Genomic DNA, 227,083 nt, shown 5'->3' on the forward strand with positions numbered 1-227,083 from the left:
TCAGGCGACCGTTCTCCGTCTCCAGCTCCTTCAGCCGCTTCGCCTCCGGCACGCTCAGGCCGCCGAACTTGCTCCGCCACAGGTAGTACGACGCCTCGCTGAAGCCGTGCTTGCGGCACAGGTCCTTCACCGCCATGCCGGCCTCTGCCTCACGCAGGAAGCCGATGATCTGCTCTTCGCTGAATCGCTTCTTCACGTCCAATCTCCTCTTCGGGGGGGATTGGACTCCAGATCGGCGTGCTACTCAAAATCGGGGGGACGTCGACCTGCCCCCAAGGGTTCCGGTGTTCTACCAAGGACGACACGACCATTGCCGCTGCGAAACACGGTCCTGAAGCCATCGTGTCGATTTCGCTCTTCTTGCGAGTTCTGAGGTTTTTGCACGGCTCATCAGGGCAACTCGAACGGACCGTGACGCGTGTCCTCGGAAGGAATGCGGTCGATTGACCTACCTCGTCCGAACGTCACCGCGCGGACGATTCAAACGGATAATTCCTCCGTCCCCTTTGATTGATACTTTCACCGCGTGCATGGTGGGACCTCCTCTCAGTTTGGCGACTAAAAGGAGACCACCTCGTCATGCACGCGCGGTTTACCACATCAACCGAACATTTCTTTGGCGCGTTTAGTCTTGAGTTCCTTCAACTTTGCGTAGGTCGTAGACCAATTCGCATCATCGAAACATCTTTCTATGTCCGGTAGATTTTCCCGAATGAACACAGCATAGGCGTCATCAAGCACACCAGATGACTCAGGTCGGCCAAGAAACAGCCGACGAACGAGATCTACCGAGAACCATACTGATTGTTGTTGTGCAAATTTTGCCTGGAAATCAAGAAAGAGCTGACCTCTGTCGCAAACAAATCGCAATCGAAGAACGTCAGACTCTATAGCAAGAAGCGCATCCCCTCCATTCACAGTGGAGATCTCAGATCCGACAATCCTAAAACGCGCTCCGCTCCACAGGAAGCCCATATTGGCTACGATAAACGCGAGAATCATGGCCATCGCTATTCTCCTGGCTTCAGGGACCATTGATTGACCCATTTGTACCCATGGTCGCCTAGATACTGAACTTCGCGGGCCAGACGAACGCGGATGCGCGAGATTCGGCGCCGGCGATGAGCCAGTCGAGTGACACGCCTGTCGCCACTGCGATGCGCAGCACGCGATCGAGGTCCGGTTGTGTTCCCGCCGGGTTCTCCCACTGCGAGACGGCACTGGCCGAAACGCCGGTGAGCCGCGCGAGTTCCGATTGCGAGAGATTGGCGCGCCGGCGCGCCTCGCGCACCCGCGCGGCGAGCCCGACGACACAAGCGAGGCTCAAATGATTTTCCAAGCCGAGCTGGTCCTTGTGCTGGCGCTTCATTTTCCCGGGCATTGAAAAGCCCGCGCCCTTCGCAGGGTCGCGGGCCGATGGAGCCTGGCTCAGTCCTCGAGGCGTACGCGCGGCTGCACCGCGGGGCCGCCGATCGGGCTTTCGCCGCGCGGCTTGTCGCCGCTGCCCGGCTTCTTGTCGCCGCGCCAGTCCTTCGGCGGGCCCGGCGTACGGCCGGCCATGATGTCCTCGATCTGCTGCGCGTCGATCGTCTCGTACTGCAGCAGTGCCTCGGCCATCATGTGCAGCTTGGAGAGGTTCTCGGTGAGAAGCTCGGTGCTGCGCGCGTAGGCGCGATCGAGGATGTCGCGCACTTCCTCGTCGATGCGGCGCGCGGTCTCGTCGGAGACGTTCTTGTGCTGGGTGACCGAACGGCCGAGGAACACCTCGTCCTCCTCCTCGCCGTAGGCGATCGGGCCGAGCTTGTCCGACAGGCCCCACTTGGTGACCATGTTGCGCGCCATCTTGGTCGCGCGCTCGATGTCGTTCGACGCGCCCGTGGTGACCTTGTCGGCGCCGAAGATGAGTTCCTCGGCGACGCGGCCGCCGTACAGCGAGCACAGCCGGCTGATGATGTTTTCCTTGTTGTAGCTGTAGCGGTCGTTCTCGGGCAGGTACATCGTCACGCCGAGCGCGCGGCCGCGCGGGATGATCGTGACCTTGTAGACCGGGTCGTGGTCGGGCACGAGGCGACCGACGATCGCATGGCCCGCCTCGTGGTAGGCGGTCAGCTTCTTTTCGTCCTCGCTCATGATCATCGAACGCCGCTCGGCGCCCATCATGATCTTGTCCTTGGCGCGCTCGAAATGGTCCATGCGCACTTCACGCGAGTTCTCGCGCGCGGCGAACAGCGCGGCCTCGTTGACGAGATTGGCGAGGTCGGCGCCGGAGAAGCCCGGCGTGCCGCGCGCGATCGTCATCGGCTCGACGTCGTTGGCGACCGGCACCTTGCGCATGTGTACCTTGAGGATCTGCTCGCGGCCGCGCACGTCCGGCAGCGGCACGACCACCTGGCGGTCGAAGCGCCCCGGGCGCAGCAGCGCGGGATCGAGCACGTCGGGGCGGTTGGTCGCGGCGATCACGATCACGCCCTCGCTGCCCTCGAAGCCGTCCATCTCGACCAGCAGCTGGTTCAGCGTCTGCTCGCGCTCGTCGTGGCCGCCGCCGAGGCCGGCGCCGCGATGGCGGCCGACCGCGTCGATTTCGTCGATGAAGATGATGCACGGCGCGTGCTTCTTCGCCTGCTCGAACATGTCGCGCACGCGCGCGGCGCCGACGCCGACGAACATCTCGACGAAGTCGGAGCCGGAGATCGAGAAGAACGGCACCTTCGCCTCGCCCGCGATCGCCTTCGCGAGCAGGGTCTTGCCCGTACCGGGCGAGCCGACCATGAGTACGCCGCGCGGGATCTTGCCGCCGAGCTTGGTGAACTTGGACGGGTCGCGCAGGAACTCGACGAGCTCGGACACTTCTTCCTTCGCCTCGTCGCAGCCGGCGACGTCGGCGAACGTGACCTTGACCTGGTCCTCGCCCTGCAGCTTGGCACGCGACCGGCCGAACGACATCGCGCCGCGCCCCCCCGCGCCCGCCTGCATCTGCCGCATGAAGTAGATGAGCAGGCCGATGAAGAACAGGATCGGCACCCAGTCGAGCAGGATGCGCCACAGCGAGATCACGTTGTCGGGCGGCGTCTGGCGCACCTCGATGCCGTTCTTCGCGAGCAGCTCGAGCAGGTCCTTGTTGCCGTCGATCGGCACGATCGTCGAGACCGTATTGGTGCCGTCCTTGAGCTTGGCCGTCGCCTTCGACGGGATCTCGGCGCTGAACGTCACCGACGCAACGCTGCCGTTGCCCACCTTCTGGGTGAACTCCGAATAGGACACGTCCGACGGCGGCGACGTCCGCGGATTGAAACTCTGGAACACGGTCAGCAGCACGACGGCGATGACCACCCAGAGCAGCAGATTCTTGGCCATGTCGTTCATCGTGCGGATCCTGCGCGAGCGCCGCCGCGGTGTCGCGCGGACGTCTCACGAATAGCGTCGGTGGTCTTGGAACAGTCGAACATGAATGCCCTCACGCGCGCTTGCCCGTGGCCAGCGCATACACCTCCGGGCTGCGCGCCCGGGAGGCCTTCGGCTTGCGGATGCTGACTCGCTCATAGCCCGCACGCAAGCGCCTGACGAAATCGTCGAAACCTTCGCCCTGGAAAACCTTGGTGAGGAACGCCCCGCCCCTGCGCAGGTACTGGGCCGCGAATTCCTCGGCAAGTTCGACCAGATGCATCGAACGGGGCTGATCGACCGCGTTCACGCCACTCATGTTGGGGGCCATGTCGGAAAGCACAAGATCGACCTCCGCCCCGCCGAGCGCCTGTTTCAACTGTTCGAGCACCGAATCCTCGCGGAAATCGCCGAGGATGAACTCGACCCCGCCGATGCCCTGCATCGGCAGGATATCCAGCGCGATCACGCGCCCCTTGTCGCCGAGCCGTTCGCGGGCGACCTGCGACCAGCCGCCGGGCGCCGCGCCGAGGTCGACGATGACCATGCCCGGCTTCAGCAGGCGGTCCCGCTCGATCAGTTCCTCGAGCTTGAACACCGCGCGCGAACGCCAGCCTTCCGCCTGGGCGCGTTTGACGTAGGGGTCGTTGAAGTGCTCCCGCAGCCAGCGGGAACTCGATTTGCTGCGTGCCATGGGCCAGGAACCGCGATCTTGCCCGTGGCGCCGCGCACCGATGCCGGCGCGCGCTGCGAGGGACTCGTCCAGTGCGGCATGATACCCTGTCCGACCCGCGGGCGGCTCCTCCTCCCGCCCCGATTCGGTTGCCGTTCATGCCCCTGTCCTCGTCCCAGAAGCGCTACCTGCGCGGTTTCGCCCATGACCTCAGGCCGGTGATCCTGGTCGGGCAGAAAGGCGTCACGGAGGCGCTGCTGGCCGAATTCGACGGCGCGCTCGACCACCACGAGCTGGTCAAGGTCAAGCTGGCCGACGACGACCGCGAGTCGCGGGCCGCCTCGATCGAGGCGATCCGCGCGCATTCGGGTGCCGATCTCGTGCAGGTCATCGGCAAGATGGCGTGTTTCTACAAGCGCAATCCGGAGCGCAACCAGTACCCGCTGCCGAAATAGCCCTCGTGCAACTCACCCACGAACTGCCGGAAGGCCACTTCTTCTTCCGCGCCTGCGCGCCGGGCGCGGTCACGGTCGTCGACCGCGAACTCACGGCCAGCCTCCTGCTCGCGCCCGACCGCATCGTCGAGGACTGGCCCGTCGCCATGCCGGGTGATTTCGATGTCGCGGCAGCGGAAGCGATCGCCGCACTCGAACCCGAGGTGGTCCTGCTCGGCACCGGCGAGACGCAGGTATTCCCGTCCCGCGAAGCGCTGGTCGCCCTGCTCCGGCGCCGCATCGGCGTCGAAGTCATGACCAACGCGGCCGCCTGCCGCACGTACAACCTGCTCGCCGGCGAAGGCCGCCGCGTCGTCGCCGCGATCATGCTCCCGTCGCATCACGCCCCGGCCGCGGGCGCCTGAAGCGCGCGACAACCTTCCCGCGTCCTCGCGGTACCTATGCGAGGCGGCAGGCCGGGACCGTTTGCCGCATCATCGCTTCTGGGATTTTCGGCCACAATCACATGATGGGGATCGCGAGCCGCCGCCTGCACCGCGCCGTCGCATGGATGGGCCTCGTCGCCATCCTGTTGCTCGCGCTCGTGCCGACGGCCTCGCGCATCGCCAGTGCCTGCGCCCCGGTCGATCATGGCGGGCATGCCGCGCACGCGCACCATCATGCGGACGTCGATGCGCACGAATCGACGCTGCCCGGCGAGGATTGCTGGAGCAAGTGTGCCTACTGCGACTTCCTCGCGCATTCTCCTTCGATCGCGAATGCCGCGTACGTGGCGCCGCTCCTGCTTGCGCCCGCGCTGCCACCGCCGCCGGCCCGGGCCACCCTGCGACCGCGCGCCCCGTTCACCGCCGCACTGCCGCGCGGCCCGCCCTCGTTCCCCGCCTGAGCCTCCGACGCCGGCCGCCGCATGCGCAGCCGGTCCGTCTTCGCCTGCACGAGGAACACCCATGGTTCAACGAACCTGCGGTCGCGCGCGCGTGCGCGCCGGCCGCGCGCGACCACCACTCCGCACCGTCGCGGTCGCGGCCCTGCTCGCGCTCGCGCCGGCTGCGCGTGCGTCCGACGACACGCGTGCCGACGCCGCACCCGATGCGACCGCGACGACGCCATTGCCCGGCGTCGTCGTGCACGCGGATGGCAACGACGCGATCGAGTCCCCTGCCTTCCCCGCGTCGACCGCGACGGTGGACGCCGACGAGATCGATGCGACCGTCAATGCGATCGACGTCGAGGATGCGATCAAGTACCTGCCGAGCCTGTTCGTGCGCAAGCGCAACTACGGCGACACGCAACCCGTGCTCGCCACGCGCACCTGGGGCGTAGGCTCGAGCGCGCGCACGCTCGTCTACGTCGACGACGTGCTCATCTCCGCGCTGGTCGCCAACAACAACACGCTCGGCGCGCCGCGCTGGGGCATGGCCGCGCCCGCCGAGGTCGACCATATGACGATGCTCTACGGCCCGTTTTCCGCCGCGTACGCCGGCAATTCGATCGGCGGCGTGCTGCACATCGTGACGCGCACGCCCGAACGCACGGAATTCACGTTCGAGCAGAGCGGCGCGCTGCAATCGTTCGACCGTTACCGCACGAGCGGCGACCATCCGACGTCGCAGGCGAGCGCGACCGCGGGCGGCCGCGCCGGTGCCGCGTCCTGGTTCGTCGGCGCGAACGTGCAGGACAGCTTCAGCCAGCCGCTCGCCTTCATCACCGGCGCGATGCCGCCACCGGGGACGACCGGCGCGATCGACGCGACCAACAAGCTCGGCCAGACGGCCGACGTGTTCGGCGCCGGCGGCCTGCTGCACACGCGCATGCACGCTCTGAACGGCAGGGTCAGCTGGGACTTCACGCCATGGCTGCGCGCGACCTGGCTCGCCGGCTGGTGGAACAACGATGCCGACTCGCGCGTCGAGACCTATCTCCGTGATGCCGTCGGCCGGGCAACGTTCGGCCACGTCGCCGGTTTCGCGAACAACCACTACACCGTCGACCAGGCGCACCTGATGCAGGCGCTGTCACTGCGCACGGACACGCACGGCCGCTGGGATGGCGAGGCAGTCATCACGCACTACGACTACCTGCACGACCGCCAGCTCTCCCCGGCCGGCGTCGGCGACGGCACGACGTTTACGCCGAACGGGCGTCGAGCCGACCTCGGCGGCACGAACTGGTCCACGCTCGACCTGCAGGGCACCTGGCGTCCTGCGGCGCATGAAGTCGCATTCGGCGCACACGTCGACGAGTACACGCTCGACAATGCGACGCGCAACACCACCGCGTGGCGGGATGCGGGCAGCGCGACGACCCTGTTCACCGCGGGCGCCGGCACGACCCGCACGAGCGCGCTCTGGCTGCAGGACGCATGGTCGCTCGCGCCGGCATGGTTCGCGACGTTCGGCGTGCGTGCGGAGCGCTGGCGCGCGCGTGACGGCTTCAACGTCAGCGGCGGCACCACGATCGTCCAGCCGAACCGCTCCGACTCGGCATGGTCGCCGAAGGCAACGCTGAGCTGGACGCCGTCGGCCGACTGGCGCGTGTCCGGCTCGCTCGGCCGGGCGGTACGCTTCCCGACCGTGAGCGAGCTCTACCAGATCGTCTCGACCGGCTCGACGTTCGTGTCGCCGAACCCGGACCTGCGCCCGGAACGCGCGCTCAGCGGCGAACTCGCGCTCGAACGCACGGGCGAACGCGGCACGCTGCGCATCTCGGTGTTCGAAGAAGCGATGCGCGACGCGCTGATCTCACAGACCTCGACGATCGAAGGCGTCGCCGCGCCGGTCAGCTTCGTCGACAACGTCGGCAGGCTGCGCAACCGCGGCGTCGAATTGGTCGCGCAATGCAAGGACGCCGGCCTGCACGGCCTCGACCTCGCCGCGAGCCTCACCTTCGTCGACTCGACCATCCTCGAGAACGACGGCTTCGTCGGCCAAGGCGGCAGCACGTCGATCGGCAAGCACGCGCCGAACGTGCCGCGCTGGCGCGCGAGCGCGGTCGCGACCTGGCATCCCGGCGATGCGTGGACGTTCACGCTCGCCGGCCGCTACAGCGGCAAGCAATATTCGACGCTCGACAACACCGACACGACGCCGCACGTCTACGGTGCCTTCGACCGCTTCGTCGTGTTCGACGCGCGCGTGCGCTGGAAGGCCAGCGAACACGTGTCGGCCGCGCTCGGCGTCGACAACCTCGCCGATCGCGACTACGTGCTGTTCCATCCGTTCCCGCGACGCACGATCGTCGCCAGCGTGGACGTGCGCTACTGATGCGCGCCGCACGCAACCCATGCGACCGGGCCACCGCGCGCCGGCACCGCATGATCTGGCGCTGGCATTTCTACGCGGGCCTGTTCTGCATCCCGTTCGTGCTCTGCCTCGCGGTGACCGGATCGATCTACCTGTTCCGGCCGCAGATCGAGGCGTTGCTCGATCGTCCATATGCCGGCATCGCGACCTCGACCATGCGCGCTGCGCCATCCGCGCAGGTGCGCGCCGCGCTCGCGGCCGTGCCCGGTGCGGTCCTCGGCGCGTACCAGTTGCCCGCGGACGACGGCGATGCCGCGCAGGTGCTCGTCGACGCCGGCGGCCGCGAATGGCGCGCGTACGTGCACCCACAATCGGCGCGCGTGCTCGCGATCACCGCCGAGGACGCGCGACCGATGCGCGTGCTCGCGCGGTTACACGGCGAGCTGCTGCTCGGCGATCGCGGCTCGATGCTGGTCGAACTCGCCGCGTCCTGGGCGATCGTGATGATCCTGACCGGGCTCTACCTGTGGTGGCCGCGCTGCGCGACGGGGTTTGGCGGCGTGCTCCATCCGCGCCTGCGCAGCGGCAAGCGCATTTTCTGGCGCGACCTGCACGGCGTGACCGCATTCTGGGTTTCGGGCCTCGTGCTGTTCCTGCTCGTGTCGGGCCTGCCATGGGCGAAATCCTGGGGCTCGCTGCTGCAAGAGCTGCGCCGCTGGAGCGGCGAACGCGTCGTGCAGGCGGACTGGCCGATCGGCGCGTCGCCCGCATCGTCGGCCCGCGCGCACCACGACCATGCCGCGACGCCGCCGTCGGGGCAGGACCTCGCGGCGCTCGACCGCGTCGTCGCGGCGGCCCGGCCGCTGTCGCTCGCGCCGCCCGTGCTGGTGATGCCGCCGTCCGCCCGCGACACGCGCTGGACCGCGAAATCCGATGCGGCGAACCGGCCGCGACGCGGCCAGGCCTCGTTCGACGCCGATGGCCGGCTCGCCGCGCAAACGACCTTCGCGGCGCGGCCACTGGTCGACCGCATCGTCGGCTACGGTGTCGCCGCGCACGAAGGACAGTTGTTCGGCATCGCGAACCAGGTGCTCGGCGTGGTCGCCGCGCTCGGCCTCATCGTCGCCTGCGTCGCCGCCGTGCGCCTGTGGTGGCGGCGTCGACCGCCGGCGATGCTCGGCGCGCCGCCGCCGATGGCCGGCGCGCGCGCATCGATGCTCCTGGCGCTGCTGATCGCCGCGATCGGCATCCTGTTGCCGCTGCTCGGCTGCAGCCTCGTCGCCGTCGCGCTCGGCGAGCGCTGGGTGCTGCGAAGGATCCCGCGCGCGGCGCGCTTCCTCGGGCTTGCGGGGTACGATGCGGACGACCCAGCCGCGTCGCCGTGATCAGGACCAGGCACTGAGCGTGACGTGGTAGCCGTCCGGGTCGCGCACCGAGAACTCCATCGTCCTCGTGTTCGGGTTGAGGTTCGGTTCCTCTTCCAGGCGCTCGACGAGCGTGCGCGCACGCGCGAGCGCAGCCTCGAAGTCATCGACGCGGAAGAACAGCAGCAAGCCGTTGCCCGGCTCCGCGCGATCGGCGCTCGCGAGCGTGGGATGATCGTGCGCGCCCCACGCGTGCAGGCACAGCAGGACGGTGCCGTCGGCGTCGACCAACTGGCCGAAGTACGCGTGTGCAGGTTCGCTCGCGGGCTGGCCGAACAAGCGCTGGTACCAGGCGAAACTGCGCGCGACATCGCGCACGCCGATGACGGTCCAGATGCGTTTCATCGCCGTGCCCGACCTTGCTCCACTGCGCCGATGATGCCGCGCGTCGGTGCGCGACGCACCTTCGCTCAGTCGCAGGGTACTTCCAGATCGACCACGCGTGCTGCGGTCGTCGAGCGCAGGGTGCGCAGGAGGATGCCCGCGGACGCCGCGCCGGAAAGCTCGCCCTGCGCATAGTTGACCATCAGTTCCCAATGCGCCAATGACTCGCAGCGTGACGGCAGTTTGCGGCTGCGGTAGTGCGCGGGCTCGGCGTCGCACACGTCCCGCACGGCCGTGTTCAGGATCGGCGTGCTGACGACGGCAACGATGCGCCACTCGGGGTTCATGGCCGCTCCCGGGCTTCGGGACCGGCACTATGGCCCCGGGTTCCTGCCCATTCGGTGACCTGCGTCGCGGAATGGGCCGCGCTTCACCCATGTTTGCGATCCCTTCAGCTGCGCGGACCGCGTCGGCCATGGACGCATCGGCGATCCGGCCGCGGTCGATGCGGCGGCGCCGCGGTCGTCATGGCGGGTTCCGTTGCACAATCGCGTAACCCAGTTCGTCCTTCCGCGCGAGTCCGCCATGACCCGTCACAGCCGCATGTCCATTGCCACCCTCCTGCTCCTGCCACTCGGCGCATCGGCGCAGTCGCTCGTCGTCTATGACGACGCGCTCGGGAACGGCTTCGGCGACTGGTCCTACGGCGGCGGCAGCAATTTCGCCAACACGACACCCGTGCATGCAGGCACGCATTCGATCTCGCTCGCGGGCAACGCCTTCAACGCCGTCTCGTTCACGCACGAGACCGGCCTGCTCTCGACCGCGAACTATCCGGTGCTGCACTTGTGGGTGCACGGCGGCACGAGTGGCGGGCAACAACTGGGCCTCGTCCTGCAGTCGAACTGCAGTGCCGCGGGCAATCCGTGCACGGTCGTCGCCGAAGGCAACCTCGGCTCCTTCATCGCCGGTGGCGCGCCGGCCGCCGGCAGCTGGCGCGAAGTCACGGTGCCGATCACCCAGCCGCCGCTGTCGTACTCGGGCAACTTCGACCGCATCGACGTGACGAGCAACGTCGCCGGCACGCAACCGACGGTCTATCTCGACGACGTCACGCTGCAAGCGGCCGGCAACACCGTCGACCTCATCTTCGCGAACGGTTTCGAAGGCATGCCGGTCGCGGCGAACATGCTGGTGGAAGAACACGCGGTCACGGTCGGCTCGATGGTCAGCGAGCGCTTCACCTGGCGTGACTCGGCGAACAAGCCGCGCGTCGCCGTGCTCGCGCACAACGACGGCCAGACAGGCCCGACCGCACCCGGCGGGTACCCGAACCGCGGCGGCGCGCTGCGCGAATTCCGCTACCAGATGCCCGACGGTTCAACGCGCGTCGCCGGCGTCACCGACTACGGCAACGCGGGCCAGGGTGGCTTCGGTTACGTCGTTTCGCATTCGGCCTGGCCGAGCAACGGCGGCGGCTGCAACGGCGACGATTCGCCGCTCGGCTACGGCACGCCCGGCTCGTTCCAGCGCGTGTTCGAAGGCCGCCATCACGCGATCTTCCGCTTCACGCAGGACTACCCGCGCCACTGCAGCGCGGCACCGGGTGGCGCGAGCATGGTCGTGCCGGTGGCGATCGACTGGAGCTTCTCGACCGGGCGCGACAACCCGATGTGGTCGGTGACTTTCGACATGAGCGCACTCGGTGCGAACACGCTGTTCGACGATTCGCGCGCGCCATACGGCGAGCTCGAGATCGACGGCCTCGGCGCGGCTGACATCAGCGGCATCGCCTGGGGTGACCGCTGGCAGTTCACGAGCACGACCGCGCCCCTCACGCTCGACAGCGCGTGGGCGTGGAACACGCCGAACAGCGTGCCGTACGTGAAGCTCTGGATCACGTCGACGAACGCGACGATGGGGCTCGTGCAGAGCCAGACCATGACGCAGCAGGACGCAGGCGCACGCAACGCGTTCTATCACGACGTCACCGCGTACTGGAACCACACGAGCGCGCAAGGCGACGCGGGCGACGGCTACGCGATGCCGTGGCAGGACAGCTGGCCTTACCAGGCGAATGCATATTCGATCGACGTCGGCGCGTCGAGCAACAACGCGCGCCTGACCTGGGGCACCTCGTACGGCTTCCTCGGCCAGGCGAGCTACGACGTGCACGACGGCGTCGTCGCCACCGCGCCCGGCTATCCGAAGAAGAGCTACGCGGTCCACGTCGTGCTCGGCCCGCACAGCGCGGGGCCGGTCGAGGCGCAACGGGCCGAGGTCGAGGCGATCCAGACGCTCGCTCTCGGCGCGAGCATCGGCTCCGTCGCGACGAGTGGGCCGGCCGGCCCCGCGCGCAGCGACGCGATCACCTACGCACCCCCAGGCTACGACCCGGTCTACGGCGCGCTCACGTTCGCTGCCGCGGGCAATGCGCTCGATGCGAACATCGCGGTCGGCGCGGGTCGCACGTTGAAACACCCGCTGCTCGTCGTGCGCGGCATGAATGCGTACCCGTCGAGCGTGAAGTTCAACGGCGCAACGCTCACGGCCGACGTCGACTACTACCCGTCACTGCGCGCGGGCGCGAACGAACTCTGGCTCACCCTCAAGCGCGACCTCACGGGTACGTCGAACCGGTTGCAGTTGCAGCCGTGATGCGCGGACACCGCCCCGCCTGAAGGGGCGGCTCGCGGGCTTGGAAACCCCGCGGACTGGGTGCGCGTGCACGCGTGCGATCGCTCGCCTACTGCGCCGCCAGCTTGCGCAGCCGCTTCAGGCCTTCTTCCTGGATCTGCCGTGCGCGCTCGCGCGAGATGCCGAGGTCACGGCCGATATCGGCGAGCGACTGCACCGGCGTGCCGTCGAGGCCGAAGCGGCGCTGCAGCACGAGTCGCTGGCGCTCGTTGAGGCGGCCGACGAGCTCGGCGAGGCGCTCGCTGCCGATCGCGCCGGCCGGCTCGTTGGTACCGTCCTCGCCGTCCTGGATCGTGCCGATCAGCGCGCGCTCGCCCGCATCGAGTGCATCGAGCGAGTCGACGCGTTCGCTCACGCGGAACAATTCGGCGACGTCCTGAACGCTCTTGCCGACGACGTCGGCGATCTGCTCGAGGCTCGGCGCGGCGCCGATGCGCGCGGCGAGTTCGCGTTCCGCGCGCAGCACCTGGGCGAGTTCGCGCAGCACGTGCACGGGCAGGCGCACGGTGCGGCCCTGGTGCATCACGGCCGACTGCACCGCCTCGCGGATCCACCAGACCGCATAGGTGGAAAAGCGCAGCTTGCGCGCGGGATCGAACTTGCCGACCGCGCGGATGAGGCCGAGGTTGCCTTCGGCGATGAGGTCCATCAGCGGCACGCCGCGGCCGACGTAGGGCCGCGCGACGCTGACGACGAGCCGCAGGTTCGCTTCGATGAGGCGCCGGCGCGCGTCGGCGTCACCGGCCTGCACGCGCTCGGCCAGCGCCCATTCCTCGCGCGCGCCGAGCAGTTCGATGTAGCCGATCTCGCCGAGGTAGGCGCTGGCGGAACTGCGCGCCTCCTCGTCCTGCGGCTCGATCGCATCGACGAGGTCGAGGATCTCGTCCTGCGCACGGGGATCGGGAGCGTCGGGCATCACCGGCGCAGCTTAGCGCCGCCGGGGCTGCTTGCGTCACGCCGGCGCATGGCGTTCAACGCCGCGGCAGGAAGTCGGTCGGATTCGCCGGCTTGCCGTTGCGGCGGATCTCGAAATGGAGCGAATCGCGGCTGGCGCTGCTCGAACCCATCTCCGCGATGACCTGCCCCGCCTTCACGCGGTCGCCTTCCTTGACCAGGCGCTTGCGGTTGTGGCCATAGGCGGAGAGGAAGCTCGGGCTATGCTTGATGATGATGAGTTCGCCGTAACCGATGAGGCCGTTGCCGCTGTAGACGACCGCACCGTCCGCCGCTGCGCGTACCGGATCGCCGGCCTTGCCGGCGATGTCGATGCCCTGGCGCGTCGGGTCGCCGGCGGCATAGGTGCCGACGACGACGCCATCGGCGGGCCAGCGCCAGCTGACTTCGCCCGCGGGCAGCGCAGGTTCGGGTGCGGGTGGCGGGGCCGGCTTCGGCGCCGCCGCCGCATTGCCAGCCGCAGCCGCCGTCGATGCGACCGTCGGCGCGCCTGACGGGGTCGAGGGTGCCGGCGTGGTGCCGGGCGTACCCTTGGCCGGCGTCGCCGTGGGTGCCGGCGCGGGCGTCGGCGCAGCCGGCGCCGGCGCAGGCGTCGCCGCGAGCGGTTCGAATGCACCCGGCTTGGGGACGTCGCTGGCCGACGTCTTCGGCGACGCCGCGCGCGCCGCCGTCGATGCGCGCGGTGCCGCGGGCGTCGCGGCGATCGCGGGCGAAGCGGCGCGGCGTGGCGCGCTCGTGCGCAGGTCCTGGCCGGCATAGATCGTGTACGGCGCGCCGATGCCGTTCCATTCCGCGAGGTCGCGGTAGTCGACGCCATGGCGGAACGCGATGCTGTAGAGCGTGTCGCCGCGCTGCACGCGATAGCTGCCGCTGGCCACGGGTTTCGGCGGCGCGGGCTCGCGCCGCGGCGGCGGACCGCCGACGCTGCGGTCCTCGACCGGTGCCGGACCGGTCGATGCGCACCCGGCGAGGAGCGTGGCCAGGATCAGGCCCAGGGCTCCGTGCGGCGTGTACACTCCGCTTGAATATCTCGGCATGCCAATATGTTACCGAATAAACTTCAGGTAGACGACAAGGGCGACGAGCAGCACGACGATGGCCCAGCCGATCCATTCGATCCAGCGGTGCAGCAGTTCCTCGGCCCGCTTGCCGCCGAGGCGGATGGCTCCGGCGAGCAGGAACACGCGCTTGCCGCGCCCGACCACCATGCCGCCGATGAACGGCAGCAGCGGCATGCCGACGATGCCCGAGGCCCAGGTGAAGATCTTCAGCGGCACCGGGATGAAACCCGCCGCGACGAGCATCCAGAACGCCTGCCACGGATGCGCGCCGAGCTGGGTGCGCAATTCGGCGACGAGCGCATCGATCTTCGGCAGCCAGCCGAGCCACGCGAACAGGGGACGCATTGCGTCGAATGCGTAGTGGCCGAGCGCGTAGGCGACGAGCGCGCCGACCATCGAGCAGGCGAGGCTCACGCCCGCATAGCGGGCCCAGCGCTGCGGCTTCGCCAGCACCATCGGCGCGAGCATGATTTCCGGCGCGATCGGGAAGATGATCGCCTCGATGAAACTCAGCACGCCGAGATAGCGCTCGGCATGCGGATGCGACGCCCAGACCAGCGCGCGCTCGTAGAGCGGTCGGAACAGCTTCATGCGCGGGCCCTGGCGGCGTCCGGAAGGATCATCATCCCTGCGATTTCCCGGGTCGACGTCGTCGGGCACCTCATCCGACACCACCGAGCAGCGGCACGAAGCTGACTGCACCGAGGTTCTCCGAAACGAAGCCCCCGTCGCCGTGCCGCACGCGCAACAGGCCCTGTCGTCCGGATGGTCCGACCGGCGCGACGAGGCAGCCGTCGGTCGCGAGCTGGGCGAGCAGCGCCGGTTCCAGCGCGGCGCCCGCGGCGGTCACGATGATCGCGTCGAACGGCGCTTCGTCCGGCCAGCCGAGCCGGCCGTCGTCATGCCGGGAACGGATGTTGGAAAGGCCGAGCTTGCGGAAGCGGCGCCGCGCATTGCGCAGCAGTTCGTCGATGCGCTCGACCGTGTGGACCTGCTCGACCAGCGCGGCGAGCACCGCGCACTGGTAACCCGAGCCGGTGCCGATCTCGAGCACGCGGCGCGGCAGCTTCGCTTCGATGAGCGCTTCGGTCATGCGCGCGACGACCCACGGCTGCGAGATCGTCTGGCCCTGGCCGATCGGCAGCGCAGTGTCCTCGTACGCGCGCGACGCGAGCGCTTCGTCGATGAACAGGTGGCGCGGCAGCTGGCGCATGACGTCGAGCACGCGCCGGTCGCGGATGCCCTCGGCGACGAGGCGGTCGACGAGGCGATCGCGCGCGCGCTGCGAGGTCATGCCGAGGCCGCGCGACGAAGGGTCCTGGCGCGAGAACAGCGGACTCATCGCTCAGGCCGCTCCGGCCATGTCGGGTTGCAGCGCGGCGACCCAGCCGCTCACCTTTTCCAGCGCCTGGAAGCGCGTGAGGTCGACGTGGATCGGCGTGATCGAGACGTAGCCGTCGCGCACCGCATTGAAGTCGGTGCCCGGTCCGTCGTCAGCGGCTTCGCCCGGCGGGCCGATCCAGTAGATCGGCCGGCCACGCGGATCGTTCTGCGCGATGCAGGGCGCCGAGCGGTGGCGCCGCCCGAGGCGCGTGACCGCGAGTCCGCGGATCTCGTGCCAAGGCCGGTCCGGCACGTTGACGTTGAGGATCGTGTCGGCCGGCAGCGGATCGACGAGCAGGCGCCGCATGAGCAACAGGACCGCCTCGGCGGCGCTGTCGAAATGCGTGCCCTTGTGGTCCTTCGTGACGAGCGACACCGCGATCGCGGGGAGGCCGAGGAAGCGCCCTTCCATCGCCGCCGACACGGTGCCCGAATAGATCACGTCGTCGCCGAGATTGGCCGCGTTGTTGATGCCGGAGACGACGATGTCCGGCTCGCGCTCGAGCAGGCCGGACAGGGCGAGGTGCACGCAATCGGTCGGCGTCCCGGCGACGCGCCAGCGGCGCTCGTCGAGGCGCAGCGCACGGATCGGCGCATCGAGGGTCAGCGAGTTGCTCGCGCCCGAACGGTCGCGATCGGGTGCGACGACGGTGACTTCGCCGACCACGCCGAGGCGCTGCGCGAGCACGTTGATGCCCGGTGCGTCGACGCCATCATCGTTTGAAACCAGGACTCGCATGCGGCTTCCTGCGCTGCGCCAGCGCGCATGGCGCACACCAGCGGAAACGTTCTCGGGGAAGCGCAAATGATAGCGGATCGTGCCCATGGCCGCAGACGCGGCGGCCGAAGCGGCCGGTTGTCGCTGCGCACCCGCGTCGGTACCCTCCGAAGCGATGGCCGATGCAACGAACCCCGCATGAACGCGCACGCGAGCTCCACCGGCTGGACAGCGGCCGCCATCCCGCGGCGCTCGAGCGAACACGCCGCAGGCCGGCGCCGTTGAGCCGCGGCGACGCCAGGCCGTGGTCGGCACGCGTGCGCGACGCGATGCGCCGCCACGCGGACGAAGCCCGCTCGCCGGGCGAAGACGCCGTCGCCGACGACGACGCGCGCCTGTTCCGCGAAGCGATCGGTGACGTGCGGCGCCTGGAGGAACCGGCGGTGGCCGAGCCGACACGGCCGCGGCCGGCACCGGAGCCGCTGCAGGCCGAACGCGACGAGGCGAGCGTGCGCGGCGAGCTGCTCACGCATGCGATCGATCCAGGCGCGATCGAGCTCGGCGAGGCGATCAGCTACTTGAAGCCGGGGCAGCCGGCGAACCTGCTGCAGAAACTGCGGCGTGGCCAGTTCAGCGTGCGCGCGGAGATCGACCTGCACGAAATGAGCGTCGCGGTCGCGCGCGAGGCGATCCGCGAGTTCCTCGACGACTGCCGCCGCCACGACGAACTGTGCGTGCGCATCGTGCACGGCAAGGGCCTGCGCTCGAAGGCGCACGGCCCCGTGCTCAAGCAGCTCACCGACACCTTGCTGCGCCGGCGCGCCGACGTGCTCGCCTTCACCTCGGCGCGCCCCGCCCAGGGTGGCACCGGCGCCGTGATCGTCCTCCTGCAAGGCCTCTGAGGCGGTACGTGCGGAGCGCGTGCCGCCGACCGCATCTCGCCGAGGGGGCCGCTGCCGCCGCGTTGACGCGATGGGCCACACATGCGCCGCCCACACGTTCGCCATGCGCCCACGCATGCCCGTAGGGCGGTACGCGCAACGCGCGTGCCGCCGCGATGACGATGAGCCAGCGCGCGGCGCGGCATGGCGGGAGCGCGGGGGTGGATCGCGGCGACGCCGGGCGCTAGCCGTCGTTGCGCGCGAGGCGCTCCGGGCGTGTCGGGTAGTTCACCCACATCACGGTCGCGTGGCGGCGCAGCGCCCACTGGTTCACCGCGATGACCTTGCCGTAGTCGATGTCGCCGTCGTACGAACTGCGCGCGACGCCGTTGCGGCCGCCGCTGCCGGCGCACGCCGACAGGCCCGTGCAAAGCAGTACTGCCACTCCAATCGCCAGCGATCGCATGACAACCTCCGCTTCGGATGCCGCGACCGCGGCGCCGATCGCCGCGATCGCGGCTTCACGATACGCCCGATCCGCGCGCCAGGCACGTGTCCCGCCGTGCGGAATGCTCGGTTCGTCGCATCACGCCATCGCGGCACGCCAGTCGCACACTTCCCGCAACACGGTCGTGGCGAAGCTGCCCGCGCCGAGGCCGAATTCGACCACGAGGCGGTCGGGCGCCTCCCATGTGTGGGCCAGGCCGGTCGCGCGCAGGCGCAGCGCCCGTCGTTCCTGCTCGAGGCCGGCGCGTTCCAGTCCGTCGGCGAACGTTCCGAACGGGGCGATCGCCGCGCGCTCGAGCGCGGCGACGGCGCCGGTCGGACGCAGCTCACCCCGACCCCAAAGCGGGCCGGTCGGATGGATGTCGCCGGCAGCGAGGCGGCGCGCGAGGTCGTCGGTCCAGGGCTCGGGACCGAAGATCGCGTGCGTGCCGTCGAGCATCCACACCTCGCCGTCGATCGCCTGGTCCCAGTCGCCGCGTTCGACGCGAGCGGCGAGCACCGCGTTGAACAGCTCCGAGCGCGCCGCCGACAATGCGATGCCGCGACGCTCGCGCGGCATGCGTTCGCCCGCGAACAGGCGCGCTGCGAGGGCGAGGTTGCCGCCGTCGCGGCCGAAGCGCTGTTCGCCGAAATAGTTCGGCACGCCGCGCGCGGCGATCGTGGCGAGACGCTGCCCGATCGCATCGCGGTCGCCGCGCACGTCGCGCAGCACGATGCGGAAGCGGTTGCCACGATGCGCACCACGCTTGAGCTTGCGGTTGTGGCGCGTGGCCCACACCACGCGCACGCCGTCGATCGCGAGCGAGGACCAGTCCGGATCGACGCGTCCCGCGAGTTGCACAGTGAAAGCCTGCCGCGTGACCGCATGCCGGTCCTTTAGCCCGGCGAAACCGACCGCGAGCGGAGCGACGCCGGCCACCCGCGCGAGTTCGCGCGCGACCCACTCGGTGTTCGCACCGGTCTTCTCGATCACGATGAACGCGTGCTCGCCGCTGCCGCTCGGCTCGAAGCCGAGCTGTTCGTCGACCTGGAAATCGGCCGGCTCGCTGCGCAGCAGGCCGGTCGCCGGCGGGCCGCCGTGCGCGTACGGCAAGACCCCGCTCACTCGAGCTCGTCCGGCTCGAGGCGGCGCGCGAAGGTTTCGAGCGCGGGCGCATCGGGCGGCGCGACGGTCGCGGACGCACGATGGCGGTGCAGCAGCACGACCGCGAATGCGGCGATGCCTTCGCCGCGGCCGGTGAAGCCGAGCTTCTCGCTGGTGGTCGCCTTCACGCTCACGTCGCCGACCGCACAGCCGAGGTCGGCCGCGAGGTTGCGCCGCATCGCCTCGACGTGCGGAGCGACTTTCGGCCGCTCGCACACGACCGTGATGTCCGCATTCGACAGCGCATAGCCGCGCTCGATCGCGAGCGCCATGCAGCGCAGCAGGAAATGCCGGCTGTCGACGTCCTTCCAGCGCGGGTCGCTCGGCGGGAAATGATGACCGATGTCGCCGAGCGCGAGCGCGCCGAGCAGCGCATCGCAGAGCGCGTGGATGACCACGTCACCGTCCGAATGCGCGACGACGCCCTGCGTGTGCGGCACGCGCACGCCAGCGAGGGTGACGTGGTCACCCGGTCCGAATGCGTGGACGTCGATGCCTTGGCCGATGCGCATGATGGGAATGGGAATGAATGGGAATGGGAATGAATGGGAATGGGAATGAATGGGAATGGGGAATGGGGAATGGGGAATGGGGAATGGGGAATGGAGATTGGAATGGGAATGGGATGGGGAATGGGATGGAGGTTACAGCGCGGCCTCGACCGCGCAAGCCGACCCAGCCCGCTCTTCCTACTCCCTACTCCCTACTCCCTACTCCCTATTCCCTTGGGAATGGGATGGAGGTTACAGCTCGGCCTCAACCGTGCAAGCGGACCAAGCCCGCTTCTCCTATTCCCCATTCCCCATTCCCCATTCCCCATTCCCTATTCCCTATTCCCCATTCCCCATTCCCCATTCCCCATTCCCCATTCCCCATTCCCTACTCAACAGATACTCCGCCAACGCCAGGTCCGCCGGCGTCGTCACCTTGATGTTGCTCTCCGCGCCCTCGACCAGCAGCGGGCGGTGGCCGGCGCGTTCCATTGCCATCGACTCGTCCGTGATCGTGATGCCTTCGGCTTGCGCGCGTTCGAGCGCGGCGACGAGTTCGCCGCGGCGGAACAGCTGCGGCGTGAGCGCGCGCCAGCGTGCCTCGCGCGGCTCGGTCGCGGCGACACGCGTTTCGCCGTCGGCACGCTTGAGCGTGTCGCGCACGGGTGCGGCGAGCAGGCCGCCGCCGGCGGCGGCGCCGTGTTCGACCAGGCGCGCGATGTCGTCGCTGCGCACGCACGGGCGCGCCGCGTCATGCACGAGTACGAAGGCGTCGTCGCCGACCTCGCGTGGCAGCGCACGCAAGCCCGCGAGCACCGAACCGCTGCGTTCGCCGGCACCGGTTGCGGTCAGCAACGGCGTGTCGCCGATGCGCTCGCGCGCCCGCCATCCGGTATCGCCGGCAGCGAGCACGACGACGATGCCGGCGATGCACGGCGTCGCGGCAAGGCGATCGAGCGTCCACTCGATCAATGGACGCCCGGCGAGCGCGACGTACTGCTTCGGGCGATCGGCGCCGAAGCGCGCGCCGCGCCCGGCCGCCGGCACCACGCACCACGAGCGCTCAATGGCCATGCGCGTCCGCGTCGTCGCGATCCGCAGCGGCCGGCTCGACGACCTGGTAGAACGTCTCGCCGGGCTTCAGCAGGCCGAGCTCGGCGCGCGCGCGCTCCTCGATCGCTTCCTCGCCGTGCTTGAGGTCCTCGACTTCGGCCGACAGCGTCTCGTTGCGCTTCTTCAGGCGATCGTTCTCCGCCTTCTGTTCGGCCACGCGCTGCTGCAGGCGCCACACGTCGCGCAGGCCGCCCTGCCCCGTCCACAGGCGAACCTGCAGCGCGATCAGCACGACCACGAGGACGAGGGCGACCCAGCGCAGCACGCGTGCGGAACCTCAGCGGCCGAAGTCGGGCAGGTTCGGGAACGCGTCCTTGCCGGCGTAGCGGGCGGTGGAGCCGAGCGCCTCCTCGATGCGCAGCAGCTGGTTGTACTTGGCGACGCGATCGGAGCGGCACAGCGAACCGGTCTTGATCTGGGTCGCCGCGGTCGACACCGAGAGGTCGGCGATCGTCGTGTCCTCGGTCTCGCCCGAACGGTGCGAGATGATCGAGGCGTACTTCGCCGCATCGGCCATCGCGATCGCATCGAGCGTCTCGGTCAGCGTGCCGATCTGGTTGACCTTGATGAGGATCGCGTTGGCGATCTGCTTGTCGATGCCTTGCTTGAAGATCGACGTGTTGGTGACGAACAGGTCGTCGCCGACCAGTTGCACGCGCTTGCCGAGGCGCTCGGTAAGGCGCTTCCAGCCGTCCCAGTCGCCCTCGGCCATGCCGTCCTCGATCGTGACGATCGGGTACTTCGCGCACCAGCCCGCGTAGAACTCGATCAGCTGGTCCGCACTCAGCACCTTGCCTTCGCCTTCGAGATGGTAGGCGCCGTCCTTGTAAAACTCGGAGCTGGCGACATCGAGGCCGAGGAAGATGTCCGCGCCGACCGTGTAGCCGGCCTTGGCGATCGCTTCGAGGATCGTCTCGATCGCCTCCTCGTTCGACCGGAGGTTCGGCGCGAAGCCGCCCTCGTCGCCGACCGCGGTGTTGAGGCCACGTCCCTTCAGCACCGACTTCAACGCGTGGAAGATCTCGGTGCCCGCGCGCAGGCCTTCCGAGAAGCTCGGCAGGCCGACCGGGAGGATCATGAATTCCTGCATGTCGACGTTGTTGTCCGCGTGCGCGCCGCCGTTGATGATGTTCATCATCGGTACGGGCAAGCGCGCGGCCCGGTCGCCGGCGAGGTGCTTCCACAGCGGCAACTTCTTCGACGCCGCGACCGCGTGCGCATTCGCGAGCGACACGCCGAGCAGCGCGTTCGCGCCGAGCTTGCCCTTGTTCGGCGAGCCATCGAGCGCGATGAGCTTCTCGTCGAGACCACGCTGGTCGTCCGCATCGAAGCCCTTCAGCGCAGAGGCGATCGTCGTGTTGACGTTGCCGACCGCATTGCGCACGCCCTTGCCGAGGTAGCGCGCCTTGTCGCCGTCGCGCAGCTCGACGGCTTCGCGCGAACCGGTCGATGCGCCGGACGGCACCGCGGCACGGCCGAACGAACCATCGGCGAGCGTGACTTCGGCTTCGAGGGTCGGGTTGCCGCGCGAATCGAGGATCTCGCGGGCGTGGATGGAGACGATCGTAGTCATGGGGCGGGAAGATCCAAGGTCTAGGATTGGGTGAATTTCCAGAGGAAGAACGCGGCGAACAACACCGTCGCCGAAACCACGAAACGGTAGATCAGTGCCGTCCTGCGCTGCAGCGCGTAAGCGGCAGCTTGCGTCCGGATGGCCTCCTCCTGCGCCAGCCGCGCCTGCTCCGCCTCCGCGGCCAGGCGCCCGCCCAGTTCGCGATACGCGGCCAGTTGCTCGCGTTGGCCGTCGCGGATTTCGCGCAGGAGCTCGACGACCTGTTCGTCCTGCATCGCAGTCCCCCTGGCTTACGGATTCGCTTCGAGGAAACCGTTGCGCTTGCCGATGCGGTCGAGTTCGACCAGCGTCTCGAGCAGGGCTTCCATCCTGCCGAGCGGCCACGCATTCGGCCCGTCGCTGAGCGCCTTGTCCGGGTCCGGGTGCGTTTCCATGAAGATGCCGGCGACGCCGACCGCGACCGCGGCGCGCGACAGTACGGGCACGAACTCGCGCTGGCCGCCCGACTTGCCGTCGGCGCCGCCCGGCAGCTGCACCGAATGCGTCGCGTCGAACACGACCGGGCAGCCGGTGTCGCGCATCACGCTCAAGGAACGCATGTCGGAGACGAGGTTGTTGTATCCGAAGCTCGCGCCGCGCTCGCAGACCATGATCTGCCCGTTGCCGGTCGCCTTCGCCTTCGCCGCGACGTGCTTCATCTCCCACGGCGAGAGGAACTGGCCCTTCTTGATGTTGACCGGCTTGCCGGCGCTCGCGACGTTCTGGATGAAGTCGGTCTGGCGGCAGAGGAACGCCGGCGTCTGCAGCACGTCGACGACGCTCGCGACTTCGGCCATCGGCGTGTACTCGTGAACGTCGGTGAGCACGGGCACGCCGATCTGGCGCTTCACTTCGGCGAGCACCTCCAGCCCCTTCTCGAGCCCCGGGCCGCGAAAGCTCGTGCCGGAGGTGCGGTTCGCCTTGTCGAAGCTCGACTTGAAGATGAAGGGCACGCCGAGCCTGCCGGTGATCTCCTTGAGCTTGCCGGCCGTGTCGAGCTGCAACTGCATCGACTCGATCACGCAGGGTCCGGCGATCAGGAACAGGGGTTTGTCGAGGCCGACCTCGAAACCGCAAAGGTTCATGCCACCGCTTCCTTCGCGTCCGCGGCGGCGAGGCGCGGCGCCTCGCGCACGGCCTTCTGCTCGCGCGCCGCGCGCACGAAGCCGATGAACAGCGGATGGCCGTCGCGCGGCGTCGAGGTGAATTCCGGATGCGCCTGGCAGGCGACGAACCACGGGTGGTTCGGCAGCTCCACCATCTCGACGAGCAGGTCGTCCATCGACTTGCCGGAGATCACGAGGCCGAGGTCCTCGAATTTCTGGCGGTAGCGGTTGTTGAATTCGTAACGGTGGCGATGGCGCTCGCGCACGACATCCTGGCCGTAGAGTTCGCGCGACAGCGTGCCCGCTTTCAGGCGGCATTCCTGCGCGCCGAGGCGCATCGTGCCGCCCTTGTCGGAAGTCTCGTCGCGCTTCTCGACTTCGCCCGCGCTGGTCGTCCACTCGGTGATCAGCGCGATCACCGGGTCGGAACAGTTGCGGTCGTTCTCGCTCGAATTCGCGCCCGGCAGGCCCGCGATGTTGCGCGCGAAGTCGACTACCGCCGCATGCATGCCGTAGCAGATGCCGAAATACGGAATGCGGTGTTCGCGCGCGTAGCGCGCCGCGGCGACCTTGCCTTCGAAGCCGCGCTTGCCGAAGCCGCCCGGCACGAGGATGCCGTCGGCGTCCTTGAGCATGTCGGCGCCCTTGCGCTCGATCTCCTCGGACTCGACCCAGCGCAGGTTCACGCGCGTCTTCTGCTTGATGCCGCCGTGGCGCAGCGCCTCGCCGAGCGACTTGTAGGCGTCCTTGTGCTCGACGTACTTGCCGACGATCGCGATCGTGACCTCGCCCTGCGGATGCTCGACCGCCTCGACCGTGCGCTCCCACGCGGAAAGATCCGCGGGCTTGGCGGCGAGGCGCAGCTTGTCGATGACGATCTCGTCCAGGCCCTGGCTGTGCAGCCACATCGGCAACTGGTAGATGACGTCGACGTCGGTCGCGCTGATGACGGCCTTTTCGGGCACGTTGGTGAACAGCGCGATCTTGCGCCGCTCGCTCTGCGGCAGCGGCTGCTCGCAGCGGCACAGCAGCACGTCCGGCTGGATGCCGATCGAGCGCAGTTCCTTCACCGAATGCTGCGTCGGCTTGGTCTTGATCTCGCCCGCGGCCTTGATGAAGGGCACCAGGGTGAGGTGCATGAAGATCGCCTGCTCGGCGCCGTGCTCGATGCGGATCTGGCGGATCGCCTCGAGGAACGGCAGCGACTCGATGTCGCCGACGGTGCCGCCGATCTCGACCAGCGCGACGTCGTAGCCCTGCGTCGCCTCGTAGATGCGGTGCTTGATCTCGTCGGTGATGTGCGGGATCACCTGCACGGTCGCGCCGAGGTAGTCGCCGCGGCGCTCCTTGGCGATCACGCTCTCGTAGATCTTGCCCGTCGTGATCGAGTTCTTGCCGGTCAGCCGCGTGCGCACGAAGCGCTCGTAGTGGCCGAGGTCGAGGTCGGTCTCGGCACCGTCGTCGGTGACGTAGACCTCGCCGTGCTGGAACGGGCTCATCGTGCCCGGGTCGACGTTGATGTAGGGGTCGAGCTTCATCATCGTCACGCGCAAGCCGCGCGCTTCGAGGATGGCAGCCAGCGACGCGGCGGCGATGCCCTTGCCAAGCGAGGACACCACGCCGCCGGTCACGAAAATGAGGGGGGTCATGGGCGGAGCTTTCTGCCGGAAACCCGTATTCTAGTGGCTCAGACCTTCGCGCGCATCTTCGACCGCGCGTACGCATCGCCGCACCCGCCGGAGCGGCGCCGCGGCATGCCCCGCGGCCGCCAGAAGCTGAATGCCCCGCGAATGGCCGCGACGGGGGGCGACCGGCTTCCTGATAGGAACACGTACACGGCTTCGTTCTGGGGCATGACGACCGCCATGGACGGTCACGACGGAGTCCCCACGATGCGATTCTTCTTCCTGTTGTCCGGCCTCGCGTTCGCCGCGGCCGGTTCCCTGCACGCGGCCGAGATCAGCGTCGGCGCAGGCCCCTCCTGCACGACACATACGATCGCCGACGCCCTCGCCCTCGCGGCCGCGACGCCCGACGTCGACACGATCCGCCTCGCCGACGACCAGGCCTACACGGGCCAGACCATCTTCATCGGCACCTCGGTCAACCTCGTCGGCGGCCATGCCGCATGCGGCGCGACGGCCCCGGTCGGGACCACCGCGCTGGTCGGCACCGGCCAATGGGCGACGCTCGCGATCGGCGGCACCGCCGAGGGCATCCACGTGCGGCTCGAGCACCTCGACATCAGTGGCGGCGGCCTGAGCGGTGAGATCGGCGACTGGGGCGGGCTCAACATCGCCGGCCACGCCTTCGTCGCGCTCGCCGACGTCGCGATCCACGACAACCACAACCGCTTCGGCGGCGGCGTCGAGCTGCGTGGCAACGCGATCGTGGAATTCGAGCGCAACATCGACGTGCACCACAACTACGCCACCGCCGGCGGCGGCATCTTCGCCGACGGCGCGACCCTGCGCGTGCGCCCGCACAACGTCGCCGTGCACGACAACGACGCGCTCAACGGCGGCGGCATCGCGCTGTTCAACGGCGCCAACGTGAGCGTCGGCAGCACCCTGGACGACCCGGCGACGCCGGTCGACGGCTTCCTCATCGCGAACAACACGGCGGAGAACTACGGCGGCGGCGCGATGGTGAGCGGCAGCGGCACCTCGCTGCTCGCCGACGACACGGTCGTGCGCGACAACGCCGCGGCCGAAGGCGGCGGAGTGTTCGCCGGCAACGGCGGCTACGCGCAGTTCGCACGCTTCCGCGAGGGCCCGTTCCGCCACTGCCCGCGCGAACTCGAATGCCTGCGCCTGTCCGGCAACACGGCCGAGCGCGGCGGCGCGATGTCGGTGCGCGATGGCGGCGCGGCGCATGTCGACGAAACGATCGTGCGCGGCAATGCCTCGGCCAGCGGTTCGGCATTCTGGCTTTACGGCGACGCCTCGCAGCTGCGCATCTATTCGAGCCTCGTCGTCGGCAACGGCTGCATCCAGGGCGCATCGGGCTGCCCGACGATCTACACCTCGGGTGGCTCGCTGCGCTTCGAGCACACGACCTTCGCCGACAACGCGAGCGCGAACACCCTGATCTGGGGCGACGGCGCGCAGGGCGCGATCGTCACCGACATCAAGGGCTATTCGAGCCTGGTCTCGGGCCACGCGAAGATTTTCGACTTCCTCGCCGCGTTCCCGACCGTGGCGTACGACTGCGTGCTCAAGGACAGCGGCAACGAGGAAGTCGCCGCGACGCGCAGCGCGGTCATGCCGTTCGCGTTCCAGGACGCCGCACGCGGCGACTACCACCTGCCCGCCGACAGCGTCGCGATCGACTGGTGCGACGGCGCGCCGGTGTCGAGCCAGTCCCCCGACATGGACGACACGCCGCGCGGCCTCGATGCCGACCAGCAGGATCTGTTCGGCACGTACGACCTCGGCGCGTTCGAAGCGGACCGCATCTTCGCCACCGGCTACGAGATGCGTCGCTGATTACCGGCGCGTCGGCAGGCGCATCCAACGCCTGCCGATGCGTTCGCTTGTCGAATGTTGCGCATTGCGATCGCGCGCTGGGGGATCGAGCGCGTGCCCGCGTAGAGGGTTGGACACCGTCGTGCGACGGGTAACGGCCATCTGGAGTACGCAATGATTCGAACCCGACCTCTCCTCTTCGCGATCGCCTTCGCCGCTGCATCGACGGCGCATTCGGCGACCTTCACCGTCGACCATCTCGGCGACGGCGGCAGCGGCAGCCTGCGCGACGCGATCGCGCGCGCCAATGCGACCGCGGAGGCTGACGTCATCCTGTTCACGCCGGGACTTGCGGGCACCATCGACCTCACCGGCGGCGAACTCGTCGTCGGCGCCAGCGTCACGATCACCGGTCCCGGCGCGACCAGGCTCACGATCGACGCGAACGGCCGCAGCCGCGTGTTCCGTTTCGACAACCCGGCCGCCGAAGCACGCAGCTGGACGATCAGCGGCCTGACCATCACGCGTGGCAGCGCGACCACGGCGAACGCCGACAGCGGAGGCGGGCTGTTCTACGAAAACCCGGCCTCCTCGTCGTCGCGGCCGTCGCTGGCGATCAGCGGGGTCGTGTTCTCCGCCAACAAGGCTTCGCGCAAGGGCGGCGCCGTGAGCGTCTCCGGCGCCAACCTCACGCTCGCCGACGTCGCGCTGGACGCGAATGAGGCGCGCGGCGGCTTCCAGCCATCCGGCGGTGCGCTCTACCTCGATCGCGGCCTGCTGACGATGCAGCGCAGCCGCGTCCTCGACAACACGGCGGAACTCGTCGGCGGCGGCATCCGGCTCGCCTCGCCCGGCATCAGTGCCGTCATCACCGACAGCCTGATCCAGGGCAACAGCGCCACGCTCAGCGGCGGCGGCATGCACGCGGGCACGATGCAGAGCCTGCGCATCGCGCGTTCGAGCTTCGTCGGCAACGCGGTCACCAACCAGACCGAAGGCGGCGGCCTCTACTTCGACGGCTCGACCGATGCCGGCGCGGTCGACAACGTCGTCGAGAACTCGACGTTCTCGGCCAACCGCACGCAGCACGAAGCGGGTCGCGGCAGCGGCATCGCCGTCGCGCGCGGCAACCTGACCGTGCGCAACAGCACGTTCGCGTACAACGCGACCTCGCCCGCCACGGCGCCGGCACCGAATGCGGGCGGGGCGCTCTGGGTCGCGAACGGCACGAGCACGCGCGTCACCGTGCAGAGCACGCTGTTCAGCCACAACACGCACGGCGATTCCAACCTGCGCGTGGACCTCGCCCGCCAGACCGGCGTGCCCGAAAGCACGCTCGCCGCGGATCACAACCTGTTCGAAGCGTCACCGGCGATCGGCGTGCTGTCGAGCGGCAATGCGAACATCGAAGGCGACGCACGGCTCGGCGAGCTCACGTACCACGGCGGCTGGACGCCGGTGCATCCGATCGGCGCGGACAGCCCGGCGATCGACGCGGGCGCGAATCCAGGCGCGCTCGAAACCGACCAGCGCGGCGCGGGTTTCGCGCGCACGATCGATGCGAATCCGTGCCGGCGACCGCTCGTCCACGTCACCGACATCGGCGCCTACGAGTACCGCGCCGATTCGATCTTCTGCTACGGCTTCAACGGCTGAGCGGGCATCGATGCTCCCGCGACGCCTCGTCGCGGGAGCGGTGTCACAGCGGATCGACCGGCGCCGACACCGGGAACCGCCGCTTCGCCTCGAGCTGCCAGAAGATCCAGGCCGACACCGCGGTGACGAGGCCCATGCAGACGAAGGTCGCGTGGAACGCCGGCAGCGTCGCGGCGCCGCGCACCGCGCCGAACACCGAGGTGAACGCGGCGAGCAGTCCGCTCGCCATCGCGACGCCGAGGCTCATCGACAGCATCATCACCATCGACAGCAGGCTGTTGCCGCCGCTGGCGAGATCACCTTCGAGATCGCGCAGGGTCACCGTGTTCATCGCGGTGAACTGCAGCGAGTTGACCATGCCGAACGCGGCCAGCTGGGCGATGCGCAGCCAGGCCGGCTGCGCCGGGCCGATCAGCGCGAAGCTGGCCATCGCCGCGCCGACGAGCACGGTATTGACGAGCAGCACGCGGCGGTAGCCGAACGCCCTGACGATCGGCACGATCAGGCGCTTGGATACCATCCCGGCGAGCGCGACCGGGATCATCATCATGCCCGCCTCCATCGGCGAATGGCCGAGGCCGACCTGCAGCAGCAGCGGGATCAGGAACGGCATGCTGCCGCTGCCGAGGCGCGCGAACAGGTTGCCGAGCACGCCGACGCGGTAGCTGTGCACGGCGAAGAGGCCGAGCGGGAACAGCGGCCGCGGGCTGCGCGTCGCGTGCAGCCAGTAGGCGACGAAGCTGGCGAGACCGAAGATCAGCAGCACGAGCATGCCCGCATGCTGCGTGCCGAGTTCGGTCAGCCCGTCGAGCGCGAGCGAGATCGCGACCATGCTGAAGGACAACATGAAGTAGCCGCCGAGGTCGAAGCGCCCGACCGCGCTGCGCGCATCGGGCATGAATCGCAACGTCGCGAGTGCGGCGACTACGCCGACCGGCAGGTTGATGAGGAAGATCCAGTGCCAGGACATCGCCTCGACCAGCCAGCCGCCGAGGGTCGGGCCGATCAGCGGGCCGATGAGGCCAGGGATCGTCACGAAGCTCATCGCGGCGAGGAAGTCCTTGCGCGGCACCGAACGCAACACCGCGAGCCGGCCGACCGGCAGCAGCATCGCGCCGCCGAGGCCCTGCACCACGCGCGAGGCTGCAAGTTGCACCAGCGTGTGCGACTGCGCGCACAGCAGCGAGCCGAACGTGAACAGCACGATCGCGACGAAGAACACGCGACGCGTGCCGAAGCGGTCGGCGAGCCAGCCCGAGGCGGGGATCAGCATCGCCATCGTCAGGGAATAGGCGATGACCACCGACTGCATGCGCAGCGGGCTCTCGCCGAGCCCTGCCGCCATCGCCGGCAGCGCGGTGTTGACGATGGTCGAATCGAGCATCTGCATGAACACGCCGAGCGCGACGAGCCACAGCAGGGCGCGGGGCGGCGTCGCGGCAGTCGATTCGGTCGTCATCGGCGGCGCAGTGTAGACGATGATCGCTGAACCGCCCGCTTGACCCCCGGCGCGGCGCTCGCCATGCTGTTTTGCTGCATGCGCCCCGCGGGGCGCGACCACCCGCGCCGGCACCCTGCCGGCCGCGCCGACGCACGTACCCAGAGCCTTTTGCATGAGCAGTCGCTACAACGCCGCCGACATCGAAGTCCTTTCCGGCCTGGATCCCGTCAAGCGCCGGCCCGGCATGTACACCGACACGTCGCGGCCCAACCACCTCGCGCAGGAAGTCATCGACAACTCGGTCGACGAAGCACTCGCCGGCCACGCGAAGGCGATCGACGTGACCGTGCATGCGGACGGCTCGGTCGAGGTGTCCGACGACGGCCGCGGCATGCCCGTCGACATCCACCCCGAGGAAGGCATCCCGGGCGTCGAACTGATCCTCACGCGCCTGCACGCGGGCGGCAAGTTCTCCAATCGCAACTACCAGTTCTCCGGCGGCCTGCACGGTGTCGGCGTGTCGGTCGTCAACGCGCTGTCGCAGCGCGTCGAAGTCACGATCCGCCGCGACGGCCAGGTCTATCGCATGGATTTCAGGGACGGCGAGCGCGCGAGCAACCTCGGCGTGACCGGCACCGTGCCGAAGAAGCAGACCGGCACGACCGTGCGCTTCTGGCCCGACCCGAAGTATTTCGACTCGCCGAAGATCGCGCTCGCGCGGCTCAAGCACGTGCTGCGCGCGAAGGCCGTGCTGTGCGCCGGCCTCACGGTGCGCCTCCTCGACGAGGCGAGCGGCGAGAAGCTCGAGTGGTACTACGAGGACGGCCTGCGCGACTACCTGCGCTCGATGCTCGGCGCGGTCGAATACCTGCCGGCCGACCTCTACGTCGGCCACCACCAGCGCGACAACGGCGCGGTCGAATTCGCGGTCGCGTGGCTGCCCGAGGGCGAGCTCACGCAGGAAAGCTACGTCAACCTGATCCCGACCGCGCAGGGCGGCACGCACGTCAACGGCCTGCGCTCGGGCCTCACCAACGCACTGCGCGAATTCTGCGAGTTCCGGAACCTGCTGCCGCGCGGCATCAAGCTCGCGCCCGAGGACGTCTGGGACCGGCTCTGCTTCGTGCTCTCGCTGAAGATGACCGACCCTCAGTTCTCCGGCCAGACCAAGGAACGCCTGTCCTCGCGCGACGCCGCCGGTTTCGTCGAGAACGCGGTGCACGACGGCTTCTCGCTCTACCTCAACCAGCACGTCGAGACCGGCGAGAGGATCGCGCAGCTCGCGATCGAGCGCGCGACCCTGCGGCTCAAGGCCGAGAAGCAGATCGTGCGCAAGAAGATCACGCAGGGCCCGGCCCTGCCCGGCAAGCTCGCCGACTGCGCGTCGAGCGACCTGTCGCGCACGGAGCTGTTCCTCGTCGAAGGCGATTCCGCCGGCGGTTCGGCGCGGCAGGCGCGCGACAAGGACTTCCAGGCGATCCTGCCGCTGCGCGGCAAGATCCTCAACACCTGGGAAGTCGAGTCCGGTTCGGTGCTCGCCTCGCAGGAAGTGCACGATCTCGCGGTCGCGATCGGCTGCGATCCCGGCAAGGACGACATCTCGGGCCTGCGCTACGGCAAGGTCGTCATCCTGGCCGACGCCGACTCCGACGGCCTGCACATCGCGACCCTGCTGTCGGCGCTGTTCCTGCGCCATTTCCCCAGGCTCGTGCGAGACGGCCACGTGTTCGTCGCGATGCCACCGCTGTTCCGCGTCGACGTCGGCAAGCAGGTGTTCTACTGCCTCGACGAAGCCGAGCGCGACGCGATGCTCGAGAAGATCCAGCGCGAGAAGATCAAGGGCGCGGTCAGCGTCACGCGCTTCAAGGGCCTCGGCGAGATGAATCCGTCGCAGCTGCGCGAATCGACGATCCACCCCGACACGCGCCGCCTCGTGCAGCTGACGATCGAGGCCGACGACGGCACGTCGAAGGTCATGGACATGCTGCTCTCGAAGAAGCGCGCGGGCGATCGCAAGGAATGGCTCGAAACGAAGGGCGACCTCGCTTCGCTCGAGGTCTGAGCCGTGCACTCGATCGCCGTCGCGGTGATCCGCGACGGCCGCGTCGCCTACGTGAAGGCGTACGGCGAGCGTGACGTGCAGCGGCACCTGCCGCTGGAAACGGACACCGTCATGTACGCGGCGTCATTGACCAAGGCCGCGTTCGCCTACGGCGTGATGATGATGGCCGACGAAGGTCGCATCGACCTCGATCGTCCGATCGCCGCGATGCTCGCCAAACCCCTGCCCGAGTACGGGAAGTACGCCGACCTCGCCGGCGACGACCGCTGGCGCATGCTGACGCCACGCATCCTGCTGAGCCATCGCTCGGGCTTCGCCAACTTCCGCTTCTGGCAGCCGGGCAAGCCGTACGACCCGGAGGGCAAGCTGTTCTTCTACTTCGATCCGGGCGCGCGCTTCGCGTACTCGGGCGAAGGCATCAACCTGTTGCAGTTCGCGCTCGAGAACGGCGGCGGCGTCGACATCGGCGACTTCCTCGGCACGCATCTCTTCACGCGTTCCGGCATGACGCGCACTTCGCTGACCTGGCGCGGTGATTTCGCCGGCAATGTCGCGATCGGCTACGACGAGAACGGCCAGGCGCTCGGCCACGAGCAGCGCCGCAGCGTGCGCGCGGCGGGCTCGATGGACACGACCATCCACGACTACGCGCGACTGCTCGCCGCCATGGTGCGCGGCGACGGCCTCGCGCCGGCGACGCATGCGGCGTGGCAGGCGCCGCAGGTGCGCATCCGCTCGGCGCAGCAGTTCCCGACGATGGGCGTGGCGGACACCCGCGACAATGACGGCATCGCGCTGTCGTACGCGCTCGGCATCGCGCGTTTCGAATCGCCGCGCGGTCCCGCCTGGTTCAAGGGCGGCCATGACGACGGCACCAACAATCTCGCGCTCTGCCTCGCGCGCTCGCGCGACTGCGTGCTGATCATGAGCAACAGCTCGAACGGCGAATCGATCTTCCCTTCCCTGATCGAGGCAACGCTCGGCCCGGTCTGCTTCCCGTGGTACTGGGAAAACTACGTGCCGTTCGACCATCCCGAGTGGAGCAGGCCCGATGCCTCGCATGCGCCGTGCCGACGCGTCGACGAGGTGCCGCACTGAGCACGCAGGCGTCGGGCGGCTGGGCACGCCTCCCGCCCCGGGGGTACGCGCCAGCCCCTCCGGGGTGCCGTTCGACCCGTTCCCTGCGCCGTACGCGCTGCGCTAGGCTGCGCGCTTCCCGGGGAGGAATCGTGATGCGCACCTTGTTGAAATGGCTGCTGCGCCTGGTCGTGCTCGTGCTCGTGCTCGGCGGCGCCTTTTTCGTGCACGTATGGTACTTCAAGCCGTATTCGATCGACTGGTTCTACGGGCGCGTGTTCGCCCAGTTCGCCCTGAAGAGCCCTGAACTCCTCAGCAGCCTGCGCATCCTGCCGCCATGGGCGGACTTCTACAGCGACAAGCTCGACGACGCCTCGCCGCGGCACGAAGCGGCGATGGCGCGAATGATCCGCGACGACCTCGACCTGCTGCACCGCTACGACCGCTCCGCGCTCGACCCGGCAGGCCAGCTGTCCTACGACGTGCTCGAGTACTTCCTCGCGATCCAGGTCGAAGGCGACCGCTTCCGCGGCCACGACTTCCCGGTCAACCAGATGTTCGGCGTGCAGTCGAGCCTGCCGAACTTCATGGCGCAGACGCACCAGGTCGCCAACCGCCACGACGCCGACGCGTACATCGCGCGGCTCGACCTGTTCCCGCAGAAGTTCGCCCAGGTCATCGAAGGCCTGAACGAGCGCGAGGCGAAGGGCGTGGTGCCGCCGAAGTTCACCATCGACGAAGTGCTTGCGCAGATGCGCGGTTTCATCGCGTCGCAGCCCGAGGAACACATGCTCTACACGAGCTTCAAGGAGAAGCTCGACAAGCTGCCGGAAGACGCGATCCCGGCCGCGGACCGCGACGCGCTGCTCGCGCGCGTGGCGACCTCGATCGAGCACGGCGTGTATCCTGCCTATCGCAGCCTGATCGAACACTTCGCCGCGTTGCAGCCGAAGGTCACGCGCAACGACGGCGCCTGGAGCCTGCCCGACGGCGACGCCTACTACGCGTGGTGCGTGCGCATGCACACCACCACCGACATGACGCCCGAACAGGTGCACGCGCTCGGCCTCGCCGAAGTCGCGCGCGTGACCGCCGAGATGGACGCGATCCTCAAGGCGCAGGGCCTCGCCGATGGACCGATCGGCCCGCGCGTGCAGCAGCTCGCGCACGCCGCCGACGCGACCTACCCGAACACGCCGGACGGCAAGCAGGCGATGCTCGCCCGGTACCAGGCGATCCTCGACGAGGTGAACGCGGGGCTCGGCTCCGCATTCCACGTGCGGCCGGAACTGGGCGTCGTGGTCAAGCCGGTGCCGGCCTTCTCCGAGAAGACCGCGCCCGGTGCGTACTACGAACCAGGATCGTTCGATGGCACGCGCCCCGGTGCGTTCTACGCCAACATGCGCGACACCACCGAGAATCCCAAGTGGGGCATGCGCACGCTCGCCTACCACGAAGGCATCCCCGGCCACCATTTCCAGATCTCGATCGCGCAGGAGCTCAAGGGCGTCCCGTTCTTCCGCCGCGTGCTGCCGTTCACTGCGTACGCCGAGGGCTGGGCGCTGTACGCCGAACGCCTCGCCTGGGAACTCGGCTTCGAGAAGGACCCGCTCGACGACCTCGGCCGCCTGCGCGACGAGATGATGCGTGCGGTGCGTCTGGTCGTCGATTCGGGCATCCATTACAAGCACTGGACGCGCGAGCAGGCGATCCAGTACATGATGGACAACACCGGCATGGCCGAGAGTTCGGTCACCTCGGAGGTCGAACGCTACTTCGTCGACCCGGGCCAGGCACTCGCCTACAAGGCCGGCATGCTGAAGATCCTCGAGTTGCGCGAGCATGCGAAGCAGGCGCTCGGCGCGAAGTTCGATCTGGGCGAATTCCACGACCAGGTCCTCACCCACGGCTCGCTGCCGCTCGCGCTGCTGCAGCGCGTGATCAATGACTGGATCACGCAGAAGCAGGCCGGCTGAAGCCACGGCGCGCCCGCGGGCGCTCCCCCGAGCGAGAGCCTGAAAACACGGAGTACGCAGGGCACACCGGGGAAAGAAGATCGAGAAGATTCGATTGAAGCCTTCCCGTGCTCCGTGTTTCAAGCTGCACCGCTTCCTGCCTCCGGCCTGGACGAAAGCGGCAGCGTTTGCACGCGCGCTAACGCAATTCGAATGTGCACCCGGGCATGCTTGGCTTCCCGTGGCGACCGCGCGCGGGCCCGCTGTGAAGCGCGCCGGGGACGTGGCGGCGTCGCGGACCAATCCGCGTGCAGGCGGCTCGGCACGGAGCCGCCTGCAATCGGGGAGAATCGGGCCGGCCGGCCGATCGGCGCCGGCAATCGCGTCAGCGATGCAGGATCGCCTTGCCGGTCGCGTGATCGATCGGCGCGGACGTGTGCTCGTGCGCGATCTTCCACTCGCCATCGACGCGCCGCAGTCCGTACGTGACGCGGTTCATCAATGAGCGCAGTGGCGTGCCGTCGGGGGATAGCGCCGCGTAGGTGAGCATCGCATGGCCGAAGGCGAGGTCGTGCATCGCCGTGCACGCGCCTTCCTCGACGCCGACGACGACGCGTTCATCGCCGAGCGAGGCGAACCATCCGGCCGCCACCGAGCGCCACGCGTCGATGCCGCGCAGCGACCAGGTGCCCCACGCATCGAAGACCACCACGTCGTCGGTGTACGCCGCGGCGAACGCGTCGGCGTCCTTGGCGAGCACGGCCTGCGCGTAGCGCGCAAGGACCTCGCGCAGCGGATCCGCAGGCGCATTCACGGCGCCTCCCCGAGCCGCGGCAGTGCATCGTCGTAGGCCTGCATGAGCTTCGGCTCCTGGATGTTCACGTCGGTGAGGTAGATCTGCATCGCGCGCGCGAGGGCACTGGTGTCGTCGCTCTGGAACGTGGTCGGACCGAACATGCCCTGGGCGAAACTGTTCTCGTAGGCCTGGAACGTCTGCTGGCGCGTGTATACGAGCGAGATCGCATAGGCGAGGTCGTGCGGCAGGTAGGACAGCGACTGCGTCGCCAGCGCGAGGTCCCAGGCGGTGTGCTCGAAGACCACCGGTTGCACGCCGCGGAACCGCGTCGCGGCCTGGAACTGCTGCAACGTCTTCGGTCCCCCCTCGGCAAGGAACGCATCAACGTCGCGCGCGAGCTGCTCGTGGTAGGCACGCACGTCCGCGACCGCCTTGCGGTTGGCGCGCATCTCCTCGGCGAAGTTGCGCAGCGCATCGGCGGCGAGCTGGCGCTGCTCGCGGTGCTCGCGCCACTGGTCCGCGAGCAGCGCGAGGAACACGCCGGCCGTGACCAGCGCGAGTTCGGCGAGCCAGCGGGCCAGGGATCGGCCGAGCAGGATCCGTTCGAGACGCATGGGCACGACCTCCGTCCGGCCATCGAAGGCCATCCGGGCGATTGTAGTCGCTCCACCTCGCCCGCACGCCACGGTTCGCGCCACGGGTTTTACATCGCCGCCTGCATGGGACTACAGTGACACGGACGCGATGCGACCGGACGGGGGTCGGCATCGGCCATCCGCCAGGGGGGCATGCTCGCATGGGCCGCGAGTGGCGACGCAAGGGGATCCTCGCGCTGGTCTGCACGGCCCTGTACTGGGTCGACGTTCCCTATCGCGCCACGTTCTTCGACATCCCGGCGCAAGGGTCGCTCGCCCATTTGCATGCGGGCTGGCTGTTCGCGGTGGCGATGCTGTATCGCGACCGCGCGAGCCTCGCCGTGTGCATCGCGGCCGCATTCGCGTCCTGGGCGACGCGCGTCGCGCTGATCGAGGGCGGTGGCGTGGTCGTCTACTTCGGCGGCGCACTCAGCTATGCGCTCACCTATGCCGGCCTGCGGGCCGCCTCCCGATGGCTCGTCCCGCCGACGCGCCAGCCGTTCGTGTTCGCCGCGCGCGACCTGCCGGGCTTCGCGCTCGCCGGCATGCTCGCCTACCCGGCGGCCGTCGCGGCTTTCGCGGGCCTGTACGTCGGTCCTTATGCGGGGCCGGTCGTCGCGGCGAACGAGGCCGCGCAGGTGCTGTTCGCGAAACTGTTCGGCGTGCTCGTCGTGAGCCTGCCGGTGATCGTGCTCGGCACGCACGAGGCCCGCGGACGCGCGGCTGCCGACGGCGCGCCTTCGATGCCATGGACGCTGTTGCTCGTCGGCATCGGCGCGCCGGCGGTCGCGCTGCGCATCGCGCCGGCCGACTCGCCGATCGCGGACGCCCTGCTCGCCTCCTTCACCGACTATCGCCTGCTCGTCGCGGCGCTCCTCGTCCTTGCCGCGAAACGCTGCAGCCTGCGCTTCAGCATGACGGTACTCGTACTCGCCGAATTCCTGTTCGTCTGGGCGCTCGCCCGCAACGCGGGCCCGAAGACGCTGCTCGACACCGCCCTGCTGATGCGCTTCGCGATCGAATGCGTGATCGCGCTATGGCTCGTGCTCGCCCTGCTGCTCTTCGGATACGAACGCGATGCCGCCGCGCAGCGGCACCAGCGCGCGAGCCTGCACGATCCGCTGTCCGACCTGCCCAACCTGTCGGCGCTGCGCCGGCGCTGCGCCGGCGACGCACTGCCGCCACTCGGCTTCATCCTGCTCGACCGCAGCGAGTCCATCCTCGCCGGCCTCGGCCTGCGCGCGCAGGCGGAGTTGTCGCGCTGGATCGCCAACCTGTTGCGCGACATCGGCCGGACCTACGACGTGGGCACTGGCCACCTCGTCGTCGTCCTGCACGGCGACCTGCATGGCGACGCCGCGCGCGCCGCGTGGGACGCGGTGCTGAGCCGCCTGCACGAAGGCGAATTCCTCTGGCTCGAGCGACCGGTGCGGGTGCTTCCCTACCTCGGCATCGCCGCGGACGAGGCCGCCGAAGGCTTCGACGCGCGCATCGCGCGTGCCTCGGACGCCGCAATGGAAGCGCGTGATCGCGGCGAGCTACGGCCCCTGCACGCCGGTGCGCGCGACGGGCGCGAGGCGCTTTCGACGCACGGCCGCTCGCTGCAGGTGTCGACGAATGCACTCGCGCGCATCCGCGCGGGCGAGATCGAGCTCTACTGCCAGCCGCTCGTCGCCCTCTCCGGCCACGCCGCGGACAGTGGCGCGCACGGCGAAATCCTCTGTCGCCTGCAGGACGAATTCGGCCGCCTGCTGCTGCCGGAGGAATTCCTGCGCGAACTGCAGGACGATCGCCGCATGGCGGAACTCGACCTCGCGGTCGTGCGCGCGCTGGACCGCTGGTTGCGCCGCCACGACGACGCGCGCGTGCCGATCAGCCGGATCAGCGTCAACCTCGGCGGCCAGTCGCTGGCCTCGCTGAGTTTCGCGCGCGAGTTGCTTGCGCTGGTCGATGACTTCGCCGTCGCGCCGGGCGTGCTCTGCTTCGAGGTCACCGAAACGGCTGCGATCACCCATGCGAGCGACGCGATCGCGCTGCTCGACGCCTTGCGCGAACGCGGCTGCTGCATCGCGATCGACGACTTCGGCATCGGCTACCAGTCCTTCGAGCGACTCAAGCAGATTCCGGCGAACGTGATCAAGATCGACGGCAGCTTCGTGCGCGACCTCGCGCGCGACGCGCGCGATCTCGCCACCGTCCGCGCTATCGTCACGGTCGCGCGTGCCTACGGTGCCGAAACCGTGGCCGAGTGGGTCGAGAACGAACAGACCCTCGTGCTGCTGCGCGAACTGGGCGTGGACTGGGCGCAGGGTTTCCACCTCGCGCGACCTCGGCCGATCGACGAATTGCTGCTGGCGAAGAACGGCGCTGCCACGACCGGCTGAGCGGAGTGCGGAGCTCAGCGGTGCGTCGGTACGCCGCGATCGAACCGCGCGAACGACACCAGGCCGTCGCACGGATGGGCTCGCCGGTTCAGTCGCGCGGCGAGCACGTCCGCGCCGAGGCGCGCATAGGCGATGCCGTTGCCACCATAGGCCAGCGCGAACAGCACGCGCGGCCCGTGTTGCGGATGCGCGTCGAAGAACGGCAGACCGTCCATGGTTTCCGCGAACGTGCCGCCCCACGCCCATGCCGGCTGGACCGCGATGCCGAGGCGTTGCGCCACCTTGCGGGCGAGTAGTGCCGCCTTGCGCCGCACCCTGGCATCGCGCAGCGCTGGCACGTCGATGCGATCGTCGGCGCCACCGACGATGAGGCGGCCCTCGCCGGTCGTGCGCAGGTACAGGTACGGGCGTGCGGTTTCCCAGGCGAGCACGCCGCGCAGGCGACCGACATCGTCGAGCGGATCGGTGGCGAACGCATAGCTGCTGCGATTGCGTGCGATGCGTGCATCGAGCCACTGCTGGGACTCGTAGCCGGCGGCGACGACGAGCCAGCGCGCGCGCAGCGCGACGCCGCGATCGGTGTCCACGCGAACGTGGCGCGCACGCACGGCGAAACCGGACACCGTGGTGCGATCGAATACCCGCCCGCCATTGCGCACGATCGCGCGCAGCAACGCATGGCAGGCGCGGTACGGATCAACCAGCGCCGCGGGGCGGGTCAGGATCGCCGCCGGCGCATCGAGTCCGAAGCGCCGGGCCAGTTCGTCGGCTTCGAGCCAGTCCACCTGCAGGCCGGCGTCGCGGCGCCGGCGACATTCCGCGAGCAGGCGGTCGCGATGACGACTGTTCGAGGCGAAGTACAGGCTGTGCGCACGGGCGAATCCGATGCGGCGAAAGCGCGCCAGTTCCCCTGCCAGGATCTCGAGCGACGCGGCGCAGTACCGGTACGCGAGCGTCGCGGCGGCGGCGCCATACCTCCCGGCCAGATCACCCATTTCAGCGTCGAGTTCGTATTGCAGCAGCGCGGTGCTGGCCGCCGTGCTCCCCCAGCCGCACTCGCGGCGATCGAGCAACACGACGCGATGGCCATCGCGTTGCATCCTCCGCGCGACGATGGCACCGGTGATACCCGCGCCGACGACGGCGACGTCGCACTCGAGCGGGCGATCGAGCACGGGGTAGCAGGCAATCAGACCGTTGCGAACCGTCCAGTACGGATAGCCGCTCTTGAGGTTCACTCAGCGACGGGAGCTTGCGTTGAGGCGCGCCATGCTCCCGGGCTCGGGCACCCGCGTCATCCACGGCCACCACGCGTCGAACTCGGCATGCGAAACGCGACCGTCGCCGTCGAGGTCCGCATTGGACCAGTCTTCCTGCAGAGCGACCAGATGCTGCCCTTCCACCTCGCCGGGCGACAGCACGCCATCGCCGTCGGTGTCGAGCGCGACCCACGCCGCATCGGCCGGCGCATGTGAAGCGCCATCACCGACACGCATCGTGGGCGCGGCACACGCACAGAGCGCGACCGCTGCGGCGACCATGGCCACCCACCGGACGGACCGGCTCATGATGCGATCCTGCGCAGGCCCTGCGCGTTCCGCCCGGCCGAGGCGCGGCTGTCCGAGCGCGACGGCGCAACCGCGGCCGGCGCCTGCAGCGGTCGAATCGGCACGAACGGGAGCGCGCGGGAACGCGCGAGCTTGAAGATCGGCAGAAGCAGCGGCGTCGCAGGCATCGGCGCATCCTCGTGGAGTTCGGGCGATGGTTCACGCTAGCGCCACGGATCGGACCGACGACTGAACGCGGTATCTCCCGTTCATGCGATGTCCAGCTTCCCGAGCGGCGCGCGTAACTCACCTCCCACGGGCTGCGTCGACACCGAGCGCTCGCTATCGACAGACCCGCTCCCGCCGGTCCGTTCAGGCAGTGCATCCTCGCGCTTCCACGTCGCGGCCTTGACGGCAGCGCCCGGGGCGACGTCGGCGGTGGACTCTCGGCGAACGTGGCGCGCTTGTCATTCATCGACGACATGATCTTCGCGAGCGGCTTCGAGTGAGCCGCGCCCGCGTCGCGATTGCGCCGGACGCAGCCGCGGAAGATCATTGAAGCGCGGCCCGTGCCGCCGCCGTCACACCGGAGCGAGTGCGTCGCGGCAGGCGCGCGCGATGACGACTTCCTCGTCGGTCGGCAGCACGAGTACCGGCACGCGGCCGCCGCCGATGCGTTCGGCGTTGCGCGCGTTCGCCGCCGCATCGAGGGTGATGGCGAGGAAGCCGAGCGGCGCGCAGATGCGCTCGCGCACGGCGGCCGCGTTCTCGCCGATGCCGCCGCTGAACACGAGCGCGTCGATGCCGCCGAGCGCGGCGGCCATCGCCGCGATCTGGCGTGTGCAGTGGTAGGCGAACAGGTCGACCGCCTCGCGTGCTTCCGGCGCCTCGCTCCCGAGCAGCTCGCGCATGTCGGCGCTGATGCCGGATACGCCGAGCAGGCCGCTGTCGTGGTACAGCATCTTCTCGACCGAGGCGGGCGTCGCCGCGTCGCCACGCAGGAGGTGGAACGCGACGCCCGGATCGAGCGGCCCGCAGCGCGTGCCCATCGGCAAGCCGTCGAGCGCGGTGAAGCCGAGCGAGCAGTCGCGCGAGCGGCCGTCGTCGACCGCGCACACGCTCGCGCCGCTGCCGAGGTGCGCGATCACGAGGCGCCGCGCCTTCGGCTCGCGCCGGCGGGTTTCGCCGGCGAGGTAGTCGTACGACAGGCCATGGAAACCGTAGCGGCGCACGCCCGCGTCGTGCAGGGCGCGCGGCAGCGCGAAGCGCCGCGCGACATCGGGCCAGTGCGCGTGGAACGCGGTGTCGAAGCAGGCGAGCTGGGGCACGTGCGGTGCACGCTCGCGCAAGCGACGGATCGCCGCGAGGTTGTACGGCTGGTGCAAGGGCACGATCGGATCGAGTGCCTCGAGCTCCGTGAGCACCGTGTCGTCGACGCGCACCGGTGCGGTGTAGGCCATGCCACCATGCACGACACGGTGTCCGACCATCGCGAGCGGTCGACCGGCGAACTCGGCATCGAACCAGCGCAGCATCGCATCCAGCGCCCCGGCCTGGCCCGCGTCCGCCGGCAGCGGCAGCAGGCGCGTCGTCTCGCCGGGACGCACCGCGCGCAGGCGCGGTCCGCGGCCGATGCGTTCGACCTGCCCGCCGCCGAGGCGCGCGAGGCGCGCATCGGCTTCGTAGACGGCGAACTTGAGGCTCGACGATCCGGCATTGACGACGAGCAGCACCGAACTCATGGCGCTGACCCGCGTGGTTGCGCGAGCAGCACCGCGAGCGCGCACGAGGCGAGCCGGATGCGTACGCTGTCGGCACGGCTGGCGAGGATGATCGGCACGCGCGCGCCAAGCACGACGCCGGCCGCGTCGGCGCCGGCGAGGTAGACGAGCTGCTTGTACAGCATGTTGCCCGATTCGAGGTCGGGCACGACGAGCACGTCGGCGCGCCCGGCGACCGGCGAGTCGATGCCCTTGATGCGCGCGGCCTCCTCGCTCACCGCGTTGTCGAATGCCAGCGGGCCGTCGAGGATGCCGCCGGTGATCTGGCCGCGATCGGCCATCTTGCACAGCGCGGCAGCCTCCACGGTGGAGGGGATCGCGGGATTGACGGTTTCGACCGCCGACAGGATCGCGACGCGCGGCCGTTCATAGCCGACGCGATGCATGAGGTCGATCGCGTTCTGCACGATGTCGGCCTTCTCGGCGAGCGTCGGCGCGATGTTCACCGCCGCATCGGTGATAAGCAGCGGGCGCGGATACTTCGGCACGTCCATGAGGAACGCGTGCGAGACGCGCCGCGCGGTGCGCAGGCCGTGGTCGCGATCGAGCACCGCGTGCAGCAGCTCGTCGGTGTGCAGGCTGCCCTTCATGACCGCGTCGACTTTGCACTCGCGCGCGAGCGCGACGGCCGCCGCGGCGGCGGCATGGCTGTGTTCGGCGTCGACGCGCTCGATGCCGCGGAGCGCGAGGCCCGCCTCGGCCGCGAGCGCGTCGATGCGCGCGCGCGGGCCGACCAGCACCGGCGCGACGAGGCCGGCGTCGCGCGCATCGATCGCCGCCTCGAGTGCTTCGCGGCTGCAGGGATGGGCAACCGCGACGCGGATCGGCGGCAGCGCCTGCGCGGCGCGCAACAGGCGTTCGTAACCGCCGTGCGCATGCTCGTCGATCGGCGATGCCGCCTGCGGCGCTGAGGACATGGCTGACTCCGCGACTCGTCGGCATCCATCCTACCGTGGAACGTGCTGCGGCGGAGCGGGCGTCGAAGGCGCGGCCGGTCAACGCGGCAGGCGGAAGTGCAGCACGTATCGGACGAGCCAGGCCGCGGCGAACAGGCCGAACGCGACCATGCCCACGGTCATGAGGCGCTCGTCCAGGTGCGGTGGCGAGGTCGCGTGCGCGCGCACGACGAGCGTGTGGACATAGCAGAGGAAAACGCTGAGCAGGATGCCGAAGACCGCGGACTGGTCGACCAGCCATGCGCGCGTCTGCGCCTCGCGTTCGGGAGCGAGCCAGTAGTGCTTGTTGGGCAACGACAGCAGCCCGTCGGGCACGCGCGCTATCAGGCGCATCGGTGCGACGAGGAGCAGCGGCAACACGGACGTGATCCCGATCATCAACGCGAGATAGCCGCCGCGCGACATCGCGCCGTCTGCAGCACCGCCTGCGCGGAAGTGCGAGGCCACGACGTCGGGCAACATGCTTCCCGTCGCCAGCACGTACACCGCCGCCAGGATCCCGACCAGCACCATCACGCGCGTCGTCGTCATGTCCGTCCCCTGCTGACGCGCGCATTCTCCGCGCACCGGCGGCAGGGTTGCAATGCGCTCCCCGGCGGACGTGCCAAGCCGCGCTACGACCGTGGCTCGCACGCGCAATGCTCCGTCCATGCGCACGAAGCCGGCGCGCCGCGCCGGCTTCCCCGATGGCGTGCCATGCGCCCGCTAGCGGCCCGTGCACTTCTGGTATTCGCTCTGCGTGACTTCCTCGTTGTGGTTGATGTCGCAGTCGGCGAAGTGCTGGCGTAGCCATGGGTCGTTACGCGCCTGCTCCAGCTTGATCGCGCCCGCCTTGTCCGTGTCGAGCATGCCGAAATCGAGCGGTTGCGGCGCAGCGGGCGGCGCGCCCGGAGCCGACGTCGTCGCCGGCAGCGGATTGCCATCGGCATCGCGCGGCACGTCCTGCTGCCGGTTCGTGCTTGGGCGACCGTCATTCATCGGCGTACCGATCGGCGGCGCCGTGGTGTCCACGGGCGGCGTGCGGGTGTCGACGGGGGGAGTCGTTGCCGGTGGCGGCGTCGACGTGTTCACGGGGGGAGCCGCCGGCGGTGCGGGCGCTGGATTGGTCTGGGCTTGCGCGACGGCCAGCCCGGCGAGCAGGGCGGCCGGCAATGCGAGCGCACGGTAACAGGTGATGCGGATGTTCATGGTTCTCGTCTCCGGTCAGGGGTGGAATTCCCGGGTTCGCTCATTCGCGCACGACGACGAGCACCTCGCCGCGCGCACCGCCCGGCGGCATGTCGTGCCGCGCCTCGTGCACGGCGACGCGCGCCGCATCGATGCCGTGTGCATCGAGGTAACGGCGCACGACCTGCGCGTGCGCGCGCGGCGCGCCGGGATCGCCGTAGGCGACGATGCTCACCTCGGCCTGCGGCTCACCGTCGAGCGCGCGCGCGAGATTGGCGAGCGAACGCTCGCCGGTCGCCGTGAGTCCGCTGTCGCCCGGCCCGAAATTGAAATCGGCGAGCCGCACGACGAGACCGCGCTCGTCGACCGACGACTCGCTGCCGACGAGTTCGCGCTGGATCGCGAACAGGCGCGCGCGAGCGTCGGGCAGCGGCGCGCGTTCGCGCATGTCGAGCCCGCCATCCGGCGCGATCGCAACGGACATGCTGCTGCGCATCCCGCGCGCCGCCAGGTGCTCGCGTTCGATGCCGAGCTGCTCGCCGCGACGCTCCGCGTCGCGTGCGAGTGCGCTCGCCTCGGCGACCTGCTGCAGCTTGCCCGTGAGGTAGACGCCCTGCTCGTACGAGCGCGTGTCGAGCGAGCGTGCATGGGCCTCCAATGTCGCGAGCGCGGCGTCGGCGTCAGCAAGTTCGGCACCGCCATTCGCGGCGACGCGCGGGTCGGCGTGCAGCCGGTCCTGTTCCTGCTGCAGACGCACGATTTCCGCCCGGGGGACGTGCGGCGTCGCGGCGCACGCGCCGAGGCCGGTCACCAGCGCGAACAACAGGGCGTGGCGCGCAGCCTCGCTGGCAGCTGGACGTTTCATCGCACACCTCCGTTGCCGGATCGCAGCGCATCGACGCTGCGCTGCAGTTCATCGGTCGCGGCCTCGGCCCGCCGCTGGCGCGAGCGCGCCGAGGCCAGGTCGCCGCAGACCTTCGCCCGCTTGGCGAACCAGGCCGCCTCCTCCCATTCGCGCGCATCGGCCGCGCGCTCCGCGGCAGCGAGCGTCGCGTGCGCTTCGTCGAGGTCGGCCGGCGCATGGCGCATGGCGTCGTCGCGCTCGGCCGCCTGCACCGCTGTCGCGGCCTGTGCGAGTTCAAGCTGCGCGTCATCGCGATCGACCGCCATGGCGATGCTGCACGATGCGGCGAGCGCAGTGGCGAAGAGAAGGCGTGGCGTGCTCATTGGATAGTCCTCTCCGACGGATCCGGGCCCGAGCGTGAAGCGCAGGACTTGAATGCCGACGAAACCCGCCCGTCATCCTTCAGCCTTCGTTTCCCGTCGGGCGATGCGCTAGTCTGGCGCCGCATCTGCCGGGGAGCCCGCATGCACATCGCAGCCCGCTCGTGCGTCAGCGCCTTGCTCGCGTGCGCCTGCTTCGTGGCGGCACGCGCCGGGACGGCCGCGTCCGTCGCGATCGTCGACGTCACCGTGGTCGACGTCGCCGGCGGGCATGACCTGCCGCATCGCACCGTGCTCGTCGACGGCGGGCGCATCACGGCGATCCTGCGCGCGGATGGCGCGCACCTGCCCGACGGTGCCGAGCGCATCGACGGCCGTGGCCGCTGGCTGGTGCCGGGCCTCGTCGACATGCATGTGCACCTGTTCAACACGTACTCGCACCGCCCGCCGAACGCGTGGGCGCTGCCCCTGTTCGTCGCCAACGGCGTGACGGGCGTGCGCGAGATGGCCGCCAATGCCGCATCGATCGCCGTGCTGCGGCAGTGGCGGCGCGAAACCGACGCCGGCGAACGTGTCGCACCGCGCGTGCTCGCCGCGGGCATCGCCGGACGCGCGCGCGAGCCCGCGGATGCGCAAGCCGCCGTCGCTGCAGTCGCCGCTGCCGGGGCCGACTTCGTCAAGGTGTTTTCCGACGTCGGCGCGGCGCAGTGGCAGGCGATCCTCGACGCGGCGCGCGCGCGCGCGATCCCGGTCGCGGGACACGTGCCCGCATCGATCGCCCTGCTCGATGCCGCAGCGCAGGGCCAGCGCACCGGCGAACACCTCATGCAGGCCTATGAAGCCTGCTCGTCGATCGAAGGCGTGCTGCTGAGCGAGCGCGCGGGGCTCGCCGGCGAGGCCCTGGTGGCGACGCGCGATGCGCAGGAAGGACGCGTGCTCGATGCGTTCGATCGTGCCACCTGCAGGCGCATCGCGCATCGCCTCGCCGCGAGCGGCCAGTGGCAGGTTCCCACGCTCGTGCTGGCGTGGACCGAAGCACACCGCGGCAGCGCTCCGCATGCAGACCCACGCTGGGCGTTGCTGCGTGCGGACGAGCGCGAGCGCTGGACGCGCATACTCGGCGAGATCGCCGCGCACCCCGATCGCCTCGCGCAGCGGCGCTGGCAGGTCTCGCGCGCCATCGTCGCCACCTGGCGGCGCGCCGGGGTGCCGATGATGGCCGGCACGGACGCACCGATGCCGGAGGTCTATCCCGGCTTCTCGCTGCTGGACGAACTCGAGCGCCTCGTCGATGCAGGCCTCACGCCGCGCGAGGCCTTGCGTACGGCGACGCTCGCGCCCGCCCGATTCCTCGGCCTGGAGGCGACGAGCGGAACGGTCGCGCCGGGCAGGCGCGCCGACCTCGTGCTGCTCGCCGCCGACCCGACCCGCGACATCCGCAACACGCGGCGCATCGACGCCGTGCTGCTCGGCGGCCGCGTGCTGCGCCGCGCCGACCTCGACGCCCTGCTGCAGCCGCCCGCGATGGCGGCGCGCCGCACGCCACGGTAGGCTGGCGTTTCCTGGCACGGCGAGGAGAGCTGCATGCGCACCACGGGCGATGTCTGGCTGGCGGCGGGCACGCGCACGCCATTCGCGAAGATCGATGGTCCGCTCGCCAGTCTCGATGCGATCCAGCTTTCCGTGCGCGTCGCGCGGCACATGGTCGACCAGCTGCACGGCGCCCTGCCCGACTTCTTCGTCTGGGGCAACGTCGTGCCGAACCTCACCTGGAGCAACATCGCGCGCGAGGTGCTCATGGACGCGGGCGTCGGGGCGGACGTACCCGCGTTCTCGACCGTGATGGCCTGCGGCACGAGCATGGTCGCCGCGTTCGAAGCAGCCGGCATGCTCGACGACGCGCGCCGCCAGCTCGCGCTCGTCGGCGGCGTCGACAGCCTCAGCAAGATCCAGATCGGCCTGAGCCAGCCGCTGTCGGACTGGTTGCGCGGCTTCCAGCACGCTCGCTCGCTCGGCCAGAAGCTCGCGCACGCGACGGAAATCCGCGCCGCCGACCTCGGCCTCTACGTGCCGGCGGTGACGAACCGCACCACCGGCCTCAGCATGGGCGAGCACACCGAGATCACCGCCAAGCAGTGGAACATCGGCCGCGACGAACAGGATGCCTACGCACTCGAGAGTCACCGGCGCGCGGTCGCCGGCTGGGACGCTGGCTTCTTCGACGATCTCGTCGTGCCCGCCGGCGATGTCACGAGCGACACGATCCCGCGTCGCGACACGTCACTCGAAAAGCTCGCCAAGCTCCCGCCCGCGTTCGACCGCACCAGCGGCAAGGGCACGCTGACCGCGGGCAATTCCTCGCTCCTCACGGACGGCGCCGCGGGCCTGTGGGCCGCGACCACCGCGGGCCTCGCGCGCCTGCCGCCGCGCACGCCGCGCGCGCGCCTGCTCGACTTCGAGATCGCCGCGGTCGACTTCCGCGTCGAGGGCCTGCTCATGGCGCCTGCGTTCGCGATCCCGCGCCTGCTCGCACGCAACGGCCTCAAGTACGCCGACATCGCCTTGTGGGAAATCCACGAGGCGTTCGCCGCGCAGGTGCTGTTCCACCTGAAGGCGCTCGAGGACCGCGCCTTCGTGCGCGACAAGGCCGGCGTCACCGACGACCTCGGCGCGTTCCCGCGCGAGCGCATCAACCCGCACGGCGGCAGCGTCGCGCTCGGCCACCCGTTCGGCGCGACCGGCGCGCGGATCCTGAGCCAGGCGATCAAGGAGCTCCACGCGCTCGAGCCCGGCGCGCGCGCGATCGTGAGCATCTGCACCGACGGTGGCCAGGGGACGGTCGCCCTGCTCGAGCGCGGCGCCTGACACACCGGCCGTCCTTTCCCGCGAAAGCCGGGACAAGTGCAATGCGCGCTGGACGCGCGTCGGGCAGCTCGCAGGAGCGGATGCAGCGATCAATCCATTTTCCGATCATGACGTCGTCGGTCCCGGTGCGACGTGACGTGAATGGCTCCTGCCAACGGAGTCGATGCGGCCCTCCCGCGCGAAACTGCGACCTGCGCCGCGATGCCGGCATCCCGCGCACGCCAAGATGCGCCGTCCACTTCCTGGGGGAATCGACGATGCGCCGCCTGATCCTGCTGCCGCTCTGCGCCACCCTGCCGCTGCACGCCGCGACCTACCAGGTCGGGCCGACGCGCGCGTACCACTCGTTGAACGCGCTGTTCGCGGCGGTCACGCCCGGCGCCGACGACGTCGTCGAAGTCGACGGCGACGTGACCTACCCCGGCGGCGTGGTCGTGCCCGAGGAAGCGGGCGGCAGCGAGGGCCACCCGCTGGTGATCCGTGGCCTGCGCGTGAACGGCCATCGCCCGATCATCTCCGGCAGTACCAACACGGTGGAATTCCGCCAGTCCGATCACCTCGTGTTCGAAGGCTTCGAAGTCACCGGCGGCACGTCGCGCTGCATCCTGCAGGGCGCGCACGACGTCACCGTGCGCGACAGCGTGATCCATGGCTGCGCCGGCCACGGCATCCTCTCGACGGACGAGTATTCGGGTTCCTTCACGCTCGAATACAGCGAGATCTACGACGCCGGCAGCGGCTCGACCCGGCATCCGCTCTACATCCAGAGCGACGAGATCACGCATCCGGGCTCGCTGTTCCGCATGCGGTACTGCTACGTGCATGACGGCAACGGCGGCAACCTGCTCAAGGACCGTCACGAGCGCAGCCAGATCCACTACAACTGGTTCGAGGGCGCGGCTTACCACGAACTCGAGCTCATCGGTCCCGACGAGGAGACGCAGCAGCCGGGCTGGAGCGTCGACCTCGTACGCGAAGACCAGGACGTCGTCGGCAACGTGATCGTGCACAGCAACCCCGCTTTCGACTCCGTGATTCGCGTCGGCGGCGATGGCAGCGGGCAGAGCAAGGGCCGCGCCCGCTTCGTCAACAACACGATCCTCGTGACCTCGGGCCACGACACGACGGTATTCCGCATCTTCGACGGCATCCAGGCCGTCGAAGCACACAACAACGTGCTGTACGCGAGCGCCGGCGGCACGATCCGTGTCGAGCGCACGGTCGAAGCGGAGTGGACGAATGGCCGCCAGGTCGGCGGCAGCAACAACTGGGTGCCGACCAGCGCGACCTTCGTGCCGGCGGAATGGACGGGCACGCTCGGCGGAACCAACCCCGGCTTCGCGAACGTCGCCGCGCTCGACCTCACGCCGACCGTCGCCGGCGCACTGCACGACGCAGGCGACGCAGCGCCGCAGCCGATTGCGGGATACCCGGTCGCCGATGCGCTGTTCCCTCCGCACTTCCAGCCGAAGCGCGCGCTGCTCCCGGTCGACGGCGCCGCCGTACGCCCCCTGGACGGCGCGATCGACATCGGCGCGATCGAATACGCGGGTGACGCGATATTCGCGAACGGGTTCGATTGACCGGGGTGTCAGGCCGGCGGGTCGCGAGTGCTTTCCTCGGAGAGTCGCAGCCCTCAAACCGACTCCACGACTCGCGCAAAAAAAACCCCCGCTCACGCGGGGGTTCGAACACGCCAAGCGCAATACCATCCGTGGCCACCCTCCCTGGCTCGCTCCCTGGTCCCGCATCCGGCGGGACGATTCCGGGACCTGATTGGAAAGGTCCGGTGCGTGGCGCTCACGCGCGACGCGGTTCGGGGCTTGCTCCGTGCAGCAGCGCGGGGGCGCCGTGCAGGTGATGCACATCTTCACGAAAGCGGGCGCGGCTTTCCGTGTGCAGGCCAACGCTCGGCACCTCGATCGGTGCACACGGGCAGTGCGAACTGGCGCACACATCGAGGGGTGTGCGCGGCCGCGATGGCACGCCCCGACCCGGCTGCAGGCCTCCGAAACGAAGGAAACGCCGCTCAGGCGCCGCGGCGACCGAGCGTCACGCGTTCGTGCCCGGCGACGTCGCGCACGCTCTGCACGTCGTCGAAACCATGGCGTTGGAACAGCTGGCGCACGGCGGCGCCCTGCTCCCAGCCGTGCTCGATGAGCAGCCAGCCATCCGGCAACAGGTGCGCGGGCGTATCGGCGATGATCGTGCGGATCGCGTCGAGGCCGTCGTGGCCCGAGGCGAGCGCGGACAGTGGCTCGTGGCGCAGGTCGCCGCGCGCGAGGTGCGGATCGTCGGCAGCGATGTACGGCGGGTTCGACGCGACGAGCGCGAAGCGCGACGCGGTGAGCGGGGCGTACCAGTCGCCGCGCACGAAGCGGACGTTGCCGATGCCGAGGCGCTGCGCGTTCGCATGCGCGACCGCGAGCGCGGCCGCACTCGCGTCGGTCGCGACGACGCGCGCATGCGGCCGCTCGTGTGCGAGCGCGAGCGCGATCGCACCGGAGCCGGTGCCGAGGTCGGCGAGCGCGCAATCCTCCCCGCTCGGGATGCGCTCGAGCGCGAGCTCGACCAGCAGCTCCGTCTCCGGACGCGGGATGAGCACGGCCGGCGAAACCGCGAGGTCGAACGACCAGAACCCGCGCCGACCGAGCAGGTAGGCGACCGGCGCGCCGCCGCGGCGCGCTTCGACGAGACGCTCGAACGCGCCGGCCTGCTCCGCGCTGGCTTCGTGTTCGGGCCAGGCGAACAGCCACGCGCGCGTGCGGCCGAGCACGTGCGCGAGCAGCAGTTCCACTTCGCCACGCGCGTCGTCACCGCCGAGGCGCGCGGCGGCATCCGCCAGCAGGGCGCGCACGTTGCTCAGGGCGCCGGCTCCGGCGAAGCGATCGCGGGCGGCGTGTCCCGTGGCACGTCGACGACCGGCGTGGGCGCGTGGCGCCAGTAGCCACCGCGGCTCCAAGCTTCGTAGCCGCGCCGCAGCCAGCCGACCAGCGCGCTGGCGAGCCAAAGCGCCCATGCGAGCATCGCGATCTCGTGCACCCACAGCGGCAGGCTGATCGCATGCGCGAGCGGCAGCGCATCCTCGCTGCGATCGGCGAACCAGCGTAGCGCATACGCATGCGAGCCGTTGCCGGCGACCGCCATGTCCGGCGTGCCGAGCAGCCCGGTCTGCACCGCGGCGAGCAGGCACAGCAGCGCGAACAGCGTGAGGATGGGCAGGCCGAGCTGCACGAGGTTGAACACGAACCACTGGCGCGGCGCCGTGCGCGCGCGCAGGTCGAGCGCGAACAACCAGGCGACGACGACGAGCAGCGCGAACCACGAGAAGGTCGAGAAGCCGAGTGCGAGCAGCAACCACTGCCACGTCTTCAACGGCGAGCGGCGCGAACGGCCGAGGGCAACCGCGAGCAGCAGCGCGACCGCGAGTTCGCTCCAGTACAGCACGGCGGGACCCGTGGCCGGGCCCGCGGTCGCGAGCAGCCAGCGGTCCTGCGGCAGCACGATGCCGAGATCGATGTTCGCCGCCGGCAGGCCGAGCGCGAGCGCCGGCAAGCGCACGTGCAGGCCGGCGCCTTCGTCGTCGCGCCAGCGGATCTCGAACACGTGCGCGCCGGGGACGAGCGGCAGGCTGAGCTTGCCGTCCTGCACGCGCAGGTTCAGCGCCTGGCCGTCGCGACTGCTGCCGCTGAGTTCGGCGCCCGGCGGCAGGGTGATCGCGTGTTCGCCGCCACGGCTTGCGCGCATGCGCAAGGTCAGCACGACGTCCGAGCCGCGTTGGCCGACGCTGCGGACGAGATCGACCGCGTCGATCGCGCGCGATGCGCCTTGCGCCGCCTCCGGACGGGTCACCGCGAGTTCGAGCTTCTCGCCGGGCAGTGGATGGAACTCGTAGCGGTGCATGCCGCGCTCGTCCGTCGACGACGTCGCTGCCGCAGGCACGCCGGTGGCTTCGACGTGCCAGCTCGGCCCGACCTGCACGAACCAGGTTTCCGCACGCTCGCCGAGCGGCGGCGCGACGAGGGTGAGCTTTTCGGTCTTGTCGAGCTTGCTCTTCCAGTCCGTCGCGAGCATGCCGTCGCCGAGCGCGACGACGATGCGTGCGTTCTCGACCTTGAACGCCGCGCTCGTCACGTGCTCGCCCTCGAGCAACGGCACGGCGACGGTGAAACCGCCATCCAGCGGCGCGAGGCGCGTGACTTCGGTCTGCACCGACCAGTCGAGGCCGAGGTCGATCGTGCGTTCGACGCGCACGTACGGCGCGAACTGCTGCGTGCTGCCGACAGCCTGCTCGCCGCTCGCGCGCGCCCGCACGAGCGAGAGCGTGCGCGTGAGCAGGTGCGCGTCTTCGATGCCGCCCGCTTCCCAGCCCTCGCCGTCGAATGCGACGCGAGGCGGCATCAGCGGGAAGTCGAGCGAAAGCTTGTCCGCGGCCGCGGCGAACGCGAGTTCGATGCGATGCACGCCGCGCGGCACAGTAAGCCAGAGCGCGTCGTCGGCACGCGCGATGCCGTCCTGCGGCGCACCGTCGAGCGTCGCGCGGCGCAGCTCCAGCTCGCTGGAACCGCCCGGCAATGGCAGCGCGACGCGCTCGAGCGCATGGGCCTCGAGCGCGACGCGGATCTCGTCGCCGCGCGCGACGATCTCCGCGCCGGCGTAGGCGGCGCAGCTGGGGGCGCAGCGCGGCGCTTCGGTGAGGCGCGCGCGCAGGCCGTCGAGCAGGTCCTTCGGCGGGAATGCCTGCGCCTGTGCCTGCGCGTGCGGCGCCGCGAGCGACGCGAAGACGACGAGCACGGCGGCGGCCGGCGGCGGCGCCTTCCATGCGCGCACGGCCGGCTGCAGCAGGCGCACGACGAGCCAGGCGAGCAACGCGACGAGCAGCACGCGCAGGATACGCACGAGCCAGGACGGCGCGATCAGCAGACGCATCGTCTGCCCGGGCACGACGCGACCGCTCCAGCCGAGCTCGTAGCGCTGGCCGCGCGACCAGCCCGGTTCGCCGGCGCCGGTCTGCAGCACGGTCGACTCGCTGTAGCGCTCGATCTTCCGGCTCGCCACGCCATGGCGATAGGCGCCGCCGGTGGCTTTCGCCTTCTGCGGCTCCGCCGGTGGCGGTGGCGGCGCGGGAGGTGCCGGCGCAGTCGCCGGCATCGGCGCGGACATCGGCGCCTCGGCCTCCATCGCGTCCTGCGCGACCTCCTCGTAGGTCGCGCGCGACACCGGTGGCGCCGCGTTCTGCTCGAAGCCGAAATCGAAACCGGCCGCGCGTGCGAAATCGCCTTCGAGCTGCGGATGCAGCGCGGTGCGCAACTGGTCGGCGACGAACGGCAGCGCGACGAGTACGAGCAGGGCGAGCGCGCCGCGCCGCACCCATTCGAACGCGGTCCTCAGGCGTCCCGCGGGCATCGCCCGCAACGCGAGTGCGAAGCCGAGCACGGCGAGGAGGGCCCAGCGTGGTGCGCCGTCTTCCTGGTACCCCAGCACGAGGTAGGCGAGCGCGACGAACACGCCGGCGAGGCCGAGCAGCCGCCATGCGAGCAGCGCGAGCACGGCCGCGACGAACACGTCGTAGAGCGTCCATGCCGAGACCCAGCTGCCGCGCGCGAAGTCCGCGCCGGGTGCGGCGAGCAGCCGGTAGCCGTCCGGCAGGTGCACGGTCGCGGAAATGCCGTCGAAATTGCTGCGCCAACCGGCGACCGGCCAGGCGCCCGAGACCGGCTCGATGCGCAGCCCGGCGCCGAGATCGACTTCGCCGGAACGCCATTCGACGCCCGTGCTGCCCGGCTCCGCACCGCGCGTGACCAGCAGCGGATCGTTGCCGGCCTGCGCGCGTTCGAGCGCATACGGCGGCGCGACATCGAGGCGCCAGTCGCGCAGCATGCGCCCGTGCACGCGATCGCGCGCGAACCAGCCGTGGCCGTCGAAATCGAGCCACATCTCGCGTTCGAGGCGCAGCTGGTTCTGCGCCTCGGGATCCTGCCCGCGCGAGCGCTGCTCGATCGTGAGCATGGCGCCATCGGCGAGCGCGAACGCGGGCAGTTGCACCCAATCCGCAGGTACCTGCGCCTGCGCGGGATCGACCGGCGTTCCACTTTCGGCGACGCTCACGCGCAACGCCGGCGCGGCGGCGTAGCTCCAGATCTCCTGTTGCGGCCACGGTTCCCCGGGCACGCTCGCCCTGACCGCGTCGAGCGGTGCGAGCGCGCGCGCTTCGAGCGTCAGCGTGTCGCTGCCGGGCTGCACGCGCACGCGCAGGCGACCGTCCGCATCGAGCCGCGCCGGCCACGTGCTGGCGAGCGAGAGCGGCTCGAAACCGGCCGGCAACGCGGGCCCGATCAGTTCCTCGCGCGCCTGCCCCGACACCGCGAGTTCGATGCGCGTGGCGAGCCGCGCCGGCACGCCGTCGTCGAGCCGGCGATGGACACGCAACTGCATGCTGTCGGCTTCGGGTGCATCGGCCACGCCACGCCCGAGCGTGACTTCCTCGCCATCACGTTGCACCGGCGAGATCGGCTTGCCGTCGATCGCGAGCGTCAGCAGGCCGATCGACTCGGGCACGCGCAAGGCCTGCGGCCGCTCGGTCCAGGGGATGCGCGCGCGGATTTCATGGCTGCCCGCGGCGAGGCGCAGCGCCGGCCCGTCATGGTCGACCACCGCGGCGGGCTGGCCGTCGACGCTGACCTGCTGCGGCCAGTGCTCGTCGTCGCCGGGCAGCGGTACCCAGCTTTCGGCGTCGACGCGCCAGCGCTGGACGACGCTCGCACCGCGCGCATCGGCGGCCAGCGCGAGCACGCCGGGCCAGGCGCAGAGGTAATCACCGGCCTGCGCGCCCTGGTGGCCCGAGATCAGTGGGCAGGCGCGGAATTCCTGCTCGTGCATGACCCAGGCGCGCCATGGCTCCAGCGGCGCGGGCACGTCGGTGGCGGCGCGTGCGGCAAACGGCAGGAAGAATGCGATGAACAATCGGGCGAACAGACGCATGATCGATCCTTGTGCGAACTACTCGACGGCGTGCAACGGATCGCCGTGCGATCCGGGGTTCCACGCGGTGCGTCAATGCACGAGCATGCGCCAGCCCTGCAGCGCGGACGCGAGCAGGAAGCCGGCGAGGAAGAACAGGTAGCTGTAGCGCAGGTAGCGGTACTTGTAGCGGCGCAGGTACGTGCCGAGCGCGTAGATGTCGTTCGACCAGACGTAGTACGGCGAGCCGTCCGGCGCCAGCGCGCGCGCCATCTCGCCGAGGTAGCGCTCGCGCGAAAGCTCGGAGAAGTGGCCGAAGAACAGCAGGTTGAAGTTCTCCGGGATGCGGTCGTCGTGCAGCTTAAGCGGCCGGTACTTGGGCAGCACGGCGAGCACCGCGAGCAGCAGCGCGGCGAGCGTGAAGCAGCAGAGCACGATCACCGACAGGCGCAATTCCGGATCATTGACGTGGCCCATCGAGATCGTCAGCACGATCGATGACACCGTGATGATGATGTTCGCCTTGGTATCGGCCATGCTCGACAGGGCGACATGGTGCTGTTGCGCGGTGCGCAGCAGGTTGTCGCCGGTGTTGCGTTCGGGGATCCGCGCGAATGCCGCCATCGCGGCGGGGGAGTGCTCGTCCATCGTCGCCTCGCTGCGCCTGTGCGCCGCATCTTAGCAATGAAGCCGCCGCGCGCGTGCAGGCGCCGACCGGCTTGCCGGCCGGCGCACGCGGCGCGTATGTTGGGCTACTCCACCTGGCTTGCGCCGCACCATGGACTTCATCCAGGACGCGCCCGCGCTCGGCAACCAGTACCGCGACGACCCGGTTCTGGGCGGAATGCTCGCGCACCTGCTCCCGGCCGGCGTGCTCGCCGCGATCGAGGCCGACCTCGACGAACTCGGCGCGCATGCGGCACGCGCCTGGCTCGACGCACGTACGCGCAGCGCGACGGAACCCGCGCTGCAGCAATGGGATGCCTGGGGCGCGCGCATCGACCGCATCGACCTCACGCCCGCCTGGCGCGAGGGCGCCGCGATGACCGCGCGCTACGGCTTCGTCGCCGCCGGCCACGAAGCCACGCACGGCGTGCACGCGCGCATCGACCAGTTCGCGCGCGTCTACCTCTACCACGTCGCCAGCGAGTTCTACACCTGTCCGCTCGCGATGAGCGACGGTGCCGCGACCGCGCTGAAGGCATCCGGCGCGCGCGCGCTGATCGACCTCGCCGTGCCGCGCCTGCTCGCGCGCGACCCTGCGCGCCTGTGGCTGTCCGGACAGTGGATGACCGAGACCGCGGGCGGTTCCGACGTCGCCCGCACCGGCACCGTCGCGCGTCGCGACCGCGACGGGACCTGGCGCCTGTACGGGCGCAAGTGGTTCACCTCGGCCGTGGTCGGCGAGATGGCGCTCGCGCTCGCGCGCCCGGAAGGCGCCGGCGACGGCACCGATGCGCTCGCGCTGTTCCTGGTCGAGACGCGCGACGCGCACGGGCGCTGGAACGGCATCCGCATCGACCGCCTCAAGGACAAGCTCGGCACGCGGCAGTTGCCGACCGCCGAGATCCATCTCGAGGGCGTGCCGGCGATGCCGGTCGGTGAACCCGCCCACGGCGTGCGCATGATCGCGCCGATGCTCAACGTGACGCGCACCTGGAACGCGGTGTGCGCACTCGCGACGATGCGCCGCTGCCTCGCGCTCGCCGTCGACTATGCGCGCCGGCGGGACGCGTTCGGGCGGCCGCTCGCGCGTCAGCCGCTGCACCGCGCGACCCTCGCCTCGCTCGCGGCCGAATTCGAGGCTGCATTCCATTTCGTGTTCTTCGTGGCCGCCCTGCTCGGCCGCGTCGCGCAGGCGACGCCGGCGGAACGCGCGCTGCTGCGCGTGCTGACGCCGCTCGCCAAGCTGTGGACCGGGCGCCTGGCCGTACGCGTCGCCAGCGAAACCTGCGAAGCGTTCGGCGGCGCCGGCTACATCGAGAACACGGGCATTCCGCAACTGCTGCGCGATGCGCAGGTGTTCCCGATCTGGGAAGGCACGACCAACGTGCTCGCGCTCGACGTCTTGCGCGCGCTCGGCACGGACGGCGTCGACGCGCTCGCGCAGGCCGCGCGGGCACTGCTCGCCGAAGCCGGCGGCGATCGCCACGGCATCGGCGACTGCCTCGACGCGGCCCGCGACTGGCATGCGTCGCGACGCGGCGCGCGCGACGCGCTCGAGGCCGGTGCGCGCGGCTTCGCCACGACCCTCGCGCGCGCGTTCGCTGCCGCCGTGCTCGCGCGACACGCGGCATGGGCCGCGCGCGAACGCGGCGACCGGCGCGCACTCGCGGCACTCGATGCGTTCGCGGGCGCCGGGCTGTCGCGGCTCGCGCGCGCGGTGGACGACGACGCGCTGCTGCCCGACAATTGCGCTCCCTGACGCGCGACGCCGCGTCCCCAGCGCAGGATCATCGGGCCATGCAGCACCTCACCATCGTCACGACCGGCGGCACGATCGACAAGATCTACTTCGACGACAAGTCGACGTTCCAGATCGGCGAGCCGCAGATCGGCGAGATCCTCCAGGCACTCGGCGTCGCCTTCACGTTCGAGGTGCTGCCGGTGCTGCGCAAGGACAGCTTGCACATGGATGCAGCGGACCGCGCGGCGATCCGTGCCGCGATCGAAGGCCAGCCACATCGCCACGTGCTCGTCACGCACGGCACCGACACGATGGTCGAGACCGCGCAGGCGCTCGCCGGGCTCGCCGGCCGCGTCGTCGTGCTCACCGGCGCGCTCAACCCCGCGCTGTTCAAGGGCTCCGACGCCGTGTTCAACATCGGCTGCGCGGTCGGCGCGGTGCAGACCTTGCCCGACGGCGTGTACATCGCGATGAACGGGCGCATCTGGGATCCGGAACGCGTGCGCAAGAATCGCGACGCGAACCGGTTCGAGGCTGCGCAGGGCTGAATCCGCGTCCGCGCAACGCCCGACGTCATTGGGCCGACGGCGCGTGCCGCATGAAAAACGGCGGCCGGTTCGCACCGGCCGCCGTCGTTCGATCGCCTTCCCTGGCGCAGGACGCTTCGCTTACGGCGTGAAGCTCGGCGTCAGCGTGACGCCGGAGAACGTCGTGTACGCCCTGATGCGGACGTGGTAGGTGCCCGGCGTCGGTGCGCTCCACGTGCAGCTCTCGTTGTTGCCGCTGAGATACGGACGGCAGCTGTAGCTCGACGTCGTCGGCGCGGAGTTGAGCCGCACGTACAGGTCCGCGTCGCCGCTGCCGCCGGAGATCTGGAACTTCAGGTTCGTCGCGCCCGAAGGCACCACCAGCGTGTAGTCCGAGGTCCAGTTGCCCGAGCTCGCCGCGAGGCCGGTGACCGGCACGCCGTTCGTGAGCGTCGTGCCGCCACCGCCACCGCCACCGGTCGAGTAGCTGCCGGTGAGGCTCATGCCGCTGAAGGTCGAGTACGCGTTGATCATCACGTAGTACGTGCCGGCCTGCGCCGTCGTGATGTTGCAGGTCTCGCTGTTGCCGGATACCCACGAACGGCAGTCGTAGCTCGACGTGGTCGGCGCGCTGCCGAACTTCACATAGAGGTCGCCGTCGCCGCTGCCACCGGAGGTGACGAACTTGAGGTTCGTCGCGCCGGCCGGAACGACCATCGTGTAGTTGAGCTTGTTGCCCGTGGTCGCCGCGAGGCCGGTGACCGCGACGCCGTTCTGCAGCACGTTGCCGCCGCCACCGCCGCCGCCCGTCACCGTGACCGAACTCGTCTTGGTGTTGGTCGCGCCGCCGTCGTCGGTGACCGTCAGCGAGACGCTGTAGGTGCCGGCGCTCGCATAGGTGTGGCTCGGGTTGGTCGCCGTCGACGTGCCGCCATCGCCGAAGTTCCACGAACGCGAGGCGATCGTGCCGTCGCTGTCGCTGGAGCTGTCGGTGAAGTTCGCCACCAGTGCATTGGTCGTGAAGCTGAAGTTCGCGACCGGCGCGACGTTGCCGCCGCCACCGCCACCACCGATGTGGTTGATTGCGCTGCTGAGGATCATGCTTCCGCGGCCCGTCGCGAGGTCGTAACCGGCCGCCGCCGTCGAACCGTTGTTGTTGCCCGACGTGATGTCGTGGAAATCGCTGGCCGGCAACTGGTAGATGATCGGACCGGCGAAGCCCACCGACGTGCCCTTCACCGCGAGCACGCGCGCCCACATGCCGGCGAAGATCGGCGCCGACAGGCTCGTGCCACCGATCTGTTGCGTGCCGCCGTTGACGATGACCTTCGCGCCCGAGTTCGGGTCGCCGTCGAAGGCGACGTCGGCGACGCCGCGCTTGCTTCCCGACCAGAGCGTCTGCCAGCTCGGCTTCGGCTCGATCGTGCTCTGGCTGCCGCCCGAGTCGACCCACACGGTCTCGCTGCTCCATGCACTCGTCGACGCGTTCAGCGTCGTGCCGGACACGGCCACGACGTACGGCGAATTGGCCGGGTTGCTCGCCTCGTCGACGCCGCCGTCCTGGCACTCGTCGGCGCCGAAATCGCCGGTCGAGATCGAGAACGTCTGGCCCTGCGCGACCGCGGTCGCGAACAACTGGTCGTCGGCGGCGTCGGAACCGTCGCTGTGCGCATCCTTCTCGCACTCGCCGAGAGACATGTTGATGATCTTCGCCGCGTTCGCCGAGACCACGGTGTTGATGTTCGCGGTGAGCGCCGAGTTCGCCAGGGTCGGCTCGTTGTAGAAGATGATCTTGCCGACCTGTCCGCCCGCCATGCCGACGATGTCCTGGCTGTCGAGGTTCCATTCACCGATGCCGCTGGTGTCGTTGCTCGTGCCGCCGGTATTGACCGTCTGCGTCGTCACGGTCGGGAAGCCGTGCGCCGACGTGAACGAGTTGAGGTCGGCGATCGTCTGCGTCAGCTTGCCTTGCGTGATGATGCCGACCGTGACGCCCGCCGCGGTGGCGACGCCGGTACCGCCGTAGATCGAGGAGAACTCGTTCGGGTAGTGGCCGGTCACCGCCTGCGGCTGCGGGCCTTCGAGCACGCGCGACATCACGCGCGGGCGATGAACGTCCTGCAGGCCGAGCACGGCCAGCACGATGCCTTGCAGCGACGCCGGGATGTGCACCGGCTCGGTGTTGGCGATCGCGCTGCTGCCATCCTTGCGCGTGACGCGCGCGAGCGAGGTCTGGAACGCGGCCTGCGCGACGTCGGCGGTGCCGTCGGCGGAAACGAGCATGCGATTGTCGGCAACCACGATGTTGGTGAAGCCGGCCGACTTCAGGAAATCGACGACGGCCTTGACCTGGTCTTCCGTCGGCGCATGGCGCTGCAGGACGTCCGCGGTCGACAGCGTCGGCCGCACGCCGGTGAGGCGCTGCGCGGTCGCCGCCGACGCGATGTAGCTGTCGAGGCCGGCCCGGTCACGCATCTTCAGCGCGACCTCGATGTGGACCGGCTGCGTGAACGGCACCATGCCGTCGATGTTCTCGCCTGCGCGCAGTGACGTGGCCGGCGAAAGCTGCGCCGAAAGCTGCGCCTCGCCCAGCGAGGCGGCCCCCACCGCCGAAGTGCCGAACGCCATGACGACGGCGACGGCGAGCGCCGCGGGCCGCGTGGTGATTCTCGAATTACGCATTACTGACTCCCTCAATATGCAAAGTTCGAAATACCGATGGTTTGTGTAGCGATGCGGTCGCACGCGGCGAAACCGTCCCCGGCGCGCTTCCAGCGGGCCGTCGTGGAACGGTCAACGGGTCGGTACGTATTGCCTGCTGCAGCCGGCCGAGGTCCCCTGCGCCAGCGCGCGTGACGGGGCGTTGCAGGCCCTGCATCCCCTCTCTTGGATGCAGGCTGTCGATCGGCGGGACTGCAGTCCGCATCGAGGAGATAGCACCCGCGTGCTGTCATGAACCTGACAGCCGGGCCGCGACGATCGGCAACGGCGACGTGCTCGTCGAAAACATCCGCGCGTGCTGCGCTGCAAATAAAAACGGCGGCCGGTTCGCACCGGCCGCCGTTTCGTTCACCTCCCTGATCGCATCACTCCGCGCGAGCCGCTCGTTGCAACGGCCAAGCCGTGCGATGCGAGCGCGATGCCACGCGCGGATCCACGATCCCTGGGCGCCCGGCGCGGTGTCCCCACACCGTGCGGGCCTCCCTGTGTCCCACGTCCGCGTCCTTCGCGATGCCGACCCTCTCCCGACCCGGCATGCGTCCTGCTGCGGAAACCGGCACTGCTCCCCAGACCGGCCCTCGGGTACCGTTCCGCGCGGAGGAGCCACGCGGAAGTTGCCAACCTAGCAGCAACGCACTCGCAAGAAAAGCGACCACGGTCGCATAACCCGTTGATGCTACAGGCTTATTTCGGGCGCCTTGTCGCAACGCAGCATGTGCCGCTGCATTGCGCACCGCGGCAGCGGCGTCTTGAAACCGATTTCACCTGCGGCACCGCAATAAAACCGCGCGAGCACATCGATCACCCGCGCGCCGGCGGAAGATCCCTCATGCGCATCAACGGCGACTGCGCATCGTCGTGACCTGGCGCGGGCGGCGCCACCACAGGAGCAGGGTCGCCACGAGCATCAGCGGCGGGAACCAGTACACGGTCTTGAGCCAGCGATGCTGGACGTTCCAGGTCGTGTTGAAGATGAGGTCCATCGCCACGGTGGAATCGGCGCGGATGCGCGGGAAGCCTTCGCTCAGTGCGGCCGTCAGGCGCGATTCGCCGAAGGCCTGCAGCGCGGGCATCGAGCCGTCCAGTGCCCGTCCCAGCAGGATGTAGGTCGCGGCGAGCGGCGCCTCGCGGTTGGCCGAGCCGACGATGTCGTCGCCGACGTCGGGAACCAGCGGCGCGGCGCCCCAGACGACGATGTCGTAGAGCAGGAAGAACACGAACAGGACGAGGGCGATCACGTGCAGGTTGCGTTTCATCGCGGGCGCGCCGGTCAGGGGACGCCCCATCCTAAAACGAAACGCACGACGGCGCGCAAGCGCGCCGCCTGCCGCCCTAGAGCATGCCGGTTTCGAGGCGCGCCGCCTCGGACATCATCGATTGCGTCCAAGGCGGATCGAACACGAGGTCGACGTCGGCCTCCGCGATGGTGGGAATCATTTCGAGCTTGGTGCGCACGTCGTCGACGAGGATCTCGCCCATGCCGCAGCCGGGCGCGGTGAGCGTCATGCGCACGCTGACCTTGCGCCGCCCGTCGTCGAGGCGTTCGAGGTCGCAGTCGTAGACGAGGCCGAGCTCGACGATGTTGATCGGTATTTCCGGGTCGAAACAGGTGCGCAGCTGCTGCCAGACGAGCTTCTCGACCTCGGCGTCGTCGGCGCCTTCGGCGAGTTCCAGCGCGGCCGGCGCCTCCTTGCCGAGCGCGTCCGCATCCGCGCCGCGGATGCGGAACAGGTTGCCGTCGACGTACACGGTGAAACTGCCACCGAGCGCCTGCGTGATGTAACCGACCTGCCCGGCGGGCAACGTCACCTCGTCGCCCTGCGGCACCATCACGGCGGCGCAGTCGCGCTCGAAACGAACCGGTTCGGAAGTCTGGCTGTAACCCATTGCGGCGGATCGGTGGCCCTGGCGGAACTGCACATTATGCCGTCTCGGGGGCGGCCTCGTGCGTTGCGATATCGGGGCTGCGATCCGTGCGTTCAACCGCCGGCCTCAGCGCGACGGGGCGAGGCCGGTCTCCTGCAGGCATTTGCCGAACAGCTTCATCGCGGCCTCGATGTCGGCCGGCGGCAGGCCGGCGTAGCCGAGCACGAGGCCCGGGCGCGGCGGCTGCTTGAGGCAGTACGGCGTGATCGTGTAGAGGCCGAGGCCGCGCGTGCGCGCGTGCGCGACGAGGCGCTCGCAGTCGGCGTGGCTCGCGCGCGTGAGCCACGCGGTGAGGTGCATGCCAGCATTGGAATCGACCACTTCGACCGCGTCGCCGGCATGGCGACGCAGGCCGCTCAGCATCGCGCTGCGGCGCGCGCGCAGCGCGACCGCGGCGCGACGCAGGTGCCGCTCGAAGCCGCCGTCGGCCATGAAGCGGGCCAGCGTCGCCTGTTCGAGCGCGTTGCAGCCGCGATCCTCGAGCCACTTCGTCGCCGAGAACGCTTCGCGCAGCGACGCGGGCACCACCATGTAACCGAGGCGCAGCGCCGGGAACAGCGCCTTGGAGAAGCTGCCGATGTAGATCACGCGGCCGTCGCGGTCGAGCGATTTCAGCGCCGCGAGCGGGCGCCCGCCGTAGCGGAACTCGCCGTCGTAGTCGTCCTCGATGAGCCAGGCATGGCGCTCGGTCGCCCAGTCGAGCAGGTCGACGCGACGCGACAGCGGCAGCAGCGCGCCGGTCGGGAACTGGTGCGAAGGCGTCACCACCGCGAGTCGCGCGCTCGACGGCAATGCAGCCGGCACGAGACCCTCGTTGTCGACGCGGCAACCACGTGCATGCGCACCGAACGCGGCGAACACCTGGCGCGCACCGCGATAGTGCGGATCCTCGAGCACGACCGTGTCGCCGGCTTCGAGCAGCACGCGCGCGGCGAGCGCGAAGGCCTGCTGCGTGCCGGACACGATGACGACGTCCTCCGGCGCGGCGGGCACGCCGCGGCGTCGCGCGAGGTAATCGCAGATCTGTTCGCGCAAGGCGAGCAGTCCCTGCGCATCCGGATAGTCGAACTCGACGTGCTCCGCCGCGCGGCTCACTTCGCGGCGCCAGACGCTGCCGAGCAACGGATTGGCCAGCGGCAGGCCGTACTGCAGGTCGTAGCGCAGGTCGCTGTGCTGGTGGCCGGGGATGCGCCGGCCGTCGGTGTTGGCGAGCGCGCGCCGCGCGAAGCTCGACAGCGGCGCGACGAGCGTATTCGCGCTGCGCTTCTGCGGGGTCGCACTGCCGACATTGGCGACGAAGCTGCCGGAGCCGACGCGACCGAGCAGGAAGCCTTCCGCCTGCAGCTGTTCGTAGGCGGCGAGCACGGTGTTGCGCGAGACGTCCAGTTCGCGCGCGAGCGCGCGGCTCGCCGGCAGGCGCGCCCCGGCGGCGAAGCGGCCGTCGAGGATCGCGCTCTTGAGTGCGCGGATGAGCTGCGCGTAGCGCGCGCCCTGGCCGTCGAGGTCGAGGTACACGATTGGCTCCGTTGATATCCGCGATTCCGGTACTGGAGGGTACCAATATCCAAGCCTAATGTTGAGTACCACGATGCGGCGGATGCGGACGGACGGGCAGCCCGCGCGCATCCCGCGACACCGCGAGCGCGCCGCGCTCGCGCAACCCTGACGGAGGATCGATGGACGTCCAGAGCGAAACCGTGCCGCGCGATGCGCGCCACCGCGTCGAGCGCACCAGGGCGCGCGCGCGCTACGACCGCGACACGGTTCACGCGATCCTCGACGCGGGCATGCTCGCGCACGTCGCATTCAGCGTCGGTGGCCAGCCGTTCGTGATCCCGATGCTCTATGCGCGCGACGGCAAGACGATCGTGCTGCACGGCTCGATCGCGAGCCGGCTCATGGACGAACTCGCCGACGGCGTGCCCGCCTGCATCGGCGTGACCCATCTCGACGGGCTCGTGCTCGCGCGCTCGCACTTCGACCATTCGGTCAACTACCGTTCGGTGGTCGTGTTCGGGCGCGCGCGCGCGGTGCTCGACGCGGACGAGAAGGCATCCGCGTTGTCGCGATTCGTCGACGCGCTGATCCCCGGGCGCGCGGCGGAGTCGCGCGCGGCCGACCGCACCGAACTCGCGGCGACGCAGGTGTTGCGGCTGGCGATCGAGGATGCGAGCGCGAAGATCCGCAGCGGCGGCGTGAAGGACAACCCGGCCGACCTCGCCCTGCCCTACTGGGCCGGTGTCGTGCCGATGCGCACGCGGTACGCCATGCCGCAGCCGGAAGCCGACCTCGCCGATGCCGCCCTGCCCGCGTCGGTACGCCGGCTGCTCGCCGCCGACGAGGCCGCGGCATGATCATCTATCGCGACGATGTGCGACTCCCGCTCGAACAGGCGCGCGATCTGTACCGCGCATCGACCCTCGGCGAACGCCGGCCGATCGACGACGATGCGCGCTTCGCGGCGATGCTCGCCCACGCGAACCTCACGATCACCGCGTGGGACGGCGACCTGCCCGTCGGCATCTCGCGTTGCGTGACCGACTTCGCCTGGACCACGTATCTCGCCGACCTCGCGGTGCGCGTCTCGCACCAGCGCCAGGGCATCGGCAAGGAACTCATGCGCCGGACGCAGGCGGCCGCGCCGCAGGCGAAGCTGCTGCTGCTCGCCGCGCCGGCTGCCGAGCGCTACTACCCGCACGTCGGCTTCAGCCATTTCCCGCAGGCGTGGATGCTGCGCGAAAACGAGTCCATCCCGTAGGGCAGGTCGAGCGAGAAGCGCGAGTCCCGCCAGTTGCGACGACCTCACGTCGTGGGCGAACGGCGGCCCGCGCTTCGCGCGCACCGCCTCGCGGCGTACGTGCAGGTCGACGCGCAAGGGCGGGTCGAGCGCGCATCGCGTGTCCCGCCACGCAGCCTTCGACGCCACGTCGAGTCCCGAACCACCGCGCAGTCGTCCCGAGCGGCTATCATCGCCGATTCCGCCCTCGTGCCGAACCCGCATGCCCGCCGAGCCGTCCCCCGCTTCCCGCCCGCGCGCAATCGGCATCGCGACCGCGATCATGTGCGCGCTCGCGGGCGGCGCGCTGTGGTGCCTGCTCTCGCTGTACAGCCGCGGCGATCTTGCCGGCCTGGCCTTCCTCGTCGCGCTGCCGGTCACATGGACGCTGCGCCGGCACGGCTACGCCGGACGCTGGTCGGGTGCACTCGTCGCCGCCGCGTGCGTCGCGCTTGCTGCGTTCTACTCGTTCTACCTGCAGGCGGTCGCACGGATCGCGGGCATGCTCGGCCTGCCGATGCGCGAGACGCTGCTGCGCATGGAACCCGGCATGGCGATCGACATCGCGCGCGCGAACACCGGCACGACCAGCATCGCGATCGTCGTGGCCGCGATCGTGTTCGCCGGCGCGTTCGTCAAGCGTCGCGCTTGACGCGACGAGTCGCATCGTTCAGCGCACGTCACCCGCCGCGACGCGTCGCAGCGCCTGCTCGAACACCGCGACCGGCTGGCCGCCGGACACCAGGTGGCGCTCGTTGAGGATCACCGCGGGCACGCCATGGATGCCGCGGTCGGTGAAGTACCGCTCCTGCGCGCGCACCGCGTCGGCGAACTCGTCCGAGGCGAGCACGGCGCGCGCACGCGCGCCGTCGAGTCCCGCCGCTGCGGCGATCGCGACGAGCACGTCGTGATCGGACACGTCGCGCGCGTCGCCGTGGTAGGCCTGCAGCAACGCGTGCTTGAGCGCGCGCTGCCCGGCCGCGCCGAGCGTGCCTGCCCAGTGCAGCAGGCGATGCGCGTCGAAGGTGTTGTAGATGCGTCCGCGCTCGCCGAACGTGAAACCGACGTCGGCACCGCGCGCGCGGATCGTGGCGCGGTTGCGCTCGAGCTGCTCACGCGTGAGCCCGTACTTGGCGACGAGGTGCGACGTCGCATCCTCGCCTTCGGCGGGCATGGCCGGGTTGAGCTCGAACGGCTGGAAGTGCAGCTCGACCTCGACTTCGCCATCGAGGCGCTCGAGCGCGCGTTCCAGCGAATTGAGGCCGACCGCGCACCATGGACAGACGACGTCGGAAACGAAATCGATGCGGATCGGTTGCTTGGCCATCGGGGAGATCCTGCGCACGGCGATCACGTGCAAATGCGGGCGCCCCCGAGCCGATCAAGTCGCTGCCCCCGCGCGAGCCGCGATCCCGTCACGCCGCGATCGTGTGGTCGACCAGTTGCTGCGCTTCGGCGAGGATTTCGCCGAGATGGGCCGCATCGCGGAAGCTTTCGCCGTATATCTTGTAGATGTCCTCGGTGCCCGATGGGCGCGCGGCGAACCAGCCGTGCTCGGCGATCACCTTGATGCCGCCGATCGGCGCGTCGTTGCCGGGCGCGTGGTCGAGCACGGCGACGATGCGCGAGCCAGCGAGCGTGCCGGCCGTGACCTCGGCGGGCGCGAGTTTCGCCAGACGCGCCTTCTGCTCCTTCGTCGCCGGCGCATCGACGCGGTCGGTGTACACGGCACCGAGTTCCTGCTCGAGACGCGCGTAGCATTGCCCGGGATCGCGCCCCTCGCGCGCGGTGATCTCGGCCGACAGCAACGCCGGCGCGATGCCGTCCTTGTCGGTGCTCCAGGCGCCACCGTCGCGGCGCAGGAACGATGCGCCCGCGCTCTCCTCGCCGCCGAAGCCGAGCGAACCGTCGCACAGGCCGTCGACGAACCATTTGAAGCCGACCGGCACTTCGTGCAGGCGCCGGCCGAGGCGCGTGGCGATGCGGTCGATCATCGCGCTGCAGACGATCGTCTTGCCGACCGCCGCGTCCGCGCGCCAGCCCTCGCGCGAGCGGAACAGGTAGTCGATCATGACCGCGAGGTAGTGGTTGGCCGGCATGAGGCCGACGCTGCGCGCGACGATGCCGTGGCGGTCATGGTCGGTGTCGCAGGCGAACGCGACATCGTAACGCTCGCGCAAGGCGAGCAGGCGCTGCATGGCCGGCGGCGACGACGGATCCATGCGCACGCGACCGTCCCAGTCGAGGCTCATGAACGCGAACGTCGGATCGACCTGCTCGCTGACGACGTCGAGCGCGATGCGCCAACGCTCGGCGATGCGCGGCCAGTAGTGCACGCCGGCGCCGCCGAGCGGGTCGACCGCGAGGCGCAGGTTCGCCGCGCGGATCTCGTCGAAGTCGATGAGCGCGCCGAGGCCGTCGACGTAGGCGCCGAGGAAATCGTGTTCGCGCGTCGTCGATGCGGCGCGCGCGCGCTCGATCGGCACGCGCTTCACGCCGCGCAAGCCCTCGGCGATCAGCGCGTTCGCGCGCTGCTGGATCGCGGCGGTCACGCCGGTATCCGCCGGGCCGCCGTTCGGCGGGTTGTACTTGAAGCCACCGTCTTCGGGAGGATTGTGCGACGGCGTGATGACGATGCCATCGGCGAGTCCGCTCGTGCGCCCGCGGTTCCAGGCGAGGATCGCGTGCGACAGCGCGGGCGTCGGCGTGTATTCGCCGCCCGCGGCGATGCGCACCTCGACGCCGTTGGCGGCGAGCACCTCGAGCGCGCTGTCCATCGCCGGCTTCGACAGCGCGTGCGTATCGATGCCGAGGAACAATGGACCACTGATGCCGGCCGTGGCACGGTGTTCGCAGATGGCCTGGGTGATCGCGAGCACGTGCGCTTCGTTGAAACTCGCCGCGAACGACGAACCGCGATGCCCCGAGGTGCCGAACGCGACGCGCTGCGCGGCGATCGACGGATCCGGGCGCTCGTCGTAGTAGGCGGCGACGAGGCGCTCGACGTCGACCGGCGGCACCGACGTCGCAGGCTTGCCCGCGAGCGGGCTCCTCGCCGCGCTCACGGCGTGCTCCCGCGCAGCCTGCGGTAGCGCCTGATCAATGCATTGGTCGAGCCGTCGTGGGCGAGCCGCGGCGTCTTCGGCGCAGCGAGTTCGGCGGCGATGCGCCTGGCGAGCACCTTGCCGAGTTCGACGCCCCACTGGTCGAACGAGTCGATGTCCCAGATCACCCCCTGCACGAACACGCTGTGCTCGTACAGCGCGACGAGCGCACCCAGCGTGCGGGGATCGAGACGGCGCGCGAGGATCGTGCTGCTCGATCGGTTGCCGTCGAAGGTCTTGTGCGGAACCAGCGCGGCGGGCACGCCTTCCGCGCGCAGTTCGGCGGCAGTCTTGCCGAATGCGAGCGCTTCGCCCTGCGCGAACAGGTTCGCCATGAGCAGGTCGTGCTGGTCGCCGAGCGGATTGGCGGTCTCGCAGAAGCCGATGAAGTCGCAGGCGACCGCGCGCGTGCCCTGGTGGATCAGTTGGTAGAACGAATGCTGCCCGTTGGTACCCGGCTCGCCCCAGACGATCGGGCAGGTGTCGACGCCGACGCGCGCACCGGCACGCGTGACATGCTTGCCGTTGCTCTCCATGGCGAGCTGCTGCAGGTAGGCGGGAAAGCGCTTGAGGTACTGTTCGTACGGCAGCACCGCGACGCTTTCCACGCCGAGGAAGTTCGTGTTCCAGATGCCGAGCAGCGCATGCAGCACGGGCAGGTTGCGCTCGAACGGCGCCTTGCGGAAATGCTCGTCCATCGCGCGGAAGCCGGCGAGCAGCTCGCCGAAATGCGCCGGCCCGATCGCCAGCATCGTCGACAGGCCGATCGCCGAATCCATCGAGTAGCGGCCGCCGACCCAGTCCCAGAAGCCGAACATGTTGGCCGTGTCGATGCCGAACTTCGCGACCTCGGCCGCGTTGGTCGATACCGCGACGAAGTGCTTCGCGACCGCGGCTTCGTCGCCGAGCGCGTCGAGGCACCAGCGCCGCGCTGCGTGCGCGTTGGCGAGCGTCTCCTGGGTCGTGAACGTCTTCGAACAGACGACGAACAGCGTCTGCGCGGGATCGAGGTCGCGCGTCGCCTCGGCGAAGTCGGTGCCATCGACGTTGGAGACGAAGCGCAGGTCCAGCTCGCGATCGGCGTAGGCGCGCAGCGCCTCGTACGCCATCACCGGGCCGAGATCGGAACCACCGATGCCGATGTTGACGACGTGGCGGATGCGCCCGCCGCGATGGCCTTTCCACTCACCGCTGCGCACGCGCTCGCAGAACGCGGCCATGCGCGCGAGCACGCCGTGCACGTCGGCGACGACGTTGCGCCCGTCGACGACGATGCGCTCGCGCCTGGATGCACGCAGCGCGACATGCAACACGGCGCGATCCTCGGTCGTGTTGATGCGCTCGCCGCGGAACATCGCCTCGGCGCGCTCGCGCACGCCGCAGGCTTGCGCGAGGCGCAGCAGCAGCTTCAGTGCCTGCGCGTCGACGCGCTGCTTGGCGTAGTCGAAGTAGAGGCCTGCCGCCTCGAGCGCGAAGCGTTCGCCCCGCCCGGTGTCGGCGGCGAACAGTTCGCGCAGGTGGCGGCGGCGCATCGTCGCCGCGTGGCGCTGCAGGGCCTTCCATTCCGGCCGCGCGGTCAAACGCGGCGTCTTCATCGTGCGATACGCCATCGCGTGAGCCTAGCAGAATGCGTCCATGAACCGGAGCGCAGGCGGTTCAACGTTCACCCCATGCGCTTCGCGTAGCCGTGCGTCACCGTGTAGTGCGGCCAAGGAAGGCCGCTTCCATGCCTTCACGGGCTCGTGCCATTCCGGGTTCAGGCAGTCGGACCGGCGGCGAAACACGACGTTTTCGCACTAGTGGCTGCCGCCGCCCTCGACCGCCTTGAGCTCGGCGATGAGCTGGTTCGCTGCTTCCTTGCCGTCGGCGTAGAGCATGCGCGTGTTGTCGGCGTAGAACAACGCGTTCTCGATGCCCGCGAAGCCGGTGCCCTTGCCGCGTTTGATCACGATCGTCTGCTTCGAGTCGACCACGTCGAGGATCGGCATGCCGTAGATGGGCGAGGACTTGTCCGTCTTCGCGGCCGGGTTCACCACGTCGTTCGCGCCGATCACGATCGCGACATCGCAGGTCTTGAACTCGGGATTGATGTCGTCCATGTCGGCGATCAGGTCGTACGGCACGCCCGCTTCGGCGAGCAGCACGTTCATGTGGCCGGGCATGCGGCCGGCCACCGGATGGATCGCGAACCTGACGTCCTTGCCGGCCTTGATCAACGCCTGCGAGAGTTCCCAGATCTTGTGCTGCGCCTGAGCGACGGCCATGCCGTAGCCGGGCACGATGATGACCTTCTCCGCCATGTACAGCAGCGAGGCCGCGTCGGCCGCCTCGATCGGCTTCTGCGCACCGGCGATCGCCTCGCCGCTGCCGCCACCGCCGAAGTTCGAGAACAGCACGTTGCTGATCGGCCGGTTCATCGCCTTGGCCATCAGCTGGGTCAGGAACGTGCCCGCCGCACCGACCACCATGCCGGCGACGATGAGCGCCTCGATGCCCATCGCATAGCCTTCGAACGCGACCGCGAGGCCGGTGAACGCGTTGTAGAGCGAGATCACGACCGGCATGTCGGCGCCACCGATCGGCAGCGTCATGAGAACGCCGAACGCGAGCGCGAGCGCGAAGAACACGATCACGAGATTCGCGTCGAGCTTCCACGCGACCAGCGCGAGGCCGGCGAGCACGGCCGCGGCGAACACGATGAAGTTGAGCGCCTGCTGGCCGCCGAAGCGGAACACCTTGTCCATGCGCCCGTCGAGCTTGGCCCAGGCGATGATCGAACCGGTCATCGAGATCGAGCCGATCAGGGCGCCGACGACCGCGAGCGCGAGCGTCGCGAGCGGCGGCACCGGCGCGCCGGGCTGCGAGAACTTGAGCAGCTCGCCCGCGCCGATCGCGGCGGCCGAGCCACCACCCATGCCGTTGAACAGCGCGACCATCTGCGGCATGTCGGTCATCGCGACCTTCTTGCCCCACAGCCAGGTCGGGATCACGCCGAGCGCGATGCCGCCGACGATCCAGCCGACGTTGTGCACGCCGGTGATCGCGAACGTCGCGAGCGTCGCCAGACCCATGCCGATGCCGGCCCATTTGATGCCCGCGCGCGCCGTCACCGGCGAGGACATGCGCTTGATGCCGAGGATGAACAGCGCCGCGGCGAGCAGGTAGGACGCCTTGGCGAAGTAGACCAGCAGTGTCTGCGTATCCATCAATGCTTCCCGGACGTGCGGCGGCGGTGGGATCGGAATGTCGGCGACATCACTTCTTGTCCTTGCTCGACTTGAACATCTCGAGCATGCGTTCGGTGACGACGTAGCCACCGGCGGCGTTGCCCGCGCCGAGCACGACGCCGATGAAGCCGATCGCGATCGCCAGCGGCGACTCGGCGTGGGCGAGCGCGATCATCGCGCCGACCAGCACGATGCCGTGCACGAAGTTCGACCCCGACATCAGCGGCGTGTGCAGGATCACCGGCACGCGGCCGATGATTTCCTTGCCGGTGAACGCGGCGAGCATGAAGATGTACAGCGCGAGAAATCCGTCAATCATTGCGTCACCTGCGCTGGAAAGCGAAAGATTGAAACACGGAGCACACAGAGCACACGGGAAAAGCTAAACGATCATGCGACGGATACCGTGCCGCAATACCTTTTCATTGAAGTTGATGAGCAATCCCTTGTGCAAGCCGGAGAGCCTGAGATACGTCAGCAACTGCGCGCCGTGCACCGGCATCAATGACTCCACCGACTTCAATTCCACGACGAGCTGCCGTTCCACCGGCAAGTCCATGCGAAATCCGCAATCAGGCCCGGTCTCCTAGTAACGAACAGGCACAGGCTTTTCCAATTCGTGTTCGCACCCCGCGGCCTGCAATTCGTAAGCGAGGCAGGTTCGATACACCGACCGTGTTTCAATCTTTCGCTTTCAGTCATCACCCACCAGCGCCTTGGCCGCCTCGTGGCGGATTTCGCCCGCGTGCGTCAGGCAGGTCTTGGCGATCAGTTCGTCGTTCCAGTCCAGCGTGAGAGCGCCGTCCTTGAGCGACAGCTCGAGGAAGTTGTAGAGGTTGCGGGCATACATCTCGCTCGCGTGCACGGGCGCGCTCGCCGGCAGGTTGGTCGTGCCGATGATGCTCACGCCGTTCGCGCTCTGCACGGTGCGGCCTGCCTCGGTGCCCTCGACGTTGCCTCCGGTTTCGGCGGCGATGTCGACGATCACCGCGCCCGCCTTCATGCCGGCGACCATCGCCGCCGAGATGATGCGCGGCGCCTTGCGCCCCGGCACCGCCGCGGTGGTGACGACGACGTCGAAGGCCTTGAGTTGTTCGGCGAGTGCGCGCTGCTGCTGTTCGCGCTCCTCGGCGGTGAGTTCGCGCGCGTAGCCGCCGCTGCCGGCGGCGCTGACGCCGAGGTCGAGGAACTTCGCGCCGAGCGACTCGATCTGTTCCTTCGTCTCCGGGCGCACGTCGAAGCCCTCGACCTGCGCCCCGAGGCGACGCGCGGTCGCGATCGCCTGCAGGCCCGCGACGCCGGCGCCGACGACGAGCACCTTGCTCGGGCGGATCGTGCCGGCCGCGGTGGTCAGCATCGGGAAGAACTTCGGCGCCGCCTCGGCGGCGATCAGCACTGCCTTGTAGCCGGCGACCGCAGCCTGCGAGGACAGCACGTCCATCGCCTGCGCGCGCGTCGTGCGTGGCAGCAGTTCCATCGCGAACGCGGTGATGCGGCGGTCGCGCAGCGCCTTCGTGCGCTCGGGCGCGAGGTGCGGCTGCAGGTGGGCGATGACGACCGCGCCTTCCTTGAGCGCGGCGATCTCGTCGAGTGAGGGCGGCTGCACGCGCAGCAGCACGTCGGCGAGGGCGAGCGCGGCGCGCGCGTCCGCGGCCGCCTCGCAACCGGCATAGGCGGCGTCGGCGAAGTACGCGCCCTGCCCCATGCCCGGTTCGATGACGATGTCGGCGCCGCGCGCCTTGAGCTTCTTCGCGACCTCGGGCGTCAATGCGACACGGCGTTCGCCCGGTACGGTTTCGCGCAGCGCGACAACGGTCGTCGGCATGACCATCCTCACCTATCGGTCGGAGCGCCGATCCTAGCCCAGATCGCGCGATGCTGGCGAGCCTCGCGCGCGGCTTGCGCAGCACGGCGCGCGTCCGCACTTCACCCGCTCCGGTCAGGCTATCCTTGCGTACTTCCGACATGACGACGGCATCCGCCTTGAATCTTCTCGACCTGCTCGACCAGCGCCGCTCCGTGCCCGCGCGCCAGCTCGGCGAACCCGGCCCCGACGCCGCCCAGCTCGAACACCTCCTGCAGGCAGCGATACGCGTGCCCGACCACGGCAAGCTCGTGCCGTGGCGCCTGCTCGCGATCCGCGGCGGAGCGCGTGCGCGCCTCGGCGAGCGCCTCGCCGCGATCCACGCGCAGACCGAGCCCGCGGTCGCGCCCAGCGCGCTCGAGAAGGACCACGAGCGCTTCAACGCCGCGCCGCTCGTCGTCGCGGTGATCGCGCGCATCGAAGCCGATCATCCGAAGATCCCCGCGCAGGAGCAGCTGCTGTCCGCCGGCTGCGTCGCCTACAACCTGCTGCTCGGCGCGCAGGCGCTCGGCTTCGGCGCGCAATGGCTGACCGGCTGGGCCGCCTACGACGGCGAGGTCGCGCGCGAGCTGGGCCTCGGCGCGAACGAGCGCATCATCGCCTTCGTGCACATCGGCACCGCGAAGGAGCCCGCGCCCGAGCGCGCGCGGCCGGCGCTCGCCGACGTCTGGTCGGAGTGGACCTGAGGCGATGGGCGACACCGTCCACCTCGTCGACGGCAGCCTGTACGTCTGTCGCGCCTGGTTCGCACAGGTGCCCGATGCGCACGACGCGGACGGCCATCCCGTGCACGCCGTGCACGGCTTCGCGCGCTTCCTGCTCGACCTGTTCGAACGCGCGAAGCCGACGCACGTCGCGGTCGCATTCGACGAATCGCTGAATACGTCGTTCCGCAACGCGCTGTATCCGGCCTACAAGGCGAACCGACCGGCTGCGCCGGCCGACCTCATGCGCCAGTTCGAGGGCTGCAAGGCGATCGCGCGCGCGCTCGGCGCGGCCGTGCTCAGCGACGACCAGTACGAAGCCGATGACCTCATCGGCAGCGCGCTCGCGCGCCTGCGCGAAGCCGGCTTCCGCGGAGTGATCGTTTCCGCCGACAAGGATTTCGGCCAGCTCATCGGCCACGCCGACGAACAGTGGGACCCGGCGCGCAACCAACGCTGGGACAGCGCCGGCGTGAAGTCGCGCCTCGGCGTGCATCCGCACCAGGTCGCCGACTACCTCGCCCTCACCGGCGACGCGGTCGACAACATTCCCGGCGTGCCCGGCATCGGCGCGAAGACCGCGGCGATCCTGCTGCATCATTTCGGCACGCTCGATGCGCTGCTGTCGCGTGCCGAAGAGGTCGCCTTCCTGCGCGCCCGCGGCGCCGCGGCCGCGGCGATGCGCCTGCGCGAGCATGCGGAGTTGGCACGCCTGTCGCGCGCGCTGACCGGCATCGCGCTCGATGCACCGGTGCCGGCGAGTGCCGACGACTACCGGCGCAAGCCGCTCGACGCCGCGATCGACGACCTGCTGGAACGGATGCGCTTCGGGCCGCTCACGCGCGCCCGCGTGCGGGCATTGCGCGAAGGCTGAGCCCGGACGGTACGGCGGGGTTTTTCGTTGGAACGGCGGGAGCCGCGATGCACGGCTCCTGCAGGAGCCCATCCTGCGGGCGAACGCGACGTCGCCGTGCACCGGGGCGTGGCGGTCGCCCACGGCGTGCGTTCCTGCCACAGGCGTCGTTCATTCCATCCCGCCGCGCGGGCTCCGGGCGGAAAGCGCGTCGCGCGCACCGCCCCCGCGTCAATTCCCCGTGACCGACTGCGAACCGCCTTCGACGTTCGAGAACTTGCCGCTGCCCGGCTTCGATTCGCTGATCACCGGCGGTTTGCCGGGCACGGCGGGCGCCAGAGGAGCGCCCTGGTCCCACGACGCCGCGAGGCTGCTGCGATAGATCTTCACCGCCTCGAGCTTGGACGCGTCGTTCGGGTTGCCGTACGAGTCGTAGCCACCGCGCTGGCTGTTGGCGATGAAATAGAAGCCGTCGCCATCGACGACGCCGACGGTCGGCACCTTGAACTCGGGCTTGCCCGAATCGAGGATGATCGCGCGCGTCACCGTGCGGCCATCGTCGTCGAGGCGCAGGCGGATCACGCGCTTGGGCACCATGCCACTCTGCACCGCGACGAGCGTGCCCTGGTACCAGGCGAGGCCATCGACGCCGCCGAGCGGCAGCTTCGACGGATCGTAGACCAGATCGAAGCCGGTGCCCGCGGCGAGGTCGACGCCGAACACGCCGAGGGCATAGTCGGCGAAATAGAGCTTGCGCCCGTCATCGCTGAGCGCGAGGCCACGCACGCTCGTGAGCTTGGGGTTGGCGACGGTCGGCTTGAGCGTGTCGCCGTCGACGCGGTAGATGATGTTGCGCAGGCCGTCGGCGACGAAGACGAGCCCGCCCTTGCCGGCCGCGATGCTCGACAGCGTGCGCGGCTTCGCATCCGGCGTCAGCAGGTACTTGGCGAGCAGCTTGCCGCTCGAAAGCTGGAACTTGAACACGCCAGCCTTGCCGAAGTCGGCCTGGTTGAAATCCTTGAAGTACACCGACGAGGTGCTCGCGACGTAGAGCGCATCGTCTTCCGGCACGGCCGCGAGCGCATACACGCTCCACAGGCCGTTTCCGGCATCCGGGCTGATGAAGTCGGAGAGTTTGCCGTCCTTGCCGAGCAACTGCACCTTGCCGTCGCGCACGCTGCCGACGAGCAGCTTGTCGCGCTTGGGATCGTAGGCGATCGCTTCGTAGAGATGGTCGCCGGCCGGCAGCGTCGCCGCGAGCTTGCCGTCGCCGGTCGGCTTGGCGGTCTCGGCGTAACGATCGAGGATGTAGGACCACACCTTCGTCGTCGTCACCTTGGCGAAATCCGGATCGTTGGCGATGTCGTAGGCGTAGCCCTGCTTCTGCATGTTGAGCAGCAGGTCATACGTCTTCGCCTTCTCGTCGCGCAGCGCGTAGGTCTTGGCCAGCGCGAACTTCGCTTCGCCGCTGTTCGGCAGCAGGAAGGAGAGGCGCTGCAGCGTCCACTCGAGGTGCTCGAGGTCGCCCTTCTCCTTGTAGATCGCCGCGAGGCGCAGCAGCGGGGCGGGACTCGTCGTCTTGTCGATGTCGGCCTTCGTCAACGCCGACGGGTCGAGGCCGCGCGGGGCAGCCGCCGGCTCCTGCGCCAGGGCCCAGCCCGCCGCGAAGGCGAGGGTGAATGCGCATAGAATGCGGCGCTTGATCATCGTGTCTACCTCGAGGGGACGGGCGGACACAGACCGCCAACGCCCTGATAAGTTTCAGGAAAGCCGCCTACAATGACCGAAACGGAAACCCTTTGCAATGGAAAGTGGCTGCGCCTCAAGCGCCGCGGCCGCTGGGAATACGCCGAGCGCACGAATCCGGGCGGCGGGGTCATGATCATCGCGGTAACCCCGGAGGACCGCATCCTGTTCGTCGAACAGTATCGCCCGGCGATCGAATGCATGACGATCGAGATGCCCGCCGGCCTCGTCGGCGACGTCGCCGGCAACGCCGACGAGAGCGCGGTCGACGCGGCCCACCGCGAACTCGTCGAGGAAACCGGCTACCGCGCCGGCCGCATCGACTTCCTCATGGCCGGACCGACCTCGGCCGGCATGAGCAACGAGATCCTCGCCTTCGTCCACGCCCGCGACCTCGTCCGCGTCGAACAGGGCGGCGGCGACGAAACCGAAGACATCACCGTGCACGAAGTCCCGCGCCGCGACGCGGCCACGTGGCTCGTCGAAAAGATCAACGCCGGCTACTCGATCGACCCCAAGATGTTCGCCGGCCTGTACATGCTCGACCACGCAGCACTGTTCGCACGCTGACTGCGACGCGTCGAGCGCAAGAGAGCCGCCGCAGGGATTGGAACGCGAAGAGACGAAGGACACGAAGAAGAGCTGATGGCAAAGAGCCCGGAACACGGGACACCGGGAAGGCAAGCCGGGGAAAGGCTCTTGTAAAAGCTGTTCCTCCGTGTTTCAGCCTTCTCCAGCTTTTCCCCTGATCCTGCTTTCCTTCGCGTCCTTCGCGTTTCAGGCTCTTCCTTTCCTGCTTTCAAGCTTTCGCTTCTTCCTCGAATCAGCGGATCGAAGTGAAGGCGAGCCACTGCCAGAGGATCAGGATGGCCATCGCGGCCATGATGCCCCAGGTGAGCGTGGTGCCGGTGACGCGGCCGATGCGCGAGAAGGACGGGATCGACATGCCGAGGGCATGCAGCACGCGGCCGGCGAGCAGTATGCAGCCGCAGGCGTGCAGCCAGGGCGGCGCGGTCTGGTTCCATTCGAGCAGGCCGAGCAGGAGCAGCGCGAGCGGCAGGTTCTCGATCGCGTTGGCGTGCGCGCGGATGCGCAGGAACATGTCCGCGTCGCCGCCGTCGCCGGTGTAGATGTTCTTGCCGTGGCGGCCGATCGACGTTCGCAGCGCGAGCACCAGCACGAGCAGGGTCGCGAGCGCGGCGTAGATTCCGGTGATATGCATGGTCGTCCCCTGGTGTGATGCGCCTACGGTACACGCGCGCCACCGGCTCGTCACATCGGCGAAGCGGCCCGGGCTGGACGACGGCGCCGACGCATGCGGCTTCGATGATGCGCGCGGCGCTCGCGCCCGGGATCAGCGCTTGATCGCGTGCAGCCGGCCGTCGCGCTGCACGCCGCTCACGTTGCGCGTCCCGGCCGGCACGATGCGGTACGCGACGCGCAGGTCGCCCGCGGCGGGTTTGCCCGGATCGCCCGTGCACAGCGCGCCGTCGCAGTCGCGGAACGTCGCGGCGAGGTTCGGCGGCAGGCGTGCGGCCGTCACCGGGTACGGCTGCGCCGGCGCGCCGGTGGCGGCGAGATCCGCATCGATCGCGTACGCACCGAGGCGCACTTCGCCCGCGGCAAACGCTTCGCTCGAGAACGGGAACGGCACGTCGTTGCGGTGGCCCGCGTCCCGGAATGCGTGCGAATCGATGCGGCGCGGCGACCATTCGAGCGCATAGCGGCAGTCGGAACCGGCGCAGTGCTCCTGCCATTGCAGCATTTGCACCTCGCGCAGGAGCATGACCGCGTCCGCCTGGATCGACAGCTCGCCGTCACGCGCGGGGCGCGCGACCTGCAGGCGGCCGCTGAGCTCGACTTCGCGTCCCTCGTTGCGCGCATCGACGCGGTCGATGTTCGTGGGCACCACGGGCGCCGGCGCCGTCGAGGGCGCGTGCGGGCGATGACGCAACCACCACGCCGTCGCGATGCCGACCGCGATCACCACGACGGCGACCAGCACCGCCGGCCTACCGCGGGAACGGCGCCCGCGCCGCGCCATCAGGCCGCCTCGCCGACGAGTTCGGCGACTTCGCCGCGCGTGCCGAAGCGGCCCTTGTCGTCTCGCGTGACGTGCGCGCAGGCGCAGCCGACGTCGTGGGTGAAGAACAGGCGCACGTCGCGCGCGAGCTTGTCCTCGAGGAACGCGCGCTTCTCGTCGATGAGCAGTTCGGGGTAGCGGTCGTAGCCCATCGTGATCGGCAGGTGTACCCATGGCCGCCCGGGAATGAGGTCGGCGCAGAACACGATGCCACCGCCCGACGTCGCGATCTCGGACAGCATGAGGCCGGGCGTATGCCCGTTCGAGTACGTGAAGCGCACCTGCATGCCGAGGGTGAGCGAATGCGTGCCCTGCACGCGCTCGAGCCGGCCCGAGGCTTCGAGCAGCGGTTGCAGTTCGGGAATGAACGACGCGCGGTCGCGCGGATGCGGATGCGTCGCGCGCTGCCAGCACTCCTCGCCGACGATGTAGGTCGCGTTCGGGAACAGGAGGCCCGGCGCCTCGCCTTCCTCCCAAGGCGTGAGCAGGCCGCCCGCGTGGTCGAAATGCAGGTGCGAGACGACGACGGCGTCGATGTCCTCGTGCGAGAACCCGGCTGCGCGCAGCGAATCGAGCAGCACGTGGCGATCCTCGACCACGCCGAAGCGTTCACGCAGCTTAGGTTCGAAGAATGCGCCGATTCCGGTCTCGAACAGCACGGTCTTGCCATTGAGACCTTCGACCAGCAATGCGCGACACGCGAGCGGGATGCGGTTGTCCACGTCCGGCGTGATCCAGTGTTCCCACATCGCGCGCGGCACGTTGCCGAACATCGCGCCACCGTCGAGTTTCTGCGAGTTGCCGAGGATGGACCAGAGTTTCATTGCGGATGTCCGTTCGTTTCGTTGGCGGCGTTGCTTCCGTGGGGAGCGGCGGAAGCCGCGATGACCCTTGAGTCGAGGGCTCGGGGCTCGGGACTGAAAAGCATCGCGGCTGGAGCCGCTCGCGTTACCTGACGATGCCGCTGCCGGAATCACCGCGCGGATCGGAGCCTGCGTGCATCTCGCCGGTGTTGCGGTTCCAGCTCACGACGTTCATGAAACCGAACGGCCACGTGCTCGCGGCGACGTTGATGGTGTGGCCCATCGCCTCGAGCGCGGCCTTCTCGGCCGGCGTGAACGCACCCGCTTCCGCCTCGATCACGTCGGGCATGTACTGGTGGTGGAAGCGGCGCCGAGCGACGATCTTCTCGGGCGTCTCGCCCTCGACGAACGCGAGGATGCCCTCGAGCACCATCGTGATGATGTAGCTGCCGCCCGGCGTGCCGATCACGCCGATGCGGTCCTTGCCGACGATGAAGCTCGGCGTCATCGACGACAGCGGGCGGCTGCCCGGCTTGGGCGCGTTGTTGTCGTTGCCGAGCAGGCCGTAGGCATTCGGCTTGCCGGCGACGAGCGCGAAATCGTCCATTTCGTTGTTGAGCACGAAGCCGGTGCCGGCGACGACGAACTTCGAGCCGAGCGTGGTATTCACAGTCTGCGTGCCGGAGACGAGGTTGCCGTCGCGGTCGATGATCGAGAAGTGCGAGGTGTGCATGCTCTCCGTCGGTGCCATGTAGCCGGGCAGCATGTCGCTCGGCGTCGCGCGGTCCGGGTGGATCGATGCGCGCAAGCCGGCCGCATAAAGCGGATGGGTGAGTTCGGCCACCGGCATCTGCACGAAATCGGGATCGCCGAGGTACTCGGCGCGGTCGCGGAAGGCGCGACGCATCGCCTCGACCTCGAGATGCACGCGGTGCGCGCGATCCAGCTTGGCCAGGTCGTAGCCGCCGAGGATGTTGAGCATCTCGGCGAGCGCGATGCCGCCTGACGACGGCGGCGGCGCCGTCACGATGTGCCAGTCGCGGTATTCGAATGCGATCGGCTTGCGCTCCTTGGCCTCGTAGTTGGCGAGGTCGTCGAGCGTCCAGCGGCCACCCGCGGCGCGCACGCCGTCGACGAGGCGCTGGGCGATCTCGCCGCGATAGAAGCCGTCGTTGCCGTCGCGCGCGATCGCTTCGAGCACGCGCGCCAGATCCGGCAGGCGCAGGGTCCAGCCCTGTTTCGGCACCGCGCCACCATCCAGGTAGAGCGCGGCCGATGCGGGCCAGCGCAGGAGGTTGTCGCGCTGGCGCGCGATCGCCCGGAGCGCGCGCGGATCGGGCTGGAAGCCTTCGCGGGCGATGCGGATCGCCGGTGCGAGCGACTTCGACAACGGTAGCTTGCCGTATCGGCTGGCCAATGCGACGAGCGCGGCAGGCTCGCCCGGGATCGCGGCCGACAGCGGCCCGTTCAGCGCATGGTCGCGATCGGGCTGCCCCTTGGCATCGAGATAGTCCTTCGGATCGACCGCGGCCGGCGCGGTCTCGCGCCCGTCGAGCATGACTTCCTTGCCGTCCGACGCGCGCCGCAGCAGGAACAGGCCGCCGCCGCCGATGCCCGAACTCTGCGGCTCGACGACCGACAGGGTCGAGGCGACCGCGACCGCGGCATCGAACGCATTGCCGCCCATGTCGAGCGCCTCGAACCCCGCCTGGGTCGCGAGCACGTGCGCGCTCGCGATCGCCGCCTGGCTCGGCTTGTCCGTCGCCGATGCGCCGGCGGCCGCGAAGGCGACGAAGGCGGCGAGGACGATCTGCTTCCAACGATGATTCATGACGGGGCTCCTCGCGCGGGTTTTCGATTCTGCGTCATTCCGGCGGTCGCGGGCAAAGAGGCACGACGGCAACGCGCGCATGGCGTGCGCCGCCGCGCTGCACGATGGCGGGACGATGTGGCGCGCCGGGCGCGATTCAACCCGTGAGGCGCGCGTACTTCGCGAGCAACGCGTCAGGCGACTCCGGATGCTCCGGGTCAGGGATGATGCACTCGACCGGGCAGACGATCACGCACTGCGGCTCGTCGTGATGGCCGACGCATTCGGTGCACAGGTCCGGCGCGATTTCGTAATACTCGCGGCCGAGGCTGATCGCCTTGTTCGGACAGACCGGCTCGCAGACGTCGCAATTGACGCACTGGTCCGTGATCTTGAGTGACATGCGGGAAGCGGGGCGAGGCGCGGTGAACCGGCAACCGTGGCGGTTGCCGGTCCTTCCGGTCGGCTGCCGTCCGTTACTTGGCTTCGACGAAGCGCACGTCCGCGCCGGTCGGGTCGAGCGCGAGCTTGACCGCCGCGCCTTCCGCGGTCGCGCCGACGAACAGCACGACGACGTCCTTGAACGAACCCGGCGTCGCGTCCTTGAACGCGTCGATGATGAGGGCCGAGGTCAGCTTCGAGTCCGGACCGCCGAACGCCATCATGTTACCCGGCAGCACGCCGCGCGAAACGACCGTGCGCACGTTCTCGAGCTGGTTGTTGCGATCGGCGACCGAGGCCTCGTCGTCGCCGGCCGGCACGAAATACATGTACGGATGATTGCTCTTGACGCCCTGCATGTTGGCCGTCACGACCGCGACCAGGTACTGCTTCCACGCGTTCTTGTCGGTCGGATTGGCCGGCATCGGCGGGATCGCGGGCTTCTGCTCGGCGGCCGGAACGGCGACCTGCTCGCCGCCCGGACTGCACGCACCGAGCGACAGCGTCGCGGCGACGGCGAGGGCTACGATCGGGAGAATCTTGCGCATGGTGGTGTTACCTCGTGGTTGTCGAATTCAGATAGCGCGTGCGCAGCGCCTGTTGCACGACCGGATGGACGAATCCGGAGACATCGCCGCCGAGCCGCGCGATTTCGCGCACCAGCGAGGACGAGATGAAACTGTATTGCTCCGCGGGCGTGAGGAACAGCGTTTCCGCGGCGGGAATCAGATGCCGGTTCATGCTCGCGAGCTGGAACTCGTATTCGAAGTCCGAGACCGCGCGCAGGCCGCGCAGGATCACCCCGGCGCCGATCTCCTCGACGAAATCGGCGAGCAGCGACGAAAAACCGCGCACTTCGACGTTCGGCAGCCCGGCGAGCGCGGTGCGCGCGAGGTCGATGCGCGTCGCGAGGTCGAACGCCGGCCCCTTGGTGGAGCTGTCGGCCACCGCGACGACGAGGCGGTCGAACAGCGGCGCGGCACGGCTGGCGAGGTCGATGTGGCCGTTCGTGATCGGATCGAACGTGCCCGGATACACCGCGATGCGCGCGCGCTGCTGCGTGGTTGGCATGGGCCGTCCCTGCGAAAATGGCCGTTAGCTTAGCGGAACCGCCACGGAGCGGCGATAGAGCGCATGGCGCACCGCGCCCGCGAAGCCTTCGCGGTGTGGCGCCCATGCCGGCGGCAGCTCGAAGCGCGCGTCGCGGGGCGACTCGACGTAGGCGAAGCCGCCGTCGGCGAGCCAGCCACGGCTTTCCAGTGCCGCCGCCGCGCCCGTCCAGAGGTTCGCGTCGAAGGGCGGGTCGAGGAAGACGAGGTCGTACGGTCGCGCCGGCCCGGCGAGCCAGCCGGCCGCGTCGGCGTTGACGACTTCGCCGCCCTCGACGTGCAGCCGCGCGAGATTGTCGGCGAGCGCGCGCGCGAGCTCGCGGTCGCGCTCGACGAAGGTGCAGGCGCCCGCTCCGCGCGACAGCGCCTCGATGCCGAGCGCGCCGGTGCCTGCGTAGAGGTCGAGGCAGCGCATGCCCGGCAGGTACGGCATGAGCCAGTTGAACAGCGTCTCGCGCACGCGATCGGGCGTCGGGCGCAGGCCTTCGCGCACGGGCACGGCGAGGCGCGAGCCGCGCAGGCGGCCGGCGACGATGCGCACGGCGCCGGCGCTCGGCCTCGCGCCCGCGGGTCTGGCTGGGGGTTTGCGCAGCGGCACGATGTCGTCGGCGCCCGGGTGTTAGCATTGTCGATCCGCATTTTCGCCCAATTTCCCTGCGATGCTGAAGTTCTGGAAGAAGAAGCCGCCGGCCGAGGACAAGGCCGCGGCTGCGCCCGAGGCGCCGGCCGCCGAGCCGGCCGTGCCTCCACCCGCGCAAACGCCGCTCGCCGAAGCAGCCGCGGTCGAGGCGACCGGCAGGGGCATCGCCGATTCGGCTGGCGACCATGCCGCCGACGGCGCAGCCGCGAGCGGCGACCCGGCCGACGCCGCCGCGCAAGCCGATGACGACGCGCCGGCGCGCCGCGGCTGGCGCGACCGCCTCGCCGGCAGCGGTTTCGCGCGCGGGCTCGCCTCGATCTTCAAGCGTCATCCGGTACTGGACGAGGCTTTCCTCGACGAACTCGAGACCTGCCTCCTCACGGCCGACGTCGGCGTCGCCACCACGACCGCGATCGTCGACGAATTGCGCCGCCGCGTCGGCAAGCGCGAGTTCGCCGAGGCAGGCGCGCTGCTCGATGCGCTGCGCGCCGAGCTCGTCGCGCGCCTCAAGCCCGTCGAGCAGCCGCTCGACGTCGGCGCCGGCGGGCGCAAGCCATTCGTGATCCTCACCGTCGGCGTGAACGGCGTCGGCAAGACGACCACGATCGGCAAGCTCGCTCACCGTTACAAGGGTGAATTCCGCAGCGTGCTGCTCGCCGCCGGCGACACGTTCCGCGCCGCCGCCGTCGAACAGCTGCAGACCTGGGGCACGCGCAACGCGGTCAGCGTGATCGCGCAGGGCTCCGGCGCCGATTCGGCGAGCGTGATCTTCGACGCGCTGCAGACCGCGCGCTCGCGCGGCACCGACGTGCTGATCGCCGATACGGCCGGCCGCCTGCACACCCAGGGCGGCCTCATGGACGAGCTGGCGAAGATCCGCCGCGTGCTCGGCAAGCTCGATCCCGAGGCGCCGCATGAAGTGCTGCTCGTCATCGACGGCACGACCGGCCAGAACGCGATCAGCCAGGTGCGCACGTTCCGCGAGGCGATCGGCGTGACGGGCCTGGTGGTGACCAAGCTCGACGGTACCGCGAAGGGCGGCGTCGTGTTCGCGCTCGCGCGCGAGTTCGGCCTGCCGATCCGCTACGTCGGCCTCGGCGAACGCGCGACGGACCTGCGCGTGTTCGACGCGGCCGCGTTCGTGGACGGCCTGCTGCCTGCGTCGCTCGGCCGTGGCTGAGAAGCCCGCCGCGCAACCGCGCCGACGGCGCCGGTGGTTGCGCCTGCTGCTGGTGCTGCTCGCGCTCGCGATCATCGGCGCATCGCTCGTGCATCGCTACACGCGGCCGCAGCGCATCACGGCGATGCTGGTCGAGCGCGTGCGCAGCGAACTCGGCGCGGAGTTGCGCCTCGGCGGCGACGGCGGCTACACGTTGCTGCCCGGCCTGCGCGCGGTATTGCCGCAGCCCGAACTCGTCGCCGGCGGCGCGCGCGTGCTACGCGCGGATGCGTTGCGCGTGGCGATGCCCTGGCACTCGCTTTGGTCGTCACGGCTGGAGATCGGGCGGATCGATCTCGTGCGGCCCGTGCTCGACCTCGACGCGCTGCGCTCGTGGCTCGCGGCACGTCCGCCGTCGCCGGCGGCCGCGCCGGACGTGCGCTTCGCGTTGCACGTCGAGGACGGCCGTGTCCTGCAAGGCGGCCAGCCGGTCGCCGAGGGCGTGGCCGTCGATCTCGCCAATCGTGCCGACCTCGCCGCGTGGCTGCACGCCTGGGACGCGGGCCAGCCCGATCTCGTGCCGCCGCTCGCCGGCACGGTGCGCATCGATTCCGCGCAGGTCGGCGGTACGCGCATCGAGGGGCTGAAGGTCGAACTGCGCGACGACGCGCCGGTGCAGGCACGATGACCGGAGCATTCGCCGGCGCGCTGCTCGCGTGGTTCGACCGCCACGGCCGCAAGGACCTGCCGTGGCAGCATCCGCGCACGCCGTACCGGGCCTGGCTCAGCGAGATCATGCTGCAGCAGACCCAGGTGCGCACGGTGGTGCCGTATTTCGAACGCTTCGTCGCCGCCCTGCCCGACCTCGCCTCGCTCGCCGCGGCGAGCGAGGACCGCGTGCTCGCGCTCTGGTCCGGCCTCGGCTACTACAGCCGCGCGCGCAACCTGCATCGCACCGCGCAGCTGTGCGCGGACCAGCATGGCGGCGAACTGCCGCGCGACATCGAGGCGCTCGCGGCGCTGCCCGGCATCGGCCGCTCGACTGCGGCGGCGATCCTCGCTCAGGCGCACGACGAGCGGCACGCGATCCTCGACGGCAACGTCAAGCGCGTGCTCGCACGTTGGCACGGCGTTTCCGGCTGGCCCGGCTCGACCACGACGCAACGCATCCTGTGGACGCACGCGGAGCAGCACACGCCGTCGTCGCGCGTCGCCGACTACACGCAGGCGATCATGGACCTCGGCGCGACCGTGTGCACGCGCAGCCGCCCGCGCTGCACCGAATGCCCGGTCGCCGAGCATTGCGCGGCGCGGCGCGGGAACCTCACGACCGTACTGCCGCAACCCAAGCCGAAGCGCGCGCTGCCGACGCGCCGCACGACGATGCTCGTCGTGCGCGACGCGCGCGGCCGCGTGCTGCTCGAACGCCGGCCGCCGGCCGGCGTATGGGCACGGCTGTGGAGCCTGCCCGAAGTGGACGACGCCTCGGATGCGGCTGCGGTCCTGCTGCGGCGGCACGGCATCGATGCGCCGCCGCCACGCGCGCTCGCGCCGTTCGTGCACGTCTTCAGCCACTACCGACTCGACGTCACGCCGCTGCTGTTCGACGAAGCGCGCGCCACGCGCGTGGCCGATGCGGACGCGCGCTGGCACGACGCCAACGACCACGACGCGCTCGGCCTGCCCGCGCCGGTGCGCAAGCTGCTTTCGCAACTGGAGGAACCGCGATGACGCGCATCGTGCACTGCGTGAAGCTCGGCCGCGACGCCGAAGGCCTCGCCTTCGCGCCCTGGCCTGGCGAACTCGGCAAGCGCATCTACGAGCAGGTGTCGAAGGAAGCCTGGGCCGCGTGGCTCGCGCACCAGACCATGCTCATCAACGAAAACCGCCTCAACCCGCTCGATCCCGCGACACGTACGTTCATCGCGGCGGAGATGGAAAAGTATTTCTTCGGCGGCGGCTCGGAGAAGCCGGCAGGCTACGTCGCGCCGGAGGATTGAAAGGGCCACCCGCGCCCGCCGTACCGAATCGCGCCTGAAGCCCGAGGGCCGCCGTTCACGCTCCGATCCGCAATGGCGCGTGAGGATCGCGATCGCGGAACGACCGCAGCCCGAGGAGCGATCATGGCCAAGCGCAGGAAGTCGATGGCGATCCCGACGCCGGTCGACGAGGACTGGCAACGGGTCCAAGCGAAGATCGACGCGATCGTGCACGAGCGGGACCAGCCACCGGACAAACCGGCCCGACGGCGCATTCCGCAGCAACCGCCCGCACCGCCCGCGCGTCCGCGCGAATGAACACCAACAGCACTCGCACGCCGCAATGTCGCCGTGATCGCGTTCGCCCATCGCGCACATCGCGCCGATCGGGGCCGCGTGCATCGATGGCCATTCATTCATGCCGTCGCGCCCGACGCGCTGAATCGCTCCTGTCTCGACCCGCACGCGTTCAGCCAGCAACAGGCGGCCGTGCTGCACCGTGCGCGCACCGGGACCGACCGGTTCCCCACGTTGCGACGGAGAGACGATGGACGCGATCAAGCTGCTGAAGAACGATCATGACGAAGTGCGCGAGCTGCTCGCGGCGCTGGAAGAATCCACCGCGCGGGCGCTGAAGAAGCGGCGCGACCTCGTGGCGAAGATCGCCGCGCTGCTGGAGGCGCACACGACGATCGAGGAAGAAATCTTCTACCCCGCGTTCAAGGCAGCCGGCCAGAAGAGCGACGACGACAAGATGTACTTCGAGGCGCTCGAGGAACATCGCGCGGCCGGCGAGCTCGTACTGCCCGACCTGCTCGGCACCGACCCCGGCAGCGAGAAATTCAGCGGGCGGGCCAAGGTGCTCAAGGAACTCGTCGAGCACCACGCCGACGAGGAGGAAAAGGAAATGTTCCCGCGCGCGCGCAAGCTCCTCACGCGCGACGAGCTCGCCACGCTCGGCGAGCAGCTGGAAGCGCGCAAAGCCGAGCTGCTGCCGTGAAGGAGGCCCCGTCCGGCGCGCGCACGCGCCCGCGCATACGGCTGCGCGGCCGGCATTCGGTCTTCGATCGACTGTCCGGCCGCGTCACGGCATGGGTCGGTTCGCCCTGGGCGTTCCTGCTCGCGCTCCTCGCCGTGCTCGTGTGGGCCGCAACGGGGCCGCTCTACCATTTTTCCGAAACGTGGCAGATCGTCATCAACACCGGCACGACGATCGTCACCTTCCTCATGGTGTTCCTGATCCAGCAGTCGCAGAACAAGGACAGCCTCGCGATCCATATCAAGCTCAACGAATTGCTCGCCGCGCACGAACTGGCCAGCAACCGCGTCGTCGCGGTGGAGGACCTCGACGAGCAGGAGTTGCAGATCCTGCGCGCGTTCTACTGCGAACTCGCGCGCCGCGCGGCCGAAGGCGGCGGGGTCAAGGAGAGTCATTCGCTCGACGAAGCCCAGGAGCTCGCCAACCGCAAGCACGGCCTGCGCCATGGCGAGCGGGCGACGAAGCGCGCCAACCGCGAGGCGGCCGTTTCCGGCGAGTAGCGCGGCCGCGACCGGCATGGCGGCCGCCCCTCGCGGCCCCCTTTGAAGGATGGCCCTGCGGCATTGGCCCGCCGCGTCCTGCAATGCCCGGATCGCGGACATGGCACACCCGGGAATCCCCGAGGGACTCATGGCCCGTCTTTTCACGTTTGCGCGCGTCGTAAGCGGGGGGCCCGTCGTCGCGTCCGCGTCCGCGGCTGCCTCCCGTCCCATTCCGACAACGAGGCAAGCCATGAACGACATCCATACCTCAGGGACAATGCGGACCGCGCATGCATCGCGCAGCCACTTCACCACGGCACTGCTCGTCGCCTTCGCGGCCTGCACGGCGGCCCACGCGCAGCAGCCTCCCAACCCGACCGCGAGCGACGGTGCACACAACACGGCCGGCGGCACCGACGCCCTGCTCAACCTCGTGCTGCCTGCCGGCTACAACACCGCATTCGGGGATTCGGCGCTGTACTCGAATACGAACGGCGCGTTCAATGCCGCGTTCGGCGGCAATGCGCTGAAGCAGAACACGACAGGGTCCTACAACACCGGCCTGGGCCAGGCTGCGCTGCTCGGGAACTCCACGGGGCGGTACAACACGGCGGTGGGTGCTTACGCGATGTACGCGGGGAGTCCCGGCGGCGAGGACAACGTGGCGGTCGGCGTCGAGGCGCTCTGGTCCAACAGCTCGGGTAACCACAATGTCGGCGTGGGGTCGGGATCGTTGCACGACTTGACCAGCGGCTACGACAATACGGCCATCGGTCATGGCGCGCTGCAGGCGGCAACGGCCGGCAACGGTAGTGTCGCGATCGGCTCGGGCGCGCTGTCCGCAGCGACGGGGTCGGACAATATCGGGGTCGGCAGCAACGCGGGCTCGGCGATCACCACGGGCGCCTCCAACATCGATATCGGCCATCCGGGGGTGGCCGGCGACTCGCAGACGATACGCATCGGCAAGACCGGGGGCAGCCGGGATGCGCAGACCCGTGCGTTCGTCGCCGGCATCTATGGCGCGACGATCACGGGCGGCGCGACCGTGCTGATCGATTCGAGCGGCCAGCTCGGCACGGTCGTCTCGTCCGGACGCTTCAAGAAGGATGTCGCGGACATGGGCGACTCGAGCAGCCGACTGATGGAGCTGCGCCCGGTCACGTTCCATTACAAGGCCGATCCGAGCCAGGCTCGCCAGTACGGCCTGATCGCCGAGGAAGTCGCCAAGGTGTACCCCGACCTCGTCGTGCGCAATGAAAATGGCGAAATCGACTCGGTCGCCTACCACGAACTCGCGCCGATGCTGCTCAACGAGCTGCAGAAGCAGCACCGCGAGATCGAGGCGCTGCGCAAGGCGCGCGAGCGCGACGTCGCCCTGCTCGGCGAGATGCGCGCGATGCTGAAGGAACAGGCCGCCGTGCTCACGCGCCTGCAGGCCACGCCGGCCGAGTCGCTGCGCGTCGCGGCACGCTGAAGCAGTATCCCGGGTGCGCCCGCCGCGCACCCGGTTTTGCGCAGCGTCGCGGGGAACGTACGCGCGGTCGTGCCGGTGTTGCGACCAGCGGGTCAGCGACGACGCTGCCTGCCGCGCTCTTCGTGCAGCGCGACGCGGATGGTCGAGCCGTCATGCGTCGAGCCGTTCAGCGCCGCCATCGCGCCGCGCGCTTCATGTCCTTCCATCTCCAGCTGCGCGAAGCCGCGGCATTCGCCGCTGAAGAGGTCGCGCGCCATGCGCAAGCCGAATACGCGGCCATGTTGCGCGAAAAGTGCCTGCAGCGAGCTGTCGGTCATCGACTTGGGCAAGCCGCGCACGTCCAACGTGATCATCGGTGTCTCCTGGTGGAATGGTGAAAGGCGAATCGCACGCTCCGCGACGTCGCGTCATTTCGCACGTGGCACGCCGTCGAGGCGGAAGAGCGTGACGCCCCCCTTTGGGAATCGCGCTTCCAGCGTCGCCCGCAGGCGGTCTTCGACGATCGCGAGGTCGAAGCGGTGCGGTGGCGCCCACAGCGAATACCGATGCCCGGAGCGCTCCTCGTTCGCATTCGTCGGCTCGCGCGACACGGTGACGTCCTCGCAGCCACTGGCGACGGACCACAGATGCTTCAATGCGGCCGGCCCGATGGACAGTCCGCGCGCGAGCCGGAACTGGAACTGCGGCACCCGCGTACCCACGGCGGGACGCATCAGTCCCGTCCGTAATTGCAGTGCTGCCACAGGCGCAGCCAGGCGCGGACCGGTACGTGATCGATATCCAGGCTCTGCGGCAACGATTCGATGATCATCCGCGCGAGCTTGTCGATGCCCTGCGGACCGACCAGCATGTGCTGGTCCACGTCTTCCTCCGACACGATCGCGAGCACCGCGCCGTTGACGTGCACTTCGAGGCGATTGTCCTGGCGCAGGTAGAACGTCGCGGCGCCCGCGCGATGCTTGCTGAAGATGAGGCCACTCATCGCCCGTCCTCAGGCACGGCTGCCGACCGCGAGGAAGTGCGCGCCCGTGACGACGCGGAAGCCGTCGACACCGCTCTCGGACAGCTCGGTGAGCACCTTGCGCACCACGTCGGCGACATGTGCCATTCCGTTGGAGAGGTCGACGAGGACGTCGACCCACGCATAGCCGTTCGGCGCCGCCGCGCGCTGTGTCATCCGGTAGCCGGCGGCTTCCGTCGGCAGGCGCAGGACGAACGAGGCGCGTGCATCGACCTCGACGGTCGCGACGACCGTCCAGCGTCCGCTCGACGCGATCGGTGAAGACATGTTCGGCAGCCTTGCGGCCGCATGATCAGGGCGGCGGGAACTTGGGGCCACCGGGAGCGCGGACCGGATTGCGGAGCAGCCCGTGATCGGGACGCTGCTACGCCACGCGCCAAGGCAGGCTGGATGGGCCCGGTCACCGTACCCGCTCGGGGCGGCATTGTCGAGCGGAAAAAACTTCCCGCTCCCGCACGCGGCGACGACATGGGTGTTCCTCCGGCGGGGAAGCGCCTTGCTATAATTCGATTATTCTGGAATTATAGATGCATGGACACCCGCCAAGCCGTTGCCGCCCTCGGCGCACTCAGCCATGGATCCCGTCTGGCCGCCTATCGTTGCCTCGTCCAGGCCGGGCGCGATGGGCTTTCGGTCGGCGAGCTGCGCGACCAGTTGGAACTGCCGCCCGCGACGCTGACCGCGCACCTCAACGTGCTGCGCGCGGCCGGACTCGTCGGCGACGAACGCCAGGGCCGCGTGATCCGCGTGCGCGCCGACTACGCACGCATGAACGCCCTGCTCGCCTACCTCACCGAAAACTGTTGCGCCGGCGATGCCTGCACGCCCGGACGCAGCTGCCCACCGAAACCCACGCGGAGAAACAAGCGATGAAGCGCTTCCATGTACACGTGAACGTCACCGACCTCGACGCGAGCATCGCGTTCTACTCGCAGCTGTTCGCGGCCACGCCGGCCGTGGTCAGGCCCGACTACGCGAAGTGGATGCTCGACGACCCGCGCATCAACTTCGCGATCTCGCGTCGCGATCGCATCGCTGGCGTCGACCACCTCGGCCTGCAGGCGGAATCGGCCGACGAGCTCGCCGACATCGGCGCGCGCCTCGCCGCGGCCGATGCGATCAAGCTCGCCGAGACCGGCACGACCTGCTGCTATGCACGCTCGGACAAATACTGGTCCGAGGATCCGCAGGGCTTGCGCTGGGAAACATTCCAGACGCACGGCGAAGCGACCACCTACTTCGCGCCGACCGACGACGCGGCGTGCTGCGGGCCCGCGCCGGCAGCAAGGGAAACCAGGGCGACCTGCTGCGGCCCGGCCTCGACGTCGCGCTGCGGCTGAAGTCCGCGATGCGCAGCGTCCTGTTCCTCTGCACCGGAAATTCCGCGCGCAGCATTCTCGCCGAAGCCCTGCTCGGCACGCTCGGCAAGGGACGCTTCGAGGCCTACAGCGCGGGCAGCCAGCCCGCGGGACGCGTCCAGCCGATCGCCGCGGAGCTCGCGACGGAACTCGGCTATCCGGCCGATCGCCTGCGCAGCAAGAGCTGGGACGAGTTCGCCACGCCCGGCGCACCGCCGATCGATTTCGTGATCACCGTGTGCGACAACGCGGCCGCCGGGCCTGTCCGATCTGGCCGGGCCATCCCGCGTCCATACACCTCGATAAATCTGCCCCCTGTTCTGCTGTGTTCTTACCCCGCCGTTACTGAATCTACGTCCAGCAGCAACGCGCATGGGGAATGATCGGTTCCAGCGCCTCATCGAAACCGAACTCGGGCGGTGCGCTCGCGTCCGGCCCGCCCATCGGCCACGCCGCGATGCCGAGTCCATGCCTGAATAAGGTGCTCTGACCCCGTTAGTCGGAAGGAATGCGGTCGACCTACCTCGTCCGAACGTCACCGCGCGGACGATTCAATCGGAGAATTCCTCCGTCCCCTTTGATTCACCATTCAAAGAGGCGGCGTCCATCTCTGCCACTCGAACGGATCGGATGCGTGTCCTCGGCAGGAATGCGGTCGACCTACCTCGTCCGAACGTCACCGCGCGGGCGATTCAAACGGACAAATTCCTCCGTCCCCTTTGATTAAACGGAACGTGACGCGTGTCCTCGGAAGGAATGCGGTCGATTGACCTACCTCGTCCGAACGTCACCGCGCGGACGATTCCTCCGTCCCCTTTGATTGCCGCAATAGACTCTACCGTTCCGCGATGCCAAGAAAGCTCCGTGCGGCCGCATTGACCGCGCCTCGCCTCAATACGCCTTCGGCAATTTCCGCGCGCAAAGATCTATTGTCCTGTAGTCGCTCGAAAAGCGGCAGCATCAAGTCCCTTGTCATCCATGCTACCCGACGCTCCCTTTCGTCATCAGTTAACTTATTCTCAAGATCGAGACCTTGAGAAATGTCTCCCTCTTGATTCGGGTAGGCAGCCGACAAGCGGATTCGAATCGGGCAGTTTTGCTCCTTTGGAATAGGCATGCCATCTACGGTCATTCCAGTGGGAACCCAGCAAAGATTCACGTAGAACTGCTGGCCGAAGTTCGACTTCTGCAGGTCAGCTATTTGAAGCACTTCGCCAATTGAGCGATACCAGCGAGATCCTTGCTTCATGAAACCGTGCTCGCGCAATAATCTGCCAAAGAGCTTCTGAAAATATGTCTTTTCCATAACTGTTATCGATCATATGTCTCGACACTACTAGTCCACGTCCCTCCGAAATGCTCTTCCAGCTCTTTACGATATTCCTCCACTTGTTTTTCTCCCGCCCGTATCGCCTAACGGGGTCAGAGCACCTTTCCCGCGCATCTCGGCGGAAACGGCTGACGCCATCTCACCGGCTGCAGCGTTGGCTGTGGATGCCTCGTCCGGCGATCCTCGCCGTATGGCTCGACTCCCACGACCCGATCTTGCGGGCATTCCACAGCATGTCGTCCAGCGTGGCAACAATCGGATGCCTTGCTTCTTCGATGATGACGACCGCCGCCGATATGGAGGGATGCTGCGTGAGGCCGCTTCGCGCTACGGCTGCCGGATCCACGCCTATGTGCTGATGAGCAACCACGTGCACCTGCTGGTTTCGCCGGAAACGGCAGCGGGTGTCGCGCGCATGATGCAAGAACTGGGGCGAGCGTATGTCTCGACCTTCAATGCGAGACACCGCCGCAGTGGCACGTTGTGGGAAGGCCGCTACAAGTCCTGCCTCGTCGACTCGGAAACCTACCTGCTTCGCTGCTATCGCTATATCGAGCTCAATCCCGTGCGGGCAGCGATGGTGGCAGCGCCGTCGGAGCATCCCTGGTCGAGCTACCATGCCAATGCCGCAGGCAGGGACGACCCGCTCGTCCATCCCCATGCCGTCTACCTGGCCCTGGGGCCGAACGTCACCGAACGCTGCGTCGCCTACCGCGCGCTCTTCAACGAAGCGATCGGCGATGAGCAGCTGGCGGAAATCCGCGCCTACGTCCAGCAGCAACGCGCACTGGGGAATGATCGGTTCCAGCGCCTCATCGAAACCGAACTCGGGCGGTGCGCTCGCGTCCGGCCCGCCCATCGGCCACGCCGCGATGCCGAGTCCATGCCTGAATAAGGTGCTCTGACCCCGTTAGTTGGAGCAATTCCGCCAGCTGGGTCGATGCTGCGGCGCGTGCGTACTACCTGAGCGGTCGGTTCCGGGCGCAGCGACCGCCGCAATCCCGTCGCTAGGTTCCGCGAATCCTTTTGGCGAGTCGCACAATCTCAAGCGACAAGACTTGTTCCGCTTTGCGCGCCAAAGCGGAAATGCAATCGACGCCTTCCCGCGTCAGCTCTCTTGGAGGGTGGTCCGCAGTCGTCTGAATACCGGTTTCGGTGAAGTACACACGAAGCCGGTGCACTGATCCAGCCGCATGCGCAATCGACAAGTGACGGATTTCTCTAAACAGATTGTGTGCTGCGAGTTCGTCCGCATCGTATTGCAGCAGATCGACGCTCAAAGGCAGCCAGCCCGCATCGGATTTGCCGAAGGGTCGGCTGTAGGCAACGAGGATCGCGGACATGAAGGCGCGACGCATTGCGTGGCGCGTAAGGATGTCGGCTGGCGGCTCGTAGAAGTTTGGCTGCCAGAACTCGAGCCGCTCCATCGCGTTTGCATATAGCGCTACCTCGCCAAACGCGCCTCGCGCGAAATGGTACTGATCGAACGTCTTCTGGTCCCGTGCAATTGGCATGCGCCTACGCACGCGGTGTTCTGGCATCGACCAAGGCGAGCAGATGCGACGCCAAGATCAAGAGCTCGGCAGCAGCCTTCGCGTCGACCTGGACGTAACGGTGGCTACCTGGATTCTTGAATAGTCCAATCGCCCCTTGGAATAGATTCATCATCGCCGTCTGCTCGCCAGCCGCTATTCCTGTGTCGCGCAAGGGGCCGCCCGTGGGGTTGAATGCATCGGCCATCAATTGAATGCCAAGCCGCGTTTCGGGCAATCCGCTTGCCTTCCGAACGGCGACCTCGACGTCACGAAAAGCGCAGAACACGGAAACGTCGTAGGCCCCGCGCAAGAAATTGTCCAAGGCCTCGCCCTGCAGTGCTGGATGCAGATTCGTCCTATCAATTTGCCGCGCTGCTAGAAGCGGCGCCGGATCTGCGGCTGCCAAGAACTGTTCGCCAACGCGAGAGAGCTTGCGCCAACCTGGCGTGAGGAAGTCAGAAACAACGAGGATCAGCTCTCGGTCCATCCACGCCCAAGCTTCGGCCACGGCCAAATCAACCGCCCCCGCCTGCTCTTGAGGGTATCCGTCGATCTGCACGTCCTGCGGATGAAAGCGAAGCGGCGGGTCCCTTCCGCCGAAGTTGACGACGTTTGCCGCACGTTTCTCGACCAAAAGGGCACGCAGGATCGCATGCGCCAACTGCGCATGGGTCATTGCGAGCACCTGATCGACGTTAGGAACGACTGAGTGAAGTCGCATGACCGCTTCGCATTCCATCAACGCACATGGGGCGATTCTGCCGCATTGCCGGAACAGCGACGGGGGTCGATGGCATTTGGCAAACAAACGGCAAACGTAATGGGCCGTGCTTGACGTTAGTTACACAAGTGCTTGATTAGATGGTGGCCGGGGACGGAATCGAACCGCCGACACGGGGATTTTCAATCCCCTGCTCTACCAACTGAGCTACCCGGCCAGGATGTCTTGCATGCGTGCGGTCCGAACGGACTGCAGCGGGGCCGCGTATTAAAGCCGCACGCGGGGGCGGCGTCAAGGGCGGCGTGCGTGGTGGTGGGCATCGGAGTCGAAGCGCCGTTGCCCGATGGTGCCGTCGGGGGCGATCGCTGCGACGCCGCCCGCTGGGCGGCCTGCGCTCGGCGAGAGCGGAACTTTGCAGTGTGCCCGCCGAAGGCAATGGTTCCCGCAAGCGCCCGTGACGTGGGTTGCCCATATCGATCGCGATTGGCTGCGTCGACGGTCGGCTAAGGAATCCTGCGCCGCCGTGAGCGGCGCGGTCAGGGCTGCGCGCCCGACGGGGGTCGTTTTCCGCCGCGCGTCCATTCGACGAGGCTGTCGAAGGCCTTGCCGATCTGCTCCGGCGTGAACACGCAGTGACCCTCGCGCTTCACGTACTGCTGCACGAAGTTGTCCGCGTGGCCGGTGCGTTGGAGCATGAGCGCGTACTCGAACGCGCTCGACGCGATCACGAGCGGGTCGCGCGTGTCGTGCAGGGCGAGCAGCGGCCGGGTGAGCTTGCCGCTCGGTGTGTACCAGCGTGACACGTAGGCCGCCGCCTTCGGATCGGCGCGATAGCGCCTGACGCCGTCGTTGAGAGCGTCATCGTCGGTGGAACCGGTGTACACGAGATCGGCGTTGCCGAACGGATTGCCGCGTGTGCGCTGCTGCATCTCCTTGATGTCGTAGGTGATCGCGGCGATCACGCCGGGCAGGTTGTCCATGTCGCCGGCGCCGTAGAGCGCGCGCAGCGACGCGGAGGCTTTCGGATCGGCGCGCATCGCCCGCGCGACGCGCACGGCGGTCGGCTGGTCCGCGGCGAAGGTCGCCGGTACCGGCACGAGTTCACCGAGCACGCCGGGGAAGTAGTAGTCGAAGGCCGCGCGCACCGCGAAGTCGCGCTGCATCATGCGGTCGGACGGCTCGATCGCACCGCACAGCGAAAGGCCGCCGTCATACGCGTCCGGATGGGTCTCGAGCGCGTGCACGGTGAGCGAGCCGCCCATCGACATGCCCATCGCATACGTGTGTCCGGGGGCACCGTGCTTCGCGACGAACCAGCGGCGCAGGCGCTCGCTGTCCGCGCTGCCCTGCTCGATCGCCCAGCCGGGTCGCGAGTAGCCGGACTGGATCACCGCGTAGCCTTCGCGCAGCACCGGATCGAACATCGGCGAAAGCCGATCGTCCTTCGCGTACGCGACCGGCTCGTCGGAATAGCCATGGAAGAACACGACGAGGCCGCCGCCCTTCTTCCAGCCCGCCGGTACATCGACGCGGTACGAGGCGCCTTCGAGCGAGCCGGTCTCGGTGGCCGCGGTCGCGGCGAACGCATTGGAAGCGAGGAGCGAACACAGCACGATGATCGACAGGCAGCGCATGGACACCTCCGAGGGATGGATGGCGTGCGGCGGCTCAACCGTCGCCGATGCGCTGCCGGAAGGCGTCGAAGGCTTCGCGCAATGCCGCGAGTTCGGCTTCGAGGCGCTCGACGCGTTCGGCCAGGTCCGCGCGCGAAGCCGACGGTGACGGTGGCGACGCCGCGGCGATCGCATCGACGTCGATCGCGCCACCGAGCAGGTGCATGTAGCGGTCCTCGCGCTGCCCGTGCGCGCGCGGCAACCGCACGACGAGCGCGGGCTCGCGCTGGACCAGGCGGTCGATGGTGTCCCGGACATCGTCCAGGCTCGGGAACTCGGCGAGCCGGTCGGTGCGCGCATGCAGTTCCGCGAGCGTCTGCGGACCGCGCAGCAGCATCACGCACAGCACGGCACGCTGGCGCGCGGTCGTTCCCCAGGTCGCGTCGAAGCGGTGCTCGTAGCGGAGCGCGCGCTGCGATGAAGGAGCGACCTTGACCAGGCCCTTGCCTTCGAGCACGCGCAATGCGTGCGCGACCGCGCCGGGCTCGAGCTGCATGACCGGCTCGCGACTGGTCTTCTGGTTGCATGCGACGAGGATCGCGTTCTCGGTGAGCGGATACGCTTCAGGCGTCGTCGCCGCCTTCTCGACGAGGCAACCGATGATGCGTGCCTCGATCGGATCGAGTTCGACGATGGTGGCGCGCCCGCTCGGCGCTTCGTTGTCTTCCACTGGCGGCTCGGCGTTCGGATGCTCCGGCGAGTCTAGCAGGACCACCGCGCCGTCCTCGTGCCGTCAGTCCTCGTCGAGGCTGATGGGTGCGACGTCGGACGACGCATCGTCCGCCCAGTCGGCGGGTGCGGCGATCGCGGCGTGCCACTCGTCGCTGTCATCGATCCCGGCGTCGCCTTCCAGCATGCACACGGGTTCGAGGTCTTCCGGCATGTAGCGCATCGCACGATGCTCGTCGTTGTCGTACCACGAGCAGATCCACTCGTCCGGCGTGCCGCCGAGCGTCATCACGTGCATGCTGCCGACCGGCCGCACCGCCATGCCGGCCACGAACTCGCCCTTGTGCATGGTCGCCGCGCTCATGCCCGGCGCGTGCCGCGCGTCGCGGTGAAGCGTTCGAGCGCGAGCTGCAGTTCTTCGGCCTTGTCGCGGATCATGCGCAGCTTGGTGCGGGTTTCGAGGATCTTGGCGATGAGCTCTGCGCGCAACTGGAGTTGCGCCTCGGTCATCGGCTCGCCGAGTGAACAGAGCTGGGCCGAGTCGTCGCAGCCACGCTCGAGGGCATCGAGCGGCAGGTGCGGATCGTGGGCAGCAGGCGTCTTGTGGAACATGGACATGCTCCTGCGAAAGGGTTTCCTGGAGGTTCGAGGGCGAGTTGCCCCTGGCCGGATCCCGTCCCTGGATCCGGCCATGATCGAGCGTCGACGGGCCGATGCGCGGGGCCCGCCCGCGCTCAGGGGCAAGCCATGGAGACTTCGGAATGGGCGATGACCACGTCGCCCGTCACGAGGCCGGCGATGTTCAGGCCGAGGTGGATCGCATTCGTGCCCAGGCTGAGCGAATGCACGCCGTCGCCGTCGCGCGTCTGTTCATTGAGGACCAGGGTCACGCCCGCGATGCCGAGCGCGTTGAGGTCGATCGAGGTGTTCGGCGGTGGATTGGTCGGCAGGGCGGGAACCGGGATGCCGAGGATCGTGATGACCGGATCGATCAGATCGGTTCCACCCGGCGGCAATCCGCCCGGGCCGCCGCCACCGTCGCCGCCGCCGTTTCCGCCGCCCCCGTTGAGGTTGCCGAAGTCGAAGCCGGTGCCGAACACGAATTCGCCGAGCAACGACTTCGAGGCCCCCGGCGTGGCCGGGCAGTAGCCGGACATTGCGGTGGTCGAGCGGATGACGCCGGAGCTGAGACCCAGCACGTCGACAAGCACGGTCGCCACGGACAGGTCGAGGTCGTTCACGGTCGAGCGCGCGGCGATCGCCGACATCGGGCCGGCTGCGTATTCTGCTTCGGCGATGAGTTCACCGCTCGAAAGCGAGATGAGGTTCAGGGGATCGCTGAGGGACAGCGACGGCAGTTGGTCCAGGTCGCTCGCATCGGTGACGACGTCGAGCAGGCTCGCACTGGTCTGCGAGGTGACGTCCAGCGATGTCAGGCCGATGAGGTTGATATGGATCGAAAAATCATGGGCAGCCGCATTGCCCACCGGATTTGCCGCCGAGGCCGCCGCCGGGCCGAGGAGCAGCGCTGCGGCGAGGGCCGCCTTCCGTACGTTACCCAGATGCAGAGTCATCGCATTTCTCCTGTTGCTACGACATTCGAAGCGATGCCGGCGGCATCGCCTTCCTTGCGATCCCGACCGGATCGCGTTCCGGGCCGCCGGGCGGCCCTTGCGAGTCGTGGGGTCATTCCCGGCCATTCAGGGACGGCTGGAATACCCATTGCAATGCTTGCGGTCGTGGTGCGCTGCGAGCGACCTTGGTGATGCCGTATTGCTGTATAGGTATAAACTTCAACTCATTGGGCAATCTTTCTTCGGATCGGCGAAATGCGGAAGCTGGAAATTCCCTCGCTCCGACGCAGCCTTGCTGTACATTGTCGCGAACACCCCCGAAGACTCGTCACACGTGTCACCCGGAAAAGGTCGTCTGAGTAAATTCAATCAACATCACTGAAGATGCAGCATCGCTGAGGGACGCCGCTGTGAAGGATCGCGACATACGCGAACACGCGTTTACCGGGCCACGTCCGAACCGGATCAGGCACGCCAGACGACTGGCGCGCCTCACGCAAGCGAAGCTGGCCGAGGCCATCGGCGTCGGCGCCAGCGCGGTGGCGCAATGGGAACTGCCGAACGGCACCTCGCCGACGGCGGAACATCTCGAGCGCATCGCGACTGTCTGCGGCGTGTCGTTCGAATGGCTCGCGACCGGCCGCGGGACGGCCGTGCAAGGGGTAGCGGAGACGCCGGCGATCGAAGTGGGCGAACTGGCCGCGGACGAGTTCGAGGATCGCCTGCTGGTCGCTTTCCGGCGCATCTCGCGGCGCAAGCGCGAGGCGTTCGTGCGCTGGATGGAGGAGTTTTTCTAGGGTGCAGCCGGCCCCGCTGTTCGCGGGCCGGCGCGTTCATTCGAGGATCGCCCGGCGCCGGGTCGCCGGTTCGGCGTGCAGACGCCGCGTGGGACCCGGCGCATCGCACCGGGTCCGGTTTGCCGCTTGCCGCTCAGCCGTCGAAGCCGTCGGCGAAGATCGCGTCACCCCGCTCCGGGGCGAAGACGTGGACGCCGCCGACCGAGCTGAAGGCGAACACCCGGCCATCGGGTGCCAGCTCGACCTTGCGCACGACATAGCCGGTGTCGTGACGCGCCATCCAGGTCGGCGCGGCGGGATTGGACACGTCCACTTCGTCGAGGCCGTACTCGTTGCCGACGTAGGCCGTGTCGCCGACCACGACGACCGAATGCGCGTCGTTGTAGTCGGTGAGGTTCGGCGGCAGGCCCGGCAGGGCCAGGCTGCCGAGCAGGAGCGGCTGCGTCTTGTCGGTCGTGTCGATCACCTGCAGCGCGCTCGCGAACGTGGTGTCGGAACTGCACGCGACATAGGTGGTGTTGCCGTCGTCGCTGACGAAGACGCCGCTCGCGAAGGGGCAGCTCTGCTCCTGGCCGACGACGGTCGGCGCAGACGGATTGGAGATGTCGACGATGCGCAGGCCGCCGTCGCCGAAGTTGGCGCCGTCGACGAGGAACGCATGGTTGCCGCGCACGGTGAGATCGTAGGTCTGGCTGGTCAGGATCGAGCCGAGCTCCTGCGGCGATGCGGGGTTGCTCACGTCGAGCACCTTGAAGATGCCGCCATTGGTCGTGCTCGCGACATAGACGCGGTCGCCATGCGCTTCGATCGCGCTGGCGAACGGGAACTCGAAGCGACCAAGCTCGACCGGCGCGGCCGGGTTGGTGAGGTCGGCGATGAGCACGCCGTATCCCCATGCGGCGAGATAGGCGCGGCCGCCGTCGACGGAAATGTCCTCCATGTCGCGCGCGGCGAGGTACGGCGGCAGGTCGGCGTCGTAGCGACCGACCGGCGCGAGCGTCGTGGCGTCGGCGACGCCGAGGCCGTAGCCTTCCTCGGCGAAGTAGGCGTGCGTGCCATCGAAGCCGGCCGCATGCGCGGACACGCCGACCGGCACGTCGAACTGAGCGGCGAGCGTCGGTTGCAGCGGATCGGTGGTGCCGAGCAGCACGGCGCGGTCGGTATGGGTGAGCACGAGCGGACCGAACGGCGTCACCGCGGTCTGGTCCGGCGCGAACGTCGGCGCAGCCACCGTGCGGATCAGCGACGGCGCGGTCGGCGTCGCGAAATCCCACACCTGGATGCCGCTGTCCCCGACGAGATAGAGCACGTCGCCGAGGCGGATCGCGCCGGTCGCCTGCTCGATCGCCGTCGCATACACCTGGGTGATGTTGGCGCCGTCATGGGTGTCGTAGACGAGCAGGTCGTTGCCGACGCCGATCGCGTAGCCGTCGGTGAGCACGGCGCGCAGCACCGAACCGCCGTCGAGCTCCGCGCTGCCTTCGACGCTCGGCATCGTCGGGTCCGAAACGTCGATCGCGTATACGAGGCGGCCACCGAGGAAGCTGCTGCCGCTGGTGAGCAGCTGCGTGCCGTTGATCGCCATCGCGTCGAAGGCATAGATGTCCGAAGCCTGGCCGATCACGCTCGGCGCGGTGGGATTGCTCGTGTCGAGCACGAACAGCCCGTTCTGCGCATCGCCGAGGTAGAGCAAGGCGCCCGAGGCGACCAGCCCGACCGGGCCGAAGAAGGCCGAGTCGACATAGTCGTCATACTCGGCCGCCCCGACCGGATGCGCCGGATCGGCGAGCGAATAGATCGTGATGCCCGCGGCCATGCCCATCGAGCTCCAGGCCGCATACAGGTAGTCGCCGACCACCGCGAGGCTGCTGATCGGCCCGGGCGCGGGACTCGCGCCGGTGCGGCCCACGTACGCCGGCTCGGCCGGATCGCTCATGTCCCAGACGTTGATGGTCGCGCCGGTGCCGACGTAGAGGTAGGCGCCGTGCACGGCGGGCGACGACAACGCGCCACCCCCCGCGTCGACCGGGTGGAGCGTCTGCGCGGCAGCCGTCCCGGCCAGGATCGACATGCCGAACCACAATGAAACCACGGTGCGCAACCACTTCATTCGGGGATTCCTCGACAGGGTGAAGGACGGACGCGGCCACGCCGCTCGGCGTCGCGCGCAGCCCCGCCGCCGCGGCGGCGGGAGACGCCGACGATCCTCGCGATACGCGCGCCCACGTGCATGTCGCATCGATGCGGCAATGATGCGCGATCGATGTACCGTGCACCGCGCAACATCGAATACCCGTAAAAACAAACGCTTGCGCATGCCCCACCCCTGTGGGAGCGCACCTTGTGCGCGACCGCGCCGTCCCCAAAACCCCTCACGCCGCGTCGCCCACAGGGTGGGCTCCTACAGGCGATGGCGTTGCTGCGGTCGACGATCGCCCCTGGTCCCGACGCTTCCGATGCAGGAGGGGCACCCGGTGCCCGACCATGGCCTCAACGCGGGGCGCGACCGCCGAGGCCTGCGTAGCCCGCCAAGAGGCGTGCTTCGTTCTCTTCGGCGACGCGCGCGGCGTCGTCCTGGCCGAGCGCGCGGAACAGGCGCGCCTGCGCACCCGCCGCGCGCGCGTCACGGTCGGCCCAGATGGCTATCCGCCCGCTGACCGCTCGCGCGCTGTCGAGCTGGCTCGCCTCGACGAGTGCATCGAGGTAGGCGGCACCGACCTCGACGAGGTCCTCCGGCACGCCGAGCTGCTCGGCCGCCTTCATCGCCTGCGCGAACTGCTCGAGGGCGGGCTCGCGCCGGTGTTCGGCCCAGGCCTGTTCCGCTGCGGCGAGCGATGCCTGCATCGTCCGCCAGGCGTCGGTGCCCTTGTCCGCCTGCAGCGCGGCAGTAGTCGCCGCGGCCGCGGCGGGATCGCCACGCTCGCGCTGCACGCGCGCATGCAGCACCAAGGTGCGCGTCCAGTCCGCCGGGTCGGCATCGTGCAATGCGGGTATCCGCGCGCGTTGCAGGGCCACCGCCGCGCCCGCCTCGTCGCCGCTGCGCCGCGTGATGACCGCCTCCAGCAACGCCGCCTGCGCGCGCGTCGCGGCATCGCGCTGCGGATCGGCATCCCGGGCGATGCCCGCGAGCAGCGCCTGCGCCTCGGCGATGCGGCCGACGCCGACCAGCGCGAGCGCGCGCGTGCGCACGAGCTGCCAGCGCAGGCGGCGGTTGTTCGTGTGCGCCTCGGGCGGCCAGAACCGTTCGCTGGTCGCCAGTGCGGCGTCGACCTCGAGCAACTCGCTTTCGGCGAGCGCCTGCTGCACGAGCGCGTAGGCACGTCCCTCGCGCGCGCCGAGGCGCTCGAACTGGCGGGCGGCCGCCTTCAGCACGGCGAGCGCGTCGGCCGGACGATGGCGCATGCGCTGGAATTCGCCGAGGTTGACGTCGACGCTGGCGACGCCGAGGCTGTCGCCGATTGTCGCCAGTTCGGTACGTGCCTGCGACAGCTCGGCGGTCGCTTCCTCCCAGTGGCCTTGCTGGCCGAGCACGGCGCCTCGGCCGAGGCGGGCGACGCCGAGCACCTCGTGGTCACTGGCGGCCGTGCGCAAGGCGATCGCCTCCTCGTAGAGGTCGACCGCGAGTTCGGCATGGTTGCGCCGCACCTGCGCCGCGGCGAGCGTCAGCAGCGCGCGTGCGCGCAACGCGTCGTCGCGCCCCGCCGGCAGGCGATCGACGAGCGCGTGCATGCGCGTCTCGGCCGCATCGTAGTCACCGCTGCGCAGCTCGATCTGCGCCATGCGATGCACGACCCGCGGCGATTCCCTGAGCGCGGCCGGTGCGGCTGCTATCAGCGCGCGCGCCTCGTCGAGCTGGTCGGCGAGCATCGCCGCGCCGCTGCGCTGCAGGAGTTCCTCGAGTGCCGGCGTCGCATCGTCCGCCGACGCCGCGCGTGGTTGTTTGCCGAGCTTGCGCAGCAGCGCGTCGGCCGCGTCGCGCGCGGCCGCGATCGCATCGCCGGCCTGCGCTTCGGCGTCGAGCGAACGCTGCGTGCCGAGCGCCTCGAGCCGCACGCGCCAGCGGCCATCCGCCCGGTCCACGTGCGGCAGCACGCGCAGTGCCGCGACCTGCGCGAGCGTCGCGTCGTGCAGCAGGTCGGAGGGACTCGCATTCCCGCGCTGGCGCAGCAGGCTCACGACGCTCTCGCTGGGTGCCGTCGGCAGCGCGCCACCGCGCAGGCGGTTGGCGACGAGGTCCATCAGGCCGAGGCGCAACCAGTGCCATTCCTCGGGCGCGTCGACGTCGGCGGGCAACACGAGTGCGGCGACAGCGACCGGGGCATCGCCGTCCGCATCCGCATCCGCCGCTGCCGGCACGACCGGTCCGGACGACGACACGGGCGCGACGTGCGTCGCGCGCTGCCAGGCGGCGTAGCCGAGCAAGACGAATACGGTGAGCGCGGCGAACGCGACGCCTGCGACGACACGTGGCCGAGGTGACGTCGCCGGCGGCGCCTCGCCGATGGCCGCGACGGATTCGCTCGCCACGCCCTTGGCTGCGTCCGCGCCCGTCGCCTCGCTTGCAGGCGCGCTGGCCGGATCGGCCGGTCCGGTCGGCGCCGCCGGACGATCCGGCACGATTTCGAGGGGCAGCGCCCAGCGATAGCCGAAACGCGGCACCGTGCGGATCGTCCGCTGCTCGTTGCCGGTGTCGCCGAGACTGCGCCGGATGCGCACGATCGTATGGCCGAGCAGCGCATCGCTGACTTCCACCCTGCCCCATACCGCGGCGATGAGCTCGTCGCGGCCAACCGCGCGCTCGCGGTGCTCGATGAGGTAGGCAAGGCAATCGAACGCGCGCGCGGGCAACGCCAACGGGCGTCCGGCCTTGCGCAGCTCGCGCTTGGCCGGGCTCAGGTCGAAATCATCGAAGCGGTACGTCGTCGTCATCGACTGCCATCGCCCTTTAGCCACGGCGCGCGCGCGTGCATCGACGTCATGGATCGGCGTCGTCGCCGGCATCGACGGCACGGGTCGCCGCGCGCGGCTGCGGCGTGCAGCCGGGCACGATCGCATCCGCTTCGAGCAGGAACCAGTCGCGCCGGTTCGCGTGGCCGACCGCGTGCGCCTTGCTGCGATCGACGCACGCGCCGGCGGCGTCCATCGCCTGGTCGAGGATGAAGACGCGACGCTGCGCGGGCGCCTCGAGCAGCCAATGCGCGGCCGCGACGTACTGGCGGTCCCAGTGTTCGCGGAAACCGAAATCGCGCACGGGGCCCTCGGCCATCAACAGGTTCTGCTCCTTCCAGGCGACGAGCCCGATCTCCGCGTCGGCTCCGGCCATTTCGCGTGCGCGATGCATGATGCCCGCGGCCGAACTCGAATCATTGAGGAGCGGGTAGGCGCACACGCTCCAGACCAGCCAGAGGGCGGTGACGCCGGCGAGCAGCGCGTGTACGCCGCGGCGCGCGCGGAACCAAGCCGATGCGAGCAGGAATACCGCGCCGATCGCGACGAACATGCCCCAGAGGACGTGGCCGAGACCATCGAGTTCGCGCCTGCGCAGGAACTCTTCCGCGGCCGGCGAATGCCCGAGCAATGCCCAGGTGCCGGCACCGACCAGCACCACGCCGGCGACGAGCGCCAACACGAGTGCCGTCGCGCGCAGCCAGCGCGCCGCGACGATCGCTTCGAGGTGCGGCGCGAGCGCGAGCGCGACCATCGGCAGCACCGGCATCAGGTACACCTCGCGCTTGCCGGTCGGGATGCTGAAGAACAGCACGACCAGCAGCGACCAGGCGAGCGGCAGCAGCACGCGCGCATCGCGCGCGCGCACGTCGCCTGCCCAGCGCGGCGCGGCACCGATGTAGGCGAGCGACAAAGGCAACCATTGCAGCGTCACGACGGGCAGGTAGTACCAGAACGGTTGTGGATGCGACCACGAACCGGCATAGCGGCCCGCGGTCTGGTGGAAGAACAGGTCATTGACGTACGCGGCATACTCGGGCGTCGCACCCGATTTCGCGACCAGCAGCACGCTGCCGCCCCAGGCGAGGATCGGCGCGAGGAAAGCGAGCGCGCCAGCGGCCCACCGCAGGCCGGCCCCGGACGGGCGCACGACGCCGTCCCAGCCGCGCCAGCGCGCGAACAGGTACGGTGCGAACATGAGCAGGGCGAGGATGCCGACACCCTTGGTGATCACGCCAAGGCCGGCCGCGAAGCAGCCGAGCCAGTACGCGCGCCAGTTGGGCCCACGCAGGAAGTGCAGCAGCAGGCCCCAGTTCGCGAGCGTGATCCAGCCCATCACGAGTGGGTCGATCTGTGCGCGCTTGACCTGGAACGTGAACTGGAACGCGAACAGAACGCCGATCGCCGCATACAGGCCCGCGCGCGGATTCCACAGGCGCCGGCCCAGGTCCCGGACCAGGGCGAGCGTGAGCAGGCCGGCGAGCAGCGAAGGCAACAGGAACGCGATGCGCCAGCTGCGCAGGAGCTCGTATGCCGATGCCTGCAGCCAGAACAGCATCGGCGGCTTGTCCGAATACAGCTCGCGGCCGCGATGCGGAAACAGCCAGTCACCCGACTCGACCATCTGCCTGGCGACCAGCGCGAAACGCGGCTCGTCGGCCGGCCACGGATCGCGCAGGCCGATGCCGATGCCGAGCACGACCAGCGCGAACAGCATGAACAGCCAGAATTCGCGGCGCTCGCGCGCCGCCAGCGGAATCGACGGGGTCATATCGCGGCTATCGTATCAGCTCGGCTGTCGCGGACCGGCCGTTGCACGCCCGGCCTGCGTGCCCGGATACTCCGCGCGAGGCAACGGAAGCGCACGATGGCCATCGGTTCCACGCATCCCGAGTTCGCCGCGCAGGTGCTCGCGCATGCGTCCGCGCTCGCGGCGCACCACTACGTCGGCGCGGCTGCCGAGGCGCTCGACCGCCGGGCGGTGTTCGCCCGCAGCTGGCAGCTCGCCGCCCACGCCGAACAGGTGTCCGGCATCGGCGACCACGTCGTCACCGACGTGGCGGGCGTGCCGCTGCTGGTCGTGCGCGGCGACGACGGCGAGCTGCGCGCGCTGCACAACGTCTGCCGCCATCGCGCCGGTCCGCTCGCGCTGTGCGACGGCCGCGGCGCCAAGCGCCTGCGCTGCCGCTACCACGGCTGGACCTATGCGCTGGACGGCCAATTGCAGAGCGCTCCCGAGATGGAGTCCGCGCGCAACTTCGAGGTCGGCGCGATACACCTTCCACGGGCGCGCGTGGCGCAATGGCGCAACCTCGTCTTCGTCGCGCTCGGCGAGGTTCCGCCGCTCGACACCCTGCTCGACGGCATCGACGCGCGCATCGGCGCGCAGGCGTTCGACGGCTACGCGTTCCAGCGCCGCGTGGCCTACGACATCGCCTGCGACTGGAAGGTGTACGTCGACAATTACCTCGAGGGCTACCACGTCCCGCACATCCATCCGGAACTCAACCGCATGCTCGACTACCGCAGCTACGTGACCGAGGTCGCGCTGTGGCATTCGCTGCAATGGAGCCCGCTGGAGAGCGCGGGCGAGCTGTACGGCAAGGGCGAGGCGCTCTACTACTGGATCTGGCCGAACACGATGCTCAACATCCTGCCCGACCGTCTGCAGACCAATCGCGTGCTGCCCCTGCCGGGCAACCGCTGCCGTGTCGAGTTCGACTACTACTACCCGGCCGACCTCGACGCGGTCGGCCGCTGGGAACGCGACCTCGTATTCAGCGATGCGGTGCAGAAGGAAGACGTCGGGATCTGCGAGCACGTGCAGCGCGGGCTCGCCTCCGGTTCCTATGTTGCGGGGCGGCTCAACCCGAAGCGCGAGAGCGGCGTGCATCACTTCCACGAGCTGCTGCGCGCGGCATACCGAAGCGCTGCAGGTTGAGCCATGGCGGCGCCGAACGATCCGCCGCGCGCCGCCCTCGGACTCGCCACCGCGATCGCGATCGTCGCCGGCAACATGATCGGCTCGGGCCTGTTCCTGTTGCCCGCATCACTCGCGCCCTACGGTCCGGCCGCCCTGCTCGGCTGGGGTGCGAGCGCGCTCGGCGGCCTCGCGCTCGCCACCGTGTTCGCCGATCTCGCGCGCCGGTTGCCGCGCAGCGGCGGCCCCTACGCATTCGCGCGCGCCGCCTTCGGCGATGGTGCCGGCTTCGCGATCGCCTGGAGCTACTGGGTATCCATCTGGTGCGCGAACGCGGCGATCGCGGTCGCATTCGCGGGCTATTTCGGTTCGCTGTTCGCGCCCGCCGCGACGCCGGGCGGCGCGCCCGTCGCCGCGCTCGGCGCGTTGTGGGCCTGCACGCTCGCCAACGCGCTCGGCGTGCGCAGCGCGGGGTTCGTGCAACTGGTGACGACCGTGCTGAAACTGCTGCCGCTACTCGCGCTCGTGGTGCTTGCCGCACCGGAGTTGCCGCATGCCGCGTGGCAGCCGTTCAACCGCAGCGGCGAAGGCCTCTGGTCGGTCGCGCTCGGCACGACCGCACTCACGCTCTGGGCATTCCTCGGCGTCGAAAGCGCGACCGTGGTCGCGCAGGACGTCGGGCATCCGCGCCGCAACCTGCCACGCGCGACACTCGTCGGTTCGTCGATCGCGATCGTCGTGACCGTGCTCGCCTGCAGCGTGGCCGGCGCGATCGTGCCGCCCGACGCGCTCGCCGCGTCGGGCGCACCGTTCGCCGATGCGGCGTCGCGCCTGTGGGGCGCCAAGGCGGGCACGCTGTTCGCGGCGACCGCCGCGATCGCCTGTTTCGGCGCGCTCAACGGCTGGGTGCTGATGCAAGGACAATTGCCGCTCGCCGCCGCGCGCGACGGCGTGCTGCCGGCATGGTTCGCCCGCGTCGACGAACGCGGCACGCCGTTGCAGGGCCTCGTCGCCGGCAGCGTGCTCGCGAGCATGCTCGTGCTCGCCAATTACCAGGACGACCTCGTCGGCCTGTTCACGTTCTCGATCCTGCTGTCGACGGCCGCCTGCCTGCTGCCGTACGTCGTGTGCAGTGCCGCCGCGCTGCACGGCCTGCGCGATGCGGGCGCGCACCCCACGCGCGGTTCCCGCGCGATCGCCGCGTTCGCGCTCGTCTTCAGCCTCGCGGCACTGCTCGGCACCGGCGCGCATGCGCTGTCGTGGGGCGCCGTGCTCGTCGCCGCAGGATGGCCGATCCACTTGCACCTGCGACGCGCGTCGCGGGGTTAACCCGACGGCAACACCGCGTTAACCGGGCTCACACCGTGCCTGCGTATCCTGTGCCGGCGACGACAACAACAACGGAGAATCGCCCATGCGTGACCAGCGCCGTACCGAAGTGAACGTCCTCGGCTATCGCATCGAACGCGTGCGCCGCTTCGACGAGCGCGGCGACGTCGCCGTGCAGTGGTACGAAGTGCTCGCTCCGGAATCGCAGGCGCTGCTCGGCACCTTCGCGCATCGCGCCGAAGCCGAGCGCGACATCGTCACGCGCGAACTCGCAACGATCGCGGCGTGAGCCGCGCACGCGGCGTCACGTCACGATCGTGAAGTCGTCCGCATCCATCCACGCCGGGAAACGCTCGCGATGCGCCGCGAGCGCGGCGGGATCGAGCGTGACGGTGACCACCTGCTCCTGCGCGCCGAGCTCGACCAGCGGCTGGCCGAGGAAATCGGCGACGACGCTGTCGCCCGCGTAGTGCAGTTCGTTGCCGTCGACGCCGACGCGGTTGACGCCGACGCAGTAGCACCAGTTCTCGATCGCGCGCGCGAGCAGCAGCGTGCGCCAGGGATGGCGGCGCACGCCGGGCCAGTTCGCCACGTACAGCAACACGTCGTACTCGAAGCGCCGCGCCGCGCGGTCGTAGCGGTTGCGCGACCATACCGGGAAGCGCAGGTCGTAGCAGACCAGCGGGCAGATGCGCCAACCGTGCAGCTCGACCACGATGCGTTCGCTGCCGCCGGCGTAGCGTTCGTGCTCGCCCGCCATGCGGAACAGATGCCGCTTGTCGTACAGCGCATGGCTGCCGTCCGGTCGCATCCACACCAGCCGGTTGACGCAGCGCTCGCCCTCGCGCACGACGAGACTGCCGGTGACGACCGCGCCGACGTCGGCTGAAAGTGCGCGCAGCCAGCGCAGGCCGTCGCCGTCCATCGATTCGGCGTTGCCGAGCGTCTCGTTGGTGAAGCCTGAAAGAAAAGTCTCGGGCAGCACGACGAGGTCGCTCTGCCCGCGCAACGGGCGCACGAGCGCGCCGTAGTAATCCCGATTCGCCGGCGCATCGTGCCAGCGCGTCGCGCCTTGCACGAGCGATACCCGCAACGGACGCTGGTGCGCGGCCATGTCAGAGCGCCTTCAGGCGTTCGGCCGCCTGCTCGAGCACCGCATCGCTCTTGGCGAAACAGAAACGCACGAGGCGTTGTTGCGCGGGCGGGTCTTCGTAGAACGCCGACACCGGTATGGCGGCGACGCCGCCTTCCTTGACCAGCCACTCGCAGAAGGCGAGATCGTCGGCGCCGCTCAGCGCCGAATAGTCGGCGACCTGGAAGTACGCGCCGCCGACCGGAAGCAGGCGGAACTTCGAGCCCGCGAGCAGCGCGCGGAAGCGGTCGCGCTTGGCCTGGTAGAACGCGGGCAGGTCGAGGTAATGCTGCGGGTCGTTCTCGATGACTTCGGCGAGCGCCCACTGCGCCGGCGTGAACGTGCAGAACGTGAGGTACTGGTGCACCTTGCGGAACTCGGCCGACAGCGCGCGCGGCGCGATGCAGTAGCCGACCTTCCAGCCGGTGCAGTGATAGGTCTTGCCGAACGAACTGACCACGAAGCTGCGCGCGGCGAGCTCCTCGTGGCGCAACACGCTCTGGTGCGGCGCGCCGTCGAACACGATGTGCTCGTACACCTCGTCCGACAGCACGAACAGGTCGTGCTTGCGCGCGAGCGCGGCGAGCGCTTCGAGGTCTTCCGCGTCGAACACCGCGCCGCAGGGATTGTGCGGCGAGTTGACGAGGATCATGCGCGTCTTCGGCGTGACCGCGTCGGCGATGCGTTGCCAGTCCGGCGAGAAATCCGCGGGATCGAGCGCGACGTGCACCGCGCGCCCGCCGTTGAGCTCGATCGCCGGTTCGTAACTGTCGTAGCACGGATCGAGCACGATGACTTCGTCGCCCGCGCGCACGACCGCGGCGATCGCGGCGAACAGCGCCTCGGTCGCGCCGGATGTCACCGTCACTTCGGTGTCCGCATTGACCTTGCAGCCGTACAGGCGCTCGGTCTTGCGCGCGATCGCCTCGCGCAGCGCCGGCACGCCGGTCATCGGCGCGTACTGGTTGCGTCCTTGCGCCATCGCGCGCGCGAGCGCGTCGCGCAGCGCGGGCGGGCCGTCGAAGTCGGGGAAGCCCTGGCCGAGGTTCACCGCCTTGTGCTCGGCCGCGAGCTGGCTCATCACGGTGAAGATCGTCGTACCGACTTTCGGCAGCTTGGTTTCGATCTGCATGTCGCCTTTCGCGTTTGGACGGCCAAATGGCCCGAACGATCGATGGTAGCACGCGCATGCGGCGCGGCCGGGCGGGACGGCGCGCCGAGGCCGGGGCTGCCCATCCCAGCGCGCCGGCGCACGCGCCCGGCAACCGGCAAGGTGCGAAGCCGCTCACGGTTCGCGCCAAGACGGGTCCGGGCCGATTGTATTCCGCCCGCGCCCCGTGCAATGCTTGGGTCGATAGACCTAAGCAAGATCAGTCCCGGGGCGTAGTGCCGGAGAGGGCCGGCACGCGCGAGCCACCCCTGGACATTCCAGCAAGTCTTCCAAGCCTGGGGAGAGGCGGATGAGGACGGTCGTATTCGCCGCAGCGCTCGCCGCGCTGCATGGGTGTGCGCATGTCGACGCCGGCCGGCCGGTCGCTCCGTCGTCGGCGGCGGCGACGTCCGGAACCGGCGCGCAGCCCTCCGAAGCGGAACCGCGACGGCTCGACTTCCAGGCCCTCCTCGCCCCCGACCAGGCCGTCACGATCGACAATCCGTACGGCGACGTGCGCCTGCGTTTCGGCGGATTCGCGCACGCGCTGGAGATCCACGCAGTGCTGCAGCAGCCCGCGGACGCGGCCGCGATCGCCGTGCAGCCCGGCGTCGAAGGCGGCCGCTACCGCTTCGCGCCACGCCTGCCCGCCGGCGCGATCGTCGCGCCGGGACAACGCCTGGACGTGGTCGCCTTCATCCCGCTCGGCCACGCGGTTGCCGTGCGCACCGAGCGCGGCCTGGTGGAAAGCCGCGGCGTGCGCGGCGACATCGAACTCGAGAGCGTATCCGGCGACATCGCGATCCGCGGCACGCAAGGCAGCGTGCGGGCGCAGACCGGTGGCGGTTCGATCGAGGCCTCGTTCGAAACCGCGCCGAAGGGCTCGCGGCAGCGGCTTGCGACGAGCACCGGCAACATCGTGCTCGCGGTCGACGACCACCTCGGCGCGACGCTCGAGCTCGCGACCTCCGGCGTGTTCGCGACCGAGTTCTCGCTCGACGTCGAGCATCTGGCGAACCGGGAACCGAACAAGCGCGCGCACGCGACCATCGGCGGCGATGGCGCGCGCGTCGCGGTGGAAAGCCGGCGCGGCGAGATCCGCCTGCTGCGCCGGAACGCATTCACGCCGTTGGGCGGCACGCCAGCGGACCAGGAGTACGAAGACAACGACAGTGACTGAGTCGCCGTCCGCACGCACGGCGCCGGTCGCCGGACGTCGGCAGGGAACCCGAGCCTAGGCAGATCTTCCGCAGGAGGAATTTCGAATGAAACGCTTGAGGACCGTACTCGCCGGAGCAGCCGCATCGATGCTGCTGTTCGGCGCCGCGCATGCAGCCGACCTTTCCCGCGCCGGTGGCGCCGTCGAACTCGGCGAGCCGGTCACGCCGATCAGCATCGACGTCGACCTGCGCCAGCTGCCGGTGGTGCCGGCATGGCGCGCCGGCATGCCGATCAAGGAAGCGCACAAGCGCCAGTTCTTCCCGCTCGGGAAGCTCAATCCCGCCGCGCCGGACTGGATGGAAGCCGCACCCGACCGCCTGCCCGAACTGCAGAAGCTGTGGGATGACAACGCGCCGCTGTCCGCGCTGCAGGCCGGCACGCAGGGCCACGTGAGCATCAACAACGGCTCGACCGGCGTATCGCCAGGCGACCCCGTCGTCGATGTCAGCGCCAACTACATCGTCTACGGCATCAACGGCAGCAGCGGCACGAACTTCACCGTCTACAACAAGAGCGGCACCAAGCTCGCCGGGCCGACGACGTTCTCCTCGCTCGCACCCTCCGGCGACGGCTGCCGCACCTCGGTGAGCGATCCGATCGTGCTGTTCGACCGCCTCGCCAACCGCTGGTTTCTGCTCGAGATGGGCGGCACCTCGTCGGCGCCGAAGATGTGCATCTACATCTCCAAGACCGAAAACCCGGTCTCGGGCGGCTGGTGGTTCTACGGCTTCTCGACGCCGACGCAGAACGACTACCCGCATTGCGGCGTGTGGACCAACGCCTACGTCTGCACCGACAACGAAGGCGCGGCCAACGTGACCGCGTACGCCTATGACCGCGCCAACATGCTCAACGGCGCGACTGCGCGCGCGCAACAGCGTTTCGCCAGCGTGCCCAAGCTCGCCGGCTACGGCTTCCAGGCGCTGACGCCGGCGACGTTCATGGGTGACAGCGCGCACGCGCCACCGTCCGGCACGAAGCAGATCCTCGCGCGCCACAACGACGACGAGGCGCATGCCGGCTCGTCGGCCGACACCTCGCACGACTTCATCGACCTGTATTCGATCAACGTCGACTGGACGACGCCGGCGAACAGCGGGATCACGACCCTGCCGCGCATCACGATCAGCGAATTCAACAGCTGGTTCCGCGACTACTCGACGTTCGCGACGGTGCCGCAGCCGGGCTCGAGCTCGCGCCTCGACCCGATCCGCGAAGTCATCCTCAATTCGCTCGTCTATCGCAACCTCGGCACGTACGAGTCGATCGTCGGCCAGTTCGCGACGAACATGAACCCGGCGCGCAGCGGCACGACCGTCAATGCGGGCATCCGCTGGTTCGAACTGCGTCGCACCGGCGGCGGCAACTGGACGCTGCAGCAGGAAGGCACGTTCGGCCCCGGTGACAGCAGCACCCATCATCTGGAAGGGTCGATCGCGACCGACAACAAGGGCAACATCGGCCTCGGCTACAACGTCACGAAGACGAGCTCGCCCACGATCTACGCGACGCTCGGCTACACCGGCCGCAAGGCGTCCGATGCCGCCGGCGTGATGACGCTCGGCGAGAACACGGTCGCGGCCGGCACCGCCGCCGAAACCTCCGGCCGCTGGGGCGACTATTACCAGATGGCGGTCGACCCGAGCGACGACTGCACGTTCTGGATGGTCGGCATGTACCGTCCGTCGGGCAGCTGGAACACGCGCATCCAGGACTTCAAGTTCGACGACTGCGGCGCCGCGCCGAGCACGTGGTCGGTTTCGGGCACGGTCACGACGAGCACCGGCGTCGGCATCGCTGGCGTCACGATCAGCACCGGTGCCGCCAGCACGACGACCAACTCGAGCGGCGGGTACACGCTCGGCAGCCTCGCCAACGGCACCTACACGCTGACCCCGAGCCTCGCCGGCTACACGTTCTCGCCCTCGAGCAGCAGCGTCACGATCAATGGCGCGAACGTCAGCGGCAAGAACTTCACCGGCACGACGACGACCAATAACCCGCCGGTCGCGAACTTCGGCGTATCGACCAATGGCCTCACCGCGAACTTCACCGACAGCTCCACCGACAGCGACGGCACGATCGCCTCGCGCGCGTGGAACTTCGGCGACGGCGGCACGTCGACCGCGACCAATCCGAGCCACACCTATGCGAGCGCGGGCACCTACAGCGTGTCGCTCACGGTGACCGACAACGGCGGCGCGACCAACACGAAGACGACGTCCGTCCCGGTCAGCTCGCCGACCAACACGCCGCCGGTCGCCAACTTCAGCTTCACGACCAGCGGCCTCACCGCGAACTTCACCGACAGCTCCAGCGACAGCGACGGCACGATCGCCTCGCGTTCGTGGAGCTTCGGCGATGGCGGCACGTCGACGGCGACCAACCCGAGCCACACCTATGCGAGCGCCGGCACCTACAGCGTCTCGCTGACGGTCACCGACAACGGCGGCGCGGGCAACACGAAGACGAGCTCGGTCACCGTGTCCAGCAGCGGCAACGTGCTGCAGAACGGCGTGGCGGTCACCGGGCTCGGCGCGACCACGGGCAACAAGCTCAACTACACGATGGTCGTTCCGGCCGGCGCAACGAACCTCAAGTTCGTCACCTCCGGTGGCAGCGGCGACGGCGACCTCTACGTGAAGTTCGGCAGCGCGCCGACCACGTCGAGCTACGACTGCCGTTCGTGGGCCTCCGGCAACAGCGAGACCTGCAACATCACGACGGCGCAGGCCGGCACGTACTACGTGATGATCAACGCGTACTCGACCTTCAGCGGCATGAGCCTCACCGGCAGCTACTCGACCGGTGGCGGTGGCGGTGGCGGCACGACGCTCACGAACGGCGTGCCGGTCACCGGCCTCGCGGCGAGCTCGGGCAACTGGACCTCGGACTACACGCTGGTGGTGCCTTCGGGCGCGACCAACCTGAAGTTCCAGATCTCCGGCGGCAGCGGCGACGCGGACCTGTACGTGCAGCTCAACTCCGCGCCGACGAGCTCGAGCTACCTCTGCCGCCCGTACCTCAGCGGCAACAGCGAGACCTGCACGTTCGCCTCGCCGTCCGCGGGCACGTACCACGTGCGCATCAATGCATACACGACGTTCTCCGGCGTCACCTTGACGCCGAGCTACACGCCGTAGCACGCGGCAGGCGGGAGACGAGAACGGCGGCCGGGGAGACCCGGCCGCCGTTTTCGTTCCGGGCTCGCCCGTGGGTCAGGCCACGAGCAGCCGGTTCATGCGCGCGATGAACGCGGCGGGATCGGCGAGCTGGTCGCCGGCCGCGAGCTGCGCTTCCTCGAGCAGGAGTTCGCCCAGGTCCGCGCTGCGCACGGCGTCGGCTTCGTCGGCGAAGCGTTGCACGAGCGGATGGGCCGGATTCACCTCGAGCACCGGCTTGCTGGCCGGGACCTCGTGGCCGGCCTCGCGCAGCAGGCGCTGCATGTGCAGCGCCATGTCGTACTCGCCGAGCACGATGCATGACGGCGAACCGGTCAGGCGATGGCTCACGCGCACCTGCTCGACCCGGCCTTGGAGCACGCCGGCGAGCTTGTCGAGCATCGGCTTCGCCGCCTCCTCGGCCTGCTTGCGCTGCTCGGCCTCGGCGCCGTCGGCGGCGTCGATCTCGCCCTTCGCGGCGTTGCGCAGTTTCTTGCCCGCGTATTCGCCGAGATAACCGATCATCCATTCGTCGATGCGGTCGCTGAGCAGCAGCACTTCGACGCCGCGCGCGCGCAGCGATTCGATCTGCGGACTGCCCTTCGCCGCCGCGTGCGTATCGGCGGTGACGTACCAGATGACGTCCTGGCCGGCCTGCATGCGGCCGATGTAGTCGTCGAGCGAGACGTTCTTCTGCGCATCGTCGCCATGGGTCGAAGCGAAGCGCAGCAGCCTGGCGACGCGCTCGCGGTTCGCGCCGTCCTCGGCCACGCCTTCCTTGAGGACGTTGCCGAACGCATTGGTGAACTGCTGGTACTTCGCCGGCTCGTCCTTCGCGATCTTCTCGAGCAGGTCGAGCGTGCGCTTGACGCATGCGCTGCGGATCTGCGCGACGAGGCGGTTCTCCTGCAGGATCTCGCGGCTCACGTTGAGCGGCAGGTCGTCCGAATCGACCACGCCGCGCACGAAGCGCAGGTATGCCGGCAGCAGTTGTTCGCTCGCGTCCATGATGAACACGCGACGGATGTACAGCTTGAGGCCGTGGCGCTCGTCGCGACCGCTGAACACGGCGTCGAACGGCTGCTTCTCCGGCACGTACAGCAGCGAGGTGTAGCTCTGCGAACCCTCGACGCGGTTGTGCGCCCACGCGAGCGCGTCGTTGAAGTCGTGCGAGAGCGACTTGTAGAAGGCCTGATACTCCTCGTCCTTGATCTCGCCCTTCGGCCGCGTCCACAGCGCGGCGGCATGGTTGACCGTCTCGAACTCGCCGGACGGCTTGCCGTCCTTCTCGACCGGCAGCCGGATCGGGAACGCGACATGGTCGGAATAGCGCTTGATCAGCTCGCGCAGGCGCCAGCCGTCGAGGAATTCGCTTTCGTCGTCCTTGAGGTGCAAGGTCACGGTCGTGCCGCGGCGCGGCTCGTCGACGGTTTCGAGCGTGTAGTCGCCGCTGCCGCCCGATTCCCAGCGCACGCCTTCGCCCGCGGGCGCGCCCGCCTTGCGCGTGACGAGGGTGACGCGGTCGGCGACGATGAACGCGGAATAGAAGCCGACGCCGAACTGGCCGATCAGCTGCGTGTCCTTGCGGGCGTCACCCGACAACGATTCGAGGAAACGACGCGTGCCCGAGCGCGCGATCGTGCCGATGTTCTCGACCACCTCGTCGCGGCTCATGCCGACGCCGTTGTCGCGGATGGTCAGCGTGCGCGCGTCCTTGTCCCAGGACACCTCGATGCGAAGCTCGGCATCGTCGGCGGTCAGCGAGGCATCCGACAGCGCGGCGAAGCGCAGCTTGTCGCACGCATCCGACGCATTCGAGACGAGTTCGCGCAGGAAGATCTCCTTGTGCGAGTAGAGCGAGTGCGTGACGAGATGCAGGACTTGCGAGACCTCGGCCTCGAAGGCCCGGGTTTCGACGGCGTTGGACATGGAAACTCCCTCCGTAGATCTGGCTAGGCCCGACAATGGTGTCCGGGCCGTAGACGTTCAAGGCGACCCGGATCCGGCCGCGCGGGGGATCGCCGCTGCCGGCGGGTGGGCGCGGCGGCACGCGCTGCGCGCGTACCGCCCTACACGAGCCCCGTCACCAACGACCGGTCACGCGGGGCTCTTGATGAAAAGTGGGGCCATGGACGGCCGCTCTGGACGCCAGGCCCGGAGGGCACCCACTACACTGCAGCGATTCGTCGAGTGGCGATCAAGGATGAGCGCACAAAAAAAGCGGCCGTCGTTTCCGACGGCCGCTCTGACGAGGAGCACAGACGCGACTCGTATGCTCCAAGACGGATGTGGGTAGGCCTCAGCCTTCGTCCTTGGCGTGCGCAGCAAGGTCTTCCTTGATGCGTGCCTTCTTGCCTTCGAGGCCGCGCAGGTAATAGAGCTTCGCGCCGCGCACCTTGCCGCGACGCTTGACGACGACCGAGTCGATCGTCGGGCTGTGCGACTGGAACACGCGCTCGACGCCGGTGCCGTGCGAGATCTTGCGCACGGTGAAGGCCGAATTGAGGCCCGCGTTCTTGCGCGCGATGACGACGCCTTCGTAGGCCTGCACGCGTTCGCGGTTGCCTTCCTTGACCTTCACGTTGACGATCACGGTATCGCCCGGGCTGAACTCCGGCAGCGTACGGGTCATCTGGGCGGCTTCGAATTGCTGGATCAGGTTCATGACACTCACCACTCTGGTCTGATTTTTTCGTCGACGCCCGTCGGCAGCGCCGTCTTCATTCGCCGGATTCGCGGTCCGGCGCGTCCTGTTCGTGCTCGCGCTGGAACTCGACCAGCAGCGCGCGGGATTTCTTGTCCAGCTCGACCCGCTCGAGCAGGTCGGGCCTTCGCAGCCAGGTCCGCCCCAGCGACTGCTTCAGGCGCCAGCGCGCGATCGCCGCGTGGTCGCCCGACGTCAGCACCGCCGGCACGTCGCCCCATTCGTGATGCTCGGGACGCGTGTAGTGCGGGCAGTCGAGCAGGCCGTTCGAGAACGAATCCTGTTCGGCCGACGTCGCATCGTTCAGCACACCTTGCTGCAGGCGCCCGACCGCATCGATCACGATCGCCGCAGCCAGTTCGCCGCCGGAGAGCACGTAGTCGCCGATGGAAATCTCCTCGTCGACCGCACGCTCCAGAAACCGTTCATCCACGCCTTCGTAGCGTCCGCTCAGCAGGATCAGGTGATCGAGCTTCGCGAGTTCCACCACCTTGGCCTGGTCGAGCCGCTTTCCCTGCGGACTCAGGTAAATCACTTTCGCTTCGGTCGGTCCGGCCGCGGCGCGCGCTTCGTCGAGCGCCTTCCGCAACGGATCGATCATCATCACCATGCCGGGGCCGCCGCCGTAGCAGCGATCGTCGGCCGATCGGTAGTTGTCGGTCGCGAAATCGCGCGGGTTCCAGGTTGCGATCTGCAGCAACCCGCGTTCGCGCGCGCGCCCGACGACTCCTATCCGCGCACAGTTTTCGATGAAGTCCGGAAACAGCGTGATGACGTCGATCCGCACCGCGCCATTCCCTCCAGCAACCGCCGCGATGCGTGGTCGCATCGCCTAGAAATCGGCATCCCAGTCGACCGTGATGCGACCACCATCGAGATCGACTTCGGTCACGTACTGCCCGACCAGGAACGGAACCAGCCGTTCGCGTTCGGCATCCCTGACCACCAGCACGTCGTTCGCGCCGGTCGCGAGCAGGTGCGATACCCGGCCGAGCGTCGTGCCTTCGACGGTGACGACCTCGAGTCCTTCGAGATCGGTCCAGTAGTACTCGCCGGGTTTCGCCTTCGGCAGCGCCGAACGTGCAACCCAGATTTCGGTGCCGACCAGCGCCGCCGCAGCGTCGCGATCCGTCACCCCGGGCAGTTCGGCGACGATGCCCTTGCCCTGGGCCCGTCCGCGACCACCGGCTTCGATCACCGTCTCGCCGGTCGCCGACCGCATCCGCCACGGCTTGTAGCGGAAGATCTGCGTCCGCGGTTCGGTGTACGACTCGAGCTTGAGCTCGCCGCGTACGCCGTGAACACCGACCACCTTGCCGAGCAGGACGAATTTCTCCGACCCGCCCACGCGATCAGGCTGCCTTCTTGTTCGCTTCCTTGTAGAGCGACTTGACCTTCTCGGTCATCTGCGCGCCCTTCTCGACCCACGCCTTGACCTTCGCGGTGTCCAGCTCGAGGCGCACGTCCTTGCCGGCCGCGATCGGGTTGAAATAGCCGACGCGCTCGATGTTGCGGCCGTCGCGCGCGTTGCGCCCGTCGGTCACGATGATGTGGTAGAACGGACGACCCTTGGCACCGCCACGGGAAAGGCGAATCTTGACCATTGTTTTTGCTCGATATTTTGCGAAGTCGGCGACGTCGCACCCGGGCCTGTGTGCGGCCGTCGCGCGTCGGGAGCCGGGCATTCTAGCGGGAATCAGGAAAAAATAAAGCCCTGCAACGACTTGTCGGGCAAGAGAGGCCGCTTCCCGCGCGCCCCGGTGCTCTCGCTGCGGCGATTGCGGCGTCCGTTCAGGGAACGAAGCCGCGGATGTCGAAACCGTCGCGGAACACCGTGGCGCTCGTCCCCGGCAGTGCGCCGTTCGCTATCCAGTCGTAGATGAGCGCCTGCTGCTCGGGCTGCAGGCCGCCACCGTAATTGTCGAGCGGCATGCGCGCGCCGATGCCGGGCGTGTCGCAATTGACCTTGCGGAACAGCAGGCTCTCCTCGGGCCGTCCGGGCACGACGTAGAAGACGTTCTCGTCCGCGCTGCTCGGCACGCCCACGAGATGCCCCCATGACGCGCCCGCGCTGAGATCGAGTCCCGCGCTCGGCATCGGCGGCGGCGCGAAGTGGCAGTCGACGCACCCGGCGCTGCCACCGTTCGTGGCGTAGTCGTCGAACAGGCCCTGGATCGCCGCGCCGTAAGTGATCGCGTAGTTCGGGGCGATGTCCGCGATGCGCGTGCAGCCTTCCGGCGCGCCCGCAATGCCTTGCGACGCGCCGCCGAACACGAGTCCGGCGGCGATGAGGATGCGCGCTGCCGGCTGCATGGGCTCAGACGAAGCCCAGGTTGGCGCTGCCGAAATTCGCGAGGTTCGGGAAGATCGCGGCGAGGTCGCTCGGCGAGGTCACGCCGAGCCACTGCGCGAGCGTCGCCGCGTACTGGTCGACGCCGATGCCGGGGATCATCTGCCCGCGCGAGAAATTGTTCGGCGCGTCGAGGCGCTGGTCGGGGAACCCGCTGATCGGCCCGCCGCCATTCGTGTACAGCCGGCCGCCGCTGACCGCGCCGCCGAGCACGAATTGCACCCCGCCCCACGCATGGTCCGAACCGGAGCCGTTCGACTGCAGCGTGCGCGCGAACTCCGACGCAGTGAACAGCGTCACCTCGTTCTGTGCATCGACGTCGCCGGGCGCGAGTGCCTGCCAGAACGCCGAAACTGCGTCCGAGACGAGCTTGAGCAGCGCCGCGTGGTCGTTGTTGCCCCCGGACATGAGTCCCGAATGCAGATCGAAACCGCCGAGGCGCACGTAGTAGATCTGGCGCGAGGCGTAATTCTGCGCCTTCGACAGCTTGATCATCTTGGCGACCATCAGCAGCTGCGAGGCCAGTGAATTGTTGGCCGGGAACGCCTGCACGATCGTCGTGCCGTCGAGCCCGGTCTTGAGCAGGTTGTAGAGGTCGCGGCTGCGCGCGAAGACCCTGGAGTACTCGCCCGCGAAATCGCTCGCATAGGTATCGGCGAGCAAGGCGTTGAGGGCATTGTCGCGCACGCTCGTCGCACTGACGCCGTTGCACGGCGTCGGATTGCACGCACCGCTGAGCGAGGACAGGCCGTTCGACGACATGCGATAGGGCACGGTCGACAGGCCGATCTCGAAGCGGTTCGCACCCGATATCGAAATGCAGGCCGACAGGTCCTGGTTGGCATTGGACGAACGCACGACGTCGCCGCAACGACCGCCCCAGCCGATGACGCTGTTGCGCAGGCTGTTGCCCTGGTGCCAGAGGTTCTCCTGGTCCGAATGCGAATACAGCTGTGGCGGACGGTTCGCCGCGATCGCGTAGTCTGCCTTCACGATCGGCTTGACCAGGGTGCCGACGTTGGCCACGAAGGCGAGCTTGTTGGCGCGGTACAGCGCACCGAGGTCGGCCATCCTCGGATGCACGAAGTACTGGTTGGTCGCGCTGCTCGCGTCGGCGGCGTCGATGATCTTCTGCAATGCGACGTTGGCGCCGGTCGGGATGCCGAGGGCGAGGCCGTCGGCGTTGGACTGCGCGTTGTACACGCCGCCGCGCGCTTCCGCATAGACGGCATGGCGCGCATCGTCGAACGGCACGAGCATGTTCCAGGAGTCGTTGCCGCCGGCGAGGTAGACGCAGACGAGGGCCTTGTAGCCGGGCAGCGAGGACGTGTTGGCGAGCGCGCTGCCCATCATGCGCAGTTGCGGGAACAGCGCGGCAGTGCCGCCGCTGCAGGCGGCGATCGCGAGCGCGCGCAGGAATTCGCGACGGGAAGTACGGGAATGGCTCATCGACGTCTCCTCAGCGCTGCGCCGCGAACTCGGGCGACAGGATCGTCAGGTAGACCGCCGACCACGCCTTCTCGGCCGCGGATGCGCCGTTGAGGTTGGTCAGCATGCTGGTCAGGGTCGCCTTCATGCCCGCCGACATCGTGCCGTACAGCAGGCTGCGGTCGATCGTCGCGACCATCGCGGCCGGATTCGTCGCGTTCGCGGTCAGCGGCGACAGGTCGAGCAGCGGCCGGTCGGTCGGCGGGTTCGACATGCCCTGGTACGCCTTCGCGGTGAAGTTGTAGTACGCGTTCGCGGTCGAGTACGCGCTCGCTTCGCTGAGGATCTGCAGCTCCGGCGAATAGCGGTCGTTGTCGGCGAACGGCCCCGGCTGCTGGTAGTCAGGCTCGTAGAAATTGAACACCGTCGGCGACTGCAGCGGCCCCTGGCCGAACGCGCTCGTCTGCGTGCTGCCGGCGGTCATCTTCACTTCGCCGTAGGCGTCGGCTGGCTGCGCCTGCGCGTTGAACGCGCGCCACACCGCGGTCAGGCGCAGGATCGGCTCGCGCAGCTTGCCGTAGCGGTCGCCGCTCGCGAGCGCGGGCGGATGACGCGCCTCGTCGTCCATGAGGATCGCCTTGACGACATCGCCGAGGTTCGCGCCCGGCGCATCGAACACCGTCGCGACGCGCTCGATGTACTGCGGCGACGGGTTGCTGGTCACGAAGCGCTGGATCAGCTGGCGCGAGATGAACGGCGGCACGTTCGGGTGCGCGGCGAGGATGTCGAGCTCGTCGCCGACGTCCTGCGCGCAGGTCTGGTTCGGCGGGATCGTCATGCCGCCGACGACCGTCTTTGGCGTCGCGGTGGTGCCGTCGTCGCCGGTGATGTCGTGGCGCATGTTGTTGCTGCCGCTGCCGCTCGCCGGGAAATGCTCGGTGCCGAAGCACTGCATCGGCGCGTACTGCGCGGCGAAGGTGAGGCCGCCGCCGTTGAAGTTCGGCGGGTTCAGCGGCGCGTCGCTCCAGGTGAAACCGGTGAATACCTTCGCGGTGTGGGTGATCGTGGTCTGGTCGTAGGTCGGGATCTCGACGCCGTTGGACAGGATCGGCGTGAAGTCCATGTCGCGCAGGATCAGGCCGATCGAGAACAGTTGCATGACCTCGCGCGCATAGTTCTCGTCCGGGCTCGTCGTCGCGCTCGGCTTCTGGTTGCGGAACGACGACAGGTAGCGGCCCATCATCGGGTGCCAGGTCACGTCGCCGAGCAGCGTGCGGTAGGAGGCGAACGCATCCTTCGCGAGCATGTCGTAGTAGCCCGCCATCGGCACGATGTAGTTGCCGATCGAGCTGTTCTGGTCCGAGACGACGAAGATCTGGCTGAGCGCCCATGCCATGCGCTGGCGCAGCTGGTCCGGGGCGTAGGCCGCCTGCCAGTACCAGCGCTGGATGCGCTGCGACTGGCTCACGCTCTGGGCCGCCGCGGTGCGCGCGTTGACGACCTGTTCGACCGCGGGCGCACTCAGCGTCGCCGGTTTGCCGAGCTGTTCCTCGAGCCAGGCGTCGTAGCCGAGTGCGGTGAGTCGCGCGATGTCGGCGCTGGTCGGGCCGAAGGTGGCCTGGGTCAGGAAGCGCGCCGCCTCGTTGGCCGTGGCAGGCGCGTCCGGGGCCGGATCGAAGCCGTAGACGAACAGGCGGTCGTGCGTGGCGGCATGCGCGCCCACGCCGGCCAGCGAAGCCCATGCGGCCAGCGCGCCGCAGGCAGTGCCCAAACGTGTCATTGCTCATCCCCGATGGCCGGGTGATACCGGCAACCGGGCGGCACATTAGCCGTTGCGACCGCGCCCGATTGTGACGATCGCCCCACTCGGCGACGGCGATCGACGTCCGGTGCGAACGCGCGGACGTGCGGTTGGTTGACGGCAGCGACGAGGACGCTGCGGCCGTCGCGCGATCAGCGTCCGGGCAGGCCGCCCGGCGGGAAGCCGCCGCCACCCATGCCCTTCATCGCCGCCCCCATCTGGCGCATCAGGCCCTTGATGCCGCCGCTGCCGAGCTTGGCCATCATCTTTTCCATCTGCTGGTACTGCTTGAGCAGCTTGTTGACGTCGGCCGGCTGCGTGCCCGAGCCGCGCGCGATGCGTGCACGTCGCGAACCATTGAGCAGGTCGGGGTGGCGCCGCTCCTTCTTCGTCATCGAACCGATGATCGCGATCATGCGGTGGACTTCGCGGTCGTTGACCTTGGACTTGACATGGTCGGGCAGCGTGCCGACGCCGGGCAGCTTGTCGATCAGCGATGCCATGCCGCCCATGTTGACCATCTGCTCGAGCTGGTCGCGCATGTCGTTGAGGTCGAAGCGCTTGCCCTTGATGACCTTCTCGGCGAGCTTGCGCTGCTTTTCCTGGTCGACGCCCTGCTCGACCTGCTCGACCAGCGACAGCACGTCGCCCATGCCGAGGATGCGCGTGGCGACGCGATCGGGATGGAACGGTTCGAGCCCGTCCGGCTTCTCGCTGACGCCGATGAACTTGATCGGGCGACCGGTCACGTAACGCACCGACAGCGCGGCGCCCCCGCGTGCGTCGCCGTCGGTCTTGGTCAGCACCACGCCGGTCAGCGGCAGCGCGTCGGCGAACGCCTTGGCCGTGTTCGCCGCGTCCTGGCCGGTCATCGAATCGACCACGAACAGCGTCTCGACCGGATCGAGCTCGGCGTGCAGTGCCTTGATCTCCGCCATCATGTCCTGGTCGACGTGCAGGCGGCCCGCGGTGTCGACGATGAGCACGTCGGCGAATGCGCGTGCGGCCGCGTCGCGTGCGGACTTCGCGATCGCGACCGGGTCCTGCCCGCCGCTGGAGGGATGGAACAGCACCTCGACCTGGTCCGCGAGCGTGCGCAGTTGCTCGATCGCCGCGGGCCGATACACGTCGCAGCTGACCACCATGACCTTCTTCTTGCGCCGCTCCTTGAGGAAGCGCGCGAGCTTGGCGACCGTGGTCGTCTTGCCGGCGCCCTGCAGGCCCGCCATGAGCACGACCGCCGGCGGCGCCGCGGCGAGGTTGAGGTCGCTGTTGGCGGTGCCCATCACCGCGGTGAGCTCGTCGCGCACCACCTTGACCAGGGTCTGGCCCGGCGTGAGGCTGCGCATCACGTCCTGGCCGAGCGCCTTGACCTGCACGCGCTGGATCAGGGCCTGCACCACCGGCAGCGCGACGTCGGCCTCGAGCAGGGCAATGCGCACTTCGCGCAGCGCCTCGCGGATGTTCGATTCTGTCAGCCGGCCCTTGCCGCGCAGGCGCTGGACGGTGGCGGAAAGGCGTTGGCTGAGCGACTCGAACATGGGCGGACCGGCGGGCGGAAAAGGCCGATTATAGCGGGCCCGGGCGCATCGAGCCGCGGCCCCGCGCGGACGGCCGCGGCGAGCGATGCCGATCCGGTGCAGGGCTGTGCGACACTTGCATGCATGCTCATCCCGATCCTCGCCGCGTTCGCGATCCTCGCTTACCTCGTCGCCAGCGCACTGCTCGCAAGGCCGCTGCTCGGCCGTGGCGAGGCGCCCCCGAAGCTGCCGTCGGCGATCGCGACGATCGCCGTGCTCGCGCATGCAGGCGTGCTGCTCGGCGCGCATCGCGGCGCGCTCGACCTGCACTTCTTCGCCGCGCTGTCGCTCGTCGCGGTCGTCGTCTGCGCCCTTACCCTCGCCGTCAACCTGGCGCGGCCGGTCGCCACGCTCGGCGTGATCGTGTTCCCGCTCTCCGCGCTGCTGCTCGCCGTCGACGTCTATGCCGCCCCGAACACCGCGCCGCAACCGATCGACTGGCAGATCAAGCTGCATGTGAGCGTCGCCCTGCTCGCGTTCAGCGTGCTGTCGATCGCGGCCGCGCTCGCGATCCTGCTCGCATTGCAGGAGCGCGCGCTGCGCCATCGCCAGTTCGGGGCGCTGCTGCGCTCGCTGCCGCCGCTCACCTTGACCGAGGCGCTGCTGTTCCGCCTCATCGCGGCCGGCTTCGTGCTGCTCAGCCTGACCCTGCTCACCGGCATCCTGTTCGTCGACAACCTGTTCGCGCAGCACCTCGCGCACAAGACCGTGCTGTCGATCGTCGCCTGGGTCGTGTTCGGCGCGCTGCTGTACGGGCGTCGCGCCTGGGGTTGGCGCGGCCGGCGCGCGGTCAATCTCACGCTCACCGGGATGGCCATCCTGCTGCTCGCGTTCTTCGGCTCCAAGTTCGTCCTGGAGCTGGTCCTGCACCGCGCGCCGTGAGCGGGCGCTCGACCACTGTCCGCATCAAGCGCGCCTACGAGCCCGCGTCCGACGACGACGGCCTGCGCATCCTCGTCGACCGCCTGTGGCCGCGGGGTCTGACGAAGGAAGCCGCGCGCATCGATGTCTGGCTCAAGGACATCGCCCCGAGCCCCGCCCTGCGCACCTGGTTCGGCCACGATCCCGCGAAGTGGGACGAGTTCCGCCATCGCTACGAAGCTGAACTGCGCGAACGTCCCGACGCGGTCGCCGAGTTGCGCCGCCTCGTCGCCGACGGGCCGGCAACGCTCGTTCACGCGGGGCGCGACCGTGCGCATACGCATGCATTGGTGTTGCTGCGGGTGTGCGGGGGTGAAGGGCTGAGGGCTGAAAGCTGACGACTCAGGACTGAAGCGCATCGCGGCTTCCGTTGTTCCCACGGAAGCAGCGCATCTCACCTGGAGCGCACCCTGTGCGCGACCGTCGCGCCTCGGTGTACTGCGACGCTGCGCTCGCCCACAGGATGGGCTCCCGGAGGAAACGCCAAGCGCGGAGCCGCTCCTGCATCGCGGTGGCATCGGCGCAGTTGCTCCTGCAGAAGCGGCGCCCATCTCATCCGTACGCCCCGAACGGAGGTCGCAGGTCCGGGCACGACGGGCGGTCGTCCTCGAGGGGCGGTTCGGCTCCGCTGCTGCGCCCACAAGAGCCGGGACGCATGCATGTGGGAGCGACTTCCGTCGCGATGGCTCTGTCTATACGTCCCACGCGGCCGAAAGCGCCTCGCCGAGGCGATCGACCGCGAGAATCTCCATCTCGCCGATGCGCGTCTTCTTCGGCGCGTTCGCCTTCGGCACGATCGCGCGGCGGAAGCCGTGCGTGGCGGCTTCCTTGAGTCGCTCCTCGCCGTTCGGCACCGGGCGGATCTCGCCCGACAGGCCCACTTCGCCGAAGGCGACGGTCTTGTCGGGCAGCGGCCGGTCGCGGAAGCTCGACAGCACCGCGAGCAGCACCGGCAGGTCGGCCGCCGTTTCCTGCACGCGGATGCCGCCGACGACGTTGACGAACACGTCCTGGTCGTACACCGCCGCGCCGCCGTGGCGGTGCAGCACCGCGAGCAGCATCGCGAGGCGATTCTGCTCGAGGCCGAGCGCGACGCGGCGCGGGTTGCCGAGCGAACTCTGGTCGACCAGCGCCTGTACTTCGACCAGCAGCGGCCGCGTGCCTTCGCGCGTGACCATCACCGCGCTGCCTGCGGTCGGCTGCGCGTGCGCGGAGAGGAAGATCGCGGACGGATTGGGCACTTCGCGCAGGCCCCTGTCGCCCATCGCGAACACGCCGAGCTCGTTGACCGCGCCGAAGCGGTTCTTGAACGCGCGCAGCACGCGGAAGCGCGAGCCGGACTCGCCCTCGAAATAAAGCACGGCGTCGACCATGTGCTCGAGCACGCGCGGGCCGGCGATTCCGCCCTCCTTGGTCACGTGGCCGACGAGGAACACGCTGGTCCCCGTTTCCTTGGCGAAGCGCACCAGCCGCGCGGCCGACTCGCGCACCTGCGACACCGAACCGGGTGCGGCGGTGAGCTGCTCGGTCCAGATCGTCTGGATCGAATCGACGATGAGCACGTCGGGCTTCGCCGTCGCCGCTTCGCCGAGGATGCGTTCGATCGAGGTCTCGGCGAGCGCGTCGAGCCCGTCGAGCGCGATGCCGAGGCGCTGGCCGCGCCCGGCGACCTGGGCGAGCGATTCCTCGCCGGTCACGTAGAGGCCGCGCACGCGCTGGCCGAGCGTGCCGAGCATCTGCAGCAGCAGGGTCGACTTGCCGATGCCGGGATCGCCGCCGATCAGCACGACCGAGCCGGCGACGAGGCCGCCGCCGAGCACGCGATCGAGTTCGCCGATGCCGGTGTCGCTGCGCCGCTCCGCTTCCGCGGCGACGCTCGCGAGGCGCCTGATCTTCGCCGGCCCGCCCGCGCCGGCATATCCCGTACGCGACGCCGCGACCGGCTTCCCCGCCGGCTGCACGACGATTTCGGCGAGCGTGTTCCACGCTCCGCATTCGATGCACTGCCCTTGCCACTTGGAGTGCTCCGCGCCGCATTCGGAGCAGACGTAGGCGGTCCTTGCCTTGGCCATCAGGCGTCGTCCTCGACGAAGCGGACGCGGCGCGTCACGCCGCAGGTGAGTTCGTAGCCGATCGTGCCGGCATGCGCGGCGACTTCCTCGACCGGCAAGCCCCTGCCCCACAGCACGACGGGGTCGCCGATCTTCGCGTCCGGATGGCTGCGCAGGTCGATCGTGACGAGGTCCATCGAAACGCGCCCGACCACGAGTGCGCGCGTGCCATTGACGAGTACCGGCGTCGCGCCGTCGGAATGGCGCGGATAGCCGTCGCCGTAGCCGATCGCGGCGACGCCGATCGGCATGTCCTCCGGCGCCTGCCAGGCCGCCGCGTAGCCGACGTGCTCGCCCTTGCGTATGCGGTTGACGGCGACGAGTCGCGTCGCCAGGGTCATCGCCGGGCGAAAGCCGAAGTCGGCACCGATGCGCCCGGCGACGACCGAGATACCGTACAGCGCACCGCCCACGCGAACCCATTGCCCGTGCGCCTCGGGCCAGCCGATGACGCCGGCCGAGTTCGACAGCGAACGCTCGCCGTCGAGGCCGGACACGCCGCGCTCGAAGCGTTCGACCTGCCGCGTCGTCATCGCGTCGTCGAATACGTCGGAGTTGGCGAAGTGCGTCATCAGGGTGATGTCCGGCTCGACGCAGGCGAGCGCGCGCAGGCGCGCATGCACGTCGCGCGCGCGCTCGGGCGCGATGCCGAGGCGGTGCATGCCGGTGTCGAGCTTGAGCCAGACGCGCAGCGGGCGCGGATCGGCATCGGCGGCGAGCAGGTCGACCTGCGCGTCGCTGTGCACGACGGTGTCGAGGCGCAGGCGGCGCATTTCGGCGAGGTCGGCGGCTTCGTCATGGCCGGACAGCACGACGATGCGCTGCGACACGCCCGCGGCGCGCAGGCGCTGGCCGTCGGCGATGCCGGCGACGCCGAACGCGTCGGCTCCCTCGAGCGCGCGCGCGACGCGTTCGAGGCCGTGGCCGTAGCCGTCGGCCTTGACGACCGCCATCACGCGCGCGCCGGGCGCGAGTTCGCGCACGCGTCGCAGGTTCTCGCGCAGTGCGCCGAGATGGATCGTGGCGCTGGTCGCGCGCATTCCGTCGGTTCCTCGTAGGCTCGTGTTCGCTACGCCGCGCAGGAGCGGCCCGCACACGGCACCGCAGCCTCGTCGTGGCGCTGGCAGCACCCTGCGGCACCGGGCCGGTGCCGCTCCTGCTGGCTGACCCTCCCGCAGTCGCCGTGCCCGCGCGACGGCTGCGCCGACCGTCCTGCGACTGGTCGTTACTCGAACGTCCCCGCGTAGCTGTTGCTCGCGAGGTTCTCGAACTTGGTGTAGTGGCCGAGGAAGGCGAGCTTCACGACGCCGGTGGGGCCGTTACGCTGCTTGCCGATGATGATTTCGGCGACGCCCTTCTCGCCCGACTCCGGGTTGTAATACTCGTCGCGGTAGATGAACATGATCACGTCCGCGTCCTGCTCGATCGCGCCCGATTCGCGCAGGTCCGCCATCACCGGGCGCTTGTCGGTGCGCTGTTCGAGCGAGCGGTTGAGCTGCGACAGCGCGATCACCGGCACGTTCAGTTCCTTCGCGAGCGCCTTCAGGCTGCGCGAGATTTCTGAAATTTCCGTGGCGCGATTCTCCTTCGTGCCGGGCACCTGCATGAGCTGAAGGTAGTCGATCACGATGAGGCCGAGGTCGTGTTCGCGCTTGAGGCGGCGCGAGCGCGCGCGCAATTCGCTCGGGCTCAGCGCCGGCGTGTCGTCGATGAAGATCTTCGCTTCGCTGAGCAGCGTGATCGCGTTGGTCACGCGCGGCCACTCCTCCTCGGCGAGGTCGCCCGTGCGCAGGTGCTGCTGGTTGATGCGGCCCAGCGAGGAGATCAGGCGGAACGCGAGCTGCGAGGCCGACATTTCCATCGAGAAGACGGCAACCGCCTTCTTCGTCTTGAGCGCCGCGTATTCGGCCATGTTGACCGAGAATGCGGTCTTGCCCATCGACGGTCGCGCCGCGACGATGATGAGGTCGGACGGCTGCAGGCCCGCGGTCATCTCGTCGAGGTCGATGAATCCGGTCGGCAGGCCGGTGACCGAGCCGCGATTCTCGTAGCGCTGGTGCAGGATCTGGAACGCTTCCTTGACCGCACTGCGCATCGGCACGAAGCCCTTGCGCCCGCGCGCGCCGGCCTCCGCGATGTGGAACACTTTCTGCTCGGCGACTTCGAGCAGTTCCTGGCTGCTGCGCCCTTCCGGCTGGAACGCATCGCCGGCGATCTCGGTGCCCGCGTCGATGAGCTGGCGCAGCACCGATTTCTCGCGCACGATGTCCGCGTAGGCGGTGATGTTCGCGGCGCTCGGCGTGGAGTTCGCGAGCTCGATCACGTAACTCGCGCCGCCGACGAGGTCGGAGAGGTTCTGCGCCTGGAACCAGTCGCCGAGCGTGACCGCGTCGTACGGCATGCCCTTCGCCGACAGCTCGCCGATCGCGCGATAGATGAGGCGATGATCCTTGCGGTAGAAGTCGTCCTCGACGAGCCGGTCGGCGACGCGATCCCACGAGTCGGGCGAGAGCATGAGGCCGCCGAGCACGGCCTGCTCGGCCTCGACCGAATGCGGCGGCACGCGCAGCGCTTCGATGTTGGAGACGTTCTTGCGTTCGGTCAGGGCCATGGCAACGCTGCGTTCGTTCGGCGATGAATCATCCGCGGCGCCGTCTCACCTGTCGAGACAACAACTCTGTGGATAACCTGTGTGTGATGTTCTCTTCGCGGGGCGAGAAGCGGAAAGACTGAAACACGAAGGACACGGAGTAGGCATCGCATCAGCCTGGTGCGGACGGGCATACGACAGCCCAAGCTCGATCACGTCTTTCCTTCGCGTCCTTCGTGTTTCAATCTTTCTCTCCGCTCCAGCCAAAAGAAAACGGGCGCCCGGAGGCGCCCGTTTCGTCGAAGCGGTGGAGCGGTCGATCAGTCTTCGGCGGTGACCACGACCTTGACCGTGGTGTCGACGTCGGCGTGCAGGTGCACGTGGACCTCGAACTCGCCGATGTGGCGCAGCGGGCCTTCGCCCATCACGACTTCGCTCTTGTCGAGCGCGATGCCGGCTTCGGTGAACGCCTCGGCGATGTCGCGCGGGCCGACCGAGCCGAACAGCTTGCCTTCCGGGCTCGCGTTGGCCTTGATCGTGACGGAGGCGCCTTCGAACTGCGCCTTGCGCGCTTCGGCGCCGGACAGGAGCTGGTTCGCCTTCGCCTCGTACTCGGCGCGGCGCTTCTCGAACTCGGCGATGTTCTCGGGCGTCGCCGCCGTCGCCTTGCCCTGCGGCACGAGGTAGTTGCGGCCGTAGCCGGGCTTGACCTTGACCTTGTCGCCGAGGGCGCCGAGGTTCTTCACTTTCTGGAGGAGGATGAGTTCCATGGGTTTGCCTATTCGTTAGCGTCGGAGGTTCCGGCGCAGCTTTCGCTGTCCGAATGTTCGTGCGGGAAGGATGCGGTCACGACCGCTTCCCCCACCCGGCCCCTCCCCGGCGGGGAGAGGAGGTGGTCGTCGCGCTCGCGCGCGACGCTCGTATCAATGCGCGTCGCTGTACGGCAGCAGCGCGAGGAAGCGCGCGTGCTCGATCGCCGTGCCGAGCATGCGCTGGTAGCGCGCCTTCGTGCCCGTGATGCGGCTCGGCACGATCTTGCCGGTCTCGCTGATGTACTGGCGCAGCATGTTGAGATCCTTGTAGTCGATCTCGGTCACGCCCTCGGCGGTGAAACGGCAGAACTTCTTGCGGCGGAAGAACTTGGACATGGGTGTATTCCTTCGGACCTGGGCGGTGGCTTATTCGGCGGCTTCGGCGGGAGCGGAAGCTTCCTCGCGCGGGGCGCGCTCGCGGCGCTGGCGCGGTTCGTCGTCGTCGCTGCCGAAACCGAAGCCTTCGTCGTCGCGGCGGCGGCCGCCCTTGTCGTCCTTGTTCTTCATGATCGGCGACATCTCGGTCACCGCGTTCTCGCGCGTGACGATGAGGTGGCGCAGCACCGCGTCGTTGAAGCGGAAGCCCGACTGCAGCTCGGCCAGCACGGCGCCGCTGCACTCGACGTTCATGAGGACGTAGTGCGCCTTGGCCAGGTGCTGGATCGGATACGCGAGCTGGCGGCGGCCCCAGTCTTCGAGGCGATGGACCTTGCCGTTGTCGCCTTCGATGAGCGCCTTGTAGCGCTCGATCATCGCGGGGACCTGCTCGCTCTGGTCCGGATGGACCAGGAACACGATTTCATAATGACGCATGGTGGCTCCTTGTGGGTACCGCCGGACGGATTTCCGGGCGGCAGCCTCCCGCGACGCGGTGAGGCAAGGGTCCCTTCGGTACGGCTGGCGGCAATGCGAGCCGCCCCGGATGGACCAAAGGGGGCGCGGATACTAATGGAATCAGGAGATTGGCGCAACCTGCGCCGCTTCGCCGCGGCTAGCGGGCCGGCGCGGCGAACACGGCTGGCCCGGATGGCAGTGCGTGCGGCTCCATGCGCGCGATCGCGTTCACCGGCAGCACGACCGCGCGTTGCCCCGCGCGGTCGTAGACGAACACGTAGTTCGCGACAGCACCGAGGTAGGACCAGCCCGCCGGGCTGCTGGCCGGCAGGGCGTCATGCTCGCCGCTGAGCCAGACTTCGACCCGCGCACCCTCGCCGCGCTGCAGGGCATCGGCGCGCGCCTTCGCATACAACCCGACGAAGGTCCAGCCGTACGCCGCGACCACGGCGGCGTAACCGAGCCGGGTGTACCAGAGCGCGCCGACGCGCCATTCGAGCGCACGCAGGCGCCAGGCCTGCCAATGCCCCGCAGTCGGCAGCGCGCGCAGCTCGCGGATCAGGGCGAGATGCTTGCGCCGGCTGCGCGCATTGACCTTGTCCATCAGCCAGCACAACGGGAACGTCGACAGCACCAGCACCAGCGCCATCGGCTGCTGCAGGCCGGCGACGAGGAAGTCGCTGATCTGCGACAGGGTCAGCACCGGGATGCCGAACGCGCGGTAGAACCAGTAGTTGTAGAAGATGCCCGCCATCGCGACGAGCAGGTAGGCGAGCGTGATCGCGACCGCCGGTTCGCGCCGCAGCGTGTCGAACACGTGCGGCAGCATCGATTGCAGTGCGGACTCGCCGCCGTCGGACTTCGCTACGGCCCGCCCCGGCGGACCCGCGCTCAAGCCTGCGCCTCGACCGTGAAGCTCTCGCCGCAGCCGCACTCGCCGGTCGCGTTCGGGTTGCGGAACACGAACGCCGCGTTGAGACCCTGGCGCTGGAAGTCGATCTCGGTGCCGTCGACGAACGGCAACGCCTTGCGGTCGACGATCAGCCGCACGCCGTCCTGCTCGAACACCGTGTCGTCGCCCGCGACCGACGTCGCCAGGTCGACCGTGTAACCGAAGCCGGAACAGCCGGTACGCTTGATGCCGAAGCGCACGCCGCAGGCGGCCGGCTCCTTGGCGAGGAAGTCCTGCATGCGCTGGCGCGCGGCGGTGGTGAGCTGGATCGTCATGGGTCCTTCGTGGATTGGGCGGCGGTTGCCTTCCGGCGTGCGCGGCGGGCGGGACCGCCCCGCCCGGAATCATAGCGCGACGCACTGGCGCGCGAACGATTTCCGTTATGATCGCCGATCGTTCTCGGCCCTGCCGAGGTGGGTATTCCGATCGGGAGTTTCAAGGTATGTCCGACGTCGACGGCGACGTGAGGGTGGTGGACGTCAAGCACGCACTTTCGGGCGCGATCGCGCCGGGCAGCAAGGTGCGCATCAACGGCTGGGTGCGCACGCGCCGCGACTCGAAGGCGGGGCTGTCGTTCGTCAGCCTCAGCGACGGTTCGTGCTTCGACCCGATCCAGGTCGTCGCGCCGGCCGCGCTCGCCAACTACGAAAGCGAGGTGCTGCACCTCACCGCCGGCTGCGCGATCAGCGCCGAGGGCGAACTCGTCGCGTCGCAGGGCAAGGGCCAGGCGTTCGAGGTGCAGGCGAGCTCGCTTTCCGTGCTCGGCTGGGTCGACGATCCGGAAACCTACCCGATCCAGCCCAAGCCGCATTCGCCCGAATTCCTGCGCGAAGTCGCCCACCTGCGCCCGCGCACGAACCTGTTCGGCGCGGTCAGCCGCGTGCGCCACACGATCGCACAGGCGATCCATCGCTACTTCGACGAGCACGGCTACTTCTGGGTCAACACGCCGATCATCACCACGTCGGACACCGAGGGCGCGGGCGAGATGTTCCGCGTCTCGACGCTCGACCTCATGAACCTGCCGCGCACCGACAAGGGCGCGGTGGATTTCCGCAAGGACTTCTTCGGCAAGGAAGCATTCCTGACCGTATCGGGCCAGCTCAACGTCGAGGCGTACTGCCTCGCGCTCAGCAAGGTCTACACGTTCGGCCCGACCTTCCGTGCCGAGAACTCGCACACGACGCGCCATCTCGCCGAGTTCTGGATGGTGGAGCCGGAGATCGCGTTCGCCGACCTCGCCGAGGACGCGCGCGTGGCCGAGGAATTCCTCAAGTTCATCTTCCGCATGGTGCTCGCCGAGCGCCCGGACGACATGGCGTTCTTCGCCGAGCGCGTCGAGAAGACGGCGATCTCGCGCCTCGAGTCGATCATCGCCTCGCCGTTCGCGCAGATCGACTACACCGACGCGGTCGAGATCCTGAAGAAGTCCGGCCGCAAGTTCGACTACGCGGTCGAATGGGGCGCCGACCTGCAGACCGAACACGAACGCTTCCTCACCGAGGAATACGTCGGCGGCCCGGTGGTGGTGAAGAACTACCCCGAGAAGATCAAGGCGTTCTACATGCGCCTCAACGACGACGGCCGCACCGTCGCCGCGATGGACGTGCTCGCGCCGGGCATCGGCGAGATCATCGGCGGCTCGCAGCGCGAGGAGCGCCTCGACATCCTCGACCGGCGCATCGCCCAGTTCGGCCTCGATCCGAAGATGTATTCGTGGTACCGCGATTTCCGTCGCTACGGCACGGTGCCGCACGCGGGCTTCGGACTCGGCTTCGAACGCCTCGTCGTCTACGTCTGCGGCCTCGCCAACATCCGCGACGCGATCCCCTACCCGCGCGTGCCGGGTTCGGCGGAGTTCTAGGTTGGGGACGGCCGCCTCGCGCATCCTGGCGGCGGGCCGGCCCGGCCCCATGCCGATCCGCCGCGCGCGCCCCCACATCCGCGCGCGGTTCCGCCGGACGCACGCGTCCGGCACGCGCGCGTGCGAAGGCGCGCGTGCACACCGGGAGATTCCAGCAATGCCTGCATCCGCGTGGCACCAGTTCATCTTCATCATGGGCCTCGGCCTCGCCGTCGCCGGGCTCACCACCTACGTCATCACCTGGATGCTCGTCGCCGTGCACCTGCGCGAGCGTCATCCGGCCGAACACGCGCGGCTCGGCGGCTTCCTGTTCGCGCCGCGCGCATTCGGCTGGTACCTCGCCGCGCGTTATCGCGCGCTGCGCGACCGCAGCCTGGATGCACTCGGCACGCCCGGCAGCCTCGGCGCCTGGGCGATCGTGCTCGGCACCGCGGCGGCGATCGTCGCCAAGCTGCTGTCGCTGACCGGAGCTTCCGCATGAGCGCCGATGCTTCGCAGTGGTGGCTCGCCGCGCTCGGCGACACCCTCATCTGGGCCCGCCTCGACGTGCTCGACTCCGGCATCGCCGAAGTGTTCGACAACGACGGGCGCGTGCTGCGCTACGACGACGAAACCGCCGCGCGCATGGCCCTGCTCGACGCGGAATTCCGGGCCTTCGACGGGCTCGACGCCGACGACGCCGCGGCGATGGGTTTCGACCTCGACGAGCTCGAGCCGCCGCGCGGAGACAGCGACGAGGAACTGCTCGCCAAGATGGTGCAGAAACTCCCACCGCGGCATTGATCCTTTTGCGCGGCGAGGGGCGAAGCGAAAGGCGAAAGATTGGAACACGAAGGACACGAAGGACACGAAGAGAGAAATATCCGTCGTTCGCGCGCGACCACTTTTCCAGCCGCGTTGTGGTTCGATCGGTCTTCCTTCGTGTCCTTCGTGTTTCAGGCTTCTGCTTTCCACGTAGAACCGGAGCACGACATGAATCTCGACCTCACCGGCAAGCACGCGCTCGTCTGCGGCGGCTCGCAGGGCATCGGCAAGGCGGCGGCGATCGAGCTCGCGCTGCTCGGCGCCGACGTGACCCTGCTCGCGCGCTCGCAGGAGCCGCTCGATGCCGCGCTTGCGACGCTGCCGAAGACGCATGCGGCGCAGGCGCATGCGACGATCGCGGTGGACATGCGCGACCACGCGGTGCTGCGCGCGAAGGTCGAAACCGCCGCGGCCGAGCGCGCGGTGCACGTGTTCGTCAACAACACCGGCGGGCCGCCGGGCGGCGCCGCGCACACGGCGGGCATCGAGGAATACCTCGCCGCGTTCAACCAGCATGTGGTCGCCGCGCAGACCGTGTTGCAGGTGCTGTTGCCGGGCATGAAGGCGGCCGGCTACGGGCGTGTCGTCAACGTGATCTCGACCTCGGTGAAGGAGCCGATCAGGAACCTCGGCGTGTCGAACACGATCCGCGGCGCGACCGCGAGCTGGGCGAAGACGCTCGCCGGCGAACTCGGCGCGCACGGCATTACCGTCAACAACGTCCTGCCCGGCTACACGCAGACGCAACGGCTCGAGCAGATCCTCGCCGAGCGCACACGCGCGACGGGCAAGAGCAGCGCCGAGGTCGAGCATGCGATGCTTTCGACCGTTCCGGCCGGCCGCTTCGCGAGGCCCGCCGAGATCGCCGCGGTGATCGCGTTCCTCGCCTCCCCCGCGGCGGCTTACGTCAATGGCATCAACGTCCCCGTCGACGGCGGGAGAACGATGTCACTGTGACGGCGCGCATCGCGGGCCGGAACCGAACGCGAACGACTGATACACGGAGCATACGGAGAGGGAAAAAGGCGATTACCTTCTTCTCTCTCCGTGTGCTCCGTCTGCTCGATGTTTCAGGCCTTTTCCCGCATGCAGCGCACGATCCACCCCCGCGACTATTCGATGATCCTCAATATCGCCGCCTATCTTTTCACGCCGATCGACGACGCCGACGCGCTCGCCGCGTGCCTGCGCGAACGTGCCGAAGCCGGCGCGTTGCGCGGCATCGTGCTGGTCGCACCGGAGGGTCTCAACCTGTTCCTCGCCGGCGAGCCCGCGGCGGTGGACGGGTTCCTCGATGCGCTGCGCGCCGACCCGCGCTTCGCGGCGATCGAGGCCAAACGCAGTTCCAGCGCGTCGCAACCGTTCGCGCGGCTCAAGGTCAAGCGCAAGCGCGAGATCATCGCGTTCCGTCGCGCCGCCGCGCCCGCCCAGGGACGCGCTCCGGCGCTCGCACCGGAGCGACTCGCGCGCTGGATCGGTGCGGGCCACGATGATGACGGCCGGCGCGTCGTGCTGCTCGACACGCGCAATCGCGAAGAAGTCGCGCACGGCACCTTCGCCGGCGCACTCACCCTGCCGATCGACAACTTCGTCGACCTGCCCGCGGCATTGGAGTCGCAGCGCGATGCGCTCGCCGACGCGACCGTCGTGACCTTCTGCACCGGCGGCATCCGCTGCGAGAAGGCCGCGTTGTGGATGCAGGGGAACGGCTTCGACCACGTCTGGCAGCTCGACGGCGGCATCCTCGGCTACTTCGAGCACGTCGGTGGCCATGGGTACGACGGCGCCTGCTTCGTGTTCGACCAACGCGTGGCCCTCGCCCCCACCCTGCGCCCCCTCCACGATCCGAGCGCGTAGGGCGAGCCCGTGGCGGGTCGAGCGCGCAGCGCGAGTTGCGCCGTGGGGTGCGGCAGGATGGAAAGCTGCGAGAGCTGAAACGCGGCGCACGCGGAGGAAAAGCGTTCGTCGTGTGCTGGGTGTGCCTCGTGCTCCAAAGCTCTACACCGGCGCTGCGGCGGCACGCGCTGCGCGCGTACCGCCTACAGCGGAAGCGCGGCGCACCTGACCGCATACGCCGCCGCATGCGATCATTTCCGTCCGCTACCCGCTAAGCTCTCGCCGATGAAGGATCTCGCCAATCTCATCGATGGCCACCTCCAGCCCGCCGCGGGTGGCCGCCGCCTCGACGTGTTCGAGCCGGCCACCGGCGTGGTGTTCGCGCGCTGCCCCGATTCCGATGCGAGCGACGTCGATGCCGCGGTCGCGGCGGCGACGCGTGCCGCGCCGGCATGGGCGGCGACGCCGGCCGAGCAGCGCGCGCGCCTGCTCGAGCGACTCGCCACGCTGGTCGAACGCGAGCTCGACCTGCTCGCCCGACTCGAATCGCAGGACAGCGGCAAGCCGGTCAAGCTCGCGCGCAGCCTCGACATCCCGCGCGCGGTCGCCAACCTGCGCTTCTTCGCCGCGGCGATCACGCAATGGGCGAGCGAGGCGCACGCGACCGACGGGGTCGCGCTGAACTACACGTTGCGCCAGCCGCTCGGCGCGGTCGGCTGCATCTCGCCGTGGAACCTGCCGTTGTACCTGTTCACCTGGAAGATCGCGCCCGCGCTCGCCGCCGGCAACACGGTCGTGGCCAAGCCGTCCGAGGTGACGCCGTGCACGGCTGCGCGCCTCGGCGAACTCGCGATCGAAGCGGGCTTCCCGCCCGGCGTGCTCAACATCGTGCTCGGCGACGGCCCGCGCGCCGGCCAGCCGCTGGTCGAACACGCAGGCATCAAGGCCGTTTCGTTCACCGGCAGCACGCGCACCGGCGCGGCGATCGCCGCGGCGACCGCGACGCGCTTCCGCAAGGTGTCGCTGGAGATGGGCGGCAAGAATCCCGCCATCGTGTTCGCCGACGCGGACCTGTCCGACGCGAACCTCGATACGATCGTGCGCTCGGGTTTCGCCAACCAGGGCGAGATCTGCCTGTGCGGCTCGCGCCTGCTCGTGCAGCGCTCGATCTGGGACGCATTCGTGCCGCGCTACCTCGAGCGCGTCCGGGCATTGCGCGTCGGCGATCCGCAGGACGATGCGAGCGACCTCGGCGCACTCGTATCCGCGGCCCATTTCGCCAAGGTAACCGCATGCATCGAGCGAGCGCGCGCCGAAGGCGGCCGCGTGCTGCTCGGCGGCGAGGCACTGCGCATCGACGGCCGCTGCGCGGGCGGCTGGTTCGTCGCACCGACGGTGATCGAGGGCCTCGACAACGACAGCGCGACCAACCAGGAGGAGATCTTCGGGCCGGTCGTGACCTTGCTGCCGTTCGACGACGAGGACGAGGCGCTCGCGCTCGCCAACGGCACCGGCTACGGCCTCGCCGCGTCGCTGTGGACGCGCGACCTCGGCCGCGCGCACCGCTTCGGCGCGAAGCTCGAGTTCGGCATCGTCTGGATCAACTGCTGGCTGCTGCGCGACCTGCGCACGCCGTTCGGCGGGGTGAAGAACTCGGGCGTCGGCCGCGAAGGCGGCTTCGACGCGCTGCGGTTCTTCACCGAGCCGAAGAACATCTGCATCCGCCTGGACTGACCATGCACGATCTCAAGGATTTGCTCGACCGCAACCGCGCCTGGTCGGATTCGCTCGTCGCGAACGACCCGCAGTTCTTCCGCCGCCTGTCCGAGCAGCAGGCGCCGAAGTACCTGTGGATCGGCTGCTCCGATTCGCGCGTGCCGGCCAACCAGATCATCGACATGGCGCCGGGCGAGGTGTTCGTGCACCGCAACGTCGCCAACGTCGTCGTGCACACCGACCTCAACTGCCTCAGCACGATCCAGTTCGCGGTCGACGTGCTCAAGGTCGAGCACATCATCGTCGTCGGCCACTACGGCTGCGGCGGCGTGCTCGCCGTGCTGGAGGAGCGCCGGCTAGGCCTCGTCGACAACTGGTTGCGCCACGTCGACGACGTGAAGCACAAGCACGCCGAAGCGTTGGCGCGCGTGACCGATCCGCAGCAGCGGCATGCGAGACTGTGCGAGCTGAACGTGCTCGAACAGGTCATCAACGTGTGCCAGACGACCGTCGTGCGCGACGCCTGGGACCGCGGCCAGGCGCTGGCCGTGCACGGCTGGATCTACAGCCTGCGCAACGGCCGCGTCCGCGACCTCGCGATGCACGTCGCGAACAACAACGAGCTCGCCCGCGCCGCCGCCGCCGCCCTCGCCCTCGTCAACGAGCAGGTTTAGGGCTGGCGCATCGACGATCCGGGTGGTATCACGATTCACGAACCGAACGGACGATCCCGACGATGCGTACTCCCGCGACCCTGGCCCTCGCCATCCTGCTGCCCTGCCTCGCGCACGGCGCTGAACAGGAAACGCTCTCGCCGTACCAGTGGGCGCAGGCGCAGAAGGCCGCCTTCGAGAAATCGGAGAAGGTGTACACCGATGCGCTCAAGCGCACGGGCCTTCTGTCCCAGTACCGCGCGATGCGCGATGCGTACCGCAGCGACAACAACCGCGCGTTCCGCATCGTCTTCGGCCAGTACCTCAGCTGGTACCAGAGCTTCGTCGGCGACTACGTCGGCGCGCACGATTCGTATTCCATCCGCCAGTTGCCCGCATCGGACGATGCGCCCTCGCCGCTCAAGGGCGGCTATACGGCCAGGCCGGCGATCGAGGCAGTCGCGGCGCTCGCGAGGGGTCGCAAGGCGGTCTTCTTCAACGAGGCGCACAACGTGCCGCTCACGCGCACGCTCACGGTCGAGCTGCTGCAGAAGCTGCGCGAGGACGGCTACGACACGTTCGCCGCTGAGACGATCTACGCGAGCGATCCCGACCTGCAGCAGCGCGGCTACCCGACCGAGAAGAGCGGCTTCTACACGATGGAGCCGATCTGCGCGGAGATGGTGCGCACCGCGATCAAGCTCGGCTACCGGATCGTCGCCTACGAGAGCGAGAAGGAAGGCAACGGCGACGTACGCGAGTACGACCAGGCGAAGAACCTGTACGAACGCGTGTTCAAGGCCCATCCGGACGCGCGACTCGTCGTCAATGCCGGCTACGCGCACATCCAGGAGAACGGCAAGTACCTCGGCGGCAGGAGCATGGCGCAGCACTTCCGCAAGCTCAGCGGCATCGACCCGCTCACGGTCGAGCAGACGATGCTGATCGAGCATCCGCCGGGAACCGAGAACCATCCTTACTACCACGCGGTCGTCGACACCCTGCATCCGAAGACGCCGATCGTGTTCGAGAACGCGAAGGGCGAACCGTGGACGCTCAAGCCGAAGGCGTACGACGTCAGCGTGTTCTTCCCGGTCGACGAGATCCGCGACGATCGCCCGACCTGGGCCGACCTCGACGGCCTGCGCTTCCCCTACTTCGTCAACGGCAGCGTCTGCCAGAACCAGTTTCCCTGCCTCGTCGAGGCGCGCTACGCGGACGAAGGCGAAGGCGCGATCCCGGCCGACCGCCTCGTGCTCGATCCGGTCAAGGGCGCCGAGCGCCTGCAGGACCGCCTGTCGCTGGGCCAGGCCGTCGTGCACGGCATCCTCTATCTGCGCCCGGGAAGCTACCGCCTGACGGCGAGCGACGATTCCAACCGGCAGATTTCCAAGGGCAGCGTCACGATCGGTGCCGACGGCAAGGTCGTGCGGCGTGGCAGTGAAACGCGCCCGAGCTGCTACACGGGCATGACGCAACCGCGTGGCGAAGCTGCCGCCGAGCCGTGCGAGCAGGGCGCATGATGGGTGACGCGATCCGCACCGATGCCGCGCCTGCACCGGTCGGCGCGTATCCGCATGCGCGCCGCGTCGGCGACCTGCTGTTCCTCTCGGGCGTCGGCCCGCGCATGCCGGGCAGCAACGCGATTCCCGGCAACGTGCACGACGCCGACGGCCGGCTCGTCGCGTACGACATCGAAGCGCAATGCCGGCAGGTGTTCGCCAACGTGCGCGCCGTGCTCGAAGCGAGCGGCGCACGCTGGGAGGACCTCGTCGACGTGACCGTGTTCCTCACCGACATGGCGCGCGATTTCGCCGCGTACAACCGCGTCTACGCCGAGCACTTCCCCGACCCCGCCACTGCACCGTGCCGCACGACGCTCGGCATCACCGCGCTGCCGACGCCGATCGCGATCGAGCTCAAGTGCATTGCACAGATACAGCAATGAGCGGCTGGAAACGGCTGTCGGTCCTCCTGATCGGATGCGTTGCTGTTCCCAGTGCGTTTCTGCTTCTTTCCATCATCCCCTTATCGCAACATCTGGCTTTCACGCGTGCGGGTGATTTCCTCGCCGGGGGCCTTTTGCTTGCGCTCACGACAAGCCTGCTCTGGGTTCCTATTGCCGGGGGCCTGAGCTTTATCTGCCTATGGCGTGCGAGACTGCACGGCGAAGAAACACGCTCATTCACTCGCGCTACCTGCATCGCTTTGGTTACATGGGCGGCGCTGCTGTTCACGTTCATCTACTCGTGCTCGCGAACCTCCCAGTGCCTGCGCATGTAGCCGTAGGGCGGATCAAGGCGCGCAAGCGCCGGATCCGCCGCATCGCGGCTTGATCCGGCCTACCAGTGTTGATCCAACATCACCGCGAAGCAGGCCGCTGCGTGAATCGTGCAAGCGCCACGCTCTTCACCCCTCAGCCCCGGCCCACAGCCTCGCCACGCATGCGATAAACTGCGAGCTCGTGCCCAGGACCGCCGCCGATGCTGCCAGCACCCTTCAACCTGCAAGCCTGGATCGACGAACATCGCCACCTGCTCAAGCCGCCGGTCGGCAACAAGTGCATGTACGCGGGCGATTTCATCGTGATGATCGTCGGCGGTCCGAACCTGCGCACCGACTACCACTGGGAGGAAGGCCCCGAGTTCTTCCACCAGCTCGAAGGCGAAATGGTGCTGAAGATCCAGGAGGACGGCCGTGTGCGCGACATCCCGATCCGCGCCGGCGAGGTGTTCCACCTGCCGCCACGCGTGCCGCACTCGCCGCAGCGCATGCCGGGTTCGATCGGGCTCGTCATCGAACGCAAGCGGCTCGCGCACGAGCAGGACGGCCTCATGTGGTTCTGCGAGCGCTGCAACCACAAGCTGTACGAGGAATTCTTCCACCTCGTCGACATCGAGAACGATTTCCCGCGCGTGTTCGAGCACTTCTACCGTTCGGTCGAAGCGCGCACCTGCGATGCCTGCGGCCACCTGAACCCCGCGCCGGAGAAGTACGCGTTCGAGGGATGAACGCGTTGCAAGAGGTAACCCCCGCGGCCGCGGCGCCCTGTGCAGCCTGGCGCGACTGCCGCATCATGCGCCCATGCTACGTAGCCTGATCGAGATCAAGGCGCGCGACGTGCCGCTGCGCGTCGCCGTGCGCAATGCGGCCGCGGTCGTGCTGCCCCTCGCGGCCGGCATCGCGGGTGGCCACGTCGAGGCTGGCCTCGGCGTCGCCGCGGGAGCGCTCAATACGATGTTCACCGACCAGCCGGGGCCTTACCGGCTGCGCATGAAGCGCATGCTGCTGACCGCGTTCGCCGCCGGCCTGTCCGCGTTCCTCGGCAGCCTGCTCGGGCCGCACACGATGCTGCTCGTGATCGCGAGCCTCGTCTGGGGCGTCGGCGGCGGCCTGCTCGTCGCGCTCGGGCCGGATGCGGCGCGCGCGGGACTCACGAGCATGATCCTGCTCGTCATCACCGCGGCGCAGCCGCGCCCGCTCGACGGCGCGCTCGCCGCGGGCGGGCTCATTTTCGCCGGCGGCGTACTGCAGACCCTGTTCGCGATCGCCGCGTGGCCGTTGCAACGCTATCGGCCCGAGCGGCAGGCACTCGCCGAGATCTGCCGCCAGCTCGCCGCGAGCGCGCGCCGCGCGCCCGATCGCGCACAGGCGCCGCCGGTCACGCAAGCGCTGATCGACGTCGAGCACATGCTGCACGGCGCACATCGCGCGCGCGGCGAAATCATGGAGACCTTCCGCGTGCTGGCCGAGCTCGTCGAGCGCATCCGCCTCGAACTGCTCGCGCTGGCCGACCTGCGCGCCGACCTTGCCGACCATGACGCGAACGCGACGCTCGGCCGCACGCTCGAATACGCCGCGCGCGCGCTCGACGCGCTCGCCGGCGCACTCGAACGCGGCACCAGCCCGCTCGCCGGCGCCGCCGCGATGGAAGGCCTCGAAGCGACGCTCGATGCCCTCGCCGACCTGCGCGACCGCGCGCCGCCGCCGCGCGAACTCGCGATCGCACTCGCGCGCGCGCAGGGCCTCGCCGGCCAGTTGCGCGCGATGTTGCGCAACGCGAACTTCGCCGGCAGCCGCGGCGAGCTGCGCGCACAGCTCGCCGAGGCAGCGCTGCCGCGCCCGCTGCGTCCGCGCAGCTGGCTCGCCACGTTGCGCGCGAACGTCGCGCTGTCGTCGGTCGCGTTCCGCCACGCCTTGCGCTGCGGCGTCTGCCTCGCGCTCGCCGTCGCGGGCGAGCGCCTCGCCGGCCTCGAGCACGGCTACTGGATACCGATGACGATCGCGATCGTGCTCAAGCCCGACTTCGCCGGCACGCTGCAGTTCGGCCTGCTGCGCGTGGCCGGCACCTTGCTCGGCCTCGTGCTCACGACCGCGCTCGTCCACTATGCGTTCGCCGGGCCATGGGAAGAACTGGCCCTGCTCGCCGCGCTTTGCATCGGCTTCCGCATGCTCGTCACCGTGCACTACGGCCTCGGCGTGATGATGCTTACCGGCGTGGTGGTGATCCTGCTCGCGTTCGGTGGCATCGCACCCGGCGAAACGATGGTCGCGCGCGGCATCGCGACCGCGGTCGGCAGCGCGGTCGCCCTGCTCGCCTACGCGCTGTGGCCGACCTGGGAGCGCCGGCGCGTGCGCCCTGCACTCGCCTCGATGCTGGAAGCGTACCGCGCCTATTTCGCGACCCTCCTGCGCGACGACGTCGCCGCGCACGTGGCCACGCGCACGCTCGCGCGCAGCGCACGCACCAACGCACAGGCGTCGATCGCGCGCCTGCGCGGAGAACCGCGCCCCGACCGCCGGTTGCTCGCGTTCGCCGACGGCCTGTTCGCCAATGCGAACCGCTTCGTGCGCGCGTGCATGTCGTTCGAGGCCGTGCTGCGCGACGCCCGCGAATTGCCCGAGCGCGAGGCACTCGCCGCGTTCGCGACGCGCATCGCGACGAGCCTCGATGCCCTCGCCGTCGCGCTGCGCGAAGGCAGCACGTTGCCACGCATGGACGACCTGCGCAGCGAAGAGCGCGCGTTCGCGGCCCGCCTCGACGCCGCCGTCGGCGAACGCGAGGCGGGCATCGCGGCCGAAGTGGTCGAAGCGTTCGATCGCATGACCGACAGCATCGATACGCTGGCGCATCTCATCCTGCAGGCGGACACCGATCTGCGTCGCCGGACATAGCGGCGTTTCGAATCGCGCGCGTCGCGCAAAATCGCCGCTCGCGCGCGGCATGGCGCGTGCTACCGTAGCGGACGGCGCTACGCGCGCATGGGGAGATTTTTCTTTCGTAGACCGAGTCGGACGGCATTCATTGCCAGCGACGTCGTAGCGACGGCTGCGCAGTGAGTCGATCGCGTCCGCTCATCAGCCGGGGAGATGATTCGATGACACCGACATACCGTGGCACGACGCAGGCGCGCACGCGTGGTTTCGCGCGCGCCTTGCTCGCGTCGTGCCTGGCCACGTTCGCCACACTCGCGTTCGCGATCCAGCCGGTCACGCCCGACCAGCGCGCGGCGCATCCGAAGCTGCAGCGCGCCTTCGTCGCACCCGAGCTCGACGTGCAGCCAGAACTCGAGGCGAGCGAGACCATCACTGCCGGCGCCGCCTCGCGCGCCGCGGTCGCGGGCTTCGCGCAGCGCTACGGTGGCAGCTGGGACATGCGCTGGGACCGTCGCAGCGATCGACCGAACCTGATCCAGGGCAGCGGCATCGCGCTGGTTCCGGGCCGCGGCAATTCGCTCCGCGATGCCGACGTCGGCCTCGCGGCCGGTGATCGCGTCGACCTCGCCGTGGTCGAGACGCGCCTGCAGGACTTCATCACCGCCAACGCGGACCTGCTCAAGACCGACGGGCTCGACTTCGCGCTCGATCCGGAAAGCAGCATCGCCTACGGCAAGAACGACTCGCACTGGTTCGTCGAGTTCATGCAGGTCAAGGATGGCGTGCGCGTCCAGGGCGCGAACCTGTTCTTCCGCATCGCCGCGGGCAACATCGTGCAGTTCGGCAGCAATGCGGTCGCGCCGGTCGCGATCGACGTGCAGCCGGTTTCGACGCGCGAGAACGCGTTCGACCTCGCCCTGCGCGAGCTCGACTTCCCGGCCGGCACGCGCGTCGACGAGATCGTCGAGCCGGGTGAACTGCTGGTCCTGCCGGTCGCGCCGGCCGGCGAAGCCGCGAAGGCGAACTACTTCGGTGAAGCGGGCAAGGGCTACCGCCATCGCCTCGCCTGGCGCTTCGTGTTCCGCCTCGACGGCGACGTGACGACCTACCAGGTGCTGTTCGACGCGCATACCAACCGCGTCATCGAAGTGCGCGACCTCAACGACTGGGTCAACGCGACCGTCACCGGCGGCATCTATCCGACCACCAATTCGGACACGGAAGTCGTGCGGCCGATGCCGTTCGCGACCGTCACCAACGGCGGCACCAAGGTGACCGACGTGCTCGGCATCTACGACTACAGCGGTGGCACCGCGACGGTCACGCTGAACGGCAAGTTCTTCCGCATGTCGGACAACTGCGGTTCCATCTCGCTGTCGAACTCGACCGACGGCAACCTCAACTTCGGCACCAGCACGGGCACCGATTGCGTCACGCCGGGCGTCGGCGGCGCCGGCAACACGCACGCATCGCGCACGGGCTTCTACCACCTGACCAACATCAACCGGAAGGCGATCACGTTCTTCCCGTCCAATTCGTGGCTGCAGGGCACGGTGACGGCGAACATGAACATCGACGACCTGTGCAACGCCGGCTGGAACGGCAGCACGCTGAACTTCTTCAAGTCCGGCGGCGGCTGCTCCAACACGGGCGAGATCGCCGCGGTGTTCCTGCACGAGTGGGGCCACGGCATGGACACCAACAGCGGCGGCGCGGCCAGCGAGAACGGCAGCGGCGAGGCAGTCGGCGACACGTTCGCGTTCCTCGAGACCAAGGACGCGTGCATCGGCAAGAACTTCACCCCGGGCCAGGCCTGCGCGAACTGCGACGCCACCTGCACGGGCGTGCGTGACGTGAACGCGTTCAGCACGCACGGCGCGGCGACCATCGCCCGCCCGAACCTCCTCGCCGACAACGCGGGCATCAACTGCGACCGCTACGCCTGCCCGTACTTCTCGCAGGGAATCTTCCCGTACCAAGGTCCGATGGGCTACGAAGGCCACTGCGAGAGCTACATCGCCAGTTCGGCGAACTGGGATCTCGCGCAGTCGCTGCTGGCCCACTTCGGCACGAACCAGGGCTGGAGCGAGATGGATCGCATCTGGTACGGCAGCCTCACGCCGAGCAAGAGCGCCTATCGCGTCGTCAGCGGCGGCACCTGCAACACTGCGGCGACGATCGATGGCTGCGGCGCGAACAACTGGTACACCGTGTTCCTCGCGTCCGACGACGACGACGGCAACCTCTCGAACGGCACGCCCAACGGCTGCCGCATCTGGGATGCGTTCACCGCGCATGGCATCGCCTGCGGCACGCGCCCGGTCTGCAGCGCAGACGCGCCCGACTTCTCGCTGGCGATCACCGAGGCGAGCCAGAGCATCTGCGCGCCCGGCAACACGACCTACACGATCAACGTCGGCAGCCAGATGGGCTTCAGCAATGCGGTCACCCTGAACGCGAGCGGCCTGCCTGCCGGCGTCAGTGCCTCGTTCTCGGTCAATCCCGTCGTGCCCGGCAACACCTCGATCATGACCCTCACGGCGAACGGCTCGGCCGTCGCCGGCACCTCCGTCGTCACGGTCAACGGCACCGCCACGTCGAGCGCCGGCCACTCCGCGACGAGCCAGCTGGTCATTACCACGGGCTCGCCGGGAGCGGCGACGCCGACGGCGCCGGCGAACGGCGCCACCGGCGTCACCACGTCGCCGACGCTGAGCTGGGGCGCGGGCGCGAACAGCGCCTCGTACACGGTCGAGATCGCGACGGACGCCGCGTTCGCAAGCATCGTGCAAACGCTGCCGGGCATTACCGGCACGAGCACCGCGGTGACCGGCCTGCTGCCGAATACGACCTACTTCTGGCGCGTCAAGGGCATCAACACCTGCGGCACGACAACGTCTGCGGTATCGAGCTTCACGACCGCGAACATGATCTGCCGTGCGCCGCACGCCGCGATTCCGGACAACAACGCCACCGGCCTCACCGACACGCTGAACGTGACCGATGCGTCGACGCTGACCGGCCTGAAGCTCTCGATCAAGGCGACGCACACCTGGGTCGGCGACCTCAAGTTCACGCTGAAGAAAGTCGAAAGCAACACCAGTTCGATCGTCATCGATCGTCCGGGCGTGCCGGCGTCGACCAACGGTTGCTCGAGCGACAACGTCGACGTCGTCATCGACGACGCCGCGACCACCGTGGTCGAGAACCAGTGCAACGCCGCGCCGCCGGCACTGTCGGGCAACGTCAAGCCGAACAACCCGCTCGCGACGCCGTTCAACGGCCAGACGCTCGGCGGCACGTGGACGCTCAACGTGTCCGACGCGGCGGGCCAGGACACCGGCACGCTCGACGAGTGGTGCCTCCTGCCCGCGACGAGTGGCGGCACGACATACACCGTCGGCGGTACCGTCAGTGGCCTCACCGGCAGCGGCCTCGTGCTCTCGCTCAATGCGGGCGCGCAGACGCTGCCGATCGCCGCCAACGGCTCGTTCACGTTCCCGACCGGCTTGGCCGACGCTTCGCCCTACGCTGTCACCGTCGGCACGCAGCCGGCCGGCCAGAGCTGCTCGGTCGCCAACGGCAACGGCACGGTGGCGGGTGCGAACGTGACCAACGTGGCGGTGACCTGCACCGACATCACGTATACGGTCGGCGGCACGGTGACGGGCCTGCTCGGTGACAGCGTCACGCTGTCGCTGAACGGCACCGAGAGCCTGCCGGTCGCGAGCGACGGCTCGTTCACCTTCGCGACGCCGCTCGCCGACGGTGCCTCGTACGCGGTCACGGTGCAGACCCAGCCGGCTTCGCCGCCGGAAGTGTGCACGGTCGCCAATGGCAGCGGCTCGATCGCCGGCGCGAACGTGACGTCGGTGCAGGTGTCGTGCATCGACCGCATCTTCGCGGACGGATTCGAAGCACCGTAAAGCGTCGTTGTCCCAGCTCCCCGCCCACCGGCGGGGAGCTTCTTTTTCGCACTCCGTTGCCGTTTCATTTTCTTGGGGAAATCCGATGCGCAACCTGCTTTCTCTGGCCATTGCCATGGCCTTGCCGTTGGCGGCATCAGCCGCCGAAAAGGAATGCCTGGTGTCGTTCTCCGGCGCCCAGCAGGACGTCTGTACCGGCAAGAATGCCGCCGCCGATCCTGCCATGAGCTCCCTGCTCTCCTTCGACGCGGTGAAGAACTCGACCCTGCGACTGGTGAAGTTCGGTGCGCCGATCACCGCGCAGCAGCGCGCCGCGGTCGAGGCGGCCGGCGCGCAGATCATCAGCTACGCACCGCATTACGCGTATCTCGTGCGCATGCCGGCCGATCTCGACGCCGCGATGCGCGCGATCGACGGCGTCGTCTGGAGCGGACCGTTCCTGCCTGCGCTCAAGGTCGACGCGAACATCTACGCGCAACTGCAAGGCAACGACATCGCGACGGCCGCGGGCATCGATGCGCTGGAGATCAGCATCGACGCGAGCGCCGATCGTTATGCGGTGCAGGACGCGATCGCCTCGACGCCGGGCCTCGCCTTCGCCAACGCGGTCGTCGCCGGCGGTGAAACCCGCCTGCTCGCTCGCTTCGAGCGCAGCCAGCTCCGCACCGCCGTCGAGCGGCTCGCGACCGATCCGGGCGTGCTCGCGATCGGTTTCCACAAACCGATGCGGCTGTACAACTCGCAGGCGGACTGGCTGCACCAGAGCAACATCAACACGCCGAGCCCGTTCATGCCGGTCTTCGATCGCGGCATCTACGGATGCGGGCAGATCATCGGTGAACTCGATACCGGCCTGTGGCAGGACAATGTCGCGTTCAAGGACGCGAGCCAGGCGACGCCGATCAACATTTGCGACACGGGCTCCAGCTGTCCCGGCATCCCCGTGCCCAATCTCGCCGCACGCAAGGTCATTTCGTACTACAAGTGGTCGGGTGATGCCGGCGGCAGCTGGGCCGACGAACACGGCCATGGCACGCACGTCGCCGGCTCGCTGATCGGCAACGACAACGTCGCCAATCCGGGCACGGACTGCACCGGATTCACGACGCCGGGCGGTAACACCAACCTCGACGGCACCGCGCCGGGCGCCAAGCTCGTCATGCAGGAGAGCGGCAGCGACCTGCGTTACCTCAACACGCAGGGCGGCACGCCGTATCACGCGGCGCAGATCGCCTACGACAATGGCGCGCGCCTGCACAGCGATTCCTGGGGTGGCGGTTGCACGGACCAGTTCGGCCTGTGCATTTCCGGCTGCACGGTCACGTACGACGAAACCGCGCGCGATGCCGACCGCGTCATGAAGGACCATCCCGACCTGCTGATGGTGTTCGCCGCCGGCAACGACGCCACCACCTGTTCCAACGGCAACAACGTCGGCAGTCCCGGCAATGCGAAGAACGTCCTGACCATCGGCGCCAACAACCGCGGCACCGCCGGCAATGCGATGGCGAGCTTCTCCTCGCGCGGCCCGACGCTGGACAGCCGCACCAAGCCCGACCTCACTGCGCAGGGCGCCAGCATCGTGTCCGCCGCACGCAATGCCAGCGGCACCACGACGATGAGCGGCACGTCGATGGCGACACCGACCGCCGCGGGACTCGCCGCGCTCGTGCGCGACTACCTCGCACGCGGCTTCTACCCGACCGGCCAGAAGGTGGCAGGGAACGCGATCCCGAATCCTTCGGGCGCACTCGTGAAGGCGATCATGCTCGCCGGTGCCAGCACGCTCACTGGATCGGGTGCGGGTACGAACCCGGGCCAGTCGCAAGGATGGGGCCGGATCCATCTCGACAACTCCCTGTACTTCAACGGCGACCAGAGCCATCTCTACATCCACGACGCCCCTGCCGGACTCGCCACCGGCGGCGTCGACAACCACAGCCTGACCGTGGCTGCAGGCCAGCCGCTCGTCATCGCGCTCACGTGGACCGACGTCGCGGCCGCCGTGGGTGCGAGCCCGGCCACGGTCAATTCGCTGCGCCTGGAAGTGCAGGCGCCCAACGGCGACGTCTGGACGCAGAAGCTGCCCGCCGGCTACAACGTCAACAACGCGACGCCGACGCAAAGCACCGCGACGAGCAACTACGACGACCTCAACACGGTGCAGCGGATCAGCTTCACCGCTCCCGCAGCAGGCACGTACCAGATCCGCGTACGCGGCATCAACGTGCCGAGTGGTCCGCAGAAGTACGCGCTCGCGGCCATCGGCAGCTTCACCGTCAGCTCGAATCCGGACTATGCGCTGCTCACGAACCCGGCATCGATCGCCGTGTGCGCAGGTACGCCGGGTGGCATCGACGTCGGCGTGCAGAGCCTGAGCGGGTTCAGCGATCCGGTGGCATTGAGCGTCACCGGTCTGCCGGGAGCGACGACCGGCGTGTTCAGCGTCACCCCGGTGACGCCGGCGGATCCCCCGGCGACGAGCCATCTCACGATCGGCAACACGGCCGGTGTGGCGAGCGGCAACTACAACCTCTCGATCAACGGACTTTCGAACGGAACGACGCCGATCGCGCACACGGCCGCGGCCACGATGAGCGTGACCGCCGCCGCGCCCGTGGCGGGCACGCTGACGAGCCCGGCGAACGGCGCGAGCGGTGTCGGCACCACGCCGACGTTCACCTGGTCCGCGATCGCCGACGCCGCGCAGTACCGCTTCCAGCTGTCGACCGATGCGGCATTCGGCACGTTCGTCGAAAACCAGGTGCTGTCGAGCACGAGCTTCACGCCGGCGACGGCGCTGAATCCCAACACGACGTACTACTGGCGCATCTACGGCGTGAACGGTTGCGGTGAAGGCGCGGCGTCGGCGGTGTCCAGCTTCACGACCGCGAACATGATCTGCCGTGCGCCGCACGCCGCGATTCCGGACAACAATGCCACCGGCCTCACCGACACGCTGAACGTGACCGATGCGTCGACGCTGACCGGCCTGAAGCTCTCGATCAAGGCGACGCACACCTGGGTCGGCGACCTCAAGTTCACGCTGAAGAAAGTCGAAAGCAACACCAGTTCGATCGTCATCGATCGTCCGGGCGTGCCGGCGTCGACCAACGGTTGCTCGAGCGACAACGTCGACGTCGTCATCGACGACGCCGCGACCACCGTGGTCGAGAACCAGTGCAATGCCGCGCCGCCGGCGCTGTCGGGCAACGTCAAGCCGAACAACCCGCTCGCGACGCCGTTCAACGGCCAGACGCTCGGCGGCACGTGGACGCTCAACGTGTCCGACGCGGCGGGCCAGGACACCGGCACGCTCGACGAGTGGTGCCTGCTGCCGGCCACCAGCACGGGTCCCACGACCTTCACGGTCGGCGGCAACGTCGGCGGCCTCACCGGCAGCGGCCTCGAGCTCTCGCTCAATGCGGGCGCGCAGACGGTTCCGGTCGCCACCAATGGCGCGTTCACGTTCCCGACCGGCCTCGCCAACGGTGCGGCGTACGCGGTCACGGTCGGCACGCAGCCGAGCGGCCAGACCTGCTCGGTCGCCAACGGCAGCGGCACGATCAGCGGGGCGAACGTCACCAATGTCACCGTCACCTGCGCGGCGACGCCGACCTACACGATCGGCGGCAACGTCGGCGGTCTCACCGGCAGCGGCCTCGTGCTCTCGCTCAATGCGGGTGCGCAGACGCTTCCGGTCGCCGCAAACGGCGCGTTCACGTTCCCGACCGGCCTCGCCGACGGTGCGGCGTACGCGGTCACGGTCGGCACGCAGCCGGCGGGCCAGACCTGCTCGGTCGCCAACGGCAGCGGCACGGTAGCGGCCGCGAACGTGACGGATGTCGACGTGGCCTGCGTGGATGACGTCGACGACCTGATCTTCGCCGACGGGTTCGACGAGCTGTAAATCCGCGCACCAGCGCGTATCAATCGGGGCCGGTCGTGCGCGACCGGCCCTTTTTTTGGCGATTTCAGGGCACCACTCGCGATCGCCGGCTTCCGGCGATTGGAAGGGAAAGCCGCAGGGTCCCGGCTTTCGCCGGGACGACGAGGCGAGGCCTCATCGCGCGCGCGTCGCCGCCGGAGTCGAAGAACCTTTTTTTCCCCAGGCGCGGACCGCCGCGCCGCGCATGCGGTTAAACTCCGGACCCGATGCTCAAGATCGACACCCACGCCCATATCCTTCCGCCCGACTGGCCCAACCTCGCCGAGAAGTACGGTGACGATCGCTTTCCGGTCATGGTCCGCGCCGAAGGCCGCCACCGCATCTACAAGGACGGCAAGTTCTTCCGCGAAGTCTGGGCCAATGCCTTCGATCCCGAAGTACGCATCGCCGATTACGCGAAGTTCGGCGTCGACGTGCAGGTCGTGTCGACCGTGCCGGTGCTGTTCTCGTACTGGGCGAAGCCGAACCAGGCGCTCGAACTGCATCGCCACCTCAACGACCACACGGCGGAACTCTGCCGGCGCTACCCGCGCCACTATGCGGGCATCGGCACGGTCCCGCTGCAGTCGCCGACGCTGGCGATCCAGGAGATGGAACGCTGCATCGAGCAGCTCGGCCTGTCCGGCGTGCAGATCGGCTCGCACTGCGAGAACTGGAACCTCGACGCGCCGGAACTGTTCCCGTTCTTCGAAGCGGCCGCCGAAATCGGCGCGGCGATCCTCGTGCACCCGTGGGACATGATGGGTGCGGCGTCGATGCCGAAATACTGGCTGCCATGGCTCGTCGGCATGCCGGCCGAGCAGTCGCGCGCGGTCTGCTGCCTGATTTTCGGCGGCGTGCTCGAGCGCCTGCCGCGCCTGAAGGTCTGCTTCGCGCACGGCGGAGGTTCGTTCCCGTACACGATCGGACGCATCGAGCACGGCTTCCGCATGCGACCGGACCTCGTCGCGACCGACAACGCGCGCGGGCCGCGCGAATACCTCGATCGCCTCTATTTCGATTCGTGCGTGCACGACCGCGCCGCGCTGCGCTACCTGCTCGACGTCGCGGGAGCCGACCACATCATGCTCGGCACCGACTATCCTTTCCCGCTCGGCGAGCAGGAGCCGGGCAGCGGCATCATCGCGCTCGGCCTGCCGCCCACCGAACAGGCCCGGCTGTTCCATGGCACCGCCCTGGAGTGGCTCGGCCTGCCCCTTTCCCGTTTCGCCGACGATACGGAGTGACGCCGTGAAGCCGACCGCCCTGCCCATCCTGCTCGCCTCGCTCGCCGCCTCGGCCGCACACGCGCAGGCCAAGACCGACTATTCGCTCAACGGCGACCAGATCCGCTTCCACGTGCCGGCGAGCTGGACCGCGATCATGGAGAAGTCCGACGGCAATCCGCAGGCCGTCGCGTTCCAGGTGCCCGACCCCACGGCGCAGGGCAGCGAGGATTCGGCCAACGTGACCGTGAAGACGCGCCAGCTCAAGGATGCGTCCGAATTCACCGCGACCGTGCAGGACGAGTTCGAGCGCTCCAAGGCGCAAGGCGGCTACGAGACCGACCCGGCGAACACGGACAGCTCCGTGCACCAGTACTTCGTCGTGCGCGGCAAGACCAAGTACCTCGTGCGCGACAGCTTCCAGCTGGACGGCACGATCGCGGTCGAAGTGCGCTGCCAGCGGCCGCTGCTCGCGGCGACGCCGGCGTCGTGGAACAGCGAATTCGATGCCGCGTGCGCGTCGGTCGTCGCTTCCCTGAAGCGCTGACGATGGCGGACCACGCGACGAGCCTGCTCGAAGCGCAGGCACTGGAGCTCGACGCGCGCGATCCACTCGCGGCGTTCCGCGACGAATTCCTCGTGCCGCGCAACGACGACGGGTCGGAGCAGACGTACCTGTGCGGCAATTCGCTCGGGCTGCAGCCGCGCGCGACGCGCGCCGCCCTGCTCGACGAACTCGACGACTGGCACCGTCTCGCGGTCGAGGCGCATTTCCGCGGGCGCCACCCGTGGATGCCGTACCACGGCTTCGTGCGCGACGACCTCGCCGCGCTGGTCGGCGCGCTGCCGCACGAAGTCGTCGCGATGAACTCGCTGACCGTCAACCTGCACCTGATGATGGTCAGCTTCTACCGTCCGGACGCGACGCGCAATGCGATCCTGATCGAGCGCAACGCGTTCCCCTCCGACCACCACGCGGTCGAGTCGCAGATCCGCTTCCACGGCCACGACCCGGCGTCCGCGCTGATCGAAATCGATCCCGACGAGCCGGGTGGCACGCTCTCCGACGCGGCGATCCTGGGTGCGATCGAGCAGCACGGCTCGCGCATCGCGCTCGTCATGCTGTCCGGCGTGCAGTACCTCACCGGCCAGGCCTTCGACCTCGCCGCAATCGTGCGCGCGGCGCACGCGAAGGGCTGCCTCGTCGGCTTCGATCTCGCCCATGCGGCGGGCAATCTCGCCCTGCAGTTGCACGACACCGGCTGCGACTTCGCCGTCTGGTGCAGCTACAAGTACCTCAACTCCGGTCCCGGCGCGGTCGCCGGCTGCTTCGTGCACGAGCGCCATGCACGCGCCGCGCTGCCGCGCTTCGCCGGCTGGTGGGGCCACGACCAGGCCACGCGCTTCCGCATGGCGCCCGAGTTCGACGCGACGCCGGGTGCCGACGGCTGGCAGCTGTCGAATCCACCGATCCTCGCGCTCGCGCCGTTGCGCGTGTCGCTGTCGATCTTCCGCCGCGCCGGCATGGGCGCGTTGCGCGCCAAGTCGGAAGCACTGACGGCGTACTTCGACGCGCTGATCCGCGAACACGCCGGCGACGTGCTCGAGATCACCACGCCACGCGAGCCCTCACGCCGCGGCTGCCAGCTGTCGCTGCGCGTGAAGGGACCCCGCGAAGCGGGCCGCTCGCTGTTCGACCACCTGCACGCCCGTGGCATCGTCGTCGACTGGCGCGAGCCCGACGTGATCCGCGCCGCACCGACGCCGCTGTACAACCGCCGCATCGACTGCCTGCGCTTCGTGCTCGCCGTGCGTGAATGGGCGGCAACGCGGAAGCGCTGACGCGCTGCGGCTTGGCGCGGATTCAGCTCGGCGTCGCTAGCGTGGAAGCCGGTTCGACGCGCCCCGTCCGGGCGCCACCTGGAGGTCCGACCATGCATGTCCACAAGCAACTGATGCTGGCTGCCGCCCTCGCGATCGGCGGCACCTGCGCGATGATGGCGACGCCGGCTCAGGCGCGCGTCCACGTCGACATCTACGCCAACGTCGCCCCGCCGCCCCTGCGCGCGGAAGTCGTACCGGCGCCGCGCCGTGGCTACGTCTGGGTCCCGGGCTATTGGGGGTGGAGCAACCATCGCCATCGCTGGCACCGCGGCCACTGGGTGCGTGCGCGTCACGGCTACCACTACGTGCCCTCGCGCTGGGATCGCGACGGCGATCGCTGGCGCTACCACGGCGGCCGTTGGGAGCGCTGACGCCAGTCCGCAGTCCAGCCGTCTCCGACGGGCGGTCCGCGCGAGCGGCCGCCCGTTTTTCATGGCGGTGCCACCGGCTCGGCCTCCGCGTGATGGCCGCAGCAGCGTCGCATCGCGACAACCCCGTCGTTTTCGGAACCGGCGCGGATTCGATGCCGCGTTCGCGCACAGAGTGCGCTGCTGCAGGTCGTTCGCGCGCGCAATCGTCACGCTGGCGCGGGCGAGCGCCTGCTCAGACCCTGCGCGCCAGCTCCGCCGCGACCTGCGTCGCCGCCTCGAGCGTGGCCGCGACGTCATCGCGCGTGTGTGCGGTGGAGACGAACAGGTTCTCGTACGCGCCCGGGTGGAACAGCACGCCCCTGGCCAGCATGCCTTGCCACCAGCGGCGGAAGATCTCCTGGTCCGCATGGCGCTCGGCATCGCGATAGTTGTGGATCTCCTTGGTGGCGAACCACACCTGCATGAGCGGACCGACGCCGACGACGTAAGCCGGCAGGCCCGCGTCGCTCATGACCTTGCCGAGGCCGAAGCGCAGTTCGTCGGACACCGCGTCGAGCTGCGCATACAGGCCGGGCGTGTTGAGTTCGTCGAGCGCCGCGTTCGCGGCCGCGATCGCGATGCCGTTGGCGCTGTACGTGCCGGCCATCGACACGGTGCCATTGGCGACGAGCGCCATGATGTCGGCGCGCCCGCCCATCGCGGCCACCGGGAAGCCGCCGCCGATGCCTTTGGCGAACACGGACAGGTCGGGCCGGATGCCGAGCCGTCCCTGCGCGCCGGCGAGGCCGAGCCGGAAACCGGTGATCACTTCGTCGAAGATGAGCACGACGCCGTGCTTCGACGTGAGCTCACGCATCGCCTCGAGATAACCGGGGCGCGGCAGGATGCAGCCCGTGTTGCACATCACCGGTTCGGTCAGCACCGCGGCGATCGAATCACCTTCGCGCGCGATCGCATCGGCAAGCGCCTGCGCGTCGTTCCATGGCAGGATGATCAGGTTCTCCTCGACGCCCTTGGGCATGCCCGGGCCCTGCGGCACCGGCACGGGGCGCGCGTCGGGGCCCGCCTTGTCGATCGACGGATGCTTGCTCCAGTACACGCCGTCGGAGAAGCCGTGGTACATGCCTTCGAAGCGGATGATCTTGTTGCGCTTGGTGAACGCGCGCGCAAGGCGCGTCGCGTACAACACCGCTTCGGTGCCGGTATTGCACAGGCGCACGCGCTCGACGCTCGGCACCGCATCGACGATCTTCTGCGCGAGCAGGGCCTCGTCGGCGGTCGGCAGCGCGAACACGGTGCCGCGCTGCTGGATGAAGTCGACCACCGCCTGGGTCACGCGCGGCGGCCGGTGGCCGAAGATCATCGGCCCGAGGCCGAGCAGGTAGTCGATGTATTCGTTGCCGTCGACGTCGCGCAGGCGCGAGCCCTGCCCGCCCTCGACGAACAGCGGATACGGGTTCCAGCCCGACCACGTCGCACGCGCGGTGCTGTTGACGCCACCGGGGATGAGTTTGCAGGCGGCGTCGAAGAGGTCGGCGCTGCGCGCGGTGTCGAAGCCGTCGACGAGGCGTGCGACGGAAGAAGGTTTCGAGGTATCCATGTTCAAAGGAGGCGACTCCGAAGGCGGATCGCCGCGCGCGGGCGCGGCGGGCGTGTCTGGAAAGCATCGCGGCTGAAGCCGCTCCCGCGATGGTGGTGCACGAGCCGCTACGGCGCGACGGTATCGATGCGTCAGGCGACCAGCGGCGCCGGTGCCGGCGCAGTGTCGTGGCCGTGCGCCGCGAGCTCGCCGGCGAGCAGGGTCGGCAGCAACTCGAGCGCGTCGGCGAAGCCGGTGATCGGCACGTACGGAATGCCGGCCGAGCGGCAATGCTCGATCAAGCGGTGCTTGGCGAACACGAGGTCGGCTTCGCCGGCGACGCAGAAGTCCGACGTGCCATCGCCGATCAGCAGCACGCGCTTGCGTTCGGCGTGCGCATCGCCGGCGCTCGCGCACTTGCAGTTGCCACTGCGGCAGTTCGGCCGGCCATGCGGGAAATCGAGGCGCCAGCCGCTTTCACCGACCGCTTCGAGTCGATTGGCGACGATCGGCAGGTCGTCGAGGCCGTGCTGGCCGAGCACGCGGCGGATCGCGTAATCGAGGCCGTCGCTGAGCACGGTCAGCGGCACGCCGGCGTCACGCGTCGCCGCGACGAACGCCGGGAACGCGCGATCGATCATCATGCCGTCGAGATGCGCGTCGAGTTCGGCGTCGCTCGCTTCGAGCAGGCCGACCTGCTGCGCCATGCAATCGCGCGAACCGATCTCGCCGCGCTTCCAGGCCTGCTCCAGCGCCTGCCAGCCCGGTCGCCCGAAGCGCTCGAGCAGGGAGTCGGTGATGTCCTCGACGGAGATCGTGCCGTCGAAGTCACAGAGGATCGTCCAGTGGGACACGGATGGCTTCCCGCGGCCCGTCGGAGGACCGCCACGGTGGCAGCCTAGCGGGGGTGCCTTTCGGGGTGGTTTCGGGGCTGAAGCGAGGGCGGCGGGCTGGACCGCCGATTCGCGCCGGGAACGTGCCGCGATGGAGGTCCGATCACGGGCGGCGCGAGGTGCAGAAAAAATGGAGAATCGAACATCACGGGCTGCGACAGCGCGACGCGCCAGGCCTCAGCGAGATTTCACGAACCGTACCAGCACGCGCTGCCCGACCCGGAACGCGCCGCCGTCGAGGCGCAGTACGCATTCGACGTCGTGCGCGCCGGCGCGTTCGACCGGGTCGTCGGTGAGGCGGCTGGGGCCGAAGACTTCGCCGACGCGCAGCACTTCGGCCGCGACCGGCGTACCTTGGTCGGTATCACGCACGACTTCGGCACGCATGCCGGGCTTGACCAGGTCGACGTAGGCCTCGTTGAGTTCGGCGCGCACGATGCGCGGACGATCGGGCAACAGCTGGAACAGTTCGGTCGCCGCCTGCGCCGAGACCGCATCGCCGACGTGCACCGAACGACGCACGATGCGTCCGGCCGCCGGCGCGGTGATCGTGTGCGCATCCAATTCGGCGCGTGCCTCGTCGAGGTGCGCGTGCGCCGCCTTCACCGCCGCTTCAGCGACGGCAATTTCCGCCTTCAGCACGGCCAGCGCGGTTCCCGCGTCGTCGGCGGCCTGACCACTCGCGGCGCCTGCCGTCGCCGCGGCGGCGGCGCGCTGCGCCGCTTGCGCCGTCGGCGCGAGCTTCGCCTTCAGCACGCCGAGCTGGGCATTCGCCTGCGCGACGCCGGCTTCGGTGACGCCGACCGCGGTGCGCGCCTGGCGTTGCTCGAGCCGCGCCAGCACGTCACCCTGCCTGACGACGTCGCCATCTTCGACGCGCACCTCTTCGACGCGCCCGTCCCGCGGCGCGACGACGCGGATGAGCCCGCCCTCGACGTCCACCTGGCCACGCGCCATCGCGATCCAGCTGCCGTTCGCCGGCGCCGCCGACGCGGTGCGATCGAACGCGTCGTCGGAACACGCGACCAGCAGCATCGGCACGAATAGCAGCGGCAGCCAGCCCGCACGCATCCTCATGATGATTCCACCTCGTTCCAGGCCGGCGCGGGCGCACCTGTCGAGCATACCCGCGCATCCAAGCGATGCATCCTACCTTGCCGCACCGGCGCGCCGCCCCCCCCTCATGGCGACCTGCTCGCGGCGACGCGCCGATCGGCGAGGATGCGCCCGTCTTCCATCGCCAGCACGCGATCCGCGTGGCCCACCAGACGCGGATCGTGGCTCACGCAGAGCACGGTCGCGCCGTGCGTGCGCGCGATGCGATGCAGGGTGTCGATGACGATCTGGCCGTTCGCCGCATCGAGCGCGCTGGTGGGTTCGTCGGCGAACAGCAACTGCGGCTCCTTGGCGAGCGCACGCGCGATCGCGACGCGCTGCTTCTCGCCACCGGACAGTTCCGCCGGCCTGAGCTGCATGCGGCTGCCGAGGCCGACCTCGGCGAGCGCATCGCCCGCGCGCCGTCGCGCGAGCGCATCGCCGAGGCCGAGGTAACCCAGCGGCAGCATCACCTGTTCCAGCGCGCTCAGCGCGGGGAACAGGTTGAAGCCCTGGAACACGAAGCCGGTGTGCTGCAGGCGGAACCGCTCGAGTTCGGCCGGCTCGAGCCGCGCGAGGTCCTGGCCGAGCGCGAACGCGCGGCCACCGTCCGGGCGCAGCAGGCCGCTGAGGATCGCCAGCAAGGTGCTCTTGCCGCAGCCGGAGGGGCCGGACACGAGCGTGAGTTCGCCGGCCGCGATCTCGATCGACAGGTCGCGCAGCACGTCGGTGCGCACCGCCCCCGTGGTGAACGACTTCGACAACGCGTCGGCGACGAGGGTGGCGTCCATCTCAGCGCAGCAGCAGGGCGGGGTCGGCATGGCGCAGCGCGCGCACCGCGGCAAGGCCGGACAGCAGCGCGATGCCCATCACCAGCGTCGCGCAGATGGCGACGGTGACGAGGTCGAGCTGTACCGGCACGTCGCGGCGATGCGCGAGCAGGACGACGAGCGCGGTCGCGACGCCGCCGACGACGAGGCCGAACGCGCCGACCCACGCCGCCTGCTCGAGCACGACGCGGCGCAATCGCGCGAAGCCGACGCCGAGCGCGTGCAGGGTCGCGTATTCGCGGATCGAGCCGGCGACCGCACCCATCAGGGTCTGGCTCGTGATCAGCGCGCCGACCACGAACACGACGATCGCGAGCAGCACGACGCCGAGCCCGGCACCGGTCTCGAACATCCAGTAGGCGACCGCGCGCCGTGCGAACGCGTCGCGCGTCCATACCTCGAACCTGCGCGCCTGCCCCCGCGGTTGTAGGCGCTGGCGCACCGCCGCCGCATCGCTGCCGTCACGCAGCTTGACGACGTAGTAGGCGACCCGTCCGTCGCTGTCACCGTTGTCGAGGCGACGCGACGTCGCGAGCGAGGTCACGATGTTGACGCCACCGAGCGCGCGCAGGCCACTGCCGACGCCGACGATGCGCACGCGATGGCCGTTGACGACCGCTTGGCCGCCGACGTCGAGGCCGAGCTTGGGCAGGTCGGCGCGATCGACGATCACGCCGTCGGGCTCGTCGAGCAACGCGCGCAGCGCCGGCGTGAGCGCGTCGGCGAACATGAGTGCATCGGAGCGCGTGTCGATGCCCGAGACGAACACCGAGACGCCGCCCTTGTCGGCCGGCCCGCGCCAGTCGCCGTCGATCCAGTTGAACGGCTCGACGCGCTCGACCGCCGGATCCATCAGCGCGGCGATCTCCGCCTGCTGCGGGATCGGCCGGCCCAGCTCGATGCTCTGCGTGCCCGGATAGCCGAGCCAGAGCTCGCCGCCGGACTTGCGGATATAGACCGCGGAGCTGTTGAAGATGCCGAACACGAGCGCTGCCTGGACGAGCAGCAGCAGCCCCGAGAACGCGACCGCGAGTGCGGACGGCAGGAATCGTCGCCACTCGTGCACGAGCGTCTTGCGCGCAAGCGGCACCATCAGCCGGCGCCTCCGGGCGGCAACGGCGCGCCGCCGAGCGCCTTGTACAGCGCGATGAATGCGAGGCTGCGCTCCTGCTCGGCCTGCAGCAGTTCGAGCTGGGCCTGCAGCGCGGCCGACTCGGATACGGTCGCCTCGACGCCGTCGGCGAGGCCGAGGCGCTGCAAGGTCGCGGTCGAGCGCGCCTCGTCGGCGAGCGCGGCGGCGCCGTCCCGCAGGCTGCGTGAGGCGCGTGTGCGTTCGTGCAGCGCGGACATCGCAGCTTCGGCTTCGGCGACGCCGTCGAGGACGGCCTGTCGATAGGCGAGCACGCTCGCCTGCAGCGCCTTCGCGCGCGCGTCGCGCGCCGCGCGGCGCGCGCCCCAGTCGAACAGCGGGATCTCGATCGCGGGACCGAACGTGACGATGCCGTCCGCGTCGGACAGGCGCGTGTGGCCAATCACGCGCGCGGCATAGGTCAACGCGCCACCGAGTCCGACGTGCGGATAGAGGTCGGCCTCGGCGATGCCGAGTTCACCGGCGGCCTTCTCCACTTCGTATTCGGCGCGGCGGATCTCCGGTCGCGTGCGCAGGAGGTCGGCCGGCAGCACGTCGACCACCGCCGCCGAATCGCCGAGCACGAGCGGCGCGCCGGCGGCGACCACGTCCTCGTCGTCGCGCGCCAGCAAGGCGGCGAGCTGGCGCCGCGCCCGCACGATTGCGGAGCGCGGCTCGGCCAGCGCGGCTCGCGCGCTCGCCTCTTCGGCGCGCGCATGGGCGACCTCGCGCGCGGCCGCCAGGCGCAGCCCTTCGCGGGTCGCGAGCAGTTCGCGCTTGCGCTGCGCCTGCGCGGCGATCTGCTCGAGCAGCTCGGCGCGGCGTTCGGCACCACGCAGCTCGACGTACGCGCGCACGACTTCGGCGACGACGCTCACGCGCGCGGCCTGCGCCTCGCTTTCGGCGATGCCGAGGTCGCCTGCACTGGTGCGCGCGCGGCTCTGCGCGCGGCCGAACAGGCCGAACTCCCACTTGGCGTCGAAACCGGCCTGGAAATAGCTCGCGCTGCTGTCGGGCGTCGGTTCGGCGTACGTGCGGAAGCCGAACTGCGGCAAGGAAGCATCATTCGCGTGCGCATCCAGCAGGCGCGCAGCCTCGATGCGCAGGCCGGCCTGGGCGATGCCGAGGTTGTCGGCGAGCGCGGCATCGACGAGGCGATCGAGTTCGGCATCGCCGAAGGTCTTCCACCAGCCGTGCAGGTCCGGCGCCGGCGCGACCGGGCGCCCTGCGTGCTGCCAGGCAGGCGGCGCATCGCGCTGCAGGGGCGGCAGCGGCGCCACGGCGCATCCGCCGAGGAGGAGCACGGCGACGAGCGGCGCACGGCGACGAAGCGGGGTGCGCGGCGTTTTCGGCGTGCGGGGATCGGGCATGCGGTGCGATCGACGTGCGGGCAGCGGCCGCCAGCGGCGACCACACGCAGTCTAACCGAACCGCGCTGTCCCACGACGCGCCCGCAGGCACGGCGCAGCGTCGCGCCGCGCCTGCAGGCGACCCCGCGGGCGCAAGGTCCGTGTCGACCTCAGTTGAAGCCGTTCGCGAAGATGAGCTCGGAATTGATCTGCAGCGCGCCGATCTCCGGCCAGTCGGGTGGTGACTGGCGCGGATAGCCGACGCCGCGCTGGTCCCACGCCCAACCGAGCACGTTGTTGCCGCCGAAGGTGTCCCACGTGCCCGGCGTCGGCCGGCGCGTACGCGTCGAGCCTCCCTGGTCCTCGAGCGGGCCAAGGCCCGGATCGTCGTGCGTGGTGTCGTTCGGACACGGCGCGCCGCAGAGCATCACGTTGTTGTGGCCGCCGTTGAAACCCGCCCCCGGCTTGCCGGTGAGGTCCACGGTCGGATACTGCGCAGGCGCGGCCGTGTTGACGTTGTTGGCGATGATCGTGCTGTCCATTTCGCCGGGGACGCTGATGTGCACGCCGGCACCGAGGTAGTAGCCGAGGCCGATGTCCCACTCGTGCGAGGTGTTGAACGCGATCGTGCTGTTGTAGAGGTTGAGCTTGCCGACCGAGAAGATGCCGCCGAACCGGTTGGCGACATTGTCGGACACGGTGCTGTTGGCCATCGTCAGCGTGTAGCCCGGATCACCCTTGGTGGCGATGCCGCCCATGCGCGCGGCCTGGTTGCCGGAAATGGTCGAGCCGAGCACGAGGCCGCCGTTCCAGATGAACAGGCCGCCGCCGAACGACGGCGTCGCGCTTTCGCTGATCGCGACGTTATTGGAAATCGTGCTGTACTTGCTGACCAGCCCGTCGTGCGCATAGACGGCGCCGCCACTGGCGTAGCCCCAGCCCGTCGCCTTGGCCATGCTGCCGGTGATGACGCTGTTCTGAAGCACCACCCCTCCTCCCGCCCATACCGCGCCACCGAGCGCGGGGCGGTTCCCCGTACTGAGCGCGTTGCAATTGCGCAGCAGCACGCGGTCGAGCACGACGTTGCCCGCCGCGTGCACGCACCCGCCGAGCGCATCGTCGGTCGTGCGGTACTTGAAGCTGTTCTCCATCATGACGCCGGAGACCTCGAGCGTGCCCGAGGCGATGTCGACGAGGATGCCGTCATTGAGATTGCCGTCGATCACGAGCCGGTTTGCGCCCGGGCCCTGGATCGCGAGATTGTTCTGCGCGAAGTAGATCGCGCCGCTCGTCAGCGTGATGCGGCTGCACGCCAGCTGCGTGAGGTCAATCGTATCGTCGCTGAGTGCGGCGGCGATCGTGTCGCGCAGGCTGCCTGCGCCACTGTCATTGCAATTGGTGACAACCCACGTCGTCGACGGCCGAGCCGGCGCCGCGGGCCCGGCTGCGCCGGCCAGGTGTTGCAGCAGCGCCGGCGGCACGACGATGCGGCCATCGATCACGCGTGCGCGCAAGGCATCCAGGCGCGAATCGGCGTGCAGCGCCGGCGCGGCTACGGACAGGCATGCGGCCATGCAGGCGGCGAGCGGCCGCAGCGGGGAGCGCGACGGGACGGGACGGGCGTTCGGAGTCTTCATGACCGGGATTCCTGGGTACGGACGGTCACGGTTAACGCCGAACCACCCGCGGTTCGGACATGCCGCGCCGCCGCCACTCAGGCCGCGCGTGCGTTCAATGCGTCGAGGAAGGCTTCGCCGTAGCGCTCGAGCTTGCGCTCGCCGACGCCGCTGATCGCGCCGAGCGCGCCCAAGGTCTGCGGACGCTCGCGCAGCATCGCGAGCAGGGTCGCGTCGTGGAAGATCACGTACGCCGGCACGCCCTGCTCCTTCGCCAGCCGCGCGCGCAGGCCGCGCAGCGCGTCCCACAGCGGCGCTTCGTGTGCGGCGATGTCGAGGCTCGCACGCGTGCGTTCGCCCCGCGCCTGCTGGCGGCGCGCACGGCGCTCGCCGCGATCGGCCTGCCGGCGCAGGTGCACCGGCTGCTCGCCACGCAGCACGGCGCGGCTCGCCGGGGTGAGTCGCAACGTACCGTAGCCCTCGTCGTCCGGCGTGAGCAGGCCGATCGCTACGAGCTGGCGGAACACGCCGCGCCATTGCTGCTTGTCGAGTTCGGCGCCGACGCCGAACGTGCTGAGCCGGTCATGCCCTAGGCTCCGCACGCGTTCGTCGGCCTCGCCGCGCAGCACCGTGGTCAGATGGCCGACACCGAAGCGTTGGCCGGTGCGATACACGCACGAGAGCGCCTTCTGCGCGACGATGCTCGCATCCCAGGTCTCGGGCGGATCCAGGCAGTTGTCGCAATTGCCGCAGGGCTCGGCCAGCGTCTCGCCGAAGTACGCAAGCAGGCGCTGGCGCCGGCATGCGGTCGTCTCCGCGTAGCCGAGCAGTTCGTCGAGCTTGCGCCGTTCGACGCGCTTGCGCTCCTCGCCCGACTCGGACTGCGCGATGAACTGCGCGAGCGTCACGACGTCGGCGAGGCCGTAGCACAGCCACGCCTCGGCCGGCAGGCCGTCGCGTCCGGCGCGGCCGGTCTCCTGGTAGTAACCTTCCATGCTCTTGGGCAGGTCGACATGCGCGACGAAACGCACGTCGGGCTTGTCGATGCCCATGCCGAACGCGATCGTCGCGACCATCACGACGCCGTCCTCGCGCAGGAAGCGCTGCTGGTTGCGCGCGCGCAGGCCTGCGTCCATGCCGGCGTGGTACGGCAGCGCGGTGACGCCCTCGCCGGAGAGCCATTCGGAGATTTCGTCGACCTTGCGCCGCGACAGGCAGTAGACGATGCCCGACTCGCCCGCGTGCGCGCCGAGGAAGTCCTTGAGCTGGCGGCGCGCATCGTCCTTCTCCACCACGCGGTAGCGGATGTTGGGCCGGTCGAAGCTCGCAACGAATTCACGCGCGGACTCCAGCGCGAGACGCTCGACGATCTCGCGCCGCGTCGGCGCATCGGCGGTCGCGGTGAGCGCGATGCGCGGAATCAACGGGAAGCGTTCGTGCAGCAAGGTCAGCTGGCGGTATTCGGGGCGGAAGTCGTGCCCCCACTGCGATACGCAATGCGCCTCGTCGATTGCGAACAACGCGACCCCGGCGCGCGCGACGAGGTCGAGGCAGCGCTCGGTGAGCAGGCGCTCGGGTGCGACGTAGAGCAGTTTCAGCGCGCCCGCGGCGAAGCGCCGCTCGACCTCGCGCTGCGCGGCGGCGTCGAGGCTCGAATTGAGGAACGCCGCTTCGACGCCGAGCTGGCGCAGCGCGTCGACCTGGTCCTGCATCAGCGCGATCAGCGGCGACACGACGATCGCGCAGCCGTCGCGCAGTAGCGCGGGAATCTGGTAGCACAGCGACTTGCCGCCGCCGGTCGGCATCAATACCAGCGCGTCGCCGCCGCCGGCCACGTGTTCGATGATCGCCTGCTGCTCGCCGCGGAACGCGGGATAACCGAAGACGGACTGGAGAACCTGTTCTGCACGCGATGCCATCGCGCAATGCTAGTGTGCCGCCCCGCAAGTTGCATCAGGCAATCGCGCACGCGCACGCAGGAATGTCGCGCCGTCGCGCGCGAGCCCGCCGGGCCGCGACGACGGCATCCGCTGCCGTCGCCGCAGTGGTGCAGATCAGTCGACCCGCACGAGGTCGAGGCGGCGCCCGAGCGGCCGCGCCTCGAGTTCGGCCTCCAGCCGCGCGAGGGTGCGCAGGCGCGCGCACACGCTGCCCGCGCGCTTTTCGAGGTCCTTGCTGTGCTTGGCGACGATGCGCTCGACCTTGTCGTCGATGCCGTCCGCGCGCGCCTGGAGTTCGGCGGCGGCCTTTTCGTCGCCGCTGAGGGCGACGGTGACGGCCTGGCCGGCGACGTTGCCGACGACTTCGGCGACCAGCGTGCCGACGCCCTCGGCGATGAGCCGATCGAGGTCCTCGTATTTCCACGCCGCGAGGTTTTCGTTCGCGTCGATCCGGCGGTGGACGTCCGCCGATACGCGCGCGAGCCGCTGTGCGCTCGCACGCGCGGTCTCGGCGTCCTTCGCGAATGCGCCCGACACTTCGGTGACGGCGTCGAATGCGATCTGGATCGCGTCATGCGCGATCTCGCGCACCTGCGGCAGCACGTCGCGCACGCCGTGCTCGATGCCGAGCACGCGCTCGCGGTCGGCGGCGCCGAGTTCGATCTCGCGACCGTCGACGCGCAAGGTGCCGTGCGCAATGACGATCTCGGCCGCGGGCCCGCCGCTGCGCGTGAACACGAGCGCGTCCTGCTTGATCGCCATCGAATAGTCGCTGTGCAAGCCGCAGTCGGCGCCGTGCAGGTCGATCCCGGCATGCGCGACGGAACTACCGGCGAGCGCGAACGCCGCCATACAGGCAAAACGGAACATGCGCAATCCTCCTCTCGGGTGTCGGCCCTTCGATGCACAGGATCGGCGCAAGGTTTAAGGCGCACGCGTGCCTTCGGTCGGGGGTGACGGACACCCTGCCTGAAGTCATGCCCCCGGATGGAATCGTGCATTTGCGACGCTGAACTCCCGGGGTGCGCAGGCGTGCCTCGCACCTCGTGCAGATTGCCGCGCGTGTTCAGAACTGGATCTGCGCGCGCAGTTCGAAGATGCGTGGATCGAGCGAGAGATTGCCCTTGTCGCTGGTCGCCTGGATGTAGTTGGCCTGGAACTTGAAGTGCTGGGTCAGGTACCAGTTGGCGCCGAGCGTCCAGTCGTGCTCCTTGCCGCCCCGTACCGGCCCGTCGTTGAGGTCGAGCTCGCTGTAGCGCAGCAGCAGTTCCCAGGCACCCCACTTGCCCTTCGGCTTGATGTTGCCGACGTTGCCGCCGCTGTACGGGCGCGACTCGCCCGTGAGCACCCAGCTGCCGAACACGTAGCCGCCACTGGCCTGGAAGTCCGGGTTGCCACCGAAGCGCGACACGTCCGCGCGCAGCAGCTCGCCCTGCACCGACCACGGGCCGGTGATCCACAATGCCTCGAGGCCGCTGCGATCGACGCGATCGGCCTTGGACAACGAACCCGTGTCGACGAGGCGCACCGGCGTGAGCCCCGTTTCCGGTGGGGTCGACAGGCGCACGCTCGGATCGTGGTGCACGCCGCGGCCGTCGGTGGTGCCGTCGCGATCCTCGCGCGATGCCGAGAAGCCGAGGTGGATCACGTCGCCCTCGGCCTTGCGCGGCGTCCACGCGATGCGGCCGCCAAGGGTCGTGCCGTCGTTGTCGCCGAGCAGGTCCTGGCCCCAGTAGTAGCCGAGGTTGACGATGTACGCGGGGTGCTCGAACTGCCAGTCGATGCCGGTGCGGCGGCCCTCGAAGATCGCCTGCGCCGGCAGCGCGAGTTCGAGGAACGAGGTCGCCTTGGTGCCCGTGACACCTTCGAATGACACCGGCGTCTTCGAATAGCCGAAGCGGAACGCGCCGATGTCGGTGCCGAGGAACGGCTTGGATTGCACGCGCACGTTGGTGTCGAGCCAGGACTTGCCCTGGTATTCGTAGTCGATGATCGCCTCGTACACGCCCTTCTTCTTCAGGGTGAGGCCGAGCTCCTTGCGCCGGTTCGTGTGCGAATCCTCGAACGCATGGCTGCCGTCGGCGCGGCGGTCGTCGCTGAACGCGTTGACGTCGTAGCGGTAGACGCCGGTCAGGCCGACGTCGGTGCCGTCGCCGAAGGTGTAATGCACCGGCCAGTTCTCGAGGTCGTACGCGGCCGCCGGTCCGGCGGTGGTACCCAACAGGAGCGCGACCGTCGCGCGCAGGCTTGCCTGGTTCATGGCTCGTGGTCCCCGTGATGATGCGGAAGATGCTGCAGGCCGGCACGCCGTGGCGGAACTGACCGCGGGTTCTAACGACATGCCGGTCGACCCGTCGATATGTTCCCACGGATATATCGCCGGGCACGCGGACGCATGCTCAGCGCGCCCGCGGTCGAATGTCGCGCGGTCAGTCGTCGCGTGCGACGAGTCGCCGCAGGGCGGCCAGATCGGTGGCGACGGCCGCGTTCGCGGCTGCACGCATGCGCTCGTAGCGGTCGAGCACGGTGTCGCCGAGGCGCGTCAGGCGCGCGCCGCCGCCACCGCTGCCGCCCTTGCTCGCCTCGACGAGCGGGCCGCGGAAACCGCGGTTGAGTTCCTCGACGAGTTGCCATGCGCGCCGGTAGCTCATGCGCATGCGCCGGCCCGCGGCGGCGATCGAACCGGTCTCGCGGATGCCTGCGAGCAAGTCGCGCTTGCCCGGCCCGAGCGCGACGCCGGGCGCCGGCATCACGCGCAGGTGGATCGACGTGGACGGTTTCGTGCGGGCCATCGCGGCGCTCGTGCGGAACGGGAAGGCGATCATGCGCGCGCGTCCCGCGCGCGTCCATGCCGGCGCACCGCCGCCGGCCAGCCAGCGGCTCGCGCATCCGCGCGCAGGGACTCGCGCGCGCACCCCGACTGGCGTTATGTTCTGCCGGGAATATCGCATGGGAGTACGCCGCATGGTCCGCGCAGCAGGCCCGAGTCGCCCGTGGTGCCTCGCGATCCGTGGCGTGCTCGCATTCGCGCTGTGCGCACCCGTCATGGCGCGCGCAGACGGTTTGCTGGTGTTCGCCGCAGCGAGCCTCAAGCCGTCGCTCGACGCGATCCTCGCGATGCCGGAGGCCGCCGCCCTCGGCGCCAGGGCGAGCTACGCGGCGAGTTCGCAGCTCGCCCGCCAGATCGAGGCGGGCGCGCCGGCCGCGCTGTTCATCTCCGCCGACCAGGACTGGATGGACCACGTCGAGCGACACGCGCTCGTCGTCGAAGGCACGCGCGCGAACCTCGTCGGCAATGCGCTCGTGCTGGTCGCGCCGAAGGACAGCGCGACGAAGCTCGACATCGCGCCCGGCTTCGCACTCGCCGCGGCGCTCGGCAAGGACGGCCGCCTCGCGCTGGCAGAGCCGAACAGCGTGCCCGCGGGCAAGTACGCGAAGGCCGCGCTGACGAAACTGGGCATATGGGATGGCGTGGCCACGCGCGTCGTCGCGGCCGACGACGTGCGCGCCGCGCTCAACTTCGTCGCGCGCGGCGAGGCGGTGCTCGGCGTCGTCTATCGTTCCGACGCGGTCTCGGAGCCCGCGGTGCGTGTCGTCGCCACGTTCCCCGAGGCGACCCACGCGCCGATCGTCTACCCGGTGGCGATCCTCGCCGGCCACGACGCGCCGGCTGCGCGCAAACTCCTCGACCTGTTGCGTGCCCCGGCAGGACGGGCGATCTTCCGCGAGCATGGATTCGATGCACCGCCAGAATGACCCGGGTACGGGCAGCAGGTCGCTCGCCCGGCGCAGCGCCCGCGCAGCGCGCCGCGCGACGACGCCGCCGTGAGCGCGCTCGCGCCCGACGACTGGCAGGCGCTCGCGCTGAGCCTGCGCGTCGGCTTCCTCAGCGTGCTCGTTTCGCTGCCGTTCGCGCTCGCACTCGCCTGGCTGATGTCGCGCCGGCGTTTCCCGGGACGCATCCTGCTCGAATCACTGCTGTTCCTGCCGCTGATCCTGCCCCCCGTGGTCACCGGCTATGCCCTGCTCGCCCTGCTCGGCCGGCATGGTCCGCTCGGCGCCCTGCTCGGTGAATTCGGCATCGTCGTCGCATTCCGCTGGACGGGCGCGGTGATCGCCGCCGCGGTGATGGGTTTCCCGCTGCTCGTGCTGAGCGTGCGCGTCGCGTTCGACAACGTCGACCGTCGCCTCGAAGCGGCCGCCGAAACGCTCGGCGCCGGCGCGTGGCGACGCTTCGCGACCATCACGTTGCCGCTGTCGTTGCGCGGCATCGTGGCCGGCTGCGTGCTCGCGTTCGCGCGTGCGTTCGGCGAGTTCGGCGCGACGATCAGCTTCGTGTCGAACATCCCGGGCGAGACGCGCACCTTGCCGATCGCGATCTACGAGCTGCTGAACGCGCCGGGCGGCATGCCCGGCGTGCATCGCCTCGCGCTGGTCTCGCTCGTCGTCGCGCTCGGCGCGAGCACGGCCGCCGCCCTCGTCGCGGGCCGCGCGCCGTGGCGGAGGAGGCCGGCTTGATCGAACTCGCGTTGCGCCACGCCTACGCCGACCTCGAACTCGACCTCGCGTTCCGTTCCGACGCGCGCACGCTCGCGCTCTACGGCGACTCCGGCGCCGGCAAGACGAGCGTGCTCAATGCGATCGCCGGACTGCTCGCGCCGCAATCCGGGCGCATCGCGATCGACGGCGAGGTGCTGCTCGATACCGCGCGCGGCGTCGCCGTGCCGGTGTCGCGGCGGCGCATCGGCTACGTGTTCCAGGATGGCCGCCTGTTCCCGCACCTCGACGTGCGGCGCAACCTGCTCTACGGTGTCGAAGGCCCGCATGCGCAGTTCGCGATGATGGTCGAGCTGCTCGGGCTCGGCGCGCTGCTGCAGCGGCGGCCGGACGGCCTTTCCGGCGGCGAGCGCCAGCGCGTCGCGATCGGCCGCGCGCTGCTCTCCGATCCGCGCGCACTCCTGCTCGACGAGCCGCTCACCGGCTTGCACGCGCAGGCGCGGCAGCAGGTCCTCGACCACCTGCGCCGGCTCAAGCGCGAGCTGCGCGTGTTCACCGTGCTCGTGAGCCATCATGCCGACGAAGTCGCCGCGCTCGCCGACGAGGTCGTGCGCATCGATGCCGGCCGCGTCGTGCGCCAGCAGCCGGTCGCCGAGTTCGCCGCACGCCACGCACGCGTGATCGAAGCCGGCTGAGCGTCGCGCTCGCGGCTGGCCGCCGCCGGGCGCATTCGCTAGGCTAGGCGTCCGATGCAACGGATGACCGAGGTCGCCATGCTGCTGCGCCGTGCTTTCGTCGTGACGCTCCTGACCGGCCTGCTCGCCGCCTGTGGCAGCGGTGGCCCGCCGCGCAAGGTGCATCCGTCGACGGCATCGATCCAGCAGCTCGCCGTGCAGGCGGACGGCAGCTGGAAACTCAGCCTGCGCATCCAGAACTACTCCACGTTCCCGATGCATTTCAGCCGCATCGAAGCCGGCGTCACGATCGACGGCAGGAATGTCGGCCGGCTCGAGGCCGTGCCCGACATCGACATCCTCGGCAACAACGGCGACGTGGTCGAGGCGACGTTCCGGCCTGACGCCGCGATCACGTTCGGCACCGACATCGCTTACGCGTTGAAGGGCACGATCGAGACGAGCGAGCCGAAGGAAAGCTTCAAGTTCGAAACCGCGAGCCGGCTGACGCCGGTGCCGGGCGTGCCGAACACCTATCGCTGAGGCGTTGGTGTCCTTCCGCATCGCGCGCACGCCAGGCACGCGAACCTCCCGTGCAGCACGCTTCGCGCTTCATGCAGCGCGTGTTCCGCCGTCGGCTCGATGGCGAACCGCGGGCGCTGCAGCCGGGATTGCTCCTGCAGCGGACCTAGGCGCGGCAGGCGCAATTGGTTAGGCTAGCGGCCCATTCAAACGATCGTTCGAATCCCGTCCGCCCGCTTCGCCGCTGCTCGAAGCGCTTCCGAGGAACCTGCCATGAGCCGCTACACCGCCCCGCTCGCCGACCTGCGCTTCGTGCTGCACGACGTGCTGGAGGTCACGACCACCTACGCGCGCCTGCCCGGCTGCGCCGAAGCGACGCGCGACGTCGTCGACGCCGTGCTCGAGGAGGCGGCGAAGTTCGCCGAACAGGTGCTCGCGCCGTTGAACCAGGGCGGCGACGCCGAGGGCTGCAGCTACGACAAGGCGACGCAGAGCGTGCGCACGCCGAAGGGCTTCAAGGAAGCGTTCGCCAAGTACGTCGACGGTGGCTGGATCGGCCTTACAGCGGCGCCTGAATTCGGTGGCCAGGGCCTGCCCGAGACGCTCGGCGCGGCGCTCAAGGAAATGGTCGACTCGGCGAACCTCTCGTGGGGCAACTATCCGATGCTGTCGCACGGCGCATCGTCGGCGCTCGAGCACCACGGCGAGGACTGGCAGCGCGAGGTGTTCCTCAAGCCGCTCGTCGCGGGCGCCTGGACCGGCACGATGTGCCTGACCGAGCCGCATTGCGGCACCGACCTCGGCCTGCTCAAGACGCGCGCGGAACCCGCGGCCGACGGCAGCTGGCGCATCAGCGGCACGAAGATCTTCATCACCGCGGGCGAGCACGACTTCGTCGACAACATCCTGCATCTCGTCCTCGCGCGCCTGCCGGACGCACCCGCGGGGGTGAAGGGCATCTCGCTGTTCCTCGTGCCGAAGTTCAAGGTCGCGCGCGACGGCACGGTCGGCGAACGCAATTCGCTCGCCTGTGGTTCGATCGAGCACAAGATGGGCATCCACGGCTCGGTCACCTGCGTCATGAACTTCGACGGCGCCGAAGGCTGGATGGTCGGCCAGCCGAACAAGGGACTCGCAGCGATGTTCACGATGATGAACACCGCGCGCCTCGCGGTCGGCCTGCAAGGGCTCGGGCTCACCGAGCGCGCCTACCAGAATGCACTCGCCTACGCGCGCGAACGCCTGCAGATGCGTTCGTTGTCCGGGCCGAAGTTCCCGGAAAAGCCCGCCGATCCGCTGATCGTGCATCCGGACGTGCGGCGCATGCTGCTCACGCAGAAGGCATTCGCCGAGGGCGGGCGAGCGCTCGCGCTGTACGCCTACCTGCAGGAGGACATCGCCCGGCACTCGGCCGACCCGGCCGAGCGCGAGCGCGCCGAAGCGCTGGTCTCGTTCCTCACCCCGATCGTCAAGGGCCTGCTCACCGAGACCGGCATCGAATGCACCTACCACGCGTTGCAGGTGTTCGGCGGACACGGTTACATCGTCGAGAACGGCATGGAGCAGTTCGCCCGCGACGCGCGCATCACGACCCTGTACGAGGGCACGACGCAGATCCAGGCGATCGACCTGCTCGGGCGCAAGGTCATGCAGCTGCAAGGCGTCGGGCTGAAGCATTTCCTCGCCGAGATCGGCGCGTTCTGCGCGAGGCATGCGGGTGACGCCACGCTCGCCGAATTCATCGCGCCGCTCGGTGCCGCGGCGAAGGAATGGGGCGAGCTCACGCTCGATCTCGGCAAGCGTGCCGCGGCGAACCCCGAGGAAATGGGTGCAGCCGCGTACGACTATCTCTTCTATTCGGGCTACATCGCGCTCGCCTACCTGTGGGCGCGCAGCGTCGCCGCGGCCGACGCGTCCACGCAGTCCGCCGGGTTCAAGGCGGCCAAGCGCGCGACCGCGCGCTTCTACTACGCGCGCATCCTGCCGCGCACGCAGGCGCATGTGGCGGCGATGCGGAGTGGGGCGGCGAATCTGCTGGAGCTGGAGGAGGGGCAGTTTGGTTGAGGGCCTGGGGTGAGGGCTGAGGGCTGGAGCTCGCTCGATGCGGAGTTCCGGTCCACATTCCCTTCGCCCTGAGCGCCGGCCCGCAGGGCGTCGAAGGGCATGCGGGTATCGCGCGCGTTTCGACGCCGCTCGCTGCGCTCGACGCGAACGGTAGCCAGGCGGCCGGCAGCCCGCATCAAGCCGGCTTGCGCCCAGTCCCGGGCTTGGCTTGCCGTTCGCGACGCTCCTGCGGCGCAGTCGGTGCCAGCGCGAATCGGTCCACGGCTGCGCTCAACGCGGACGATTCCTGGTGCTAGGATCCACTCCAGCCGATCGTCCGCCGCACTGCTGCATGGCCTCGCCGACCGACGTCCGAACCGACCTGTCGATCCGCCTCGCGAATGCGGACGACGACGACTTCATCCTCGGCCTCGTCGGCCGCTTCGTCGAATTCGAGCTGCCGCCGTGGCGCCGGCGTGGCGAATGCGCGCAAGGCATCCGCAACGACATCGAGCGCCATCTCGCCGAACAGCCGCCGGGGTCGCACATATTCGTCGCCGAGAACGCGGACGGCGAGCGCGTCGGGTTCCTGCACCTGCAGTTCGTGATCGACTACTTCACCTCGGCGCAGAACTGCCATATCTCCGACCTCGCGGTCGCGCCCGCCTTCGACGGCCAGGGCATCGGCGCCGCCCTGCTCGCCCATGCCGAAGCCTGGGCGCGCGCGCATCACTGCCGCCACCTGACGCTCGCCGTCTTCCCGGGCAACACCCGCGCGCGCGCGCTGTACGAGCGCCACGGCTTCGGCATCGACGTGCTGCGCATGGCCAAGCCGGTGCGCTGAGCGCGTCACGCGGCCTTTTTCGCGCGGCGGTCAATTTCCTGCCATCTCGCTTTTGTTCTATGCTCGCGGCGCCCCGTCCCCGTGGCGGGGCTTGCCACCGCTTTTCGCGCAGAGAACGGAGGTCACGATGCTTGCGGAAGTCAGAACTTCCGGCGACATCCACAGCACGCGCGTCCTGTCCCTGGATGCGACCGGGCGCATCCTCGACTGGATGAGCTGGCAGGACGCGGCGTGCCTCTACGTACGCGGCGCCGTCGCCTGGACCCTCGGCGAACCGTGCCTGACGATCCACGGCGGTTACAACCAGCGCACCGGCGAACAGAGCGTGCTCGACCTGCACCCGATCGTCGCCAGCACCGGCCACGTGCGCCCGCACGCGATCGACCCGGCGCCCGCGCTCACCAATGCCGCGCTGTTCGCGCGCGACCGCATGCTGTGCCTCTATTGCGGCGGGCACTTCAGCCGCGGCGAACTCACGCGTGACCACGTGCAGCCGGTCTCCAAGGGCGGCCGCGACACCTGGGTCAATGTCGTCACCGCATGCTGGGCGTGCAACGTGAAGAAGGGCAACCGCACGCCGCAGCAGGCGGGCATGCCCCTGCTCGCCGTGCCGTACCGGCCGAGCTGGGTGGAACACCTGATCCTGTCCAACCGCAACATCCTCGCCGACCAGATGGAATTCCTGGTCAACCACCTGCCACGCAACCGCCGTCCACAGTAGCCGTGGCGAACGAAACCGCCGCGCGCTGGGCGCGCCTGCGCCTGCTCGCGCGCATCGGCCGGCATCCTTCGGCAATCCTCCTGCTCGCGCAGCTCCTTGCGCTGCTCGCCTATCCGTTTTCCGAGGGGACGCCGGGCGGCGCCGCCTGGTTCGGAGCGTTCGGCGCCGTCGTGCTGCTGCTGGCGATGCGCATGGTCCACCGCACCGCGGGCCATGCGCGCTTCGTCATCGCGCTCGTGCTCGCCGTGCCCGCGGTCGCTTCGAACCTCCTCGCGACGGCGGGCGGTGTGGCCTGGCTCGCGCCGTGGTCGGCCGTGCTCGAAGCGCTGTTCTACTTCCATGCGGCCGCCTGCCTCGTCGCCTACATGCTCGCCGACCGGCGCGCGACGAGTGACGAACTGTTCGCCGCGGGCGCCACATTCACCCTGCTCGCCTGGGCATTCGCGCACGTGTTCAGCGCCTGCCAGGCGCTGCAGCCGGGCTGCTTCGGCAGCACGCCCGCCGGGCTGGCGACGCGCAGCTGGACCGAGCTGCTGTTCTTCAGCTTCGTGCTGCTGTCGAGCACCGGCATCGGCGACGTCGTGCCGCTGACGCCGCACGCGCGCGCACTGGCGAGCCTGGAGATCTTCGTCGGCGTGATGTACCTCGCCCTGGTCGTATCGCGCCTGATCGGACTGACGGTGCTGTCGCGCACGGAACGCTGAGCGGAACGCGGCGCTATCATTGCGGGCTTCCCTTGCCTGCCGCTGTCCGACATGACCGAGCCGAACCCGCATCCGCCGCGCATCGAGGCGCTGGCGAGCACCGACGCCCTGCCCGTCGCGCCGTCGCTCGGCGCCAGCCTCGATGCCGCGCGCATGCCGCGCCGCTCCACCCTCGTCGACCGGCGCGTCGTCGTCGTGAGCCTGATCGCGGGCGTGATCGCGGCCGCCGCGGCGGTGATCGCCCAGGTATTGACCGCCCTGATCGGCCTCGTCACGAACCTCGCGTTCCACGGACGCTGGTCGACCGCGTTCAGCTCACCGGCCGGGCACCACCTCGGCGCATGGGTCATCGTGGTGCCGGCCATTGGCGGCCTCGTCGTCGGCGTGATGGCGCGCTGGGGTTCGCGCGCGATCCGCGGCCACGGCATCCCCGAGGCGATGGAGCAGGTGCTGCTCAACGAATCGAAGATCCCGCCGCGCATCACGTTCCTGAAGCCGCTGTCATCGGCGGTCGCGATCGGCACCGGCGGGCCGTTCGGCGCCGAGGGCCCGATCATCGCGACCGGCGGCGCGCTCGGATCGTTGTTCGGCCAGCTGCTGCGCGTGACCGCGATCGAGCGCAAGACCCTGCTCGCGGCCGGTGCCGCGGCGGGCATGGCCGCGGTGTTCGGTTCGCCGCTGTCGGCGATCATCCTCGCGGTCGAGCTGCTGCTGTTCGAACTGAAACCGCGTTCGCTCATCCCCGTCGCCCTCGCGACCGTGGTCGCGACCGGCGTGCGGCACGTGCTGGTCGGCTCCGCGCCGGTGTTCCCGATGCCGCCGCTGGCCGAACCCGGCGGCGTCGCGCTCGCGTTCTACGTCGCGCTCGGCGCACTGGTCGGCCTCGTCAGCGTCGGCACGACGCGCATCGTCTACGGCATCGAGGACCTGTTCGAAAAGCTGCCCGTGCACTGGATGTGGTGGCCGGCGATCGGCGGCCTCGCCGTCGGCCTGATCGGCTGGTACGCGCCGCTCACGCTCGGCGTGGGCTATACCAACATCGAGGACATCGTCGCCGGCCGGCTCGGCGTCGCGGTGCTCGCCTCGCTGTGCGTGATGAAGTTCCTGTCGTGGTCGATCGCGCTCGGCAGCGGCACCTCGGGCGGCACGCTCGCGCCGCTGTTCACGATCGGCGGCGCGCTCGGCGCGGTCGCCGGCATCGCGATCGCCTCGCTCGCGCCGCAGTTCGGCATCGACCCGCGCATCGCCGGACTCGTCGGCATGGCGGCGATCTTCGCCGGCGCCTCGCGCGCCCTGCTCGCCTCGATCGTGTTCGCCTTCGAAACGACGCGCCAGCCGGTCGGCCTGTTGCCGTTGATCGGCGGCTGCACCGCCGCCTACCTGATTTCGGCGCTGCTCATGCGCAACACGATCATGACCGAGAAGATCGCCCGCCGCGGCGTGCGCGTGCCGAGCGAGTACGCGGCGGATTTCCTCGAGCAGGTGACCGCCGGCAAGGCCTGCACGCGCGACGTCGTCCCGCTGCGCGCCGACGACCGCCTCGGCGACGTTCGCCACTGGCTCAATTCGGGCAAGCCGGAAGCCCAGCACCAGGGCTATCCGGTTCTCGATGGCGAGGGCCGCGTGCTCGGCGTGCTGACCCGGCGCGACCTGCTCGACATGCGCCTGCCGGACATGCACCGCGTCGGCGACATGGTCCGCCGCGTGCCCATCGTCGTGCGCGAGGACCACTCGCTGCGCGAGGCCGCCGACCACATGGTCGCCGAGAACGTCGGGCGCGTGATCGTGGTGGCGACGCAGGCGCCGCACGGGATGGTCGGCATCCTCACGCGCGGCGACCTGCTCGCCGCCCATGCGCGACGCCTGCGCGAAGCGTCCGAAACCGCCCGACACATCCGCATCGGGCGGCGCCGCGCGCGCTGATTGCGATCAGTGCTCGGCGATGGTCGAAGTCGGACTGCCGTCGGTGGCGTTGCCGATGATGCGGTTGTTGCCGAAGGAGCTGACGACGCCTCCCGTGCCGAACGACACGCCGACCGTGTTGTTGGTGATCGTGGATTGCCCCATGAAGTTCCTCAATCCGCGCCCGCCGCGGCGCGGCGGTGCCATCCATCGCCCTGGGCAGGACGTGCAATCGCGCTGCGCCGATCCCGCGGCGCAATGGCCCGATTCGGCACGTTCTTGCCGTGAAATCGCCGGTAGCCGACAATATCATGCTTGCACATTGGCGTTCCCATGATCGACCCGCAGCGCTATCCCCGCCTCGCCCGCATCGACACCCCGGCGGACCTGCGCACCTTCCCGGAATCCGAACTCGGCGAGGTTGCGCGCGAGCTGCGCGCCTACCTGATCGAATCGGTGGCGACCTCGGGCGGCCATTTCGGCGCCAACCTCGGCGTGATCGAGCTCACCGTCGCCCTGCACTGGCTGTACGACACGCCGGTCGACCGCCTCGTCTGGGACGTCGGCCACCAGGGCTATCCGCACAAGATCCTCACCGGCCGCCGCGACCGCATCACCACGGTCAAGAAGAAGGACGGCGTCGCGCCGTTTCCCAGGCGTGACGAGAGCGAGTACGACACGTTCGGCGTCGGCCATTCGTCGACGTCGATCTCGGCCGCGCTCGGCATGGCGATCGCGGCGCAGCGCAAGGGCGATGCGCGCAAGGTCGTCGCGGTGATCGGCGACGGCGCGATGACCGCGGGCATGGCGTTCGAGGCACTCAACCACGGCGGCGACGTCGAACCCGACCTGCTGGTGATCCTCAACGACAACCAGATGTCGATCAGCGAGAACGTCGGCGCGCTGACCAAGATGCTCGCGCGCCTGATGGCCAGCCACACGCTCAACAACATCCGCGAGCGCGGCAAGCAGATGATGAAGCGCGGCGGCTTCCTCTGGCGCTTCGCCAAGCGCTGGGAAGAACACGCCAAGGGCATGTTCGTGCCGTCGACGCTGTTCGAGGAATTCGGTTTCCACTACACCGGCCCGATCGACGGCCACGACCTGCCGCAGCTCGTCTCGACCCTGCGCACGCTCAGGGGCCTCAAGGGGCCGCAACTGCTGCACGTGATCACGACCAAGGGCAAGGGCTACGCGCCGGCCGAACGCGAGCAGATCGAGTACCACGCAGTCGGCCCGTTCGACCCGCAGGCGGGCGTCGTCAAGAAGGGCGGCACGTCCAAGCCGACCTACACCGAGATCTTCGGCGACTGGCTGTGCGACATGGCCGCCGCGGACGAGCGCCTGTACGGGATCACGCCGGCGATGCGCGAAGGCTCGGGCCTCGTGCGCTTCTCGAAGGAATTCCCGCAGCGCTACTTCGACGTCGGCATCGCCGAGCAACACGCGGTCACCCTCGCCGCCGGCATGGCCTGCGAGGGCGCCAAGCCGGTCGTCGCGATCTATTCGACGTTCCTGCAGCGCGCGTACGACCAGCTCATCCACGACGTCGCGCTGCAGGACCTCGACGTGCTGTTCGCGATCGACCGCGCCGGCCTCGTCGGCCCCGACGGCGCGACGCACGCGGGCAGCTTCGACCTCTCCTACCTGCGTTGCATCCCGAACATGGTGGTGATGGCGCCGGCGGACGAGGACGAGTGCCGGCGCATGCTCACGACCGGTTTCCTGCACCGGGGCCCAGCCGCCGTGCGCTACCCGCGCGGCACCGGCACGGGTGTGGCGATCTCGAAGGAGCTGCTGCCGCTGCCGGTCGGCAAGGCGGACGTGCGCCGGCACGGCCGCGGCATCGCGATGCTCGCCTTCGGCGCGATGGTCGCGCCGTGCGCGAAGGTCGCTGACGCGCTCGACGCGACGCTCGTCAACATGCGTTTCGTCAAGCCGCTCGACGAGGCGCTGCTGGTGGAGCTTGCACGCTCGCACGCCGCGTTCGTCACGATCGAGGACAACGCGATCATGGGCGGCGCCGGCAGCGCGGTCGCCGAAGCGCTCGCCGCGCACGGCATCGCGCTGCCCGTCCTGCACCTTGGCCTGTCCGACCGCTTCCTCGAGCACGCCAGCCGCGAGGAACTGCTCGCCAGCGACGGCCTCGACGCCGCCGGCATCGAAGCCTCGATCCGCCGCCGCTTCCCCGACCTCGCCCTCGCCCTGCCGCTGCGCAGCGCGGGCTGAGGCCGTTCGCGCGCCCGCGCGGACGTGAAGCCGTGCGAATCAGGGCCAAGCAAAGCCAAAGCCAGAACCTGAAACACGAAGGATTCGTGTCCTTCGTGCTTCAGGCTTTTGCCGCGCTGCCTACGAAGCGGCGTAGCCGCCGGGGACGCCCTTGGTCGCGATTGCGACGGCGTCGTGCGGGTGCAGGCTTTCGTAGTGTTCGGCGCGCAGCCAGAAGTCGGCGATGCGTTCGTCGGCGGCGAGCACGCCGCGGATGCGGCGCGCGGCGTCCTCGCAGAACATGAGGTTCTGGCCGTTGGCGAGCGCGAAGGCCTGTTCGTCCTCGCGCTTGACCGCGGTCTGCACCGGCGTCTGCAGCGCGCGTTCGACCCGGTCGATGAGGTCCTCGACCGGCAACTCGAAGCCCGGGGCGAGGCGCAGGCGCAGGGTCGCGGCGCTGCGCTGGCTGTGCGGCGTCGCGACGATGCCGTCGGCGCGACCGAGCCAGGCGAGCACCGCGTCGCGCTGAAGCGGCCCGTGTCCGTCGAAGTCGGCGGCGAAACGGTCCTGGATGAGCTGGCGTGCGAGCGCCGCCGAGGCCGGGCACGTGCTCGAATACTGCACCTCGAGGCCGAGCTCGAGCATGAACTCGCCACCGTGGAGTGACGCCCGCAGCTCGACCGGGTACGCGCGCCAGCCGCTGTGCGCGCTCGCGAGCGCGGCACGACGCGCGAGATGGTCGTAGCGCACGCGCACCCAGGCGCGATCCGCAAGAGCCGCGTGCGAGTCGAGGAAGTCGCGCAGCAGGCGACGCAAGCTCGCCGGCGTCAGCGGCTCCGCCGAAAGATGGCGATCGAGGTGCAGGTACAGCCGCGACATGTGGATGCCGCGCGCGTCCTCGCGCGCGAGGTTCACGAATGCGTCGACGCGCGCGCTGACGCGCTGCGCGTGGCCGTCGGCACCGAGCAGCAGCACGGGCATTTCGATGCGCTGCATGCCGACGCCATCGAGCGCGCCGGCGTGGCCGGCCTGCGCTTCACTGGCGATGTCGGGCAGCAGGCGCTGCGGGCTCGTCGGTGCGGACATGCGGGATTCCTGCGGGCGATGCGCGTCACACATGGTGGCCACGCAGCGCGGGTTCAACAGTTTAGCGCAGGCCGGCGGCACGACGGCCGCCCGGGCTGCCTAGGCGCGCACGAAGCGGCGCCCGCCGCGCCAGGCGGCCCACGACGCACGCAGCGGCAACCGCGTCATCGCCGCCTGCAGCGTGGCGAGCGGATCGCCGGCCCGCGCGGCCGACTGCAGGCGCCAGCGGTCGGCACTCGCCCCGGCCGCCGCGAGTGGTCCACCCCCTGCCGCGTCGAGCATCGCGAACCGCGCGCGCAGGATTTCCAGCCAGTCGCGCAACGCGGCGGACTGGGCGGGCGAGGCCTGGGCGAGATCGCCGCGCGCGAGCCGGTGGCGCGCGAGCAGTTCGAGCGGCAGCGGCAGGCGCCCGTCGCGCAGCGCATCGGCGAGCACCGCGGCCTCGCGCACCGCGCGACCGCAGGCGCGCACGCGCGCGATCGTGGCCGCATCGAGGGGCGTGAACAGGGTCGCCTCGAGGATGGCGAGCGGCTGGTACAGCGCGGCGTAGCCGTCGAGCAGCGCGGACGCATCCGCCGCAGGTTCGGGGTCGCGTTGTGCGAATGCACCGACGACGACCGCCTGCCATTGCGCGAGCGGTACCGCGGCGCCGCCCGGCAATGCGGCGAGCGCGCGGGTGAGCGGATGGCGCGCGCCGCCCTCGCGCATGCGCGCGAATTCCTCCGCCCACCATTGCAGCTTGAGCGCGGCCGGTTGTGCCTCGCGGATGCCGAATGCGGCGTGCTCGATCTCGTAGCCGATGCACGAGAACGCCGCATATGCGGGCCGCAGCGGCGCCGGTACGAACGGCAGCGCGAGCTGGAACTCCGGATGCGCGTCGGCCCACTTCGCCTCGAAGCTCGCGAGCGGCACGTCGTGCATGGTGTCGTCCATCAGCCGATGCCGAGTGCGTCCAGCAGGCCGAGCGGCCGATCGACGACGAGGTCGGCGCCCCATGCATGCGGGTCACCACCGTCGAGGTAACCCCACGCGGCGGCGACGGTGCGCGTGCCCGCCGCGCGTCCGGCGAGCACGTCGCGCAGGTCGTCGCCGATCATCACCGCGGACGCCGGGTCGATGCCGGCCTGCCCGCAGGCGAACAGCACGGGCGCCGGGTCGGGTTTGCGCACGGGCAGGCAATCGCCGGTGACGAGCGCGGCCGCGCCGCGATGGAACTGCATCTGCTCGAGCATCGGCCGCGCGAGCCAGCCCGGCTTGTTGGTGACGATGCCCCACGTGATGCCGCGCGACTCGAGCCGGTCGAGGACCTCGGCCATGCCGTCGTAGAGGCGCGTATGCACGGTCATCGCGACCGAGTAAATGTCGAGGAACCGCGGCAGCCACTGGTCGATCATCGCGTCGTCGGCGCCGGGCAGACCCTGGCGCAGCATTGCGCGACCGCCGGCGGAGACGACGCGGCGCACCGCCTGCGCGTCGGGTGGCGGCGCGCCGAGTTCGGCGCACAGCGCCTCGACCGCGGCGACGAGGTCGGGGGCGGAGTCGACGAGCGTGCCGTCGAGGTCGAAGAACAGCGCGCCGGGTACCACGACGCTCACGCGGGCTTGATCGCGCAGGCGAGGTAGTTCACCGCGACGTTCGCTGTCAGCCATGCACGGCGCGTGAGCGGGTTGTAGGCGAGCCCCGAAAGATCCTCGAGCACGAGGCCGCTGGCGCGCAACTCGCCGGCAATCTCGCTCGGTTTCAGGAATTGCCCGTACCGGTGCGTGCCGCGCGGCAGCAGGTGCAACAGGTATTCCGCGCCGAGGATCGCCGCGCCGAACGCGAACGGCGTGCGGTTGAGCGTGGAAAGGAACAACCTGCCGCCCGGCTCGAGCAGCGTCGCGCAGGCGCGGATCACGCTGGCCGGGTCGGGCACGTGCTCGAGCATCTCCATGCAGGTGACGACGTCGAACGCGCCGGGTTTCTCCGCCGCGAGTTCCTCCACGGCGATCTCGCGGTAATCCACCCGCACGCCGCTCTCGTGCAGGTGCAGGCGCGCGACGTCGAGCACGGCCGGCGCGAGGTCGATCGCGGTGACGTTCGCGCCCTCGCGCGCGAGCGCCTCGCTGAGCAGGCCGCCGCCACAGCCGACGTCGAGCGCGCGCGCGCCGCGCAGCGCGACGCGCTCGGCGACGTAGGCGAGGCGCACGGGATTGAGGTCGTGCAACGGTCGCGATTCGCCGTCGGGATCCCACCAGCGCGCGGCGAGGCGGTCGAACTTCGCGGTTTCGCCGCGATCGACGTTGGTCTCAGGGTTCATCGCAGACCCACTCGGTTCGGAAATCGTCGAGGCGCGGCGCGCAGATCCAGTGTCGCCGATCGGGCGTCGCATAGCCGCCCTGCAGCGTCCGGGACGAGCGACGCAGCGGCGAACTTCGCCCGGCGGAACTCGCCACTCATGGCCCGACTGCCCGTCGGCGCGCAGGTCGCCCGCTCCAGCCGCGCACCGCGCAGGTACGCGGCCTGGTTGCCGGTGCGCGCGTCGGGATACTGCATGCCCATTCAGCCGGCCAGCCGCTCGCGCCAGCGGCGCGCCTTCTCGCGGATCTCGCCGAGGTCCATGTCGGCCAGCACGCGATCGCGCAGCTTGCGCACGCCGGCGATCCAGGCGTCGCTGACCTGCTGGCGCCCGGTCGCGTAGACGAGTTGCGAGACGACGTTGTAGAGCGGCTGCGTCTCGATGTCGTCGAGGCGCACCGCGGCGAGGTCGGCCTGCTTGCCGGCCTCGATGCTGCCGATGCGCTCGCCCCAGCCGAGCGCGAGCGCACCGCCGAGCGTCGCCGCGCGCAACGCGCTGGCAGCGTCGAGCGCACTCGCGTTCTCGGCGACCGCCTTGGCGAGCAGCGCGGCGGTGCGCATCTCGCCGAACATGTCGAGGTCGTTGTTGCTCGCGCAGCCGTCGGTACCGATCGCGACCTTGACGCCGGCGCGACGCAGCTTCTCGGCCGGGCAGAAGCCCGATGCGAGCTTGAGGTTCGATTCCGGGCAGTGCACGACCGCGACGCCTGCGTCGGCGCACGCGGCGATCTCCGCGTCGGTGAGCTGGGTCATGTGCACGGCGATGAGGTGGTCGTTGACGATGCCGAGCGCCTGCATGCGCGCGAACGGGCGCGCGCCGCGCTCGCGCTTGGCCTCGTCGACCTCGTAGGCGGTCTCGTGCAGGTGCAGGTGCACCGGCACGTCGAGCTGGTCGGACAGCACGCGGATGCGTTCGAAGCTCTCGTCCGACACCGTGTACGGCGCATGCGGGGCGAAGCTCGTGCCGAGCAAGGGTTCGCCGCGGAACTCGTCGTGCACGGCGAGGCCGCGGTCGAAGTACTCGTCGCGCGTCGCCGCCCACGCGCTCGGGAATTCGATGATCGGCAGGCCCACCATCGCGCGGAAGCCGAGCCGGCGGTAGGTTGCGGCCTGCACGTCCGGGAAGAAATAGTTCTCGTTGCAGCAGGTGGTGCCGCCGCGCAGCATCTCGGCGACCGCGAGCTCGATGCCGTCGCGCACGAACTCCGGCCCGATCGCCTTCGCCTCGGCCGGCCAGATGTGCTCCTGCAGCCAGCGCATCAGCGGCAGGTCGTCGGCGAGCCCGCGCATCAGCGTCATCGGGTTGTGCGCGTGCGCGTTGACGAGGCCGGGGATCAGCGCGTGCTCGTCGAGTACGACGCGTTCGCGCGGCGCGTAATGCGCGTGCGCGTCGGCGATCGGCAGCAGCGCGAGGATGCGGTCCCCATCGACCGCGACCGCGTGGTGCTCGAGCACGACGCCGTGTGGCTGGACCGGGACGACCCAGCGGGCTTCGATGAGGAGGTCGATGGCTTGCATAAGGCTGAGGGCCGAGGGCCTAGGGCTGAAAAGCGACACCAAGCATAAGCGAACCTTGCTGCTCGGCTCTCAGCCCCCTGCCCCCGGTCCCCGCTTCATTTGACGCGCGACATGTACTCGCCGGTGCGCGTGTCGACCTTGATCTTCTCGCCCTGGCCGACGAACAGCGGCACGCGCACGACCGCGCCGGTTTCGAGCGTGGCCGGCTTGCCGCCGCCGCCCGAGGTGTCGCCGCGCACGCCCGGGTCGGTCTCGGTGATCTCGAGCTCGACGAACACCGGCGGCGTCACCGTCAGCGGCGCACCGTTCCACAGCGTGACGATGCAGACCTCGTTGCCCTTGAGCCACTTCGCCGCATCGGCGACCGCGTTCTTGTCGGCTGCGATCTGCTCGTGCGTGTCCGGATGCATGAAGTGCCAGAACTCGCCGTCGGCGTAGAGGAACTCCATGTCGGTATCCATCACGTCGGCGGCTTCGACCGAGTCGGTCGACTTCATGGTCATTTCGACGGTACGGCCGGTCTTGAGGTTGCGGTACTTCACGCGCGTGAACGCCTGACCCTTGCCCGGCTTCACGTACTCGGTGTCGACGATCGTGCACGGATAGCCATCGACGATGATCTTCTGGCCGTTCTTGACGTCGTTCATGCCATAGCTGGCCATGGTCACTCCTGCTGGATGGTGTCGGGGCGCCGGACCGGCGAACGCGGGGCCGTGCGGCCCTGGCGCGGTCGTCGGGGGAGGCGTTCGGCGAAACCGGCTACAATGGCCGGTTCCTGCGACCGAACGCTTCGGACGTATCCGCCCATGATACCTGCTAACCGGCTCCCGGCGCAGCCCGTGCGCTGGCAGCAGCTCTGGCGCGAGGCCATCACCGACCCGCGCGAGCTGCTCGCCGTGCTCGGCCTGTCCGGGCACGCGGGCGAACTGCTGCCTGCGATCGACACCGACTTCGCCCTGCGCGTGCCGCGCGGCTTCGTCGCGCGCATGCGTCATGGCGATCCCGCCGACCCGCTGCTGCGCCAGGTGCTGCCGCAGGCCGCGGAACTCGGCGACGTGCCGGGCTTCACGCGCGACGCGGTCGGCGACCTCGCCGCGCGCAGTGCGAACGGCGTGCTGCACAAGTACGAGGGTCGCGCCCTGCTCGTCGCCACCGGCTCGTGCGCGGTGCACTGCCGCTACTGCTTCCGCCGCCACTTCCCCTACGCCGATGAAACGGCGGCGGCGAACCGCTGGGGCGAGGCCGTCGAGCACCTGCGCGGGGATGCGTCGATCCACGAGGTGATCCTGTCGGGGGGCGATCCGCTGTCGCTTTCCACCGCCAAGCTCGCCGAACTCGGCGATGCCCTCGCGGCGATCCCGCACGTGCGGCGCCTGCGCATCCATACACGCCTGCCGATCGTGCTACCCGAGCGCGTCGACGCCGAATTCCACGATTGGTTCGCGGCCCTGCCCCTGCAGCGCGTGGTCGTGCTGCACGCCAACCATCCGGCCGAATTCGATGCGGCGGTCGATGCCGCGTGCCTGCACCTGCGCGACGCGGGCGCGACCGTGCTCAACCAGGCCGTGCTGTTGCGCGGCGTCAACGACGATGCCGACGCGCTCGCCGGCCTGTCCGAGCGCGCGTTCGCAGCCGGCGTGCTGCCCTACTACCTCCACCAGCTCGACCGGGTGACCGGTGCCGCGCATTTCGAGGTCCCCGACGGGCGTGCGCTGGCCCTCGTCGAGGCACTGCGCCGGCGCCTGCCGGGCTACCTCGTCCCGCGCCTCGTGCGCGAAATCGCCGGAGAGCCGTCCAAGACCCCGTTGTAAGCCTCGTGCAAGCAAGGCGAACGGGCCATGGAAATGAACTGCCGAATCCGGTAAATAACACCCAGCCGTCCGTGGGCTCGCACCTCCGGAACTCCGTCGCAACGCGTGCCCCTGGCGCGGAGCCGGCAGGCCCCACCACCGCCGCACCCGATCCGCCGCCCCGATGACCCGATCCGACAACATCATCAAGCTTCTGCTCGTCGACGACTCGGTCGACGACGCCGAACAGACCATCAGCATCCTGCGCAACGGCGGCATTGCCGTGCGGCCCGCGCGCGCCAGCAACGAGGCCGAACTCGAAGCCGCGCTCGAACAGCAGACTCCCGACCTCATCATCGCCGACCTCGCCTGCAAGGACCTGCCGCTGCAGCGCGTGCACGAGCTGGCCGAGCGCGGCGGACGCGACATCACGCTGATCGCCTGCGGGCGCGGCGTGACCGAAGCGGCGATCGTCAAGGCGTTCCGCGAAGGCGCGCGCGCGATGATGCTGCGCGACTCGCACGAGCACGTGCAGATGATCGTCCGCCGCGAGTTCGAGGCGCTGACGATGCGCCGCGGCGTGCGCCGCCTGGAGGCATCGCTGCGCGAATCGGAACGACGCTGCGAGGCGCTGCTCGATTCCTCGCGCGACCCGATCGCGTTCGTGCACGAAGGCATGCACGTGCGCGCCAACAAGGCCTACCTCGAGATGTTCGGCTTCGACGATTTCGAGGACGTCGAGGGCATGTCGATCCTCGACATGATCGCGCCGCAGGACGCCGACGATTTCAAGTCGCTGCTGAAGCGCCTCTCCAAGGGCGAGAAGCCGCCGCAGCGCCTCAACCTCAAGGCGCAGCGCTCGGACGGGTCGACCTTCGACGCGACGATGGAATTCACCGAGGCGAGCTACGAGGGCGAGCCCTGCCAGCAGATCACGTTCCGCCTGCAGACGGTGGATCCGAACCTGACGCAGGAACTCGAGGCGATGCGCCAGAAGGACCTCGTCACCGACCTGTACAACCGCCAGTACCTCATGACGCAGCTCGAGGAGGCGGTCGCGAGGGCCGCCAACGGCAAGACCGACCAGGCGCTGCTGCTGCTCGAGCCGGACAACTTCAAGCACGTGCTCGACACGGTCGGGCTCGGCAATGCCGACGTGCTGCTCGGCGACATGGCGACGATGCTGCGCCGGCACGCGGGCGAGGACCTCGTCGCCGGGCGCGTTTCGGAGCACACGTTCGGGCTGCTGCTGCCCTCGCACGACGCCGAGGCGACGCGCAAGCTCGGCGAGAAACTGCGCAATGCATTCGGCGAGAAGATCTTCGAAGTCGGCAAGCAGTCGATCAGCCTCACGGTCAGCATCGGCGGTGCCCTGCTTGGCGAGAAGAACGCGAACGCGGCGACCGTGCTGAACAGCGCGACGACCGCGCTACGCTCGTCGCAGAACGAGGGCGGCAACCGCATCAACGTGATCGACCCGTCCGAGCAGGACAAGGCCGCGGTCGAGAGCACGCGCCGCTGGCTCGAGGCGATCGACCACGCGCTCGCGCACAACGGCTTCGTCCTCTACTACCAGCCGATCATCAGCCTGCACGGCGCCGAGGGCGACTACTACGAGATCCTGCTGCGCATGGCCGGGCCGAAGGGCGAGATCCCGCCGGCGCAGTTCCTGCCGATCGCCGAGCGCAACGGCCGCATGCCGGCGATCGACCGCTGGGTCATCGCCAATGCGATCCGCGCGATCGCCGAACGCGAACGCGCCGGCCACAAGACGACGTTCTTCGTGAAGCTCACGCCGCAGTCGCTCGAGGACCAGACCCTGCTGCCATGGGTCGCGCAGCAGCTCAAGACCGCGCGCCAGCGCGGCGACTCGCTCGTGTTCGAGATGCCCGAAAGCAAGGTCGTGACGAGCCTCAAGCCGGCGCGCGCGTTCGCCAAGGGGCTCGAGCAGATCCACTGCGGCTTCGCGCTCGAGCAGTTCGGCTCGGGGCTCAATTCCTTCCAGCTGCTCAAGCACATCCCGGTCAACTACCTGAAGATCGATCGCAACTTCATGGCCGAGCTGCCCAAGCACAAGGAGAACCAGGAAAAGATCAAGGAGATCTGCGACCAGGCGCACCATGCAGGCAAGCTCACGGTGGCCGAGTTCGTCGAGGACGCGGCGAGCATGTCGATCCTGTTCAGCTGCGGCGTCAATTTCGTGCAGGGCAACTTCCTGCAGGAGCCGGAGAAGATCCTCAGCCACGCTGCGGCGTGAGGGCTGGGCCGAGCGCTGAGGCCCGAGGGCTGGCGGCATCACGGCTGTTGCCGCTGCCTGGAAGCGACGAAAAAGGCCCGGATTCCGGGCCTTTTTCATTTCCGCAATCGATCCCGGGCCTACTGCCTGGCCAGATGCCGTGGCCTATATGAGCCCACCCTGCGGGCGACCGAGGCGTCGCGATGAAAACGGGGTGCATCGCCTGCAGGCGCCCATCCCGTGGGCGACCGCACCGTCGCAATACACCGGGGCGCGACGGACGCGCCCGGGGTGCGCTCCTGCAACCCCGGCGTCGCGTCCAAGCCGTTCGCGCGCCGATCAGGCCGCGGCGCGCAGCGCCGCGACGCGCTCGGCGATCGGCGGATGGCTCATGAACAGGCGCGCGATGCCGCCTTCGCCCGAAATGCCGAACGCCTGGATCGCCTTCGGCAAGGTACTCTCGCCATGGTTCGCGTCGAGGCGCTCGAGTGCGGAGATCATCGCGGCACGACCGGCGAGCCGGGCGCCGCCCGCATCCGCGCGGAACTCGCGCCAGCGCGAAAACGCCATCACGATCAGGGACGCGAGCAGGCCGAGCACGAGCTGCAGCACCATGACGATCGCGAAATAGGCGAGGCCGCCACCGCCGCCGTCGCGGTTGCCGCTGATCGCGCGGTCGACGAGCGTGCCGATCACGCGCGCGAGGAAGATCACGAAGGTATTGAGCACGCCCTGCAGCAGCGCCATCGTCACCATATCGCCGTTGGCGACGTGGGTGATCTCGTGGCCGAGCACGGCATCGACCTGCTGGCGATCCATGTTCCTGAGCAATCCGGTGCTGACCGCGACGAGCGAGCTGTTCTTCGACATGCCGGTCGCGAACGCATTCATCTCGGGGCCGTCGTAGATCGCGACTTCCGGCATGCCGATGCCCGCCTTGTCCGCATGCGCCCGCACGGCGGCGAGCAGCCACTGCTCCTCGGCGTTGCGCGGCTGCGTGATCACCTGCGCGCCGACCGACATCTTGGCCATCCACTTCGACATCGCGAGCGAGATGAAGGAGCCGCCCATGCCCATGACCGCCGCCATGACCAGCAGGCCCGACAGGTTGAGGCCACCACGGCGATAGGCATAGACGTCCAGCCCGGTCAGCTTCACGACGATGGTCAACAGTGCCATCACCGCCAGGTTGGTCAGGACAAACAGTACGATGCGCAGCATGGCCTTCCTCGATGTCGTCTACGAACGGATGTCGCGCCGGCGCCGCCAGGCGCGCGTCGCGTGGGTGCCCTCGCGGGCGGCACGCCGTGGTGCCGCGAAAACCTCGAAGCCCTCCGGGCTACCCAGATGGGGGCGACCGCCGCGTTTGGAAGCCTATCGGGTTCGCGTCGCGGAGGGGAGTGTGCGTTGGACCGCGGAATGCGCGGCGGGTTCGCCGTGACGTCCCCGCGCGGGCGCTTCGCGCCGTCGCCGACCGGCCGCCTGCACTTCGGCTCGCTCGTCGCCGCGCTCGGCAGCTGGCTGTTCGCGCGCTCGGCGGGCGCGACATGGATCGTGCGCATGGAAGACATCGATCGCGGGCGCGAGGTGCCCGGCGCCGCCGAAGCGATCCTCGCCACGCTCGCTGCGTTCGGCCTGGCCAGCGATGAACCGGTGGTGCGGCAGAGCGCGCGCACGCCGCTCTACGCCGCCGCGCTCGCGCGACTCGAACGCGACGGCCACGCGTACCGCTGCTGGTGCAGCCGCAGCGAGCTCGAACCGTTCGACGGCATTCACCCGCCGGCCTGCGTGGCACCCGTGCGCGATCGCCCACCGGCCTGGCGGCTGCGCGTCGGTTCCGCGACGGTCGGATTCACCGATCGCGTGCTGGGCGCTCAGGAGCAGGATCTCCGGCGCGACGTCGGCGACTTCGTGGTCTGGCGCGCGGACGGCGCGTGTGCGTACCAGCTCGCGGTCGTCGTCGACGATGCGGCGCAAGGCATCGGCGAGGTCGTGCGCGGCGCCGACCTGCTCGACTCGACGCCACGGCAGATCCTGCTGCAGCGCCTGCTCGGCTTGCCGCAGCCCGCCTACGCGCACCTGCCGCTCGCGCTTGGGCCCGACGGTCGCAAGCTGAGCAAGCACGAGGCCGCGCTCGCGGTCGATGCGCGCGACCCGCTGCCTGCGCTCGGCGCGGCGCTGCGCTTCCTCGGCCAGCCCGCGCCGACAGAACGCAATGTGCACATGTTATTGTCGCGGGCTGCGCGCGAGTTCGACCCGGCGCGGATCCCGCGCACGGCGGGCATGCCGCCTGCGTTTGCGGCAGCGCGCAATGCAACCTCGCGAGGCTGAGGCACAATCGCGGCAGGCGCCGAGCGCGCCTCCCGCTCGACCCTTCGAAAATGGAGTACATGTCATGACGGCACGCGTCGCCCTCGTCACCGGTGGTACCGGCGGTATCGGTACGGCCATCTGCAGACACCTCGCCCAGCTCGGCCACAAGGTCGCCACCAACTACCGCGACGAGGCGAAGGCGAAGGCATGGCAGGACGCCCAGCGCAAGGAAGGTTTCGAGTTCGCGCTCGCCAGGGGCGACGTCGCCGACCCCGCCGCCGCCGAGGCGATGGTGCGCGAGGTCGAGAAGCAGCTCGGCCCGATCGAAATCCTCGTCAACAACGCCGGCATCACGCGCGACACGACGTTCCACAAGATGAATGCGCTGCAGTGGCAGGAGGTCATCGCGACGAACCTCGGTTCGTGCTTCAACGTGACGCGCCCGGTCATCGACGGCATGCGCGAACGCAAGTGGGGCCGCATCGTCCAGATCAGCTCGATCAACGGCCAGAAGGGCCAGTACGGCCAGGCCAACTACGCCGCCGCGAAGGCCGGCATGCACGGCTTCACGATCTCCCTGGCGCAGGAAAACGCCAAGTTCGGCATCACCGTGAACACCGTGTCGCCGGGCTACGTCGGCACCGACATGGTGATGGCCGTCCCCGAGGACGTGCGCGCGAAGATCGTCGCGCAGATCCCGATCGGGCGCCTCGGCGAACCCGACGAGATCGCCTATGCGGTCGGCTTCTTCGCCAACGAACAGGCACGCTGGATCACCGGCGCCAACCTCGCGATCAACGGCGGCCAATACATGGGTTGGTAGCGCGCCCTACCGGGCGTCCCGCGCAAGCGGATGCCCGCCGCCGGCAAGGTGACGCAGCTGCACGAGAACCGCGCATGCCTGCGAGGCACGCGACCGCGAGTCCCACCGGACGCCGCATGGCCGCGCCCGCGGGGCCGCCGCGCTCGTCGCCGTCGCCGCGAATGGGCGCTGACCGCAAACCCCGCCACGATGGCCACGCGCGACCGGCTGTCGCGCCCGGCGGGACTCCTCGCGGGCGCCCTACGCCCTACGGGTTTTCCTGCCGCTGCGGCCTCCCTGGGCCCCATGCGGGCGTCGGTTCGCCGCGACTTCGCCGGCGGGCCGGCGCGAACCCTTTGCTGCGCAACATTCTCAAACTGGTGCGCCGCATCACATTCTGCTAGCGTTGGCCGATGACCACGCCCCGCATCATCAAGAAGTACCCGAACCGCCGCCTCTACGACACGGAGATCTCGAGCTACATCACGCTCGAGGAGATCCGCCAGCTCGTGCTCGACGACGAGGAATTCGAGGTCCGTGACGCGAAGACCGGCGAGAACCTGACCCGCTCGGTGCTGCTGCAGATCATCGCGGAGTACGAGGAACGCGGCCAGCCGATGTTCACCACCAAGCTGCTGTCGCAGATCATCCGCTTCTACGGCGATTCGCTGCAGGGTTTCATGGGCGGCTATCTCGAGCGCAGCCTGCAGGTCTTCCTCGACCAGCAGCAACAGTTCCGCAGCCAGCTCAACAACATGCTCGGCCAGGGGCCGTGGTCGATGCTCAATGACCTGACCGAGCGCAACATGGACATGTGGAAGTCCCTGCAGCAGGGCTTCCTCACCGCCGCCGCGAACAGCGTGCGCGGCGCGCAGGACGCCAGCAAGAAGAAGGAAGGCAAATCCTGACGGAAACACCGCCCTGCCGGCGCGCGGCAGGGCGACGCATCGCAGCATTTTCGCGCGGCAGCCGATGCCGCATCGCACGATCCAGGGGTTTTCCATGAGCAAACGCGTCGCCGTCGTCACGGGCGGCATTGGCGGACTCGGCAGCGAGATCTGCAAATACCTCGCACGGGCCGGCCGCCAGGTCATCGCGGCTGATCTTGCCTCGCGCAGCGAACGGGTCGAGGCATTCCGCGCCGAAACCGCCGGCTTCGACGGCGCGATCGCCTTCGAACCGCTCAACGTCGCCGACCATGCCGGCTGCGCCGCCTTCGTCGAACGCGTCGCCGCGCAGTACGGCCCGATCGCGATCCTCGTCAATGCGGCCGGCATCACGCGTGACACCTCGCTGCGCAAGATGAGCGCCGAGCAGTGGAGCGACGTGCTGCGCGTCAACCTCGACGGCGTGTTCAACATGTGCCGCCCGGTCGTCGACGGCATGACCGCGCAGGGCTTCGGCCGCATCGTCAACATCTCGTCGGTGAACGGCCAGACCGGCCAGTTCGGCCAGACCAACTACTCCGCCGCGAAGGCCGGCATGCACGGCTTCACGATGGCGCTCGCGCGCGAAGTCGCGAGGAAGGGCGTGACCGTCAACAGCGTGTCGCCGGGCTACTGCAACACCGCGATGGTGCAGGCGGTGCCCGAAGAGATCCGCAACCAGATCATCGCCAACATCCCGGTCGGCCGCCTGGGCGAACCGCGCGAAATCGCGCGCACGGTCGAGTTCCTCACGGCCGACGACGCGGGCTTCATCACCGGCGCGAACATCCCGGTGAACGGCGGCTACTTCATGGATTTCTGAGGCACGCGCGCGCTAGAAGTCGTAACCGTCGATGTAGATGAAGTCGTCGGGCGTGCGCTCGCAGTCGTAACTCACCGTCATCGGGTCGCCCGCTTCGACCACGTCGAAGTCGGTCGGGCGCAGGCCGTAGAGCGAGTGTGAGTCGACGTCGATGTCGGCATCGTCCCACTTGTGCGTCGTGAACCGGTCCGACTCCGCGGTCAGCGGCACGCCGCCGCCGTCGGACAGGAACATGCCGTACTTCTGCAGCGTGCGCAGCAGCACGCGCACCGATTCGTTGGTGCTGAACGCATTGATGTCGAACGACTGCTTGAGCTTGAGGCGCGAGCCGTACGGCACCGCGTTCGGGTCGTTGTCGGACGTGGTGAACGTGCCGTGCGACGCCGGGTGCACGTACTTGTCGTTCGCCATACGGTTGTTGCCGAGGATGAAGCGGATCGCATGACCGAGGTCGCCGTGCGCCTGCGCCGCGGCCCACACCTCGTCGGCGTTGAACAGCAGTGGCGCGATCGGGAAGCCGGCGCCGTCGGCGCTCGTACAGTGCTCGCCGCGGCCATGGCGCGGATAGACCTTGGCGAGATCCCAGCGCAGGCCGCAGATCGCGTGCACGCCGGTCGCGTCGGCCGACTCGGTCGCATAGGCCTCGTAGAGAATGTTGCTCGCGTCATTGACGACGAGCAGATGGCAGTCCTCGTCGCCCGCATCGCAGGCGTACGCGGGCGGATCGGTGCCTTCGATGCCGCCGCCCGCAGGCATCGGGAACGGCAGGCCGGGCGCGTCGCAGTCGGGGCTGTAGTATTCCCCTTCCGATGGCCAGGCGACGATCGGCCGCGTCGGCGTCGATCCGTTCGCGTGCAGCACGTAGAACGAGAAATCGATATGGAAGTCGAAGTCGCGACCGTCGCCCCAGCCGTGCGGCGAGAATGACGCGAGGTGCGTCATCATCGCGGCGGAATTCGCACGCAGCGTCGCGTGGCTGACGTCGACGTTCCAGATCGCGGTCGGCTGCGTGAAATGCGGGAGCGGCGCCGCCGGCGCCAAGGCCGGCAACGCCGTCAGTGCACAGGCCAGCGTGATCGATCGGCGCATCGGACTCCCTCCCTTCGGCGACGGCGCATCCTCGCGCGCACGCGCGCGGATTTCCGCGCACTGCGTCGCAACGGCGGGACTACCAGACGAGGTCGGCGGGGATGTCGTCTTCCTGCGCGGACGCGTGCGGATCGCACAGCAGCACCAGCGCGTCGGGGTCGATCGCCTGTGCGGCGAGACCTGTTTCGCGGCTCACGAGCAGGTACCGGCCAGCCAGCTGCACGACCGCGAGTTCGCCGCCGTTGAGGCGCGGCAGCTGCTCGGCGGTGACGTAGATGCGGCGGATCTTGTTGGCGTGCGGGAAATGGCGCGGGATTTCCGCATTCGCGTCGTTGAACGCGACGCCCTGCCCCTGCAACAGCGCGGTGAGCTTCTGCTTGCGCTCGCGCTTCTCTCTCGCGCGCTGCTCCGCCTCGCGCTGCTCGCGCTCGCGCTGTTCGCGCTCCGTGCGCGCGCGCAGGGCATACGCCTTGGCGAGGTCGATCTCGCCCCGCTCGCGCGGCGGTGACGACGGCTTCCCCGCATGGCTGCGATCCGGCCTTCCGGCCGGCTTCGCCTGCGGCCGCGCGTTCGGCTGCCCATGCGGCCTGCCCTGCCCCGGCCGCTGCTGCTGCTGCGCCCGCGGACGGTTCTCCACCTTCGGCGGCGCGAAGCCGGCCTTCAACAACTGGTCACGCAGCGAATCGGACATGACTGTGACACTCGAAACAGGAATGGAGCATGGTCTTCAGACGCGTCGTGCATCTTCATTTCATCGCGTCCCGCGATCGCGGCTAAAGCCGCTTTCACATCATCTCGTACCCGCTTTTGCCCGCTCAACCGGCGCCATCATCGAAGCGGATGTTCATTGAAAGTGCGGCCATGGATGGCCGCTTCTGGACCCCACTCAGGCGGTCACCTGCAGTCTCCCTCACCCTGCCGACAAGCCGCGATCACGGACGATCGCACTAGTAATGCGGGGGTGGCGGCTCATCCTGCGCCGCCTGCCCCAACGTGCCACGCACCGCCTGCAGCTCGATGCGCAGCGCGTCGAGCGCATTGCGCAGTGCATGCAGCTGGCGATCGTGCGCCGCGACCGTGTCGCTCAGCGCGACGATCGTGTCGTCGACGAACGACAGGCGCACTTCGAGTTCCGTCAGGCGTTCCTCGAGCGAGGCGGCCATGGCTTATCCGGGCAGTTTCTCGATCAGGTGACGGCCGTGGCGCGCGCCGGTCGCGCCGGCTGCTTCGCGATCGGCGAGCGCGAGGTCGGCCGCGGCCATTTCGCGCACGAGCTCGGCGAAGCTCGTCTTCGGCGTCCATCCGAGCCGCTCGCGCGCGAACGTCGGGTCGCCGAGCAGCGTCTCGACTTCGGCCGGACGGTAATACTGCGGATGGATGCGCACGACGACGTCGCCGGCCTTCAGCTTCAGCTTCGCGTTCGACACCTTGGCGACGATCGCGTGTTCATCCGCGCCGTTGCCACGGAACTCGAGCTCGATGCCCATCTCGCGCGCGGCGAGCACGACGAACTCGCGCACCGAGTGCTGCAGGCCCGTCGCGATCACGTAGTCGGCCGGCTGGTCCTGCTGCAGGATCAGCCACTGCGCCTCGACATAGTCGCGCGCATGACCCCAGTCACGCTTGGCGTCGAGGTTGCCGAGGTAGAGGCAGTGTTGCAGGCCGCAGGCGACGCGCGCGAGCCCGCGCGTGATCTTGCGCGTGACGAACGTCTCGCCGCGGATCGGCGATTCATGGTTGAACAGGATGCCGTTGCAGCCGTAGATGCCGTACGCCTCGCGGTAGTTGACGGTGATCCAGTACGCGTACAGCTTCGCCACGCCGTACGGCGAACGCGGATGGAACGGCGTCGATTCGCGCTGCGGGGTTTCGCGCACAAGACCGTACAGTTCCGACGTGGACGCCTGGTAGAAGCGGCAGCGGTCGCCGAGGCCGAGGCTGCGCATCGCCTCGAGCACGCGCAGCGTGCCGATGCCGTCCGCGTTCGCGGTGTATTCCGGCTCCTCGAACGATACCGCGACGTGGCTCTGCGCGGCGAGGTTGTAGATCTCGTCCGGCTTCACCTGCTGGATCACGCGCAACAGGCTCAGCGAGTCGGTGAGGTCACCGTAGTGCAGGTGCACGCCGGGACGCGTGTCGTCGAGTTCGTGGTGGAGGTGGTCGATGCGCTCGCTGTTGAACGACGATGCGCGGCGCTTGAGCCCATGCACCTCGTAACCCTTGGCGAGCAGCAATTCGGCGAGGTAGGCCCCGTCCTGCCCGGTGATGCCGGTGACCAGCGCGCGTTTCTTTTCCATTGACCTTGGCTGTGAATTCCACAAGCGGGCGATGGTAGCGCAAAAGCCGCGGCGCAAGCGCCCGCGACCGCGCTCAGGGCGTGGCGATGCTGCGGCCGCGGCCGATGCCGTAATAGGCGAGCCCGGCCCCTTCCACCGCCTTCGGATCGAAGATGTTGCGTCCGTCGAACACCACCGCGTGCCCGAGCGAGGCGCGGATGCGCTCGAAATCCGGGCTGCGGAACGCCTTCCACTCGGTCACGATGACGAGGGCATCGGCGCCCTCGAGCGCCGCGTACTGCTGGTCGCAGAGCACCAGGTCGGCGCGTTCGCCGAAGATGCGCGCGGCTTCACCGGCCGCCTCGGGGTCGTACGCGCGCACCTTGGCGCCGGCCGCCCAGAGTTGCTCGAGCAGGGTACGGCTCGGCGCCTCGCGCATGTCGTCCGTGTTCGGCTTGAACGCAAGGCCCCATACCGCGATCGTGCGACCGCGCAGCGCGCCGCCGAAGTGGCGTTCGACGAGCGCGAACAGCTTGCGCTTCTGCGCCGCGTTCACGGCTTCAACGGCGCTGAGCAGGCGCGGCTCGTAGGCATGCGCCCGCGCCGTGTGCTCGAGCGCCTTGACGTCCTTCGGGAAGCACGAGCCGCCGTAACCGGCGCCCGGGTAGATGAAGTGGTAACCGATGCGCGGGTCCGAACCGATGCCCTTGCGCACCTGCTCGACGTCGGCGCCGACCTGCTCGGCGATGTTCGCGATCTCGTTCATGAAGCTGATCTTGGTCGCGAGCATCGCGTTCGCGGCGTACTTGGTCAGCTCGGCCGAGCGCACGTCCATGAGCACGATGCGCTCGTGGTTGCGGTTGAACGGCGCGTACAGCGTGCGCAGCGCGTCGATCGCGCGCGCGCTGTCGGCGCCGATGACGATGCGGTCGGGGCGCAGGCAGTCCTGCACCGCGTCGCCTTCCTTGAGGAATTCGGGGTTGGAAACGACGTCGAATTCGACGTTGGCGCCGCGCGCGGCGAGCTCCGCGGCGATCGCCGCGCGCACCGCGTCGGCCGTGCCGACCGGCACGGTCGACTTGTTGACGACGACCGCATGCCGCGCGAGGTTCGCGCCGATCGTGCGCGCGACGGTCAGCACGTGGCTGAGGTCCGCGCTGCCGTCCTCGTCGGGCGGCGTGCCGACGGCGATGAAGATGACCTGCGCGTGCGCGATCGCGCTCGCCGCGTCGGTGGTGAAGCGCAGGTGCCCGCTCGCGTGGTTCGCGCGCACGAGCGGCTCGAGGCCGGGCTCGTAGATCGGGATCTCGCCGCGTTCGAGGCGCGCGATCTTGTTCGCGTCGACGTCGACGCAGACGACGTCGTTGCCGACCTCGGCGAGGCAGGTGCCGGTGACGAGGCCTACGTAGCCGGTTCCGAAAATCGTGACGCGCATGCGGCTGTCCCTTCTCGTGGCGATCGTGAACCGGCGCGGCGGGCGGTCCGGGTGCACGGAGGCGAGCCCGGACGGCAACCCTGTCCGATGCCGGTCCGGCGGGCTGGAATCGCCGATTTTAACAGGGCGGGAGCGGTCCGCCCCCCGAAAACGCGAAAGGCGCGCCGGTGCCCGGCGCGCCTTTCGAGCAAAGTGTCGACCGATTACTTCTTGTCGGTCTTGGCGGCCTTGTCGGCCGGCTTCGCCTTCATCGCGGCGCCCGGCTTCGCTTCGCCCGCCTTCTCGGCCTTCTCGCCGCCCTTTTCGATGTCGAGCAGCTCGACTTCGAAGATCAGCGTCGCATTCGGGCCGATCTGGCCCGGGCCGTTCTCGCCGTAGGCGAGATCGGCCGGCACGAACAGCTTGTACTTCGAGCCGACCGGCATCAGCTGCAGGCCTTCGCTCCAGCCCTTGATCACGCCGTTGAGCGGGAACGTCGCCGGCTGGCCGCGATCGTAGGAGCTGTCGAACTTGGTGCCGTCGATCTTCGTGCCGAGGTAGTTGACCTTGACCGTGTCGGTGGCCTTCGGCTTCGCGCCCGTGCCTTCCTTCTCGACCATGTACTGCAGGCCCGAAGCGGTCGTCTTCACGCCCGGCTTGGACTTGTTCGCCGCGAGGAACGCCTCGCCTTCCTTCTTGTTCTTGTCGGCCGCAGCCTTCTGTTCGGCGACGCGCTTGGCCTGCAGCGTCTTCATGAACTCCTGGCGGACCTGCAGCGCTTCTTCCTGCGTCAGCGAGGTCTTCTCGCCCTTGAGCGTCGCTTCGAGCGCCTGCTCGACGACCTTGATGTCGATGTCGTCCTTGATCTGGGTGAGGCCGCGACCGACGTCCATGCCGACCATCGTGCTGATGCTGTGCTTGTCGACCTTGACGGTCGGAGCGGGCTTCGCCTCCGCCTTGGGCGCATCCTTGTCCTGCGCGATCGCGCCGATCGCGAAACTGGCCGCGAGGGCGGCAACGAGGGTCTTCTGCACGAAACGCGTCATGTCTGCTCCTGGAAGTTGCGATTGTCTTGCCGGTGAATGCCCACGGGCGTCACGGCGTGACCGGACCCGGCCATCATGCGGGGCCGCGTATTGTGAACACGGCACCCGGCGTTGGCAAACGGCGGTCCCCCCGCCCCGGAGCACCCCCCGGCCCCTGGGCGGGGCGGAGCGGCAGCGCCTACACTCTCCGGATGCTGCGCTTTGACAACGTCCACCTGCGTCGTGGTTCCCGGCTTTTGCTGAACGGCGTGAACTTTCTCGTTCATCCGGGCTGGCGCGTCGGACTGACCGGGCGCAACGGCAGCGGCAAGAGCAGCCTGCTCGCGCTGATCGCCGGCGAACTGGCCGCCGATGCGGGCGACTTCGCGCGCCCGCGCGACTGGGTGCTCGCGCACGTGCGCCAGCAGGCCGAGGCGCACGCGCACTCGGCGCTCGACCACGTACTCGACGGCGACGTGGAGTTCCGCCGCCTCGAGCGCGGACTCGTCGAGGCGGAAGCCGCGCACGATGCGGCGCGCCAGGCCGGCCTGCACGATCGCTTGCACGCAATCGGCGGCTACGCCGCGCGCGCCCGCGCGGGAGAACTGCTGCACGGGCTCGGCTTCGCGCCCGGCGACGAGGCGCGCGCGGTGGCCGAGTTCTCCGGCGGCTGGCGCATGCGCCTCAACCTCGCCCAGGCCCTGATGTGCCGCTCCGACCTGCTCCTGCTCGACGAGCCGACCAACCACCTCGACCTCGACGCCGTGCTCTGGCTCGAGGACTGGCTGCGCGGCTACGAAGGCACGCTCGTCGTGGTTTCGCACGACCGCGAGTTCCTCGATCGCGTCGTCACCCACGTGTTGCACATCGCCGATGCGGATGCGGAACTGTTCGCCGGCAGCGTGAGCGCGTTCGAACGCAGGCGTGCCGAACGCCTCGCCCAGCGGCAGGTCGCGCACGAACGCCAGCAGCGCGAGCGCGCGCGCCTGCAGCGCTTCGTCGACCGCTTCAAGGCCAAGGCGACCAAGGCGAAACAGGCGCAGAGCCGCGTCAAGGCGCTCGAACGCATGACCGAAATCGCCGCGGTGCGGGTCGAATCCGGCATCGAATTCGAATTCGCCGCGCCCTGCGCCCTGCCCGACCCGTTGCTCGGCCTGGACGACGTCGCGGTCGGCTACGGCGAACGCCGCGTGGTCGAGCGCGTGCGGCTGTCGCTGCGCCCGGGCGACCGCGTCGGCTTGCTCGGCGCGAACGGCGCCGGCAAGTCGACCCTGATCAAGACGATCGCCGGCACGCTACCGGTGCTGGCCGGCGAGCGGCGCGTGAACAAGGGACTGGCGATCGGTTATTTCGCCCAGCACCAGGTCGAGCAGCTCGACGCGGAAGCGACGCCGGTGCAACACCTGCTGCGCCTCGACCGCGCGCTCGGCGAGCAGGCCGCGCGCGACTTCCTCGGCACGTTCGGCTTCAGCGGCGAGCGCGCGCTCGCCGACGTCGCCGGCTTTTCCGGCGGCGAGAAGGCGCGCCTCGCGCTCGCGCTGATCGTGTTCGAACGACCCAACCTGCTGCTGCTCGACGAGCCCACCAACCACCTCGACATCGATACGCGCGAGGCACTCGCCGAAGCGCTGCAGGATTTCGCCGGCGCCGTCGTGCTCGTCGCGCACGACCGCGGCCTGCTGCGCGCAGTCTGCGACGACTACCTGCTCGTGCAGGGTGGCCGCGTGCAACCCTTCGACGGCGATCTCGACGACTACGCGCGCCTCGTGCTCGCCGGCACGCGGGCACCGGCGACGCCGGCTGGCGCGGGCGGTGATTACCGGCGTGATGCGCGACGCGACCGCGCCGAACAGCGTGCACGCGTCGCCCCGCTGAAGAAGGAGATCGCACGCATCGAACGTGAACTCGCCGCGCTCGAGGGCGAGCGCGCCGGCCTCGAACGCGAACTCGCCGACCCTGCGCTGTACGCCGCCGGTGGCAGCGAGGTCGCGGAACGCGTCCGCCGCCAGGGTCGGCTCGCACGGGAAATCGAAGCGCTCGAGCACGCCTGGCTCGAAGCGAACGCGGCTCTCGAGACCGCCGGCGCGGACTAGGCGTCGATCCGTCCGGCGCAGCGATTGCGGCTGCCGGCGCGCCGATCGCGAGATGGTCGCGCGCGCCCCGCAAGCCTTGCGCCCGACGAGGCGGCGTTTTCCTGCATGGCCTTATTTTTCGTCGCCTGCCCCCCATCCCCCATCCCCCATCGGTCATGGGTCGCCGGCGCTTGACGGGAGGTTTTTAGGTGTTATAGTTAACTACAACACTAGTTCATAGATGCCTCCCGGAGGCTGTCATGCGCAACCATCGTACGAACCCGTTGATGCGGTTGGCCACCAGGGCCCTGCCCCGTCGCGGAATCCAGCTCCTCTGCCTCGCCTTCGCACTGGCCATGACGGGCACGGCGATCGCCTACCTGTCCGGCGGCGCCGCAGCCGGTGCCGGCACGGCCGATGCGCCGGGGCAGGCGGATGCGCAGGCGACCCCGGTGCTGTTGCCGACCGTCGTCGTCCGTGCCGAGCCGGAGATCCCCACCCTCGCCACGATCACCGTGCGCGCCGCGGACTCGAACCCCGACACGCCACGCGCCCCGGCGAAGCCGCGCTTCCTGCCGGTCCACGCGGTCACTTCGTTCGCCTCGGCCGGCTCGGCCGGAGCGGGTTTCGGCATGCCCTACTATTCCTTCGGCAAGCCCCTGCGCCACGGCACCGAGGAATGACGCTGATGAGCATCGCCTGGAACGATTCGACGCCGATCTACCGCCAGCTGCGCGACCGCGTGGTGGCGATGATCCTCGACGGCGTCCTCAAGCAGGGCGACCCGCTGCCCTCGGTACGCCAGGTCGCCGGTGATTTCCAGATCAATCCGATCACCGTGTCCAAGGCCTACCAGGAACTGGTCGACGAAAATCTGGTGGAAAAGCGGAGGGGACTTGGCATGTACGTCACCGAAGGCGCGCGCGACGCGCTGCTGAAATCCGAGCGCGAACGCTTCCTGCGCGAGGAATGGCCGACGCTGTCGGCGCGCCTCGACCGCCTCGGCCTGAGCCTCAGGGACCTGATGGCGGCGCTCGGCAAGGAGGAAAGCCGATGAGCGCGATCGTCCAGGCCCGCGGGCTGAGCAAGAGCTACGGCACGACCAAGGCGCTCGACGCGGTCGATTTCGAGATCGACGCCGGCCGCATCGTCGGCCTGATCGGCCCGAACGGCGCGGGCAAGACCACGGCGCTGAAGGCGATCCTCGGCCTGACCGATTACGAGGGCAAGCTCGAGGTACTCGGCCTCGACCCGCACACGCAGCGCACGCGGCTGATGGAACAGGTCTGCTTCATCGCCGACGTCGCGGTGCTGCCGCGCTGGCTGCGCGTGCGCGAGGCGATCGAGTTCGTCGGCGGCGTGCACCCGCGCTTCTCGCGCGAGAAGTGCCTCGCCTTCCTCTCGCACACGAAGATCGGCCAGGGCATGCGCGTGCGCGAACTGTCCAAGGGCATGATCGTGCAGCTGCACCTCGCACTGGTGATGGCGATCGACGCGAAACTGCTCGTCCTCGACGAGCCGACCCTCGGCCTCGACATCCTCTACCGCAAGGCGTTCTACGAGAGCCTGTTGTCGGACTACTTCGACGAGCAGAAGACGATCATCGTGACGACCCACCAGGTCGAGGAGATCGAGCACATCCTGACCGACCTCATGTTCATCCGGAACGGCAAGCTCGTGCTCGCCGCGACGATGGACGAAGTCGGCGATCGCTACGCCGAGGTGATGGTCAACCCGGACAAGGCCGAGATCGCGCGGGCGCTCAAGCCGCTCAACGAACGGCAGGTCTTCGGCAAGTCGATCTTCCTGTTCGACGGCGTCGAGCGCAGCCGCCTCGCCGAACTCGGTGAATTGCACAAGCCCAGCGTCGCCGACCTGTTCGTGGCGACGATGAAAGGAACCTACGCATGAAGACCCTCCCCCTCCTCGTCAAGCGCGAATACTGGGAACATCGCGGCGGCTTCCTGTGGACGCCGGTGTGGGTCACCGGCATCACCCTGCTGCTCACCGTGCTCGGCCTGGTCACCGCGGAGGTGTTCCGCAGCCGCGCGGACGTGCGGGTCGGCTTTTCGCTCGACATGCTGCGCCAGGACATCGATGCGAAGGACTGGGCCAATGCCGGCTACGGGCTCGACGTCGTGCAGTTCGTGTTCGGCGCGCTGCCGTGCATCGGCCTGTTCTTCGTGCTGTTCTTCTACCTGCTAGGCACGCTCTACGACGACCGTCGCGACCGCAGCGTGCTGTTCTGGAAATCACTGCCGGTGTCGGACCTCGCGACGGTCGCGTCGAAGGCGCTGTCGGCGATGTTCGTCGCGCCGCTGATCGCGCTCGCGGTGTCGACGCTCGCCTACCTCGCGTTCCTCGTCATCGTCGGCACCTGGCTGTCGCTGCACGGGCTCAACGTGCTGCCGGCGATCGCCGCCTCGCACCCGTTCCGCACCGCGTGGCGCATGCTGCTCACGATCCCGGTCGACGCGCTGTGGGCGCTGCCGGCGATCGGCTGGCTGATGTTCTGGTCGGCGTGGGCGCGCAGCAAGCCGTTCCTGTGGGCGGTGATGCTGCCGATCCTCGTCGTATTCGCCAATTGGTGGATCGGCGTGCTCGGTGGCCCGCATTTCGCCGGCGTGCTCGACGTCGCGAAGATCGTCGGACGGCTTCTGCTCAGCGTCATGCCGGGCGGCTGGATGAGCCTCGACGCGGCGGGCATGGCACGCGACTGGATGCCCGGCCACGGCAGCAGCGGCAGCGAAGGCCTGCTCGCCCCGGAACGCCTGCTCGACGTGCTGGCCTCGGCCAACCTGTGGATCGGCGTCGCCGGCGGCCTCGTCCTGCTCGCCGCGGCGGTCCGGCTGCGCGGTCGCCGCATCGAAGTGAACGTCTGAGGCGCCGGATCGCTGGAACGGAAAAGGGCCGCTTGCGCGGCCCTTTTCTTTTTCCTGCGAATGCAGCGCGATCAGTGCACGGTGTCGTTGAGCACCTTGTACTTGTTGGCGCCGTCGGCCTGCAGGCCCGCCTGCTGCAGGTCGAGCGTGCCGACCAGCCAGAAACGCACGATGTCGCGGCCGATGCGGCGCACGACGGCGGCGGCGTCGCCACTCACGTAGATCACGTCTCCGCTCTTGAGCTTGGCCGGCTCGATCGTTTCGCTGATCGCATGGCCGTCGTTGAGGCTCTTCTCGAGCGACGTGCGCGCCGGCGAGCCGTCGGCCGGTTCACGCGCCGTCAACGAGGCCGCACCGGCGGCGAATTCCTTGCGCAGCGTACCTTCGCCGCGCACCGCCGACAGCACCTGGTAGCGGTTGGTCGCGAGCGGCTTCAGTTCGGAGCGGCGCACGTCGATGTCGCCATCGAGCCAGTACAGCGCGAGGCGACGACCTTCGCGACGCGTGACCGCGCGCACCGGACCGTCGACGTAGAGGGTGTCGCCCGACTGCAGCGCGGCGACGCTGAGGTTGCCGTCGGCGCTGCGGCCGTCGTTGAGCGTCTTCTCGAAGCGGGCGCGGATCGCATCGGCGTCGTCCGCCGGCGCAGCCTTCGGTGCCGCCGCGACGGCTGCGGGAGCCGCGGCAGCCGGCGCCTGCGTCGCAGCACGCGCAGCGGCCGCTTCGGCCTCGGCGCGCGCCTTCGCGGCTTCCGCCTCCGCACGGGCCTTCTCGGCCTCGGCGCGACTCTTCTCGAGCTCGGCTTCCGCCTTCGCCTTCTCGGCCTCGGCCTTGACCCGCTCGGCCTCGGCCTTCGCCTTCGCGGCCTCGGCCTTCGCCTTCTCCGCGTCGGCCTTGCTCGTCTCGGCGACCTTCGGCGCGGCGGCGGCCGCCGCGGCCTTGCTCTCGACGCGCACGAGCACGTTCTCGTAGAAACCCTCGCGCAGAACCACGTCGGCATTGCCGCCCGCCTTGACCTTGGCCGCGATCTTCGCGTGCCACTCGGCCGGCGCGGTGATCACCAGCCTGCTGCCCGACGCCGCGGCCTGCTTGCCGAGCGCGGCGAGCGCCGCATCCGCCTTGCCGCTCTGGAAGTTGGCGCCGCTGATGTCGGTGTTCTCCTGCGCGTATGCGCTGCCGGCGGCCATCAGCGCCGAGGCGAGGATCAGTTTCTTCAACATGTCAAAAACTCCAATCAGTGCTCGTCTTGGGAAATCCGGTGGGCACGCGCTCGGCTCGGCGGTCCGCTCGGTCGGGACTTCGATCGAAACTCCCCTGCGACCGGTCGCCGCCATGCGTTCCTTCGCGGCCAGTGCTTCCCGTCAAACGACGCAGTCTGCTGAGCGGTTCGTCGCAGCGGCATGTGCCGTTCGCCACGCCCGCCCCCACCTTTACCTTTCTTGTCAGCCGCCGGCGGAGCCGCCGTGGATGCCGCCCTTGGCCAGCGCGGCCGGATCGAGCAGTTGCTCGAGCTTCTTGCGCGGCAGCCCGGTCGTCTCGAGCGCGACGTCGATGATCGGCCGGCCTTCCTTGTAGGCCTGCTTCGCCGTCGCCGCGCCCTTGTCATAGCCGATCACCGCGTTGAGCGCCGTGACCAGGATCGGATTCTTGTCCAGCGCTTCCTTGATCTTGTCCTCGCGCACCTTGAAGCCGGCGATCGCCTTGTCGGCGAGCAGGCGCGAGGCGTTGGCGAGCAGTTCCACCGACTGCAGCAGGTTCAGCGCGACCACGGGCAGCATCACGTTGAGCTGGAAGTTGCCGCTCTGCCCGGCGATCGTGATCGTCGTGTCGTTGCCGATCACCTGCGCGCAGACCATCGCCATCGCTTCGGGGATCACCGGGTTGACCTTGCCCGGCATGATCGACGAGCCCGGCTGCAGCGCGGGCAGCTCGATCTCGCCGAGGCCGGCGAGCGGGCCGGAATTCATCCAGCGCAGGTCGTTGGAAATCTTCATGAGCGTGCAGGCGAGCGTCTTCAGCTGTCCCGACAGCTCGACCGCCGCATCCTGCGAACTGATGCCTTCGAAATAATTGTCGGCCGACTCGAACTTCACGCCGGTGAGCTTGGCGAGCTCGGCCGCCACGCGCGGGCCGAGCTGCGCATCGGCATTGATGCCGGTACCGACCGCGGTGCCGCCCTGCGGCAGCTTGCGCACGCGCTCGAGCGCGTCCAGCAGGCGTTCGATGCCCGAGCGGATCTGCGCGGACCAGCCGCCGAGTTCCTGCCCGAACGTGACCGGCATCGCGTCCATGAGATGGGTACGGCCCGTCTTGGCGACCTTGCGCAGTTCCTTCGCGCGCTGGTCGATCGTCTTCCTGAGGTGCGCCAGCGCGGGCAGCAGCTTCTCGCTGACCGTGAGCGCGGCGCTGACCTGGATCGCGGTCGGGATCACGTCGTTGGACGACTGGCCATTGTTGACGTCGTCGTTCGGATGCACCTTGGTGCCGGCGGCGGCGCACAGGTGGGCGATGACCTCGTTGGCATTCATGTTCGACGAGGTGCCCGAACCGGTCTGGAACACGTCGATGGGAAAATGCGCGTCGAATTCGCCCGCCGCGACGCGTTGGGCGGCCTTGCGGATCGCCTTCGCGCTCGTCTTCCTGAGGTGGCCGAGGTCGGCGTTCGCCTGTGCCGCGGCCGACTTGATCAGGCCGAGCGCGCGGATGAACTCGCGCGGCATCGTCAGGCCGGAGATCGGGAAATTGTCGACCGCGCGCTGGGTCTGCGCGCCATAGAGCGCGTCGGCAGGCACCTTCAGCTCGCCCATGCTGTCGCGTTCGATCCGGTACTGGCTCATCGAGGTTTCCGCTGCGGAAAATGGAATCGCCGATTATAGCGGGTCGTCGGGACCGCCGCCGGGCGGCCACGGCGCCGACGATGGTCGCGTCGGCCGGCACGCCACCGAATGCTACAATTGCCGGCCGTCCCACCCGACCGGCACATGCTGCAGAACCTGCTCTACGTCGGCGCGGCGCTGCTCCTCGTGCTGCTCAACGGCTTCTTCGTCGCCGCCGAGTTCGCGCTCGTCAAGCTGCGCCAGACCCAGGCCGCGACCCTCGCCGCCAGCCAAGGCTGGCGCGGACGCCTGCTCGCCGACGTGCACGGCCGTCTGGACGCCTATCTCTCCGCCTGCCAGCTCGGCATCACGCTCGCCTCGCTCGGCCTCGGCTGGATCGGCGAGCCGGCCTTCGCGCGCCTGCTCGAGCCGCTGTTCGCGCGCCTCGGCATCGGTCCGGAAACGACCGCCGTGGTCGCGCTGGTGATCGCGTTCACGCTGATTTCCTACCTGCACATCGTGCTCGGCGAACTCGCGCCGAAATCGATGGCGATCCGCCGCCCGGAGCGCTACTCGCTGTTCACGGCCGCGCCCCTGTACGCGTTCTACTGGCTCATGTACCCGGCGATCTGGCTGCTCAACGCGAGCGCGAACCGCATGCTCGCCCTGTTCGGCCTCGGCGCCGCCGGGCATGCCGACGACGAGCATCACTACTCGCGCGAGGAACTGCGCCTGATCGTGCACGCCAAGCACGCCAGCCGCGCCGGCGAGGAGTACTCGATGATGCAGAACGCGCTCGACCTGCCCGAGCTCGTCGTCGGCGACGTGCTGCGCACGCGCGACCAGCTCGCGTCCCTGCGCGACGGCATGGACCGCGAGGCGGTGCTGGCGGAGTTCCGCCGCACCCGCTACAGCCGCTATCCCTGGTTCGAGGCCGACGGCGACCGCGTGCGCGGCGTGCTGCACATGAAGGATCTGCTGGGCGCCATGGCCGAGCACGGCGACGCCACCGACCTCGTCGCCCTGCTGCGGCCGCCGATCCTGCTGCCGCTGCACGCGCCCGTGCTCGACGTGCTCAAGCGCTTCCGCACCGGCGACACGCACCTCGCGCTCGGCATCGAGGAATCCGGGCGCGTCGCCGGTTTCTTCACCCTCGAGGACATCCTCGAGGTGCTCGTCGGCGACATCGAGGACGAACACGCGCGCAGCGGCGGCAGCCTCGCGCCGCGGCCGAAGGGCGCCGAATTCACGATCTCCGGCGGCACGCCGATCTACCGGCTGGAGCGCCTGCTCGAGCGCGACATCGACGCGCCGGCCGACGTCAATTCGGTCGGCGGCCTTATCATCCACCGCCTCGAACGCCTGCCGCTCGAAGGCGAGACGCTCGCCTTCGACGGCTTCGACCTCACCGTGCGCACGATGCAGGGTGCCCGCGCGAAGACGATCCTCGTGCAGCCCCGCATCACCGACACGAACGACCGCAAGGATTCGCAATGAGCCCGACCCTCACCGCCCTGTCGCCGCTCGACGGACGCTACGCCCCCAAGACCGCCGCACTGCGGCCGATCTTCAGCGAATTCGGCCTCATGCTCCGGCGCGTGCAGGTCGAGCTGCGCTGGCTGCTCGCGCTGGCCGACGAGCCGAAGATCGGCGAAGTGCCGCCGCTGTCGACCGCGGCGCGCGCCGCCCTGCTCGCGATCGGCGACGCGTTCTCCGAAGCGGACGGCGAACGCATCAAGGAGATCGAGCGCGCGACCAACCACGACGTCAAGGCGGTCGAGTACTTCATCAAGGAGAAGGTCGCCGGCCAGGCCGAGCTCGCCGCGTCCAGGGAGTTCATCCATTTCGCATGCACCAGCGAGGACATCAACAACCTCGCCTACGCGCTGATGCTGCGCGATGCGCGCGACGGCGTGCTGCTGCCCGCGCTCGATGCGGTGGCCGCGAAACTGCGCGCGCTCGCGCACGAGCACGCCGCGCTGCCGATGCTGTCGCGCACGCACGGCCAGACCGCCTCGCCGACCACGCTCGGCAAGGAGATCGCGAACGTGCTCGCGCGCCTCGAGCGGCAGCGCCGGCAGATCGCCGCGGTGGAGCTGACCGGCAAGATCAACGGCGCGGTCGGCAACTACAACGCGCACGTGGCCGCCTATCCCGAAGTCGACTGGCCCGCGTTCGCGCGCCGCTTCGTCGAGTCGCTCGGCCTCGTGTTCAACCCCTACACCACGCAGATCGAGCCGCACGACTGCGTCGCCGAGATCGGCGACGCGGTGCGCCGCGCGAACACGGTGCTGATCGATTTCGCGCGCGACGCATGGGGCTACATCTCGCTCGGCTATTTCCGCCAGCAGCTCAAGGCCGGCGAAGTCGGTTCGTCGACGATGCCGCACAAGGTCAATCCGATCGACTTCGAGAATGCCGAAGGCAACTTCGGCCTCGCCAATGCGCTGTTCGAGCATTTCAGCGCGAAGCTGCCGATCAGCCGCTGGCAGCGCGACCTCACCGACTCCACCGTACTGCGCGCGCTGGGCACGGCGTTCGGCCACACGCAGGTCGCGCTCGACGCGCTGCAGCGCGGCCTCGGCAAGCTCAACGCATCGCCGGACCGCCTCGCCGCCGATCTCGACGCGAGCTGGGAAGTGCTCGCCGAGGCGGTGCAGACGGTCATGCGCCGCCACGGCCTGCCCGAACCGTACGAACAGCTCAAGGCGCTCACCCGCGGCCAAGGCATCACGCGCGATGCGCTGCGCGATTTCGTCGGCGGGCTCGACCTGCCGGCCGACGCGAAGCAGCGCCTGCTCGCGCTCGAGCCCGGCAGCTACGTCGGGCTCGCGTCCGAGCTCGCGCGCGGGATCTGATCGATGGGCCACGTGCGCGCGCGCCTGCGGAGCGATCCGATGAAGATCGAGGTCCGGGCCCGCGCCAACCAGCCGCTCGGCATGTCGCCGGCGACGTTCCTGCGCGACTACTGGCAGAAGCAGCCGCTGCTCGTGCGCGGCGCGTTTCCCGGGTTCTCCAGCCCGGTCGCACCCGACGACCTCGCCGGACTCGCCTGCGAGGAGTCGGCGCTTTCGCGTATCGTCGTCGAAACGCCGGTGCGCGCGCGCGCGCAAGGTCGCGGCGGCGATACGCCCGCGCGCAGCCGCTGGGAGCTGCGCACCGGCCCGTTCGACGAGGCCGAGTTCGCGAAGCTGCCGAAGACGCACTGGACCCTGCTCGTGCAGGACGTCGACAAGTGGGATGCCGAGGTCGCCGCGCTGCTCGACGCGTTCGCATTCCTGCCGCGCTGGCGCATCGACGACGTCATGATCAGCTATGCCGAGGACGGCGGCTCCGTCGGCGCGCACGTCGACCAGTACGACGTGTTCCTGCTGCAGGGTCTCGGCCGCCGGCGCTGGCAGATCAGCACCGACCCGGCCGCACCGACCGCGTTCCGCGACGACGTCGAACTCAAGCTGCTCGCCGAATTCACGCCGACGCACGAGTGGACGCTCGAACCCGGCGACATGCTCTACCTGCCGCCCGGCGTGCCGCACCACGGCGTCGCGCTCGGCGCCTGCATGACCTATTCCATCGGCATGCGCGCGCCGTCGCAGTCCGATCTCCTCGGCGACTTCGTCGACCACCTGATCGAGACTCTGCCCGAGGAGGCGCGCTATGCCGACGACGACCTCGCCCCGGCCAACGGCGACGGCGAGATTGACGAGGCGGCGATCGCGCGCGTGGTGCGGGCGATGCCATGGTTGCGGATCGGGGACGATGGCGCGGGCGGACCGAAGCATGCGGGCCGCGTAGACCGCGAACGGGAGACCGGCGGCTGTTCGGGGAGCGTTTCCGCGTCCTCGCTTCGTACGTGGTTCGGCAAATTCATCACGCGCTACCGCGCCGCGCAGATCGCCGCGCCGCCACCGCGGCGGCTCGGCGACGCGGCGTTCCGGCGTGCGATCGCCGGCGGCGCGCGCGTGCTGCGCAATCCCTGGTCGCGCTGTGCCTGGATGCGCGAAGGCCGTGGCGCGCGGCTATTCGTCGCCGGCGAGGCGTATCCGTGTTCGCTGGCCCTCGCACGCGCGCTCGGCGGCGACCGGGCGCCGACGCTCGACGGCACGACCGACCCGCGTGACCTCGCGCTGCTGCGCACGCTCGTCGACGCCGGCCATTTCGTGCTCGCGCGCACGCCGCGCAAGGGTGGACGTCCATGAACGCACCGACGATCCGTGACGATTTCCGCGTGGAGCCCGCCTCCTGGGATGCCGACTTCGACGACCTGCGCAGCGTGCGCGAACAGGTGTTCGTGGTCGAACAGGCGGTGCCGCGCGAGGACGAGATCGACGAACAGGACCCGAAATCGCGCCACGTGATCGCGCGCGACGCGGACGGCCGCGCGATCGGCACGGGCCGCCTGACCCCGGCCCATGCGATCGGCCGCGTCGCCGTGCTCGTCGACTGGCGCGGGCGCGGCGTCGGCCAGGCGATCATGCGCGTCCTGCTCGAGCAGGCGCGCGCGCTCGGCTATCCGGCGGTCGAGCTGCACAGCCAGGCGCATGCGATCCCGTTCTACGCCGCGCTCGGATTCCACGCCGAAGGCGAACCGTTCATCGAGTGCGGCATCCCGCACCAGGCGATGCGCCTGGATCTCGAGGCCGGCGCGCCACGCGAACAGCGGCCGCTCGCGCCCGTGCCCGAAGCGCGCCTGCTCGTGGTCGAGGACCGCGAACAGGCGCTCACGGCGGTCGCCGAACTGCTCGCCGACGCGAAGTACGAACTGGCGATCTACACGCGCGACCTCGACGCGGCACTGTTCGACGTCGCCGCGTCGCTGGACGCGATCAAGCGCGTCGCGATGTCGGGTCGCCATGCGCGGATCCGCATCCTCGTGCAGGACCCGCGCAAGGCGGTGCTCGACGGCCATCGCCTCGTCGCGCTCGCGCAGCGCCTGCCGAGCACGATCGCGATCCGCACGCCGGTCGAGGAGCAGGACCTGCAGTATCCGGCTGCCTTCCTGCTCAACGACCGCCGCGGCTACCTGTTCCGGCCGCTCGGCAACCGGCTCGAAGGCGAAGGCTCGACCTACGCACCGGGACGGCACGCGCAGCTCGTCGCGCTGTTCGACCAGATCTGGGAGCGCTCGGTGCCGGGCGAGGACCTGCGCGTGCTTGCGATCTGAACGCAAAGCCCCACGTGGGCACGTGTGCAGCTGCAACAAACCCGCCTGAACGGGCTATACTTCCGACGTTGTGCCGACGGGTCGAGCAACGGCCACGGCGGGCACACCCCGAGGCGCGCAACCGCGCGCTTTTTCGTCTGCATGGTGGCAGCGTGAGCGCAAATCCTTCCCAGCCCAGCCTACTCCAGCAATTCCAGGCGACTTCGCCGATTTCCGGCGGCAACGCCACGTTCGTCGAGGACCTGTACGAGTCGTGGCTGGCCGATCCTGCGAGCGTCGGCACGGGCTGGCAGGCCTATTTCGCTTCGCTCAAGGGCCGCGAGGCCGGCGACGTGCCGCACTCGGCCGCGATCGCACGCATCGAGGCCGCGCAGAAGCTCGGCCCGCGCGCCGCGGCCCCGCTGGCCGCGGTCGCCGGCGGCGACGCACCGTCGCAGAAGCAGGCCGGCGTGCTCAAGCTCGTCACGGCCTACCGTTCGCGTGGCCACCTCGCCGCGCGGCTCGATCCGCTCGACATGGAACACGCGTTCCCGGACGCCGACCTCGAGGCGATTGGCCTGCTGCCGCGCCCGGCGGCCCCCGACCTCGACCCGGCCTTCCACGGCCTCTCGGCCGCCGACCTCGACAGCGAATTCAGCACCGGCTCGCTCGCCGGCCCGCAGCGCCTCAAGCTGCGCGACCTCGTCGCGCGCCTGAAGGCGACCTACGCCGGCAGCATCGGCGCCGAGTTCATGCACATCTCCGACGTCGAGCAGCGCCAGTGGGTGCACGAGCAGCTCGAGCGCGCGGCCGGCAACTACGGGCTCGACGCCGCGGACAAGAAGCGCGTGCTCGAGAAGCTCGTCCAGGCCGACGGCCTCGAGCGCTACCTGCACACCAAGTACGTCGGCCAGAAGCGCTTCTCGCTCGAAGGCGGCGACAGCCTGATCCCGTTGCTCGACGAGCTGATCCGCCGCGGCGGTGCCGACGGCATGAAGGACATGGTCATCGGCATGGCCCACCGCGGCCGCCTGAACGTGCTCGTCAACGTGCTCGGCAAGTCGCCGCAGAAGCTGTTCGCCGAGTTCGACGGCAAGTTCGACCATCCGGACGACCCGGCCCACTCCGGCGACGTGAAGTACCACATGGGCTTCAGCGCGGACGTGAAGACGCCCGGTCGCACGGTGCACCTCGCGCTCGCGTTCAACCCGTCGCACCTGGAGATCGTCAACCCGGTCGTGTGCGGCTCGGTGCGCGCGCGCCAGACGCATCGCCGCGACACGGCGCGCGAGCACGTCGTGCCGGTGCTCATCCACGGCGACGCCGCCTTCGCGGGCCAGGGCGTCAACATGGAACTGCTCAACATGTCGCAGGCGCGCGGCTTCGCGGTCGGCGGCTCGATCCACGTCGTGGTCAACAACCAGGTCGGCTTCACGACGTCGAACCCGCACGACGCGCGCTCGACGCTGTATTGCACCGACGTCGCGAAGATGGTCAATGCGCCGGTGTTCCACGTCAACGGCGACGACCCGGAAGCCGTGCTGTTCGTCGCGCGCCTCGCGTTCGACTATCGCCAGAAGTTCAAGCGCGACGTGGTCATCGACCTCGTCTGCTACCGCCGCCACGGCCACAACGAGGCGGACGAGCCGGCCGCGACGCAGCCGCTCATGTACCAGCTCATCCGTGCGCGCAAGACCGCGCGCGAGCTGTACGCGCAGAAGCTGGTCGCCGAGGGCGTGATCGCCGAGGGCGATGCGCAGCAGCTCGTCGACGCGTACCGCGCCAAGCTCGAGGCCGGCACGCCGATCGCCGAGCTCGATCCGGGGTTCAAGGACGAGTTCGCGGTCGACTGGCGCCGCCACGTCGGCGCCAAGCTGTCGCAGGCGGTCAAGACCGGCGTCGCCAAGGACGCGCTCGCCGCGCTCAACCGCACGATCCTGACCCTGCCGCAGGGGCTCACGCTGCAGCCGCGCGTCGCGAAGATCTACGAGGACCGCCTGAAGATGGCCGCGGGCGAGCAGCCGATGGACTGGGGTTTCGCCGAGAACCTCGCCTACGCTTCGCTGATCGCCGACGGCTGCGACCTGCGCCTGGTCGGCCAGGATTCGGGGCGCGGCACGTTCTTCCATCGCCACGCGGTGCTGCACGACCAGCGCAGCGGCGGCGAGTACGTGCCGTTGTCGCGCGTGCGCGCGGACGCCGACGTCACCATCATCGACTCGCTGCTCAGCGAGGAAGCGGTGATGGCCTACGAATACGGCTACTCCACCGCGCAGCCGAACACGCTCGTGCTGTGGGAAGCGCAGTTCGGCGACTTCGCCAACGGCGCGCAGGTGGTCATCGACCAGTTCATCTCGTCCGGCGAAGCGAAGTGGGACCGCCTGTCCGCGCTCGTGCTGCTGCTGCCGCACGGCTACGAAGGCCAGGGACCGGAGCATTCGTCCGCGCGCCTGGAGCGCTACCTGCAGCTGTGCGCGCTCGACAACATGCAGGTGTGCGTGCCCACCACGCCGGCGCAGATGTTCCACCTGCTGCGCCGGCAGATGCTGCGCGACTGCCGCAAGCCGCTGATCGTGATGACGCCGAAGTCGCTGCTGCGCCACAAGCTCGCGGTGTCCTCGCTCGACGAGCTCGCCAACGGCGGCTTCCAGCTCGCGATCGGCGACACGACCGCCAAGAAGGGCGCGAAGGTGCGCCGCGTCGTGCTCTGCTCCGGCAAGGTCTACTACGACCTCGTCGAGGACGCGGCCAGGCGCGGGATCGACGACGTCGCGATCGTGCGCGTCGAGCAGCTCTATCCGTTCCCGCGCACCGAAGTCGCCGCGGAACTCGCCAGGTATCCGGCCGCGCAGGACGTGGTCTGGTGCCAGGAGGAGCCGATGAACCAGGGCGCGTGGTACCAGATCCAGCATCACCTCAACAAGGTCGTCGGACCGAAGCAGAACCTGCTGTACGCGGGCCGTGCGCGCTCGCCCGCGCCGGCGGCCGGCCACCTGTCCACGCACGCGGCCGAACAGGCGGCGCTGCTCGAACAGGCGCTCGTCGCACCGGCCGGCACCGACAGCATCGCGGAGTAAACCCCCTCTCCCGGCGGGAAGGGCTCGAGAAAAATTTCCAAGGACAAATCCACCATGGCCACCGAAGTCAAAGTCCCCGTCCTGCCCGAGTCCGTCTCCGACGCGACGATCGCGACCTGGCACAAGAAGCCCGGCGATGCGGTCAAGCGTGACGAGAACCTGGTCGACCTCGAGACCGACAAGGTCGTGCTGGAAGTGCCGGCGCCGGCCGACGGCGTGCTCAAGGAGATCAAGTTCGACACGGGCGCGACGGTGACCAGCCAGCAGGTGCTCGCGATCCTCGAGGAAGGCGCGGCGGCGGCCGCGGCACCGGCTGCGAAGCCCGCGGAGCCGGCGAAGGCGGAAGCGCCGAAGGCCGCCGCGGCACCCGCGCCCGCGCCGGCGAAGTCGGCCGATCTCTCGCCCGCGGGCCAGCGCGTCGCGACCGAGAACAAGCTCGACCCGTCGCAGGTCGCCGGCACCGGCCGCGACGGCCGCGTGACGAAGGAAGACCTCGTCAACTTCATGCGCTCCGGTTCGCCGGCGGCGACCCCTGCCCCGGCCGCGCCCGCCGCGAAGCCGACGCCGGGCGCGCGCCCGGAAGAGCGCGTGGCGATGACGCGCATGCGCGCGAAGATCGCCGAGCGCCTGATGCAGTCGAAGAACTCGATCGCGATGCTGACCTCGTTCAACGAGATCAACCTCGCCAAGGTCAGCGCGATGCGCAAGGAGCTCGGCGAGCCGTTCGAGAAGGCGAACGGCATCAAGCTCGGCTTCATGAGCTTCTTCGTCAAGGCCGCGTGCGAGGCGCTCAAGCGCCACCCGATCATCAACGCCTCGGTCGACGGCAGCGACATCATCTATCACGGTTACCAGGACATCTCGGTCGCGGTGTCGACCGACAAGGGCCTGGTCACGCCGGTGCTGCGCGACGCGCAGAACATGAGTTTCGCCGAGATCGAGAAGGCGATCGCGACCTACGCGAAGAAGGCGCGCGAAGGCGGCCTCACGCTCGATGACCTCCAGGGTGGCACGTTCACGATCACCAATGGCGGCACGTTCGGTTCGCTGTTCTCCACCCCGATCGTCAATCCGCCGCAGAGCGCGATCCTCGGCATGCACACGATCAAGGAGCGCGCGATCGTCGAGAACGGCCAGGTCGTCGCCGCGCCGATGATGTACGTCGCGATCAGTTACGACCACCGCATCATCGACGGCAAGGATGCGGTGCTGTTCCTCGTCGACATCAAGAACCAGCTCGAGAATCCGCACAAGATGCTGCTGGGGCTGTAAGCCCAGACAGCATCGGGAATCGGGAATTGGGAATCGGGAATCGAAGGCGCCGAGGCGCCATGGCCCGCCTCCCATTCCCCATTCCCCATTCCCCACTCCCGCAGAGCGAATGAAATGAGCGACCAGAACTTCGACGTCATCGTCATCGGCGGCGGCCCCGCCGGCTATCACGCCGCCATCCGCGCCGCGCAGCTCGGCCTCAAGACCGCCTGCATCGACGCCTGGACCGGCGCCGACGGCAAGGCCGCGCTCGGCGGCACCTGCCTCAACGTCGGTTGCATCCCGTCGAAGGCGCTGCTCGATTCGTCCAAGCAGTTCTGGAACCTGACCCAGCACTTCGACGTGCACGGCATCACGACCAAGGACGCGGCGATCGACGTCAAGACGATGGTCGGCCGCAAGGACAAGATCGTGAAGCAGTTCACCGGCGGCGTCGCGATGCTGTTCAAGCAGAACAAGATCGCCTCGTTCCTCGGCAAGGGCAAGCTGCTCAAGGACCGCCAGGTCGAGATCACCGCGCCCGACGGCGGCAAGCAGGTCATCTCCGGCACCAACATCATCATCGCGACCGGCTCGACGCCGATCGAACTGCCGTTCGCCAAGTTCGACGGCAAGGCGATCGTCGACAATGCGGGCGCTCTCGCCTTCGACGCCGTGCCCAAGCGCCTCGGCGTGATCGGCGCGGGCGTGATCGGCCTCGAGCTCGGCAGCGTGTGGAAGCGCCTCGGCGCCGACGTCACGGTGATCGAAGCGCTGCCGGACTTCCTCGCCGTCGCCGACGCCGACGTCGCCAGGACCGCCGCGCGCGAGTTCGCCAAGCAAGGCCTCAAGATCGAGCTCGGCGCGAAGCTGTCGAAGGCCGAGGTGAAAGGCAACGAAGTCCATCTCTCGTACGCGGGCAAGGATGGCGAGAAGCAGCTCGTCGTCGACAAGCTGCTCGTCGCGGTCGGCCGCCGCGCCTACACCGACGGCCTGCTCGGCGACGGTACCGGCGTCTCGCTCGACGAGCGCGGCCGCGTCGTCGTCGACGAGCACTGCTGGACCGGCGTGGACGGCGTGTGGGCGGTCGGCGACTGCGTGCGCGGCCCGATGCTCGCGCACAAGGGCTTCGAGGAAGGCATCGCGGTCGCGGAGCTCATCGCGGGCAAGGCCGGCCACGTCAACCTCGACACGATCCCGTGGGTGATCTACACCGAACCGGAAATCGCCTGGGTCGGCAAGACCGAAGCTCAGTGCAAGGCAGACAACATCCCGTACAAGACCGGCAGCTTCCCATTCGCGGCGGTCGGCCGCGCGGTCGCGATGAACGAGCCGGCCGGCTTCGTCAAGGTGATCGCGCACGCGGAAACCGATCGCATCCTCGGCTGCCACATCGTCGGCGCGAACGCGTCGGAACTCATCGCCGAATGCGTCGTCGCAATGGAATTCAAGGGCTCCGCCGAGGACCTCGCGCGCATCGTGCACGCGCATCCGACCTTGTCCGAAGCGGTGCACGAGGCGGCGATGTCGGTCGACAAGCGCGCGATCCACAAGGCGAACTGAGTTCACGGGCGAAGTGTCCGGCGGGTCGCGAGGCGCGCAGGATGCCCGGTCCCACCCCGCACGTCGCATCGCAACGGGCGGCGCGGCAGGCGCGAGACTCGATCTTCGTCGCCGCGCCCGCGTCGGTCTTGCATCCAGACGCAATGAAGTCGCTGGCGCGCGCGTTTTCGCCGTCGACGAAGCGCGATGACCCGAGGAACGACGACGGGTTCATCGATCGCGAGGGCATGGCCCGAAAACGTGGCCCGACCCTCGGTGGGACGACGAGGTTATCGACAATGACTTTTCAAGCTGGCTTTTCCGCCTTCCGCATCCGCGACGACCAGTCCGGCTACCGCGCCGGCATCGAGACGATGCGCACCGACGACCTCTCGCCCGGCGAGGTGCTGGTCAAGGTCGCGTACTCGTCGGTCAACTACAAGGACGCGCTCGCCGGCACCGGCAAGGGCAAGATCCTGCGCCGCTTCCCGCTCAATGGCGGCATCGACGTCGCGGGCTATGTCGCCGCCTCGACCGATCCTGCGTTCAAGGAAGGCGACGCGGTGCTCTGCACCGGCTGCGGCCTGTCGGAGACGCGCGACGGTGGCTACGCCGAATACGCGCGCCTCGAATCGAAGTGGACGATTCCCTTGCCCCAGGGGCTGACGCTGCGCGAATCGATGGCGCTCGGTACGGCGGGCTTCACCGCCGCGCTGTCGCTGTTCCAGCTCGTGCGCAACGGCCAGGTGCCGGAGATGGGCCCGATCGTCGTCACGGGCGCGACCGGCGGCGTCGGTGCGCTCGCCATCGACATCCTCACCCGCGCCGGCTTCGAGGCCCATGCGATCACCGGCAAGGTCGAGCAGTTCGACTGGCTGATCGGACTCGGCGCGAAGCAGTGCATCGCACGCGAGGGCCTCTACTGGGGCCAGCGCCCGCTCGAGACGGCGCGCTGGGCCGGCGCGATCGACAACGTCGGCGGCGACATGCTGGCCGGCCTCACCCGCGTGATCCGCCCCTACGGCAACATCGCGAGCTGCGGACTCGCCGCCTCGGCCGACCTCGCGACCACGGTGATGCCGTTCATCATCCGCGGTCTCAGCCTGCTCGGCATCGCCTCGGCCGGCACCGCGCGCGCGATCCGCGACCAGGTCTGGGAGCACCTTGCGACCGACTGGAAACCGGCGCATCTTGCCACCATTGCAAACCGCGAGGTCACCCTCTCGGAGCTGCCCCCGGTTTTCGATACGATGCTCGCCGGTGGCTCCCTCGGCCGGACGGTCGTGAAGGTCGCCTGAGCGGTCTTTGCCGGCAACGCGCCGGCGTCTAGAATGAACCCTTCAACAGGGGAAACTGCAACATGTCCAGAGTACTGATCGTCGACGATTCGCCGTCCCAGCTCGTTGGTATGAAGCGTACCGTCGAGAAGCTCGGTCATCAGGTCATCACCGCGGAAGACGGCGCCGCCGGCGTCGAAGTGGCCAAGCGCGAGCTGCCCGACCTGATCCTGATGGACGTCGTGATGCCGAACCTCAACGGTTTCCAGGCCACGCGCACGATCTCGAAGGATCCGAAGACGAGCCACATCCCGATCATCCTCGTCACGACCAAGGACCAGGACACCGACCGCGTCTGGGGCATGCGCCAGGGCGCCAAGGCCTACGTGACCAAGCCGATCGACGACGCCGAACTCACGCGCGTCATCAAGGAATACCTGCCGGCCGGCTGAGTCCGCACGCCCGCTCCGGGCGCGCAGAACGCACCTGTGTTGGGCGGCGGAAGCCGCGATGCTCCTGCGCACGAGCGCCGGGCTGATCGCGCGCGCCCTGTCGAAGAGCATCGCGACTGCCCGCGCTCCCACAAAAGCACCGCACGCTGCCCCAAGCGGATGCCCGGAGGGCGGAATCCGCCTTTGCAAGCTCGGCGGCTATGGCCTTCGACCTTGGGCCGCCCTACCTCCTGGAGCGCACCCCGTGCGCGACCGTCGCGGCCCGGCACAACGCCACGCTGCGATCGCCCACAGCGTGGGCTCCTACAGGGAACGCCAGGCGTTCATCGTGCGCGGGAGGGCATTGCCGCTGGCGTCGCTCCAGCATCGCGGTGGCATCGAGACAGTTGCTACCACGAAGAACGCGCGTGCTGGTCAAACCACGCGGCGGCGGATCCGGCGCTTGCGCGCCTTGATCCGCCCTACCTGAAGCTCAGGCACGTGGGTCGTAGTCCGGAAATGCGCGCGCGAGCTGCTCGAAGCATTCGCGCTGCTCGTCGGTCTCGGCTCTCGGCGCATGCACGACGAGGGTGACGATCTGGTCGCCGGCGACCTTGCCCGGCCAGCCACGCCCGCGCAGGCGCATCTTGCGCCCGCTATCCGATCCTGCCGGCACGCGCAGCTCGACATCGCCGCCGAGCGTGGGCACCGTGACCGTGGCGCCGAGCGCGGCCTCCCACGGCGACAGCGCGAGCGTGCTGAGCACGTTGTTGCCGTCGAGCGCGAAGACGTCGTCCTCGCGCAGGCCGACCTCGAGGATGAGATCGCCGGGTGGCCCGCCATGGGCGCCGGGCGAACCCTGCCCTGCGAGCCGGATCTGCTGACCCGGCAGGATGCCCGCGGGGATCTTCACCTCGAGCGTGCGTTCGCGGCGGCCGTCGCGCAGGCTGATGCGCTCGCGACCGCCGTGGTACGCCGTGCGCAGGTCGACCGCGACCTGTGCGTGGACGTCGCGACCGCGCCGGGGGCCGGCGCGCCCGCCGCCGCCGCGCCCGCCGAACAGCGATTCGAAGAAGTCGCTGAAGTCGGCGCCCTCCTCGTCGAACGCGGGGCCGTGCTGCCAGTTCGGCGGCGGCCCGCGGAATTCGTCGCCGCCGCGGTACCCGCCCGCGCGCAGCTGGTCGTAGGCGCGCCGGCGCTGCGGATCCTTGAGCGCCTCGTACGCTTCGTTGACCGCCTTGAACTTCTCCTCGGCGCCGCCTTCCTTGCTGACGTCGGGGTGGTATTTGCGCGCGAGCTTGCGGTACGCCGACTTGATCTCGGCGTCGCTCGCGTCGGCTTTCACGCCGAGTGTGTCGTAGTAGTCCTTGAATTCCATCCGTTACCCCGCCAGAACGTGCCTCGTGGACGGTCGCGGTCGAAGCGCTCCGGAACCGCCGGGATGCCGGCGCGTGCACCGGTCGCGTCGACCCGACGGACCGCGCAAAAACGAACGGCCCGCGGACGCGTCCGCGGGCCGGATATCGAAGACCGCGGTGCGCGCGGCCCAGCGTAGCAAAGCCGCGCACTCCGGGGCGCCTTCGCGCCCCGTCGCGTTCAGCCGTTGATCGCGATGCGCCGCGGCGCCGACTGCGCCTTCTTCGGGATCGTGATCTCGACGACGCCATGCTTGCCGCTGGCGCGGATGCCGTCGGCGTCGGCGCTATCGGGCAACACGAAACGACGGTCGAAACGGCCATGTGCGCGCTCGACGCGCGTCGCCTTGGCGCCGTCGGCCAGCGTTTCGGCGGCGCGCTCGCCCTTCAGCGACAGCACGTTCTTGTCCATCTGCACTTCGATCGTGGCCGGATCGACGCCCGGCAGGTCGGCGAGGATGACGAAGCGCTCGGCTTCCTCGCGCACGTCGACGCGCGGGGTCCAGTGCGCTTCGGCCTCGGCCTGCGCAGCCGACTGCCCACCGTTGAAGAAACGATCGAGCGCCTGCTTCGCATGCACGTTGCCGCGCACGAACCAGGGGTTGTAGTGGGTGACGATCATGAGTCTCTCTCCGCGATCCAGGGGCGGCGATTGCCGCGATGGCGGATAGATGGGTTCCGGCAGGATCGATTCAAGAGCGGGCGCCGACGTATGATGCCCGCGATGCGGCGATCCGCCGCGAAATCCCCTGACGAAGAGCATCCAGCCATGACGATCGAGGTCGGCCAGTCCATTCCCGCGGCAACCCTGAACATCCTCGAGGGGGGCGTCCAGACGATCACAACCGCGGAGATTTTCGGCGGTCGCAAGGTCATGCTGTTCTGCGTGCCGGGCGCGTTCACGCCGACCTGTTCGGAGCGACACCTGCCCGGCTTCATCGAGCGTCACGGCGAATTCCGCGCACGCGGCATCGACGTCGCCTGCATCGCGGTCAACGATGCGTTCGTGATGGATGCGTGGGCGAAGGCGCAACAGGTCCCCGAAGGCATGCTCATGCTCGCCGACGGCAATGGCGATTTCACGCGCGCGCTCGGCCTCGAGATGGACGCGACGAAGTACGGCATGGGCATGCGTGGGCGACGCTACGCCTTGTATGCCGAGGATGGCGTGGTGCGGCATCTCGCGGTGGAGGCACCCGGCGAGTTCAGGGTGTCGAGTGCCGAGGCGGTGCTGGGTTGGCTGAAGGCCGAAGGCTGAGGACCCGCGGCGGCGGCACGCGCGGCGCGCGTACCGCCCTACGGAGCTGGGCCGAGTCTCGCAACCTCGTCATTCCCGCGAAAGCGGGAATCCATTTTCGCTTCGTCACCGCAAAAAATCCCCGCTTTCGCGGGATCACGATTCGCCCGGGATGGCCTTGCGGCCGCGCCTCGCCCGATCAGGACTCGGCCGGCGCACCGTCAGTGGCCGCGCCGGTCTCGTCCTCGTCGCCTTCGCCGAGCGAATCGACCTTGACCACGCCGACCAGCGATTCGTCGGGCGGCAGGCGGATCAGGGTGACGCCCTGGGTGTTGCGGCCGACGCGGGCGATTTCCGCCGCGCGCGTGCGCACGAGCGTGCCCTGGTTGGAGATCAGCATGACCTCGTGCGTGTCGTCGAGCAGCGCGGCGCCGACGAGGTTGCCATTGCGCTCGGAGCACTGGATACCGATCACGCCGCGGATGCCGCGCCCCTTGCGTGGATACTTCGACAGCGGCGTGCGCTTGCCGTAGCCGCGCTCCGTCGCGGTCAGCACGCAGGCTTCGGCCGAATCCGCCTCGATGGGCGCGTCGCCTTCGGCCGGCTCGCCCGCGTCGTCGTCGGCCTCGTCCTGTTCGACCGCATGTTCGACCACGAGCAGCGAAACCACCTGCGCGCCATCGGCGAGGCGGATGCCGCGCACGCCGCCTGCGGTGCGTCCCATCGGGCGCACTTCGTCTTCGGCGAAGCGCACGGTGCGGCCGTTCGACGCGAACAGCATGATGTCCTGCGCGCCGTCGGTGATCTGCACGTCGACGAGCGCGTCGCCCTCGTCGAGGTTGATCGCGATCTTGCCGCGCTGCAGCTGGAATTCGAACTCCGGCAGAGGCGTCTTCTTGACCGTGCCGTTGCGCGTGGCGAAGAACACGAAACGCCCCTCGGTGTAGTCGTGCACCGCCTGCACGGCCTGCACCTTCTCGTCCGCCTCGAGCGGCAGCAGGTTCACGATCGGCTTGCCGCGCGCGTTCGGGCCCGCGTCCGGCAGCTTGTACACCTTGAGCCAGAACACGCGACCGGCACTCGTGAACACGAGCAGCGTGTCGTGCGTGTTGGCGATCCACAGGCGCTCGACGAAATCCTCTTCCTTCATGTTCGTCGCCGAGCGGCCCTTGCCACCGCGACGCTGCGCGCGGTAGAGGCTGACCGGCTGGCGCTTGGCGTAGCCCGTGTGCGAGAGCGTGACGACGACGTCCTCGGGCTCGATCAGGTCGAGGATGTCGAGGTCTTCCTGGCTCGCCTGGATCACCGTGCGGCGCGCATCGCCGTACTGCTCCTTCAGCTCGACGAACTCGTCGCGGATGATGCGCAGCAGGACGTCGGGATTCTCGAGGATCTCGATCAGCTTGCCGATCGTCTGCAGCAGGTCCTTGTACTCGTCGCTGAGCTTCTCCTGTTCGAGCCCGGTCAGGCGCGACAGGCGCATCTCGAGGATTTCCTTGGCCTGGATCTCCGACAGCTGGTAACCATCGGCCTTGAGGCCCGCGGCCGGATCGAGGTCCTCCGGGCGCGACGCGTCGGCGCCGGCGGCGGCGAGCAGCGCGCGCACCATGCCCGGCTCCCAGTGGCGCGCGAGCATGCGCTGCTTCGCCTCGTCGGGCGAGGGCGAGGTCTTGATGAGTTCGACCATCTCGTCGATGTTGGCGAGCGCGACGGTGAGGCCTTCGACGATGTGCGCACGCGCACGCGCCTTGCGCAGG

General features: G+C 69.2%; 210 protein-coding genes, 1 tRNA gene and 3 pseudogenes (1 of these 214 cut by a window edge). 92 read left to right on the forward strand and 122 right to left on the reverse strand.

The genetic code is table 11. The features are described from left to right. The 5 genes from EV148_RS04205 to rlmE all read right to left on the reverse strand — a co-directional run. Nucleotides 1-136 (reverse strand): transposase (locus EV148_RS04205; RefSeq protein ID WP_241988003.1); only part of this gene is annotated, 136 nt, incomplete at its 3' end. Nucleotides 137-600: 464 nt separating this feature from the next. Then, nucleotides 601-1,008 (reverse strand): hypothetical protein, encoded by a 408-nt coding sequence (locus tag EV148_RS04210; protein ID WP_131994026.1) that lies wholly within the window; start codon nt 1,006-1,008, stop codon nt 601-603. A gap of 55 nt (nt 1,009-1,063) precedes the next feature. Further along, nucleotides 1,064-1,327, reverse strand: a complete 264-nt coding sequence (locus tag EV148_RS04215; RefSeq protein WP_158287316.1) for a helix-turn-helix domain-containing protein — start codon at nt 1,325-1,327, stop codon at nt 1,064-1,066. Between the two features lie 101 nt (nt 1,328-1,428). Further along, nucleotides 1,429-3,363, reverse strand: coding sequence for an ATP-dependent zinc metalloprotease FtsH (ftsH, locus tag EV148_RS04220; RefSeq protein WP_131994032.1), 1,935 nt, complete (start codon nt 3,361-3,363; stop codon nt 1,429-1,431). A gap of 91 nt (nt 3,364-3,454) precedes the next feature. Further along, nucleotides 3,455-4,075: a 23S rRNA (uridine(2552)-2'-O)-methyltransferase RlmE gene (gene rlmE, locus EV148_RS04225; RefSeq protein WP_131994035.1), complete on the reverse strand. Its 621-nt coding sequence runs from the start codon at nt 4,073-4,075 to the stop codon at nt 3,455-3,457. Between the two features lie 137 nt (nt 4,076-4,212). Here rlmE and yhbY point away from each other — a divergent pair, with 137 nt between their 5' ends. From yhbY to EV148_RS04250, 5 genes are all read left to right on the forward strand, one after another. After that, nucleotides 4,213-4,509: a ribosome assembly RNA-binding protein YhbY gene (gene yhbY, locus EV148_RS04230; RefSeq protein WP_131994038.1), complete on the forward strand. Its 297-nt coding sequence runs from the start codon at nt 4,213-4,215 to the stop codon at nt 4,507-4,509. A gap of 5 nt (nt 4,510-4,514) precedes the next feature. After that, on the forward strand, nt 4,515-4,913 hold the full coding sequence (locus EV148_RS04235; RefSeq protein WP_131994041.1) for an Mth938-like domain-containing protein: 399 nt from the start codon (nt 4,515-4,517) through the stop codon (nt 4,911-4,913). Nucleotides 4,914-5,014: 101 nt separating this feature from the next. Then, on the forward strand, nt 5,015-5,395 hold the full coding sequence (locus EV148_RS04240) for a DUF2946 family protein (RefSeq protein WP_131994044.1): 381 nt from the start codon (nt 5,015-5,017) through the stop codon (nt 5,393-5,395). Nucleotides 5,396-5,456: 61 nt separating this feature from the next. After that, nucleotides 5,457-7,772: a TonB-dependent receptor gene (locus tag EV148_RS04245; protein ID WP_131994047.1), complete on the forward strand. Its 2,316-nt coding sequence runs from the start codon at nt 5,457-5,459 to the stop codon at nt 7,770-7,772. A gap of 50 nt (nt 7,773-7,822) precedes the next feature. Continuing rightward, entirely contained in the window at nt 7,823-9,136 is a 1,314-nt protein-coding gene (locus tag EV148_RS04250) for a PepSY-associated TM helix domain-containing protein (protein ID WP_199222716.1), read from the forward strand. Here EV148_RS04250 and EV148_RS04255 read toward each other — a convergent pair whose 3' ends face one another. Together EV148_RS04255 and EV148_RS04260 are read right to left on the reverse strand one after the other, a co-directional pair. After that, nucleotides 9,137-9,520 carry a VOC family protein gene (locus EV148_RS04255; RefSeq protein ID WP_131994053.1) on the reverse strand — a complete coding sequence of 128 codons (384 nt, stop codon included), beginning with the start codon at nt 9,518-9,520 and terminating at the stop codon, nt 9,137-9,139. Nucleotides 9,521-9,585: 65 nt separating this feature from the next. Continuing rightward, nucleotides 9,586-9,846 carry a hypothetical protein gene (locus tag EV148_RS04260; RefSeq protein WP_131994056.1) on the reverse strand — a complete coding sequence of 87 codons (261 nt, stop codon included), beginning with the start codon at nt 9,844-9,846 and terminating at the stop codon, nt 9,586-9,588. A 238-nt stretch (nt 9,847-10,084) separates the two neighbouring features. Here EV148_RS04260 and EV148_RS04265 point away from each other — a divergent pair, with 238 nt between their 5' ends. Continuing rightward, entirely contained in the window at nt 10,085-12,157 is a 2,073-nt protein-coding gene (locus EV148_RS04265) for a hypothetical protein (protein WP_131994059.1), read from the forward strand. Nucleotides 12,158-12,245: 88 nt separating this feature from the next. On the opposite strand, the gene EV148_RS04270 is transcribed toward EV148_RS04265, so the two are convergent. The 5 genes from EV148_RS04270 to surE all read right to left on the reverse strand — a co-directional run bounded on the left by EV148_RS04270 (nt 12,246) and on the right by surE (nt 16,333). Further along, nucleotides 12,246-13,112, reverse strand: coding sequence for a sigma-70 family RNA polymerase sigma factor (locus EV148_RS04270; protein WP_131994062.1), 867 nt, complete (start codon nt 13,110-13,112; stop codon nt 12,246-12,248). Nucleotides 13,113-13,167: 55 nt separating this feature from the next. Then, nucleotides 13,168-14,187 carry a peptidoglycan DD-metalloendopeptidase family protein gene (locus EV148_RS04275; protein ID WP_131994065.1) on the reverse strand — a complete coding sequence of 340 codons (1,020 nt, stop codon included), beginning with the start codon at nt 14,185-14,187 and terminating at the stop codon, nt 13,168-13,170. A 9-nt stretch (nt 14,188-14,196) separates the two neighbouring features. Continuing rightward, the gene (locus EV148_RS04280) at nt 14,197-14,802 is read right to left on the reverse strand and encodes a YqaA family protein (RefSeq protein WP_131994068.1); all 606 of its coding nucleotides are present in this window, start codon (nt 14,800-14,802) and stop codon (nt 14,197-14,199) included. Nucleotides 14,803-14,872: 70 nt separating this feature from the next. Beyond that, nucleotides 14,873-15,553 carry a protein-L-isoaspartate(D-aspartate) O-methyltransferase gene (locus EV148_RS04285; protein WP_131994071.1) on the reverse strand — a complete coding sequence of 227 codons (681 nt, stop codon included), beginning with the start codon at nt 15,551-15,553 and terminating at the stop codon, nt 14,873-14,875. A gap of 3 nt (nt 15,554-15,556) precedes the next feature. Beyond that, the gene (gene surE / locus EV148_RS04290) at nt 15,557-16,333 is read right to left on the reverse strand and encodes a 5'/3'-nucleotidase SurE (RefSeq protein WP_131994074.1); all 777 of its coding nucleotides are present in this window, start codon (nt 16,331-16,333) and stop codon (nt 15,557-15,559) included. 161 nt (nt 16,334-16,494) lie between these two features. Here surE and EV148_RS04295 point away from each other — a divergent pair, with 161 nt between their 5' ends. Beyond that, nucleotides 16,495-17,214 (forward strand): Smr/MutS family protein, encoded by a 720-nt coding sequence (locus tag EV148_RS04295; protein ID WP_310735004.1) that lies wholly within the window; start codon nt 16,495-16,497, stop codon nt 17,212-17,214. Between the two features lie 223 nt (nt 17,215-17,437). On the opposite strand, the gene EV148_RS04300 is transcribed toward EV148_RS04295, so the two are convergent. The 9 genes and pseudogenes from EV148_RS04300 to pyrG form a co-directional block, all read right to left on the reverse strand. Beyond that, on the reverse strand, nt 17,438-17,638 hold the full coding sequence (locus EV148_RS04300; protein WP_131994077.1) for a hypothetical protein: 201 nt from the start codon (nt 17,636-17,638) through the stop codon (nt 17,438-17,440). Between the two features lie 141 nt (nt 17,639-17,779). Further along, a complete protein-coding gene (truD, locus tag EV148_RS04305; protein WP_131994080.1) occupies nt 17,780-18,805 on the reverse strand; it encodes a tRNA pseudouridine(13) synthase TruD in 1,026 nt (341 codons plus the stop codon). Between the two features lie 83 nt (nt 18,806-18,888). Further along, nucleotides 18,889-19,356: pseudogene (ispF, locus tag EV148_RS04310) on the reverse strand (2-C-methyl-D-erythritol 2,4-cyclodiphosphate synthase); the annotation flags it as partial. Nucleotides 19,357-19,674: 318 nt separating this feature from the next. Continuing rightward, on the reverse strand, nt 19,675-20,409 hold the full coding sequence (gene ispD, locus EV148_RS04320) for a 2-C-methyl-D-erythritol 4-phosphate cytidylyltransferase (protein ID WP_131994086.1): 735 nt from the start codon (nt 20,407-20,409) through the stop codon (nt 19,675-19,677). Beyond that, the gene (ftsB, locus tag EV148_RS04325) at nt 20,399-20,713 is read right to left on the reverse strand and encodes a cell division protein FtsB (RefSeq protein ID WP_131994089.1); all 315 of its coding nucleotides are present in this window, start codon (nt 20,711-20,713) and stop codon (nt 20,399-20,401) included. The genes ispD and ftsB overlap by 11 nt, the downstream gene beginning before the upstream one ends. A gap of 12 nt (nt 20,714-20,725) precedes the next feature. Beyond that, complete coding sequence (eno, locus tag EV148_RS04330) at nt 20,726-22,021, reverse strand: phosphopyruvate hydratase (protein WP_131994092.1); 1,296 nt, start codon at nt 22,019-22,021, stop codon at nt 20,726-20,728. 20 nt (nt 22,022-22,041) lie between these two features. Continuing rightward, nucleotides 22,042-22,296, reverse strand: coding sequence for a hypothetical protein (locus EV148_RS04335; RefSeq protein WP_131994095.1), 255 nt, complete (start codon nt 22,294-22,296; stop codon nt 22,042-22,044). A 15-nt stretch (nt 22,297-22,311) separates the two neighbouring features. Further along, a complete protein-coding gene (gene kdsA / locus EV148_RS04340; protein ID WP_131994098.1) occupies nt 22,312-23,145 on the reverse strand; it encodes a 3-deoxy-8-phosphooctulonate synthase in 834 nt (277 codons plus the stop codon). After that, nucleotides 23,142-24,815: a CTP synthase gene (gene pyrG, locus EV148_RS04345; protein ID WP_131994101.1), complete on the reverse strand. Its 1,674-nt coding sequence runs from the start codon at nt 24,813-24,815 to the stop codon at nt 23,142-23,144. Before pyrG ends, kdsA begins: the two co-directional genes overlap by 4 nt. Before the next feature lie 243 nt (nt 24,816-25,058). Here pyrG and EV148_RS04350 point away from each other — a divergent pair, with 243 nt between their 5' ends. Continuing rightward, on the forward strand, nt 25,059-26,654 hold the full coding sequence (locus EV148_RS04350) for a right-handed parallel beta-helix repeat-containing protein (RefSeq protein ID WP_131994104.1): 1,596 nt from the start codon (nt 25,059-25,061) through the stop codon (nt 26,652-26,654). A gap of 153 nt (nt 26,655-26,807) precedes the next feature. Then, nucleotides 26,808-28,289, forward strand: a complete 1,482-nt coding sequence (locus tag EV148_RS04355) for a choice-of-anchor Q domain-containing protein (protein ID WP_131994107.1) — start codon at nt 26,808-26,810, stop codon at nt 28,287-28,289. A 43-nt stretch (nt 28,290-28,332) separates the two neighbouring features. On the opposite strand, the gene mdtD is transcribed toward EV148_RS04355, so the two are convergent. Next, nucleotides 28,333-29,748, reverse strand: coding sequence for a multidrug transporter subunit MdtD (gene mdtD, locus EV148_RS04360; protein ID WP_131994110.1), 1,416 nt, complete (start codon nt 29,746-29,748; stop codon nt 28,333-28,335). A 154-nt stretch (nt 29,749-29,902) separates the two neighbouring features. Between mdtD and parE the strand changes: the two genes are divergently transcribed. The 3 genes from parE to EV148_RS04375 all read left to right on the forward strand — a co-directional run bounded on the left by parE (nt 29,903) and on the right by EV148_RS04375 (nt 34,845). Next, nucleotides 29,903-31,792: a DNA topoisomerase IV subunit B gene (gene parE / locus EV148_RS04365; protein ID WP_131994113.1), complete on the forward strand. Its 1,890-nt coding sequence runs from the start codon at nt 29,903-29,905 to the stop codon at nt 31,790-31,792. A gap of 3 nt (nt 31,793-31,795) precedes the next feature. Beyond that, on the forward strand, nt 31,796-32,890 hold the full coding sequence (locus EV148_RS04370; RefSeq protein ID WP_131994116.1) for a serine hydrolase domain-containing protein: 1,095 nt from the start codon (nt 31,796-31,798) through the stop codon (nt 32,888-32,890). A 134-nt stretch (nt 32,891-33,024) separates the two neighbouring features. Beyond that, entirely contained in the window at nt 33,025-34,845 is a 1,821-nt protein-coding gene (locus tag EV148_RS04375; protein ID WP_131994119.1) for a DUF885 domain-containing protein, read from the forward strand. Nucleotides 34,846-35,209: 364 nt separating this feature from the next. Here EV148_RS04375 and EV148_RS04380 read toward each other — a convergent pair whose 3' ends face one another. After that, complete coding sequence (locus tag EV148_RS04380; RefSeq protein WP_131994122.1) at nt 35,210-35,638, reverse strand: YybH family protein; 429 nt, start codon at nt 35,636-35,638, stop codon at nt 35,210-35,212. Further along, a complete protein-coding gene (locus EV148_RS04385) occupies nt 35,635-36,234 on the reverse strand; it encodes a hypothetical protein (protein WP_131994125.1) in 600 nt (199 codons plus the stop codon). The genes EV148_RS04380 and EV148_RS04385 overlap by 4 nt, the downstream gene beginning before the upstream one ends. Before the next feature lie 182 nt (nt 36,235-36,416). Between EV148_RS04385 and EV148_RS04390 the strand changes: the two genes are divergently transcribed. Beyond that, nucleotides 36,417-38,639 (forward strand): EAL domain-containing protein, encoded by a 2,223-nt coding sequence (locus EV148_RS04390; RefSeq protein ID WP_131994128.1) that lies wholly within the window; start codon nt 36,417-36,419, stop codon nt 38,637-38,639. Nucleotides 38,640-38,653: 14 nt separating this feature from the next. Here the strand turns inward: EV148_RS04390 and EV148_RS04395 are convergent, their stop codons facing one another. From EV148_RS04395 to EV148_RS04430, 8 genes are all read right to left on the reverse strand, one after another. After that, the gene (locus tag EV148_RS04395; RefSeq protein WP_131994131.1) at nt 38,654-39,877 is read right to left on the reverse strand and encodes an NAD(P)/FAD-dependent oxidoreductase; all 1,224 of its coding nucleotides are present in this window, start codon (nt 39,875-39,877) and stop codon (nt 38,654-38,656) included. Further along, nucleotides 39,878-40,207, reverse strand: coding sequence for an EF-hand domain-containing protein (locus tag EV148_RS04400; RefSeq protein WP_131995441.1), 330 nt, complete (start codon nt 40,205-40,207; stop codon nt 39,878-39,880). It abuts the gene before it with no gap. A 560-nt stretch (nt 40,208-40,767) separates the two neighbouring features. Then, nucleotides 40,768-41,928 (reverse strand): acetate/propionate family kinase, encoded by a 1,161-nt coding sequence (locus EV148_RS04405; protein ID WP_131994134.1) that lies wholly within the window; start codon nt 41,926-41,928, stop codon nt 40,768-40,770. Then, complete coding sequence (locus EV148_RS04410) at nt 41,925-42,884, reverse strand: bifunctional enoyl-CoA hydratase/phosphate acetyltransferase (RefSeq protein WP_131994137.1); 960 nt, start codon at nt 42,882-42,884, stop codon at nt 41,925-41,927. Before EV148_RS04410 ends, EV148_RS04405 begins: the two co-directional genes overlap by 4 nt. A 78-nt stretch (nt 42,885-42,962) precedes the next feature. Next, complete coding sequence (locus tag EV148_RS04415; RefSeq protein WP_131994140.1) at nt 42,963-43,454, reverse strand: SdpI family protein; 492 nt, start codon at nt 43,452-43,454, stop codon at nt 42,963-42,965. A 174-nt stretch (nt 43,455-43,628) separates the two neighbouring features. Then, the gene (locus EV148_RS04420) at nt 43,629-44,111 is read right to left on the reverse strand and encodes a hypothetical protein (RefSeq protein ID WP_131994143.1); all 483 of its coding nucleotides are present in this window, start codon (nt 44,109-44,111) and stop codon (nt 43,629-43,631) included. Nucleotides 44,112-44,151: 40 nt separating this feature from the next. After that, nucleotides 44,152-44,955: an OmpA family protein gene (locus tag EV148_RS04425; protein WP_131994146.1), complete on the reverse strand. Its 804-nt coding sequence runs from the start codon at nt 44,953-44,955 to the stop codon at nt 44,152-44,154. Then, complete coding sequence (locus tag EV148_RS04430) at nt 44,952-45,317, reverse strand: DUF4398 domain-containing protein (RefSeq protein ID WP_131994149.1); 366 nt, start codon at nt 45,315-45,317, stop codon at nt 44,952-44,954. The genes EV148_RS04425 and EV148_RS04430 overlap by 4 nt, the downstream gene beginning before the upstream one ends. Nucleotides 45,318-45,458: 141 nt before the next feature. On the opposite strand from EV148_RS04430, the gene EV148_RS04435 reads away from it, so the two are divergent. From EV148_RS04435 to EV148_RS04445, 3 genes are all read left to right on the forward strand, one after another. Next, entirely contained in the window at nt 45,459-46,865 is a 1,407-nt protein-coding gene (locus tag EV148_RS04435; RefSeq protein WP_158287317.1) for an amidohydrolase family protein, read from the forward strand. A 33-nt stretch (nt 46,866-46,898) separates the two neighbouring features. Continuing rightward, nucleotides 46,899-48,179 carry an acetyl-CoA C-acyltransferase gene (locus EV148_RS04440; protein WP_131994155.1) on the forward strand — a complete coding sequence of 427 codons (1,281 nt, stop codon included), beginning with the start codon at nt 46,899-46,901 and terminating at the stop codon, nt 48,177-48,179. Nucleotides 48,180-48,436: 257 nt separating this feature from the next. After that, nucleotides 48,437-49,762 carry a right-handed parallel beta-helix repeat-containing protein gene (locus EV148_RS04445; RefSeq protein WP_131994158.1) on the forward strand — a complete coding sequence of 442 codons (1,326 nt, stop codon included), beginning with the start codon at nt 48,437-48,439 and terminating at the stop codon, nt 49,760-49,762. A 446-nt stretch (nt 49,763-50,208) separates the two neighbouring features. Here the strand turns inward: EV148_RS04445 and prmC are convergent, their stop codons facing one another. From prmC to EV148_RS04455, 3 genes are all read right to left on the reverse strand, one after another. Next, nucleotides 50,209-51,045 carry a peptide chain release factor N(5)-glutamine methyltransferase gene (prmC, locus tag EV148_RS04450; protein WP_241988004.1) on the reverse strand — a complete coding sequence of 279 codons (837 nt, stop codon included), beginning with the start codon at nt 51,043-51,045 and terminating at the stop codon, nt 50,209-50,211. Next, nucleotides 51,042-55,160, reverse strand: coding sequence for a hypothetical protein (locus EV148_RS18630; protein WP_199222717.1), 4,119 nt, complete (start codon nt 55,158-55,160; stop codon nt 51,042-51,044). The genes prmC and EV148_RS18630 overlap by 4 nt, the downstream gene beginning before the upstream one ends. Before the next feature lie 72 nt (nt 55,161-55,232). After that, nucleotides 55,233-55,787, reverse strand: coding sequence for a Pycsar system effector family protein (locus EV148_RS04455; protein ID WP_131994164.1), 555 nt, complete (start codon nt 55,785-55,787; stop codon nt 55,233-55,235). A gap of 130 nt (nt 55,788-55,917) precedes the next feature. Between EV148_RS04455 and EV148_RS04460 the strand changes: the two genes are divergently transcribed. Then, nucleotides 55,918-57,564 (forward strand): acyl-CoA dehydrogenase family protein, encoded by a 1,647-nt coding sequence (locus EV148_RS04460; protein WP_131994167.1) that lies wholly within the window; start codon nt 55,918-55,920, stop codon nt 57,562-57,564. 38 nt (nt 57,565-57,602) lie between these two features. Continuing rightward, nucleotides 57,603-58,094, forward strand: a complete 492-nt coding sequence (locus EV148_RS04465) for an asparaginase domain-containing protein (protein ID WP_131994170.1) — start codon at nt 57,603-57,605, stop codon at nt 58,092-58,094. A 120-nt stretch (nt 58,095-58,214) separates the two neighbouring features. Here the strand turns inward: EV148_RS04465 and EV148_RS04470 are convergent, their stop codons facing one another. From EV148_RS04470 to pdxR, 4 genes are all read right to left on the reverse strand, one after another. After that, the gene (locus EV148_RS04470) at nt 58,215-60,755 is read right to left on the reverse strand and encodes a pre-peptidase C-terminal domain-containing protein (protein ID WP_131994173.1); all 2,541 of its coding nucleotides are present in this window, start codon (nt 60,753-60,755) and stop codon (nt 58,215-58,217) included. Between the two features lie 875 nt (nt 60,756-61,630). After that, the gene (locus EV148_RS04475; RefSeq protein WP_131994176.1) at nt 61,631-62,050 is read right to left on the reverse strand and encodes a hypothetical protein; all 420 of its coding nucleotides are present in this window, start codon (nt 62,048-62,050) and stop codon (nt 61,631-61,633) included. Nucleotides 62,051-62,126: 76 nt separating this feature from the next. Then, nucleotides 62,127-62,681, reverse strand: a complete 555-nt coding sequence (gene sufT, locus EV148_RS04480) for a putative Fe-S cluster assembly protein SufT (RefSeq protein WP_131994179.1) — start codon at nt 62,679-62,681, stop codon at nt 62,127-62,129. A gap of 105 nt (nt 62,682-62,786) precedes the next feature. Continuing rightward, nucleotides 62,787-64,235 carry a MocR-like pyridoxine biosynthesis transcription factor PdxR gene (gene pdxR, locus EV148_RS04485; RefSeq protein WP_131994182.1) on the reverse strand — a complete coding sequence of 483 codons (1,449 nt, stop codon included), beginning with the start codon at nt 64,233-64,235 and terminating at the stop codon, nt 62,787-62,789. A gap of 161 nt (nt 64,236-64,396) precedes the next feature. On the opposite strand from pdxR, the gene EV148_RS04490 reads away from it, so the two are divergent. The 3 genes from EV148_RS04490 to EV148_RS04500 all read left to right on the forward strand — a co-directional run bounded on the left by EV148_RS04490 (nt 64,397) and on the right by EV148_RS04500 (nt 66,148). Then, nucleotides 64,397-65,074, forward strand: a complete 678-nt coding sequence (locus EV148_RS04490; RefSeq protein WP_131994185.1) for a pyridoxamine 5'-phosphate oxidase family protein — start codon at nt 64,397-64,399, stop codon at nt 65,072-65,074. Further along, nucleotides 65,071-65,478: a GNAT family N-acetyltransferase gene (locus tag EV148_RS04495; RefSeq protein WP_131994188.1), complete on the forward strand. Its 408-nt coding sequence runs from the start codon at nt 65,071-65,073 to the stop codon at nt 65,476-65,478. The genes EV148_RS04490 and EV148_RS04495 overlap by 4 nt, the downstream gene beginning before the upstream one ends. Nucleotides 65,479-65,719: 241 nt before the next feature. After that, nucleotides 65,720-66,148 carry a hypothetical protein gene (locus EV148_RS04500; protein ID WP_131994191.1) on the forward strand — a complete coding sequence of 143 codons (429 nt, stop codon included), beginning with the start codon at nt 65,720-65,722 and terminating at the stop codon, nt 66,146-66,148. Nucleotides 66,149-66,166: 18 nt separating this feature from the next. On the opposite strand, the gene EV148_RS04505 is transcribed toward EV148_RS04500, so the two are convergent. The 7 genes from EV148_RS04505 to EV148_RS04535 all read right to left on the reverse strand — a co-directional run bounded on the left by EV148_RS04505 (nt 66,167) and on the right by EV148_RS04535 (nt 73,652). Then, entirely contained in the window at nt 66,167-66,823 is a 657-nt protein-coding gene (locus EV148_RS04505) for a DsbA family oxidoreductase (RefSeq protein WP_131994194.1), read from the reverse strand. 88 nt (nt 66,824-66,911) lie between these two features. After that, on the reverse strand, nt 66,912-68,561 hold the full coding sequence (pgm, locus tag EV148_RS04510) for a phosphoglucomutase (alpha-D-glucose-1,6-bisphosphate-dependent) (RefSeq protein ID WP_131994199.1): 1,650 nt from the start codon (nt 68,559-68,561) through the stop codon (nt 66,912-66,914). Next, nucleotides 68,558-70,195 carry a glucose-6-phosphate isomerase gene (gene pgi, locus EV148_RS04515; protein WP_131995444.1) on the reverse strand — a complete coding sequence of 546 codons (1,638 nt, stop codon included), beginning with the start codon at nt 70,193-70,195 and terminating at the stop codon, nt 68,558-68,560. The genes pgm and pgi overlap by 4 nt, the downstream gene beginning before the upstream one ends. Nucleotides 70,196-70,396: 201 nt before the next feature. Continuing rightward, entirely contained in the window at nt 70,397-71,806 is a 1,410-nt protein-coding gene (locus EV148_RS04520; RefSeq protein ID WP_131994202.1) for an NAD(P)(+) transhydrogenase (Re/Si-specific) subunit beta, read from the reverse strand. A 49-nt stretch (nt 71,807-71,855) separates the two neighbouring features. Further along, nucleotides 71,856-72,146, reverse strand: coding sequence for an NAD(P) transhydrogenase subunit alpha part 2 (locus EV148_RS04525; protein ID WP_131994205.1), 291 nt, complete (start codon nt 72,144-72,146; stop codon nt 71,856-71,858). Nucleotides 72,147-72,209: 63 nt separating this feature from the next. Beyond that, nucleotides 72,210-72,386 carry a GxxExxY protein gene (locus EV148_RS04530; RefSeq protein WP_131994208.1) on the reverse strand — a complete coding sequence of 59 codons (177 nt, stop codon included), beginning with the start codon at nt 72,384-72,386 and terminating at the stop codon, nt 72,210-72,212. 135 nt (nt 72,387-72,521) lie between these two features. Then, nucleotides 72,522-73,652 carry an NAD(P) transhydrogenase subunit alpha gene (locus EV148_RS04535; protein WP_131994211.1) on the reverse strand — a complete coding sequence of 377 codons (1,131 nt, stop codon included), beginning with the start codon at nt 73,650-73,652 and terminating at the stop codon, nt 72,522-72,524. Nucleotides 73,653-73,792: 140 nt separating this feature from the next. On the opposite strand from EV148_RS04535, the gene EV148_RS04540 reads away from it, so the two are divergent. Continuing rightward, entirely contained in the window at nt 73,793-74,377 is a 585-nt protein-coding gene (locus EV148_RS04540; protein WP_131994214.1) for a nitroreductase family protein, read from the forward strand. Nucleotides 74,378-74,381: 4 nt separating this feature from the next. After that, nucleotides 74,382-75,269, forward strand: coding sequence for a 5'-3' exonuclease (locus tag EV148_RS04545; RefSeq protein WP_131994217.1), 888 nt, complete (start codon nt 74,382-74,384; stop codon nt 75,267-75,269). Nucleotides 75,270-75,479: 210 nt separating this feature from the next. Here the strand turns inward: EV148_RS04545 and EV148_RS04550 are convergent, their stop codons facing one another. Continuing rightward, complete coding sequence (locus EV148_RS04550; RefSeq protein WP_131994220.1) at nt 75,480-76,955, reverse strand: SMP-30/gluconolactonase/LRE family protein; 1,476 nt, start codon at nt 76,953-76,955, stop codon at nt 75,480-75,482. A gap of 72 nt (nt 76,956-77,027) precedes the next feature. Between EV148_RS04550 and EV148_RS04555 the strand changes: the two genes are divergently transcribed. After that, nucleotides 77,028-77,564, forward strand: coding sequence for an NUDIX hydrolase (locus EV148_RS04555; protein ID WP_131994223.1), 537 nt, complete (start codon nt 77,028-77,030; stop codon nt 77,562-77,564). Between the two features lie 253 nt (nt 77,565-77,817). Here the strand turns inward: EV148_RS04555 and EV148_RS04560 are convergent, their stop codons facing one another. The 8 genes from EV148_RS04560 to rsmD all read right to left on the reverse strand — a co-directional run bounded on the left by EV148_RS04560 (nt 77,818) and on the right by rsmD (nt 83,841). Next, complete coding sequence (locus tag EV148_RS04560; RefSeq protein WP_131994226.1) at nt 77,818-78,216, reverse strand: MAPEG family protein; 399 nt, start codon at nt 78,214-78,216, stop codon at nt 77,818-77,820. A 132-nt stretch (nt 78,217-78,348) separates the two neighbouring features. Then, nucleotides 78,349-78,999: a TMEM43 family protein gene (locus tag EV148_RS04565; RefSeq protein ID WP_158287318.1), complete on the reverse strand. Its 651-nt coding sequence runs from the start codon at nt 78,997-78,999 to the stop codon at nt 78,349-78,351. Nucleotides 79,000-79,037: 38 nt separating this feature from the next. Next, nucleotides 79,038-79,901 carry an MBL fold metallo-hydrolase gene (locus tag EV148_RS04570; RefSeq protein WP_131994232.1) on the reverse strand — a complete coding sequence of 288 codons (864 nt, stop codon included), beginning with the start codon at nt 79,899-79,901 and terminating at the stop codon, nt 79,038-79,040. 124 nt (nt 79,902-80,025) lie between these two features. Further along, a complete protein-coding gene (gene ggt, locus EV148_RS04575) occupies nt 80,026-81,711 on the reverse strand; it encodes a gamma-glutamyltransferase (RefSeq protein WP_131994235.1) in 1,686 nt (561 codons plus the stop codon). Between the two features lie 136 nt (nt 81,712-81,847). Next, entirely contained in the window at nt 81,848-82,093 is a 246-nt protein-coding gene (locus EV148_RS04580) for a YfhL family 4Fe-4S dicluster ferredoxin (RefSeq protein WP_131994238.1), read from the reverse strand. A 73-nt stretch (nt 82,094-82,166) separates the two neighbouring features. Beyond that, nucleotides 82,167-82,679 (reverse strand): hypothetical protein, encoded by a 513-nt coding sequence (locus EV148_RS04585; protein ID WP_131994241.1) that lies wholly within the window; start codon nt 82,677-82,679, stop codon nt 82,167-82,169. Nucleotides 82,680-82,686: 7 nt separating this feature from the next. Further along, nucleotides 82,687-83,202: a pantetheine-phosphate adenylyltransferase gene (coaD, locus tag EV148_RS04590; RefSeq protein WP_131994244.1), complete on the reverse strand. Its 516-nt coding sequence runs from the start codon at nt 83,200-83,202 to the stop codon at nt 82,687-82,689. A 24-nt stretch (nt 83,203-83,226) separates the two neighbouring features. Further along, nucleotides 83,227-83,841 carry a 16S rRNA (guanine(966)-N(2))-methyltransferase RsmD gene (gene rsmD, locus EV148_RS04595; protein WP_199222725.1) on the reverse strand — a complete coding sequence of 205 codons (615 nt, stop codon included), beginning with the start codon at nt 83,839-83,841 and terminating at the stop codon, nt 83,227-83,229. A gap of 58 nt (nt 83,842-83,899) precedes the next feature. Here rsmD and ftsY point away from each other — a divergent pair, with 58 nt between their 5' ends. The 8 genes from ftsY (at nt 83,900) to EV148_RS04625 (ending at nt 90,016) form a co-directional block, all read left to right on the forward strand. Then, on the forward strand, nt 83,900-85,060 hold the full coding sequence (ftsY, locus tag EV148_RS04600) for a signal recognition particle-docking protein FtsY (protein ID WP_131994250.1): 1,161 nt from the start codon (nt 83,900-83,902) through the stop codon (nt 85,058-85,060). After that, on the forward strand, nt 85,053-85,727 hold the full coding sequence (locus EV148_RS18375) for an AsmA family protein (protein WP_158287319.1): 675 nt from the start codon (nt 85,053-85,055) through the stop codon (nt 85,725-85,727). The genes ftsY and EV148_RS18375 overlap by 8 nt, the downstream gene beginning before the upstream one ends. Then, nucleotides 85,724-86,770: an A/G-specific adenine glycosylase gene (gene mutY, locus EV148_RS04605; protein ID WP_131995447.1), complete on the forward strand. Its 1,047-nt coding sequence runs from the start codon at nt 85,724-85,726 to the stop codon at nt 86,768-86,770. Before EV148_RS18375 ends, mutY begins: the two co-directional genes overlap by 4 nt. Further along, nucleotides 86,767-87,039: an oxidative damage protection protein gene (locus EV148_RS04610; protein ID WP_131994253.1), complete on the forward strand. Its 273-nt coding sequence runs from the start codon at nt 86,767-86,769 to the stop codon at nt 87,037-87,039. Before mutY ends, EV148_RS04610 begins: the two co-directional genes overlap by 4 nt. 123 nt (nt 87,040-87,162) lie before the next feature. Beyond that, nucleotides 87,163-87,336 (forward strand): hypothetical protein, encoded by a 174-nt coding sequence (locus EV148_RS18380; RefSeq protein WP_158287320.1) that lies wholly within the window; start codon nt 87,163-87,165, stop codon nt 87,334-87,336. A gap of 229 nt (nt 87,337-87,565) precedes the next feature. Beyond that, nucleotides 87,566-88,018 carry a PA2171 family ribosome-binding persister protein gene (locus EV148_RS04615; protein WP_131994256.1) on the forward strand — a complete coding sequence of 151 codons (453 nt, stop codon included), beginning with the start codon at nt 87,566-87,568 and terminating at the stop codon, nt 88,016-88,018. Beyond that, nucleotides 88,015-88,557 (forward strand): low affinity iron permease family protein, encoded by a 543-nt coding sequence (locus EV148_RS04620; RefSeq protein WP_131994259.1) that lies wholly within the window; start codon nt 88,015-88,017, stop codon nt 88,555-88,557. The genes EV148_RS04615 and EV148_RS04620 overlap by 4 nt, the downstream gene beginning before the upstream one ends. A gap of 232 nt (nt 88,558-88,789) precedes the next feature. Next, nucleotides 88,790-90,016: a tail fiber domain-containing protein gene (locus EV148_RS04625; protein ID WP_158287321.1), complete on the forward strand. Its 1,227-nt coding sequence runs from the start codon at nt 88,790-88,792 to the stop codon at nt 90,014-90,016. 92 nt (nt 90,017-90,108) lie between these two features. Here EV148_RS04625 and EV148_RS04630 read toward each other — a convergent pair whose 3' ends face one another. From EV148_RS04630 to EV148_RS04645, 4 genes are read right to left on the reverse strand one after another with little or no spacing between them, the layout of a single operon-like run. After that, nucleotides 90,109-90,369, reverse strand: coding sequence for an RNA recognition motif domain-containing protein (locus EV148_RS04630; RefSeq protein WP_131994265.1), 261 nt, complete (start codon nt 90,367-90,369; stop codon nt 90,109-90,111). Between the two features lie 54 nt (nt 90,370-90,423). Next, nucleotides 90,424-90,759, reverse strand: coding sequence for a hypothetical protein (locus EV148_RS04635; RefSeq protein ID WP_158287322.1), 336 nt, complete (start codon nt 90,757-90,759; stop codon nt 90,424-90,426). Further along, a complete protein-coding gene (locus tag EV148_RS04640) occupies nt 90,729-90,998 on the reverse strand; it encodes a hypothetical protein (RefSeq protein WP_131994271.1) in 270 nt (89 codons plus the stop codon). The genes EV148_RS04635 and EV148_RS04640 overlap by 31 nt, the downstream gene beginning before the upstream one ends. A gap of 9 nt (nt 90,999-91,007) precedes the next feature. After that, nucleotides 91,008-91,304 carry a hypothetical protein gene (locus tag EV148_RS04645; RefSeq protein WP_131994274.1) on the reverse strand — a complete coding sequence of 99 codons (297 nt, stop codon included), beginning with the start codon at nt 91,302-91,304 and terminating at the stop codon, nt 91,008-91,010. Nucleotides 91,305-91,568: 264 nt separating this feature from the next. On the opposite strand from EV148_RS04645, the gene EV148_RS04650 reads away from it, so the two are divergent. The 3 genes from EV148_RS04650 to EV148_RS04660 are packed head-to-tail and all read left to right on the forward strand — an operon-like array spanning nt 91,569 to nt 92,778. Next, nucleotides 91,569-91,910, forward strand: coding sequence for an ArsR/SmtB family transcription factor (locus EV148_RS04650; RefSeq protein ID WP_131994277.1), 342 nt, complete (start codon nt 91,569-91,571; stop codon nt 91,908-91,910). Then, complete coding sequence (locus EV148_RS04655; protein ID WP_131994280.1) at nt 91,907-92,377, forward strand: ArsI/CadI family heavy metal resistance metalloenzyme; 471 nt, start codon at nt 91,907-91,909, stop codon at nt 92,375-92,377. Before EV148_RS04650 ends, EV148_RS04655 begins: the two co-directional genes overlap by 4 nt. After that, complete coding sequence (locus EV148_RS04660; protein ID WP_425479839.1) at nt 92,299-92,778, forward strand: arsenate reductase ArsC; 480 nt, start codon at nt 92,299-92,301, stop codon at nt 92,776-92,778. The genes EV148_RS04655 and EV148_RS04660 overlap by 79 nt, the downstream gene beginning before the upstream one ends. A gap of 452 nt (nt 92,779-93,230) precedes the next feature. On the opposite strand, the gene EV148_RS04670 is transcribed toward EV148_RS04660, so the two are convergent. Beyond that, nucleotides 93,231-93,701: a DUF4304 domain-containing protein gene (locus EV148_RS04670; protein WP_131994283.1), complete on the reverse strand. Its 471-nt coding sequence runs from the start codon at nt 93,699-93,701 to the stop codon at nt 93,231-93,233. A 5-nt stretch (nt 93,702-93,706) separates the two neighbouring features. Beyond that, the gene (locus tag EV148_RS19135) at nt 93,707-93,805 is read right to left on the reverse strand and encodes a hypothetical protein (RefSeq protein WP_131995450.1); all 99 of its coding nucleotides are present in this window, start codon (nt 93,803-93,805) and stop codon (nt 93,707-93,709) included. Nucleotides 93,806-93,915: 110 nt separating this feature from the next. Between EV148_RS19135 and EV148_RS04680 the strand changes: the two genes are divergently transcribed. Further along, nucleotides 93,916-94,620: a transposase gene (locus tag EV148_RS04680; protein ID WP_131994286.1), complete on the forward strand. Its 705-nt coding sequence runs from the start codon at nt 93,916-93,918 to the stop codon at nt 94,618-94,620. A 112-nt stretch (nt 94,621-94,732) separates the two neighbouring features. Here EV148_RS04680 and EV148_RS04685 read toward each other — a convergent pair whose 3' ends face one another. The 8 genes from EV148_RS04685 to EV148_RS04720 all read right to left on the reverse strand — a co-directional run bounded on the left by EV148_RS04685 (nt 94,733) and on the right by EV148_RS04720 (nt 100,023). Then, on the reverse strand, nt 94,733-95,152 hold the full coding sequence (locus tag EV148_RS04685) for a hypothetical protein (protein ID WP_131994289.1): 420 nt from the start codon (nt 95,150-95,152) through the stop codon (nt 94,733-94,735). Between the two features lie 91 nt (nt 95,153-95,243). Further along, nucleotides 95,244-95,936 (reverse strand): TIGR02391 family protein, encoded by a 693-nt coding sequence (locus EV148_RS04690; RefSeq protein ID WP_158287323.1) that lies wholly within the window; start codon nt 95,934-95,936, stop codon nt 95,244-95,246. Nucleotides 95,937-96,122: 186 nt separating this feature from the next. Continuing rightward, nucleotides 96,123-96,198: transfer RNA gene (locus tag EV148_RS04695), tRNA-Phe, on the reverse strand. A 319-nt stretch (nt 96,199-96,517) separates the two neighbouring features. After that, entirely contained in the window at nt 96,518-97,615 is a 1,098-nt protein-coding gene (locus EV148_RS04700) for an alpha/beta hydrolase family protein (RefSeq protein WP_131994295.1), read from the reverse strand. 34 nt (nt 97,616-97,649) lie between these two features. After that, nucleotides 97,650-98,324: a YceH family protein gene (locus EV148_RS04705; protein ID WP_182517935.1), complete on the reverse strand. Its 675-nt coding sequence runs from the start codon at nt 98,322-98,324 to the stop codon at nt 97,650-97,652. A gap of 63 nt (nt 98,325-98,387) precedes the next feature. Then, nucleotides 98,388-98,687 carry a hypothetical protein gene (locus EV148_RS04710; RefSeq protein WP_131994298.1) on the reverse strand — a complete coding sequence of 100 codons (300 nt, stop codon included), beginning with the start codon at nt 98,685-98,687 and terminating at the stop codon, nt 98,388-98,390. Beyond that, nucleotides 98,684-98,935: a hypothetical protein gene (locus tag EV148_RS04715; RefSeq protein WP_131994301.1), complete on the reverse strand. Its 252-nt coding sequence runs from the start codon at nt 98,933-98,935 to the stop codon at nt 98,684-98,686. Before EV148_RS04715 ends, EV148_RS04710 begins: the two co-directional genes overlap by 4 nt. Nucleotides 98,936-99,057: 122 nt before the next feature. After that, a complete protein-coding gene (locus EV148_RS04720; RefSeq protein ID WP_131994304.1) occupies nt 99,058-100,023 on the reverse strand; it encodes a choice-of-anchor P family protein in 966 nt (321 codons plus the stop codon). A 284-nt stretch (nt 100,024-100,307) separates the two neighbouring features. On the opposite strand from EV148_RS04720, the gene EV148_RS04725 reads away from it, so the two are divergent. Beyond that, entirely contained in the window at nt 100,308-100,694 is a 387-nt protein-coding gene (locus EV148_RS04725) for a helix-turn-helix domain-containing protein (RefSeq protein WP_241987981.1), read from the forward strand. Nucleotides 100,695-100,827: 133 nt separating this feature from the next. Here the strand turns inward: EV148_RS04725 and EV148_RS04730 are convergent, their stop codons facing one another. The 3 genes from EV148_RS04730 to EV148_RS04740 all read right to left on the reverse strand — a co-directional run bounded on the left by EV148_RS04730 (nt 100,828) and on the right by EV148_RS04740 (nt 107,412). Continuing rightward, nucleotides 100,828-102,804 (reverse strand): LVIVD repeat-containing protein, encoded by a 1,977-nt coding sequence (locus EV148_RS04730; RefSeq protein WP_158287324.1) that lies wholly within the window; start codon nt 102,802-102,804, stop codon nt 100,828-100,830. 380 nt (nt 102,805-103,184) lie between these two features. Further along, nucleotides 103,185-105,623 carry a winged helix-turn-helix domain-containing protein gene (locus EV148_RS04735; protein WP_158287325.1) on the reverse strand — a complete coding sequence of 813 codons (2,439 nt, stop codon included), beginning with the start codon at nt 105,621-105,623 and terminating at the stop codon, nt 103,185-103,187. A 46-nt stretch (nt 105,624-105,669) separates the two neighbouring features. Beyond that, a complete protein-coding gene (locus tag EV148_RS04740) occupies nt 105,670-107,412 on the reverse strand; it encodes an ArnT family glycosyltransferase (RefSeq protein WP_131994313.1) in 1,743 nt (580 codons plus the stop codon). A 96-nt stretch (nt 107,413-107,508) separates the two neighbouring features. Between EV148_RS04740 and EV148_RS04745 the strand changes: the two genes are divergently transcribed. The 3 genes from EV148_RS04745 (at nt 107,509) to EV148_RS04755 (ending at nt 110,179) form a co-directional block, all read left to right on the forward strand. Further along, entirely contained in the window at nt 107,509-108,582 is a 1,074-nt protein-coding gene (locus tag EV148_RS04745; protein ID WP_131994316.1) for an aromatic ring-hydroxylating oxygenase subunit alpha, read from the forward strand. A gap of 3 nt (nt 108,583-108,585) precedes the next feature. Next, nucleotides 108,586-109,890 carry an amino acid permease gene (locus tag EV148_RS04750; RefSeq protein ID WP_131994319.1) on the forward strand — a complete coding sequence of 435 codons (1,305 nt, stop codon included), beginning with the start codon at nt 108,586-108,588 and terminating at the stop codon, nt 109,888-109,890. A gap of 85 nt (nt 109,891-109,975) precedes the next feature. Next, entirely contained in the window at nt 109,976-110,179 is a 204-nt protein-coding gene (locus EV148_RS04755) for a hypothetical protein (protein ID WP_131994322.1), read from the forward strand. Between the two features lie 15 nt (nt 110,180-110,194). On the opposite strand, the gene EV148_RS04760 is transcribed toward EV148_RS04755, so the two are convergent. Beyond that, nucleotides 110,195-111,004, reverse strand: coding sequence for an amidohydrolase (locus tag EV148_RS04760; protein ID WP_131994325.1), 810 nt, complete (start codon nt 111,002-111,004; stop codon nt 110,195-110,197). A 1-nt stretch (nt 111,005) separates the two neighbouring features. Beyond that, nucleotides 111,006-112,154, reverse strand: a complete 1,149-nt coding sequence (locus tag EV148_RS04765) for a pyridoxal phosphate-dependent aminotransferase (protein WP_131994328.1) — start codon at nt 112,152-112,154, stop codon at nt 111,006-111,008. Between the two features lie 328 nt (nt 112,155-112,482). On the opposite strand from EV148_RS04765, the gene EV148_RS04770 reads away from it, so the two are divergent. Together EV148_RS04770 and EV148_RS04775 are read left to right on the forward strand one after the other, a co-directional pair. Then, nucleotides 112,483-113,352 (forward strand): DUF4097 family beta strand repeat-containing protein, encoded by an 870-nt coding sequence (locus tag EV148_RS04770; protein WP_131994331.1) that lies wholly within the window; start codon nt 112,483-112,485, stop codon nt 113,350-113,352. Nucleotides 113,353-113,437: 85 nt separating this feature from the next. Then, nucleotides 113,438-116,536 (forward strand): PKD domain-containing protein, encoded by a 3,099-nt coding sequence (locus EV148_RS04775; RefSeq protein WP_131994334.1) that lies wholly within the window; start codon nt 113,438-113,440, stop codon nt 116,534-116,536. Between the two features lie 75 nt (nt 116,537-116,611). On the opposite strand, the gene htpG is transcribed toward EV148_RS04775, so the two are convergent. The 9 genes from htpG to ffh form a co-directional block, all read right to left on the reverse strand. Further along, entirely contained in the window at nt 116,612-118,483 is a 1,872-nt protein-coding gene (gene htpG, locus EV148_RS04780; RefSeq protein WP_131994337.1) for a molecular chaperone HtpG, read from the reverse strand. A 370-nt stretch (nt 118,484-118,853) separates the two neighbouring features. After that, on the reverse strand, nt 118,854-119,219 hold the full coding sequence (gene rplS, locus EV148_RS04785; RefSeq protein WP_131994340.1) for a 50S ribosomal protein L19: 366 nt from the start codon (nt 119,217-119,219) through the stop codon (nt 118,854-118,856). A gap of 55 nt (nt 119,220-119,274) precedes the next feature. Further along, nucleotides 119,275-120,045 carry a tRNA (guanosine(37)-N1)-methyltransferase TrmD gene (trmD, locus tag EV148_RS04790; protein ID WP_131994342.1) on the reverse strand — a complete coding sequence of 257 codons (771 nt, stop codon included), beginning with the start codon at nt 120,043-120,045 and terminating at the stop codon, nt 119,275-119,277. Nucleotides 120,046-120,090: 45 nt separating this feature from the next. Beyond that, nucleotides 120,091-120,606 carry a ribosome maturation factor RimM gene (gene rimM / locus EV148_RS04795; protein WP_131994345.1) on the reverse strand — a complete coding sequence of 172 codons (516 nt, stop codon included), beginning with the start codon at nt 120,604-120,606 and terminating at the stop codon, nt 120,091-120,093. A gap of 4 nt (nt 120,607-120,610) precedes the next feature. After that, the gene (gene rpsP, locus EV148_RS04800; protein ID WP_131994348.1) at nt 120,611-120,862 is read right to left on the reverse strand and encodes a 30S ribosomal protein S16; all 252 of its coding nucleotides are present in this window, start codon (nt 120,860-120,862) and stop codon (nt 120,611-120,613) included. Between the two features lie 187 nt (nt 120,863-121,049). Continuing rightward, nucleotides 121,050-121,571, reverse strand: coding sequence for a hypothetical protein (locus tag EV148_RS04805; protein ID WP_131994351.1), 522 nt, complete (start codon nt 121,569-121,571; stop codon nt 121,050-121,052). A gap of 4 nt (nt 121,572-121,575) precedes the next feature. Next, a complete protein-coding gene (locus EV148_RS04810) occupies nt 121,576-123,057 on the reverse strand; it encodes a DUF1501 domain-containing protein (RefSeq protein WP_131994354.1) in 1,482 nt (493 codons plus the stop codon). A gap of 10 nt (nt 123,058-123,067) precedes the next feature. Continuing rightward, complete coding sequence (locus EV148_RS04815) at nt 123,068-124,816, reverse strand: DUF1800 domain-containing protein (RefSeq protein WP_131994357.1); 1,749 nt, start codon at nt 124,814-124,816, stop codon at nt 123,068-123,070. A 173-nt stretch (nt 124,817-124,989) separates the two neighbouring features. Continuing rightward, nucleotides 124,990-126,378 (reverse strand): signal recognition particle protein, encoded by a 1,389-nt coding sequence (gene ffh, locus EV148_RS04820; protein WP_131994360.1) that lies wholly within the window; start codon nt 126,376-126,378, stop codon nt 124,990-124,992. Between the two features lie 123 nt (nt 126,379-126,501). On the opposite strand from ffh, the gene EV148_RS04825 reads away from it, so the two are divergent. After that, the gene (locus EV148_RS04825; protein WP_131994363.1) at nt 126,502-127,299 is read left to right on the forward strand and encodes a cytochrome C assembly family protein; all 798 of its coding nucleotides are present in this window, start codon (nt 126,502-126,504) and stop codon (nt 127,297-127,299) included. Further along, on the forward strand, nt 127,296-127,676 hold the full coding sequence (locus tag EV148_RS04830) for a DUF488 domain-containing protein (RefSeq protein ID WP_131994366.1): 381 nt from the start codon (nt 127,296-127,298) through the stop codon (nt 127,674-127,676). The genes EV148_RS04825 and EV148_RS04830 overlap by 4 nt, the downstream gene beginning before the upstream one ends. A 354-nt stretch (nt 127,677-128,030) precedes the next feature. On the opposite strand, the gene radA is transcribed toward EV148_RS04830, so the two are convergent. The 8 genes from radA to EV148_RS04870 form a co-directional block, all read right to left on the reverse strand. Next, nucleotides 128,031-129,410 (reverse strand): DNA repair protein RadA, encoded by a 1,380-nt coding sequence (radA, locus tag EV148_RS04835; protein WP_131994369.1) that lies wholly within the window; start codon nt 129,408-129,410, stop codon nt 128,031-128,033. Further along, nucleotides 129,410-130,489, reverse strand: a complete 1,080-nt coding sequence (gene alr, locus EV148_RS04840) for an alanine racemase (RefSeq protein WP_131994372.1) — start codon at nt 130,487-130,489, stop codon at nt 129,410-129,412. Before alr ends, radA begins: the two co-directional genes overlap by 1 nt. Nucleotides 130,490-130,674: 185 nt before the next feature. Next, the gene (locus EV148_RS04845) at nt 130,675-132,060 is read right to left on the reverse strand and encodes a replicative DNA helicase (RefSeq protein ID WP_131994375.1); all 1,386 of its coding nucleotides are present in this window, start codon (nt 132,058-132,060) and stop codon (nt 130,675-130,677) included. Between the two features lie 299 nt (nt 132,061-132,359). After that, the gene (gene rplI / locus EV148_RS04850; protein ID WP_131994378.1) at nt 132,360-132,809 is read right to left on the reverse strand and encodes a 50S ribosomal protein L9; all 450 of its coding nucleotides are present in this window, start codon (nt 132,807-132,809) and stop codon (nt 132,360-132,362) included. Nucleotides 132,810-132,962: 153 nt separating this feature from the next. Continuing rightward, entirely contained in the window at nt 132,963-133,187 is a 225-nt protein-coding gene (gene rpsR, locus EV148_RS04855; RefSeq protein ID WP_131994381.1) for a 30S ribosomal protein S18, read from the reverse strand. A 30-nt stretch (nt 133,188-133,217) separates the two neighbouring features. Further along, on the reverse strand, nt 133,218-133,664 hold the full coding sequence (gene rpsF, locus EV148_RS04860; protein ID WP_131994384.1) for a 30S ribosomal protein S6: 447 nt from the start codon (nt 133,662-133,664) through the stop codon (nt 133,218-133,220). A 178-nt stretch (nt 133,665-133,842) separates the two neighbouring features. After that, nucleotides 133,843-134,580 (reverse strand): hypothetical protein, encoded by a 738-nt coding sequence (locus EV148_RS04865; protein WP_131994387.1) that lies wholly within the window; start codon nt 134,578-134,580, stop codon nt 133,843-133,845. Continuing rightward, the gene (locus EV148_RS04870) at nt 134,577-134,912 is read right to left on the reverse strand and encodes a HesB/IscA family protein (RefSeq protein WP_131994390.1); all 336 of its coding nucleotides are present in this window, start codon (nt 134,910-134,912) and stop codon (nt 134,577-134,579) included. Before EV148_RS04870 ends, EV148_RS04865 begins: the two co-directional genes overlap by 4 nt. A 188-nt stretch (nt 134,913-135,100) precedes the next feature. Between EV148_RS04870 and asnS the strand changes: the two genes are divergently transcribed. The 17 genes from asnS (at nt 135,101) to EV148_RS04955 (ending at nt 158,002) form a co-directional block, all read left to right on the forward strand. Then, nucleotides 135,101-136,501, forward strand: a complete 1,401-nt coding sequence (asnS, locus tag EV148_RS04875) for an asparagine--tRNA ligase (RefSeq protein WP_131995459.1) — start codon at nt 135,101-135,103, stop codon at nt 136,499-136,501. Between the two features lie 157 nt (nt 136,502-136,658). Beyond that, on the forward strand, nt 136,659-136,982 hold the full coding sequence (locus EV148_RS04880; protein ID WP_131994393.1) for a hypothetical protein: 324 nt from the start codon (nt 136,659-136,661) through the stop codon (nt 136,980-136,982). Continuing rightward, entirely contained in the window at nt 136,979-137,284 is a 306-nt protein-coding gene (locus EV148_RS04885) for a hypothetical protein (RefSeq protein ID WP_131994396.1), read from the forward strand. The genes EV148_RS04880 and EV148_RS04885 overlap by 4 nt, the downstream gene beginning before the upstream one ends. Nucleotides 137,285-137,473: 189 nt before the next feature. Beyond that, nucleotides 137,474-138,262, forward strand: coding sequence for an SDR family oxidoreductase (locus EV148_RS04890; protein ID WP_131994399.1), 789 nt, complete (start codon nt 137,474-137,476; stop codon nt 138,260-138,262). A gap of 162 nt (nt 138,263-138,424) precedes the next feature. Next, nucleotides 138,425-139,162 carry a sulfurtransferase gene (locus EV148_RS04895; RefSeq protein ID WP_131995462.1) on the forward strand — a complete coding sequence of 246 codons (738 nt, stop codon included), beginning with the start codon at nt 138,425-138,427 and terminating at the stop codon, nt 139,160-139,162. Nucleotides 139,163-139,426: 264 nt separating this feature from the next. Beyond that, nucleotides 139,427-140,875: an aldehyde dehydrogenase gene (locus tag EV148_RS04900; RefSeq protein WP_131994402.1), complete on the forward strand. Its 1,449-nt coding sequence runs from the start codon at nt 139,427-139,429 to the stop codon at nt 140,873-140,875. A gap of 2 nt (nt 140,876-140,877) precedes the next feature. Then, nucleotides 140,878-141,531 carry a carbonate dehydratase gene (gene can / locus EV148_RS04905; RefSeq protein ID WP_131994405.1) on the forward strand — a complete coding sequence of 218 codons (654 nt, stop codon included), beginning with the start codon at nt 140,878-140,880 and terminating at the stop codon, nt 141,529-141,531. Nucleotides 141,532-141,593: 62 nt separating this feature from the next. Continuing rightward, nucleotides 141,594-143,033 (forward strand): hypothetical protein, encoded by a 1,440-nt coding sequence (locus EV148_RS04910; RefSeq protein WP_131994408.1) that lies wholly within the window; start codon nt 141,594-141,596, stop codon nt 143,031-143,033. Further along, nucleotides 143,030-143,458 (forward strand): RidA family protein, encoded by a 429-nt coding sequence (locus EV148_RS04915; protein ID WP_131994411.1) that lies wholly within the window; start codon nt 143,030-143,032, stop codon nt 143,456-143,458. Before EV148_RS04910 ends, EV148_RS04915 begins: the two co-directional genes overlap by 4 nt. Before the next feature lie 535 nt (nt 143,459-143,993). Further along, on the forward strand, nt 143,994-144,521 hold the full coding sequence (locus tag EV148_RS04920; protein ID WP_131994414.1) for a 3-hydroxyanthranilate 3,4-dioxygenase: 528 nt from the start codon (nt 143,994-143,996) through the stop codon (nt 144,519-144,521). Nucleotides 144,522-144,594: 73 nt separating this feature from the next. Then, complete coding sequence (locus tag EV148_RS04925) at nt 144,595-146,685, forward strand: FUSC family protein (protein WP_131994417.1); 2,091 nt, start codon at nt 144,595-144,597, stop codon at nt 146,683-146,685. 203 nt (nt 146,686-146,888) lie between these two features. Continuing rightward, nucleotides 146,889-150,593: a proprotein convertase P-domain-containing protein gene (locus EV148_RS04930; RefSeq protein WP_131994420.1), complete on the forward strand. Its 3,705-nt coding sequence runs from the start codon at nt 146,889-146,891 to the stop codon at nt 150,591-150,593. A 223-nt stretch (nt 150,594-150,816) separates the two neighbouring features. After that, on the forward strand, nt 150,817-154,503 hold the full coding sequence (locus EV148_RS04935) for a S8 family serine peptidase (RefSeq protein ID WP_158287327.1): 3,687 nt from the start codon (nt 150,817-150,819) through the stop codon (nt 154,501-154,503). Between the two features lie 245 nt (nt 154,504-154,748). Further along, nucleotides 154,749-155,768: an amidohydrolase family protein gene (locus EV148_RS04940; RefSeq protein ID WP_131994426.1), complete on the forward strand. Its 1,020-nt coding sequence runs from the start codon at nt 154,749-154,751 to the stop codon at nt 155,766-155,768. 4 nt (nt 155,769-155,772) lie between these two features. Then, nucleotides 155,773-156,294 carry a hypothetical protein gene (locus tag EV148_RS04945; RefSeq protein ID WP_131994429.1) on the forward strand — a complete coding sequence of 174 codons (522 nt, stop codon included), beginning with the start codon at nt 155,773-155,775 and terminating at the stop codon, nt 156,292-156,294. A gap of 2 nt (nt 156,295-156,296) precedes the next feature. Continuing rightward, nucleotides 156,297-157,589, forward strand: a complete 1,293-nt coding sequence (kynU, locus tag EV148_RS04950) for a kynureninase (RefSeq protein WP_131995465.1) — start codon at nt 156,297-156,299, stop codon at nt 157,587-157,589. A gap of 92 nt (nt 157,590-157,681) precedes the next feature. After that, complete coding sequence (locus EV148_RS04955; RefSeq protein ID WP_182517867.1) at nt 157,682-158,002, forward strand: YXWGXW repeat-containing protein; 321 nt, start codon at nt 157,682-157,684, stop codon at nt 158,000-158,002. Between the two features lie 232 nt (nt 158,003-158,234). Here EV148_RS04955 and EV148_RS04960 read toward each other — a convergent pair whose 3' ends face one another. The 11 genes and pseudogenes from EV148_RS04960 to EV148_RS05010 all read right to left on the reverse strand — a co-directional run bounded on the left by EV148_RS04960 (nt 158,235) and on the right by EV148_RS05010 (nt 171,225). Then, on the reverse strand, nt 158,235-159,602 hold the full coding sequence (locus EV148_RS04960; protein ID WP_131994435.1) for an aspartate aminotransferase family protein: 1,368 nt from the start codon (nt 159,600-159,602) through the stop codon (nt 158,235-158,237). 131 nt (nt 159,603-159,733) lie between these two features. Then, the gene (locus tag EV148_RS04965) at nt 159,734-160,435 is read right to left on the reverse strand and encodes an MtnX-like HAD-IB family phosphatase (RefSeq protein WP_131994438.1); all 702 of its coding nucleotides are present in this window, start codon (nt 160,433-160,435) and stop codon (nt 159,734-159,736) included. A 216-nt stretch (nt 160,436-160,651) separates the two neighbouring features. After that, nucleotides 160,652-161,551: an HlyD family secretion protein gene (locus EV148_RS04970; protein ID WP_158287328.1), complete on the reverse strand. Its 900-nt coding sequence runs from the start codon at nt 161,549-161,551 to the stop codon at nt 160,652-160,654. A 104-nt stretch (nt 161,552-161,655) separates the two neighbouring features. Further along, nucleotides 161,656-162,279 (reverse strand): annotated as a pseudogene (locus tag EV148_RS04975) (ABC transporter ATP-binding protein); the annotation flags it as partial. 82 nt (nt 162,280-162,361) lie between these two features. After that, nucleotides 162,362-163,492, reverse strand: coding sequence for an ABC transporter permease (locus tag EV148_RS04980; RefSeq protein WP_131994447.1), 1,131 nt, complete (start codon nt 163,490-163,492; stop codon nt 162,362-162,364). Continuing rightward, complete coding sequence (locus EV148_RS04985; RefSeq protein WP_131994450.1) at nt 163,492-164,898, reverse strand: efflux transporter outer membrane subunit; 1,407 nt, start codon at nt 164,896-164,898, stop codon at nt 163,492-163,494. Before EV148_RS04985 ends, EV148_RS04980 begins: the two co-directional genes overlap by 1 nt. Before the next feature lie 149 nt (nt 164,899-165,047). Then, complete coding sequence (locus EV148_RS04990; protein ID WP_131994453.1) at nt 165,048-166,514, reverse strand: choice-of-anchor Q domain-containing protein; 1,467 nt, start codon at nt 166,512-166,514, stop codon at nt 165,048-165,050. A gap of 77 nt (nt 166,515-166,591) precedes the next feature. Then, nucleotides 166,592-168,412, reverse strand: coding sequence for a DNA helicase RecQ (recQ, locus tag EV148_RS04995; protein WP_131994456.1), 1,821 nt, complete (start codon nt 168,410-168,412; stop codon nt 166,592-166,594). 135 nt (nt 168,413-168,547) lie between these two features. Continuing rightward, nucleotides 168,548-169,303, reverse strand: coding sequence for a DUF2884 family protein (locus tag EV148_RS05000; RefSeq protein WP_131994459.1), 756 nt, complete (start codon nt 169,301-169,303; stop codon nt 168,548-168,550). 196 nt (nt 169,304-169,499) lie between these two features. Beyond that, nucleotides 169,500-170,693: an OprO/OprP family phosphate-selective porin gene (locus EV148_RS05005; RefSeq protein WP_131994462.1), complete on the reverse strand. Its 1,194-nt coding sequence runs from the start codon at nt 170,691-170,693 to the stop codon at nt 169,500-169,502. 169 nt (nt 170,694-170,862) lie between these two features. Beyond that, nucleotides 170,863-171,225 carry a winged helix-turn-helix domain-containing protein gene (locus tag EV148_RS05010; protein WP_182517872.1) on the reverse strand — a complete coding sequence of 121 codons (363 nt, stop codon included), beginning with the start codon at nt 171,223-171,225 and terminating at the stop codon, nt 170,863-170,865. Nucleotides 171,226-171,397: 172 nt separating this feature from the next. On the opposite strand from EV148_RS05010, the gene modA reads away from it, so the two are divergent. From modA to EV148_RS05055, 9 genes and pseudogenes are all read left to right on the forward strand, one after another. Further along, complete coding sequence (modA, locus tag EV148_RS05015; RefSeq protein WP_241987982.1) at nt 171,398-172,189, forward strand: molybdate ABC transporter substrate-binding protein; 792 nt, start codon at nt 171,398-171,400, stop codon at nt 172,187-172,189. A 69-nt stretch (nt 172,190-172,258) separates the two neighbouring features. Continuing rightward, nucleotides 172,259-172,951, forward strand: a complete 693-nt coding sequence (modB, locus tag EV148_RS05020) for a molybdate ABC transporter permease subunit (RefSeq protein ID WP_131994468.1) — start codon at nt 172,259-172,261, stop codon at nt 172,949-172,951. Then, a pseudogene (locus tag EV148_RS05025) lies at nt 172,948-173,550 on the forward strand (ATP-binding cassette domain-containing protein); the annotation flags it as partial. The gene modB and the pseudogene EV148_RS05025, both read left to right, overlap by 4 nt. Before the next feature lie 138 nt (nt 173,551-173,688). Then, complete coding sequence (locus tag EV148_RS05030; RefSeq protein WP_131994474.1) at nt 173,689-174,147, forward strand: LEA type 2 family protein; 459 nt, start codon at nt 173,689-173,691, stop codon at nt 174,145-174,147. A 252-nt stretch (nt 174,148-174,399) separates the two neighbouring features. Further along, the gene (locus tag EV148_RS05035) at nt 174,400-176,190 is read left to right on the forward strand and encodes an acyl-CoA dehydrogenase C-terminal domain-containing protein (RefSeq protein ID WP_131994477.1); all 1,791 of its coding nucleotides are present in this window, start codon (nt 174,400-174,402) and stop codon (nt 176,188-176,190) included. Between the two features lie 331 nt (nt 176,191-176,521). Continuing rightward, on the forward strand, nt 176,522-177,013 hold the full coding sequence (locus tag EV148_RS05040) for a GNAT family N-acetyltransferase (protein ID WP_131994480.1): 492 nt from the start codon (nt 176,522-176,524) through the stop codon (nt 177,011-177,013). A gap of 127 nt (nt 177,014-177,140) precedes the next feature. Then, on the forward strand, nt 177,141-177,734 hold the full coding sequence (locus EV148_RS05045) for an HNH endonuclease (protein WP_131994483.1): 594 nt from the start codon (nt 177,141-177,143) through the stop codon (nt 177,732-177,734). Between the two features lie 2 nt (nt 177,735-177,736). Further along, nucleotides 177,737-178,438 carry a potassium channel family protein gene (locus EV148_RS05050; protein ID WP_241987983.1) on the forward strand — a complete coding sequence of 234 codons (702 nt, stop codon included), beginning with the start codon at nt 177,737-177,739 and terminating at the stop codon, nt 178,436-178,438. 51 nt (nt 178,439-178,489) lie between these two features. Then, nucleotides 178,490-180,361 carry a chloride channel protein gene (locus tag EV148_RS05055; protein WP_241987984.1) on the forward strand — a complete coding sequence of 624 codons (1,872 nt, stop codon included), beginning with the start codon at nt 178,490-178,492 and terminating at the stop codon, nt 180,359-180,361. 6 nt (nt 180,362-180,367) lie between these two features. Here the strand turns inward: EV148_RS05055 and EV148_RS18390 are convergent, their stop codons facing one another. Then, nucleotides 180,368-180,505, reverse strand: a complete 138-nt coding sequence (locus tag EV148_RS18390; protein WP_158287330.1) for a hypothetical protein — start codon at nt 180,503-180,505, stop codon at nt 180,368-180,370. 168 nt (nt 180,506-180,673) lie between these two features. On the opposite strand from EV148_RS18390, the gene dxs reads away from it, so the two are divergent. Next, nucleotides 180,674-182,569: a 1-deoxy-D-xylulose-5-phosphate synthase gene (gene dxs, locus EV148_RS05060; RefSeq protein ID WP_131994486.1), complete on the forward strand. Its 1,896-nt coding sequence runs from the start codon at nt 180,674-180,676 to the stop codon at nt 182,567-182,569. 120 nt (nt 182,570-182,689) lie between these two features. Here the strand turns inward: dxs and folE2 are convergent, their stop codons facing one another. From folE2 to efp, 7 genes are all read right to left on the reverse strand, one after another. After that, nucleotides 182,690-183,634, reverse strand: coding sequence for a GTP cyclohydrolase FolE2 (folE2, locus tag EV148_RS05065; protein ID WP_131994489.1), 945 nt, complete (start codon nt 183,632-183,634; stop codon nt 182,690-182,692). Between the two features lie 99 nt (nt 183,635-183,733). After that, on the reverse strand, nt 183,734-184,567 hold the full coding sequence (locus EV148_RS05070) for a squalene/phytoene synthase family protein (protein WP_158287331.1): 834 nt from the start codon (nt 184,565-184,567) through the stop codon (nt 183,734-183,736). Further along, a complete protein-coding gene (locus EV148_RS05075; RefSeq protein ID WP_241987985.1) occupies nt 184,567-185,229 on the reverse strand; it encodes an HAD family hydrolase in 663 nt (220 codons plus the stop codon). The genes EV148_RS05070 and EV148_RS05075 overlap by 1 nt, the downstream gene beginning before the upstream one ends. Then, nucleotides 185,226-185,933 carry a bifunctional 2-polyprenyl-6-hydroxyphenol methylase/3-demethylubiquinol 3-O-methyltransferase UbiG gene (ubiG, locus tag EV148_RS05080; protein ID WP_131994499.1) on the reverse strand — a complete coding sequence of 236 codons (708 nt, stop codon included), beginning with the start codon at nt 185,931-185,933 and terminating at the stop codon, nt 185,226-185,228. Before ubiG ends, EV148_RS05075 begins: the two co-directional genes overlap by 4 nt. Beyond that, a complete protein-coding gene (locus EV148_RS05085) occupies nt 185,930-186,169 on the reverse strand; it encodes a hypothetical protein (protein WP_131994501.1) in 240 nt (79 codons plus the stop codon). Before EV148_RS05085 ends, ubiG begins: the two co-directional genes overlap by 4 nt. A gap of 6 nt (nt 186,170-186,175) precedes the next feature. Continuing rightward, nucleotides 186,176-187,489, reverse strand: coding sequence for a TRZ/ATZ family hydrolase (locus tag EV148_RS05090; RefSeq protein WP_131994504.1), 1,314 nt, complete (start codon nt 187,487-187,489; stop codon nt 186,176-186,178). 95 nt (nt 187,490-187,584) lie between these two features. Then, nucleotides 187,585-188,151, reverse strand: a complete 567-nt coding sequence (gene efp / locus EV148_RS05095) for an elongation factor P (protein ID WP_131994507.1) — start codon at nt 188,149-188,151, stop codon at nt 187,585-187,587. A 102-nt stretch (nt 188,152-188,253) separates the two neighbouring features. On the opposite strand from efp, the gene epmB reads away from it, so the two are divergent. Then, complete coding sequence (epmB, locus tag EV148_RS05100; protein ID WP_425479840.1) at nt 188,254-189,300, forward strand: EF-P beta-lysylation protein EpmB; 1,047 nt, start codon at nt 188,254-188,256, stop codon at nt 189,298-189,300. 163 nt (nt 189,301-189,463) lie between these two features. After that, nucleotides 189,464-191,536, forward strand: coding sequence for an EAL domain-containing response regulator (locus EV148_RS05105; RefSeq protein WP_131994513.1), 2,073 nt, complete (start codon nt 189,464-189,466; stop codon nt 191,534-191,536). Between the two features lie 318 nt (nt 191,537-191,854). On the opposite strand, the gene htpX is transcribed toward EV148_RS05105, so the two are convergent. Continuing rightward, on the reverse strand, nt 191,855-192,736 hold the full coding sequence (htpX, locus tag EV148_RS05110; protein ID WP_131994516.1) for a protease HtpX: 882 nt from the start codon (nt 192,734-192,736) through the stop codon (nt 191,855-191,857). 216 nt (nt 192,737-192,952) lie between these two features. Here htpX and gluQRS point away from each other — a divergent pair, with 216 nt between their 5' ends. From gluQRS to phbB (EV148_RS05130), 4 genes are all read left to right on the forward strand, one after another. Further along, a complete protein-coding gene (gene gluQRS, locus EV148_RS05115; RefSeq protein ID WP_241987986.1) occupies nt 192,953-193,846 on the forward strand; it encodes a tRNA glutamyl-Q(34) synthetase GluQRS in 894 nt (297 codons plus the stop codon). A 64-nt stretch (nt 193,847-193,910) separates the two neighbouring features. Continuing rightward, nucleotides 193,911-194,651 carry an acetoacetyl-CoA reductase gene (phbB, locus tag EV148_RS05120; protein WP_131994522.1) on the forward strand — a complete coding sequence of 247 codons (741 nt, stop codon included), beginning with the start codon at nt 193,911-193,913 and terminating at the stop codon, nt 194,649-194,651. A 392-nt stretch (nt 194,652-195,043) separates the two neighbouring features. Beyond that, the gene (gene phaR / locus EV148_RS05125) at nt 195,044-195,538 is read left to right on the forward strand and encodes a polyhydroxyalkanoate synthesis repressor PhaR (RefSeq protein ID WP_131994525.1); all 495 of its coding nucleotides are present in this window, start codon (nt 195,044-195,046) and stop codon (nt 195,536-195,538) included. Between the two features lie 94 nt (nt 195,539-195,632). Next, nucleotides 195,633-196,379 carry an acetoacetyl-CoA reductase gene (gene phbB, locus EV148_RS05130; RefSeq protein ID WP_131994528.1) on the forward strand — a complete coding sequence of 249 codons (747 nt, stop codon included), beginning with the start codon at nt 195,633-195,635 and terminating at the stop codon, nt 196,377-196,379. Nucleotides 196,380-196,391: 12 nt separating this feature from the next. On the opposite strand, the gene EV148_RS05135 is transcribed toward phbB (EV148_RS05130), so the two are convergent. The 6 genes from EV148_RS05135 to bamJ all read right to left on the reverse strand — a co-directional run bounded on the left by EV148_RS05135 (nt 196,392) and on the right by bamJ (nt 202,204). Then, entirely contained in the window at nt 196,392-197,468 is a 1,077-nt protein-coding gene (locus EV148_RS05135) for a hypothetical protein (protein ID WP_131994531.1), read from the reverse strand. Between the two features lie 79 nt (nt 197,469-197,547). Beyond that, nucleotides 197,548-198,159, reverse strand: a complete 612-nt coding sequence (locus tag EV148_RS05140) for a DUF2058 family protein (protein WP_131994534.1) — start codon at nt 198,157-198,159, stop codon at nt 197,548-197,550. A gap of 256 nt (nt 198,160-198,415) precedes the next feature. After that, complete coding sequence (locus EV148_RS05145; RefSeq protein ID WP_131994537.1) at nt 198,416-198,631, reverse strand: SlyX family protein; 216 nt, start codon at nt 198,629-198,631, stop codon at nt 198,416-198,418. Nucleotides 198,632-198,634: 3 nt separating this feature from the next. Continuing rightward, the gene (gene gmd / locus EV148_RS05150; RefSeq protein ID WP_131994540.1) at nt 198,635-199,765 is read right to left on the reverse strand and encodes a GDP-mannose 4,6-dehydratase; all 1,131 of its coding nucleotides are present in this window, start codon (nt 199,763-199,765) and stop codon (nt 198,635-198,637) included. A 73-nt stretch (nt 199,766-199,838) separates the two neighbouring features. After that, nucleotides 199,839-201,179: a UDP-glucose dehydrogenase family protein gene (locus EV148_RS05155; RefSeq protein ID WP_131994543.1), complete on the reverse strand. Its 1,341-nt coding sequence runs from the start codon at nt 201,177-201,179 to the stop codon at nt 199,839-199,841. Between the two features lie 203 nt (nt 201,180-201,382). Next, entirely contained in the window at nt 201,383-202,204 is an 822-nt protein-coding gene (bamJ, locus tag EV148_RS19060; RefSeq protein ID WP_182517883.1) for a BamJ family beta-barrel-assembly machinery protein, read from the reverse strand. A gap of 191 nt (nt 202,205-202,395) precedes the next feature. On the opposite strand from bamJ, the gene EV148_RS05165 reads away from it, so the two are divergent. The 5 genes from EV148_RS05165 to EV148_RS05185 all read left to right on the forward strand — a co-directional run bounded on the left by EV148_RS05165 (nt 202,396) and on the right by EV148_RS05185 (nt 207,137). After that, nucleotides 202,396-204,276, forward strand: coding sequence for an ATP-binding cassette domain-containing protein (locus tag EV148_RS05165; RefSeq protein WP_131994546.1), 1,881 nt, complete (start codon nt 202,396-202,398; stop codon nt 204,274-204,276). Between the two features lie 239 nt (nt 204,277-204,515). Beyond that, a complete protein-coding gene (locus EV148_RS05170) occupies nt 204,516-204,938 on the forward strand; it encodes a hypothetical protein (RefSeq protein ID WP_131994549.1) in 423 nt (140 codons plus the stop codon). A gap of 5 nt (nt 204,939-204,943) precedes the next feature. Beyond that, complete coding sequence (locus tag EV148_RS05175; protein WP_131994552.1) at nt 204,944-205,312, forward strand: GntR family transcriptional regulator; 369 nt, start codon at nt 204,944-204,946, stop codon at nt 205,310-205,312. Further along, complete coding sequence (locus EV148_RS05180; protein ID WP_131994555.1) at nt 205,309-206,166, forward strand: ABC transporter ATP-binding protein; 858 nt, start codon at nt 205,309-205,311, stop codon at nt 206,164-206,166. Before EV148_RS05175 ends, EV148_RS05180 begins: the two co-directional genes overlap by 4 nt. Next, nucleotides 206,163-207,137, forward strand: coding sequence for a hypothetical protein (locus tag EV148_RS05185; protein ID WP_131994558.1), 975 nt, complete (start codon nt 206,163-206,165; stop codon nt 207,135-207,137). The genes EV148_RS05180 and EV148_RS05185 overlap by 4 nt, the downstream gene beginning before the upstream one ends. Nucleotides 207,138-207,208: 71 nt before the next feature. On the opposite strand, the gene EV148_RS05190 is transcribed toward EV148_RS05185, so the two are convergent. Next, nucleotides 207,209-208,357, reverse strand: coding sequence for a hypothetical protein (locus EV148_RS05190; RefSeq protein ID WP_131994561.1), 1,149 nt, complete (start codon nt 208,355-208,357; stop codon nt 207,209-207,211). 222 nt (nt 208,358-208,579) lie between these two features. Next, a complete protein-coding gene (locus tag EV148_RS05195; RefSeq protein ID WP_131994564.1) occupies nt 208,580-209,974 on the reverse strand; it encodes a class II fumarate hydratase in 1,395 nt (464 codons plus the stop codon). A 144-nt stretch (nt 209,975-210,118) separates the two neighbouring features. Here EV148_RS05195 and EV148_RS05200 point away from each other — a divergent pair, with 144 nt between their 5' ends. From EV148_RS05200 to pilH, 9 genes are all read left to right on the forward strand, one after another. After that, complete coding sequence (locus tag EV148_RS05200) at nt 210,119-211,450, forward strand: hemolysin family protein (RefSeq protein WP_131994567.1); 1,332 nt, start codon at nt 210,119-210,121, stop codon at nt 211,448-211,450. After that, nucleotides 211,447-212,811: an adenylosuccinate lyase gene (gene purB, locus EV148_RS05205; RefSeq protein WP_131994570.1), complete on the forward strand. Its 1,365-nt coding sequence runs from the start codon at nt 211,447-211,449 to the stop codon at nt 212,809-212,811. Before EV148_RS05200 ends, purB begins: the two co-directional genes overlap by 4 nt. A gap of 39 nt (nt 212,812-212,850) precedes the next feature. Next, entirely contained in the window at nt 212,851-214,152 is a 1,302-nt protein-coding gene (locus tag EV148_RS05210) for a cupin domain-containing protein (RefSeq protein WP_131994573.1), read from the forward strand. Further along, the gene (locus EV148_RS05215) at nt 214,149-215,117 is read left to right on the forward strand and encodes a GNAT family N-acetyltransferase (protein ID WP_131994576.1); all 969 of its coding nucleotides are present in this window, start codon (nt 214,149-214,151) and stop codon (nt 215,115-215,117) included. The genes EV148_RS05210 and EV148_RS05215 overlap by 4 nt, the downstream gene beginning before the upstream one ends. Before the next feature lie 152 nt (nt 215,118-215,269). Continuing rightward, the gene (locus tag EV148_RS05220; RefSeq protein WP_131994579.1) at nt 215,270-218,173 is read left to right on the forward strand and encodes a 2-oxoglutarate dehydrogenase E1 component; all 2,904 of its coding nucleotides are present in this window, start codon (nt 215,270-215,272) and stop codon (nt 218,171-218,173) included. A 54-nt stretch (nt 218,174-218,227) separates the two neighbouring features. Then, complete coding sequence (gene odhB, locus EV148_RS05225) at nt 218,228-219,445, forward strand: 2-oxoglutarate dehydrogenase complex dihydrolipoyllysine-residue succinyltransferase (RefSeq protein WP_131994582.1); 1,218 nt, start codon at nt 218,228-218,230, stop codon at nt 219,443-219,445. A gap of 114 nt (nt 219,446-219,559) precedes the next feature. Further along, entirely contained in the window at nt 219,560-220,987 is a 1,428-nt protein-coding gene (gene lpdA, locus EV148_RS05230) for a dihydrolipoyl dehydrogenase (protein ID WP_131994585.1), read from the forward strand. A gap of 278 nt (nt 220,988-221,265) precedes the next feature. Further along, complete coding sequence (locus tag EV148_RS05235) at nt 221,266-222,264, forward strand: YhdH/YhfP family quinone oxidoreductase (RefSeq protein WP_131994588.1); 999 nt, start codon at nt 221,266-221,268, stop codon at nt 222,262-222,264. Nucleotides 222,265-222,326: 62 nt separating this feature from the next. Then, a complete protein-coding gene (gene pilH / locus EV148_RS05240; protein ID WP_131994591.1) occupies nt 222,327-222,695 on the forward strand; it encodes a twitching motility response regulator PilH in 369 nt (122 codons plus the stop codon). Nucleotides 222,696-223,167: 472 nt separating this feature from the next. Here the strand turns inward: pilH and EV148_RS05245 are convergent, their stop codons facing one another. Next, complete coding sequence (locus tag EV148_RS05245) at nt 223,168-224,052, reverse strand: DnaJ C-terminal domain-containing protein (RefSeq protein ID WP_131994594.1); 885 nt, start codon at nt 224,050-224,052, stop codon at nt 223,168-223,170. Nucleotides 224,053-224,270: 218 nt separating this feature from the next. Continuing rightward, the gene (locus EV148_RS05250) at nt 224,271-224,711 is read right to left on the reverse strand and encodes an Hsp20/alpha crystallin family protein (RefSeq protein ID WP_131994597.1); all 441 of its coding nucleotides are present in this window, start codon (nt 224,709-224,711) and stop codon (nt 224,271-224,273) included. Between the two features lie 147 nt (nt 224,712-224,858). Between EV148_RS05250 and EV148_RS05255 the strand changes: the two genes are divergently transcribed. Next, a complete protein-coding gene (locus EV148_RS05255; protein WP_131994600.1) occupies nt 224,859-225,347 on the forward strand; it encodes a peroxiredoxin in 489 nt (162 codons plus the stop codon). Between the two features lie 178 nt (nt 225,348-225,525). Here EV148_RS05255 and gyrA read toward each other — a convergent pair whose 3' ends face one another. Next, nucleotides 225,526-227,083 carry the 3' portion of a DNA gyrase subunit A gene (gyrA, locus tag EV148_RS05260; protein ID WP_131994603.1) on the reverse strand. 1,103 nt of this gene lie beyond the right edge of the window, so the window shows 1,558 of its 2,661 coding nt (coding positions 1,104-2,661); the start codon falls outside the window, past its right edge — the gene reads right to left on this strand; its stop codon occupies nt 225,526-225,528.

Source organism: Dokdonella fugitiva, assembly GCF_004342425.1.
GTDB classification, from domain to species: domain Bacteria; phylum Pseudomonadota; class Gammaproteobacteria; order Xanthomonadales; family Rhodanobacteraceae; genus Dokdonella_A; species Dokdonella_A fugitiva.

Excerpts from the sequence above, each read along its gene's own strand:
- EV148_RS04210 (WP_131994026.1), bottom strand. The coding sequence starts at position 1,008 with ATGGCCATGATTCTCGCGTTTATCGTAGCCAATATGGGCTTCCTGTGG.
- ftsH (WP_131994032.1), bottom strand. The coding sequence starts at position 3,363 with ATGAACGACATGGCCAAGAATCTGCTGCTCTGGGTGGTCATCGCCGTC.
- rlmE (WP_131994035.1), bottom strand. The coding sequence starts at position 4,075 with ATGGCACGCAGCAAATCGAGTTCCCGCTGGCTGCGGGAGCACTTCAAC.
- yhbY (WP_131994038.1), top strand. The coding sequence starts at position 4,213 with ATGCCCCTGTCCTCGTCCCAGAAGCGCTACCTGCGCGGTTTCGCCCAT.
- EV148_RS04240 (WP_131994044.1), top strand. The coding sequence starts at position 5,015 with ATGATGGGGATCGCGAGCCGCCGCCTGCACCGCGCCGTCGCATGGATG.
- EV148_RS04245 (WP_131994047.1), top strand. The coding sequence starts at position 5,457 with ATGGTTCAACGAACCTGCGGTCGCGCGCGCGTGCGCGCCGGCCGCGCG.
- EV148_RS04250 (WP_199222716.1), top strand. The coding sequence starts at position 7,823 with ATGATCTGGCGCTGGCATTTCTACGCGGGCCTGTTCTGCATCCCGTTC.
- EV148_RS04255 (WP_131994053.1), bottom strand. The coding sequence starts at position 9,520 with ATGAAACGCATCTGGACCGTCATCGGCGTGCGCGATGTCGCGCGCAGT.
- EV148_RS04260 (WP_131994056.1), bottom strand. The coding sequence starts at position 9,846 with ATGAACCCCGAGTGGCGCATCGTTGCCGTCGTCAGCACGCCGATCCTG.
- EV148_RS04265 (WP_131994059.1), top strand. The coding sequence starts at position 10,085 with ATGACCCGTCACAGCCGCATGTCCATTGCCACCCTCCTGCTCCTGCCA.
- EV148_RS04270 (WP_131994062.1), bottom strand. The coding sequence starts at position 13,112 with ATGCCCGACGCTCCCGATCCCCGTGCGCAGGACGAGATCCTCGACCTC.
- EV148_RS04275 (WP_131994065.1), bottom strand. The coding sequence starts at position 14,187 with ATGCCGAGATATTCAAGCGGAGTGTACACGCCGCACGGAGCCCTGGGC.
- EV148_RS04280 (WP_131994068.1), bottom strand. The coding sequence starts at position 14,802 with ATGAAGCTGTTCCGACCGCTCTACGAGCGCGCGCTGGTCTGGGCGTCG.
- EV148_RS04285 (WP_131994071.1), bottom strand. The coding sequence starts at position 15,553 with ATGAGTCCGCTGTTCTCGCGCCAGGACCCTTCGTCGCGCGGCCTCGGC.
- surE (WP_131994074.1), bottom strand. The coding sequence starts at position 16,333 with ATGCGAGTCCTGGTTTCAAACGATGATGGCGTCGACGCACCGGGCATC.
- EV148_RS04295 (WP_310735004.1), top strand. The coding sequence starts at position 16,495 with ATGCAACGAACCCCGCATGAACGCGCACGCGAGCTCCACCGGCTGGAC.
- ispD (WP_131994086.1), bottom strand. The coding sequence starts at position 20,409 with ATGGCCATTGAGCGCTCGTGGTGCGTGGTGCCGGCGGCCGGGCGCGGC.
- eno (WP_131994092.1), bottom strand. The coding sequence starts at position 22,021 with ATGACTACGATCGTCTCCATCCACGCCCGCGAGATCCTCGATTCGCGC.
- EV148_RS04335 (WP_131994095.1), bottom strand. The coding sequence starts at position 22,296 with ATGCAGGACGAACAGGTCGTCGAGCTCCTGCGCGAAATCCGCGACGGC.
- kdsA (WP_131994098.1), bottom strand. The coding sequence starts at position 23,145 with ATGAACCTTTGCGGTTTCGAGGTCGGCCTCGACAAACCCCTGTTCCTG.
- pyrG (WP_131994101.1), bottom strand. The coding sequence starts at position 24,815 with ATGACCCCCCTCATTTTCGTGACCGGCGGCGTGGTGTCCTCGCTTGGC.
- EV148_RS04350 (WP_131994104.1), top strand. The coding sequence starts at position 25,059 with ATGCGATTCTTCTTCCTGTTGTCCGGCCTCGCGTTCGCCGCGGCCGGT.
- EV148_RS04355 (WP_131994107.1), top strand. The coding sequence starts at position 26,808 with ATGATTCGAACCCGACCTCTCCTCTTCGCGATCGCCTTCGCCGCTGCA.
- mdtD (WP_131994110.1), bottom strand. The coding sequence starts at position 29,748 with ATGACGACCGAATCGACTGCCGCGACGCCGCCCCGCGCCCTGCTGTGG.
- parE (WP_131994113.1), top strand. The coding sequence starts at position 29,903 with ATGAGCAGTCGCTACAACGCCGCCGACATCGAAGTCCTTTCCGGCCTG.
- EV148_RS04375 (WP_131994119.1), top strand. The coding sequence starts at position 33,025 with ATGCGCACCTTGTTGAAATGGCTGCTGCGCCTGGTCGTGCTCGTGCTC.
- EV148_RS04385 (WP_131994125.1), bottom strand. The coding sequence starts at position 36,234 with ATGCGTCTCGAACGGATCCTGCTCGGCCGATCCCTGGCCCGCTGGCTC.
- EV148_RS04390 (WP_131994128.1), top strand. The coding sequence starts at position 36,417 with ATGGGCCGCGAGTGGCGACGCAAGGGGATCCTCGCGCTGGTCTGCACG.
- EV148_RS04400 (WP_131995441.1), bottom strand. The coding sequence starts at position 40,207 with ATGAGCCGGTCCGTCCGGTGGGTGGCCATGGTCGCCGCAGCGGTCGCG.
- EV148_RS04405 (WP_131994134.1), bottom strand. The coding sequence starts at position 41,928 with ATGAGTTCGGTGCTGCTCGTCGTCAATGCCGGATCGTCGAGCCTCAAG.
- EV148_RS04410 (WP_131994137.1), bottom strand. The coding sequence starts at position 42,884 with ATGTCCTCAGCGCCGCAGGCGGCATCGCCGATCGACGAGCATGCGCAC.
- EV148_RS04415 (WP_131994140.1), bottom strand. The coding sequence starts at position 43,454 with ATGACGACGACGCGCGTGATGGTGCTGGTCGGGATCCTGGCGGCGGTG.
- EV148_RS04420 (WP_131994143.1), bottom strand. The coding sequence starts at position 44,111 with ATGAACATCCGCATCACCTGTTACCGTGCGCTCGCATTGCCGGCCGCC.
- EV148_RS04425 (WP_131994146.1), bottom strand. The coding sequence starts at position 44,955 with ATGAAACGTCCAGCTGCCAGCGAGGCTGCGCGCCACGCCCTGTTGTTC.
- EV148_RS04430 (WP_131994149.1), bottom strand. The coding sequence starts at position 45,317 with ATGAGCACGCCACGCCTTCTCTTCGCCACTGCGCTCGCCGCATCGTGC.
- EV148_RS04435 (WP_158287317.1), top strand. The coding sequence starts at position 45,459 with ATGCACATCGCAGCCCGCTCGTGCGTCAGCGCCTTGCTCGCGTGCGCC.
- EV148_RS04440 (WP_131994155.1), top strand. The coding sequence starts at position 46,899 with ATGCGCACCACGGGCGATGTCTGGCTGGCGGCGGGCACGCGCACGCCA.
- EV148_RS04445 (WP_131994158.1), top strand. The coding sequence starts at position 48,437 with ATGCGCCGCCTGATCCTGCTGCCGCTCTGCGCCACCCTGCCGCTGCAC.
- EV148_RS18630 (WP_199222717.1), bottom strand. The coding sequence starts at position 55,160 with ATGCGTCTGTTCGCCCGATTGTTCATCGCATTCTTCCTGCCGTTTGCC.
- EV148_RS04455 (WP_131994164.1), bottom strand. The coding sequence starts at position 55,787 with ATGGACGAGCACTCCCCCGCCGCGATGGCGGCATTCGCGCGGATCCCC.
- EV148_RS04460 (WP_131994167.1), top strand. The coding sequence starts at position 55,918 with ATGGACTTCATCCAGGACGCGCCCGCGCTCGGCAACCAGTACCGCGAC.
- EV148_RS04465 (WP_131994170.1), top strand. The coding sequence starts at position 57,603 with ATGCAGCACCTCACCATCGTCACGACCGGCGGCACGATCGACAAGATC.
- EV148_RS04470 (WP_131994173.1), bottom strand. The coding sequence starts at position 60,755 with ATGCGTAATTCGAGAATCACCACGCGGCCCGCGGCGCTCGCCGTCGCC.
- EV148_RS04475 (WP_131994176.1), bottom strand. The coding sequence starts at position 62,050 with ATGAAACGCAACCTGCACGTGATCGCCCTCGTCCTGTTCGTGTTCTTC.
- sufT (WP_131994179.1), bottom strand. The coding sequence starts at position 62,681 with ATGGGTTACAGCCAGACTTCCGAACCGGTTCGTTTCGAGCGCGACTGC.
- EV148_RS04490 (WP_131994185.1), top strand. The coding sequence starts at position 64,397 with ATGGACGTCCAGAGCGAAACCGTGCCGCGCGATGCGCGCCACCGCGTC.
- EV148_RS04495 (WP_131994188.1), top strand. The coding sequence starts at position 65,071 with ATGATCATCTATCGCGACGATGTGCGACTCCCGCTCGAACAGGCGCGC.
- EV148_RS04500 (WP_131994191.1), top strand. The coding sequence starts at position 65,720 with ATGCCCGCCGAGCCGTCCCCCGCTTCCCGCCCGCGCGCAATCGGCATC.
- EV148_RS04505 (WP_131994194.1), bottom strand. The coding sequence starts at position 66,823 with ATGGCCAAGCAACCGATCCGCATCGATTTCGTTTCCGACGTCGTCTGT.
- pgi (WP_131995444.1), bottom strand. The coding sequence starts at position 70,195 with ATGAAGACGCCGCGTTTGACCGCGCGGCCGGAATGGAAGGCCCTGCAG.
- EV148_RS04520 (WP_131994202.1), bottom strand. The coding sequence starts at position 71,806 with ATGGATACGCAGACACTGCTGGTCTACTTCGCCAAGGCGTCCTACCTG.
- EV148_RS04525 (WP_131994205.1), bottom strand. The coding sequence starts at position 72,146 with ATGATTGACGGATTTCTCGCGCTGTACATCTTCATGCTCGCCGCGTTC.
- EV148_RS04530 (WP_131994208.1), bottom strand. The coding sequence starts at position 72,386 with ATGGACTTGCCGGTGGAACGGCAGCTCGTCGTGGAATTGAAGTCGGTG.
- EV148_RS04535 (WP_131994211.1), bottom strand. The coding sequence starts at position 73,652 with ATGCCGACGACCGTTGTCGCGCTGCGCGAAACCGTACCGGGCGAACGC.
- EV148_RS04540 (WP_131994214.1), top strand. The coding sequence starts at position 73,793 with ATGACGACGGCATCCGCCTTGAATCTTCTCGACCTGCTCGACCAGCGC.
- EV148_RS04545 (WP_131994217.1), top strand. The coding sequence starts at position 74,382 with ATGGGCGACACCGTCCACCTCGTCGACGGCAGCCTGTACGTCTGTCGC.
- EV148_RS04550 (WP_131994220.1), bottom strand. The coding sequence starts at position 76,955 with ATGATCAAGCGCCGCATTCTATGCGCATTCACCCTCGCCTTCGCGGCG.
- EV148_RS04555 (WP_131994223.1), top strand. The coding sequence starts at position 77,028 with ATGACCGAAACGGAAACCCTTTGCAATGGAAAGTGGCTGCGCCTCAAG.
- EV148_RS04560 (WP_131994226.1), bottom strand. The coding sequence starts at position 78,216 with ATGCATATCACCGGAATCTACGCCGCGCTCGCGACCCTGCTCGTGCTG.
- EV148_RS04570 (WP_131994232.1), bottom strand. The coding sequence starts at position 79,901 with ATGAAACTCTGGTCCATCCTCGGCAACTCGCAGAAACTCGACGGTGGC.
- ggt (WP_131994235.1), bottom strand. The coding sequence starts at position 81,711 with ATGAATCATCGTTGGAAGCAGATCGTCCTCGCCGCCTTCGTCGCCTTC.
- EV148_RS04580 (WP_131994238.1), bottom strand. The coding sequence starts at position 82,093 with ATGTCACTCAAGATCACGGACCAGTGCGTCAATTGCGACGTCTGCGAG.
- EV148_RS04585 (WP_131994241.1), bottom strand. The coding sequence starts at position 82,679 with ATGCGCAAGATTCTCCCGATCGTAGCCCTCGCCGTCGCCGCGACGCTG.
- coaD (WP_131994244.1), bottom strand. The coding sequence starts at position 83,202 with ATGCCAACCACGCAGCAGCGCGCGCGCATCGCGGTGTATCCGGGCACG.
- ftsY (WP_131994250.1), top strand. The coding sequence starts at position 83,900 with ATGCTGAAGTTCTGGAAGAAGAAGCCGCCGGCCGAGGACAAGGCCGCG.
- mutY (WP_131995447.1), top strand. The coding sequence starts at position 85,724 with ATGACCGGAGCATTCGCCGGCGCGCTGCTCGCGTGGTTCGACCGCCAC.
- EV148_RS04610 (WP_131994253.1), top strand. The coding sequence starts at position 86,767 with ATGACGCGCATCGTGCACTGCGTGAAGCTCGGCCGCGACGCCGAAGGC.
- EV148_RS18380 (WP_158287320.1), top strand. The coding sequence starts at position 87,163 with ATGGCCAAGCGCAGGAAGTCGATGGCGATCCCGACGCCGGTCGACGAG.
- EV148_RS04615 (WP_131994256.1), top strand. The coding sequence starts at position 87,566 with ATGGACGCGATCAAGCTGCTGAAGAACGATCATGACGAAGTGCGCGAG.
- EV148_RS04625 (WP_158287321.1), top strand. The coding sequence starts at position 88,790 with ATGAACGACATCCATACCTCAGGGACAATGCGGACCGCGCATGCATCG.
- EV148_RS04630 (WP_131994265.1), bottom strand. The coding sequence starts at position 90,369 with ATGATCACGTTGGACGTGCGCGGCTTGCCCAAGTCGATGACCGACAGC.
- EV148_RS04640 (WP_131994271.1), bottom strand. The coding sequence starts at position 90,998 with ATGAGTGGCCTCATCTTCAGCAAGCATCGCGCGGGCGCCGCGACGTTC.
- EV148_RS04645 (WP_131994274.1), bottom strand. The coding sequence starts at position 91,304 with ATGTCTTCACCGATCGCGTCGAGCGGACGCTGGACGGTCGTCGCGACC.
- EV148_RS04650 (WP_131994277.1), top strand. The coding sequence starts at position 91,569 with ATGGACACCCGCCAAGCCGTTGCCGCCCTCGGCGCACTCAGCCATGGA.
- EV148_RS04655 (WP_131994280.1), top strand. The coding sequence starts at position 91,907 with ATGAAGCGCTTCCATGTACACGTGAACGTCACCGACCTCGACGCGAGC.
- EV148_RS04670 (WP_131994283.1), bottom strand. The coding sequence starts at position 93,701 with ATGGAAAAGACATATTTTCAGAAGCTCTTTGGCAGATTATTGCGCGAG.
- EV148_RS04680 (WP_131994286.1), top strand. The coding sequence starts at position 93,916 with ATGGCTCGACTCCCACGACCCGATCTTGCGGGCATTCCACAGCATGTC.
- EV148_RS04685 (WP_131994289.1), bottom strand. The coding sequence starts at position 95,152 with ATGGAGCGGCTCGAGTTCTGGCAGCCAAACTTCTACGAGCCGCCAGCC.
- EV148_RS04690 (WP_158287323.1), bottom strand. The coding sequence starts at position 95,936 with ATGACCCATGCGCAGTTGGCGCATGCGATCCTGCGTGCCCTTTTGGTC.
- EV148_RS04700 (WP_131994295.1), bottom strand. The coding sequence starts at position 97,615 with ATGCGCTGCCTGTCGATCATCGTGCTGTGTTCGCTCCTCGCTTCCAAT.
- EV148_RS04710 (WP_131994298.1), bottom strand. The coding sequence starts at position 98,687 with ATGAGCGCGGCGACCATGCACAAGGGCGAGTTCGTGGCCGGCATGGCG.
- EV148_RS04715 (WP_131994301.1), bottom strand. The coding sequence starts at position 98,935 with ATGTTCCACAAGACGCCTGCTGCCCACGATCCGCACCTGCCGCTCGAT.
- EV148_RS04720 (WP_131994304.1), bottom strand. The coding sequence starts at position 100,023 with ATGGCCGGGAATGACCCCACGACTCGCAAGGGCCGCCCGGCGGCCCGG.
- EV148_RS04730 (WP_158287324.1), bottom strand. The coding sequence starts at position 102,804 with ATGAAGTGGTTGCGCACCGTGGTTTCATTGTGGTTCGGCATGTCGATC.
- EV148_RS04735 (WP_158287325.1), bottom strand. The coding sequence starts at position 105,623 with ATGACGACGACGTACCGCTTCGATGATTTCGACCTGAGCCCGGCCAAG.
- EV148_RS04740 (WP_131994313.1), bottom strand. The coding sequence starts at position 107,412 with ATGACCCCGTCGATTCCGCTGGCGGCGCGCGAGCGCCGCGAATTCTGG.
- EV148_RS04745 (WP_131994316.1), top strand. The coding sequence starts at position 107,509 with ATGGCCATCGGTTCCACGCATCCCGAGTTCGCCGCGCAGGTGCTCGCG.
- EV148_RS04750 (WP_131994319.1), top strand. The coding sequence starts at position 108,586 with ATGGCGGCGCCGAACGATCCGCCGCGCGCCGCCCTCGGACTCGCCACC.
- EV148_RS04755 (WP_131994322.1), top strand. The coding sequence starts at position 109,976 with ATGCGTGACCAGCGCCGTACCGAAGTGAACGTCCTCGGCTATCGCATC.
- EV148_RS04760 (WP_131994325.1), bottom strand. The coding sequence starts at position 111,004 with ATGGCCGCGCACCAGCGTCCGTTGCGGGTATCGCTCGTGCAAGGCGCG.
- EV148_RS04765 (WP_131994328.1), bottom strand. The coding sequence starts at position 112,154 with ATGCAGATCGAAACCAAGCTGCCGAAAGTCGGTACGACGATCTTCACC.
- EV148_RS04770 (WP_131994331.1), top strand. The coding sequence starts at position 112,483 with ATGAGGACGGTCGTATTCGCCGCAGCGCTCGCCGCGCTGCATGGGTGT.
- EV148_RS04775 (WP_131994334.1), top strand. The coding sequence starts at position 113,438 with ATGAAACGCTTGAGGACCGTACTCGCCGGAGCAGCCGCATCGATGCTG.
- htpG (WP_131994337.1), bottom strand. The coding sequence starts at position 118,483 with ATGTCCAACGCCGTCGAAACCCGGGCCTTCGAGGCCGAGGTCTCGCAA.
- rplS (WP_131994340.1), bottom strand. The coding sequence starts at position 119,219 with ATGAACCTGATCCAGCAATTCGAAGCCGCCCAGATGACCCGTACGCTG.
- rpsP (WP_131994348.1), bottom strand. The coding sequence starts at position 120,862 with ATGGTCAAGATTCGCCTTTCCCGTGGCGGTGCCAAGGGTCGTCCGTTC.
- EV148_RS04805 (WP_131994351.1), bottom strand. The coding sequence starts at position 121,571 with ATGCAGCCGGCAGCGCGCATCCTCATCGCCGCCGGACTCGTGTTCGGC.
- EV148_RS04810 (WP_131994354.1), bottom strand. The coding sequence starts at position 123,057 with ATGAGCCATTCCCGTACTTCCCGTCGCGAATTCCTGCGCGCGCTCGCG.
- EV148_RS04815 (WP_131994357.1), bottom strand. The coding sequence starts at position 124,816 with ATGACACGTTTGGGCACTGCCTGCGGCGCGCTGGCCGCATGGGCTTCG.
- ffh (WP_131994360.1), bottom strand. The coding sequence starts at position 126,378 with ATGTTCGAGTCGCTCAGCCAACGCCTTTCCGCCACCGTCCAGCGCCTG.
- EV148_RS04825 (WP_131994363.1), top strand. The coding sequence starts at position 126,502 with ATGCTCATCCCGATCCTCGCCGCGTTCGCGATCCTCGCTTACCTCGTC.
- radA (WP_131994369.1), bottom strand. The coding sequence starts at position 129,410 with ATGGCCAAGGCAAGGACCGCCTACGTCTGCTCCGAATGCGGCGCGGAG.
- alr (WP_131994372.1), bottom strand. The coding sequence starts at position 130,489 with ATGCGCGCGACCAGCGCCACGATCCATCTCGGCGCACTGCGCGAGAAC.
- EV148_RS04845 (WP_131994375.1), bottom strand. The coding sequence starts at position 132,060 with ATGGCCCTGACCGAACGCAAGAACGTCTCCAACATCGAAGCGCTGCGC.
- rplI (WP_131994378.1), bottom strand. The coding sequence starts at position 132,809 with ATGGAACTCATCCTCCTCCAGAAAGTGAAGAACCTCGGCGCCCTCGGC.
- rpsR (WP_131994381.1), bottom strand. The coding sequence starts at position 133,187 with ATGTCCAAGTTCTTCCGCCGCAAGAAGTTCTGCCGTTTCACCGCCGAG.
- rpsF (WP_131994384.1), bottom strand. The coding sequence starts at position 133,664 with ATGCGTCATTATGAAATCGTGTTCCTGGTCCATCCGGACCAGAGCGAG.
- EV148_RS04870 (WP_131994390.1), bottom strand. The coding sequence starts at position 134,912 with ATGACGATCCAGCTCACCACCGCCGCGCGCCAGCGCATGCAGGACTTC.
- EV148_RS04880 (WP_131994393.1), top strand. The coding sequence starts at position 136,659 with ATGCCTGCATCCGCGTGGCACCAGTTCATCTTCATCATGGGCCTCGGC.
- EV148_RS04885 (WP_131994396.1), top strand. The coding sequence starts at position 136,979 with ATGAGCGCCGATGCTTCGCAGTGGTGGCTCGCCGCGCTCGGCGACACC.
- EV148_RS04890 (WP_131994399.1), top strand. The coding sequence starts at position 137,474 with ATGAATCTCGACCTCACCGGCAAGCACGCGCTCGTCTGCGGCGGCTCG.
- EV148_RS04895 (WP_131995462.1), top strand. The coding sequence starts at position 138,425 with ATGATCCTCAATATCGCCGCCTATCTTTTCACGCCGATCGACGACGCC.
- EV148_RS04900 (WP_131994402.1), top strand. The coding sequence starts at position 139,427 with ATGAAGGATCTCGCCAATCTCATCGATGGCCACCTCCAGCCCGCCGCG.
- can (WP_131994405.1), top strand. The coding sequence starts at position 140,878 with ATGCACGATCTCAAGGATTTGCTCGACCGCAACCGCGCCTGGTCGGAT.
- EV148_RS04910 (WP_131994408.1), top strand. The coding sequence starts at position 141,594 with ATGCGTACTCCCGCGACCCTGGCCCTCGCCATCCTGCTGCCCTGCCTC.
- EV148_RS04915 (WP_131994411.1), top strand. The coding sequence starts at position 143,030 with ATGATGGGTGACGCGATCCGCACCGATGCCGCGCCTGCACCGGTCGGC.
- EV148_RS04920 (WP_131994414.1), top strand. The coding sequence starts at position 143,994 with ATGCTGCCAGCACCCTTCAACCTGCAAGCCTGGATCGACGAACATCGC.
- EV148_RS04925 (WP_131994417.1), top strand. The coding sequence starts at position 144,595 with ATGCTACGTAGCCTGATCGAGATCAAGGCGCGCGACGTGCCGCTGCGC.
- EV148_RS04930 (WP_131994420.1), top strand. The coding sequence starts at position 146,889 with ATGACACCGACATACCGTGGCACGACGCAGGCGCGCACGCGTGGTTTC.
- EV148_RS04935 (WP_158287327.1), top strand. The coding sequence starts at position 150,817 with ATGAGCTCCCTGCTCTCCTTCGACGCGGTGAAGAACTCGACCCTGCGA.
- EV148_RS04940 (WP_131994426.1), top strand. The coding sequence starts at position 154,749 with ATGCTCAAGATCGACACCCACGCCCATATCCTTCCGCCCGACTGGCCC.
- kynU (WP_131995465.1), top strand. The coding sequence starts at position 156,297 with ATGGCGGACCACGCGACGAGCCTGCTCGAAGCGCAGGCACTGGAGCTC.
- EV148_RS04955 (WP_182517867.1), top strand. The coding sequence starts at position 157,682 with ATGCATGTCCACAAGCAACTGATGCTGGCTGCCGCCCTCGCGATCGGC.
- EV148_RS04960 (WP_131994435.1), bottom strand. The coding sequence starts at position 159,602 with ATGGATACCTCGAAACCTTCTTCCGTCGCACGCCTCGTCGACGGCTTC.
- EV148_RS04970 (WP_158287328.1), bottom strand. The coding sequence starts at position 161,551 with ATGAGGATGCGTGCGGGCTGGCTGCCGCTGCTATTCGTGCCGATGCTG.
- EV148_RS04980 (WP_131994447.1), bottom strand. The coding sequence starts at position 163,492 with ATGGTGCCGCTTGCGCGCAAGACGCTCGTGCACGAGTGGCGACGATTC.
- EV148_RS04985 (WP_131994450.1), bottom strand. The coding sequence starts at position 164,898 with ATGCCCGATCCCCGCACGCCGAAAACGCCGCGCACCCCGCTTCGTCGC.
- EV148_RS04990 (WP_131994453.1), bottom strand. The coding sequence starts at position 166,514 with ATGAAGACTCCGAACGCCCGTCCCGTCCCGTCGCGCTCCCCGCTGCGG.
- recQ (WP_131994456.1), bottom strand. The coding sequence starts at position 168,412 with ATGGCATCGCGTGCAGAACAGGTTCTCCAGTCCGTCTTCGGTTATCCC.
- EV148_RS05000 (WP_131994459.1), bottom strand. The coding sequence starts at position 169,303 with ATGTTCCGTTTTGCCTGTATGGCGGCGTTCGCGCTCGCCGGTAGTTCC.
- EV148_RS05005 (WP_131994462.1), bottom strand. The coding sequence starts at position 170,693 with ATGAACCAGGCAAGCCTGCGCGCGACGGTCGCGCTCCTGTTGGGTACC.
- EV148_RS05010 (WP_182517872.1), bottom strand. The coding sequence starts at position 171,225 with ATGGCCCGCACGAAACCGTCCACGTCGATCCACCTGCGCGTGATGCCG.
- modA (WP_241987982.1), top strand. The coding sequence starts at position 171,398 with ATGGTCCGCGCAGCAGGCCCGAGTCGCCCGTGGTGCCTCGCGATCCGT.
- EV148_RS05030 (WP_131994474.1), top strand. The coding sequence starts at position 173,689 with ATGACCGAGGTCGCCATGCTGCTGCGCCGTGCTTTCGTCGTGACGCTC.
- EV148_RS05035 (WP_131994477.1), top strand. The coding sequence starts at position 174,400 with ATGAGCCGCTACACCGCCCCGCTCGCCGACCTGCGCTTCGTGCTGCAC.
- EV148_RS05040 (WP_131994480.1), top strand. The coding sequence starts at position 176,522 with ATGGCCTCGCCGACCGACGTCCGAACCGACCTGTCGATCCGCCTCGCG.
- EV148_RS05045 (WP_131994483.1), top strand. The coding sequence starts at position 177,141 with ATGCTTGCGGAAGTCAGAACTTCCGGCGACATCCACAGCACGCGCGTC.
- EV148_RS05055 (WP_241987984.1), top strand. The coding sequence starts at position 178,490 with ATGACCGAGCCGAACCCGCATCCGCCGCGCATCGAGGCGCTGGCGAGC.
- EV148_RS18390 (WP_158287330.1), bottom strand. The coding sequence starts at position 180,505 with ATGGGGCAATCCACGATCACCAACAACACGGTCGGCGTGTCGTTCGGC.
- dxs (WP_131994486.1), top strand. The coding sequence starts at position 180,674 with ATGATCGACCCGCAGCGCTATCCCCGCCTCGCCCGCATCGACACCCCG.
- folE2 (WP_131994489.1), bottom strand. The coding sequence starts at position 183,634 with ATGTCCGCACCGACGAGCCCGCAGCGCCTGCTGCCCGACATCGCCAGT.
- EV148_RS05070 (WP_158287331.1), bottom strand. The coding sequence starts at position 184,567 with ATGGACGACACCATGCACGACGTGCCGCTCGCGAGCTTCGAGGCGAAG.
- ubiG (WP_131994499.1), bottom strand. The coding sequence starts at position 185,933 with ATGAACCCTGAGACCAACGTCGATCGCGGCGAAACCGCGAAGTTCGAC.
- EV148_RS05085 (WP_131994501.1), bottom strand. The coding sequence starts at position 186,169 with ATGCAGTATCCCGACGCGCGCACCGGCAACCAGGCCGCGTACCTGCGC.
- EV148_RS05090 (WP_131994504.1), bottom strand. The coding sequence starts at position 187,489 with ATGCAAGCCATCGACCTCCTCATCGAAGCCCGCTGGGTCGTCCCGGTC.
- efp (WP_131994507.1), bottom strand. The coding sequence starts at position 188,151 with ATGGCCAGCTATGGCATGAACGACGTCAAGAACGGCCAGAAGATCATC.
- epmB (WP_425479840.1), top strand. The coding sequence starts at position 188,254 with ATGGCCGGTTCCTGCGACCGAACGCTTCGGACGTATCCGCCCATGATA.
- EV148_RS05105 (WP_131994513.1), top strand. The coding sequence starts at position 189,464 with ATGACCCGATCCGACAACATCATCAAGCTTCTGCTCGTCGACGACTCG.
- htpX (WP_131994516.1), bottom strand. The coding sequence starts at position 192,736 with ATGCTGCGCATCGTACTGTTTGTCCTGACCAACCTGGCGGTGATGGCA.
- phbB (WP_131994522.1), top strand. The coding sequence starts at position 193,911 with ATGACGGCACGCGTCGCCCTCGTCACCGGTGGTACCGGCGGTATCGGT.
- phaR (WP_131994525.1), top strand. The coding sequence starts at position 195,044 with ATGACCACGCCCCGCATCATCAAGAAGTACCCGAACCGCCGCCTCTAC.
- phbB (WP_131994528.1), top strand. The coding sequence starts at position 195,633 with ATGAGCAAACGCGTCGCCGTCGTCACGGGCGGCATTGGCGGACTCGGC.
- EV148_RS05135 (WP_131994531.1), bottom strand. The coding sequence starts at position 197,468 with ATGCGCCGATCGATCACGCTGGCCTGTGCACTGACGGCGTTGCCGGCC.
- EV148_RS05140 (WP_131994534.1), bottom strand. The coding sequence starts at position 198,159 with ATGTCCGATTCGCTGCGTGACCAGTTGTTGAAGGCCGGCTTCGCGCCG.
- EV148_RS05145 (WP_131994537.1), bottom strand. The coding sequence starts at position 198,631 with ATGGCCGCCTCGCTCGAGGAACGCCTGACGGAACTCGAAGTGCGCCTG.
- gmd (WP_131994540.1), bottom strand. The coding sequence starts at position 199,765 with ATGGAAAAGAAACGCGCGCTGGTCACCGGCATCACCGGGCAGGACGGG.
- EV148_RS05155 (WP_131994543.1), bottom strand. The coding sequence starts at position 201,179 with ATGCGCGTCACGATTTTCGGAACCGGCTACGTAGGCCTCGTCACCGGC.
- bamJ (WP_182517883.1), bottom strand. The coding sequence starts at position 202,204 with ATGACGCGTTTCGTGCAGAAGACCCTCGTTGCCGCCCTCGCGGCCAGT.
- EV148_RS05165 (WP_131994546.1), top strand. The coding sequence starts at position 202,396 with ATGCTGCGCTTTGACAACGTCCACCTGCGTCGTGGTTCCCGGCTTTTG.
- EV148_RS05170 (WP_131994549.1), top strand. The coding sequence starts at position 204,516 with ATGCGCAACCATCGTACGAACCCGTTGATGCGGTTGGCCACCAGGGCC.
- EV148_RS05175 (WP_131994552.1), top strand. The coding sequence starts at position 204,944 with ATGAGCATCGCCTGGAACGATTCGACGCCGATCTACCGCCAGCTGCGC.
- EV148_RS05180 (WP_131994555.1), top strand. The coding sequence starts at position 205,309 with ATGAGCGCGATCGTCCAGGCCCGCGGGCTGAGCAAGAGCTACGGCACG.
- EV148_RS05185 (WP_131994558.1), top strand. The coding sequence starts at position 206,163 with ATGAAGACCCTCCCCCTCCTCGTCAAGCGCGAATACTGGGAACATCGC.
- EV148_RS05190 (WP_131994561.1), bottom strand. The coding sequence starts at position 208,357 with ATGTTGAAGAAACTGATCCTCGCCTCGGCGCTGATGGCCGCCGGCAGC.
- EV148_RS05195 (WP_131994564.1), bottom strand. The coding sequence starts at position 209,974 with ATGAGCCAGTACCGGATCGAACGCGACAGCATGGGCGAGCTGAAGGTG.
- EV148_RS05200 (WP_131994567.1), top strand. The coding sequence starts at position 210,119 with ATGCTGCAGAACCTGCTCTACGTCGGCGCGGCGCTGCTCCTCGTGCTG.
- purB (WP_131994570.1), top strand. The coding sequence starts at position 211,447 with ATGAGCCCGACCCTCACCGCCCTGTCGCCGCTCGACGGACGCTACGCC.
- EV148_RS05210 (WP_131994573.1), top strand. The coding sequence starts at position 212,851 with ATGAAGATCGAGGTCCGGGCCCGCGCCAACCAGCCGCTCGGCATGTCG.
- EV148_RS05215 (WP_131994576.1), top strand. The coding sequence starts at position 214,149 with ATGAACGCACCGACGATCCGTGACGATTTCCGCGTGGAGCCCGCCTCC.
- odhB (WP_131994582.1), top strand. The coding sequence starts at position 218,228 with ATGGCCACCGAAGTCAAAGTCCCCGTCCTGCCCGAGTCCGTCTCCGAC.
- lpdA (WP_131994585.1), top strand. The coding sequence starts at position 219,560 with ATGAGCGACCAGAACTTCGACGTCATCGTCATCGGCGGCGGCCCCGCC.
- EV148_RS05235 (WP_131994588.1), top strand. The coding sequence starts at position 221,266 with ATGACTTTTCAAGCTGGCTTTTCCGCCTTCCGCATCCGCGACGACCAG.
- pilH (WP_131994591.1), top strand. The coding sequence starts at position 222,327 with ATGTCCAGAGTACTGATCGTCGACGATTCGCCGTCCCAGCTCGTTGGT.
- EV148_RS05245 (WP_131994594.1), bottom strand. The coding sequence starts at position 224,052 with ATGGAATTCAAGGACTACTACGACACACTCGGCGTGAAAGCCGACGCG.
- EV148_RS05250 (WP_131994597.1), bottom strand. The coding sequence starts at position 224,711 with ATGATCGTCACCCACTACAACCCCTGGTTCGTGCGCGGCAACGTGCAT.
- EV148_RS05255 (WP_131994600.1), top strand. The coding sequence starts at position 224,859 with ATGACGATCGAGGTCGGCCAGTCCATTCCCGCGGCAACCCTGAACATC.